This window comes from Pseudomonas libanensis, assembly GCF_001439685.1.
Lineage (GTDB): Bacteria > Pseudomonadota > Gammaproteobacteria > Pseudomonadales > Pseudomonadaceae > Aquipseudomonas > Aquipseudomonas libanensis.
Genome location: NZ_JYLH01000009.1, coordinates 1 through 230,686, shown reverse-complemented (window position 1 = coordinate 230,686; position 230,686 = coordinate 1). Strand labels below are relative to the sequence as shown.

The 230,686-nt window shown below is 60.4% G+C and carries 209 protein-coding genes, 1 other RNA gene and 1 riboswitch (1 of these 211 cut by a window edge); of the genes, 94 read left to right on the top strand and 116 right to left on the bottom strand.

Going from position 1 to position 230,686, the window contains the following annotated elements:
* From lon to cmoB, 5 genes are all read left to right on the top strand, one after another.
* Window positions 1–2,133, top strand: partial view of an endopeptidase La gene (lon, locus tag TU73_RS16175; RefSeq protein ID WP_057013058.1) — the 3' portion only. The gene continues 288 nt to the left of window position 1, outside the view; only the last 2,133 of its 2,421 coding nucleotides appear in the window; the start codon falls outside the window, past its left edge; its stop codon occupies window positions 2,131–2,133.
* Window positions 2,134–2,318: 185 nt separating this feature from the next.
* Complete coding sequence (locus tag TU73_RS16170) at window positions 2,319–2,708, top strand: protease inhibitor I42 family protein (RefSeq protein WP_057013057.1); 390 nt, start codon at window positions 2,319–2,321, stop codon at window positions 2,706–2,708.
* A 1-nt stretch (window position 2,709) separates the two neighbouring features.
* Window positions 2,710–3,366 (top strand): lysoplasmalogenase, encoded by a 657-nt coding sequence (locus TU73_RS16165; RefSeq protein ID WP_057013056.1) that lies wholly within the window; start codon window positions 2,710–2,712, stop codon window positions 3,364–3,366.
* Window positions 3,367–3,402: 36 nt separating this feature from the next.
* Window positions 3,403–4,146, top strand: coding sequence for a carboxy-S-adenosyl-L-methionine synthase CmoA (gene cmoA / locus TU73_RS16160; protein ID WP_057013055.1), 744 nt, complete (start codon window positions 3,403–3,405; stop codon window positions 4,144–4,146).
* Window positions 4,143–5,099 (top strand): tRNA 5-methoxyuridine(34)/uridine 5-oxyacetic acid(34) synthase CmoB, encoded by a 957-nt coding sequence (cmoB, locus tag TU73_RS16155; RefSeq protein WP_057013054.1) that lies wholly within the window; start codon window positions 4,143–4,145, stop codon window positions 5,097–5,099. The genes cmoA and cmoB overlap by 4 nt, the downstream gene beginning before the upstream one ends.
* Before the next feature lie 136 nt (window positions 5,100–5,235).
* On the opposite strand, the gene tadA is transcribed toward cmoB, so the two are convergent.
* The 10 genes from tadA to lptF form a co-directional block, all read right to left on the bottom strand.
* Window positions 5,236–5,736 carry a tRNA adenosine(34) deaminase TadA gene (gene tadA / locus TU73_RS16150; protein ID WP_057013053.1) on the bottom strand — a complete coding sequence of 167 codons (501 nt, stop codon included), beginning with the start codon at window positions 5,734–5,736 and terminating at the stop codon, window positions 5,236–5,238.
* On the bottom strand, window positions 5,736–7,118 hold the full coding sequence (locus TU73_RS16145) for a multicopper oxidase family protein (RefSeq protein WP_057013083.1): 1,383 nt from the start codon (window positions 7,116–7,118) through the stop codon (window positions 5,736–5,738). Before TU73_RS16145 ends, tadA begins: the two co-directional genes overlap by 1 nt.
* Window positions 7,119–7,350: 232 nt before the next feature.
* The gene (gene pdxJ, locus TU73_RS16140) at window positions 7,351–8,094 is read right to left on the bottom strand and encodes a pyridoxine 5'-phosphate synthase (protein ID WP_057013052.1); all 744 of its coding nucleotides are present in this window, start codon (window positions 8,092–8,094) and stop codon (window positions 7,351–7,353) included.
* A 51-nt stretch (window positions 8,095–8,145) separates the two neighbouring features.
* The gene (gene recO, locus TU73_RS16135; RefSeq protein ID WP_057013051.1) at window positions 8,146–8,835 is read right to left on the bottom strand and encodes a DNA repair protein RecO; all 690 of its coding nucleotides are present in this window, start codon (window positions 8,833–8,835) and stop codon (window positions 8,146–8,148) included.
* A gap of 155 nt (window positions 8,836–8,990) precedes the next feature.
* On the bottom strand, window positions 8,991–9,893 hold the full coding sequence (gene era, locus TU73_RS16130) for a GTPase Era (protein ID WP_029297473.1): 903 nt from the start codon (window positions 9,891–9,893) through the stop codon (window positions 8,991–8,993).
* Window positions 9,886–10,575 (bottom strand): ribonuclease III, encoded by a 690-nt coding sequence (rnc, locus tag TU73_RS16125; RefSeq protein ID WP_003188856.1) that lies wholly within the window; start codon window positions 10,573–10,575, stop codon window positions 9,886–9,888. Before rnc ends, era begins: the two co-directional genes overlap by 8 nt.
* A 152-nt stretch (window positions 10,576–10,727) precedes the next feature.
* Window positions 10,728–11,582 carry a signal peptidase I gene (gene lepB / locus TU73_RS16120; protein ID WP_057013050.1) on the bottom strand — a complete coding sequence of 285 codons (855 nt, stop codon included), beginning with the start codon at window positions 11,580–11,582 and terminating at the stop codon, window positions 10,728–10,730.
* Between the two features lie 5 nt (window positions 11,583–11,587).
* Window positions 11,588–13,387, bottom strand: coding sequence for a translation elongation factor 4 (gene lepA, locus TU73_RS16115; RefSeq protein ID WP_003210439.1), 1,800 nt, complete (start codon window positions 13,385–13,387; stop codon window positions 11,588–11,590).
* A gap of 151 nt (window positions 13,388–13,538) precedes the next feature.
* A complete protein-coding gene (lptG, locus tag TU73_RS16110; RefSeq protein WP_057013049.1) occupies window positions 13,539–14,618 on the bottom strand; it encodes an LPS export ABC transporter permease LptG in 1,080 nt (359 codons plus the stop codon).
* On the bottom strand, window positions 14,611–15,729 hold the full coding sequence (gene lptF / locus TU73_RS16105; RefSeq protein WP_057013048.1) for an LPS export ABC transporter permease LptF: 1,119 nt from the start codon (window positions 15,727–15,729) through the stop codon (window positions 14,611–14,613). The genes lptG and lptF overlap by 8 nt, the downstream gene beginning before the upstream one ends.
* 282 nt (window positions 15,730–16,011) lie before the next feature.
* Between lptF and TU73_RS16100 the strand changes: the two genes are divergently transcribed.
* The 5 genes from TU73_RS16100 (at window position 16,012) to rlmF (ending at window position 22,580) form a co-directional block, all read left to right on the top strand.
* Window positions 16,012–17,502 (top strand): leucyl aminopeptidase, encoded by a 1,491-nt coding sequence (locus TU73_RS16100; RefSeq protein ID WP_057013047.1) that lies wholly within the window; start codon window positions 16,012–16,014, stop codon window positions 17,500–17,502.
* Between the two features lie 68 nt (window positions 17,503–17,570).
* On the top strand, window positions 17,571–17,999 hold the full coding sequence (locus TU73_RS16095; protein WP_057013046.1) for a DNA polymerase III subunit chi: 429 nt from the start codon (window positions 17,571–17,573) through the stop codon (window positions 17,997–17,999).
* A gap of 7 nt (window positions 18,000–18,006) precedes the next feature.
* Entirely contained in the window at window positions 18,007–18,381 is a 375-nt protein-coding gene (locus TU73_RS16090) for a hypothetical protein (RefSeq protein WP_057013045.1), read from the top strand.
* Between the two features lie 212 nt (window positions 18,382–18,593).
* On the top strand, window positions 18,594–21,440 hold the full coding sequence (locus TU73_RS16085; RefSeq protein ID WP_057013044.1) for a valine--tRNA ligase: 2,847 nt from the start codon (window positions 18,594–18,596) through the stop codon (window positions 21,438–21,440).
* A gap of 123 nt (window positions 21,441–21,563) precedes the next feature.
* The gene (rlmF, locus tag TU73_RS16080; RefSeq protein ID WP_057013043.1) at window positions 21,564–22,580 is read left to right on the top strand and encodes a 23S rRNA (adenine(1618)-N(6))-methyltransferase RlmF; all 1,017 of its coding nucleotides are present in this window, start codon (window positions 21,564–21,566) and stop codon (window positions 22,578–22,580) included.
* Between the two features lie 88 nt (window positions 22,581–22,668).
* On the opposite strand, the gene TU73_RS16075 is transcribed toward rlmF, so the two are convergent.
* Window positions 22,669–22,950, bottom strand: a complete 282-nt coding sequence (locus TU73_RS16075; RefSeq protein WP_005785131.1) for an HU family DNA-binding protein — start codon at window positions 22,948–22,950, stop codon at window positions 22,669–22,671.
* A gap of 397 nt (window positions 22,951–23,347) precedes the next feature.
* On the opposite strand from TU73_RS16075, the gene yejK reads away from it, so the two are divergent.
* Together yejK and TU73_RS16065 are read left to right on the top strand one after the other, a co-directional pair.
* Window positions 23,348–24,352 (top strand): nucleoid-associated protein YejK, encoded by a 1,005-nt coding sequence (gene yejK / locus TU73_RS16070; protein WP_003171997.1) that lies wholly within the window; start codon window positions 23,348–23,350, stop codon window positions 24,350–24,352.
* Complete coding sequence (locus TU73_RS16065; protein WP_057013042.1) at window positions 24,352–24,702, top strand: glutaredoxin family protein; 351 nt, start codon at window positions 24,352–24,354, stop codon at window positions 24,700–24,702. Before yejK ends, TU73_RS16065 begins: the two co-directional genes overlap by 1 nt.
* A gap of 135 nt (window positions 24,703–24,837) precedes the next feature.
* Here TU73_RS16065 and TU73_RS16060 read toward each other — a convergent pair whose 3' ends face one another.
* From TU73_RS16060 to TU73_RS16035, 6 genes are all read right to left on the bottom strand, one after another.
* Window positions 24,838–27,078 (bottom strand): TonB-dependent receptor, encoded by a 2,241-nt coding sequence (locus tag TU73_RS16060; RefSeq protein ID WP_156421235.1) that lies wholly within the window; start codon window positions 27,076–27,078, stop codon window positions 24,838–24,840.
* Between the two features lie 154 nt (window positions 27,079–27,232).
* Window positions 27,233–28,210: a FecR family protein gene (locus TU73_RS16055; RefSeq protein ID WP_057013040.1), complete on the bottom strand. Its 978-nt coding sequence runs from the start codon at window positions 28,208–28,210 to the stop codon at window positions 27,233–27,235.
* Complete coding sequence (locus tag TU73_RS16050) at window positions 28,207–28,785, bottom strand: RNA polymerase sigma factor (RefSeq protein ID WP_057013039.1); 579 nt, start codon at window positions 28,783–28,785, stop codon at window positions 28,207–28,209. The genes TU73_RS16055 and TU73_RS16050 overlap by 4 nt, the downstream gene beginning before the upstream one ends.
* Window positions 28,786–28,792: 7 nt before the next feature.
* A complete protein-coding gene (locus TU73_RS16045) occupies window positions 28,793–29,119 on the bottom strand; it encodes a DUF3325 domain-containing protein (protein ID WP_057013038.1) in 327 nt (108 codons plus the stop codon).
* Window positions 29,119–30,693: a PepSY-associated TM helix domain-containing protein gene (locus TU73_RS16040; protein ID WP_057013037.1), complete on the bottom strand. Its 1,575-nt coding sequence runs from the start codon at window positions 30,691–30,693 to the stop codon at window positions 29,119–29,121. Before TU73_RS16040 ends, TU73_RS16045 begins: the two co-directional genes overlap by 1 nt.
* A complete protein-coding gene (locus TU73_RS16035; protein ID WP_057013036.1) occupies window positions 30,690–30,992 on the bottom strand; it encodes a DUF3649 domain-containing protein in 303 nt (100 codons plus the stop codon). The genes TU73_RS16040 and TU73_RS16035 overlap by 4 nt, the downstream gene beginning before the upstream one ends.
* 170 nt (window positions 30,993–31,162) lie before the next feature.
* Here TU73_RS16035 and TU73_RS16030 point away from each other — a divergent pair, with 170 nt between their 5' ends.
* The 3 genes from TU73_RS16030 (at window position 31,163) to fecA (ending at window position 35,016) form a co-directional block, all read left to right on the top strand.
* Window positions 31,163–31,651, top strand: coding sequence for a sigma-70 family RNA polymerase sigma factor (locus TU73_RS16030; protein ID WP_057013082.1), 489 nt, complete (start codon window positions 31,163–31,165; stop codon window positions 31,649–31,651).
* A complete protein-coding gene (locus TU73_RS16025; protein ID WP_057013035.1) occupies window positions 31,648–32,589 on the top strand; it encodes a FecR domain-containing protein in 942 nt (313 codons plus the stop codon). Before TU73_RS16030 ends, TU73_RS16025 begins: the two co-directional genes overlap by 4 nt.
* A gap of 90 nt (window positions 32,590–32,679) precedes the next feature.
* On the top strand, window positions 32,680–35,016 hold the full coding sequence (gene fecA, locus TU73_RS16020; protein WP_057013034.1) for a TonB-dependent Fe(3+) dicitrate receptor FecA: 2,337 nt from the start codon (window positions 32,680–32,682) through the stop codon (window positions 35,014–35,016).
* A gap of 140 nt (window positions 35,017–35,156) precedes the next feature.
* Here the strand turns inward: fecA and TU73_RS16015 are convergent, their stop codons facing one another.
* Window positions 35,157–36,029: a LysR family transcriptional regulator gene (locus tag TU73_RS16015; protein ID WP_057013033.1), complete on the bottom strand. Its 873-nt coding sequence runs from the start codon at window positions 36,027–36,029 to the stop codon at window positions 35,157–35,159.
* A 106-nt stretch (window positions 36,030–36,135) separates the two neighbouring features.
* Here TU73_RS16015 and TU73_RS16010 point away from each other — a divergent pair, with 106 nt between their 5' ends.
* Window positions 36,136–37,647, top strand: coding sequence for an MFS transporter (locus TU73_RS16010; protein WP_057013032.1), 1,512 nt, complete (start codon window positions 36,136–36,138; stop codon window positions 37,645–37,647).
* A 54-nt stretch (window positions 37,648–37,701) separates the two neighbouring features.
* On the opposite strand, the gene TU73_RS16005 is transcribed toward TU73_RS16010, so the two are convergent.
* Together TU73_RS16005 and TU73_RS16000 are read right to left on the bottom strand one after the other, a co-directional pair.
* Entirely contained in the window at window positions 37,702–38,112 is a 411-nt protein-coding gene (locus tag TU73_RS16005) for an HPF/RaiA family ribosome-associated protein (RefSeq protein WP_032877636.1), read from the bottom strand.
* A gap of 213 nt (window positions 38,113–38,325) precedes the next feature.
* Entirely contained in the window at window positions 38,326–39,273 is a 948-nt protein-coding gene (locus tag TU73_RS16000; protein ID WP_057013031.1) for a LysR substrate-binding domain-containing protein, read from the bottom strand.
* 137 nt (window positions 39,274–39,410) lie between these two features.
* Between TU73_RS16000 and TU73_RS15995 the strand changes: the two genes are divergently transcribed.
* Together TU73_RS15995 and TU73_RS15990 are read left to right on the top strand one after the other, a co-directional pair.
* On the top strand, window positions 39,411–40,787 hold the full coding sequence (locus TU73_RS15995) for an L-serine ammonia-lyase (protein ID WP_057013030.1): 1,377 nt from the start codon (window positions 39,411–39,413) through the stop codon (window positions 40,785–40,787).
* A 321-nt stretch (window positions 40,788–41,108) separates the two neighbouring features.
* Window positions 41,109–41,426, top strand: coding sequence for a DUF3509 domain-containing protein (locus TU73_RS15990; protein WP_057013029.1), 318 nt, complete (start codon window positions 41,109–41,111; stop codon window positions 41,424–41,426).
* Here TU73_RS15990 and TU73_RS15985 read toward each other — a convergent pair.
* The 4 genes from TU73_RS15985 to TU73_RS15975 all read right to left on the bottom strand — a co-directional run bounded on the left by TU73_RS15985 (window position 41,423) and on the right by TU73_RS15975 (window position 42,941).
* The gene (locus TU73_RS15985; protein WP_016978246.1) at window positions 41,423–41,911 is read right to left on the bottom strand and encodes a phosphate-starvation-inducible protein PsiE; all 489 of its coding nucleotides are present in this window, start codon (window positions 41,909–41,911) and stop codon (window positions 41,423–41,425) included. The two genes, TU73_RS15990 and TU73_RS15985, sit on opposite strands and share 4 nt — an antisense overlap.
* Before the next feature lie 149 nt (window positions 41,912–42,060).
* A complete protein-coding gene (locus TU73_RS28385; RefSeq protein WP_082642621.1) occupies window positions 42,061–42,351 on the bottom strand; it encodes a type II toxin-antitoxin system RelE/ParE family toxin in 291 nt (96 codons plus the stop codon).
* Window positions 42,341–42,529, bottom strand: a complete 189-nt coding sequence (gene relB, locus TU73_RS15980) for a type II toxin-antitoxin system RelB family antitoxin (RefSeq protein ID WP_057013028.1) — start codon at window positions 42,527–42,529, stop codon at window positions 42,341–42,343. The genes TU73_RS28385 and relB overlap by 11 nt, the downstream gene beginning before the upstream one ends.
* A 151-nt stretch (window positions 42,530–42,680) precedes the next feature.
* The gene (locus TU73_RS15975) at window positions 42,681–42,941 is read right to left on the bottom strand and encodes a DUF6124 family protein (RefSeq protein WP_057013027.1); all 261 of its coding nucleotides are present in this window, start codon (window positions 42,939–42,941) and stop codon (window positions 42,681–42,683) included.
* A gap of 275 nt (window positions 42,942–43,216) precedes the next feature.
* Between TU73_RS15975 and TU73_RS15970 the strand changes: the two genes are divergently transcribed.
* Window positions 43,217–43,477 carry a YebG family protein gene (locus TU73_RS15970; protein WP_003188807.1) on the top strand — a complete coding sequence of 87 codons (261 nt, stop codon included), beginning with the start codon at window positions 43,217–43,219 and terminating at the stop codon, window positions 43,475–43,477.
* 55 nt (window positions 43,478–43,532) lie between these two features.
* Here the strand turns inward: TU73_RS15970 and TU73_RS15965 are convergent, their stop codons facing one another.
* Window positions 43,533–44,552 carry a Glu/Leu/Phe/Val dehydrogenase family protein gene (locus TU73_RS15965; protein WP_057013026.1) on the bottom strand — a complete coding sequence of 340 codons (1,020 nt, stop codon included), beginning with the start codon at window positions 44,550–44,552 and terminating at the stop codon, window positions 43,533–43,535.
* 187 nt (window positions 44,553–44,739) lie between these two features.
* On the opposite strand from TU73_RS15965, the gene TU73_RS15960 reads away from it, so the two are divergent.
* Window positions 44,740–45,543: a SirB1 family protein gene (locus tag TU73_RS15960; protein ID WP_057013025.1), complete on the top strand. Its 804-nt coding sequence runs from the start codon at window positions 44,740–44,742 to the stop codon at window positions 45,541–45,543.
* Here the strand turns inward: TU73_RS15960 and TU73_RS15955 are convergent.
* From TU73_RS15955 to hmgA, 4 genes are all read right to left on the bottom strand, one after another.
* Window positions 45,540–46,901, bottom strand: a complete 1,362-nt coding sequence (locus TU73_RS15955; protein ID WP_057013024.1) for an MFS transporter — start codon at window positions 46,899–46,901, stop codon at window positions 45,540–45,542. The two genes, TU73_RS15960 and TU73_RS15955, sit on opposite strands and share 4 nt — an antisense overlap.
* Before the next feature lie 97 nt (window positions 46,902–46,998).
* Window positions 46,999–47,634, bottom strand: a complete 636-nt coding sequence (maiA, locus tag TU73_RS15950; RefSeq protein ID WP_057013023.1) for a maleylacetoacetate isomerase — start codon at window positions 47,632–47,634, stop codon at window positions 46,999–47,001.
* A 12-nt stretch (window positions 47,635–47,646) separates the two neighbouring features.
* On the bottom strand, window positions 47,647–48,933 hold the full coding sequence (fahA, locus tag TU73_RS15945; protein WP_057013022.1) for a fumarylacetoacetase: 1,287 nt from the start codon (window positions 48,931–48,933) through the stop codon (window positions 47,647–47,649).
* 3 nt (window positions 48,934–48,936) lie between these two features.
* On the bottom strand, window positions 48,937–50,220 hold the full coding sequence (gene hmgA / locus TU73_RS15940) for a homogentisate 1,2-dioxygenase (protein WP_057013021.1): 1,284 nt from the start codon (window positions 50,218–50,220) through the stop codon (window positions 48,937–48,939).
* A 120-nt stretch (window positions 50,221–50,340) separates the two neighbouring features.
* On the opposite strand from hmgA, the gene TU73_RS15935 reads away from it, so the two are divergent.
* The gene (locus tag TU73_RS15935; protein ID WP_057013020.1) at window positions 50,341–51,120 is read left to right on the top strand and encodes an IclR family transcriptional regulator; all 780 of its coding nucleotides are present in this window, start codon (window positions 50,341–50,343) and stop codon (window positions 51,118–51,120) included.
* Between the two features lies 1 nt (window position 51,121).
* Here the strand turns inward: TU73_RS15935 and dacB are convergent, their stop codons facing one another.
* The 6 genes from dacB to TU73_RS15905 form a co-directional block, all read right to left on the bottom strand.
* Window positions 51,122–52,579, bottom strand: coding sequence for a D-alanyl-D-alanine carboxypeptidase/D-alanyl-D-alanine endopeptidase (dacB, locus tag TU73_RS15930; protein ID WP_057013019.1), 1,458 nt, complete (start codon window positions 52,577–52,579; stop codon window positions 51,122–51,124).
* Between the two features lie 99 nt (window positions 52,580–52,678).
* Window positions 52,679–55,093 carry a TonB-dependent siderophore receptor gene (locus TU73_RS15925; protein WP_057013081.1) on the bottom strand — a complete coding sequence of 805 codons (2,415 nt, stop codon included), beginning with the start codon at window positions 55,091–55,093 and terminating at the stop codon, window positions 52,679–52,681.
* A gap of 118 nt (window positions 55,094–55,211) precedes the next feature.
* The gene (locus tag TU73_RS15920) at window positions 55,212–55,499 is read right to left on the bottom strand and encodes a GIY-YIG nuclease family protein (protein WP_057013018.1); all 288 of its coding nucleotides are present in this window, start codon (window positions 55,497–55,499) and stop codon (window positions 55,212–55,214) included.
* Between the two features lie 36 nt (window positions 55,500–55,535).
* Complete coding sequence (locus TU73_RS15915; RefSeq protein WP_057013017.1) at window positions 55,536–56,006, bottom strand: nuclear transport factor 2 family protein; 471 nt, start codon at window positions 56,004–56,006, stop codon at window positions 55,536–55,538.
* Between the two features lie 400 nt (window positions 56,007–56,406).
* Complete coding sequence (locus tag TU73_RS15910; RefSeq protein WP_057013016.1) at window positions 56,407–57,042, bottom strand: response regulator; 636 nt, start codon at window positions 57,040–57,042, stop codon at window positions 56,407–56,409.
* 195 nt (window positions 57,043–57,237) lie between these two features.
* Window positions 57,238–58,011: a response regulator gene (locus TU73_RS15905; RefSeq protein WP_057013015.1), complete on the bottom strand. Its 774-nt coding sequence runs from the start codon at window positions 58,009–58,011 to the stop codon at window positions 57,238–57,240.
* Window positions 58,012–58,475: 464 nt separating this feature from the next.
* Between TU73_RS15905 and TU73_RS15900 the strand changes: the two genes are divergently transcribed.
* The 6 genes from TU73_RS15900 to TU73_RS15875 all read left to right on the top strand — a co-directional run bounded on the left by TU73_RS15900 (window position 58,476) and on the right by TU73_RS15875 (window position 64,791).
* Window positions 58,476–59,099 carry a DUF1120 domain-containing protein gene (locus TU73_RS15900; RefSeq protein WP_057013014.1) on the top strand — a complete coding sequence of 208 codons (624 nt, stop codon included), beginning with the start codon at window positions 58,476–58,478 and terminating at the stop codon, window positions 59,097–59,099.
* A gap of 39 nt (window positions 59,100–59,138) precedes the next feature.
* The gene (locus TU73_RS15895; RefSeq protein ID WP_057013013.1) at window positions 59,139–59,762 is read left to right on the top strand and encodes a DUF1120 domain-containing protein; all 624 of its coding nucleotides are present in this window, start codon (window positions 59,139–59,141) and stop codon (window positions 59,760–59,762) included.
* A gap of 76 nt (window positions 59,763–59,838) precedes the next feature.
* Complete coding sequence (locus TU73_RS15890) at window positions 59,839–60,465, top strand: DUF1120 domain-containing protein (RefSeq protein WP_057013012.1); 627 nt, start codon at window positions 59,839–59,841, stop codon at window positions 60,463–60,465.
* A gap of 2 nt (window positions 60,466–60,467) precedes the next feature.
* Entirely contained in the window at window positions 60,468–61,166 is a 699-nt protein-coding gene (locus TU73_RS15885; protein WP_057013011.1) for a fimbria/pilus chaperone family protein, read from the top strand.
* Between the two features lie 53 nt (window positions 61,167–61,219).
* Window positions 61,220–63,652, top strand: a complete 2,433-nt coding sequence (locus TU73_RS15880) for a fimbria/pilus outer membrane usher protein (protein ID WP_057013010.1) — start codon at window positions 61,220–61,222, stop codon at window positions 63,650–63,652.
* An 11-nt stretch (window positions 63,653–63,663) separates the two neighbouring features.
* Window positions 63,664–64,791 (top strand): DUF1120 domain-containing protein, encoded by a 1,128-nt coding sequence (locus tag TU73_RS15875; protein ID WP_057013009.1) that lies wholly within the window; start codon window positions 63,664–63,666, stop codon window positions 64,789–64,791.
* Window positions 64,792–64,793: 2 nt separating this feature from the next.
* Here TU73_RS15875 and TU73_RS15870 read toward each other — a convergent pair whose 3' ends face one another.
* Both TU73_RS15870 and TU73_RS15865 read right to left on the bottom strand, forming a co-directional pair.
* The gene (locus tag TU73_RS15870) at window positions 64,794–66,059 is read right to left on the bottom strand and encodes a CynX/NimT family MFS transporter (RefSeq protein ID WP_057013008.1); all 1,266 of its coding nucleotides are present in this window, start codon (window positions 66,057–66,059) and stop codon (window positions 64,794–64,796) included.
* On the bottom strand, window positions 66,049–66,708 hold the full coding sequence (locus tag TU73_RS15865; RefSeq protein ID WP_057013007.1) for a FadR/GntR family transcriptional regulator: 660 nt from the start codon (window positions 66,706–66,708) through the stop codon (window positions 66,049–66,051). The genes TU73_RS15870 and TU73_RS15865 overlap by 11 nt, the downstream gene beginning before the upstream one ends.
* 159 nt (window positions 66,709–66,867) lie before the next feature.
* On the opposite strand from TU73_RS15865, the gene TU73_RS15860 reads away from it, so the two are divergent.
* Together TU73_RS15860 and TU73_RS15855 are read left to right on the top strand one after the other, a co-directional pair.
* Window positions 66,868–67,179: a type II toxin-antitoxin system MqsR family toxin gene (locus tag TU73_RS15860; protein ID WP_057013006.1), complete on the top strand. Its 312-nt coding sequence runs from the start codon at window positions 66,868–66,870 to the stop codon at window positions 67,177–67,179.
* A complete protein-coding gene (locus TU73_RS15855; RefSeq protein ID WP_057013005.1) occupies window positions 67,176–67,670 on the top strand; it encodes a type II toxin-antitoxin system MqsA family antitoxin in 495 nt (164 codons plus the stop codon). Before TU73_RS15860 ends, TU73_RS15855 begins: the two co-directional genes overlap by 4 nt.
* Window positions 67,671–67,721: 51 nt before the next feature.
* Here the strand turns inward: TU73_RS15855 and TU73_RS15850 are convergent, their stop codons facing one another.
* The 4 genes from TU73_RS15850 to TU73_RS15835 form a co-directional block, all read right to left on the bottom strand.
* Window positions 67,722–68,486, bottom strand: a complete 765-nt coding sequence (locus TU73_RS15850) for an amino acid ABC transporter ATP-binding protein (RefSeq protein WP_010444394.1) — start codon at window positions 68,484–68,486, stop codon at window positions 67,722–67,724.
* Window positions 68,487–68,497: 11 nt separating this feature from the next.
* Complete coding sequence (locus TU73_RS15845) at window positions 68,498–69,595, bottom strand: amino acid ABC transporter permease (protein WP_057013004.1); 1,098 nt, start codon at window positions 69,593–69,595, stop codon at window positions 68,498–68,500.
* Window positions 69,596–69,605: 10 nt separating this feature from the next.
* Window positions 69,606–70,787, bottom strand: coding sequence for an amino acid ABC transporter permease (locus TU73_RS15840; protein ID WP_057013003.1), 1,182 nt, complete (start codon window positions 70,785–70,787; stop codon window positions 69,606–69,608).
* A 72-nt stretch (window positions 70,788–70,859) separates the two neighbouring features.
* Window positions 70,860–71,891, bottom strand: a complete 1,032-nt coding sequence (locus TU73_RS15835) for an amino acid ABC transporter substrate-binding protein (protein WP_057013002.1) — start codon at window positions 71,889–71,891, stop codon at window positions 70,860–70,862.
* 345 nt (window positions 71,892–72,236) lie between these two features.
* Here TU73_RS15835 and TU73_RS15830 point away from each other — a divergent pair, with 345 nt between their 5' ends.
* Both TU73_RS15830 and rhlB read left to right on the top strand, forming a co-directional pair.
* Window positions 72,237–72,893 carry an alpha/beta hydrolase gene (locus TU73_RS15830; protein WP_057013001.1) on the top strand — a complete coding sequence of 219 codons (657 nt, stop codon included), beginning with the start codon at window positions 72,237–72,239 and terminating at the stop codon, window positions 72,891–72,893.
* A gap of 95 nt (window positions 72,894–72,988) precedes the next feature.
* The gene (rhlB, locus tag TU73_RS15825; RefSeq protein ID WP_162276324.1) at window positions 72,989–74,449 is read left to right on the top strand and encodes an ATP-dependent RNA helicase RhlB; all 1,461 of its coding nucleotides are present in this window, start codon (window positions 72,989–72,991) and stop codon (window positions 74,447–74,449) included.
* Between the two features lie 84 nt (window positions 74,450–74,533).
* Here rhlB and TU73_RS15820 read toward each other — a convergent pair whose 3' ends face one another.
* The 8 genes from TU73_RS15820 to TU73_RS15790 form a co-directional block, all read right to left on the bottom strand.
* Complete coding sequence (locus TU73_RS15820) at window positions 74,534–79,336, bottom strand: RHS repeat domain-containing protein (protein WP_057013000.1); 4,803 nt, start codon at window positions 79,334–79,336, stop codon at window positions 74,534–74,536.
* Between the two features lie 119 nt (window positions 79,337–79,455).
* A complete protein-coding gene (locus tag TU73_RS15815) occupies window positions 79,456–84,183 on the bottom strand; it encodes an RHS repeat domain-containing protein (RefSeq protein WP_057012999.1) in 4,728 nt (1,575 codons plus the stop codon).
* Between the two features lie 286 nt (window positions 84,184–84,469).
* Window positions 84,470–86,461 (bottom strand): hypothetical protein, encoded by a 1,992-nt coding sequence (locus tag TU73_RS29010; protein WP_156421234.1) that lies wholly within the window; start codon window positions 86,459–86,461, stop codon window positions 84,470–84,472.
* Between the two features lie 237 nt (window positions 86,462–86,698).
* Window positions 86,699–87,151 carry a molybdopterin synthase catalytic subunit MoaE gene (gene moaE / locus TU73_RS15810; protein ID WP_057012998.1) on the bottom strand — a complete coding sequence of 151 codons (453 nt, stop codon included), beginning with the start codon at window positions 87,149–87,151 and terminating at the stop codon, window positions 86,699–86,701.
* 2 nt (window positions 87,152–87,153) lie between these two features.
* On the bottom strand, window positions 87,154–87,396 hold the full coding sequence (gene moaD, locus TU73_RS15805) for a molybdopterin converting factor subunit 1 (RefSeq protein ID WP_057012997.1): 243 nt from the start codon (window positions 87,394–87,396) through the stop codon (window positions 87,154–87,156).
* Window positions 87,393–87,866, bottom strand: coding sequence for a cyclic pyranopterin monophosphate synthase MoaC (moaC, locus tag TU73_RS15800; protein WP_057012996.1), 474 nt, complete (start codon window positions 87,864–87,866; stop codon window positions 87,393–87,395). Before moaC ends, moaD begins: the two co-directional genes overlap by 4 nt.
* A 181-nt stretch (window positions 87,867–88,047) precedes the next feature.
* Window positions 88,048–89,442 (bottom strand): PhoH family protein, encoded by a 1,395-nt coding sequence (locus tag TU73_RS15795; RefSeq protein ID WP_032877681.1) that lies wholly within the window; start codon window positions 89,440–89,442, stop codon window positions 88,048–88,050.
* 340 nt (window positions 89,443–89,782) lie between these two features.
* On the bottom strand, window positions 89,783–90,907 hold the full coding sequence (locus TU73_RS15790) for a polysaccharide deacetylase family protein (protein ID WP_057012995.1): 1,125 nt from the start codon (window positions 90,905–90,907) through the stop codon (window positions 89,783–89,785).
* Between the two features lie 216 nt (window positions 90,908–91,123).
* On the opposite strand from TU73_RS15790, the gene TU73_RS15785 reads away from it, so the two are divergent.
* The 14 genes from TU73_RS15785 to TU73_RS15720 all read left to right on the top strand — a co-directional run bounded on the left by TU73_RS15785 (window position 91,124) and on the right by TU73_RS15720 (window position 110,362).
* Window positions 91,124–92,038 (top strand): hypothetical protein, encoded by a 915-nt coding sequence (locus TU73_RS15785; RefSeq protein WP_057012994.1) that lies wholly within the window; start codon window positions 91,124–91,126, stop codon window positions 92,036–92,038.
* Between the two features lie 135 nt (window positions 92,039–92,173).
* Window positions 92,174–92,953: a peroxide stress protein YaaA gene (gene yaaA, locus TU73_RS15780; protein WP_057012993.1), complete on the top strand. Its 780-nt coding sequence runs from the start codon at window positions 92,174–92,176 to the stop codon at window positions 92,951–92,953.
* 893 nt (window positions 92,954–93,846) lie between these two features.
* Complete coding sequence (locus TU73_RS15775) at window positions 93,847–95,163, top strand: nucleotide sugar dehydrogenase (protein WP_043049799.1); 1,317 nt, start codon at window positions 93,847–93,849, stop codon at window positions 95,161–95,163.
* Between the two features lie 83 nt (window positions 95,164–95,246).
* Window positions 95,247–96,728, top strand: a complete 1,482-nt coding sequence (gene alg8, locus TU73_RS15770) for a mannuronan synthase (protein ID WP_162276325.1) — start codon at window positions 95,247–95,249, stop codon at window positions 96,726–96,728.
* Between the two features lie 37 nt (window positions 96,729–96,765).
* Window positions 96,766–97,932: an alginate biosynthesis protein Alg44 gene (locus TU73_RS15765; protein WP_005785015.1), complete on the top strand. Its 1,167-nt coding sequence runs from the start codon at window positions 96,766–96,768 to the stop codon at window positions 97,930–97,932.
* Between the two features lie 8 nt (window positions 97,933–97,940).
* The gene (gene algK, locus TU73_RS15760; RefSeq protein ID WP_231984818.1) at window positions 97,941–99,461 is read left to right on the top strand and encodes an alginate biosynthesis TPR repeat lipoprotein AlgK; all 1,521 of its coding nucleotides are present in this window, start codon (window positions 97,941–97,943) and stop codon (window positions 99,459–99,461) included.
* Window positions 99,458–100,945, top strand: coding sequence for an alginate export family protein (locus TU73_RS15755; protein WP_057012991.1), 1,488 nt, complete (start codon window positions 99,458–99,460; stop codon window positions 100,943–100,945). The genes algK and TU73_RS15755 overlap by 4 nt, the downstream gene beginning before the upstream one ends.
* On the top strand, window positions 100,945–102,513 hold the full coding sequence (gene algG, locus TU73_RS15750) for a mannuronan 5-epimerase AlgG (protein ID WP_057012990.1): 1,569 nt from the start codon (window positions 100,945–100,947) through the stop codon (window positions 102,511–102,513). The genes TU73_RS15755 and algG overlap by 1 nt, the downstream gene beginning before the upstream one ends.
* A gap of 11 nt (window positions 102,514–102,524) precedes the next feature.
* On the top strand, window positions 102,525–103,973 hold the full coding sequence (locus TU73_RS15745) for an alginate O-acetyltransferase (RefSeq protein WP_057013078.1): 1,449 nt from the start codon (window positions 102,525–102,527) through the stop codon (window positions 103,971–103,973).
* 8 nt (window positions 103,974–103,981) lie between these two features.
* Window positions 103,982–105,091: a mannuronate-specific alginate lyase gene (locus tag TU73_RS15740; protein WP_082642620.1), complete on the top strand. Its 1,110-nt coding sequence runs from the start codon at window positions 103,982–103,984 to the stop codon at window positions 105,089–105,091.
* Between the two features lie 227 nt (window positions 105,092–105,318).
* Window positions 105,319–106,851, top strand: a complete 1,533-nt coding sequence (locus tag TU73_RS15735; RefSeq protein WP_043049784.1) for an MBOAT family O-acyltransferase — start codon at window positions 105,319–105,321, stop codon at window positions 106,849–106,851.
* 11 nt (window positions 106,852–106,862) lie between these two features.
* Complete coding sequence (locus TU73_RS15730) at window positions 106,863–108,050, top strand: alginate O-acetyltransferase (protein ID WP_057012988.1); 1,188 nt, start codon at window positions 106,863–106,865, stop codon at window positions 108,048–108,050.
* 16 nt (window positions 108,051–108,066) lie between these two features.
* Entirely contained in the window at window positions 108,067–108,723 is a 657-nt protein-coding gene (locus TU73_RS15725; RefSeq protein WP_043049782.1) for an alginate O-acetyltransferase AlgF, read from the top strand.
* Window positions 108,724–108,910: 187 nt separating this feature from the next.
* Window positions 108,911–110,362, top strand: a complete 1,452-nt coding sequence (locus TU73_RS15720; protein WP_032877695.1) for a mannose-1-phosphate guanylyltransferase/mannose-6-phosphate isomerase — start codon at window positions 108,911–108,913, stop codon at window positions 110,360–110,362.
* Between the two features lie 186 nt (window positions 110,363–110,548).
* Here TU73_RS15720 and TU73_RS15715 read toward each other — a convergent pair whose 3' ends face one another.
* A complete protein-coding gene (locus TU73_RS15715; RefSeq protein WP_057012987.1) occupies window positions 110,549–114,271 on the bottom strand; it encodes a dermonecrotic toxin domain-containing protein in 3,723 nt (1,240 codons plus the stop codon).
* A gap of 233 nt (window positions 114,272–114,504) precedes the next feature.
* Here TU73_RS15715 and TU73_RS15710 point away from each other — a divergent pair, with 233 nt between their 5' ends.
* Window positions 114,505–114,969 (top strand): hypothetical protein, encoded by a 465-nt coding sequence (locus TU73_RS15710; protein ID WP_044270487.1) that lies wholly within the window; start codon window positions 114,505–114,507, stop codon window positions 114,967–114,969.
* 14 nt (window positions 114,970–114,983) lie between these two features.
* Window positions 114,984–115,796: an SDR family oxidoreductase gene (locus TU73_RS15705; protein ID WP_057012986.1), complete on the top strand. Its 813-nt coding sequence runs from the start codon at window positions 114,984–114,986 to the stop codon at window positions 115,794–115,796.
* On the opposite strand, the gene TU73_RS15700 is transcribed toward TU73_RS15705, so the two are convergent.
* Window positions 115,793–116,650, bottom strand: a complete 858-nt coding sequence (locus tag TU73_RS15700; protein WP_057012985.1) for a LysR family transcriptional regulator — start codon at window positions 116,648–116,650, stop codon at window positions 115,793–115,795. The two genes, TU73_RS15705 and TU73_RS15700, sit on opposite strands and share 4 nt — an antisense overlap.
* Window positions 116,651–116,761: 111 nt before the next feature.
* Between TU73_RS15700 and TU73_RS15695 the strand changes: the two genes are divergently transcribed.
* Both TU73_RS15695 and TU73_RS15690 read left to right on the top strand, forming a co-directional pair.
* Window positions 116,762–117,949: an MFS transporter gene (locus TU73_RS15695; protein ID WP_057012984.1), complete on the top strand. Its 1,188-nt coding sequence runs from the start codon at window positions 116,762–116,764 to the stop codon at window positions 117,947–117,949.
* The gene (locus TU73_RS15690; protein WP_057012983.1) at window positions 117,942–118,343 is read left to right on the top strand and encodes a hypothetical protein; all 402 of its coding nucleotides are present in this window, start codon (window positions 117,942–117,944) and stop codon (window positions 118,341–118,343) included. The genes TU73_RS15695 and TU73_RS15690 overlap by 8 nt, the downstream gene beginning before the upstream one ends.
* Window positions 118,344–118,444: 101 nt before the next feature.
* Here the strand turns inward: TU73_RS15690 and TU73_RS15685 are convergent, their stop codons facing one another.
* Genes TU73_RS15685 through TU73_RS15670 form a run of 4 tightly spaced genes read right to left on the bottom strand, consistent with a single transcriptional unit; the run spans window position 118,445 to window position 123,217 of the window.
* Window positions 118,445–119,305 carry an efflux RND transporter periplasmic adaptor subunit gene (locus TU73_RS15685; RefSeq protein ID WP_057012982.1) on the bottom strand — a complete coding sequence of 287 codons (861 nt, stop codon included), beginning with the start codon at window positions 119,303–119,305 and terminating at the stop codon, window positions 118,445–118,447.
* Between the two features lie 10 nt (window positions 119,306–119,315).
* Window positions 119,316–119,516, bottom strand: coding sequence for a DUF1656 domain-containing protein (locus TU73_RS15680; RefSeq protein ID WP_057012981.1), 201 nt, complete (start codon window positions 119,514–119,516; stop codon window positions 119,316–119,318).
* Window positions 119,506–121,695: an FUSC family protein gene (locus TU73_RS15675; RefSeq protein ID WP_057012980.1), complete on the bottom strand. Its 2,190-nt coding sequence runs from the start codon at window positions 121,693–121,695 to the stop codon at window positions 119,506–119,508. The genes TU73_RS15680 and TU73_RS15675 overlap by 11 nt, the downstream gene beginning before the upstream one ends.
* Before the next feature lie 10 nt (window positions 121,696–121,705).
* The gene (locus tag TU73_RS15670; protein WP_057012979.1) at window positions 121,706–123,217 is read right to left on the bottom strand and encodes an efflux transporter outer membrane subunit; all 1,512 of its coding nucleotides are present in this window, start codon (window positions 123,215–123,217) and stop codon (window positions 121,706–121,708) included.
* 181 nt (window positions 123,218–123,398) lie between these two features.
* On the opposite strand from TU73_RS15670, the gene TU73_RS15665 reads away from it, so the two are divergent.
* From TU73_RS15665 to TU73_RS15645, 5 genes are all read left to right on the top strand, one after another.
* The gene (locus tag TU73_RS15665; protein WP_057012978.1) at window positions 123,399–124,367 is read left to right on the top strand and encodes a LysR family transcriptional regulator; all 969 of its coding nucleotides are present in this window, start codon (window positions 123,399–123,401) and stop codon (window positions 124,365–124,367) included.
* A 144-nt stretch (window positions 124,368–124,511) separates the two neighbouring features.
* Window positions 124,512–125,486: a 2-hydroxyacid dehydrogenase gene (locus tag TU73_RS15660; protein WP_057012977.1), complete on the top strand. Its 975-nt coding sequence runs from the start codon at window positions 124,512–124,514 to the stop codon at window positions 125,484–125,486.
* A gap of 113 nt (window positions 125,487–125,599) precedes the next feature.
* Window positions 125,600–126,502 (top strand): chemotaxis protein CheV, encoded by a 903-nt coding sequence (locus TU73_RS15655; RefSeq protein ID WP_057012976.1) that lies wholly within the window; start codon window positions 125,600–125,602, stop codon window positions 126,500–126,502.
* 3 nt (window positions 126,503–126,505) lie between these two features.
* Entirely contained in the window at window positions 126,506–126,988 is a 483-nt protein-coding gene (locus TU73_RS15650) for a GNAT family N-acetyltransferase (protein ID WP_057012975.1), read from the top strand.
* A 108-nt stretch (window positions 126,989–127,096) separates the two neighbouring features.
* On the top strand, window positions 127,097–127,840 hold the full coding sequence (locus TU73_RS15645) for a YkgJ family cysteine cluster protein (protein WP_057012974.1): 744 nt from the start codon (window positions 127,097–127,099) through the stop codon (window positions 127,838–127,840).
* 57 nt (window positions 127,841–127,897) lie between these two features.
* Here the strand turns inward: TU73_RS15645 and TU73_RS15640 are convergent, their stop codons facing one another.
* Both TU73_RS15640 and TU73_RS15635 read right to left on the bottom strand, forming a co-directional pair.
* On the bottom strand, window positions 127,898–128,680 hold the full coding sequence (locus TU73_RS15640) for a transporter substrate-binding domain-containing protein (protein WP_057012973.1): 783 nt from the start codon (window positions 128,678–128,680) through the stop codon (window positions 127,898–127,900).
* 164 nt (window positions 128,681–128,844) lie between these two features.
* On the bottom strand, window positions 128,845–129,078 hold the full coding sequence (locus TU73_RS15635) for a hypothetical protein (RefSeq protein ID WP_057012972.1): 234 nt from the start codon (window positions 129,076–129,078) through the stop codon (window positions 128,845–128,847).
* A 215-nt stretch (window positions 129,079–129,293) separates the two neighbouring features.
* Between TU73_RS15635 and TU73_RS15630 the strand changes: the two genes are divergently transcribed.
* From TU73_RS15630 to TU73_RS15605, 6 genes are all read left to right on the top strand, one after another.
* A complete protein-coding gene (locus TU73_RS15630) occupies window positions 129,294–130,460 on the top strand; it encodes an efflux RND transporter periplasmic adaptor subunit (protein ID WP_057012971.1) in 1,167 nt (388 codons plus the stop codon).
* Complete coding sequence (locus TU73_RS15625; protein WP_057012970.1) at window positions 130,457–133,552, top strand: multidrug efflux RND transporter permease subunit; 3,096 nt, start codon at window positions 130,457–130,459, stop codon at window positions 133,550–133,552. Before TU73_RS15630 ends, TU73_RS15625 begins: the two co-directional genes overlap by 4 nt.
* 7 nt (window positions 133,553–133,559) lie before the next feature.
* Window positions 133,560–134,237, top strand: a complete 678-nt coding sequence (locus tag TU73_RS15620; protein WP_046070973.1) for a heavy metal response regulator transcription factor — start codon at window positions 133,560–133,562, stop codon at window positions 134,235–134,237.
* Complete coding sequence (locus TU73_RS15615) at window positions 134,227–135,591, top strand: heavy metal sensor histidine kinase (protein ID WP_057012969.1); 1,365 nt, start codon at window positions 134,227–134,229, stop codon at window positions 135,589–135,591. Before TU73_RS15620 ends, TU73_RS15615 begins: the two co-directional genes overlap by 11 nt.
* Before the next feature lie 296 nt (window positions 135,592–135,887).
* Window positions 135,888–137,210: an OprD family porin gene (locus TU73_RS15610; RefSeq protein ID WP_057012968.1), complete on the top strand. Its 1,323-nt coding sequence runs from the start codon at window positions 135,888–135,890 to the stop codon at window positions 137,208–137,210.
* A gap of 109 nt (window positions 137,211–137,319) precedes the next feature.
* Window positions 137,320–138,816, top strand: a complete 1,497-nt coding sequence (locus TU73_RS15605; protein ID WP_057013077.1) for a sensor domain-containing diguanylate cyclase — start codon at window positions 137,320–137,322, stop codon at window positions 138,814–138,816.
* 712 nt (window positions 138,817–139,528) lie between these two features.
* Here the strand turns inward: TU73_RS15605 and lpxC are convergent.
* From lpxC to rsmI, 18 genes are all read right to left on the bottom strand, one after another.
* Window positions 139,529–140,440: a UDP-3-O-acyl-N-acetylglucosamine deacetylase gene (gene lpxC, locus TU73_RS15600; protein WP_003171886.1), complete on the bottom strand. Its 912-nt coding sequence runs from the start codon at window positions 140,438–140,440 to the stop codon at window positions 139,529–139,531.
* Between the two features lie 112 nt (window positions 140,441–140,552).
* Window positions 140,553–141,758 carry a cell division protein FtsZ gene (gene ftsZ / locus TU73_RS15595; protein WP_046070969.1) on the bottom strand — a complete coding sequence of 402 codons (1,206 nt, stop codon included), beginning with the start codon at window positions 141,756–141,758 and terminating at the stop codon, window positions 140,553–140,555.
* A 75-nt stretch (window positions 141,759–141,833) separates the two neighbouring features.
* Window positions 141,834–143,096: a cell division protein FtsA gene (ftsA, locus tag TU73_RS15590; protein WP_043050551.1), complete on the bottom strand. Its 1,263-nt coding sequence runs from the start codon at window positions 143,094–143,096 to the stop codon at window positions 141,834–141,836.
* A 15-nt stretch (window positions 143,097–143,111) separates the two neighbouring features.
* Window positions 143,112–143,981: a cell division protein FtsQ/DivIB gene (locus TU73_RS15585; protein WP_057012967.1), complete on the bottom strand. Its 870-nt coding sequence runs from the start codon at window positions 143,979–143,981 to the stop codon at window positions 143,112–143,114.
* A gap of 4 nt (window positions 143,982–143,985) precedes the next feature.
* Entirely contained in the window at window positions 143,986–144,942 is a 957-nt protein-coding gene (locus TU73_RS15580) for a D-alanine--D-alanine ligase (protein WP_057012966.1), read from the bottom strand.
* A complete protein-coding gene (gene murC / locus TU73_RS15575; protein ID WP_057012965.1) occupies window positions 144,939–146,384 on the bottom strand; it encodes a UDP-N-acetylmuramate--L-alanine ligase in 1,446 nt (481 codons plus the stop codon). Before murC ends, TU73_RS15580 begins: the two co-directional genes overlap by 4 nt.
* A complete protein-coding gene (gene murG, locus TU73_RS15570; protein WP_046070965.1) occupies window positions 146,377–147,447 on the bottom strand; it encodes an undecaprenyldiphospho-muramoylpentapeptide beta-N-acetylglucosaminyltransferase in 1,071 nt (356 codons plus the stop codon). The genes murC and murG overlap by 8 nt, the downstream gene beginning before the upstream one ends.
* Window positions 147,437–148,660, bottom strand: a complete 1,224-nt coding sequence (gene ftsW, locus TU73_RS15565; RefSeq protein ID WP_046070964.1) for a putative lipid II flippase FtsW — start codon at window positions 148,658–148,660, stop codon at window positions 147,437–147,439. The genes murG and ftsW overlap by 11 nt, the downstream gene beginning before the upstream one ends.
* Entirely contained in the window at window positions 148,657–150,003 is a 1,347-nt protein-coding gene (murD, locus tag TU73_RS15560) for a UDP-N-acetylmuramoyl-L-alanine--D-glutamate ligase (protein WP_057012964.1), read from the bottom strand. Before murD ends, ftsW begins: the two co-directional genes overlap by 4 nt.
* 6 nt (window positions 150,004–150,009) lie before the next feature.
* Complete coding sequence (gene mraY, locus TU73_RS15555) at window positions 150,010–151,092, bottom strand: phospho-N-acetylmuramoyl-pentapeptide-transferase (RefSeq protein ID WP_004371987.1); 1,083 nt, start codon at window positions 151,090–151,092, stop codon at window positions 150,010–150,012.
* A complete protein-coding gene (locus tag TU73_RS15550) occupies window positions 151,092–152,462 on the bottom strand; it encodes a UDP-N-acetylmuramoyl-tripeptide--D-alanyl-D-alanine ligase (RefSeq protein ID WP_057012963.1) in 1,371 nt (456 codons plus the stop codon). Before TU73_RS15550 ends, mraY begins: the two co-directional genes overlap by 1 nt.
* On the bottom strand, window positions 152,455–153,918 hold the full coding sequence (locus TU73_RS15545; protein WP_057012962.1) for a UDP-N-acetylmuramoyl-L-alanyl-D-glutamate--2,6-diaminopimelate ligase: 1,464 nt from the start codon (window positions 153,916–153,918) through the stop codon (window positions 152,455–152,457). Before TU73_RS15545 ends, TU73_RS15550 begins: the two co-directional genes overlap by 8 nt.
* A complete protein-coding gene (locus tag TU73_RS15540) occupies window positions 153,918–155,660 on the bottom strand; it encodes a peptidoglycan D,D-transpeptidase FtsI family protein (RefSeq protein WP_164484468.1) in 1,743 nt (580 codons plus the stop codon). Before TU73_RS15540 ends, TU73_RS15545 begins: the two co-directional genes overlap by 1 nt.
* Window positions 155,660–155,953, bottom strand: coding sequence for a cell division protein FtsL (gene ftsL, locus TU73_RS15535; RefSeq protein WP_003188663.1), 294 nt, complete (start codon window positions 155,951–155,953; stop codon window positions 155,660–155,662). The genes TU73_RS15540 and ftsL overlap by 1 nt, the downstream gene beginning before the upstream one ends.
* Window positions 155,950–156,897, bottom strand: coding sequence for a 16S rRNA (cytosine(1402)-N(4))-methyltransferase RsmH (gene rsmH, locus TU73_RS15530; protein ID WP_005784932.1), 948 nt, complete (start codon window positions 156,895–156,897; stop codon window positions 155,950–155,952). The genes ftsL and rsmH overlap by 4 nt, the downstream gene beginning before the upstream one ends.
* Entirely contained in the window at window positions 156,894–157,349 is a 456-nt protein-coding gene (mraZ, locus tag TU73_RS15525) for a division/cell wall cluster transcriptional repressor MraZ (protein ID WP_003171868.1), read from the bottom strand. The genes rsmH and mraZ overlap by 4 nt, the downstream gene beginning before the upstream one ends.
* A 355-nt stretch (window positions 157,350–157,704) precedes the next feature.
* An RNA gene (gene rnpB / locus TU73_RS16255) (RNase P RNA component class A) lies at window positions 157,705–158,058 on the bottom strand.
* Between the two features lie 96 nt (window positions 158,059–158,154).
* Window positions 158,155–159,060 carry a 16S rRNA (cytidine(1402)-2'-O)-methyltransferase gene (gene rsmI, locus TU73_RS15520; RefSeq protein ID WP_156421233.1) on the bottom strand — a complete coding sequence of 302 codons (906 nt, stop codon included), beginning with the start codon at window positions 159,058–159,060 and terminating at the stop codon, window positions 158,155–158,157.
* Window positions 159,061–159,236: 176 nt separating this feature from the next.
* Between rsmI and TU73_RS15515 the strand changes: the two genes are divergently transcribed.
* The 4 genes from TU73_RS15515 to TU73_RS15500 all read left to right on the top strand — a co-directional run bounded on the left by TU73_RS15515 (window position 159,237) and on the right by TU73_RS15500 (window position 162,684).
* A complete protein-coding gene (locus TU73_RS15515; protein ID WP_057012961.1) occupies window positions 159,237–161,048 on the top strand; it encodes a penicillin-binding protein activator in 1,812 nt (603 codons plus the stop codon).
* A complete protein-coding gene (locus TU73_RS15510; protein ID WP_057012960.1) occupies window positions 161,048–161,419 on the top strand; it encodes a YraN family protein in 372 nt (123 codons plus the stop codon). The genes TU73_RS15515 and TU73_RS15510 overlap by 1 nt, the downstream gene beginning before the upstream one ends.
* A gap of 93 nt (window positions 161,420–161,512) precedes the next feature.
* Window positions 161,513–162,106, top strand: a complete 594-nt coding sequence (locus TU73_RS15505; protein WP_057012959.1) for a phosphoheptose isomerase — start codon at window positions 161,513–161,515, stop codon at window positions 162,104–162,106.
* A complete protein-coding gene (locus TU73_RS15500) occupies window positions 162,103–162,684 on the top strand; it encodes a BON domain-containing protein (protein ID WP_043050538.1) in 582 nt (193 codons plus the stop codon). Before TU73_RS15505 ends, TU73_RS15500 begins: the two co-directional genes overlap by 4 nt.
* Before the next feature lie 69 nt (window positions 162,685–162,753).
* Here TU73_RS15500 and TU73_RS15495 read toward each other — a convergent pair whose 3' ends face one another.
* A complete protein-coding gene (locus TU73_RS15495) occupies window positions 162,754–163,527 on the bottom strand; it encodes a YiaD family glycine zipper/OmpA-like lipoprotein (RefSeq protein ID WP_043050537.1) in 774 nt (257 codons plus the stop codon).
* A gap of 213 nt (window positions 163,528–163,740) precedes the next feature.
* A complete protein-coding gene (locus TU73_RS15490; protein WP_057012958.1) occupies window positions 163,741–164,385 on the bottom strand; it encodes an MBL fold metallo-hydrolase in 645 nt (214 codons plus the stop codon).
* Between the two features lie 164 nt (window positions 164,386–164,549).
* On the opposite strand from TU73_RS15490, the gene TU73_RS15485 reads away from it, so the two are divergent.
* The 4 genes from TU73_RS15485 to TU73_RS15470 are packed head-to-tail and all read left to right on the top strand — an operon-like array spanning window position 164,550 to window position 167,986.
* Window positions 164,550–165,143 (top strand): paraquat-inducible protein A, encoded by a 594-nt coding sequence (locus tag TU73_RS15485; protein ID WP_057012957.1) that lies wholly within the window; start codon window positions 164,550–164,552, stop codon window positions 165,141–165,143.
* Window positions 165,140–165,784, top strand: a complete 645-nt coding sequence (locus tag TU73_RS15480; protein ID WP_057012956.1) for a paraquat-inducible protein A — start codon at window positions 165,140–165,142, stop codon at window positions 165,782–165,784. Before TU73_RS15485 ends, TU73_RS15480 begins: the two co-directional genes overlap by 4 nt.
* Window positions 165,765–167,414 (top strand): PqiB family protein, encoded by a 1,650-nt coding sequence (locus tag TU73_RS15475; protein ID WP_057012955.1) that lies wholly within the window; start codon window positions 165,765–165,767, stop codon window positions 167,412–167,414. The genes TU73_RS15480 and TU73_RS15475 overlap by 20 nt, the downstream gene beginning before the upstream one ends.
* Window positions 167,415–167,428: 14 nt before the next feature.
* Window positions 167,429–167,986, top strand: a complete 558-nt coding sequence (locus tag TU73_RS15470; protein ID WP_057013075.1) for a PqiC family protein — start codon at window positions 167,429–167,431, stop codon at window positions 167,984–167,986.
* A 12-nt stretch (window positions 167,987–167,998) separates the two neighbouring features.
* Here TU73_RS15470 and TU73_RS15465 read toward each other — a convergent pair whose 3' ends face one another.
* The 5 genes from TU73_RS15465 to TU73_RS15445 form a co-directional block, all read right to left on the bottom strand.
* Window positions 167,999–170,728 carry a winged helix-turn-helix domain-containing protein gene (locus TU73_RS15465; protein ID WP_057012954.1) on the bottom strand — a complete coding sequence of 910 codons (2,730 nt, stop codon included), beginning with the start codon at window positions 170,726–170,728 and terminating at the stop codon, window positions 167,999–168,001.
* Between the two features lie 251 nt (window positions 170,729–170,979).
* Window positions 170,980–172,344: a DUF1329 domain-containing protein gene (locus TU73_RS15460; protein WP_057012953.1), complete on the bottom strand. Its 1,365-nt coding sequence runs from the start codon at window positions 172,342–172,344 to the stop codon at window positions 170,980–170,982.
* A 44-nt stretch (window positions 172,345–172,388) separates the two neighbouring features.
* The gene (locus tag TU73_RS15455; RefSeq protein ID WP_043050530.1) at window positions 172,389–174,248 is read right to left on the bottom strand and encodes a DUF1302 domain-containing protein; all 1,860 of its coding nucleotides are present in this window, start codon (window positions 174,246–174,248) and stop codon (window positions 172,389–172,391) included.
* 334 nt (window positions 174,249–174,582) lie between these two features.
* Window positions 174,583–176,265, bottom strand: coding sequence for a fatty acid--CoA ligase (locus TU73_RS15450; RefSeq protein WP_057012952.1), 1,683 nt, complete (start codon window positions 176,263–176,265; stop codon window positions 174,583–174,585).
* Window positions 176,266–176,530: 265 nt separating this feature from the next.
* Window positions 176,531–177,163: a LysE family translocator gene (locus tag TU73_RS15445; RefSeq protein WP_057012951.1), complete on the bottom strand. Its 633-nt coding sequence runs from the start codon at window positions 177,161–177,163 to the stop codon at window positions 176,531–176,533.
* Between the two features lie 84 nt (window positions 177,164–177,247).
* Here TU73_RS15445 and TU73_RS15440 point away from each other — a divergent pair, with 84 nt between their 5' ends.
* From TU73_RS15440 to TU73_RS15430, 3 genes are all read left to right on the top strand, one after another.
* Complete coding sequence (locus TU73_RS15440; RefSeq protein ID WP_057013074.1) at window positions 177,248–178,213, top strand: 2-hydroxyacid dehydrogenase; 966 nt, start codon at window positions 177,248–177,250, stop codon at window positions 178,211–178,213.
* Window positions 178,214–178,243: 30 nt separating this feature from the next.
* Entirely contained in the window at window positions 178,244–179,242 is a 999-nt protein-coding gene (locus tag TU73_RS15435; protein ID WP_057012950.1) for a methyltransferase, read from the top strand.
* A gap of 50 nt (window positions 179,243–179,292) precedes the next feature.
* Window positions 179,293–179,414, top strand: a riboswitch (yybP-ykoY riboswitch).
* A gap of 87 nt (window positions 179,415–179,501) precedes the next feature.
* Complete coding sequence (locus tag TU73_RS15430; RefSeq protein WP_057012949.1) at window positions 179,502–180,086, top strand: TMEM165/GDT1 family protein; 585 nt, start codon at window positions 179,502–179,504, stop codon at window positions 180,084–180,086.
* 244 nt (window positions 180,087–180,330) lie between these two features.
* Here the strand turns inward: TU73_RS15430 and TU73_RS15425 are convergent, their stop codons facing one another.
* From TU73_RS15425 to TU73_RS15410, 4 genes are all read right to left on the bottom strand, one after another.
* Window positions 180,331–181,149 carry a M48 family metallopeptidase gene (locus TU73_RS15425; RefSeq protein WP_043050781.1) on the bottom strand — a complete coding sequence of 273 codons (819 nt, stop codon included), beginning with the start codon at window positions 181,147–181,149 and terminating at the stop codon, window positions 180,331–180,333.
* 127 nt (window positions 181,150–181,276) lie between these two features.
* Window positions 181,277–181,897 (bottom strand): SOS response-associated peptidase, encoded by a 621-nt coding sequence (locus TU73_RS15420; protein WP_057012948.1) that lies wholly within the window; start codon window positions 181,895–181,897, stop codon window positions 181,277–181,279.
* Between the two features lie 37 nt (window positions 181,898–181,934).
* Window positions 181,935–182,195 carry a putative signal transducing protein gene (locus TU73_RS15415; RefSeq protein WP_056845501.1) on the bottom strand — a complete coding sequence of 87 codons (261 nt, stop codon included), beginning with the start codon at window positions 182,193–182,195 and terminating at the stop codon, window positions 181,935–181,937.
* An 11-nt stretch (window positions 182,196–182,206) separates the two neighbouring features.
* Window positions 182,207–182,389: a CPXCG motif-containing cysteine-rich protein gene (locus TU73_RS15410; RefSeq protein WP_057012947.1), complete on the bottom strand. Its 183-nt coding sequence runs from the start codon at window positions 182,387–182,389 to the stop codon at window positions 182,207–182,209.
* A 132-nt stretch (window positions 182,390–182,521) separates the two neighbouring features.
* On the opposite strand from TU73_RS15410, the gene TU73_RS15405 reads away from it, so the two are divergent.
* Window positions 182,522–183,685 (top strand): 1-acyl-sn-glycerol-3-phosphate acyltransferase, encoded by a 1,164-nt coding sequence (locus tag TU73_RS15405; RefSeq protein WP_173668892.1) that lies wholly within the window; start codon window positions 182,522–182,524, stop codon window positions 183,683–183,685.
* 166 nt (window positions 183,686–183,851) lie between these two features.
* On the opposite strand, the gene TU73_RS15400 is transcribed toward TU73_RS15405, so the two are convergent.
* The gene (locus TU73_RS15400) at window positions 183,852–184,109 is read right to left on the bottom strand and encodes a hypothetical protein (RefSeq protein WP_057012945.1); all 258 of its coding nucleotides are present in this window, start codon (window positions 184,107–184,109) and stop codon (window positions 183,852–183,854) included.
* A gap of 182 nt (window positions 184,110–184,291) precedes the next feature.
* Here TU73_RS15400 and TU73_RS15395 point away from each other — a divergent pair, with 182 nt between their 5' ends.
* Entirely contained in the window at window positions 184,292–184,501 is a 210-nt protein-coding gene (locus TU73_RS15395; RefSeq protein ID WP_043050775.1) for a hypothetical protein, read from the top strand.
* A 57-nt stretch (window positions 184,502–184,558) separates the two neighbouring features.
* On the opposite strand, the gene TU73_RS15390 is transcribed toward TU73_RS15395, so the two are convergent.
* Window positions 184,559–185,143: a YajG family lipoprotein gene (locus tag TU73_RS15390; protein ID WP_043050774.1), complete on the bottom strand. Its 585-nt coding sequence runs from the start codon at window positions 185,141–185,143 to the stop codon at window positions 184,559–184,561.
* 183 nt (window positions 185,144–185,326) lie between these two features.
* On the opposite strand from TU73_RS15390, the gene TU73_RS15385 reads away from it, so the two are divergent.
* Complete coding sequence (locus tag TU73_RS15385) at window positions 185,327–185,560, top strand: hypothetical protein (protein ID WP_057012944.1); 234 nt, start codon at window positions 185,327–185,329, stop codon at window positions 185,558–185,560.
* 725 nt (window positions 185,561–186,285) lie between these two features.
* Window positions 186,286–187,794, top strand: coding sequence for a malate dehydrogenase (quinone) (gene mqo, locus TU73_RS15380; protein WP_057012943.1), 1,509 nt, complete (start codon window positions 186,286–186,288; stop codon window positions 187,792–187,794).
* A 103-nt stretch (window positions 187,795–187,897) separates the two neighbouring features.
* Here mqo and TU73_RS15375 read toward each other — a convergent pair whose 3' ends face one another.
* From TU73_RS15375 to TU73_RS15365, 3 genes are all read right to left on the bottom strand, one after another.
* Window positions 187,898–188,185 carry a PA4642 family protein gene (locus TU73_RS15375; protein WP_057012942.1) on the bottom strand — a complete coding sequence of 96 codons (288 nt, stop codon included), beginning with the start codon at window positions 188,183–188,185 and terminating at the stop codon, window positions 187,898–187,900.
* 111 nt (window positions 188,186–188,296) lie between these two features.
* Window positions 188,297–188,764 (bottom strand): WbuC family cupin fold metalloprotein, encoded by a 468-nt coding sequence (locus tag TU73_RS15370; RefSeq protein ID WP_057013073.1) that lies wholly within the window; start codon window positions 188,762–188,764, stop codon window positions 188,297–188,299.
* A 3-nt stretch (window positions 188,765–188,767) separates the two neighbouring features.
* Window positions 188,768–189,325, bottom strand: a complete 558-nt coding sequence (locus TU73_RS15365) for a hypoxanthine-guanine phosphoribosyltransferase (protein ID WP_046070938.1) — start codon at window positions 189,323–189,325, stop codon at window positions 188,768–188,770.
* A 163-nt stretch (window positions 189,326–189,488) separates the two neighbouring features.
* Here TU73_RS15365 and upp point away from each other — a divergent pair, with 163 nt between their 5' ends.
* The gene (upp, locus tag TU73_RS15360; protein WP_017138223.1) at window positions 189,489–190,127 is read left to right on the top strand and encodes a uracil phosphoribosyltransferase; all 639 of its coding nucleotides are present in this window, start codon (window positions 189,489–189,491) and stop codon (window positions 190,125–190,127) included.
* Window positions 190,128–190,129: 2 nt separating this feature from the next.
* Window positions 190,130–191,404, top strand: a complete 1,275-nt coding sequence (locus tag TU73_RS15355) for a uracil-xanthine permease family protein (RefSeq protein ID WP_057012941.1) — start codon at window positions 190,130–190,132, stop codon at window positions 191,402–191,404.
* Between the two features lie 123 nt (window positions 191,405–191,527).
* On the opposite strand, the gene hisC is transcribed toward TU73_RS15355, so the two are convergent.
* From hisC to TU73_RS15305, 10 genes are all read right to left on the bottom strand, one after another.
* On the bottom strand, window positions 191,528–192,580 hold the full coding sequence (gene hisC, locus TU73_RS15350) for a histidinol-phosphate transaminase (protein ID WP_057012940.1): 1,053 nt from the start codon (window positions 192,578–192,580) through the stop codon (window positions 191,528–191,530).
* A gap of 3 nt (window positions 192,581–192,583) precedes the next feature.
* Window positions 192,584–193,906: a histidinol dehydrogenase gene (gene hisD / locus TU73_RS15345; RefSeq protein ID WP_057012939.1), complete on the bottom strand. Its 1,323-nt coding sequence runs from the start codon at window positions 193,904–193,906 to the stop codon at window positions 192,584–192,586.
* A 127-nt stretch (window positions 193,907–194,033) separates the two neighbouring features.
* Entirely contained in the window at window positions 194,034–194,669 is a 636-nt protein-coding gene (gene hisG / locus TU73_RS15340; RefSeq protein WP_003188599.1) for an ATP phosphoribosyltransferase, read from the bottom strand.
* A gap of 212 nt (window positions 194,670–194,881) precedes the next feature.
* On the bottom strand, window positions 194,882–196,147 hold the full coding sequence (gene murA / locus TU73_RS15335) for a UDP-N-acetylglucosamine 1-carboxyvinyltransferase (protein WP_057012938.1): 1,266 nt from the start codon (window positions 196,145–196,147) through the stop codon (window positions 194,882–194,884).
* A gap of 23 nt (window positions 196,148–196,170) precedes the next feature.
* On the bottom strand, window positions 196,171–196,410 hold the full coding sequence (locus TU73_RS15330) for a BolA family protein (RefSeq protein WP_049709972.1): 240 nt from the start codon (window positions 196,408–196,410) through the stop codon (window positions 196,171–196,173).
* A 114-nt stretch (window positions 196,411–196,524) separates the two neighbouring features.
* On the bottom strand, window positions 196,525–196,830 hold the full coding sequence (locus tag TU73_RS15325; RefSeq protein ID WP_057012937.1) for an STAS domain-containing protein: 306 nt from the start codon (window positions 196,828–196,830) through the stop codon (window positions 196,525–196,527).
* Window positions 196,827–197,474 carry an MlaC/ttg2D family ABC transporter substrate-binding protein gene (locus tag TU73_RS15320; RefSeq protein WP_057012936.1) on the bottom strand — a complete coding sequence of 216 codons (648 nt, stop codon included), beginning with the start codon at window positions 197,472–197,474 and terminating at the stop codon, window positions 196,827–196,829. Before TU73_RS15320 ends, TU73_RS15325 begins: the two co-directional genes overlap by 4 nt.
* Window positions 197,475–197,485: 11 nt before the next feature.
* Window positions 197,486–197,953 carry an outer membrane lipid asymmetry maintenance protein MlaD gene (gene mlaD / locus TU73_RS15315; protein WP_003171814.1) on the bottom strand — a complete coding sequence of 156 codons (468 nt, stop codon included), beginning with the start codon at window positions 197,951–197,953 and terminating at the stop codon, window positions 197,486–197,488.
* Entirely contained in the window at window positions 197,953–198,750 is a 798-nt protein-coding gene (gene mlaE / locus TU73_RS15310) for a lipid asymmetry maintenance ABC transporter permease subunit MlaE (RefSeq protein WP_043050763.1), read from the bottom strand. The genes mlaD and mlaE overlap by 1 nt, the downstream gene beginning before the upstream one ends.
* A complete protein-coding gene (locus TU73_RS15305; protein ID WP_003216128.1) occupies window positions 198,750–199,559 on the bottom strand; it encodes an ATP-binding cassette domain-containing protein in 810 nt (269 codons plus the stop codon). The genes mlaE and TU73_RS15305 overlap by 1 nt, the downstream gene beginning before the upstream one ends.
* A gap of 309 nt (window positions 199,560–199,868) precedes the next feature.
* On the opposite strand from TU73_RS15305, the gene TU73_RS15300 reads away from it, so the two are divergent.
* From TU73_RS15300 to TU73_RS15255, 10 genes are all read left to right on the top strand, one after another.
* The gene (locus tag TU73_RS15300) at window positions 199,869–200,843 is read left to right on the top strand and encodes a KpsF/GutQ family sugar-phosphate isomerase (RefSeq protein WP_057012935.1); all 975 of its coding nucleotides are present in this window, start codon (window positions 199,869–199,871) and stop codon (window positions 200,841–200,843) included.
* Complete coding sequence (locus TU73_RS15295; protein WP_057012934.1) at window positions 200,844–201,368, top strand: KdsC family phosphatase; 525 nt, start codon at window positions 200,844–200,846, stop codon at window positions 201,366–201,368.
* 8 nt (window positions 201,369–201,376) lie between these two features.
* Entirely contained in the window at window positions 201,377–201,949 is a 573-nt protein-coding gene (lptC, locus tag TU73_RS15290) for an LPS export ABC transporter periplasmic protein LptC (RefSeq protein WP_046070930.1), read from the top strand.
* A complete protein-coding gene (lptA, locus tag TU73_RS15285) occupies window positions 201,936–202,469 on the top strand; it encodes a lipopolysaccharide transport periplasmic protein LptA (RefSeq protein WP_057012933.1) in 534 nt (177 codons plus the stop codon). Before lptC ends, lptA begins: the two co-directional genes overlap by 14 nt.
* Window positions 202,469–203,194, top strand: coding sequence for an LPS export ABC transporter ATP-binding protein (gene lptB, locus TU73_RS15280; protein WP_005784841.1), 726 nt, complete (start codon window positions 202,469–202,471; stop codon window positions 203,192–203,194). Before lptA ends, lptB begins: the two co-directional genes overlap by 1 nt.
* 184 nt (window positions 203,195–203,378) lie before the next feature.
* The gene (locus TU73_RS15275) at window positions 203,379–204,872 is read left to right on the top strand and encodes an RNA polymerase factor sigma-54 (protein WP_057012932.1); all 1,494 of its coding nucleotides are present in this window, start codon (window positions 203,379–203,381) and stop codon (window positions 204,870–204,872) included.
* Window positions 204,873–204,946: 74 nt separating this feature from the next.
* Window positions 204,947–205,252, top strand: a complete 306-nt coding sequence (gene hpf, locus TU73_RS15270; protein ID WP_027604812.1) for a ribosome hibernation-promoting factor, HPF/YfiA family — start codon at window positions 204,947–204,949, stop codon at window positions 205,250–205,252.
* Between the two features lie 10 nt (window positions 205,253–205,262).
* On the top strand, window positions 205,263–205,727 hold the full coding sequence (gene ptsN, locus TU73_RS15265) for a PTS IIA-like nitrogen regulatory protein PtsN (protein ID WP_046070928.1): 465 nt from the start codon (window positions 205,263–205,265) through the stop codon (window positions 205,725–205,727).
* A 2-nt stretch (window positions 205,728–205,729) separates the two neighbouring features.
* A complete protein-coding gene (gene rapZ, locus TU73_RS15260; protein ID WP_057012931.1) occupies window positions 205,730–206,587 on the top strand; it encodes an RNase adapter RapZ in 858 nt (285 codons plus the stop codon).
* 16 nt (window positions 206,588–206,603) lie between these two features.
* Window positions 206,604–206,876, top strand: a complete 273-nt coding sequence (locus TU73_RS15255) for an HPr family phosphocarrier protein (RefSeq protein ID WP_046070926.1) — start codon at window positions 206,604–206,606, stop codon at window positions 206,874–206,876.
* Window positions 206,877–206,994: 118 nt separating this feature from the next.
* Here the strand turns inward: TU73_RS15255 and TU73_RS15250 are convergent, their stop codons facing one another.
* From TU73_RS15250 to pmbA, 6 genes are all read right to left on the bottom strand, one after another.
* On the bottom strand, window positions 206,995–207,888 hold the full coding sequence (locus tag TU73_RS15250; protein WP_057012930.1) for a ZIP family metal transporter: 894 nt from the start codon (window positions 207,886–207,888) through the stop codon (window positions 206,995–206,997).
* Between the two features lie 31 nt (window positions 207,889–207,919).
* Window positions 207,920–208,531, bottom strand: a complete 612-nt coding sequence (locus TU73_RS15245) for a superoxide dismutase (RefSeq protein WP_057012929.1) — start codon at window positions 208,529–208,531, stop codon at window positions 207,920–207,922.
* Window position 208,532: 1 nt separating this feature from the next.
* Window positions 208,533–208,961 (bottom strand): hypothetical protein, encoded by a 429-nt coding sequence (locus TU73_RS15240; RefSeq protein WP_057012928.1) that lies wholly within the window; start codon window positions 208,959–208,961, stop codon window positions 208,533–208,535.
* Between the two features lie 27 nt (window positions 208,962–208,988).
* A complete protein-coding gene (locus TU73_RS15235; protein ID WP_057012927.1) occupies window positions 208,989–210,365 on the bottom strand; it encodes a class II fumarate hydratase in 1,377 nt (458 codons plus the stop codon).
* The gene (locus TU73_RS15230) at window positions 210,358–210,753 is read right to left on the bottom strand and encodes a hypothetical protein (protein ID WP_046070921.1); all 396 of its coding nucleotides are present in this window, start codon (window positions 210,751–210,753) and stop codon (window positions 210,358–210,360) included. Before TU73_RS15230 ends, TU73_RS15235 begins: the two co-directional genes overlap by 8 nt.
* Before the next feature lie 146 nt (window positions 210,754–210,899).
* The gene (gene pmbA / locus TU73_RS15225; RefSeq protein WP_057012926.1) at window positions 210,900–212,246 is read right to left on the bottom strand and encodes a metalloprotease PmbA; all 1,347 of its coding nucleotides are present in this window, start codon (window positions 212,244–212,246) and stop codon (window positions 210,900–210,902) included.
* 108 nt (window positions 212,247–212,354) lie between these two features.
* Between pmbA and yjgA the strand changes: the two genes are divergently transcribed.
* A complete protein-coding gene (gene yjgA / locus TU73_RS15220; RefSeq protein ID WP_057012925.1) occupies window positions 212,355–212,876 on the top strand; it encodes a ribosome biogenesis factor YjgA in 522 nt (173 codons plus the stop codon).
* A gap of 45 nt (window positions 212,877–212,921) precedes the next feature.
* Here the strand turns inward: yjgA and tldD are convergent, their stop codons facing one another.
* The 8 genes from tldD to mreB all read right to left on the bottom strand — a co-directional run bounded on the left by tldD (window position 212,922) and on the right by mreB (window position 224,102).
* The gene (gene tldD, locus TU73_RS15215; RefSeq protein ID WP_057012924.1) at window positions 212,922–214,364 is read right to left on the bottom strand and encodes a metalloprotease TldD; all 1,443 of its coding nucleotides are present in this window, start codon (window positions 214,362–214,364) and stop codon (window positions 212,922–212,924) included.
* 16 nt (window positions 214,365–214,380) lie between these two features.
* Complete coding sequence (locus tag TU73_RS15210) at window positions 214,381–215,229, bottom strand: carbon-nitrogen hydrolase family protein (RefSeq protein WP_057012923.1); 849 nt, start codon at window positions 215,227–215,229, stop codon at window positions 214,381–214,383.
* A gap of 48 nt (window positions 215,230–215,277) precedes the next feature.
* The gene (locus tag TU73_RS15205; RefSeq protein ID WP_057012922.1) at window positions 215,278–219,093 is read right to left on the bottom strand and encodes a YhdP family protein; all 3,816 of its coding nucleotides are present in this window, start codon (window positions 219,091–219,093) and stop codon (window positions 215,278–215,280) included.
* 78 nt (window positions 219,094–219,171) lie between these two features.
* Window positions 219,172–220,629, bottom strand: coding sequence for a ribonuclease G (gene rng, locus TU73_RS15200; protein WP_003188562.1), 1,458 nt, complete (start codon window positions 220,627–220,629; stop codon window positions 219,172–219,174).
* Between the two features lie 70 nt (window positions 220,630–220,699).
* Window positions 220,700–221,296, bottom strand: a complete 597-nt coding sequence (locus TU73_RS15195) for a Maf family protein (RefSeq protein ID WP_057012921.1) — start codon at window positions 221,294–221,296, stop codon at window positions 220,700–220,702.
* A 50-nt stretch (window positions 221,297–221,346) separates the two neighbouring features.
* Complete coding sequence (gene mreD, locus TU73_RS15190; protein WP_043048570.1) at window positions 221,347–221,835, bottom strand: rod shape-determining protein MreD; 489 nt, start codon at window positions 221,833–221,835, stop codon at window positions 221,347–221,349.
* The gene (gene mreC / locus TU73_RS15185; RefSeq protein WP_414860427.1) at window positions 221,835–222,878 is read right to left on the bottom strand and encodes a rod shape-determining protein MreC; all 1,044 of its coding nucleotides are present in this window, start codon (window positions 222,876–222,878) and stop codon (window positions 221,835–221,837) included. Before mreC ends, mreD begins: the two co-directional genes overlap by 1 nt.
* Before the next feature lie 186 nt (window positions 222,879–223,064).
* A complete protein-coding gene (gene mreB / locus TU73_RS15180) occupies window positions 223,065–224,102 on the bottom strand; it encodes a rod shape-determining protein MreB (protein ID WP_002555108.1) in 1,038 nt (345 codons plus the stop codon).
* 210 nt (window positions 224,103–224,312) lie between these two features.
* On the opposite strand from mreB, the gene gatC reads away from it, so the two are divergent.
* From gatC to TU73_RS15150, 6 genes are all read left to right on the top strand, one after another.
* A complete protein-coding gene (gene gatC / locus TU73_RS15175; RefSeq protein WP_057012919.1) occupies window positions 224,313–224,600 on the top strand; it encodes an Asp-tRNA(Asn)/Glu-tRNA(Gln) amidotransferase subunit GatC in 288 nt (95 codons plus the stop codon).
* Window positions 224,601–224,616: 16 nt separating this feature from the next.
* Window positions 224,617–226,068 carry an Asp-tRNA(Asn)/Glu-tRNA(Gln) amidotransferase subunit GatA gene (gatA, locus tag TU73_RS15170; RefSeq protein ID WP_057012918.1) on the top strand — a complete coding sequence of 484 codons (1,452 nt, stop codon included), beginning with the start codon at window positions 224,617–224,619 and terminating at the stop codon, window positions 226,066–226,068.
* Between the two features lie 10 nt (window positions 226,069–226,078).
* Window positions 226,079–227,524, top strand: a complete 1,446-nt coding sequence (gene gatB / locus TU73_RS15165) for an Asp-tRNA(Asn)/Glu-tRNA(Gln) amidotransferase subunit GatB (protein WP_057012917.1) — start codon at window positions 226,079–226,081, stop codon at window positions 227,522–227,524.
* 160 nt (window positions 227,525–227,684) lie between these two features.
* A complete protein-coding gene (locus TU73_RS15160; RefSeq protein WP_057012916.1) occupies window positions 227,685–228,056 on the top strand; it encodes a septal ring lytic transglycosylase RlpA family protein in 372 nt (123 codons plus the stop codon).
* 25 nt (window positions 228,057–228,081) lie between these two features.
* Complete coding sequence (locus TU73_RS15155; protein ID WP_057013072.1) at window positions 228,082–229,161, top strand: calcium/sodium antiporter; 1,080 nt, start codon at window positions 228,082–228,084, stop codon at window positions 229,159–229,161.
* A complete protein-coding gene (locus TU73_RS15150) occupies window positions 229,158–229,538 on the top strand; it encodes a carboxymuconolactone decarboxylase family protein (protein WP_057012915.1) in 381 nt (126 codons plus the stop codon). The genes TU73_RS15155 and TU73_RS15150 overlap by 4 nt, the downstream gene beginning before the upstream one ends.
* On the opposite strand, the gene TU73_RS15145 is transcribed toward TU73_RS15150, so the two are convergent.
* Complete coding sequence (locus tag TU73_RS15145) at window positions 229,535–230,476, bottom strand: AEC family transporter (RefSeq protein WP_057012914.1); 942 nt, start codon at window positions 230,474–230,476, stop codon at window positions 229,535–229,537. The genes TU73_RS15150 and TU73_RS15145 overlap by 4 nt on opposite strands.
* Window positions 230,477–230,686: the final 210 nt, after the last annotated feature.

Genomic DNA, 230,686 nt, shown 5'->3' with positions numbered 1-230,686 from the left:
GACACCTCGGCCCTGCCGCTGTACGGCACCCTGGTCAAGGTGCACCACGCCAGCCGCGAGAACGGCAAGCTGCAATTCGTGGCCCAGGGCCTGACCCGTGTGCGCATCAAGACCTGGCTCAAGCACCACCGCCCACCCTACCTGGTGGAAGTCGAATACCCGCACCAGCCCAGCGAGCCCACCGACGAGGTCAAGGCCTACGGCATGGCGCTGATCAACGCGATCAAGGAACTGCTGCCCCTCAACCCGCTGTACAGCGAAGAGTTGAAGAACTACCTCAACCGCTTCAGTCCCAACGATCCGTCGCCGCTCACCGATTTTGCGGCCGCGCTGACCTCGGCGACCGGTAACGAGTTGCAGGAAGTGCTGGACTGCGTGCCCATGCTCAAGCGCATGGAAAAAGTCTTGCCGATGCTGCGCAAGGAAGTCGAAGTCGCGCGCCTGCAAAAAGAGCTGTCCGCCGAAGTGAACCGCAAGATCGGCGAGCACCAGCGCGAGTTCTTCCTCAAGGAACAGCTCAAGGTCATCCAGCAGGAGCTGGGCCTGACCAAGGACGACCGCAGCGCCGATGTCGAGCAGTTCGAGCAGCGCCTGGAAGGCAAGGTGCTGCCGGCCCAGGCGAAAAAGCGCATCGATGAAGAACTGAACAAGCTGTCGATTCTCGAGACCGGTTCGCCGGAATACGCAGTGACGCGCAACTACCTGGACTGGGCCACCTCGGTGCCGTGGGGCGTGTACGGCGCAGACAAGCTCGACCTCAAGCATGCACGCAAGGTGCTGGACAAGCACCACGCAGGCCTGGACGACATCAAGAGCCGTATCCTCGAATTCCTCGCCGTCGGCGCCTATAAAGGCGAAGTCGCCGGCTCCATTGTGCTGCTGGTGGGCCCGCCGGGCGTGGGCAAGACCAGTGTGGGTAAATCCATCGCCGAGTCCCTGGGCCGACCGTTCTACCGTTTCAGCGTCGGCGGCATGCGCGACGAGGCCGAGATCAAGGGCCACCGCCGCACCTACATCGGTGCCCTGCCCGGCAAGCTGGTGCAGGCATTGAAAGACGTGGAAGTCATGAACCCGGTGATCATGCTCGACGAGATCGACAAGATGGGCCAAAGCTTCCAGGGCGACCCGGCGTCGGCGCTGCTGGAAACCCTGGACCCTGAGCAGAACGTCGAATTCCTCGACCATTACCTGGACCTGCGCCTGGACCTGTCCAAAGTGCTGTTCGTGTGTACCGCCAACACCCTCGATTCGATCCCAGGCCCGTTGCTCGACCGTATGGAAGTGATTCGCCTGTCGGGCTATATCACCGAAGAAAAAGTCGCCATCGCCAAGCGCCACCTATGGCCCAAACAGTTGGAAAAAGCCGGCGTGGCGAAAAACAACCTGAGCATCAGCGACGGCGCCCTGCGTGCGTTGATCGACGGTTATGCACGGGAAGCCGGTGTGCGCCAGTTGGAAAAACAACTGGGCAAACTGGTGCGCAAAGCGGTGGTCAAGCTGCTGGATGAGCCCAACAGCGTGATCAAGATCGGCAACAAGGACCTGGAAAGCTCCCTGGGCATGCCGGTGTTCCGTAACGAGCAAGTCTTGTCCGGCACCGGTGTGATCACCGGCCTGGCGTGGACCAGCATGGGCGGCGCTACGTTGCCGATCGAGGCGACGCGTATCCACACGCTCAATCGCGGCTTCAAGCTGACCGGGCAGTTGGGTGAAGTGATGAAGGAGTCCGCCGAAATCGCCTACAGCTACATCAGCTCGAACCTGAAGTCATTTGGTGGTGATCCGAAGTTCTTCGACGAAGCCTTCGTGCACTTGCACGTACCGGAAGGCGCCACGCCGAAAGACGGCCCGAGTGCAGGGGTGACCATGGCCAGTGCGCTGCTGTCGCTGGCACGCAACCAGCCGCCGAAGAAAGGCGTGGCGATGACCGGTGAACTGACCTTGACCGGGCATGTACTGCCGATTGGCGGGGTGCGCGAGAAGGTGATCGCGGCGCGGCGCCAGAAAATCCATGAGTTGATTTTGCCGGAGCCCAACCGTGGCAGTTTTGAAGAGTTGCCGGACTACCTGAAGGAAGGCATGACCGTGCACTTTGCCAAGCGGTTTGCGGATGTGGCGAAGGTGCTCTTCTGATAGATCTCTAGCGCCTGGACTGGCCCTATCGCGGGCAAGCCCGCTCCCACATTTGATCGCATTCCAAATGTGGGAGCGGGCTTGCCCGCGAAGAGGCCAGCCAAATCAACGCAAAACCCCACCTTGTCACACCTTGTCTCATCTTCGGTTATGCTCCCCCTTCGTCGTGTATTAACGGAGCCTTCATGACCGCTGCCCGCCTGTTTCTCCCCTTGAGCCTTGCCCTGCTGGCCGGATGCGCCAGTGCCCCTAAGCAAAACGTCAGCGTGGACAACCAGAGTGCCTGCCCGCTCCAGCTTAAAAACGGGCAAAACCTGATCCTCACCCTGCCAAGCAACCCCACCACCGGCTATCGCTGGGCCATCCAGGATTCCGCCGGCGGCGTGTTGCGCGCGCTGAGCCCTGAGGTGTACAGCAGCAGCGAATCCGGCGTGATCGGTGGTGGCGGCCAGTCCACCTGGCGCTTCCACGCGTTCGCCGCCGGCCAGGGCCGTCTGCGCCTGACTTCCCAGCAACCTTGGGAGCCGGAGGCCGAACCTGCCGAGACCTTTGACTGCGCCATTACGGTGAACTGATATGCCCTGGCTGATCCTCGCCTTGATGGGCGCCGGCACCTTCATCTACGGCCTGGCGACCCATGCGACGCTGCTGTGCCTGCTGGTCAAGCCGCTGCCGGTGCTGGCGCTGCTGGGTTGGCTGCATGACGCACCGCCCACTGACTATCGGCGCTGGATCAGCCTGGGGCTGATTTTTTCCCTGGTGGGCGACGTCTTGCTCGCCTGGCCGGGGGACCTGTTTATCTTCGGCCTGGGCGCATTCCTGTGCGCGCACCTGGCCTATCTCAAAGCCTATCTCAGCGATTGCCGACGCCTGGCACTGCTGCCGCTGGTACTGGCCCTCGGCGTCGGGGCGATCCTGCTGAGCATCCTGATATCCCACGGCTTGGGAGAGTTGCTGATACCGGTGGTGGTTTACGCGCTGGTGATCAGCGCCATGCTCTGGCGTGCATTGGCGCGCTTGGGCAGCGCTGTACCGAAACGCTCGGCACTGCTGACGGCGGCGGGTGCAGTGTCGTTTGTGTTTTCCGATACGTTGATCGGCATCAACCGCTTTGTAGTGACATTCGAAGCAGCCCCCTATTTGTTGATCACCACCTATTGGCTCGGGCAATGGGGCATCACCGCCTCTGCTTTCCATCAGACAACCCGCGCATCCGAAGACCAACTTGGCTAAAATGCCGGCCTTCCCCCCATCGTCGCCGGAACAGCCGTGAGCAAAGAACCCGATCGCCTATTCGCCCAGCCCCTGCCCCAGGTGCCGGACTTCGCCTTTAACGAGGATGTGGTGCGGGTGTTCCCGGACATGATCAAGCGCTCGGTGCCGGGTTACCCGACCATCGTCGAGAACCTCGGCGTGCTGGCCGCGCAATTTGCCCAACCCAACAGCGTGTTGTATGACCTGGGTTCCTCCCTGGGTGCTGTCACTCAGGCCCTGCGTCGTCATGTACGCACCGATGGGTGCCGGGTGATCGCTGTGGATAACTCGGCGGCGATGGTCGAACGTTGCCGGGAATACCTCAACGGCCAGGACTCGATGTTCCAGGAGCTGCTGCCGGTCGAGGTGATCGAGGGCGATATTCTCGCCCTGCAGTTCCTGCCCGCCTCGGTGGTGGCGCTGAACTTCACCCTGCAATTTATCGCCCCTGACGAACGCCTGGCGTTGCTCGGGCGTATCCGCCAGGCGCTGCTGCCAGGCGGGGCGTTGATCCTTTCGGAAAAGCTGCGCTTCAACGATGTTGAAGAACACGCGCTGCTCACCGACCTGCATATCGCCTTCAAGCGCGCCAACGGCTACAGCGAACTGGAAATCGCCCAGAAGCGCAGCGCCATCGAAAACGTCATGAAGCCCGACAGCCTCGAGGAACACCGCGAACGCCTGCTGGCGGCCGGGTTCTCGAAAGTCGTGCCGTGGTTCCAGTGTCTTAACTTTGCCTCGTTGATTGCCTTGCCATGATTGATTTGTCCCCCCTCGCCCGCCACCTGGTTGGCACTCCCTTGGCCGTGTGGGCCCAGGGCCTGCAAGCACAGCTCGATAGCAAGATGGAAAAGGGCCACGGCGACCTGGAACGCTGGCAGAGCGCTTTGGATGCTTTACCGAAGATCCAGCCCAGCGAAGCCGACCTGTTGAACGGCCTGGTGCTGGATACTGATTGCGACGACGAAACCCGCGCACAGATGCACACGGCGCTGATGGGCCTGAGCCCCTGGCGCAAAGGCCCCTTCCATCTGTTCGGCGTGCATGTGGACACCGAGTGGCGTTCGGACTGGAAGTGGTCGCGGGTCGCGCCGCACCTGGACCTCAAAGGCAAGCGCATCCTCGATGTGGGCTGCGGTAACGGCTATTACATGTGGCGCATGCTCGGCGCTGGGGCCGACAGCGTGATTGGCGTGGACCCCAACTGGTTGTTCTTCTGCCAGTTCCAGGCGGTGCAGCGTTATCTGTCCGAGCCCAAGGCCTGGCACCTGCCGTTCCCCTTCGAAGACTTGCCGGCGAACCTGGAAGGCTTTGATACCGTGTTTTCCATGGGCGTGTTCTACCACCGCCGCTCGCCGATCGAGCACTTGCTGGCGCTGAAAGACACCCTGGTCAAAGGCGGCGAACTGGTCCTGGAAACCCTGGTGGTGGAAGGCGATCAGCAGCAGGTGCTGGTGCCGGAAGATCGCTACGCGCAGATGCGTAACGTGTGGTTCCTGCCCTCGGTGCCGGCCTTGATGCTGTGGCTGCGCCGTGCCGGATTCAGTGAGGTGAGGTGCGTGGATGTGAGTGTGACCACGGTTGAGGAACAGCGTGGGACGCAGTGGATGAAGTTCCAGTCCCTCAGCGATTTCCTGGACCCGGAAGATCACAGCAAGACCATTGAAGGGCTGCCGGCGCCGATGCGGGCGGTGATCATCGCTCGCAAATGACACCACTCTCGTCCTGAAAAAATGGAGATCAAAGGTGGGAGCTGGCTTGCCTGCGATAGCTATCTGTCAGCCAACTGCTCAGTGGCTGATACACCGCGATCGCAGGCAAGCCAGCTCCCACAGTGGTTTCTCAGTGTCAGTTAGAAGGTGGCTTGGCTCGTCGGGCTTTGAAGAACTCGCTCAGGACAGCCCCACACTCCTCTGCCAACACTCCACCTTCAAACAACACCCGATGGTTAAGAAAACCCTGGGTAAAAAACTGCCCCTGGCTTTGCACGATGCCCGCCTTCGGCTCCAACGCGCCATACACCACCCGCGCAACCCGCGAATGCACGATCAAACCCGCGCACATACTGCACGGTTCCAGGGTCACATACAGCGTGCTGCCCACCAGGCGATAGTTATTGATCGCCTGGGCGGCAGCGCGGACCGCGACCATTTCGGCATGGGCACTGGGGTCGTTGCCACTGATCGGGCAGTTGAAGCCGCGCCCGATGATTTCACCGCCCTGCACCAGCACCGCACCTACCGGCACTTCGCCCAACGCCGCGCCTTGAGCAGCGAGGGCCAAGGCTTCGCGCATGAAATCCTGGTCGCGGCTACGGTCGATAATCGCCGCGGGGCGAATCTGGCGCATCACACCACCTCGATGGCGGCCATCAGGCCGGTTTCCATATGGTCGATCACATGACAATGGAACATCCACACCCCTGGGTTATCCGCCACCAAGGCCACGCGGGCGCGTTCGTTCTTGCCCAGCAGGTAGGTGTCGGTGAAATACGGGATCACCTTGTGGCGGTTGGACGCGAGCACCTTGAAGCTCATGCCGTGCAGGTGGATCGGGTGCTGGTACTGGGTCATGTTCTTCAGTTCGAAAATATAGCTCTTGCCCTTCTCCAGCTTGGCAATCGGGCGGTCGGCGCAGGTCTTGTCGGTGATATCCCAGGCCTGGCCGTTGATCTGCCACAGGCTTGGCGGTTTGCCGTTGTCGACGTTGACCGACACCGAACCGACCCACTCGAAATTGAAGTTGAGTTTCTCGGCATTGGCCAGGTCTGGCTCGGCGACCGGGTTGGCCGGCATTGCCGGCGGCCATGTGGTAGGCGCGTCGGTATTGGCCACTGAGCGGAAGGTACCAAGGCGCACCGGGCCGTTGCGCAGCGACAGTTCTTCGCCCGCGGGTGGCGCCTTGATCGCCAGGCAAATGCGCATGCCCGGGCCCAGCCAATACTCCTTGCCCAACGGGCGCGGCTCGATGGGGTTGCCGTCCAGGGCGTAGATCTGCGCTTCGACGCCGGGGATATTGAGGCGATAGGTCAGCGTGTTATCCAGGTTGAGCAGGCGCACGCGGGTGATTTGCCCGGCCGGCAGGTCGATGACCGCCTGAGGCACGCCGTTGATAGTCGAGAGGCGCCCGGCAGTGCCGCCACGCGCCGCTTCACGGGGGATGCTGAACTCGACGAACTCGCCCTGTTCGTCGATGTGCCAGTTCTTCAGGCTCAAGGTGCGTTCGTACTTGAAACCAGTGGGTTCGCGCTCTTCCACGATCAACGGGCCGACCAGGCCACGGCCGAGTTCTTCGCTGCTACTGACATGGGGGTGGTACCAGTAACTGCCCGCATCGGGGACGCGGAATTTATAGTCGAAGTATTCGCCAGGCAGCACGGGCAATTGCGAGACGTAGGGCACACCGTCCATTTCCAACGGCAGGCGAATGCCATGCCAGTGGATGGTGGTGGCGACTGGCAAATGGTTGATAAAGCGCACCCGCAGCCATTCGCCCTGGCGCACGCGCAGCTCGGTACCAGGCGCCGAAGGGCCGAATGCCCAGGCTTGAGTCTTGTGCCCCGGCACCAGTTCCACGTCCAGGGGCGCAGCGATCAACTCATAATCATGCCCCGCCTCGGACTCAGCGACTTTCCCCAGCCAGTAGCGGTAGCCACCGCCGGCACCGACGCCTACTACGGCCAAGCCAGCGAGGCCACCCAGGATTTGTCGACGGGAAAAGGATCGGGACACAACAACCTCGCGTATCTGCCGCAGGCCAAGGGCCCGCAAAGGGCTGATACGATACACCTGCGTCGGCTAAACAGTAAGGCTTCGCATTGCCGCATGGCTCAATTGTAATGTTCGATGAAGATCAAATGTGGGAGCTGGCTTGCCTGCGATAGCGGTGTATCAGTCGCTGATTGGTTGCCTGACCGCTAGCTATCGCAGGCAAGCCAGCTCCCACAGGGATCGGCGGTGTTTGTCAGGGTTTGGCAGCGGCCAGGATCAACGCTTTCATCTCGGCCACTGCGCCTTTGAAACCGACGAACAGCGCGTGGGCCACCAGCGCATGGCCGATGTTCAGCTCGTTGATGCCCTTGATCGCCGCCACCGCTTCGACGTTGTGATAGTGCAGGCCATGGCCGGCATTGACGATCAAGCCTTCGTTGAGCCCGCAATTCACGCCGTCAATGATGCGCTGCAGTTCGTCGGCCACTTCGGTCGGCGTGGTGGCATCGGCATAACGGCCCGTGTGCAGTTCGATGGCCGGGGCGCCGACACGGCGGGAGGCTTCGATCTGGCGTTCGTCGGCGTCGATAAACAGCGAGACTTCGCTGCCGATCCGCGACAGGCGCTCCACCGCGGCCTTGATCCGCGCTTCCTGGCCAGCGACATCGAGACCGCCCTCGGTGGTCAGTTCCTGGCGGGTTTCCGGTACCAGACAGATATGCGCCGGGCGGATGCGTTCGGCAAACGCCATCATTTCTTCGGTGACGCCCATTTCGAAGTTCATGCGCGTTTGCAGCACGTCCTTGAGCAGCAGCACATCGCGCTCCTGGATGTGGCGGCGATCTTCGCGCAAGTGCACGGTAATCCCGTCGGCGCCCGCTTCTTCGGCGTCCAGCGCGGCCTTGACCGGGTCAGGGTAACGGGTGCCCCGGGCCTGGCGCAGGGTGGCGACGTGGTCGATGTTGACGCCAAGAAGAATGCGATTGCTGATGGTCACGGAAGCACTCCTGAAAAGGGAAAGAATCGGTGCACAGCATACACGGGGATGTCAGGGCTTTCGAAACAACTCGCGACTGACCAGCGGCCGCCCGCCCAGATGCACGGCCAGGGCCTGGCGCATCAACCGCTTGGCGGCGGACAAGGCGCCCGGTGCGGTCCAATCCGCGTCGCTCATGGCCAGCAGCTCGGAGCCCTGGAACAGGCCCGGTTGCAGCAGGAACACACGCTCCAGGCCAGCGTCCACTTGCAGGCGGTACATGCCATCGGCGGCGATGGGCTCACCGTGCAGGTCGTTACTCAGTTCGAAGCCGTAGCCAAGGTCGTCGAGCAGGCGCCATTCGAAGGCGCGCAGCAACGGCTCCAGGGGCCGGCCTTCGGCCAGGGCCAGCAACGTGGCGGCGTAGTGATCGAAGACCGCCGGGTGCGGGTCTTCGGCGGGCAACAGGCGGATCAGCAGTTCATTGAGGTAGAGCCCGCTGAATAACGCATCGCCGTTGAGCCAGGCAGAGGTGCCGACGCTTTCCAGGCGGCCGACGTTCTTCAGCTCGCCTTTGCCGCGAAACTCCACGTCCAGGGCCACGAACGGCCGCGCCAACGTCCCCGTTTTGCCCCGCGCACTGCGCAACACTGCACGCAGGCGGCCTTGGGGCGTGAGGAAGTCCACCAGCGCGCTGGTCTCACGATAGGCGCGGCTGTGCAGCACGTAGGCGAGTTGGCTGGGAGGCGGGGATTGGGACATGGATGCTCACTGTTGGAATGCATTTTTGAAAACGACACAAACCCAATGTGGGAGGGGGCTTGCCCCCGATTGCAGTGTGTCAGTCACTTAATGGTTAACTGACCCACCGCTATCAGGAGCAAGCCCCCTCCCACATTTTTTACCCCACGGTGTCCTTAGAGGTCGCCATAGCCCAGGGAGCGCAGTGCACGCTCGTCATCGGACCAGCCGCCCTTCACCTTCACCCACAGGTTAAGCATGATCTTGGAGTCAAACAGCAATTCCATATCCTTGCGCGCCTCGGTGCCGATGCGCTTGATGCGCTCGCCCTTGTCGCCAATGATGATTTTCTTCTGGCCGTCACGTTCGACGAGGATCAGCGCATGGATATGCAGGGTCTTGCCCTGCTGCTTGAACTCTTCGATTTCCACGGTGATCTGGTACGGCAGCTCGGCGCCCATCTGGCGCATGATTTTCTCGCGCACCAGTTCGGCGGCCAGGAAGCGGCTGCTGCGGTCGGTGATCTGGTCTTCCGGGAAGAAGTGTTCGTTCTCCGGCAGGTATCCGGCGATCACGCGCTCCAAGGCTTCGAGGTTGTGGCCATGCTGGGCCGAGATCGGCATGATCTGGGCGTTCGGCAGTTGTTCCTGCAGCCAGCTCAGGTGCGGCATCAGTTCGGCTTTGTCTTCGATGCGATCGGTCTTGTTCAACGCCACGATCAACGGGCCGGTGACGTACTGCACGCGCTCGAGGACCATCTGGTCTTCGTCGGTCCACTTGGTGCGGTCGACCACAAAGATCACCACGTCGACGTCTTTCAACGCCGCCGAAGCGGTCTTGTTCATGTAGCGGTTCAGGGCTTTCTCGCCGCCTTTGTGCATGCCCGGGGTATCGACGTAGACAGCCTGCACGTTGCCTTCGGTCTTGATACCCAGCATGTTGTGGCGGGTGGTCTGGGGCTTTCGCGAGGTGATCGCGAGCTTCTGGCCGAGGATGTGGTTGAGCAGCGTGGACTTGCCCACGTTCGGGCGGCCGACGATGGCAACATAGCCACAGCGTGTTGCGGTTGAATCAGTCATGGCCATTCTCCACGCCCAGGGCAATCAGTGCTGCAGCGGCCGCTACCTGTTCGGCAATACGACGGCTCACACCCTGACCTCGGCTTTTTTCGTTCAATAAGGTGATTTCACATTCCACGAAGAACACGCGGCAATGAGGCTCACCCTGGATATCCACCACTTCGTAGCGTGGCAGTTCGCAACCGCGGGACTGCAGGTATTCCTGCAAGCGGGTCTTGGGATCTTTGTTGGTGTCGACCAGTGTCAGGCTTTCGATTTCCGAAGCCAGCCAGGCAACCACGCGCTCCTTGGCAGTCTCCATCCCGGCATCGAGGTAGATCGCGCCGATCAAGGCTTCGAGGGCATCAGCCAGGATTGACTCGCGACGGAAACCGCCGCTTTTCAACTCACCGGAACCCAGCCGCAGGTACTCGCCCAGGCCAAAGCCTCGGGCCAGCACGGCCAGGGTCTCGCCTTTCACAAGGCGTGCGCGCAGGCGCGAAAGCTGGCCTTCTCGCGCTTGGGGGAAGCGCTCGAACAGCGCCTCGCCGGCGGCGAAATTGAGGATAGCGTCACCGAGAAATTCCAGGCGCTCGTTATTGCGCCCTGCAAAGCTGCGGTGTGTGAGGGCAAGGACCATCAATTCCTGGTCCTTGAAGGTATAGCCGAGCTGGCGCTCGAGACGGCTTAGAGAAACAGTCACGGTTTATCCATATCTAGTTGGTGGCACCGGCGGCCATCGACGATTGACGCAATGTTCAAATTCACATCCTGATTGGTGCTGCATGAGGCCGGACGGTTAATTGTCCAAGCCCCAGAAAAGCATTCGGCGCTGTGTTCACAGCGCCGCCTGTATTACTTGATCAGCCCGACCCGCGAGAAGTTCGGCAGGTGGCTGAGCTTGGGTTCCGGCCAACTCATCCAGACCGCGAAGGCTTTGCCGACGATATTCTCGTCGGGCACCATGCCCAGCAGGTCCTTGGGAATATTGGGATCGTCCCAGTAACGGCTATCGTTGGAGTTGTCGCGGTTGTCGCCCATCATGAAGTAGTGCCCGGCAGGCACTTTCCACTCGCCATCAGGCATCGCGCGGTAGCGGCTCATTTCCTTGCGAATTTGGTGCTCTACCGTACCGAGTTTTTCCTGGTACAGCTCGGCGCTTCCCAGGGTATTCGGCTCGGCGCCCAGCAGCTTCTCGGCCACTGATTCACCGTTGATCAACAGGCGCTTGTCGCTGGTGTAGCGCACCACGTCGCCCGGCAGGCCGACGACACGCTTGATGTAGTTGACGTTCGGGTCGCTTGGGTAGCGGAACACCATCACATCGCCGCGCTGCGGGTCACCGACCGGGATGACTTTCTTGTCGATCACCGGCAGGCGAATTCCGTAGGAAAACTTGTTCACCAAGATGAAGTCGCCCACGTCCAGGGTCGGTTTCATCGACCCCGAAGGGATCTGGAACGGCTCTACAAGAAACGAGCGCAGCACCAGCACGATGAACAACACCGGGAAGAACGACTTGCCGTATTCAACCAGCAAGGGCTCTTTGTTGAGCTTCTCGACCACCACCGCATCGGGCTGGCTGACGCTGCCCTGATAGGAAGCGATGGCTGCCCGCCGACGCGGGGCGAAGAACACCAGATCGAGCAACGCCAGGAAACCACAGACGGCAACGGCGATGACCAGCAACAGCGGGAAATTTAGTGACATAGGACCTAACTATCCAACCTGAGCACCGCAAGGAAGGCTTCTTGTGGAATTTCCACGTTGCCCACTTGCTTCATGCGTTTTTTACCGGCCTTTTGCTTCTCAAGCAGCTTGCGCTTACGGCTTACGTCACCGCCGTAGCATTTGGCCAGTACGTTCTTTCTGAGAGCCTTGACGGAGGTCCGCGCAATGATCTGCCCGCCAATGGCGGCCTGGATCGCGACGTCGAACATCTGGCGCGGAATCAGTTCTTTCATCTTCTCGGTCAACTGGCGACCTTTGTAGTGCGCGTTGTCCTTGTGCACGATCAGTGCCAGGGCATCGACCTTGTCGCCGTTGATCAACACATCCAGTTTCACCAGATTAGCCGATTGATAACGGTCGAAATGGTAATCCAGCGAAGCATAGCCGCGGCTGGTGGATTTGAGACGGTCGAAGAAGTCCAGGACCACTTCGTTCATCGGCAAGTCGTAGGTCACTTGCACCTGGGTACCGAGGAACAGCATGTCGTGCTGTACGCCACGCTTTTCGATACACAAGGTAATCACGTTGCCCAGGTGTTCCTGTGGCACAAGGATATTGGCGCGCACAATCGGTTCGCGCATGTCTTCGATGGAAGACAGGTCTGGAAGCTTGGACGGGTTGTCGACGTAAATCGTTTCACCGGTTTTCAGCGCCAGCTCAAAAATAACGGTCGGTGCCGTGGTGATCAGATCCAGGTCGTATTCGCGCTCGAGGCGCTCCTGGATGATTTCCATGTGCAGCATGCCGAGGAAGCCGCAGCGGAAGCCGAAGCCCAGGGCATCGGAGCTTTCCGGGGTGTACTGCAGCGACGAATCGTTGAGGGTCAGCTTCTGCAAGGCTTCGCGGAAGTCTTCGAAGTCATCCGAGCTGACCGGGAACAGGCCGGCATAGACTTGCGGCTGGATGCGCTTGAAGCCCGGCAGTACGTCGACGTCCGGGGTGGAGCTGAGGGTCAGGGTGTCACCCACCGGCGCACCGTGGATGTCCTTGATACCGGCGATGATGAAGCCTACTTCACCGGCTTTCAGATCAGTAGTGGCGGTGTGCTTGGGGTTGAACACACCGACACTGTCCACCAGGTGGATCTTGCCGGTGGACTTGACCAGGATCTTGTCGCCCTTCTTTACACGGCCATGGCGCACGCGGACCAGGGAGACAACCCCCAGGTAGTTGTCGAACCATGAGTCGATGATCAACGCTTGCAGCGGATCTTCGTAGTTGCCGGTTGGCGCGGGAATGGTCTTGACCAGGCGCTCGAGCACTTCGTCGACGCCCAGGCCGGTCTTGGCGCTGCACTCGACGGCGTCGGTGGCGTCAATGCCGATGATTTTCTCGATTTCTTCCTTGACGCGGTCCGGATCGGCCTGGGGCAGGTCGATTTTGTTCAGCACCGGCATGACCTCCAGGCCCTGCTCGATGGCGGTGTAGCAGTTGGCCACGGACTGGGCTTCAACGCCCTGCCCCGCGTCCACTACCAGTAATGCGCCTTCGCAGGCTGCCAGGGAGCGGCTGACTTCATAGGTGAAGTCGACGTGGCCTGGGGTGTCAATGAAATTCAGCTGGTACTTGATACCGTCTTTGGCGGTGTAGTACAGCGTCACGCTGTGGGCCTTGATGGTGATCCCGCGCTCGCGCTCAAGATCCATGGAGTCCAGGACCTGGGCTTCCATTTCACGCTCGGCAAGGCCGCCGCACATCTGGATAAACCGATCGGCCAGCGTCGACTTGCCATGGTCAATGTGGGCGATGATGGAGAAATTGCGGATATGACTCAAATCACTCACGGATCAACACTCAAAAAGGCTGCAGGCAGATTGCCCGCTGAAAAATAGCCGGGAATTGTACCTGATGCTCAGGCCAGGCGTCATCTTTGGTGACCAGAACAAAAATGCCCCACTCATGGGAGCGGGGCATTTTTTGTGCATAAGCGCGACGTCAACCGGCCCGGCGCAGCAGCCAGAACCCGGCCACGGTACAGATGGCCGTCGGCACCAGCACCGCAAACAGCGGCGAGAAACCGAACACCAGGCTCGAGGGGCCGAGCAAATCCTGGGCGATGCGGAAGGTAAAGCCCACCAGCACGCCGGTGAATACGCGCTGGCCCAGGGTCACGGAGCGCAACGGTCCGAAGATAAAGGAGATCGCCATCAACACCAGCGCGGCGGTAACCACCGGCTGCAGCACCTTGACCCAGAACGCCAGCCAGTAGCGGCCATTGTTCAGGCCCTGGTCCTTGAGGTAATGGATATAGCTCCACAAACCGGAGATCGGCAGGGCTTCCGGGACCATGACCACCGTGTTGAGCAATTCGGGCTTAAGGGCGATATCCCATTGCTCGGTCGGCACGTTGATCACTTCGGTGCTGGACTTGGTGCCCTGGCCCACATTACGGAAGTAGGTGGTGGTGACATCGCTCAATTGCCATTGCTCGGCACTGTACTGCGCGCGCTTGGCAAAGCTGGAGGACAGCATGTGCCGCTCTTTATCGAACGTGTAGCGGGTCACCCCGATCAGCAGGCCGCCCGGCTGCACGGCGTTGATATGGATGAACTCATCACCCTGGCGGTGCCACAGGCCATGCTTGGCGCTTTGTGCATCGCCCGACCCTTGGGCCAGGGCACGATTGGCCTGGGCGGTGGCTTCCGCCGGAGGCGCAACGTATTCGCCGATCAGCACGCTGCACGCCATCAGCAGCAGCATCGGCTTCATCACCGCCCAGACGATACGACCAATGGAGACGCCGGCGGCGCGCATAATGGTCAGTTCGCTGTTGCTGGCCAGGGTGCCCAGGCCGATCAGGCAACCGATCAGCGCGGCCATCGGCATCATGTCGTAGAGACGACGCGGCGCAGTCAGTGCAACGTAGCTCAGTACATCTGTGACCGTGTAGGTGTCGGTGACGTTGCCCACTTCATCAATGAAGGCGAACAACAAGGCCAGGCCGAGGATGATGCCCAATACCGCCAGGATGGCGATCAGTACGCTGCTGCCAATGTAGCGATCAAGCTTAGCCACGAGCCAACTCCTTCAGGCCACGACGGCTCTTCATTTTCAAACGGATAGGTTCCCAGTAGAGCAGCCCCAGGCCGATCACCAGGAAAACCCCATGCACCCACCACAGGCCCAGCACCGGCGGCACCTTGCCTTTTTCCAGGGAACCACGAGCGGAAATCAGGATAGTCAGATAGGCCATGTACAGCAGGATCGCCGGCAGCAGCTTGAGGAAACGCCCCTGGCGCGGGTTGACGCGCGACAGCGGCACGGCCATTAAGGTCACGATAAACACCAGCAGCGGCAGGGAGATGCGCCATTGCAGCTCGGCGATGGAGCGCAGCTCCTGGCTGCCGATCAGCGATGAGGTCGGCAGCGCGTCGCGGTCGGTGACCTCGTCGCTGATCTCGGGCTTGGGCAGCATGACGCCGTAGGTGTCGTACTTGATCGCCCGATAGTCCGCCAGGCCGGGGCTGCCGTCGTAGCGATAGCCATTTTCCAGGATCAGGTAGCGGTTGCCGTCGGGGCGCACTTCCTGGCGCCCGCTGTCGGCCACCAGGATCGAAATGCCACGGTCCTTCTGATTCTGGCCGAGGTTTTTCTGGGAGATGAACACGCCGCCGAGGTTGGAACGGTCATCGGTCATGGTTTCGGTATAGGTCACCCGCGTGCCGTCGTTGAGCGCCTGGAAGCGGCCGGGCTCGAGGGTGTCGAACTCGGTCATCGCATCCTGTTTGTTCAGCAGCAGCTGGAACTGCATGGCGCCCTGGGGCGCCAGGCTCATGCTCAACCAGGCCACCACCAGGGCAACGCCGGCGGCCGGCACCATGGTCATGGCCAGCAGGCGCTGCTGGCTCATGCCGGTGGCCGACAGCACGGTCATTTCACTCTCGAGGTACAGCCGGCCGTAGGCCAGCAGTATGCCGAGAAACAGCCCGAGCGGCAGGATCAGCTGCAGCATGCCGGGCATCCGGTAGCCCATGATCAGGAACAGTGAACCTGGATCGAGGGCGCCAGCGGCGGCCTGGGCCAGGAACTTGACGAAACGACCACTCATGATGATGACCAGCAACACCGCACTCACGGCACTCAGGGTCAACAGGACTTCGCGGGACAGATAACGGAAGACGATCAAACCAGACACTCCAGGGTTGTCAGGCTAAGGCGGCCAAACAAGCAAGCATACCGAGTCAGCCCGTTTGCGCGGGCCGGCTAAAAAGATGGGGCATTATCCTGTGATTGTTCGCGCCTGTCACTGAGCTTACTCACGCGCACGCACAAAGCGTGCGCCAAGGGTTGTCAGGCTCCGCCGGCGAGGTTCAAACTGCGGCCTTTGTCGCGGGCGGCTTACAACGCCGCCAAGCTTTAAAGCCTGGGTACAAACGCCAGGCTCACCGACCTTATAAGGGACCCGAAAATGGAATTGGTTGTAAAAAGCGTTAGCCCCGAAACGTTGAAAACCGCCACCCTCGTGGTCGCTGTCGGCGAAGGCCGCAAACTTGGCGTCGCCGCCAAGCAACTGGACGAACTGAGCGGCGGCGCGATCAGCGCGGTGCTCAAGCGCGGCGACCTGGCCGGCAAGGTCGGCCAGAGCCTGCTGTTGCAGAGTCTGCCGAACCTCAAGGCTGATCGCGTTTTGCTGGTGGGCGTGGGCAAGGATGCCGAATTGGGCGACCGTCCCTTCCGCAAGATCGTCAGCGGCATCCTCAGCACCCTCAAGGGCCTGGGCGGCACCGATGCGGTACTGGCACTCGATGAAATCATCGTCAAGGGCCGTGACAGCTACGGCAAGACCCGCCTGCTGGCCGAAAGCCTGGTGGACGGCGGCTATACCTTCGACCAGTTCAAGAGCCAGAAGGCCGAACCCCGTGCGCTGAAGAAGATCACCCTGCTGACCATCAAGGCCGCCCAGGCTGAAGTCGAGCGCGCCGTGACCCACGCCCAGGCGATTGCCAAGGGCATGTCGTTCACCCGCGACCTGGGCAACCTGCCGCCGAACATTTGCCACCCGACGTTCCTCGGCGAACAGGCCAAGGCGCTGGGCAAGGAGTTCAAGGGCCTGAAAGTCGAAGTGCTCGACGAGAAGAAGATCAAGGAACTGGGCATGGGCTCGTTCTATGCCGTGGGCCAGGGCAGCGATCAGCCGCCACGCCTGATCGTGATGCAATATAACGGCGCCAAGAAGTCCGAGAAGCCCTATGCGCTGGTGGGTAAAGGCATTACTTTCGACACCGGCGGCATCAGCCTCAAGCCGGGTGCCGGCATGGACGAGATGAAGTACGACATGGGCGGCGCCGCCAGCGTGTTCGGCACCCTGCGTGCCGTGCTGGAACTCAAGCTGCCGGTCAACCTGGTGTGCATCCTGGCGTGCGCCGAGAACATGCCGAGCGGCGGCGCAGCCCGCCCAGGCGATATCGTCACGACCATGAGCGGCCAGACCGTGGAAATCCTCAACACCGACGCTGAAGGCCGCCTGGTGCTGTGCGATGCCCTGACCTATGCCGAACGCTTCAAGCCACAAGCCGTGATCGACATCGCTACCCTGACCGGTGCCTGCATCGTTGCCCTGGGCTCCCACACCTCGGGCCTGCTGGGCAACAATGACGAGCTGATCGAGCAACTGCTCAGCGCCGGCAAGGCCGCCGATGACCGTGCCTGGCAACTGCCGCTGTTCGATGAGTACCAGGAACAGCTGGACAGCCCGTTCGCCGACATCGCCAACATTGGTGGCCCGAAAGCCGGCACCATCACGGCGGCCTGCTTCCTGTCGCGCTTTGCCAAGAACTTCAACTGGGCGCACCTGGACATTGCCGGCACGGCCTGGACCAGCGGCGGCAAGGACAAGGGCGCCACTGGTCGTCCAGTACCGCTGCTGACCCAGTACCTGCTGGATCGCGCCAAAGCCTAAGCGCCCCCGGCCCTTCTGTAGGAGCGAGCTTGCTTGCTCCTACAGAAGGGCCAGCATCAGGAACTGCAATGACCCAAGTCGACTTCTATATATTGCCCAGCGCGGATCCCCTCGCTCGCCTGGACTTTGCCTGCAAACTCACCGAAAAAGCCTGGCGCATGGGCCACCGCATCTACTTGCATTGCAGCGATGCCGCCCAGCGTGAGGAGCTGGATGCGCGCCTGTGGCGCTTCAAGGGCGAAAGCTTCGTTCCCCACGGCCCCGCCGAAACCGAACCCGAGAGCCTGGTTGTCCTGGGTTTGGGCGACAGTTGCGGCAATCACCAGGACCTGCTGGTCAACCTCGACCTGAAAGTACCTGCCTTTGCCAAGGCGTTTGCCCGCGTGGCGGAAGTGGTGGTGGAAGACCCGGCTATTCGTCAGGCCGCGCGGGAGAGTTTCCGTTTCTATCGCGAACAGGGCTATTCTTTGCAGGATCACCGGCTACAACGACTTTGAGCACACGATGGACACTCCCAACCCGCTGAAAAAAGACGACCACCTGCTGGACGATCTCGAGTCGATCCGCCAGTTGCTGGGCGATGACAACCTGCAGCCGCCGCTGCTGACCGACACGGTCGATGGCGAGGTACAGATTCCGCTGCTGTTCGATATGGTCAGTGGCAAGCCTGCCGCGCCGGAACCTGTGACTGCAGAACCCGCTCCCGCCGCAGAAAAAGCCCCCGACGCCCTGCTGCTGCACCTGGACAACGAACTGCGCGCTGCCGCGCAATTGATCATGCAGGATGTGATTGACGACTTTGCGCCGCACATTGAAGCCGAGATCAAGCGTCGGATGGATGCGCGGATGGAGCGGTTGCTCAGCCAATACCAAAACTGAACGTGGCCCTTCATTTCTGTGGGAGCTGGCTTGCCTGCGATGGCGGCGCATCAGTCGCCGAAGATGCTGACTGAAACACCGCCATCGCAGGCAAGCCAGCTCCCACATTAATTCTGCATCGGCCTTAAACCGTCTTCACCTCGCCCTCGCCCCTATCCCCCGTTATACTTGCCGGCTTTCCTGAATAAATGCCAACTAGGGTCCCGCCGCGCATGGATAAGACCTATCAGCCCCACGCTATCGAAACTTCCTGGTACAACACCTGGGAGTCCGAGAACTATTTCGCCCCACAAGGTGCCGGCGATTCCTACACCATCATGATTCCGCCACCGAACGTCACTGGCAGCCTGCACATGGGCCATGGCTTCAACAATGCGATCATGGATGCGTTGATCCGTTTCCGCCGTATGCAGGGTCGCGACACCCTGTGGCAGCCGGGCACCGACCACGCCGGTATCGCCACCCAGATGCTGGTGGAACGTCAACTCGAAGCCACCGGCCAGAATCGTCACGACCTGGGCCGCGAGAAATTCCTCGAAAAAGTCTGGGAATGGAAAGACCAGTCCGGCGGCAATATCAGCCGTCAGATCCGTCGCCTGGGCTCGTCCGTAGACTGGAGCCGCGAGCGCTTCACCATGGACGACGGCCTGTCGGAAGCCGTGAAGGAAGCCTTTGTACGCCTGCATGAAGACGGCCTGATCTACCGCGGCAAGCGCCTGGTCAACTGGGACACCAAGCTGCACACGGCCATTTCCGACCTCGAAGTGGAAAACCACGACGAGAAAGGTTTCCTGTGGAACCTGAAATACCCGCTGGCTGACGGTGCCAAGACCGCCGAAGGCAACGACTACCTGATCGTCGCCACCACGCGTCCGGAAACCATGCTGGGCGACGCCGCCGTCGCGGTTAATCCAAACGACGAGCGCTACCAGGCGCTGATCGGCAAGTTCGTCGAGCTACCGCTGGTTGGCCGTCGCATCCCGATCATCGCGGATGATTACTGCGACCCTGAGTTCGGCACCGGCTGCGTGAAAATCACCCCGGCCCACGATTTCAACGACTATGAAGTCGGCAAGCGCCACAACCTGCCGCTGCTGAACATCTTCGACAAGAATGCCGCCGTGTTGCCGGCCTGCCAGGTGTTCAACCTGGACGGTACGCTGAACGACAGCATCGACGGCAAGATCCCGGCCGAATACGCCGGTCTCGACCGCTTCGAAGCGCGCAAGCAGATCGTTGCCGCGTTCGACGCTGCCGGGTTGCTGGTCAGCGTTGACGACCACGGCCTGAAAGTGCCGAAGGGCGACCGCTCCGGCACCGTGATCGAGCCGTGGCTGACCGACCAGTGGTACGTGTCCACCAAGCCGCTGGCCGAGCCTGCGATTGCCGCCGTGGAAGATGGCCGCATCCAGTTCGTGCCTAAACAGTACGAAAACATGTACTTCTCGTGGATGCGTGACATCCAGGATTGGTGCATCAGCCGCCAGCTGTGGTGGGGCCACCGCATCCCGGCCTGGTACGACGAGTCGGGCAAGGTTTACGTTGGCCGCGACGAAGCCGAGGTACGTGCGAAGAACAACCTGGGTCCGGACGTTGCCTTGCAACAGGACAACGACGTCCTGGACACCTGGTTCAGCTCGGGCCTGTGGACCTTCTCCACCCTGGGCTGGCCGCAGCAGACCGAGTTCCTGAAGAAATTCCACTCCACCGACGTGCTGGTCACCGGTTTCGATATCATTTTCTTCTGGGTTGCCCGGATGATCATGCTCACCATGCACCTGGTGAAGAACGAAGACGGCACCCCGCAGGTACCGTTCAAGACCGTGTACGTGCACGGCCTGGTACGCGATGGCCAGGGCCAGAAGATGTCCAAGTCCAAGGGCAACGTCCTGGACCCATTGGACATCATCGACGGCATCGACCTGGAAACCCTGGTGCAGAAACGCACCTCGGGCCTGATGCAGCCGAAGCTGGCGAAAAAGATCGAGAAGCAGACCCGCGACGAGTTCGCGGATGGCATCGCCAGTTACGGCACCGACGCCCTGCGCTTCACCTTCTGCTCTCTGGCCTCTACCGGTCGCGACATCAAATTCGACATGGGGCGCGTCGAAGGCTATCGCAACTTCTGCAACAAGATTTGGAACGCGGCGCGCTACGTGCTGGACAAGGGCGAAGACTGCGGCCAGAACGGCGAAGCCTATGAACTGAGCCTGGCCGACCGCTGGATCATTTCGCAGTTGCAGCGCACCGAAGCCGAAGTGACCCGCCAGCTCGACCAGTTCCGTTTCGACCTGGCCGCACAGGCCCTGTACGAGTTCATCTGGAACCAGTATTGCGACTGGTACCTGGAACTGTCCAAGCCCGTGCTGTGGGACGAAAACGCACCGGTCGAACGCCAGCGCGGCACCCGTCGCACCCTGGTGCGCGTGCTGGAAGTGGCGTTGCGCCTGGCGCACCCGTTCATGCCGTTCATCACCGAAGAAATCTGGCAGCGCCTGGCGCCGCTGGCCGGTCTCGAAGGCAAGACCATCATGCTGCAACCTTGGCCGGTGGCCAATGAAGCACGCATCGATGCGGCCGCCGAAAGCGATATCGAATGGCTCAAGACCCTGATGCTCGGCACGCGCAATATCCGCGCCGAGATGAACATCGGCCCGGGCAAGCCATTGGCGGTGTTCGTCAAGAACGCCAGCGCCGAAGATCAGCGTCGCCTCAGCGAGAACGACGCGCTGCTCAAGAAGTTGGCGAAGCTGGAGTCGATCACCCTATTGGCTGCCGATGCCGAAGCGCCGCTGTCCGCCACCGCGTTGGTCGGCGACATGGAAGTGCTGGTGCCGATGGCTGGCCTGATCGACAAGGGCGCGGAACTGGCCCGTCTCGACAAGGAAATCGCCCGCCTGCAAGGCGAAGTGCAGCGCGTGGGCGGCAAGCTGTCCAACGCGGCGTTCGTCGACAAGGCACCGGCGGAAGTGATCGACAAGGAACGCGCCAAGTTGGCCGAGGCTGAACAGGCCTTGGGCAAGCTGGCCGAGCAACATGCGCGGATCTCCAGCCTGTAAGGTTTGACTCGCGTGAAAAAAGAGACCTCCGGGTCTCTTTTTTTTGCCCCCTCCCACATTTGACCGGGTTGAGCTCAGGATGTGTGACAATGGCCGCCACTTTGAGCCAACACCAGAATCAACATGACCGCCCCCACTACGCCTAAACCTTCGCGCAAGAAGCCCAAATCCGCTACCCCGGCCAAGCCCGTGGCTCCGCGCAAAGAGGCTACCCTGCACCCGCGCAACCGCCACACAGGCCGTTACGACTTCCCGGCGCTGATCAAGACCACGCCAGAGCTGGCGCAATTCGTGGTCATCAATCCCTATGGCAAGGAGAGCATCGACTTTGCCAGCCCGGATGCGGTGCGGGTATTCAACCGGGCCTTGCTCAAGTCGTTCTATGGCATCGAGCATTGGGACATCCCGGCCGATTACCTGTGCCCGCCAGTGCCGGGGCGTGCCGACTATGTACATTTTCTGGCCGACCTGCTGGCCAGCGTCAACGACGGCAAGATCCCGCGCGGCTCCATCGTCAAGGTGCTGGACATCGGCATGGGCGCCAATTGCGTCTACCCGCTGATTGGCTATATGGAGTACCGCTGGAACTTCCTGGGCTCGGAAGTCGACCCTATCGCCGTGGCCGCCGCCAAGGCCATTGTGCAATCCAACGACCTGAGCAAGGTCATCCAGCTGCGCCAACAGCCCAACCCCAAGCAGATCCTGCTGGGCTTGCTGGAACCGGGTGAGCGCTTTGACCTGACCATGTGCAACCCGCCGTTCCATGCGTCCATGGACGAAGCCACCAAGGGCAGCGAGCGCAAGTGGCGTGCCCTGGGCAAGGCCGATCCGAAACGCAAGTTGCCAGTGCTCAACTTCGGTGGCCAATCGGCCGAGCTGTGGTGTGAAGGCGGCGAAGCGCGCTTTGTGACGCAGTTGATCGCCGAAAGTGCGCATTTTGCCCACAAGGTGTTGTGGTTCAGCACCCTGGTGTCAAAAGCGTCAAACCTGCCTGCGATCCAGACCGCACTGAAAAAAACCGGCGTGCTGGAAAGCCAGGTGGTGGAGATGTCTCAGGGGCAGAAGCAAAGCCGGTTTGTGGCGTGGACGTTCCAGACCAAGAATGAGCAGCAGATCTGGCGCCAGCGCTGGGTCCGCTGACGCCAATCTGTAGGAGCGAGAAACAAAACCGCAGGCAACAAAAAACCGTGCCCGGATCACTCCGGAGCACGGTTTTTTTTACTGCGTCTTACTTGTTAACAGCGTCGGTCAGGCCTTTAGCCACAACCAGCTTGATAACTTTCTTGGCAGCGATTTCGATGGCAGCGCCAGTCGAAGGGTTACGGCCAGTACGGGCAGGACGCTCGGTCACTTTCAGCTTGCCAATGCCTGGCAGAGTGATTTCGCCGCCGTTTTCCAGCTGATCAGCAACGATCTGGCCCAGTTGGTCCAGAGCAGCACGCGCGGTGGTTTTTGGCGCGTCGATAGCTTCAGCGATATCAGCGATCAGTTGGTCTTTAGTCAAAGCCATTGTGGTGTTCCTTCCCTATCAAATTCATATGGATTGCAGAGTGCAGTGTCAGCCGTCGAGCCCGACCGTCATGGCCTGGCGTCCCCGGCCATAACCACGGAGATCGGGGTTATAGATGCTTGAAACGGGGATTGGTTCGACCTGACAAATGCTGAATGCACGCTTAACGCCGAGACTTGGCGTAAGACCGGGCAAAACTAGCACAGAGACGGGGAAATATCCGCCTCAACATACCCATTTGGTCAGCTTTATCGCTCTAAACCGTGAAAAAAAGGCATATACCCGGTCGGACGCGAGGCAAAATGCCCTTCGCGGCACGTCTTGACCAATGGGTGCGGTACACTGGGCGACTTTTCGGGGAGGCCAACCGCTCCCCCTTCAACCAGCCGAGAAGCCTATGCCGATCCGTCATTGCATCGTCCACCTGATCGACAAAAAACCCGACGGCACACCCGCAGTTCTCCACGCCCGCGACTCGGAGCTGTCCGAGTCGGCCGCCATCGAGAACATGCTTGCCGACCTCAACGAGAGCTACAACGCCAAACAAGGCAAGGCCTGGGGTTTCTTCCATGCCGAGTCCGGCGCGCACCCGTTCAGCGGCTGGTTGAAGGAATACTTTGACGGTGGCCAGGATTTCACCACTTTCAGCCGCACCGCCGTGGAGCACCTGCAGAAGCTGATGGAGGAATCCAACCTCTCCACCGGCGGCCATGTGCTGTTTGCCCATTACCAGCAAGGCATGACCGACTACCTGGCGATCGCCCTGCTGCACCACAGCGAAGGCGTGGCGGTGACCGACGAGTTGGACGTGACCCCCTCGCGTCACCTGGACCTGGGCCAATTGCACCTGGCGGCACGCATCAACGTCTCCGAGTGGCAGAACAACAAGCAGTCCAAGCAATACATCTCCTTTATCAAAGGCAAGAACGGCAAGAAAGTTTCGGAGTACTTCCGCGACTTTATCGGCTGCCAGGAAGGCGTCGACGGCCCCGGCGAAACCCGCACCCTGCTCAAGGCGTTCAGTGACTTCGTCGAAAGCGAAGACCTGCCTGACGAATCCGCCCGGGAAAAGACCAAGACCCTGGTGGACTACGCCAGCAGCCAGGCCAAGCTCGGCGAGCCCATGGGCCTGGAAGAACTCTCCGGCTTGATCGATGAAGATCGGCCAAAAGCGTTCTACGACCATATCCGCAACAAGGACTACGGCCTGTCGCCGGAAATCCCGGCGGACAAACGCACCCTCAACCAGTTCCGCCGTTTCACCGGGCGTGCCGAAGGCTTGTCCATCAGCTTTGAAGCACACCTGCTGGGCGACAAGATCGAGTACGACGAAGCTGCCGGCACCTTGATCATCAAGGGCCTGCCGACCCAACTGACCGACCAGCTCAAGCGCCGTAACTGATGCTGGGCGGGGTCTTCAAGAAAGTCCTGCTGGTATTGCTGGTGGTGGTGGTGATCCAGAACTGGGGCAAGGTCGAGCGGCTGTTCAACCCGTCCCAGGTGGTTTCGGAGCAGGTACGCGCCTCGGCGCGTGTGGTGCTGTATTCCACGCAGTGGTGCGGGTACTGCAAACAGATCCGGCGTTTTCTGGACCAGAAGGGTATCCCGTACCAAGCGCTGGATATCGAGAAAAACGCCCAGGCGCGCAAGGCGTATGAGGCGCTGGGCGGCGGTGGGATTCCGTTTGTGGATGTGAACGGCACGTTGATTCGCGATTACAACCCTGAGGCGATCATGGCTGCATTGAAGTAACACGCAATCAAATGTGGGAGCTGGCTTGCCTGCGATGGCGGTGTAACGGTTCAATACCTGTGACTGACACAACGCTATCGCAGGCAAGCCAGCTCCCACACAAGTCAGCTCTGCACATTAGGTTTTGTGGTGGCCTTAGAAGTTGGCTTCCAGAGACACCATCGCCGTGCGCTCCTCCCCTACGTTGTAATACGCCGTGCTCGGCGCCAGCCCGTTGACCGGCGCCGAGTTGAACGCCACGGTACGCGCCGAACTCAAGTATTCCTTGTCGAAGACATTGAGCATCGACAAGCGCAGGGTCGCCGACTTGATGACCTTCTTGTCCACCGGCAAATAGACACCGGCATTGAGGTCAAACACCGTACGGCCTTCGATCTTCTCTTTATTGGTCAAATCGCCGTAGAAGCTGCCGACATACTTGCCCGCCACGTTGCCGTAGAACCGCGAGTCGTCATAGCCGAGCACCAGGTTAAACATGTTTTCCGGCACGTTGGCCAGTTGCTTGCCTGAGGTGGGCAACAGCACATTCTTGCTGAGCAGGTCGTCCTTCTGCTCGGACTGGGTGTAGGTGTACGAGGCGTAGTAGTTGAAGTTGTGGGGCAACAAACCACTCCATTCCAATTCCAGGCCTTTGTTAGCGACGCTGCCAACGTTGAGCACCATGTAGTCGCCACTGGCATCGGTGGTCGACACCTGGCGATCCTTGAAGCTGATGTAGAACAGGGTCGCGCTCAAGGCCATGTCGTCTTCGGTGTAGCGCCAGCCCAGCTCCTGGTTCCAGCTCAACTCGGACTTGAGGCTGACGGAGTCGCCTTTGTTGTACAGCACATAGTTGGGCGGCGTGCGCATGTTGCGGGTGACGTTGTAGAACGCCTGGTTGCTCTCGTCGACCTGGTACTTGGCGCTGAAGTTGGGCAGGAATTGGTGGTAACGGGTGTTACGTTTTTCCGGCTTGTCGTACAGGCTGCCGAGGTTGTTGCCGTCACGTTCAACGTATTGGTAGGCCACGCCGCCGACAAAACTCAGGTCCGGCGTGGCTTGCCAGCTGTCCTGGACCCAGAGCTTCTGCGATGGGGTGACGGTGTAGTAGTGACGACCTTGTACCGTCGCGCCGTTCTTGTCGACCACCTGGCCGCCGCTGTTGTAGTCACCCCACACGTCATCCGGCGCGCCTTCGCCGTTGATCCCGATAAACGGCTGGGTCTGGCGCTGGCGCGCGCGCTCATACCAATAGCCGTAGTCCAGGCTGTGTTCGTCGTTGATATCCCACTTCATTTTGGCCGTGACGCCGGGGCGCCAGGTCTCGGTCCACGAAGGGCGATAGTAATTGGCCGATTGCAGGTTGCCGAGGTCGTAGTTACCGGCTTTGTCGGACCTCGGCCCCAGGTTGGAGGCAGTCTGGCCGCTGAAGCTGCCACCGTTGGACCAGTAGTAGTACGGCGTGACCGTCAACGACAGGTTGTCTTGCAGTTGCCAGCGCTGGGTCAGCGTGGCGTTGACGCTTTCAAAGGGGTTGCGGTTGAGCTTGTAGGACGCAGATAACAAACCGGCTTTGTACACCGGGCTTTCAGCGTAATCCTTGCGCCGTCCTTCATTGTCGAACTGCGACTTGCTCAGGCTGTTGTAGTTATAGTTTTCCTGCTTGTTGTACTTGACCGTGGCCAACGTGGAATTGCCGTTGTCACCTTCGAACAGGCTGCTCCACTCGATTTTATCGCTGCGCAGGGTGCCCTTGCCGCGCCACTTGTCACCTTCCAGGTGCGATGCCGAGACCCAGGTCTTGAGGCCACCGAAATCGCCGGTATTCGCCCGCACGAAGGTCTTGCGCAGGTTATTGGTACCCAAGGTCTGCTTGGCAAAAACCCCCGCCTCCTTGGTTGGCCGCAGCGTAATCATGCCGATGTTGCCGCCGCTGGAACCGATGTGCGGGCCGTCGGCCTCGGAGGAGCCCTGGGTGGCGAATACTTCGGCAAGGTTTTCCGGGTCGCCCAGCTGGTTGGAATACACGCTGTAGTTGCCAGAATCGTTGATCGGCACGCCATCCACCGACACCCCGACCTGGTCCGAACTCATGCCGCGCATAGTGAAGTTGGTGCCGCTGGTGCCGCTGGCGTCATCGCTGGAAACGTTGATGCCCGGCGTGTATTTGAGCTTGTCGATGGCGTTGGCGGTGGCCGACATTTCGTCCATGGCCTCCTTGGTCACCGTCGAGCGCGCCTTGGCACTTTCCTCGCGAATCATGTGGCCGTTGCCCAGAGTCTGCTTGCCGGCAACGTTCACCGAACCTACGTCCTGTGAGTCATCGGCCATCACCAGCGGTGCAAAGCCGCCCAGGCCCGATGCCAGAAGCAGGGCATAAAGAGAGTTGTAGTTCACGTGTAGATCCCTTACTGACATTGTTGTGTTGTATGGGGCAGAGGTGCTCTTCCTGACCACTTGTTCAGGAACCCAGGGATGATCCACGGCACGTGTAACCGTTTGGTGACAGGTTTTGGCGATTGCGATGACGGTTCGGTGAACGGCGCTGCGTCTAGCGCAACACGATAACTCGGCCCAGCAGCCTGTGTTGTTCGAAACCCAGCACCGCTTGCAAGGCGTTCAATACCGCCAACGGGTCCTTGCTCGGGAAACTGCCGCTGACGCGTTTGGCGCCCATCTCTTCATTGAGCAGCAGCAATCGGCCAGGGTAATAACGGCTCAAGTCCTGGACCACATCGGCCAGCGGTGCCTGATAGTAGTTGAGCCAACCCTCGCGCCAGGCCAGGCGGGATTCGCTGTCGACAGCGTGCATGGCATCGGCAACGCCATCGGCGTAGGCCACTTGCTGGCCTGCTGTCAAAACCTGCTGCCGGCCCTGTTCCGATGGTGTGACGCCCACCCGGCCGGACAATACGGTGACCTCGGCTCCGGCCGGTTGCAGGCGCACTTCAAACTGGGTGCCCAGCACCTGCGCTTGACCACCGCCCGCCTCCACCACAAAGGATTGGCCGGTGTGTGCCACGCTGAAAAATCCCGCGCCACGCCGCAGCTGGATATGCCGTTGACCATGGCTGAAATCCACGGCAATGGCGCTGTCGGCGTCAAGGGTGACCACAGATTGATCGGCCAGAGTGAAGGTCTTCACCTCCCCCGGTGCCGTCACGTAATCGGCCCCCAGCCCATCGACCCAGCGCGACGGCTGCCAACCGGCGCCCATCGACACCATCACCAGCAGGCAGGCGGCCATGGCCAGGGCGCCGGGCCAGCGCAGTGCACGGGAGCGCCTGGAGGAATTCATCTTATTGAGGTAGGCCTGCAAGGCCAGCGCGTCCTCATCGGCCAGCTTGCGCGCCGGCTCTTCGCTCAGCTCCCACAGTACCTGAGCCTGGGCGTACGCCTCGGCATGCGCGGGATCGGCGTGCAGCCAGCGGCTGAACGTGGCCTGGTCGCCGCTGCTGGGCTGGTCATGCAGCAGGCTCAGCCAGTCAAGCGCGGCCTGTTCCTGGGCGGGTGTCGGCGTGATGTTCACGGTGCTTTCCCTGGCGTGCGTGGCTGCGTTGGTTCACGAAGGCTGGCCTTGCAAGCTTCGAGGGCGCGCATCATATGTTTTTCCACGGCACTTTGGGACAGCCCCATGGCCTTGGCAATTTCTGCATACTTGCGCCCGTGGATACGGTTAAGCAGGAAAATCTGGCGGGTACGCTCGGGCAAACTGCGCAGGGCGGTTTCCACGTGGCGCAGGTCGTGGCCTGCCTCCAGTGCGGCCTGGGGTTCGCAGACTTGGTGATCTGATTGCTCGGGCAACCAGCCTTCGCTGCAGCGGGCCCGTGCACCTTCGCTACGCAGGTGATCGATAGCGATATTGCCGGCGCAGCGCAGCAGGTAGGTGCTGAGTTCTTCAACCTGCACCAAGGGGCGACGCCAGAAGCGCAGGAACAAATCCTGCACCAGGTCGGCCGCTGTGGCACGGCAACCGACGCGGCGACTGACCAGCGCTTCCATCTGTGAACGCTGGGACAAAAACACCTGCAGGAAATGCGCACGTCCACCGGCCCCATCGGTGTGCGGGTCGTTCTGGGGTTCCGGCGGTGGGCTGATCATCATGGCAGGCTCAGGACAGTGCGAATGCCGCAACAGGGCTGGCCAGCAGGCTGAGGCCTGCCAGGATCAAGGCCAACCTTGGCCGATACGGCAACAGCAATACCAGCAACAAGGCGCTGAGCATCAACACCGCGCACCACTCGACCAGGCCCTGGCTCCAGCCTGCGGCCAGCACTGCCGGCCAGATCGCGGCAATCAGCAGCAACCAGCCACCCAGCCGCAGCCCCAGGCGCCGCGTGGGCGATGGTTTTTGGTGCAGCAGCTCGCCGTGATGACGATCGGTGGACAGGCACAGCGCGGTAAACCCGGCGTAGCACATCAGCAGCGCGAGAAGCATCAGCCGGCCTCCTGCTTGAGCGTCAACCCACGCGCACGTTCGGCTTTGGGTTGCGACGCGGTACGGCGTTGCATCTTCCACGCCGCCCAGGCAAGGAACACACCACTGGCCAGGCAGGTCAGGTCGAAGCCGGCCATGGCCCAGTCGCCGTTCAACAGCGAGACGCCCAAATGCTGCGTGGTGGTGATTGCGTTAAGCAGCGGGATCGCCATAAACAGCAGCGCGCCGATGCTCAGCTGTTCGACCCAGCCTCGACGAGCGCGACGCAGCATCGCGTGCAACAAGCTCAGGCCCCAGGCGACAAAGAAGGCTTGCACCTCCCAGTCGGAGCGCGCGGCGAAACTTACCGGCAACAGGCGATTGGCCCAGAAAAACGCGGCGATGGCGATCATCAAGCCAGCCATGCTGGCGATGTTCAGCACCTCGACCAGGCGCAATTCAAACGGCATCGCTGCGCTCTTGGCGTGTTTGAGCTGACGCTTGCCGAGCCAGATCACCAGCCCTGTGCCGATCATCGCCGTGCCCGCCAACCCGCAGATAAAGTACAGCCAGCGCAGCACCGGGCCGGCAAAATGGCCCATATGCAGGCCGTAGAAACTGCCACCGATGACCGCCGGCAGGGACGGCTCGCCACTGACCCGCAACAATTCGCCGGTGGTGCCACTGAACGACACGGTATTGCCGAAATCATGCACCACGCTATCGGAGCCGGCGCGGAACACATTGACCGACGCGTTCACATCCCCAGGGTTGTTGACCGCCACCCGTCCCACATGGCCGCCAGCCCACTGCTCCCGCGCCTGCTGGTACATCGGCAATAACGGCAGCAGCTGGCCCGGTTGGCCGAGGGCCGGCGCGTTGTCGGTGTTGGGGAACAGCTCCTTGAAGAATGCCCGGCTGTCGTCGCCATAGGACGCCATGATGGGCGCCGGCATCACCATGCTCATGAAAATCACCAGGCTGCTGTAGGTGATCATCAGATGAAACGGCAGCACCAGCACACCCACCGCGTTGTGCCCGTCCAGCCAGGAACGCTGGCCTTTGCGTGGGCGGAAGGTAAAGAAGTCCTTGAAGATTTTCTTGTGGGTGATGATGCCGGTGATCAGCGCAACAAACATCACCATGGCGGCGATGGTCGACAGCCAGCGGCCCCACGGGTAAGGCATTTGCAGCTGGAAGTGGAAACGATAGAAGAACTCGCCGCCCTTGCTGTCGCGGGCCTGTACCGGTTGGCCGCTGACCGGGTCGAGGATTTTCTGGATGAAGGTGCCGCGCTTGCCCGGCTCGACCTTGTCTTGCCACATCACCGACAGGCCAGGGTCGCGACTGTTCGGCAGGGTAATAAACCAGCTTGCGGCTGTGGGCGCCTGTTGTTGCAGGTAGCTTTGGGCCACGGCAAGGCTGCGCCCGTCATCCAGGGGATGGGCCTGCACTTCGGGCTGCATCCAGTGGGTGATTTCGTCTTTGAAATAGGCCAGGGTACCGGTCAGGAAAATCGCGAACAGCAGCCAGCCGAAGATCAACCCGGCCCAGGTATGCAGCCAGGCCATGGCTTGGCGAAAACCCTCTTTCATGTGCGCACCATCCACAAACCCACGCCGGCCAGGGTGGCAAACAGCGCGCTTGGCAGCATCACCCCCGCCCAGGCACGCCACGCAGTGCGGCAGGCAAAGCACCAGAGCACCGCCAGCAGGTAGAACACAAACGAGCTCATCATGCCGGTGACCACCGCGTCGGCACGCGATGTGGGCATCCACAACGCCAGGCAGATGGCGGCCAGGGACGCCATCAGGTAGCCGCCGATAACAGCCGCCAGCACACGCGAGGTGACGGCGAGGCGGTAGGAAACGGGCAATGGGGTTTTGCTTTTCATGCGGCAGACGCCAAGCTGATCAGCGCGCAATATTAATGATAAATATTCTCATAAGCAAAAGAGAACGGATGAATCACCCGCCGTGACGGATTGCCGAAGCTTGTCGCGGCCTCTACAATGCGAACAATTCTTGTTCTCTAAAGCATGGCGATGCTTACGGAGTGATCGCGTTGCAGCCATCCAATACCGTCGAAGTTCTGTACAACGACCATCACCACTGGCTCACCGGCTGGTTGCGACGCAAGCTCGGCTGCCCGGAGAACGCCGCCGACCTGGCGCAGGACACCTTCATCCGCGTGCTCAGCGCACGGGACACGCCGACGCTGATCGAACCCCGTGCCTTCCTCACCACCGTGGCCAAGCGCGTATTGTTCAACTTCTATCGCCGCCAGGACCTGGAGCGCGCCTACCTTGATGCCTTGGCGCAAATGCCCGAGAACGTCGCACCGTCGGAAGAAGACCGCGCAATCATCCTGCAAACCCTGCTGGAACTGGACCAACTGCTCGATGGCTTGCCTCGGCTGGCCAAGCGCGCCTTCCTGCTCGCCCAGCTCGATGGCCTGACCTACGCGCAGATCAGTGCGGAACTGGGCATCTCCATCGCCACCGTCAAGCGCCATCTGACCAAAGCGGCCATGCGCTGCTACTTTGCCCTATGAACGTCTCCAGCCAAGTCGCCGAACAAGCCGTGCACTGGCTGCTGGAAATGCAGCAAGGCGCGCTCAATCCACGCCAGCAAGCAGCCTGGCAGCAATGGCTGAATGCCCACAGCGAGCACCAGCGCGCCTGGGAACAGATCCAGCAGGTCAACCAACGCCTGCGCGGCATGCCCTCGCCCCTGGCCCACGCGGCGTTGAATGCCCCCACCTTGCGCAGCCGGCGCCAGGCGCTGAAGTTGCTGCTGATCCTGGGCGCCGGTTCGGCAGCAGTTTGGAGCCTGCGCCAGCAGCATATCCTGCCACCACTGAGCGCCGACTATCGCAGCCCGGTAGGCCAGCGTCGCACCGTGCAACTGGCCGACGGCAGCCAGTTGAAACTCAACACGGGCAGCGCAGTGGATGTGCATATCGATGGGCAGCAACGGCTGATCCGCCTGCTCGAAGGCGAAATTCTGCTGACCTCCCGTGCAGGCGATACACCCTTGCGCGTGCTGACCGGCCAGGGCCTGCTCAGCAGCCAGGCGGCGCGCCTGAATGTTCGCCAGTTCAACGATCATACCCAACTCGCAGTGCTGGCCGGTCAGGTCGAGGTGACGCCCAATAATTACAGTGGCCTGCCATTGACCGTAGCGGCCGCGCACCAGGTGAATTTCACCCGCAAGGGCTGGGACACCCCGCGCTCGACCGACGCCAACAGCGGCGCCTGGGCCGACGGCATGCTGGTGGCCGCGCATATGCGCCTGGAAGACTTTCTCAGCGAACTGGGGCGTTATCGCCGCGGCCAGCTGCATTGCGACCCGCAAGTGGCGAACCTGCTGCTGTCCGGCAGCTACCCGCTGGATGACAGCGAACGCATCCTTGACCTGCTGGAAGTCAGCCTGCCGGTGAAAGTGCGGCGCTTTACCCGCTATTGGGTGACCGTGCAGGCACGGGCCTGAATTTATTTTGCGTTTAAGTGAGCCGTTTTCCGCACCTGGCGTGACAGAGAAGGAAAGCCACCTTGATCCTTCCTTCTCAGGACCGCCTTCATGCCCCAGCAACCGACGCTTCTCGCCCGCACCTTGCGCCAACTCCTATTGGGCGCCAGCCTCAGCCTGACCGTCCTTCCCCCCGTGATGGCTGCCGACACCAAGGCCTACCACATCGCGCCGACCACCCTGGAAGCGGCCCTGAATCAATTTGGTCGCGAAGCCGGTGTACTGGTGTCCTTCGGTTCTGAAGTGACGGCCGGCATGCAAAGCCGTGGCCTGTCGGGCAATTACAGCGCGGCCGACGGCCTGCAGAAACTACTGGAAGGCACCGGCCTGCAAGCCCGGGCCGAAGGTGACAATGCCTACAGCCTGCAACCGACCGGCGTCACCGCCCCCCTTGAATTGCAAACCTCCAACGTGGTCGGCGACTGGCTCGGTGACGCGGCGCAAACCAACGTGTTCGAACACCCCGGCGCCCGTGACGTGATCCGCCGTGAAGAGTTTGAACGCCAGGGTGCCACCCAGGCCCGCGATGTGCTCAACCGCATTCCCGGGGTCAATGCCCCGGAAAACAACGGCACCGGCAGCCACGACATGGCGCTGAACTTCGGCATTCGCGGGCTCAACCCGCGCCTGGCGTCGCGCTCAACGGTGCTGATGGATGGCATCCCGGTGCCTTTCGCGCCCTATGGCCAGCCGCAGTTGTCCTTTGCGCCGATCAGCATGGGCAACATGGACGCGGTGGACGTGGTACGCGGCGGCGGTGCGGTGCGCTACGGCCCGCAGAACGTCGGCGGCATCGTCAACTTCGTGACCCGCGCCATCCCGGATGCGCCCACGGTCAAGGGCGGCTTGCAGACCGAAACCAGCCCGTCTTCCAGCCACGACGGTTTCAAGACCACCGGCAACCTGCTCGCCGGCGGCACTGCCGACAATGGCCTGGGCGGCGCGCTGCTGTACTCCGGCACCCGCGGCGGCGACTGGCGCGAAAACAGCAACACGCGCATCGACGACCTGATCCTCAAGGGCAAATACCAACTGGACGACGCCAACAGCTTCAACGCCATGGCGCAGTACTACGAAGGCCAGGCCGATATGCCCGGCGGTTTGAACGTCAAGGACTACAAAGCCGATCCGTATCAGTCCACCCGCCCCTACGACAAGTTCTGGGGCCGCCGCACGATGTTCAACGTCGGCTACCGCTACGAGCAGGACCGCCGCGAATTCACGATCAACAGCTTCTTTACCAAGACCTTGCGCAGCGGTTACCTGGACCAGGGCAGCTTCCTGTCGCTGTCGCCCCGCGAATATTGGGTACGCGGCCTCGAGACCCGTTTCGCCCAGGGCTTCGACCTCGGTCCCACAAGCCATGAGGTGGGCGTCGGCTACCGCTACATCAATGAAGCCGGTCACGAACTGCGCTACCGCACACCGATTGCCTCCAATCAGCAAATCCCCACCACCGACAGTCGCAACGACCGCGACACACGCGGCGGTACCGAAGCCAATGCGTTCTTCATCGATGACCGCATTGATATCGGCAAGTGGACCATCACCCCGGGCATCCGCTACGAGATGATCGAGTCCCAGCAGACCAACAACCTGAGCAACGTCAAGTACAAGGGTGACTACAACACCGCGCTGCCAGCGCTGAACGTGCTCTACCACCTCACCGACGACTGGAACCTGTACGCCAACACCGAAGGCTCGTTCGGCAGCGTGCAATACAGCCAGATGCCCAACCGTGTGAACAGCGGCGAAGTGAAACCGGAAAAAGCCCGCACCTGGGAACTCGGCACGCGCTACGACAACGGCAGCCTGCGCGCGGAAATCGGCGCCTTCCTGATCAACTTCGACAACCAGTACGACAGCAACCAGACCAACGACACGGTGATCGCCCGCGGTGAGACTCGTCACCAGGGCATCGAGTCGAGCATCAACTATGCGCTCGACGGCCTGAGCCCGGCGCTGGCGGGTTTCGATGTGTATGCCACTTATGCCTATGTTGACGCGACCATCCGCGAAGACGGCCCGAACAAAGGCAACCGTGTACCCTTCTCGTCCAAGCACAAAGGCACTCTCGGCGTAGGTTACACCGACGGCCCGTGGAAGCTGAATGTGGACAGCAGCTACCAGAGCAGCCAGTTCGCCGACAATGCCAACACCCAGGCCGAAAGCGCCGACGGTGCCAATGGGCGCATCCCCGGCTATATGCTGTTCAGCAGCCGAGCGGCCTATGACTTCGGCCCGCAACTGTCGGATTTGAATGTGGCGGTGGGGGTGAAGAACATCTTCAACAAGCAGTACTACACCCGCTCGTTTGACGACAACAACAAGGGCAAGTACGTGGGTGAGCCGCGTACGGTGTATGTGCAGACGTCCATTGCATTCTGATCTGCCTCCAATCTGCAGACCGTAACAAATCCAAATGTGGGAGGAGGCTTGCCCCCGATAGCAGTGTGTCAGTCAGCCTATATGGCACTGCTACACCGCAATCGGGGGCAAGCCCTCTCCCACATTGGCCTCCAGAGGCTTCAGCTACCCGCCAGGCAACTGGGCGTACCCGCCACCAACGCATCGATGGCACACCGCGTCTTGGCCGGCATATGCACCGCCGTCGGCCAGACCACATGGATCGGCGCTGGCTGCTCGCGGTAGCTAGGCAATACTGCCTGCAATTGCCCACGCAACGCATAGTGGGCGATCAACCAGCTCGGTAACCAGGCCAGCCCCACGCCCGCGATGACCGCATCGGCTACAGCTTGGAGATCATCCAGCACCAAGGGCGAGGCCAGGCGCGAGCGATGCGTTGTGTTGCTGCGATACGCAATGCCGCGATGAACGGCCAGGTCTTCGATACTTTCAATGCTCCCCCTGCGCTGCAGATACACCGGTGACGCCGCCAGCCCCATGACCTGCTGCCCCAGGCGACGTGCACTCAGGCGGTCGGTATCCGGCAACGTGCCGATCCGCACGGCCATATCGAAGCCCTCCTGGGCCAGATCAATCATACGGTCGGAGAAGCAAATCTCGATTTCCAGTTCAGGGTAACGCTCCATCAAGCCCCACAACGCCGGAGCCGCATAGTGGTGCCCGAAAGCCAACGGCACGCTCGCCCGCAACCGCCCGCGTGGTTGTTGCCGGCCACTTTCGAGCACCGATTCGGCGGCTTCCAGTTCGGCCAAGGCGCGCAGGCAATGCTCGTAGTACGCCTGCCCGTCCTCGGTCAATCGCTGGCGGCGTGTGGAACGCTGCAGCAGGCACGTGCCAAGCCGCGCCTCCAGGCGCGCCAAGCCTTTACCGACGGCCGAGCGCGTAAGGTTCAGGCGCTCGGCGGCTTCGGTGAGGTTGCCGCTCTCGACGATTTGCAGAAACAGCTCGACGCCATCAAAACGTGGGGTAGCCATGGTTCAATTGTCGCCTGTGATTCCCTTATCAATGGAAAACTTATCACAAATAACGAATCCAGTTCCCGAGAGAATAGAGCCCTCCCCTATTCAAAAGGAACCTGTCATGCCACCCGCCGCTGCTGTATCGGCCCTCCACCCGCCAAGCACCGCCAGAAATGCCTTGGCTCTCACCGCCGTCTGCCTGGTGGCCCTGATGTTCGGCCTGGAAATCTCCAGCGTGCCGGTCATCCTGCCAACCCTTGAACAGCAACTGGGCACCGGTTTCCAGGACGCCCAGTGGATCATGAATGCCTACACCCTGGCCTGTACCAGTGTACTGATGGCGGCGGGCACCTTGGCGGACCGCTTCGGTCGGCGGCGCATGTTGGTGCTGTGCCTGTGGCTGTTCGGATTGGCGTCGCTGGCCTGTGGGTTGGCCGATAGCGCCTCGACGCTGATCGTGGCGCGGTTCGTCCAAGGCATTGGTGCCGGCGCGATGATGATTTGCCAGTTCGCCATCCTGTCCCATCAGTTCCGCGACCCGGCGGCGCGAGCGCGAGCCTTCGCGATATGGGGAGTGATTGCCGGCGTGGGCCTGGGTTTCGGGCCGATGGTCGGGGCATTGATCCTGGCCGTGGCGGACTGGCGCTGGGTGTTCCTGGTGCACGTACCGCTGACCCTGTTCACCCTGGTGCTGCTGCATGCCAGCGTGCAGGAATCCCGTGACCCGGCCAGTCATCGCCTGGACATCGCCGGTATGCTGACCTTGACGCTGACGGTGTTCGCGCTGGTGTACTTCATCACCCAGGGCAGCGAGTACGGTTTTGGCACCCCGGCGATGCTCGGCTGGGCCGGCCTGTCCTTGATAGGCATGCTGCTGTTCATTTTGATCGAACGGCGCAGCCCACACCCGATGTTCGATTTCTCGGTGTTCCGTATCCAACGCTTCAACGGTGCGTTGATGGGCTCGATCGGCATGAACTTCAGCTTCTGGCCGTTCATGATCTACCTGCCGCTGTACTTCCAGGCGGGGCTGGGCTACGACACGCTGACCACTGGCGCCGCCCTGCTTGCCTACACCCTGCCGACCTTGCTGGTGCCACCGCTGGCCGAACGCCTGGCCCTGCGTTTTGGTGCCGAACGCATCATTCCCCTTGGCCTGGGTACGATGGGCGCAGGGTTCCTGGCCATGGCCGCCGTCAATGCCGCCGCACAGCCAAGCACCGCGCTGGTGTTGCTCAGTTGCGTGATCGCCGGCATTGGCCTGGCGTTGACCAACTCGCCCACCACCAACACCACTACCGGCGCCGTCTCGGCCGACCGTGCGGGCATGGCGTCGGGCATCGACTTCAGCGCACGATTGATCACCCTGGCACTCAACATTGCGTTGATGGGCCTGGTGCTGTTGCTGGGGATCAGCCACCACCTGGCCAACGTGCTGCCTGACAACACGGCATTGGAGTGGGCAACGCTCAGCCAGCATATTGCGGCAGGCAAGTTGAACGCGCCGGGGCTGACCGCCGTTGATGCGCAGACGGCACTGCGCACCGGCGCCGGTTGGGCCATGCTCTTTGCGGGCTTGGGGGCTTGCGGATTAGCCGCGCTGAGCCGGTATTTCTTCAGGCTCCGTGGCTGAACGAAAACGGGCCTGCATGTGCAGGCCCGTTTTCAGTAGGGGTTTAAAAAACGGTCAGCCGTTGATTGCAGCGTTTTCGTTTTCCAGGAATTCCTCTTCAAGCGCGTCTTCATTCACTTTGTTGATTGGCTGGGTTTTCGCGGCAGCGCGGGGCTTGCCTTGCAGTTTGCCAAACAGGTGTTCCAACGCATGGTCCAACTTGGTGGCGGCGCCATCGATCGCTTGTTCCAGCGTATCGGCTTTATGGCACACGGAAACCGGTTGATGGCCCTTTGGCCGTGCTTCCAGGCGGCAACTTAAATCGTGGGGACCGGGCTTGTCGCCGTTCTCATCCCGCAGGTAGACCTCAACGCGGGTCAGGTCTTCTTCGTAACGTTCGAGCGTGCTCTCAATGGTAGTACGTACCCACTCCTCCAGTCGGATGCTGCTTTCAATATGGTTATCGCTATTGACTTGGATTTGCATAGTTCTTCCCTTATTTCAGCTAGCTCGCCAGAGGTCACAAACTGCAACACCAGGGTGGTGAAACCATGACCTCCTGATTACACAATTGAGCACCTGCTGAAACAATTCAACCCCTTTGCAAAGATAAATCCTACATTACAAATTAACCCTGACGACGGGCAAAAACACTGGTACGGTGGGGAGTTAGTTACATCTTCTTACGACCTGCCAACCTCATAATTGCGCCTCTGCCAAGGGGTGCAAAACGCGAAAAATCCCTGCTTCCTCCACCAGCCAATCATGCACCGCACGCACGCCCGGATGGTTCAACGCACCCGGCGCATACAGCAGCACGTAGCGTTTATGGTTGGGCACGGCCACGCCGAATGGCACGATCAGGGTGCCGCGCTCCAGTTCATCATTGAGCAAGGTGCGCCGCGCAATCGCCACGCCCATGCCGGCAATGGCGGCTTCGATGGTCAGGTGATTGCGATTGAAGGTATGCCCGCGCCGCACATCCGCGCCATGGTAGCCAATGGCATTCAGGTAGAACTCCCACTCGGCATATTCATAACTCCCACGCCAGGCGGTGATGTCGTGCAGCAGCGGGAAATGTGCAAGGTCAGCCGGGCCGTGCAACGGTGGCCGACCACGCAACAAGCTGGGAGCGCATACCGGGAATATCTGCTCGTCCAGCAGGGCTGTGGATAACAGGCCGGGGTAGCTGCCGTCGTTCAGGTCGATAGCAAGGTCGAAATCACCTTCATGCAAGGCGATGCTGCTGTCTTCGGCGACCAGGCGCAATTGAATGTCCGGAAAACGCTGCTGCAAACGCGGCAAGCGCGGGGTCAGCCACTTGCCGAGAAACGACGGGATCGAACGCAAGCGTAAGGTGCCGCTGATCATTCCCGCGTCCAGGCGCCGCAATTCCGCATCGATGCTGCCATAGGCCTCCCCCACCACGGCCGCCAGGCGCTGCCCCTCGGCGCTGAGCTCCACCCCGCGCGCACGCCGATGAAACAACCGAAACCCCAGGCGCTCCTCCAACTGGCGAATCTGCTGGCTCACCGCACCGGGTGTGATGTGCAGTTCTTCGGCGCAGCGGGTGAACGACAGGTGCCGTGCAGCGCAGGAGAAAACATGCAACCAGACATAGGTCTGGCCATTGAGCGGGCGCGTCATAGGGTTTAGTCCTGCTAAAGGGTGTCTTAGAACAATTCGTTGGTCAGTATCAAACTATAGGCTCAGTATCGCCTTAATTGCGCTCGTCCTACAAAACATGGCAGCGATTTCTACTCCATTGCTTGTAAGGGTTTAGCATGGCTATCAGTGTTTTCGATCTATTCAAAGTGGGCATTGGCCCCTCCAGCTCCCACACCGTCGGCCCGATGCGCGCTGCGGCAACCTTCGCCCAGGCGTTGGTCGACCAGCATTTGCTCAGCCAGACCCGCCGCGTCGAGATACGCCTGTACGGCTCGCTGTCCGCCACGGGCATCGGCCACGCCACCGACCGCGCCTGTGTCATGGGCCTGATGGGCGAATGGCCGGATAAGGTCGACCCCACCTCGATCAATGCACGTATCCAGCAGCTGCGCGAGTCCGGCCAATTGCTGCTTGCGGGTTCCCAGGAAATTGCCTTCAACTGGCAAACCGACCTCCTGCTATTGGACGAAAGCCTGCCTTACCACCCCAACGCCATGTCCTTGCACGCCTATGGCGACAACGGCCTGTTGAGCGAACAAACCTATTACTCGGTGGGCGGTGGTTTCATCATCGAAGCTGCCGAAGCCGCCTCGGGCATTGCCCCGACCAGCGATGTGAAATTGCCCTACGATTTTTCCAGCGCGGTGGAACTGCTGGCCCTGTGCAACAAGCACGGCCTGCGGGTTTCCGAATTGATGATGGCCAACGAACGCGCGTGGCGCAGCGACGAAGAGATCCGCAGCGGCCTCTTGCATATCTGGTCGGTGATGCGCGACTGCGTGGAACAAGGCCTGCGCGATGAAGGCATCCTGCCCGGTGGCCTGGATGTGCCACGGCGGGCGGCGAAATTGCACCGCAGCCTGTTGGAAATCGGCAAGCCCAACGTCATCACCTCGACCTTGTCTGCGATGGAATGGGTCAACCTGTTCGCCCTGGCCGTCAACGAAGAAAACGCCGCCGGCGGGCGCATGGTCACCGCGCCGACCAATGGTGCGGCGGGGATCATCCCGGCGGTGCTGCATTACTACATGAAGTTCAACCCTGATGCGTCCGATGATGACGTAGTGAATTTCTTCCTGGCCGCTGCCGCCGTTGGCATTCTCTGCAAGAAAAACGCCTCGATCTCCGGGGCCGAAGTCGGCTGCCAGGGCGAAGTCGGCTCGGCCTGCGCCATGGCCGCCGCCGGCCTGGCCGACATCCTCGGGGCCACACCGGAGCAACTGGAAAACGCCGCCGAAATCGGCCTGGAACACAACCTCGGCCTGACCTGCGACCCGGTCGGCGGCCTGGTGCAAGTGCCGTGCATCGAGCGCAACGCCATTGCCGCGGTCAAGGCGATCAATGCCACGCAAATGGCCCTGCGCGGCGACGGCAAGCACTTCATTTCCCTCGACAGGGTGATCCGCACCATGCGCGATACCGGTGCCGACATGCATGACAAATACAAAGAAACGTCACGGGGCGGCCTGGCGGTCAGCTGGGTGGAGTGCTGATTGGAGCACTGCCAGATTGCGTTGTCTGTGATCATTTTTTCAGCGTTGCCCTGAAACAGTTCACCGGCCCCAATAGCCACACAGAACAAAGGTGGGAGGTGGCTTGCCCCCGATAGCTGTGTGTCAGCCAATAAATACTCGGCTGCAAGACCGCTATCGGGGGCAAGCCCCCTCCCACATTAAAACTTCAGCGCCTGTACGGCACGAGGCTTGCTGTAGAACTTACGAGGAAAACGGACTTTGGCCGATGGTCAGGCGATGCGAACTAATCCCGGCACCGGCCGTCAATGACTGCATGTTCTTATCAGGCGGTAACGCACCATGGACAATCCTTTTCAGATCATCACCGATACCTTCAGCCCCCAATACCGCGTCAACCTGAGCATCCAGCGGCTGGACGGCAGCATCATGCTCACCCTCTCGGATGAGACCGGCGTGGTGGCCAAGCGCATGATCAGCGCCGAACAGCGCAACGACCCACAACGCCTCAAGCGCCTGGTGCAGAGCATCCAGTTCGGCATCGCCATCGAACAGGGCCATAGCGCCGTGGAGATCCTCGAACTGATGACGGACGGCGACAACCACAAACTCCTGCAGCAACCGCCCACCCGTACCCTGCCGTTCAGCGTCGGGCTTTAAAGCTCACCCTTTTCGGTTTCCAGGCTCGCCTCGCCCTTGCGACGCGGGCCTTCGACCTTCACCGAAGGGAAAGCCGACGATGCGTAGCGCACCACCAGGATGGCAAACGCCAACAGCAGGATGCCACCGCACAGGTAGATGATGCCCACGTCCGGCGGGTTGTGGTGTGACACGTTGGAGATCAACAAGCGCGTCAGCGCGGTGATCGCCACGTAGATCAGGAAGCGCACGGGCATGTGGTTGGTCTTGAAGTAAATCCCCACCATCGCGCCCAATTCCAGGTAGATGAACAGCAGCAAGATGTCATCGATCTTGATGTGCCCATTCTCCAGCATCCCCAGAAATTCCATCACCGCTGCCCAGGCGGTCACCGCTCCGATGGCAAACAGCGCCAGATAGTGGAACGACTCGACAAACAGATTCCCCAGGGACTCGGCCAGCCCATGGACTTGCTGGCGCAGCCTTTCGGCCCAGTTGATTTTCACGATGGTGTTTCCTTAGGTCGGCTCGACCGGATAATGCGGGTTGGACGTGACGGTTGTTCTGCATGCAGAAAAAAGGCCAGAGGGCGGTTCTAAGATGGTGGCTTGGTGACATGAGGCACATATGAGGATGAGCAGAGTAGATACTTTGCTCATCGAAAAAGCTGACCTATCAAGGATATCGCTGGCAGTGCGTGTAAAACCGAGAGAACCCGAATGTTGTCTGTCACTTTGTATACGACCAGATAATTCGGATGCACCACCATCTCTCGAGTACCAATGACTCTGCCAGGACGGTAAAGGTGGGGTCTGCGAGAGAGGGCCAGCACCGAGGATTCGATGGAGCGCTTTAACTCGAGAGCTGCTATAGGATTGCGATGACTGAGGTATTCAATAATTTGGCGAAGTTCCACCCGCGCTGCGGGTACCCACTCAATCAGCATCGCCTTTCTTGAGTTTGGATTCAATCAGTGCTTGCATTTCGGCCATCACCTCGTCGTGAGGAATGCCGGGGCTGGTGTCGTCAATAGCGGCCTGCACCTTGGCGCGAAACCAGCGGTCGTAGCTGTCAGCCTGCTCTTCGGTATCTGCTTGGATACCAGAGGAAAAGGAAGCGTCCATAAAAATCTCCGTTGTCGATGAGAAGGAGTCTAGTCGCTGGCGTTTTTACTGTCGTGCTTCAAGCGATGAAGTGAGTAACAGAAAAAATCCATGCTCAGCCAATCATTTTTTAGACCGTCCCCACGATCGTGGGGACGATCACGTCGTAGCATCAAGCTGGTGCGACTTGCTCCAATGCTTGATCGACTAGCAGAGCGCCCATTTCAACCAATTGATGAATTGCCAGGACCAGGCTTCGCTGAGGACCTTCAAGGTCGAATGCCAGCGTGTTAGCCATTTCCCGGGCACTGCTAAGAGTTTCACTGGCGTTGGCCAGCAGGGTTTCCGTGTCGTTGTCAGGCGTTACGTTGAAAAGGGTGACTGGCGGCTCTGGCTTCAGAGGATCATTGCTGCTTGAGGTATTTTTACCCATGGTAGGACTCCAAAATTAAACACGTAAGTTTTCCTTTCCGTAAATCGAGCCGCCAAGCTCGGCCTTGCGAATGCAGGGCCAGAAGAAGGTAAGCCACCGTAGGATTACTCAGCAACCTCAGCGTGTCGTACGAAATTTCCGGTGTAGCAACCCCCCATTTCCCAACTACATTAAAAACCTACTATCCAAACCCCAACGTTTGGCTTATCCTTTTCGCTGTATATAAATACAGTAGTCGCAAAAGACAACTATCGTGAAGGCATGTGAGGTGGTGAATGGCCGTCGAAGTGGTATACCGCAGCAGCCGAGATCTGGAGCGTTTGTTCATGGATAAAGCCGAAGCTGACCGTCATGACAAGATGCTTGAACTCGCTGAGTTGCTGGCAGAAGTGTTGCAAAAAGCCGTGCCGTCGCTGAGCGAGCAGCAGGTGGAGGAAGCCGGGATCTACATGGCGAAGAACCGCGATGTATTTGCCAAGGCGTTCAAGAGCCAACCGGACGCGTTGTCCGAGTTGCTGAACCCGGCGGCGGAGTAAAGCCCGAATTGAACAGGCCCTGAATCATGGATTCAGGGCCTTTTTAATGCCTGGGCTATTTGTATAGCAGGCGCTCGGCCAGCTCGTCGGCCACCCGTGCCGGGGAGCGTTTTTCGGCTTGGGCATGGGCGAAGATTTCGGTCAGGCGCGTGCCGATGTTCGACAGGTGCGCGGTGATGCCGGGCAAGTCCGTGCCAGCATGTTTGAGGGCAACGTAGATCAGGCCACCGGAGTTGATCACGTAATCCGGGGCGTAGAGGATGCCACGGCCTTCCAACTGGTCGGCGATGTCCAGGTTGGTCAGTTGGGCGCTGGCCGAACCGGCCACCGCGGCGCAACGCAGCTGACCAACGCTGCTGCGGTTGAAAACGGCACCCACGCCGCAGGGCGCGAGGATGTCGCAGGGGGTGCTGAGCAAGGCGTCGTTGGCGATGGGGTGGGCGCCCAGTTGCTCCATGGCCAGTTGCACCTTGCCGTGATCAATGTCGCTGACCAGCAGTTCGGCACCGGCGGCGTGCAGTTGCTCGGCCAGGGCATAACCGACGTTGCCCAGGCCCTGCACCGCGACGCGCAGGCCCTCGAGGTTGTCGCTGCCCAGGCGCGCCATGGCGGTGGTGCGGATGCCGGCGAAGACGCCCATGGCAGCATGGGGCGCAGGGTCGCCTGCGGCGGTGGTACTGGTGACGAAGCGGGTGTGCTGGGCAATGCAGTCCATATCGGCGACTGAGGTGCCGCTGTCGATGGCGGTGATGTAGCGGCCATCGAATTTTTCGATACAGCGGCCAAATGCTTCGAACAGGGCCGCACGACTTTCCACATGCGCAGGACGCATGATTACCGCGGTAGCGCCGCCCACTGGCAGCCCTGCCAACGCGGCCTTATAGCTCATGCCTTGGGCCAGCCGCGCAGCATCGGCCACGGCACTTTCATCGTCGGGGTAAGCAAGGTAGCGACAACCGCCCAAGGCAGGCCCGCGACGACTGTCATGGATGGCAATGATCGCCTTCAACCCGGTCACCGGGTCGACGCTCAGGTGCAGCGATTCCAGGCGGGTGCTGTGCATGAGCGCAAACATCTTCGAGCTCCCGAATCACTTCTGGTAGTGGGCCAAGTATAGGCCGGCGGTAGAAAACTGCTGGATTGCACTGGAATAAGCCGCGCTGTTTCGTGGGATCTACGACATAAGAGCGCGGGATATTTCTTAAGACGCTGGACGAAAATTCCCTGCAAGGCTAAAACAGGGGCATCCGCCGGAGAACGCAATGAATCCCCGCACCGCCTTTTTCGCCTGCCTGGACCGTTCACCCCCTGCGCTGTTCGAAGCGGCGCTGTGGATTGCTGCCGAACACGACGCCAGTGTGCAGCCACTGTCGATCCTGCAGGATCTCACCGCGCTGCAACAACAGGTCAGTCTGGGCATGCCCCTGTTGCCCGCAGATGAACTCGGCCAACCGCTGTTGCGGCGCATGAATGACCTGGGATTCGCCCAGGATGACCACACCCCGTTGCGTCCCGCCGCCGCGTTGCTGGACAAAGTGTTGCAACGCAAACGCGGGCAGCCCTTGGCCATGGGCCTGATCGCATTGGAAATGGCGCGGCGCCTGGAGATCCCCATGGTCGGTGTGAACTTCCCCGGCCACTTCCTCCTGCGGGTACCCGGTGCCGATCACCTGTTGGACCCGTGCGGTGGCCGCCGCCTTTACCCCAACGACTGTCGCGAGCTGCTGCACCGCCAATACGGGCCGAAACTCAAGTTACAGGCCGATCACCTGCATACCGCCGAGCCACGGGCGATCCTGCAACGCTTGTCGCGCAACCTACGGCAACTGCATCTTTCCAACGACGAACCGCTGGCCGCTTTGGTGGACGCCGAGCGCGTGCTGGAACTGGGCAGTGCCAATGCCGCCGACTACCTGGCGCGGGCCAGCCTGTACCAGCGCCTGGATTGTCCGAGTGCTGAACGTTTTGACCTGGAACATGCGCTGATGCTCAGCGATGACCCCATCCAGCGTCTGCGCCTGACCGAGCGACTGGGGCATCTGCCGCCCAATTCAGTGGTGCATTAGGACGCCTTGAGAATGTCGTGATGCGCCGGGTCTATGGGTTCGCTCACGCCAGGCGAGCGCACCTGGATAATCAACAGCGCCGCCACCACCGCCGGAATCGCGCAGAAGAAGAAAATCTGCTGCACCGGTATATGCATCGCCAGTAACAGGCTGCCGAACAACGGCCCCAGGATCGACCCGAACCGCCCCACCCCCAATGCCCAGCCCGTGCCGGTGGCGCGCACCTGCGCCGGGTAGAAATTGCTCGCAAACGCATTGAGGGTCAGTTGCCCGCCAATGATGCAGAACCCGGCGGCAAACACGCAGGCCACCAAGTAGCGTGGGTTGTCGTGGTTCAAGCCCAGCAGGACGGTGCACAACGCCGCTGCCGCCAGTACGCCGGACAGCAGTCGTACTTTGCTTTTCAGGCGGTCGGCAAACCAGGCCATGAGGATGGCGCCCAAGGTACCGGCGAACAGGAACATGGAGGTGACCAGGTTGGCTTCATTCAGCGCCAGGCCGCTTTCGAGCAGTAGCGAAGGCAACCAGCTGATCATGAAGTACAGCAGGATCAGGCTGACGAAAAAGGTCGCCCAGATCAGCAACGTCGGGCGGGCGTAGCCGTTGCGGAACAGCTCCACCACCGTCAGTTTGCTGCCCTGCTCCTGGCGGTTTTCGGCTTCGCTCGCAGGTGGCGGTTGCCAGTCAGGCAACATGCGTGCCGTGACCTTGCGCAATCGCAGGTACGGCGGCTTATCGCGTAATAGACGCGGCAGGGATTCGGGCAACAGCCACATCAGGAATGGAAACAGCAACAACGGCGTCACGCCACCGGCCAGGAACACCGCCTGCCAACCAAAGCCGTCGATAAAACCGGCGGCTACAAACCCGCCCGCCGCGCCGCCGAATGAGAAGCCACACGCGGCCAGGGTCACCATCAAGGTGCGCAGGCGTGGCGGCGAATACTCCGACATCAACGCCATGGCGCTGGGCATAGCACCGCCCATGCCGATGCCGCAGATAAAGCGTGCCGCCATCAGTGTGGTCAGGGAATTGGCAAACACCATCAGCACGGTGAGGCTGGCGTAGATCAGCACGCAGGCCAGCAAGATACGTCGCACGCCAAACCGATCCGCCAGCGGCGTCACCAGCAGCGAGCCCAGGGTCAGGCCCAGCAGGTTGGCACTGAAGACCGGACCGAATGCGGCTTTTTCCAGGCCCCAATCCTTGGCCAGCGCCGGCACCACATAACCCAGCACCTGGGCGTCATAGCCATCGGTGACCAGCAGCAGTGCCAGCAACAGGAGAATCAACCATTGGTAGCGTGACACCGGGCGGGCGTCGAGTGCCGCGCGAAAGCTGGCAATCTGATTGTGCATCGCAAAGGTACCTTTATTTTTATTGGATGATGCTGATCAAAAAATGTGGGAGGGGGCAAGCCCCCTCCCACATTTGTTTCCGTGCAAGTTTCGAGCGTTATGGGGTGTCAGGTTGGTTGGCAGGATGAGCCTGCACAAACGCTGGATGCTGCGCCGCCAACGCCGCTACTCGGCCGATACGCGGGTACGCGCCCAGCGGTACCTTGAAGCGCTCGGCCGCGTACAGCTGGGGTATCAGAAACGCGTCCGCCATGCCCGGCTGCGCGCCGAAGCAAAACCCATCATCGCCAATCAACTGTTCCACGGCACCCAGACCCTGGCTGACCCAATGGCCGATCCACTCGAGCAGTTGAGCTTCGTCATGCCCCCACTTACGCAACAGGTTTTGAGTGCTGGAGTTATGCAACGGATGGATATCGCAGGCGATGATCGACGCTACTGCGCGCTGGTGAGCACGGGACGCGGGATCTTTTGGAAGCAGCGGCACCTGTGGATAACATTCCTCCAAGTACTCAACGATCGCCTGTGACTGAATCAGCAGCGCGCCTTCTTCAGTGCGCAACGCCGGCACGCGCCCTTGCGGGTTGATCGCCAGGTACTCAGGCTGGTGATTGGCGCCGCCTGCCGGCACCAGCAGGTTGACCGGCAACGCGGTGAAGTCCAGGCCCTTGAGCGCCAGGGCAATTCGTACCCGATACGACGCGGTAGAACGGTAATAGGTATAGAGTTCCATTGCCCTGCCCTCTCAGCGCGCTGCGACCACGGTGCCGCGGCATTCACCAAAGCCGATGCTGGCAAACCCTTCGCGGATGCAACGGCCACGCAAGATGATTTCGTCGCCGTCCTCGAGGAATTTACGCACCTCGCCGGAAGCCAATTCAATCGGCTTTTTACCACCTTCGGTGATCTCCAACAGGCTGCCAAACTGCCCCGGTTGCGGACCGGACAAGGTGCCCGAGCCGAACAGGTCACCGGCCTGCAACTGGCACCCGTTGACGCTGTGGTGCGCAACCATTTGCGCCACGGTCCAGTACATGTGTTGGGTGTTGCTCAAGGTCAGGCGATGGGGGGGCAGGTTCTGCTCACGCATCAAGGCCGTGGTCAGCAGCACCTCCAGTTCGATATCAAAGGCACCCGCGTTTTGATCGCGCTTATCCAAGAGATACGACAACGGTTGTGGATCACCCTCGGGCCGCGCCGGTTGTGCTTTACGGAATGGCTCCAGCGCTTCGGCCGTCACCACCCATGGCGAGATGCTGGTGATAAAGCTTTTGGACAGAAACGGCCCCAGCGGCTGGTATTCCCAGGCCTGGATATCCCGCGCCGACCAGTCGTTGAGCAAGCAGAAACCAGCGATATGCTCGGCGGCATCGCCAATGGCAATCGCGTCGCCCATGGCATTGCCCTGGCCGATCCAGATGCCCAGTTCCAATTCGTAGTCCAGGCGTGCACAGGGACCGAAGGTCGGCTCGGTCTGGCCGGCCGGCAGGGTCTGCCCCTTGGGACGCCGCACATCCGTGCCCGACGGGCGAATGGTCGAGGCACGGCCGTGGTAGCCAATCGGCACGTACTTGTAATTCGGCAACAATGGATTATCCGGGCGGAACAATTTGCCAACGTTCTGTGCGTGTTCGATGCCGACGTAAAAGTCGGTGTAGTCATTGATCCGGGCCGGCAAGTGCATCTGGCAATCGGCGGCACGGTGCAGCACCTGCGCCTCGCGGGTTTGCAGCCTGCTGCCTTCGGCCAGCAGTTCCAGCAGGCGCTCGCGCAGGGCTACCCGAGGGCCACGGCCGAGTTCAAAAAACGCGTTCAGTTGGCCACCCGCCGTGGCCTCGACGGCGCGTCGCGCTTCACCGTCAAACTCGTCCAGCGCGGCATGCAGGTCGAGGATTGCATCGCCAATCGCCACACCGCTGCGCGGTGCCGAGCCATTGATGCTGAATATGCCCAGGGGCAGGTTTTGCAGGGGGAAATCCGCGTGGCCGTTGGCGGAGGCCACCCAGCTACGGGCAAGCGATGGTTGGGTCATGGGTTATCTCCGATTCGGGTTGAAGGTGGCGGGCAGCGCGGCCCAGCACGCGTCGTAAGCAGGTTGCAGTTGCGGGCACTCCAGAGCGAACTGGGTCGGGCGCAACACTTGGCTGGTCTCGAACATGAAGGCCATGGTGTTATCGATCTTGTGCGGTGCCAGGTCTGCATTGATGGCCTTGGTGCAGGTCTCGCCGTCCGGGCCGTGGGCGCTCATGCAGCTGTGCAGCGACGCGCCGCCGGGCAGGAAGCCTTCGGCCTTGGCATCGTAGGCGCCCTGGATCAAGCCCATGTATTCGTTCATCAGGTTGCGGTGGAACCACGGCGGACGGAAGGTGTTCTCGGCCACCATCCAGCGCGGCGGGAAGATCACGAAGTCGAGGTTGGCCAGGCCGTGCATGCTGGTGGGCGAGGTCAATACGGTGAAGATCGACGGGTCCGGGTGATCGAAACTCACCGTGCCGATCGTGTTGAAACGCCGCAGGTCGTATTTGTACGGCACGCTATTACCGTGCCAGGCGACCACGTTGAGTGGCGAATGATCGAGCTCGCAGGCCCACAGTTCACCGAGGAATTTCTGTACAAGCGTTGTAGGTTGCTTGAGGTCTTCATAGTGGGCAACGGGTGTAAGGAAGTCGCGAGGGTTGGCCAGGCCGTTGCTGCCGATAGGTCCTAGATCCGGCAGGCGCAGCGGGGCGCCGTGGTTTTCCGCGACGTAGCCGCGTGCTTGCGCGTCCAGCAGCTCGATACGGAATTTCAAGCCACGGGGCAGTACGACGATTTCCAGCGGCTCGATATCCAGCACGCCGAGTTCGGTGGCGATACGCAAGCGGCCTTGCTCGGGGACGATCAACAGTTCGCCGTCGGCATTAAAGAACACGCGCTCCATCGAGCGATTGGCGCGGTAATGGTAGATGCTGATGCCCGAAGGTTTTTCCGACCCCGAGTTGGCTACCATGCCGACCAGGCCGTCGATGAAGTCCGTCGGTTCACTCGGAATATCCAACGGGTTCCAACGCAGGCGATTGGGCGTCACCGCGCCCAGCGGGCCACCAGTCAATTGGCGTTCCAGCTTGATAAACGCCGGGTGGTTGGCCGACGGCTGGATGCGGTACAGCCAGGTACGCCGCGCTTCGCTGCGGGCCATGGTGAAGGCGGTGCCGGAAAACAGTTCGGTGTAGAGCCCGTAAGGGGCTTTTTGCGGCGAGTTCTGGCCAACCGGCAGCGCGCCAGGCAAGGCCTCGCTGGCGAATTCGTTGCCAAAGCCTGAAAGGTATTCGAGGTCCATGGATCTTCCTCTGTACACAAGTTATTTTTATCGTAATTCAGTTACGCATAACGTAATTTGATCGCTATCGAGCGTCAAGCTATAAAGACGCCCACTTATCTCTCGGATTCTTGCTTGCCCATGGAAAAGCCCCGCGACACCGGTAAACAGAAAGTCCGCTCGGCCGAGGTGGGCACCGACATCCTCAAGGCCCTGGCACAACTGTCGCCGTCCACTTCGTTGTCGCGCCTGGCCGACCATGTGCAGATGCCGGCGAGCAAGGTCCACCGCTACTTGCAGGCGCTGATCGCGTCGGGCTTTGCCGAACAGAACACCGCCACCAACCACTACGGCCTGGGACGCGAAGCGTTGCGCGTGGGCCTGGCGGCGCTGGGCAGCATGGATGTGTTGAAGGTCGGTGCGATGCCGCTGGCGGAGCTGCGCGATGAATTGAATGAAACCTGCTTCCTGGCGGTGTGGGGCAACCAGGGGGCGACCGTGGTGCAGATCGAGCCGGCGGTGCGCGCTGTCACGGTGGTAACGCAGTTGGGGTCGGTATTGCCGCTCTTGAGTTCGTCCACCGGGCTGGTGTTCAGCGCCTACCTGCCGTCGCGGGAGACTGTGGAATTGCGTGAACGTGAGATCCAGGCCGGCACCGCCCACGCCTTGGCGGACGATGCGGCCTACGCCACCCTCTGCGAACAGATCCGCCGCCGTGGGCTGCACTTTGTGCATGGCTTGTTGATGCCCGGTGTGGATGCGTTATCAGCCCCAGTGTTCAACGCGACCGGGCACGTGGCGGCGGTGATGACCGTGGTCGGCCCCACCTCGCTGTTCCACGCCGATGAAGACGGCCAGGCGGCGCAGCATCTGCTGGCGGCGACCCGGGCCGTGAGTTGGCGCATGGGCTATCAGCCCTGAATCAATCCTCGCTGCGTGACAAGGCCACAGCCACGCGATCTTCCAGCGCCTTGACCTGCGCGCCGGCCACCACATAGTTGTTGGTCAGCATCGAGAACACCAGCTTGCGCCCATGGCCGTCAGTGACGTAGCCGCTCAATGACGACACGCCGCCCATGGAGCCGGTCTTGGCATGCAGGTTGTTTTGCGCTGGGGTGGCGCGCAGGCGATAACCCAGGCTGCCACCGGTCATGCGGTCAGCGTTGCCGGCAATCGGCAGCGCGTTGTACCAGGCGTTGAACCATGGCTGTTTACCCGCGGCCAGCAGCAGGTCGGTGAGGGTTTGCGCCGACACCAGGTTGCGCCGCGACAGGCCGGAACCATCGACTTGATTGAGGCTGCTCGTGTCCACCCCCTGGCGCTTCAAGAACCCGGCCACCGCCATCACGCCCGCCGCCGCCGTGCCGCTGTTGGCGGCCTGGCGTCCCATGGCCTTGAGCAAGGCTTCGGACATGTTGTTGTTCGAGAGTTTGAGCAGTGGCGTGATCAACTCCTGCAACGGTGCCGATTGGTGCTCGGCCAGCACCGTCGTTACTGTCGGACTCGCCCCGCCCATCACCCGTCGCCCTAGTACCGTGATCCCCTGCTGGGCCAGCGCCTGCTCAAACAGATTGGCCACCAATTGCGTCGGTTCCCAAACACTGATCAGTTGCTGGCTCTGTCGCCCCGGTGCCACCGCACCACTGAGCTGCAGCAGGTTGGTGCCATGGCGACGATTGATTCCATAACTGTTGCCCGGTCCACTCACGGCACGGTTGCTCAGTTGCAGGTAATCAGTGGGCGGGAAGATATCGACACTTACCGGCGAGCCAGCCCGCAACGGAGCCTTGGCCGTGACCAGTACACTGCCCGCATCGAAATCCGTATTGGGTGACACGGTCAGCGCTGAAATCTGCGCGCCGTAGTAGGTGGTTTCATCGTCGTGGGACCAGTCGACGCCCAGCCGCTCGGCATCGAACCAGGTGTCGTCGAACACCAGGTCGCCCTGCACCTGGCGCACACCCTGGCTGGCCAACTGCGCGGCGAGGGCCTGGTAGTCGGCAAACTGGATGCTCGGGTCGCCGAGGCCACGCAGGTACAGGTTGCCGGTCAGACGGTCGCCCTGGCGTATGCCATCACTGAGTAACTGGGTAGAGAAACGGTACTGCGGCCCCAACACATCCATCGCCGCCGCGGTGGTCAGCAGCTTGAGGTTGGAAGCGGGCACCAGCCGGGTACGTGGGTTGTGCTGGTAGAGCGTGGTGCCAGTGCGGGCATCGCGCACCATCAGCGACACCGTGGCGCCGTGCAGCGCCGGGTCGCTTAACAGTTTGTCCAGGGTGGCAGGCGTGGACGTCTGCGAAACGCTGGCGCAGCCGCCCAGCAAAAAGCTCAAGCCGACCAGCAGGGTACTGGTGTGAAACCATTTTGCAAAATGCATCAGTCGCGTTTTCCGTAAGCATTCAATGGCGGCAACGCTAACAGCTCAGGTGTCAATGTGGGAGGGGGCAAGCCCCCTCGCACATAAAGCGAATCGCATTCAGAAGGTCAGCGTGCTGGACACCGACACCTGCCGCGCATCGCCTACGGACACAAACTGCGTGTTCACCGAGGAGGTGTAGTAAGTACGGTCAAACAAGTTCTTCACATTGAGCTGGAACTTGACCTTCTGCCCCTCAAGCCGGGTGTCATAGCTGGCGAACACATCGGCCACGGTGTAGCTCGGCAGTTCGAAGCTATTGGCTGCGTCCCCGGCGCGCTCGCCCACATAACGAGCGCCCGCGCCGACGCGCAGTTGATCACCGCCCAGGATGCTGCCGAAGTCATACACCGCCGACAGCGAGCCGGTGTTTTTCGCCACGTTCTGCAGGCGGTTGCCTTTGAGCGTCGGGTCTTCGGTGACCTCGGCATCGGTGTAGGCGTAGCTGCCGATCAGGCTCCACTTGTCGGTCAACTGGCCGCTGGCATCCACTTCCAGTCCGCGGGATCGCACCTTGCCCGCCACGCTGTAGACCGAGGTCAAACCATCGCCAACCTGCACCAGCACATTACGTTTATCGATGGTGAACAGCGCCGCGCTCGCGGTGATGCGGCCCGGCAGGTCGAACTTGGTGCCCAGTTCCCACGCCTTGGATTCTTCAGGGTCCAGACTGCCATCCAGCACGGTTTTATTGGCCAACGGTGCGATGGTGGAGTTGGGTTTGAACGACTCGGTATAACTGCCATAGAACGACAGCTCATCGGTGTAGCGATACACCAGCCCGGCACGCGGCACCCATTTCTGGCCGTTGCCATCGGTATTGGCGGTGAACGGCACGCCTTTGCCGGCGTATTGGTCGTACATCTGGTAGCGCGCACCGCCGACCAGAATCCACTGGTCATTGAGGTGGATAGCATCCTGGAAGAACAGCGAGTCGCTGCGCAGCAGATCGGTCTGGTTGCTGTCCGGGGCGCTGACTCTGGACCCCGCCACTTCATTGCCGTACACCGGGTTGTTGTAGTCGAAAGTGCCACGGGGCGCCTGGCGAATCAGGTCGGCGCGATAGATCTTGCGGTACTCGTCGTCCAGGCCGAACACCAGGTCATGTTGCATGCCGGCCACGTTCACCTTGCCTTCAAGGCTCGCCGTGGCGAAGCGGTCGGTAGTCAACGCGCCCTGGGTGCCATCCATGCTACGGGTAAGGGTGCCGTTGGTGTTGACCTTGACCACGCGCACCTGGCTGGCATCGTAGGTCTCGCGGTTCCAGCTGTAGCCAAAGTGGGCTTTCCAGTCGTCGTTCAGGTCGTGGTCGACGGTCAGGCGGTACAAATCCGAGCGGCCTTGCATGTGGTTGAATGGCTCATCCAGGCGACGGGTGGCCGGGATATTCAACGGGTGGTTGGTCTTGGGGTCGATGGCGGTGCCACGGTCGAACGGCGCGAGAAATTCGCGGTGTTCATAGGCCGCTACCACTTGGGTGGTGTCGCCGTACCAGGCCAGGGACGGCGCCACCAGCGTCTCACGGTGGGTGCCGTAGTTGCGCCAATAGTCTTCATCTTCATGATCGACGATCAACCGATAGGCCAGGCCGCTGTCGCCGAGCGGGCCGGTGGTGTCCAGGTTGCCACCGCTGCCGTTCTTGCCACTGCCGAAGCTCGAGCCACGGGCGGTCAGGGAGGTGGACTGCACCAGCTCGGGCTTCTTGCTGACGATATTGACCACGCCGCCCGGGTCTTGGATGCCATACAACAAAGACGACGGGCCCTTGAGCACTTCGACCCGCTCGGCGGTCGCGTTCATGGCCCGGCCCTGCACCACCGGCATGCCGTCCTTCATGATCGAGCCGTTACGGTTGTCCCCAAAACCGCGCAACATCACCGCGTCCTGGGTGCTGCCGAGGGTGTTGGACTGGGTGATGCCGCTGATATTGCCCAGGGCGTCATCCAGGTTGCGCGGCTGTTGGTCGCGCAGCACCTGGGCCGGCACCACGTTGACGGTTTGCGGGGTTTCCAGCAAAAGGCCACGGGAGCGCGTCACCGAGCTGGTGGGCGGCGGCTGGTAGCTGGTGCTGTCCTGGGTCGGGTTGGCTGCGCTGATGGTGGTGGCGCCGAGGCTCACCGCTGCGTCGGTAGGCACCGGCTCCAGGGCCAGGGTGTGGGGGTCGATCTGGCGAAAGGTAAACCCTGAATGGCTCAGCAGGCGTTGCAGGGCCTGGGTCGCGCTCATCTGCCCGCTGACCGCCGGGGCATTGAGGCCATAGGGCGCGTCATCGGTGTAGATCACGCTGAGGCCGGTGACCCGGCTGAAATCGCTCAGGGCCTGGGGCAACGGTTTGGCGGCCAGGGCAAACTTGAACTGGGCGCTTTGCTGCTCCTGCGCCTGGGCGATGCCAAGCGGCAGCAATGCCAACCCCGACACCGCTAATACCGAGGCTCCCAGCCACTGTTTTACCCAACCGCTTGCCGTTGCCTTCATGCTGTGAGAACCCGTGTAGAAAACGCTGTTAATGCGAATAAATCGCAGTTTCATGCACTACACGGATGGGCTGTGGGTTTACCTCATCCGAATCAGAAAATATTTTCTCGGATGCCCCCTAGTCGCCCCTGTCAATCAATGAGCCGCTCGCCGCCAGGCATTCCTTGGCGCTCTTCTTCAACTTCTTGATCAGCCGCTCCTGGCGCAACGCCTCCCCTTTGCTTGCACACTGCTCGGTATAAACCAGCGCAACAGCGGGGCTGGACAAGAAAAACCGCGCGCCCTTGCCGCTTTGATGGGAGGCAAAGCGGCGCACCGGATCATTGCTGATGCCGCAATACAGCGAGCCATTGGCGGCGCGCACCAGGTAGACAAACCAGGGTTTGGGGTCAGAAGGATCAGTCACAAGTCGTTTCGGCAAACCGCAGGGAGGCCAATCTTATCAACGACCGGCCTGGAATGCCTTCAAGCCTTTGCGTGCCTGGGCACGCACGGCGTTTTTCAGCGCTGGCGACCAGCCGAGCAACAGGCCCTTGAGGCCCAACGCCTGGCGCGACCAACGCCACAGGTCGAAGTGGTCATGGTGTTCGCAGATCTTGCCGTCGCGAAACACAAACCTGGCGCCGATATCGTTGACCACGGTATTGCCGGTGGCGCTGAACAGGTACGTCGCCACCCAGTGCGCGCTGCCGGTGGTTGCATCACTGCGCACCTGGTCGAACGTCAGGGAAAAGTCCTTGGCGCGGGTGGTGAGCATGCGCCACATATCGCCGGCGTCCCGGCCGCGCAGTTCGCCGAAGGCCGGATCGCTGAACACCACGTCGTCGGTGTAGCAGGCCGCCATGGCTTCGGCATCCAGGCGCTGGAAAGCGCTGTAGAACTCGGTGATCAAGGCGTTGTGGGGGTCACGCATGGGCAAATTTCGCACGGTAGTCGGGGGTGCTGAACGATAGCCCCCGTTACGCGGGAAATCCATGGCTATTCATCCCAGGAATAAGCGACACCGGGCGAGGTTATAGGCAGACGACGTTCGCCAATCGGCAAATTACGCTTCAACAGCGTTCAGATGCACAGAGGGTGACCCATTCGTTAGTTGACACTCGCAGTGCATCGACTACAGGTTACTACTGTATTTATCACAGGTAGTTTAACCAGCAGTCAACATTGTAGTGAACGGGAATGATCAAGCCCTCGACCTGCACACACCGAAAGCAATCGCTCAGGCTAACTTCACAACGCCGCATCGACTATACAAGTAATACGAAAGCAGACTTTTCAAACATCGAAATACAAACCCCTGGCAGCCTATAACTTCAGGGCACCATGCCGCTTTCCCTCGCATACGCGAACAGGTCCACGTCGGTGGAAATACACAGGCGGTTCATCGCCGTACTTTTCTGTTTACTGATGGTGGAAATACTGCGGTTGACCCGGGCGGCAATCTGGCTGACGGTCATGCCGCTTGCGAGCATACGCACCACCTCCCGCTCTTTGCCGGACAATTGCGGCACCTGGGTCAGTTGCGTCGGGCCGATCAGGTCAAGCTGGGCACGCAAGGACTCACTGACGAACTGGCGGCCGGCGCTGACCGTTGTGAGGGCCTGGGGCAGCTCCCGCGCCGAGGCGCTCTTGGCCACCACCGCACGTGCGCCGTGAGCAAATGCCTCTCGCAGGGTGGTGACACTGGCAAACATAGTGACGAGAATCACCGGTATCTGCGGGTATTGACGCTGCAATAAACCCAACAAGCCATACCCGTCCGCTTGTTGGTCACCGGGCATGGCAAAGTCGGTAACAATCACATCACAGGGAATGTGGTTGAGCAGGTCCACCAACTCATCCGGACCATTGGCTTCCCCCACTACCTTGCATCGTCCGCTCGCCTCGACCACTACTTTTTGTCCAACGCGGACAATAGGGTGGTCGTCAGCAATAATTATGCGAAGCATTGGTTACTTCCATGATGGCAATTTGAGTCAAATCAAAATACCTCGGGTAGTTGCTTGTAACAACCGCCCACAAACTTGCACTTGGCTTGCATCGCCCGTATTTACCGGCATACAGCAACCACCTACAAAACAAAAGGAAAAGACCTACAGAAATTCACTACCTGGATAGCGAGTTCTCAACACTCAAACGTTCCTTTAAAGGTTGGCGAGGTGTATCAGGTAACTTTCGATCCGTCGTCGAAAACGCTGCATCGCCTTCCTGTTTTCTGCCATACCGGCCACATGAATGTTCTCGATCAGCGCCATGCCCTGGCGCTCCAGGTCGCCAGCCCCCAGAAATACCAGGCTGCCCACCAGACGATGCAAGCGCTGAGTCGCCAGCAGAATATCCTGGCTGATTTGCGCCCGCTCCAGCAACCGCAAGTCTTCCTGCGCCTCGCTCAACAGGGTCTGCAGCAGCGGGGCCAACGCTTCCCAGGAACCGAAGATGGTGATCAGGTCCGCCCGAGTAGGCACCCGAGCGCGATGCAAGACACTCGTCGCCGGCGACCAGGGTTGAAGTGGACGCGCCCAGGTACCGGGTAACCAGTACGACAGCAGGTCGCGCAGTTGCTCAAGGCCGACGGGCTTAAGCAACCAGCCATCCATGCCCGCTTCCAGGCATCGCGTAATCTGCTCCGGCCCCATGCCTGTGGTCAGAGCAATCACAGGGATATCGACCTTTCGACGGCGCAACTCACGCGCCAAGGCGTATCCGTCCATCACCGGCATCCGACAGTCGCTGATCACCAGGTCAAAGCGCCGCGCCGCCAATGCTTCAAGGGCTGATTGCCCGTCACCCACCGCCTCACAGGCCACGCCCAGCTTGTGCAATAACGCGCTCATCAACAATCGATAAGCATTGTGGTCATCAACCACCAGCACCCTTGCTTGTTGCCAACTTGCGCAAACAGCCACGCCGCGTGGCATGGGCCCACGGTCTGAGGGGAAATCCGGCACACAGTGACCTCATGCAGAGCAATCGACTCGCCAGAAATATTCCCGTGCGCCTGGGACTTCCTGACTGAACCCACTCTTTTGACAAAGAAGATATAAATACTGAACTGAAAAAATATCCGAACGAGTGATACTCGGCGATACAACAACTACGACATTTGCTCTTTTTCCCACGCTTGCCAAGCCACGTCCCTATCGGCCGGAAGGCGCAATCCAGGAGCCTCACAATCGTAATTGTTGCATTCCACCCACCCGGCGTCGCCGATAGCCTTGCTGTCGCTCCAGACAGATGCGCAGCCCACGCTTTAAACGCACATAAATGTCTGTTCCAGGACAATCAGTGCCCTGCCCTGCGGATTGAGCCTGATCAGGCAAGTGCAGTTGGGCATGATCGAGCAACGAACTTTATTCACCCGGCCCCACAAGGATTTGTGACCATGCAAAGGCTCTCCCCGGCCACACTGGTGCTGGCGCTGGCCGCTGGCTCACCCAGCGTACTCGCAGCCAGCGCGACCCACTTGAGCGTCACCGGGATTATCACCCCCAGCGCCTGCAGCGCAGACCTGTCCAAGGGCGGTGTGGTGGACCACGGCAAGTTGGCGGCAAGAGACCTCTCCAGGCACACGCCCACTACCCTGCAATTGGCACTGATGATCCTGGAAGTGCACTGCGAGGCACCGACATTATTCACCCTTACTGCGCTGGATAACCGCGCCGGCAGCTCAGCGATTGATCCAGCCCTGCACGGCCTGGGCACGATCAACGACGAGCAGATGCTCGGCAGCGTGGCGTTCGGTGTGTTCGAACCCGTGGCGGACAAGGTGGCCGTGAACACCATTGTGTCTCGCGACGGCGGCGCCAGCTGGGAAACCTCCGACTACCTGGGCCACGCGGCGCTGACGGCGTTTGCAGCGCCCGGCATGCCCAATATCCCGATCGCCCTGCAGCACCTGTACGCCAGCCTGCTCGCCGTCACCGTGATTGTCCCGGCCGACCAACTGCCGCTGCTGGATGAGGTGCCCATCGATGGGCATGCCACCTTGCAGATCAAGTACTGGTAAGCCGCCATTTTTCCAGCCATTCCATTTTTCGGAGCCCCCATGAACAAGACACTCAACACCCTGATCGCCACCACACTGTTGGCCACTGCCGGCCAGGCTTTCGCCGCCTCCAGTACCACCTTGACCGTCAAGGGGGTGATCACGCCAAGCTCCTGCACGCCGCAACTGTCCAATGGCGGCAAGGTCGACTACGACAAGATCTCCGCCAAGGACCTGAATGTCGACACCGCTACTTCATTGCCCCTCAAAACACTGCAACTCACCGTCACCTGCGACGCGGCGACCCTGATGGCGATCGAAGCCAAGGACAATCGCGAAGGCTCGGACAACAACAATGACACCATGGAATTCGGCCTGGGCCTGATCAACGGCAGTGAAAAGCTCGGCAACATGACCCTGCGGCTGCTCGCCCCCGTAGCCGATACCGTGGCGGCCAGGACAATCGGCTCCTACGATGGCGGTTCGACCTGGTCCATAGAGCGCTTCTTCATGCGCGACAACATTCTCTCCGTGGCCAACACCAGCACGGTTGCGCCCATTCCCGTTCAGATGTTTAGCGCGGACCTGTATGTGGAACCGGAGATAGCCCCGGCCAGCCAGCTGACCTTGACCAACGAGGTCACCATCGACGGCTCCGTGACCCTCACCGTCAAGTACCTGTAACGCCCAGCCAGGCAGCGCACGGCCAATCGCTCGTGCGTTGCCCTCAACCTGTTCACTCACGGTCGTCCACCCTCCCATGAACACGCTCACTCGTCGCTTGACGACACTCGGTCTCTGCTTGACGGCAACCCCCGCCCTCTGCGCCTCAATGACCGACATCACGGTCACCGGCACCATCACCCCCAGCGCCTGCACGCCAAGGTTGTCCGAAAGTGGCATCGTCAACCACGGCGAGATTCCGGCCCGCAGCCTCAACCAATTCGAATACACGCCCCTGCCCGGTAAATCCCTGGAGTTGAACGTGGAATGCAACGAAGCGGTGCTGTTTGTACTGGTGGGGGTCGATAACCGCGCAGACTCTTCCTTGGGCCCCGGTTTCTTCTACGGCCTGGGCCATAACGTGCACAACCCCACCGAACGCCTCGGCACGGTAGCCCTGGCCTATGGCGAGGTCACGTCCGACGGTGAGCGCGTGCTGGTGCTGGCCTCCAGCAACCAGGGCCAGACCTGGTTCCCGGAAACCAATGCATACCCCGACAACTATATGGGCTTCGCCAAACCCGGCACTTTGGTGCCCGAACCCCATCGTGAATTGAAAGCAGCCCTGCACATCGCTACCTCGATCAACGCAGCCGCCTACCTGACCCTCACCCAGGCGGTACCGTTGGACGGCTCCATCGTGATCGACCTGAGGTACCTGTAGCCATGCTGAATTTTCCCGTTGCCCTGGCCGTCGGCGCACTGGCCGGGTTGCTCGGCACACCGGCCAGGGCCGATGGCATGGTGCCGGACACGTCAGTGGTGATCGTCCACGAGGCCGAGGGTGAAGCCTCGGTGTCGGTCACCAATACCGATGGCAAACTGGCGCTGCTGCACGTCACCCTCGAAGACATCCCCGAAGACACCGAGCCGCTGCTGTTCGTCACACCGCCCCTGGCCCGCGTCGAGCCCTCCCGGACCCAACTGGTGCGCTTCATCCTGCAATCGCCCAAACCCCTGGCCACCCAACGCCTGAAACGAGTGATCTTCGAAGGCCTGCCCCAGGGCCGCCCCAGCGCCCAGGCCGGACACGCACAAGTAGGCGTCACGGTGCGCCAGAACCTGCCGGTGATTCTGCATCCCAAAGGCCTGGCGGTAAACCGCACGCCCTGGACCGGGCTGGCCTGGCGCTTGAAAGGCAACCAACTGAGTGTGCATAACCCCACGCCGTATGTGGTGCGCCTGGCGCAGGAGCTGCAGTTGTTGCCGGGCACGGGCTCGGCATTACTACCGCGCACCTATGTATTGCCGGGGGAAACCCTCACGGTTACCGCCAGCACGGCAACAGGCACCGCCGTGCGTCTGCAACCGGCCACAGTCTACGGGTTTGCCGTGGCGCCCTACGACGCGCCCATCGCCCTGTAAAAACCCGGGCGCGCTTGCGTCCGGGCCCTGAGTTCGACCCTGAGAGCACAGCCATGACTGATCGCGACGGCGCCGCCCTGCCCGGCGTTTCATCTCACCGCTCCCGCACGCTCCTGGCCGGGGTGGCGTTGAGCTTGGGCAATGCATGGCCGGCTATCGCCGATGACACCCTGCCAGCGGGCACCTTTGACCCACAGACCCTGTCACGACGGGGCATCGACCCGCAGCTGGCCCTGCTGTTGCTGCAAGCCCCGCGTTTCACTGCCGGACAGCATGCCGTCAACCTGAGCGTCAATGGCCAGCGTCGCGGTCGGGTGCGGGTGCTGTTCGATCAACGCGGCGACCTGTGCTTCAACCGCGCGCTGCTGGATGCGGGCAACCTGGTGATGCCCGCCGCTGATGTTGACTGCCAGCCCTTCATCGAGGCGTATCCGCAGACCGCGATCGAACAAGACCCCGCCAGCCTGAGCCTGGCACTGGTGGTGCCGACCAGCGCCTTGCGCCCGATGACCCAGGATATTTCCGGCTACCAGACCGGCGGCGTGGCCGGCCTGCTCAACTATGACCTGACCGGTTTGCACAACCAGTACGAAGCCAGCAGCAATCGCTTCGGCTCGGCCAATACCGAAGTCGGTTTCAACGCCGGTGACTGGATCGTGCGCAGCCGCCAGGTGAAAACCTGGCAGGACGGCCGCACCAACACCACCCACCTGGACGCCTACGCCCAACGCACCTTCGCCGCCCAACAAGCGGTGCTGCAAGCCGGGCAGATCAACCTCTACAACCCGGTGCTGGCGGGAGCGCAAATGACCGGTGCGCAAGTGCTGACCGAAACCGCGCTGCAGGACCAGAGCCAGGGCGCGACCATCAGCGGTATCGCCAACAGCCCGGCTCAGGTGGAGATACGTCAGAACGGCACGCTGGTCCACTCCACCGTGGTGCCGGCCGGACCGTTTTCGCTGACCGATGTACGCCGCCTGAACAGTCGCTCGGACGTCGACGTCACGGTGCGCGAAACCAACGGCGAAGAACGCCGCTTCAGCGTGCCGGCCGCCATGCTCGGCCTGGGCCTGCCCGCGCCGGGTTACTCGCTGGCCGCCGGGCGCGTGCGCCAGGTAGGCGCCAGCCAAAGCACCGAGCCGTGGGTGGTCAGCGGCGGCTGGAGTGGCGCACTGCACCCTCAGGTAAGCGTGAGCGTGGGCGCGCTGCTGGCCGAGGGTTACCGCTCGACGGGACTGAATCTGGGGTGGCTGCCCTGGCAAGACAGCCAGCTGCAGTTCGGCGCACAGGCGGCCCAGGCCAGCCTTGACGGCGGCGGGCAGGGCATGCAGGCCGACCTGTCATGGTCACAGCGCCTGACCGAGCGTTGGTCGATCACCACCGCCGGTTCCTGGCGCTCCCTGGGCTATCGCGGCCTGGAGGAGTCGACTTACCCCACTCGCACCAGCGCGCAGCAGCGCTCGCGTTATCGCGATCAGCAAAGCCTGAGCACCTCGTGGGCGCACCCCTGGTTCGGAGCGTTCAGTGCCGGTTTCTCGCGCTCGTCTGCGTATGACGGCTACAGCGCCAGCCGCGCACTGGCGTCCTGGGGCAAGAGCGTCGGCGGCGTGTCGATTTCCGCCAGTGCCGAGTGGCAGATTGGCGGGCGTGACCAGGGCGATAACAGCGTGTATCTGAACCTCAGCCTGCCGTTGGGCGACGACCGTCGCGGCCGGGCCTGGGCGCGACGCTCCGGCAGTGATCATCGTATGGGGGTCGGTGTGAGCGAGCCGCTCAATGACCAGCTCAGTTACCGCGTCGACGTGGAGCGCGACAGCCGCGACCGCGTCATGGAATCGACCTTCGGCGTTTCGGCCCTGCCCTATTACACCCAACTGGACCTGAACTACACCCGCGCCGACAACAACCGCAGCAGCTACCAGGGCGGCGCTCGCGGCGGCGTGGTGGTGCACGGCGACGGCGTCACCTTCTCGCCGTATTCGGTGCGCGACACCTTTGCGCTGATGTCGGTGGGCGACATGGCCGGGATCAAGGTCAGCACCCCGAGCGGCCCGGTATGGACCGATTGGCAAGGCCAGGCCGTGGTGCCGCAGCTCAGTGCATACGGACGCAGCCCGGTGGAAGTGCAGACACGCTCGCTGCCGCGCAATGCCGATATCAGCAACGGCCTGGCCGTGGTCGCGGCCGGTCGCGGGGCGGTGGACAAGGTGCAGTTCGGCGTGGCCCTCACCCGTCGCGCATTGCTGAACGTCACCACCGAAGACGGCCGGCCATTGCCACGCGGTGCGACCGTCAGCACCGCCGACGGTGAATTCGTGACCCTGGTACAGCAAGGCAGCCAAGTGTTCCTGCCTGATGTACTCGAGCAGCGCGCCCTGTGGATCAAAGCGCCCGGCAATGCAGCATGCCGTCTGGAGTACTCGCTGCCGGAACGGGGCGACCCCCGGGTGTATTACGAAACCGCACCCGCCCGGTGCCTGCCATGAGGACGATAGCCATGGGTTACACATCCGCCGTGCTGGGTTTGAGCCTGCTGCTGGGTGCCGACGCCTGGGGCGCAGAGCCATGCCAGCTCAACCTGAGTGAATCGCTGCTCGATTTTGGCCTGATGAACCGCGCCATCATCCGGTTGCCCGCGCCGGAACGGCTGCTGGGTGAGCGTCGTTTGAGTCTGACAGTCAATTGCGCGCAGCCCACCGACCTGAGTCTGTTTTACCGCGCGTTGGCGGCGAACGCGCAGCGCTTTCAACTGACCGAGCGCGGCAGCTATCGCCTGCAGGCGAGCGATGCGGTGGTGGATGGCCGGGCTGTCGAACTGGGCTTGCTGGCCGGCGCCGGCCAGCCTCCCGTGGCGGTCAGCGCGGCGCTGAACTGGCGCCCTGATCATCTGATGATGCCAATGCTCAACGGTGTGCCCGTGACAGGGCGCAGCCTGTCATTACAGCTGCTGGCCAAGGCCTGGGCGCGTGACGGCGCGGTGCGGGTAAGCGATGCAGTCACCTGGAACGCCAGCGGTATAGTCGATGCCCTGGCCAGCGGCCGTTCGCGTGAGCTACGCCTGCAAGCCCGCTTCGCCCCGGCCGCCTGCACGCCAAGCCTGTCCAACGGCGGCGTCGTTGCGTTCGGCAAGTTGTCGGCGATGGATTTGCAGCGTCGCCAGGAGACCCCCCTGCCCGCCCGCCTGTTGGTGGTCAGTGTCAGTTGCGACGCGCCCACCGCCTTTGCCCTGCACCTGCTGGACAACCGCCAGGGCTCGGCCACCGGGCCCGCCGACAGCACCCATTACGGCTTGGGCCTGGACGCACGCGAGCGGAAAATCGGCCGCTACCAGTTGACGTTCGACCCTGCGCGCACCACCGCCGACGCCTGGACCCAGGTGTACCGCACCGATTCCGCCTCCACGGCCGGGCCATGGAGCAGCGCGCACACCGGCCGGATCGCCATCGACGCCAGGCGCTACCTCGGCTTCAATGCCAGCGCCGGCAGCAATCACGGCCCCGATCCTGTGCAGAACCTCAGCGCCGGCGCCAGCCTCGAGGCGGTCATCGCCCCGCTCGAAACGCTGGACGTGGCAAACGAGGTGTACATGGACGGGTCCGCCACTCTGGAGGTGGTGTACCTGTAGGCTCAGACTTGTTCGCTGCGCACGTTCACATAGCGCGCGCGTCCGGCGCCCAGGCCGGCGATGATCGCACCCACGCCGAGCACGGCGAAAATCCAGCCGACCGCGTTCCAGCCGCCGGTCCAGTCATGCACCAGGCCGACCGCGAACGGCCCTGCCGAGGCCAGGGTATAACCGATGCCCTGAGCCATGCTCGACAGATTGGCAGCCACGTGGGAATCGCGCGAGCGCAATACAATCAGGGTCAAGGCCAGGCTGAACGTGCCACCCTGGCCCAGGCCCAACACAATCGCCCAGCCCCACAGGCCATCCAAGGGTGCATAGAGGCAACCAAACAGGCCGCCGAGGGTCAGCAGCATCACTACCACAATCGCCAGGCGCTGGTCTTTGCCACGGGTGGCCAGCCAGGGTGCGGCCAGCGAACTGAACAATTGCACGATGATCGAGCCGGACAGCGCCAACCCGGCTTCGGTAGCACTCAGGCCGCGCCCGATCAGGATCGACGGCAGCCAGCCAAACACGATGTAGGCCAGGGAGGATTGCAGGCCCATGTACAAGGTGACCTGCCAGGCCAGCGGGTCACGCAGTAGTCCTTTCACCCGATAAGCAACCTGATGCGCACCGTGTTTCGACCCGACCTGCGGCAACCAGAACAACGCCGCCAGCAGCGCCGGCAAAACCCAGAACCCCAGGCCGATGTTCCAGCTGTCGCCGAAGTAATGACTCAACGGCACTGTAGCCCCTGCCGCCAGCGCAGCGCCCAGGCACAGGGCCATGGTGTACACGCCCGTCATGGTGCCGGCGTGCCTGGCAAAGTCACGCTTGACGATCCCCGGCAACAACACGCCGATGATGCCGATGCTTGCGCCGGCAATCAGGCTACCGGCGAACAGGCCGATCTCACCGAACGAACTGCGCACAATGATGCCGGCGGCCAGCGCCAGCAGGATGCCCAGCACCACCCGTTCTGCACCAAAGCGCCGCGCCAGCACCGGCGCCAGCGGCGCGAACAGGCCCAGGCACAACACCGGCAAGGTGGTCAGCAAACCGGCCTTGGCCGCTGACAACCCCAGGCTCGCGGACACCTCACTGAGCAGCGGCGCCATGCTCGACAGCGCCGGGCGCAAGTTCAGCGCCACCAGGATCAGGCCCAGCAGCAACAGCCACGGGCGGGTGACGAGCGGCGACGTGTGTTGCACCACCTCGTCATCGGCTTCGGCGTCGATCAATAGCTGTTCGAGTTCAGTCTTGCGTTGGGTTTCAGGGTTCATTGATCAACTGCCGGCAGAAGGATTTGGCGCGTTCGGGGTCATGGTGCTCCACCGCATCGAGCAACGCGCGGTGCAGATCGAACACGGCCTGGCGACGCGGTGAAATGTTCAGGGTCTGGCGCAACTGCGCGCCGATGACGGCGCAAAAATAGTGGTACAGCTCGCTCAGGGTCGGGTTGTGTGCGGCGTCTACCAACCGACGGTGGAACACCAGGTCGGCGTTGATGTAAGCCTCCAGGTCACCGTGATACAGCTCGGCACTGGCCTGGAGCGCCTGGCGCAACGCGTCGAGGTCTTCATCGGTGCGACGCATTGCGGCGAGGCCGATAGCCTCCACCTCCAGGATCTGCCGCGTCTCCTGCGCCTGCTCCAGGGAGCAATGGGACAGCGCACGCATTGTGCCCAACGGATCGGTCATCGAGCGCAAATAGCTGCCGTCACCCTGGCGGATTTCGATCAAGCCAGAGAACGCCAATACACGCATGGCCTCGCGCACGGTATTGCGACTGATGCCCAGCTCGGCAGACAGCTCCGGCTCGGTAGGCAGGCGTTCGCCGATGGCCCAAACGCCTTGGGCAATACGCAGGCGCAGTTGCTCCAAGGCCTGGTCGACCAGGGAACGTTTGATCAGTGGAGCGATGTCTGTCATGGATTTTGCACTTTCGCCCAATCATAGGATGAATTTTCCTACAGGCTATTCGGAGTTGCCTACAAAGGCAACGCACTAGGGTTCCTAGGCAGGAAAAGGAGCAGTATTTTCGATTGGTAAAATTACCCTCAGAGGGTAATTATTGGACTCAGGTGTCTTATGGAAAAGTACACACCTCATTACGATTTGGCGGTGATCAAAGCAGACGTCAGGCGGCTTGGAAGCAAGGCGTTTACGAGGACAGCAAAGGACTCTGGAGAGGACCTCGGCTTTAGTATGGAAGATATGCAGATCGTCATATACGAACTACAGAACAGGATGCTGTACAAGTCGATGACGACCTATGGGGATCATCGAATCTGGCAAGACGTGTATTACACGCACGCAAAAAACATGGAGATTTACGTCAAGGTCACTTACCGCCCCAACGGTAGACCGCCGGTAATCTCCTTCAAGGAGAGGCAATCATGAAAAAAACCGAGCTTTGCTATATTTGCGGCGCTCCAGACGCATTGAGTTACTTCGAAGGCCGCAGCGAAACCATTCGCATCAAAGGCATGGAGCGCCGGGTCGACAATCTTTCCGGCTGGGAATGCAAGGTCTGCGGCGACGGTTTCTGGGACCCGGACAACGACAGCACCGACCGCTACGACGCGGCAAAAAATGAACTGACCCTCGCTGCCCGTAAAATGATCGGCGCCGAAATAAAACGCACGCGGCGCAAACTGCACCTTACGCAAAAAGAGGCGGTGGATTTGCTGTCAGGTGCCGGGCACAACGCGTTCTCTCGCTATGAACGCGGCGAACTGCTTGCCCCCAGGTCCTTGGTAATACTGATGCGGTTACTGGATCGTCATCCGCATTTGCTTGCGGACGCAAAAGCCTTGGCAGAAGGCGCAGATATGCGCGGTGCCTTCAGCTATACGGTGAATAACGATACTGAAACACTCAAAGCGTCCTAGCTCAAAAAATAAACCCGGCACCAGGGCCGGGTTTATTTGTTCAAACACCGATCAATGCAGAATCTGGCTCAGGAACAACTTGGTCCGCTCATTCTGCGGGTTGTCAAAGAAGTCATTCGGCGCCGCCTGTTCCACGATCTCGCCCTTGTCCATGAAGATCACGCGGTTGGCCACGGTACGCGCAAAACCCATTTCGTGGGTCACGCACAACATGGTCATGCCGTCTTCGGCCAGGCCGATCATGGTGTCCAATACCTCCTTGACCATTTCCGGGTCCAGCGCCGAGGTCGGCTCATCGAACAGCATGATTTTTGGCTTCATGCACAAGGCACGAGCAATCGCCACACGCTGTTGCTGGCCGCCGGACAGTTGCCCAGGGAACTTGTGCGCCTGCTCCGGGATGCGCACGCGCTCCAGGTAGTGCATGGCGATTTCCTCGGCCTTGCGCTTGGGCATCTTACGCACCCACATCGGCGCCAGTGTGCAGTTCTGCAGGATGGTCAAGTGCGGGAACAGGTTGAAGTGCTGGAACACCATGCCGACTTCACGGCGGATCGCTTCGATCTGCTTGAGGTCGTTGGTCAGTTCCACGCCATCGACCACGATGCGGCCCTGCTGGTGCTCTTCCAGGCGATTGAGGCAGCGGATGGTGGTGGACTTGCCCGAACCCGACGGGCCGCACAGCACGATGCGCTCGCCTTGCTTGACGTTGAGGTTGATGTCCTTCAACACGTGAAACTGGCCGTACCACTTGTTGACGCCCTGCATCTGGATAATGCCTTCAGGGCTCACAGGCTGCTTGATTGCTTCGCTCATAAAAACCACTCCTAACGCTTGTGGCCGGTGTCGAGCTTGCGTTCCAGGTGCATGGAATAGCGCGACATGCCAAAACAGAAAATCCAGAACACCAGGGCGGCGAACACGTAGCCTTCGGTGGCCATGCCCAGCCATTTGGGGTCGGCGGCGGCTTGCTTGACGCTGTTGAGCAGGTCGAACAGGCCGATGATGATCACAAGGCTGGTGTCCTTGAACAGTGCGATGAAGGTATTGACGATCCCCGGGATCACCATCTTCAAGGCCTGCGGCAGAATCACCAGGCCCATGCTGCGCCAGTAACCCAGGCCCATCGCTGCGGCGGCTTCGTACTGCCCCTTGGGAATCGCCTGCAAACCACCGCGCACCACTTCGGCCACATAGGCCGACTGGAACAGGATCACACCGATCAGCGCCCGCAGCAGTTTGTCGAAGTTCATGCCTTCGGGCAGGAACAACGGCAACATCACCGAGGACATGAACAGTACGGTGATCAACGGCACGCCGCGCCAGAACTCGATGAAGGTCACGCAAACCACCCGGATCGCCGGCATGTTCGAGCGCCGCCCCAGCGCCAGCACAATGCCCAGTGGCAAGGCACCAGCGATGCCGACCGTGGCGATCACCAGGGTCAGCATCAGGCCGCCCCATTGGCTGGTCGCCACGTTGGCCAGGCCGAAGACACCGCCGTGCAGCAGGAAGTAGGCAGTGATCGGGTACAGCACCAGGAAGCCCAGGCCGTAGATCGCCTTGCGTTGGAAACGCGAGATGAACAAGGGCGCCGCGCCGACAATGGCCAGCCATACCGTAAGGTCCACGCGCCAGCGCAGCTCGCCTGGGTAATAGCCGTACATGAATTGCCCGAAGCGTTGCTGGATGAACACCCAGCAAGCGCCCTCTTTCGTGCAATCGGCGCGGGTAGTGCCAACCCAGTTGGCGTCGAGAATGGCCCAATGCAGGATCGGCGGCACCACCAGGTACACCAGGTAGATCGCCAGCAGGGTCAGCAGGGTGTTGAGCCAGCTTGAGAACAAGTTGGCGCGCATCCACGCCACCGGCCCGAAGACTTTGCTCGGCGGTGGCATATCAGGTTTGAACGTATGCGTTGTCATGGGCGTTTCCTCACCGCTCGATCAGCGCAATGCGCTTGTTGTACCAGTTCATCAGCAGGGAAATGCTGATGCTGATCGCCAGGTACACGCTCATGGTGATGGCAATGACTTCAATGGCCTGGCCGGTCTGGTTGAGCACCGTGCCGGCAAACAGCGAAACCATTTCCGGATAACCGATACCGGCGGCCAGCGAGGAGTTTTTCGCCAGGTTCAGGTATTGGCTGGTCAGCGGCGGGATGATCACGCGCAGCGCCTGCGGGATGATGACCTTGCGCAGCGTCGGCCCAGGGCGCAAGCCCAGTGAGCGCGCCGCTTCGGTCTGGCCGTGGCTTACAGACTTGATCCCCGAGCGCACAATCTCGGCGATAAACGCCGCCGTATACACCGTCAGCGCCAGGGTCAGCGCCAGCAGTTCAGGGATCAATACCCAGCCACCGACGAAGTTGAAGCCTGCAAGCCGGGGCATTTCCCAGTGCAGCGGCGCGCCGAAGATCAACGCACACAACGCCGGAATCACGATGAGCAGCGCCAGGCCGGCCCAGAATTTATGAAAGGGTACGCCAGTGGCTTCAAAACGCTTGTTGGCCCAGCGGGTCATCAGCACGATGGCGACGATGGCGATCACCAGACTGGCGACAAATGGCCAGAACCCGTCGGCCGCCAGGGCCGCCGGCATGTTCAGGCCACGACTGCTGACGAAGAAGGTGTCACCGAAGTTATGGCTGTTGCGCGGCCCCGGCATGGTCAGGAAGACCGCGAAGTACCAGAACAGGATCTGCAACAATGGCGGGATATTGCGGAAGACCTCCACGTAGACCGTCGCCAGCTTGCTGATCATCCAGTTGGGCGACAACCGCGCCACGCCGATGATGAAGCCCAGCAGGGTCGCCAGCACCACGCCGATCACGGTCACCAGCAAGGTATTGAGCAAGCCGATCACAAACACCCGGGCATAGCTGTCCGATTCGGTGTAGTCGATCAAATGCTGCGCGATGCCGAAGCCGGCACTGCGTTCAAGAAAGTCGAAACCCGAGGTGATGCCCCGGTGTTGCAGGTTGGTCTGGGTGTTATGGAACAGGTACCAGCCCAGCGAGACCACCGCCACGATTGTGATGATCTGGAATAGCCACGCGCGCACTTTGGGATCGCTGAAGCTGAGCTTCTGCTTGGGTGCGCCGATTTGATTTTGCATGAAGTGCCCCGCAAAGAATGGAACAGAACATCACCCGGCGGTTGGCCCACCGGGTGATAGAACCATCAGCGATCAGCGCACAGGGGGTGCGTATTGGATGCCGCCGTTGTTCCACAGCGCGTTCAGGCCACGGTCAATTTCCAGTGGCGTGCTCTTGCCCAGGTTGCGCTCGAACATTTCGCCGTAGTTGCCCACCTGCTTGACGATCTGGACGACCCAGTCCTTCTTCACTTTCAGGTCTTTGCCATATTCACCGTCAGCACCGAGTAGACGCGCAACGTCCGGGTTCTTGGTGGCCTTGGCTTCAGCTTCGACGTTCTTGGAGGTCACACCGGCCTCTTCAGCGTTGAGCATGGCGTAGCCCACCCAGCGCACGATGGCCAGCCACTCGTCATCGCCGTTACGCACGACCGGGCCCAGAGGCTCCTTGGAAATGGTTTCCGGCAGCACCACGTAGTCTTTCGGCGCGGCCAGCTTGCTGCGCTGGGCAAACAGTTGCGACTTGTCGGACGTCAGCACGTCGCAACGCCCGGATTCCAGCGACTTGGCGCTTTCGTCGGAGGTGTCGAAGGTGATGGGGGTGTACTTGAGGTTGTTGGCGCGAAAGTAATCGGAAACGTTCAGCTCCGTGGTGGTACCGGCCTGGATGCAGATGGTTGCACCGTCCAGTTCCTTGGCGCTTTTCACGCCGAGCTTGTTGTTGACCAGAAAGCCGATGCCGTCGTAGTAGGTAATGAAGCCCGGGAATTTCAGGCCCATGCCCGCATCGCGAGAGCTGGTCATGGTGGTGTTGCGCGACAGAATGTCGACTTCGCCGGATTGAAGCGCGGTGAAACGCTCCTTGGCGTTCAACTGGCTGAACTTGACCTTGGTCGCGTCGCCGAAAACGGCAGCGGCCACAGCGCGGCAGTAGTCAGCGTCGATGCCGAGGATCTTGCCACTGGCGTCCGGCACCGAGAAGCCCGGCAGGCCATCACTCACGCCACATTGCACAAAGCCTTTCTTCTGCACGGCATCCAGGGTGGCGCCCGCCTGGGCAAACCCACTGACACCCAATACAGCCGCCGCAGTGACGATGGCCAGGGTGGATTTCAATACCTTCATTCAAACCTCCAGTTGCTCTTGTTGTGTCCAAGCTCCAACCCCAGCGCACCCTTATGAGGCGATATCGACCCGTGTTGGCTTTTTTTGGGGTCAAGCGGCATGAGGTTTTCGCGATCATTCCAGCGGCTATCCCCTGAACGGCGGTCACTGATAGTGTTACCGTCCCAGGAGAGTTCTGACATCGACCTACACATAGCAAGGCGCGTACCAGAGTGTTGGCCAAGCGGTTGCAACCCTGGGTTAATGGCAAAAGATTCACCCTTGCGACATTCTCTTAACAGATCAACCTGTCGCGCACCGTTCCGACGCCCCCAATCGGAGCGCGCGCACATATATGGAGCAGACATGACCGAACCCTTGATTCTTCAGCCCGCCAAGCCCGCAGACGCCTGCGTTATCTGGTTGCATGGCCTGGGTGCCGATCGCTACGACTTCCTGCCGGTGGCCGAGGCGTTGCAGGAAAGCTTGCTGACCACGCGCTTTGTTTTGCCCCAGGCGCCGACGCGCCCGGTGACCATCAACGGCGGTTACGAGATGCCGAGCTGGTATGACATCAAGGCCATGAGCCCGGCGCGTTCGATCAGCCTGGAAGAGCTGGAAGTCTCGGCAAAAATGGTCACGGATTTGATCGAGGCTCAGAAAAGAACCGGGATAGACGCTTCGCGAATTTTCCTCGCGGGTTTTTCCCAAGGTGGCGCCGTGGTTTTCCACACCGCGTTCCTGAATTGGGAGGGGCCACTCGGTGGCGTCATTGCCCTCTCTACCTACGCGCCAACCTTTGATAATGAGCTGGAATTATCCGCCAGCCAGCAGCGCATTCCGACGCTGTGCCTGCATGGCCAATACGACGATGTGGTGCAGAACGCCATGGGCCGCAGCGCCTACGAGCATTTGAACAGCCGTGGTGTCACCGTGACATGGCAGGAATACCCAATGGGCCACGAAGTGTTACCCGAAGAGATACGCGACATCGGCACCTGGCTGGCTGAACGCCTGCGCTGAAACCCGCGTTTATGTAGCCTTATGACAGACGCACTACGCCGCGCCCGATTCTTGCATTACACTGGCCGGCGTACATTCCTTAACCAATTAATGAGATGACCGTGCTCAAAGCACTCAAGAAGATGTTCGGCAAAAGCGCGGCTGAGCCGCTCGCGCCTGTTCCCAGTGCTCCCGTCCCGCCAACCGGCAGCCGCAATGACGGCAGGCAGCCCGCCCGGGCGGCACCCGTTGCCCAGCCGAAGGTGACAGCGCCGGAACAGGCAAAACCGGTTGAAGTCGCTGCCGCGCCAGTCGCGCCGAAGCCTCGCCGCGAACAGGCCCCAAAGCCGGTCGTCATCCCGTGGAAACTTGAAGACTTCGTCGTCGAGCCCCAGGAAGGCAAGACCCGCTTCCACGACTTCGACCTGGCCCCCGAACTGATGCACGCCATCCAGGACCTGGGCTTCCCGTACTGCACGCCGATCCAGGCGCAGGTGCTGGGCTTCACCCTGGCCGGCAAAGACGCCATCGGCCGCGCCCAGACCGGCACCGGCAAGACCGCCGCGTTCCTGATCTCAATCATCACCCAGCTGCTGCAAACGCCGCCGCCCAAGGAACGCTACATGGGTGAACCGCGCGCGCTGATCATCGCACCGACCCGTGAGCTGGTGGTGCAGATCGCCAAGGACGCCGCCGACCTGACCAAGTACACCGGCCTCAACGTGATGACGTTCGTGGGCGGCATGGACTTCGACAAGCAGCTCAAGCACCTCGAAGCCCGTCACTGCGACATCCTGGTCGCCACCCCGGGCCGCTTGCTCGACTTCAACCAACGCGGCGACGTGCACCTGGACATGGTCGAAGTGATGGTGCTGGACGAAGCCGACCGCATGCTCGACATGGGCTTTATCCCGCAAGTACGCCAGATCATCCGCCAGACCCCGCCCAAAGCCGAGCGCCAGACCCTGCTGTTCTCCGCGACCTTCACCGAAGACGTGATGAACCTCGCCAAACAGTGGACCACCGACCCGTCAATCGTCGAGATCGAGGCGCTGAACGTCGCCAGCGAAAACGTCGAGCAGCACATCTACGCCGTGGCCGGTGCCGACAAGTACAAGCTGCTCTACAACCTGGTCAATGACAACGGCTGGGAACGCGTGATGGTATTCGCCAACCGCAAGGACGAAGTGCGCCGCATCGAAGAGCGCCTGGTGCGCGATGGCGTCAACGCCGCGCAACTGTCGGGCGACGTGCCGCAGCACAAGCGCATCAAGACCCTGGAAGGCTTTCGCGAAGGCAAGATCCGCGTGCTGGTGGCCACCGACGTGGCCGGGCGTGGTATTCACATCGACGGCATCAGCCATGTGATCAACTTCACCCTGCCGGAAGTGCCGGACGACTATGTGCACCGTATCGGCCGTACCGGGCGTGCTGGAGCTGCGGGCGTGTCGATCAGCTTTGCCGGGGAAGATGACTCGTATCAGTTGCCGTCGATCGAAGCGCTGTTGGGGCGCAAGATCAGCTGTGAGACGCCTCCGACGCATTTGTTGCGAGACATCGAGCGCAAGCGCCCTTAAAGGCTAAAGCGCGATCAAAAGGTGTGGGAGGGCTTGGGGCTTACTCCTCCCACATTGGTTTATATAAATGTACGGGGTCTTTGCTTAACCATTCATCAACTCCGTCAAGATCGGCTGGCGAATACGCGCCGCTTCATCTCTGTGGGCCTGGTAAAAGCCGATGCTGCTGCTCGGCATATCAACGATTCGGGGGACGGCAGGTTGGGATTGGGGCAAGGCAGAGGCGGGTGCGTCGCCATCGGTCGGCGACGATGCAAATCTAGTTTGGATTGACCGGCTCAAATTTATGAATCTCAATGCGGCACGTGTCGCGCCGAAGGTGATACTCCGAGGCGTAACGCCTGCCTTATCGGTGAACTTGTAAGTCAAGCCGAGCATACGTTGACGCGCAGCGAATACGGCGGCGCCAGCAGGTGATGCACCAACACCAAACGGTTTAGAAGCCGCCAGCTTGTAAGCCATGTGTGCTGAGGTATAGGCCCCCCCCAACCCAACGGCTAATGATGCGATAGAAAACCCAAAGGAGGCCCAGCCCAGATCTTTGACGGTCTGTGAACGGTCCCACCCCATCGCCTTATCGACGGCAGTGATACTCAACGAGGCAATGCTCAGGCTTCCGCTGACAATGCCAAGTCCGGCACCAACAGTTATTGCCGCTTTGGAGGCCATAGTCAGCGCCGCCAAAGTCGACGTTGCAGATATTATTGTGGCAGTAGCGGCTGGCGTCGCTACTGCGGCCGTTGTCGCCAGACCCGCCGCTAATGCAGCCGTGGAAGTTTTAGCCGCTATAGCCGCCATTAGAGCTGCGCCCCCAAATTTAAACGCCACAACCGAAAGCGCTAAAGCCAGTCCGGTCAACGTCCACTTCAACCACTCCGGCCATAACCCACTGGGGTCCATCATATTGACCGGGTTACCCGCACAGTAGGCGTAACCGTTGAGCCCGCCCTGATCAAAAGGACTCAACGGATCGGCCTGCAGAAAAATCATCAGGTCAGGATCGTAGGCCCGCTGGCCATTACCCAGGAAGTAGAGATTGACTGCGGCATCCAGCCGCTGACCATTGAACGCCGGTAGTTGCAGGTCGGCCATGGTTCGGGCCTTGCCGTCATCCAGGTTTATGTGCGCATCTCCGTAAGGTGTGTAATGGCGCCGATCATGCATCTGCCCCGGTGCCGATACGCCGCGCACACTGCCGCTGGCATCGTTGACATGCAGTTGCGGCCCGTCCACGCCCCCACTGCGTGCAACGACCTGATTCTCAGCACTGTGATAGCGGATCTTTTTATCGCCTTCAGCCAGGGTTTCCAGACGATCGCCGGTATACACCAGCATCACTGGGGAGTCTTCGGCGCGACGCGCGAGCACTTGCCGAGCATCCGCATCGTATTGATAGCTGTAGGTAAAAGGACCGGCCTCGACCTCGACCAGTTGATCCAAGGCATTGAACCTGTAGACCTGCCCCGAAGGCCCTGTCAGCAGGTTACCCGCCGCATCATAGGCCAGGGTGAAGCCCTGCACCGGATAGGTGTGGGTGACACGGGTGAGCTGAGTCGGGTCAGTACCGGTGAAAAAGCGCTCACAGGTATCTTGCGTGCCATCGGCAAAGGACGTCACCACTTGCGTGATGTTGTTGAGGCTGTCAAAGCTGAACGCCTGCCCGACAATGCCACGCCCTCGGTGATCCTTAGGATGTTCAAGGCCTTCGCAGCGATAGGTGGTCAGCCGCAAGTAGGCGTCATAGGTAAACGTCTCGCCGATCACCAGCCGTGCATCGGCATCGTGAAGAAACCGCGTCGCCAGCATACTGTTGGAGTGATACGTGCTGGTCATGACCTGCAACAACGCACCGTTTTGTTCGAAACGACGCTCGGCTTCTCGCCCCAGAGAATCATAGGAAACACTGGTAATCACCTGCATATTTTCAGTGGCGGTGGTCAGTGTCCGAGGCCGGCCAAACAGGTCGTAGTCCTGCTCGATCACCAGGGTGCCGGTGGTCATCCGCTGGAAGCGCCCCTGCGCGTCGTAATCGAGCTGGCTGCGCTGGCCATCGGCAGCGGTTTGATACAGCAAGCGTCCGCCAGGGGAATGTCCATACAGTGTGGTAGCGACCGTACCATCGGCCGTTTGGACTTCCTTCTCCGGATAGCCGTATGCGTCGTAAAACACCTCATGAATCAAGCCGCCAGCCTCGGAGCGGGCCAATGCGCCGGAAGTCGGATCATATTTGTAGGTGCTGGTCGCAACACCCGCCATTTCCATACGACTGAGCGCGTCCAGTTCTTTGTCGTAGGTCCGCTCTTGACGCGCACCCAGCGCAGAAACCATGGCGACAGGCTCCATCCAGCCCGCCTCATACTCCAAAATCATGGCTGGCCCCCTACCGCGTACCTGACTGGTCATCCGGCCCAGACTGTCGTACGTGCGAGCCCCCAACCGCTTGCCATCGACAAGGAGTGCGCTGACCTCCTCGCTGCTTGTGCCAGGCGCATACTCGTTCGTGCGCAACCGCGCCGGTGTACTGTCTGCCGGTGTCTGCAGGGTAGTCAGCAGCCGGTTGTACCCGTCATAGGTGAATTGGGTGAGGTTTTTAACGATATCCAGTACAGACAGGCAGCGGCCCAGGCCATCGTAGGTGCGCGACTCCACTTCAACGCTATGATCATCGGCGTCGAGGCGCTCGACCCTTATCGGCTGATTGTGTTCGTTAAAATAGGTTTTCAGCCGCTCCCCGCCTTCAATGCCCTCTATTTTCAGATTCAGATACGGATCGTACTCATCGATCTCCACGCGACCATCGGCTCGGGTCACACGACTGGCATTGCCCCAACGGCTGTAGGTGTAGGTGCTCTTCAATGAACGGGGCCCGTCGGGCAGGTAGTCGATACTCACCACCTCTACAGTCCGCCCCTGCGCGTCATAACGCCAGGTTCGGATGGCACGCTCCGAGTCATCGCTCATCAGTTGAGCTTCGGCAACCTGGCGTCCCAAGCCATCGTAATAAGTGATTGCCCGGTTGCCCTGCGCATCGATGGTGATCAGGTGAGCGCGTCGACCTTGCGTTGCAAAGTGATAAGCGTAACGCCGCCCCGCCTGCTGCGGCTCACCGGGCGACGCCGTTTCCGCAATCAACCTGCCACTGACATCGTATGCCAGCGCCAGGGTGCTGCCACCGTCTCGCGTCATCGACAACAGGCGGCGGTTGACCAGCGAGAGGGTACGCACCGACTCCAACCATTGCCCCTCCCTCCCCTGTAAACGTCGGGTTTCGCTCAACGTGTCGCCGTTGATGCTGTAACTGAAGTTGCTGACCAACGACAGCCCGTCAATGAGGCTGGTGGTGCTCTTCAAACGGCCCGCCAGCTCGACAGGTGCTTCGTAATACGTTTGCTGCAAGCTGACGGCCCCGGCCTGGCTACTCGATTGCTGAAGCACAAAATAGCTGCCGCCCGTCGACGGCACAGGAGTGTAGGTGTACTCGGTGAGCCGGGCTGCTGGCGTCTCCCCAGCCGGGATGAGACGCTCCTGCTTGAGGTAGCGCTGGAACAACCCATGGGGGTCGGCGGGGCATTTTCCGGGTTCGCCTGCGATGGGATAATAGCTGTATTCGGTGCGTATGCCGGAAGGTTCGGTGCGACTTAGTTCGTTGCCGTAGTCGTCGGTCTCTATGTGCTGGATTTCTTCCCGTGGAGTGCCACCAGCCACCAACTCATAGCGCTTGATGATCGTTTTTGGAAGATGAAAGTTGGGGGGCTGGATGGGAAACTGGCCGGGCTGCGTATTATAGATAATGGCCGTCGTGGTCCGGGTGCCTTCACGTACGACTCGCTCTTCAGTCAACAAGTGATACTTATTGTAGGTGGTATGAGTGGCACTCAGCTGGGTGTCGCCAACAGAATCGAGAGATCGCTCTTCAGTCCAGTATTCATAATCGCCAACAACTTGATACAGATTGTCTTCACCTTCGCGAAAACCACCAGAAAACGGGTATCCGGTAAAATTCCGGCCTGGGCTATAAACGTAAGTCAGAGTCATGGGCGGCTGCTTGGCGGCCGGTGTTCGTACCCAACTGGTCACCCGTGGAATAAATTGATTGTTAGCGTACTGATGCCCTTGCTCTGCATACGTAATCAGCTCCTCACCGCCCATCGGGGACCGCACTCGCATAATAGGAACCAGTCCGTTGCGAAACGCCGAGCGATACTCAAACACATAGCTGGCGGTACCACGTGCTTCACTACGGTCAAAGGGAGCAGATACCTGCGTCAGACGGTTATTGGTGTACAGAAACCAGACACGGGCATAACGACCACCATCGACACGTGTATCTGCTATCGACAGGTTCCCGTTTGAGTAAGTCAGGACCAGCAACTCCTCCTGTTCCTGGTTAAGGATCCGCTCCAGAAGGCCTGTAACGCCGTAACGAAAGGTCAGCCGCTCACCGTTTTCGAACAGTATGGCAACGATCCGGTAGGGCTGAGTACTGCCAGTACGCCGTAGAATTTCTATGGTCCCGTCGTTGTAGATCACCTGTAATGTAGTGGTATCCGGCCGTTTGACCACGATGTCCTTTAACTTGTGATTTATGATCTTGAGCGTGCCACCCACGGACGGCAGAAGGTCAGTCTGATACTGCTCGCCACTTAGTAAAGTGAGTCTGCGACGGTTCTCATCGAACTCAGTATTGCTAAGGCGCCACCCGATTCCACAACCATTGTTTTTGGTATCGAACATCGAGAAACCAAGGGATATATCCCGGCTCGCCTCCAGCGGCCCCAGGGGATTAAAAGTCGCCAACTTGATATGACATCCATATTGGCCGGTACGCACATCAACAGAGCCGTTGATATAAGAACTGAAGTTGAAGGCATTCGAATAAATATCCATAGCGCTGCTCACCAAGGAAAAGTCAAACTTCAATCAAATAAGAAAACAATGCGCGGCAATTCATCTACAACCAGTGATACTACCTAGACGAGGTGAATGCGCCTCCCATATTCAACACCTCAGACCCGACCCCACTCGCTGAGAATAGGCTGGCGAATACGACTGATCTCCTTACGAAACTCTTCAACGTAGTTCGCACTATCGCCCTGGCTATCCATAAATCGTCTGACCCGATTCTGTGAGGGCTCGGCACCTGAACCCTGATTGCGGCCGGGCGGCATTTTCAGGTTGCCCATTTTCGGGTTGGAGCGGAAAACATCGTAACTTTTGCTGAATTGGCTGACGCCGACGGCGTCGGTGAATTTATAGCTCGGCCCGATGGCTTGTTTGATGGGAACCATTAAGCCCCTATTCAAGGGCTTTTCAGAATGTGCCTTCACGTCAATGGACCCTGGCCCGTGATCATGGTCTGTGGCGTTGTAAAGGTCGTGCGTAAGGCTCAGGTACCCTGTTATAGATTTCGGGCTGCTGAATACACTTCCAAGCGAGAAGAGAACAGCTGCGACATTCAAGTTCTCGATGTGATTTGAGCGGTCCCAGCCCTGCTGGCTGTCCACTTCCGCTACGCTGAGTGAGGCAACACCCAGGACTCCAGCTACCACTCCAGCAGAAGCGGAAACTACTGCGATTATACTGGCAGTGAGTGCCGTGCCCGCCGCTGCCGCTGCTGCGAGGGCTACCCCCCCAGTCACGACACCTGCCACCGAAAGCGCCAGAAACGCGAAGGTTAACAACCAGTGATGCAAGTTGAGGAACAATCCCTCGGGATCAGACCGGTTAACAGGGTCGCACGCGCAATAGGCGTAGCTGTTGATGCCGCCCTCACCAAATGGACTCAAGGGGTCGGGCGACAAAAAGACCATCAACTCGGGGTCATAAGCACGCCGGCCGTTGCCCAAGTGGTAAAGGTTGACCGGGATATCCAGCCGTTCGCCATTGAACGCAGGCAATTGCAGGTCGGCCATTGTGCGGACCTTGCCGTCATCCGGGGAAAAATACGCGTTGCCATAGGGTGTGTAGTGACGCCCCAGGGTCGGCTGCCCCGCCGCCGCAATGGCGCGCACACTACCCGAGGCGTCCACCAGGTGCTGCTGCTCGCCCTCTACGCCGCCGGTTCGGGCCAAAACCGTATCTGCGCTGCGTAAGTAACGGATGTTCTTGTTACCTTCGATCAGTGCATCAAGCCGATCATCGGCATAGGCGAGCCTGACCGCAGGCTCGCTGCCGCGGGCGGCCAGTATTTGCCGAAACTCGGCGTCGTATTGGTAAGAGTAGGTAAAGGTGTCTGTCTGCACAGCGGTCAACTGGTCGAGCGCATTGAAAGTAAATACACGACCCGGCGCCCCCTCCAGCAGATTACCCGCCACATCGTAAATCAGAATTCGTGTTTGCGCGGGGTGAGTGTGAGTCACCTGCGATAACTGGGTTGGGTCGTTATAGGTAAATGAGCGCTTGCTGATGTCATGGGTACCATCGGCGAAATAGGTGTCGACCTGAGTAATATTGTCGAGGCCATCGTGCTGGAAACACTGTCGGTTAACGCTACGTCCCAATCGATCTCGGGGAAACTCTTTACCGTCACAACGGTATTCACTTAAGCGTCCGTAACCGTCATAGGCAAAGGTTTCACCAATCACCAACTGTTCTTGGGCATCAAGTATGCGCCTTGTCGCCAGCAGGCCATCCGGGTGATAGGTACTGGCAATGCGCTGGAACTTGCGCCCCGACACGTCAAGTATACGGCTGGACTCGCGCCCCCAAGCGTCGAAGGTAATTTTCGCGTCAACGGCCGTCGCATTACCCGTTTGAGCGGTGGAGACTTGTATGAGGCGGCCGACATCATCATATGCTTGTGTCATCACCATCACGCCGGTTACCACACGTTCGAGCCGCCCTTGGGCGTCGTACTCGAACGAGCTGCTTTGTCCACCAATCGAAGTCTGCTGCAACAAACGTCCGTTGGGCGAATACGCATGATTTTGCTTCAACACCTTGCCGTCTGCTGTCTGGACGTCGCTCAAGGGGTGCCCATAGGCGTCATAAGTCCGCTCATGTTTGAAACTGGACATCTGCGAAACGGTACGCGCCGCATTTTTGGGATCGTGGCTGAACAGCATCGGCGCAAATCCCGGCGTCCGAGCTTCGGTCAGGACATCGAGTTGCTCGTCAAAGGTTTGCACCTGCCGATCCCCATGCGGGCTGATGAACACGTTTGGGTTGACTGAGTTTGCCGAGTATTCCCAGGTGTAGCCCGGCGCATCATCGCGCACTCCGCGGGTCTGAGACGTCAAGCGCCCAAGACTGTCGTAGGTGCTGGCCCCCACACGTTTGGCGTCCACCGAAATAGCGCTTACCAGTTCCTCACTGGTGCCTGCCATATAGGTGGTCACGCGCTGACGCGGTGCCGTGCCGTCGGTGGGTGTCTCGCAAGTGTTGACCACTCGATCGAACGCATCGTAGGTATAAGTCGTTCTGGTCTGCCTGGCATTGGTGACCGTGGCGCAGCGTCCCAAGCCATCATAAGTCCGGGTTTCCATTTCCAGGCGCTCGCCCGCCACGCCGACACGTACCATTCTCGCTGGCTGGTCATATTGATTGAAGATGGTTTCCCACTGCGCCTGCCCGACGACACCGGTCTTCTTCAAGTGGTGAAGAGGGTCGTACTCATCAATCAGCACGCGTCCATCAGGTTGGGTGGTGCGGCTTGGATTGCCCCACGCGTTATACGCAAACAGGGTTTTCAACGCACGCTGACCAGCCTCCCCCAGGTAATCAATGCGGGTCTGTTCAATGCAACGTCCCTGCCCATCATATCGACGGCTGCTGATGGGTCTGAGTGTGTCTTCGCCCAATACCTGCGCAGTTGATACCTGGCGCCCCATGCCATCGAAATAGGTAATGACTTTGTTGCCCTGTGCATCAGTAGTCACCAGGTTGGCCTGCTGGCCAGCGGTCGCGAAATGATAGGTATACTGGCGCCCGGCAACTCGCGGGTCGCCTACGGCAGTGGATTCGGCAGTCAATCGACCAGTGACATCGAAACTCAACACCAGCTTGGCGCCTGCGGCGTTGGTCAGGGCAAGCACCCTGCGGTTGGTCAGCGACAACGTACGAACCGAATCCAGCCACTGGCCCACCTCACGGCCCTTGAAGCGACGGGTTTCAGTCATCGTGTCATCTTCAAAGGTGTAGGTGAAATCGGTGACCTGGGCGAGGTTGTCAATTGTGGTGGTGTTACTTTTCAGTCGACCGTTCAGTGGGAAGTTGTCAGCCGCCTCGTGATAGGTGTGCAGGGTCTGCACAACTCCGTCGCGAGCCGCGGCATGTTGCAAGACAAAATAGTCGCCCTGCGCCGTTTGTATCTGGGTGTGGGTTTGCTCAGTGATTCGGGGCGCAACTGTCGTGTCGGCCGAAATAATTTTTTCCTGTTTCAAGTAACGCTGGAAAAGCCCATGGGGGTCAGCCGGGCATTTTCCGGGTTCGCCTGTGATTGGGTAATAGCTGTATTCGGTGCGTATGCCGGAAGGTTCGGTGCGGCTTAGTTCGTTGCCGTAGTCGTCGGTCTCTATGTGCTGGATTTCTTCCCGTGGAGTGCCACCAGCCACCAACTCATAGCGCTTGATGATCGTTTTTGGAAGATGAAAGTTGGGGGGCTGGTTGGGAAACTGGCCGGGCTGCGTATTATAGATAATGGCCGTCGTGGTCCGGGTGCCTTCACGTACGACTCGCTCTTCAGTCAACAAGTGATACTTGTTGTAAGTGGTATGAGTGGCACTCAGCTGGGTGTCGCCAACAGAATCGAGAGATCGCTCTTCAGTCCAGTATTCATAATCGCCAACAACTTGATACAGATTGTCTTCACCTTCGCGAAAACCACCAGAAAACGGGTATCCGGTAAAATTCCGGCCTGGGCTATAAACGTAAGTCAGAGTCATGGGCGGCTGCTTGGCGGCCGGTGTTCGTACCCAACTGGTCACCCGTGGAATAAATTGATTGTTAGCGTACTGATGCCCTTGCTCTGCATACGTAATCAGCTCCTCACCGCCCATCGGGGACCGCACTCGCATAATAGGAACCATTCCGTTGCGAAACGCCGAGCGATACTCAAACACATAGCTGGCGGTACCACGTGCTTCACTACGGTCAAAGGGAGCAGATACCTGCGTCAGACGGTTATTGGTGTACAGAAACCAGACACGGGCATAACGACCACCATCGACACGTGTATCTGCTATCGACAGGTTCCCGTTTGAGTAAGTCAGGACCAGCAACTCCTCCTGTTTCTGGTTAAGGATCCGCTCCAGAAGGCCTGTAACGCCGTAACGAAAGGTCAGCCGCTCACCGTTTTCGAACAGTATGGCAACGATCCGGTAGGGCTGAGTACTGCCAGTACGCCGTAGAATTTCTATGGTCCCGTCGTTGTAGACCACCTGTAATGTAGTGGTATCCGGCCGTTTGACCACGATGTCCTTTAACTTGTGATTTATGATCTTGAGCGTGCCACCCACGGACGGCAGAAGGTCAGTCTGATACTGCTCGCCACTTAGTAAAGTGAGTCTGCGACGGCTCTCATCGAACTCAGTATTGCTAAGGCGCCACCCGATTCCACAACCATTGTTTTTGGTATCGAACATCGAGAAACCAAGGGATATATCCCGGCTCGCCTCCAGCGGCCCTTGGGGATTAAAAGCCGCTAACTTGATATGACATCCATATTGGCCGGTACGCAAATCAACAGAGCCATTGATATAAGAACTAAAGTTGAAGGCATTCGAATAAATATCCATAGCGCTGCTCCACCAAGGAAAAGTCAAACCTCACTCAAATAAGAAAACAATGCGCGGCAATTCATCTACAACCAGTGATACTACCTAGACGAGGTGAATGCGCCTCCCATATTCAACACCTCAGACCCGACCCCACTCGCTGAGTATGGGCTGGCGAATACGACTGATCTTTTTTCGAAACGCTTCGATGTAGTGCGCGCTATCGTCCTAGGTATTCATAAAGCGATTGACCTGATTCTGTGCCGGCTCGACAATTGATTAATCCGTATAAAACTTGACCCAGTTCCTAAGCATCAACCAAACTAAAGTCACCATCGCGCGGCAAAATTCGAAAACTATGCTCACAACCATAATTATCCAAGACCCGCAAAATACTATTTGACATCCCTGTATCCATCTTCCATTTCCCCCAAAACTTGACGATACGAAGCTGAGTAGACTCCGCATTAAATCTGACTTTTGGATTTTTCGGATTATACCCTTGCTGAATATCATTAGTTACTAACGAGCTCCCCGGTTCTTGCCATGTTACCACACCGACCTGACTCCATTTAGAATTGCCCACTTGGGTCATAGTCTGGCAAAATGCAGTATGAAAATAAAAGCCCCTATTATTCATCAGCAGCGGCTTATCAATTCCGAGCATGGTGACGATTTTCAACCCTCCGGGCGGAGTATAATAAACAACATTTACATCAGTAACATCATCAAACTGAGCGCCACCATCTTCATACTTAACAAAATCTGAAACCAACAACCTGTAAGGACGAGTTGGAAGAATAGTAACGAACGAATTATAATTACCTGAATTGGTAGTAAAAACATCATCCCCCAGGCGAACTGTAGCCATGAACCTCTGAGGTTCAGTCGGCATATTTTTATCCAGACGCATGTAACGGTCAACCAACTCAACGGTGACATTCAATTTCGCACCAATGGAACCAGTACTCTCTTCTACTTGTAACCGCGCGCCATGTCTCCTTAGCCCACTGTCATAGTCATTTTTATGGCGATCGCAATGCCACCCTAACGGAAGTGACTCGTTTGGATTTTCTGAATAACGAGTCACAGTGACGCTGTTGCGTTCCTCTTGACTCAATGTATAGGGATGCCAATAGCCGTCACTGTCTTCACGTTCGACGACAAGTTCGATCTGAACCTTGCATTGATGACGGCCATTGGCATAGAGCGCATCCGTTGATGGCTGGCCGCTGGGAAGCACTATGTCAAAATGCGACACCCTATAGGGTCTTAGATCCGGCGCTCCCTGCAGATATAGATTACCCTGGCGATCTCCCTTCAATGAAAACTTATGTTCTGTTCCGAAGTTGTCAAATAACCGCCAGGCTCTAGGAGTAACGCGCTCAGGATAACCCACCGCATTAGTACCAAACATCACTGCCCGCATGATAGTAGGCTTTTTATTAAAATTCACCGGCGGCTTTTCATCAGGCAGCCCCCAATCTCGATGAATTTCCTCTATATCAAGAGGCTGCCCGATTACATTTTTATTTGTAAGTGTTCCCGCCTTATATGACAGGCCATTCAACCCAATCTCTAACGGCTGCGACAATGTAGAGTCAAACGCCGCTCCATCACCCGGCAAAATGAACGGATTATCAATACCTTCATTCTTTACAAAACTCAGCCCTGCCGGAGGAGTCCAATAATACACAACAGCATAAGCAAACACAGACGAGGTGAAGTAAAAAAACGCGTACTCATCTTTACACTCGTCTAACTCACCAACTTCCAAATGCAATGGACGCACGGGATTGATGGTAACTGAAGAATCAAAAACCACTCCATTTTCAGAAAAATTCGTAGTATAAACCTGCCCGCCAATAACGATTCTCGCCATAAATCGCTCTGACTTACCTGCCGCCTTTGGATCACAACGTAGATAGCGGCTTACGCGTTCAGTTCGTAGATCGCTGACAGCCTTTATTACCTCTACCTCTGAATCACTAGCCGCCAATCCTTTCTGCCAGAGCCCAAGTTCATAGTGATTTCGTTGTTCGTCACAGCACCACCAAGGCGGGAGCATTTTATTATCTTGCTCAGACCACCTGACAACCATCAGAGTATCTAGCTCCTCAGACGTCAGAGCAACGCGAGTCCAATTTTCCTCTTCAGCTTTAACTTCTTTAACGACATCAATAACAACCTCGCACTGATGATTTCCATTTGCATACAGACCATTAGCCTGATCCGTTCTAACAGGACGGCTGATATTGAACGCTATTAACCTGTTGCGACTATTTTCACGCGTGACCATATCCCATCTCCCATTATAACTTTTGTCAATAAGGCAAGGTTTGATCAAGGGAAGGGTTAATCCCAGCCTGAAATAAAAATCAATGCCTGGCCTTATCAAAGCCTATAACGAGAGGAGCCAACAACTGTCAGAGTTAACAGTTTTATATATTAATTTTGAATAAATACCGACAATTTCAGGTCTTAATAGAAATGAGGCATGACGTTTGCTCATTCAAAAGCCGCACGTCAAATCCACTCATTGGCCCCAGCGATCGGCCGCCGCATGATCACTGTCCCGCCCCTCCACCCACCGCGCACCGTCCGAAGTATTTTCCTTCTTCCAAAACGGCGCCCGCGTCTTCAGGTAGTCCATCACAAACGCACAAGCATCAAACGCCGCCTGCCGATGCGCACTGGCCGCCCCAACAAACACAATCGGCTCCCCCGGTTCCAGCGCACCGATGCGATGTAACACTTCCAGCTTGAGCAACGGCCAACGCTGCTCAGCCTCTAAGGCAATCTTGGCCAAGGCCTTTTCGGTCATGCCGGGGTAGTGTTCCAGGAACATCCCGGATACATCGCGCCCATCGTTGAAGTCGCGCACATAGCCAACAAAACTCACCACCGCACCCACGCCCACATTGGCTGCGTGCATGGCGTTGACTTCGGCGCCGGGATCAAAGGCTTCAATCTGCACACGAATGGCCATATTCAGCCTCCGGTCACGGGTGGGAAGAAGGCGACTTCATCGCCGGCTTGCAGAGGCTCATCGAGGCTGCACAATTCCTGATTGCGGGCGCACATCAGGCTGGTTTCGTTGAGCACTGCGAAATCCGGCTCACCCGCCAACGCTTGGCGCACGGCGTCAACGGTCGCGAACTCGCCTTCCATCTCCAGCGAGTCCAGACCAATCGCTTCGCTGTAACGCGCAAAAAACAATACGTTGATGCTCATGCCTGGTCCGCCTTGAAATGCCCGCTTTTACCGCCCAGCTTTTCCAGCAGACGAATGCTTTCGATGGTCATGCCCCGGTCCACGGCCTTGCACATGTCGTAGATCGTCAGTGCCGCGACGCTGGCGGCGGTGAGGGCTTCCATCTCGACGCCGGTCTGCCCGGAGAGCTTGCAGCGCGCCAGGATGTGCACGGCGTCGTCACCGTCGGCGCGCAGTTCGACCTTGACGCCGGTGAGCATCAGCGGGTGGCACAGGGGGATCAGGTCACTGGTTTTTTTCGCCGCCTGGATCCCGGCAATGCGGGCCACGGCGAACACGTCGCCCTTGGGGTGGGCGCCGTCGACAATCATTGTCAGGGTGGCGGGCAACATGCGCACCCGCGCTTCAGCCACCGCCTCACGGAACGTCACGGTTTTGTCGGTGACGTCGACCATATGGGCGCGGCCTTGGGAATCGAGATGAGTCAGCACAGCGATACTCCTGATCAGGAGCAGCGATTGTAAACCTATCGCTGATCAAAATGTGGGAGGAGGCTTTATGTGGGAGCCGGGCTTGCCCGCGATACAGGCACCGCAATGTGTCAGTCACACCACAGTGATGCTATCGCAGGCAAGCCAGCTCCCACATAAAGCCAGCCCCCACACTGAGCTCTTACAGATGAGACTCGGCGTACTCGGCCAGAATCGAACGTGGCACTCCCTGCAGCGCAATATGCACGCCGTTGGGGAAGTCCTTGAAGCGTTCCGTCAGGTAAGTCAGCCCGGAGCTGGTCGCGGACAGGTAAGGGGTGTCGATCTGCGCCAGGTTGCCCAGGCACACCACTTTGGAACCGGCGCCGGCACGGGTGATGATGGTTTTCATCTGGTGCGGGGTGAGGTTCTGGCATTCATCGATCAAAATCAGGCTTTGTTGGAAGCTGCGCCCGCGGATGTAGTTGAGGGATTTGAACTGCAAAGGCACTTTGCTAAGGATGTAGTCGACGCTGCCATGGGTGTTTTCGTCATCCATGTGCAAAGCTTCGAGGTTGTCGGTGATTGCCCCCAGCCACGGCTCCATTTTTTCCGCCTCGGTACCGGGCAGGAAACCGATTTCCTGGTCCAGGCCCTGCACGCTGCGGGTGGCGATGATGCGGCGATAGCGCTTGGTCACCATGGTCTGCTCGATGGCGGCCGCCAGGGCAAGGATGGTTTTCCCCGAGCCGGCAGCGCCCGTCAGGTTGACCAGATGGATGTCCGGATCGAGCAACGCATACAGCGCCAGGCTCTGGTAGATATCACGCGGTTTCAGGCCCCAGGCTTCCTGGTGCAACAGGGGTTCCTGATGCAGGTCGAGGATCAGCAGCTTGTCGACCTGGATCTCTTTGATCCAGCCCACGAAGCCCTGTTCGTCGACGATGAACTCATTGATATGCACGGCCGGCAGGTTGTCGATCAGCTGCACCTGGTGCCAGGTGCGGCCGTGGTCCTGACGGGTCTCGACCTTGCTGACGCGGTCCCAGAACGAGCCGGTCATCATGTGATAACCACGGGAAAGCATCGACACGTCGTCGACCAATTGGTCGGTACTGTAGTCCTCGGCAGCGATCCCACACGCTCGTGCCTTGAGGCGCATATTGATGTCTTTGGTCACCAGCACCACGCGCAAGTCCTTGTCGCGAGCGTGCAGGTCGATCAATTGGTTGATGATCTTGTTGTCGTTGAGGTTTTCCGGCAGCAGGCTGTTGGGCTCGCTGCGCTTGCTCATCAGGATCGACAGCAAGCCCTTGGGCCCGCTCTTGCCACGCTGGATCGGCACCCCGACTTCAACGTCTTCGGGCGAGGCTTCGCCCAGAGTCTTGTCGATCAGGCGGATGGCCTGGCGGCATTCGGCGGCAACGCTGTGGTGGCCGCTTTTGAGCTTATCGAGCTCCTCAAGCACGATCATCGGGATGGCGACGTGGTGTTCTTCGAAGTTAAGCAGTGCGTTTGGATCGTGGATCAATACGTTGGTATCAAGCACATAAAGGATTGGCTGGTCGGAAGAAGGGGTGCGTCCATGATCATCCATACTCGGTCACCTTTGTGGGAGCCAGTCGACGCAATACCTGGGCGGTGCTGCGCCTCGATTCGACCACCGACCACACCTGAGTGACGTCAAGTGCAGTGCCCACATGAGGAGTCTTGGAAGACGCCACCTGTGTTGCAGGGTTCGGCGGTCTGACTTCGTAATACCGCAAAACCCATGACAGGAAAAAGCACTTTGACGCTTTTTTGAAGTTTATTTTTCAGGATGACGAATAGCACTAGCCGAAGGCCAGCCACCCCGTTAAAGTCGGAAGTCCGCCTGCATCGAAATGTCGCAGCAAATCACCCCAAAAATCCCTCATCCCCAGCAAGGCCGGGCATTCTCAGCGAAATGCCTCGCGGCACTCCTGCCAACCCAAGCCACTCTGCGCCGTTGCCTGCAACACCATCGGTATTGCCATCCGCGCCTTGTCCTGAGTGTCGTGAAAGGCAATCACACCTTTGCGCCACAGCAGCATCAGCGTCAGCACCCGCTGCGCCGACTCATCGGCCTTGAGCTTGCCCGGCTCGTCCTGGGAATCGATGTCCCACAACGCCACCTGCAAACCCTGCTGCTGGAAAAAACCCTGGCTGTCCGCGCGGCGCTGCCCATAGGGTGGACGGAACAGCGGCAGATAGTTTTCCGGCATCAGGTGCTGCACCAGCGCGGCACTGCGGGTGATGGAGCTTTGCCAGTCGACCCAATGGCTGTGGGAACGGTACTCCCAACCCTGGGTACCTACGCACTGCCCCTGGTACAGCGCCTGCACATCGGCGGCAGAACTACGCTCTACCCGGGTTTGCAAGCTGCTGCCGAGGGCAAAGAACGTGGCGTTCATCTTCTGTTTGCGCAGGTAGTCGGTGAGCCAGTCGGTATTGCCGCCAACCGGTGCAGGGCCGCCATCGAAGGTCAGCAGGAACATGCGGTCGTTGAGCTCATCGCCATTGCGCTCATGGTCGCCAAAGCGCGCCACTTCACTGCTGATCTGCGGGAACAGCGCGGCCTTGCGCAGCAGTTCGTCGAGATAGCGCTCGTGGAAGTGCCGGCTGGGGGCGGCCCAGCCTATATAGAAAGAGTTGTCACTGACCTCGAACTTGCCAGCCTGCTCACGCAGGTCGTCCATGTTGTCCACCAGGAAGCAGAACGAGGCATCTTCTTCGCAGCTTTGCTGGGCGAAGCTGTAGTTCTCCAACAGCCGTTGCCAGAGCTGGCGACGCAGGTCGTCGATCGCGGCCAGGTTGATAATCTTCAAGCCCAGGCGCTGTTTGAGTGCAGCGTCATCCAGGGATTCACTGGCCAGCAGGCCGTGGGCGAACATGAGGATTTCTGCGCGCGAGGCCACATCGAACAGCGCCGGGCTGCTGAGTTTTTCGGGCCAGGTGCCACGGTCCAGACTGGCCACATCCGCCGGGGCGGCGTAAACGTTCAGACATAACAGACTGGCTGATAATAAAAGCGCAATTCGCACCGAAGTTCCCCCTTACCAAAGACGAACGGCACTATAGCTGATCAGCACCGTACCCAGCCGTTGTGGAACCACCGCCCCATAACGCCGACCGTACGTTTACGCGTTACGGTCAGCCTCACATTGGCGCGGATGTGCCTTTGTCGGTAGAGTCCGTGGTTTTTAACTCGTAGAACGCGTCACAAACACTTACTTGAACGCTTAAAGGGATTTTTGAAAATGCATGAACAAGCAAGGTTGAGCAGAAGTCATGCAACATTGGGTCAAATCGGCGACCTGGTTTCCATTGAAGACATCGAGAAGATCTACCCGACCTCAGCCAGCGCGAACAATGCAGTAGAAGTTGAGTGTGCCAACCCGCGCTGCAACGTCAAAGTCAGTATCACCATCATTGCACCCGCCGAGGCCAAGAAGGACAGGAAAATAACGCCCTCCTCCCATTTTCGTGGAAAACACATCGACGGATGTGATCGCAAACCCGCACAGACAGCCCAGACCTCATCCACTGTATCCCCCACACAGCCCGCCCACCCGTTAAATACCGGTATCCCCGTGGTATGGGCCGACCCAGGCGCCACATCCCCAGGTACGGGAGGCTCAAAGCCTGGCGCTCCAGGGCAGATAAACCCATCGGGCACATCTGCTTCAGGGCGATCCCAAGTCGGGGCAGGCACCAGCCAAAGCCAGTCTCAGCGGGTCGAGAAGTTCGCCAAGGCCTGGCTCGAACTGACACAACAAGCCCGCAGGGGACAACCACTGGAAGCTCACTGGAACACCGAAGGTACCTATGCATCAGCCTTCTACCCATTCGACTATCTAAATACGCAAACGATGCTTCCAATTGGGGAGAGAATTCATACCGCCTCCGTGGTATCCGGGAGGGCGTCCAACGGCGACTTTCATATTCTCCTGAAAGAGCAAACAGCCAGCACCGTACCCAAGGTTGTCATTGTTGATGCCGCCATCCTCAACTCGAGCGCCGCAGGACGAACGCTGGGGACGCAACTCACTAACCAGACACCACAAGCCCAGAAAACCTACCTGTTTTTCTTTGGCGCATTTCATGCAAACCCCACGTCCGGTCAGGAAGAATTAACCGTCGCTCATCGTTATCACTTTTACGTGCAGACTTGACGGCCCCTCAATCCACTCGATTTCTCGACCACGGACGGGGCAAGACACGCCTATCACCATCATAGGTGGAGTCAAAACGCCCCAACCCCTAGAATCGCGCCCACGCTATACGCCACGATTCCAGGAGCCAACTTCATGCTGATGGTGATTTCCCCCGCCAAAACCCTCGACTTCGAGTCAAAGCCGGTCACTGCGCGCTTCACCCAGCCGCAATACCTGGACCATTCCCAGGAACTGATCGAACAGTTGCGCGAACTGAGCCCGGCACAGATCAGCGAGTTGATGCACGTCTCCGACAAGATCGGTGGCCTCAACGCCGCCCGCTTTGGCAGCTGGACGCCCGCCTTCACTCCGGCCAATGCCAAGCAGGCGCTGCTGGCGTTCAAGGGCGATGTCTACACCGGTCTCAACGCCGAGACCTTCAGCGATGCCGATATCAGCTACGCCCAGGATCACCTGCGCATGCTCTCCGGCCTCTACGGCCTGCTACGCCCCTTGGACCTGATGATGCCGTACCGCCTGGAGATGGGTACCAAGCTGGCCAACGCCCGTGGCAAGGACCTCTACGCCTTCTGGGGCACGCGCATCAGCGAGTGGCTGAACGAAGCACTGGCCGCACAGGGCGATGACGTGCTGCTCAACCTGGCCTCCAACGAATACTTCTCGGCGGTCAAGCGCCCAGCCCTGAATGCGCGGGTCATCAACACCGAGTTCAAGGACCTGAAGAACGGCCAGTACAAGATCATCAGCTTCTACGCGAAAAAGGCCCGGGGCATGATGAGCCGTTTTGTGATTGAAGAACGCATCAACGACCCGGCGCAGCTCAAGCAGTTCGATGTGCAGGGTTACCGCTTCAATGCGGAGCAGTCCAAGCCGGACAATTTGGTGTTTTTGCGCGATCACGCACCGGAATAAGGCCGGTACAGCCCCCAACATCAAATGTGGGAGCTGGCTTGCCTGCGATAGCGGAGGGCCAGCCGACTCACATGTTGCTGATACACCGCAATCGCAGGCAAGCCAGCTCCCACATTTTTTGCCTGCATTTCATCTCAAAAATCGTCATTTATTTGGCGTCAGAAAAATACCCAGTTACAACCCTAACGATTTCTTCACTCGACACTCGTCGGTTTTTTTCGTAGTGGCACCACTTTTTTTAATCAGTAGTGGCACAAAACTATCTTCGCTCTCCAACTCCCCATAACTACTGGCCTAAATAGCAAGTGCTATCACTATAGTGCCAGTGCCATCTTTTCTAATATTTCAAGAAATTTCCGGAAACAGGATGAGCGGCCAGGAACTTCATCCTGAAGCGCCGCTCATACCACCGGTAACGAAATTCTCTGTTTACGTAAGAGATGACTTACACAGCGACCAACGGAAGTAGTCAAGTTGTCATAAAACACTTTGACTCTATGGTCATAAGATCAACTGTTTGAGTTGAGGGTAGCGATAAGCACTTATTGCCAACCCCTGAAGGCCAAGGCAGCGCTGACCTAAATGAGCCAGTGGTGAAAACCCAAGGCATTGATATCAAAAGGCTTTCAGCCTGTATCAATGCCCTGCGGCACTGGCGCCGGAGCCCTCCACCAAGGAAGCCCGGCTGCATTTCAGGGCAAGCCCCAATAAAAAGGCCAAGTTGCGCACAACTTGAGTGCAATAGTTAGTCACTCACTATTCAACATGCCTGCACGCGGCAAGTCGGCGTCTATTCGCCTAACTTTCGCGGCATCAGTGACGCTTGCAAACATGAACTCCGGCCATCTATTGGCATGATTAAGAACGTCTTCAGTGACAAAGAGGTAAATGCGATGCGTATCAGCATATTTGGTTTGGGTTACGTTGGCGCAGTCTGTGCCGGTTGCCTGTCTGCCCGTGGCCACGAAGTGGTCGGCGTAGACATCTCCAAGGAAAAGATCGACCTGATCAACGCGGGTAAATCGCCAATCGTTGAACCGGGTCTGGGCGAACTGTTGAGCCAGGGTATCGAGACTGGCCGGCTGCGCGGTACCACCAACTTCGCCGAAGCCATTCGTGACACCGACCTGTCGATGATCTGCGTCGGTACGCCAAGCAAGAAAAATGGCGACCTGGAGCTCAACTACATCGAATCTGTGTGCCGCGAGATCGGTTTTGTGCTGCGTGACAAGACCACCCGCCACACCATCGTAGTGCGCAGCACCGTACTGCCGGGCACCGTCGCAAACGTGGTAATCCCGATCCTCGAAGACTGCTCCGGCAAGAAAGCCGGCGTCGACTTCGGCGTTGCGGTCAACCCCGAATTCCTGCGTGAATCCACTGCCATTGCCGACTACGACCTGCCACCGATGACCGTTATCGGCGAGTTCGATAAGGCCTCCGGCGATGTCCTGCAATCGCTGTACGAAGAACTCGACGCGCCGATCATCCGCAAGGACATCGCCGTAGCCGAAATGATCAAGTACACCTGCAACGTATGGCACGCCACCAAAGTCACCTTCGCCAACGAGATCGGCAACATCGCCAAGGCCGTCGGCGTTGACGGTCGTGAAGTGATGGAAGTGGTCTGCCAGGACAAGACCCTCAACCTGTCCCAGTACTACATGCGCCCAGGCTTCGCTTTCGGCGGTTCGTGCTTGCCAAAAGACGTGCGTGCCCTGACCTACCGCGCCGGCTCCCTGGACGTGGAAGCGCCGTTGCTTAACTCGCTGATGCGCAGCAACGAGTCTCAGGTACAGAACGCCTTCGACATCGTTTCCAGCCACGACAAGCGCAAAGTTGCGCTGTTGGGCCTGAGCTTCAAGGCCGGTACCGACGACCTGCGTGAAAGCCCACTGGTGGAACTGGCGGAAATGCTGATCGGCAAGGGCTACGACCTGAGCATCTACGACAGCAACGTCGAGTACGCCCGTGTGCACGGTGCGAACAAGGACTACATCGAAGGCAAGATCCCCCACGTGTCGTCCCTGCTCAACTCGAACTTCGACGACGTAATCAACAACTCCGACGTGATCATCCTGGGCAACCGCGATGAGAAGTTCCGTGCCCTGGCGCAGAACGCCCCGCATGGCAAGCAAGTGGTCGACCTGGTGGGCTTTATGTCCAAGGCCACCAGCGTGAGCGGCCGTACCGAAGGTATTTGCTGGTAACAGCAACGGCAAGTTTCAGGCTGCAAGTGTCTTTATCCCCAGCGCTTGCAGCCTGAAGCCTCCTCCCCCTGCGGATGACGCTTATGTCCAAGTTAAAACATATATTTCTGCAAGCGGCCGGCTGGTTGTTCTTCCTCAGCCTGCTGATGGGTCTCGCCCTGCTGTTGCCGGCGAGCACCTTCGACTCGCAATCGAAGAATTTTATTTTCCTGATTGGTGCCGTGGGTATCTGGCGCTACTCCATGGGCGCGACGCATTTCTTTCGCGGCATGCTGTTCCTGTACGTGGTTTACCCGCACCTGCGCCGCAAAGTGCGCAAGCTGGGCAAGGCCGCCGACCCGTCCCATGTGTTCCTGATGGTCACCAGTTTCCGTATCGACGCGCTGACCACCGCCCAGGTCTACAGCTCGGTGATCCGTGAAGCCATCGAATGCGGCTTCCCTACGACCGTGGTCTGCTCGCTGGTGGAAATGTCCGATGAGCTGCTGGTCAAGAGCCTCTGGGAAAAGCTGAACCCGCCGGCCCACGTCAAGCTCGATTTCGTGCGCATCGCCGGTACCGGCAAGCGTGACGGCCTGGCCTTTGGCTTCCGTGCTATCTCTCGCCACCTGCCGGATGACCGCGCCGTGGTAGCCGTAATCGATGGCGACACCGTGCTCGCTGAAGGCGTGGTGCGCAAGACCGTGCCCTGGTTCCAGCTGTTCGGCAATGTCGGCGGCCTGACCACCAACGAATTCTGCGAAGTGCGCGGCGGCTACATCATGAGCGAATGGCACAAGCTGCGCTTCGCCCAGCGCCACATCAACATGTGCTCGATGGCCCTGTCCAAGCGCGTGCTGACCATGACCGGGCGCATGTCGGTGTTCCGTGCCAGCGTGGTCACCGACCCGGGCTTTATCGCCGACGTGGAAAGCGACTCGCTGCAACACTGGCGCCTGGGCCGCTTCAAGTTCCTCACCGGGGATGACAAGTCCAGCTGGTTCAGCCTGATGCGCCTGGGCTACGACACCTTCTACGTGCCGGACGCCGCGATCAACACCGTGGAGCACCCGCCGGAAAAGAGCTTTATCAAGGCCAGCCGCAAGCTGATGTTCCGCTGGTACGGCAACAACCTGCGTCAGAACTCCCGCGCCCTCGGCCTGGGTGTACGTCGCCTCGGCCTGTTCACCAGCGTGGTGCTGTTCGACCAGCGCGTGTCGATGTGGACCTCGCTGCTTGGCCTGACCGTGGCGATGATTGCCACCTTCAAGTACGGCGGCGCGTTCATCCTGGTCTACCTGCTGTGGATCGGCCTCACCCGCCTGATCCTGACCCTGCTGCTGTCGTGCTCGGGCCACAAGATCGGCCCGGCCTACCCGATGATTCTCTATTACAACCAGATCATGGGCGCGTTGGTGAAGATCTACGTGTTCTTCCGCCTTGATCAACAGTCCTGGACCCGCCAGGACACCAAACTGACCCGCGATTTGGCCAGCTTTCAACGTTGGTTCAACACCTGGTCGTCTCGGACCATGACCTTCTCCGCCGGCAGTATCTTCGTTGCCGTGTTGCTGATGATGGTCTGACCCTGCCAAGCCTGAATTAACTAGGAACTAGAACATTATGAACAGCCAAGTAAACGCCAACGTTGTCCACGAATCCGAAGCCCAGCGCCAACATGCACGGGTCAAAATCCCGGCCAAGCTGCGCTTCTTCAACAGCGACCGCACGCCGACCGAAGCGCGGGTCATCGACCTGTCCGCCGGCGGCCTGGCCTTCACCGCGACCCAGCCGCTCACCGTCGGCCAGGTACACAAGGGCCGCCTGCAGTTCGTGATCGATAACCTCGGCCTGGCCATGGATGTGGAGCTGCAGATTCGCTCCTACGACCGCCAGACCGGCCGCACCGGCTGCCAGTTCCAGAACCTCGATGCCCAGGACATTTCCACCCTGCGCCACCTGATCACTTCGCACCTGTCCGGCGACATCGTGACCATGGGCGACGTGCTGGCGACCCTGCAACGCGACAACTTCACCAAGGCACGCAAGGTCAAGGACGGCGGCAGCGGCATGACCGCATTCGGTCGCCTGCGCGCCGTGACGTTCAGCCTGGCGATTTTCCTGGTGGGCCTGGCCGCGTTCGGTTTTGTCTTCAAGTCCCTCTACGGCATGTACTTCGTCAGCCACGCCCAGGCCGGCCTCGTCAGCGTGCCGGGCATGAACGTGACCATGCCCCGTGACGGCACCGTACAGAGCCTGCTCAAAGGTGATTCGGTTGCGGCCAAAGGCGCGCCACTGGCGACTTTCAGTACCAGCATGCTAGATGTACTCAAGGGCCATCTGGACGAAGACCAACTGCAACCGGCCAAGGTTGAAGAGCTGTTCGGCAAGCAAATGACCGGCACCCTGACCTCGCCATGCGATTGCGTGGTCGCCCAGCAACTGGTCGCCGACGGCCAGTACGCCAGCAAGGGCGACGTGATCTTCCAACTGGTGCCACGTGGCAGCCAGGCCAATGTGGAAGCACGCTTCACCTATCGCCAGTTCGGTGATGTGCGCCCGGGTACGCCAGTGAGCTTCCAGGTGGCCGACGAAGAACAGGTTCGCACCGGCACCATCGTCAGCAGCACCAGCCTGAACAGCGCCGACCTGTCCTCTGACATCCGCGTACAGATCAAGCCGGATGCACCGTTGGACAGCACCTACGCCGGCCGCCCGGTGGAAGTCACCAGCGACCGTGGCCCGTCCCTGAACTGGCTGATCGACAAAGCCATGGCTCACGGTCTGTAAGCGAGGACATGCCTGTGACTCTTCCAAATACACCGTTGACCCATGTGGGAGCCGGGCTTGCCCGCGATGCAGGCGACTCGGCGCATCAGTTGCACCGCAGCGATGCCATCGCAGGCAAGCCAGCTCCCACACAGAGCAGATTTCACTTGGCCTCTGCGTACTGCGCGCTGGCACTGGCCGTGAGCCTGGCCGGTTGCGCAGGCCTGCCCGACCAGCGCCTGGCCAACGAAGCCCTCAAGCGTGGCGATACCGTCACCGCGCAGCAGAATTACCAGCAACTGGCAGACCTGGGCTACAGCGAGGCCCAGGTGGGCCTGGCCGATATCCAGGTAGGCACCCGCGATCCGGCGCAGATCAAACAGGCCGAAGCCACTTACCGTGCGGCGGCGGACACTTCGCCCCGCGCCCAGGCACGCCTGGGTCGCCTGCTGGTGGCCAAGCCTGGCGCCACCGAAGCTGAACACCATGAAGCCGAAACCCTGCTGAAAAAAGCCTTTGCCAATGGCGAAGGCAACACCCTGATCCCGCTGGCGATGCTGTACCTGCAATACCCGCACAGCTTCCCTGACGTGAATGCCCAGCAGCAGATCAGCAAATGGCAAGCGGCCGGTTACCCGGAAGCCGGCCTGGCCCAGGTGCTGCTGTATCGCACCCAGGACACTTACGATCAGCATCTGGATGATGTAGAGCGCATCTGCAAAGCCGCGCTGAACACCACCGATATCTGCTACGTCGAGCTGGCCACGGTCTATCAGAAAAAACAGCAGCCGGAACAACAGGCCGAACTGCTCAAGCAAATGGAAGCCGGTTACAGCCGTGGCAGCGTCACCGCCCAGCGCGTCGACAGCGTCGCCCGCGTACTTGGCGATGCCACCCTCGGCACCCCGGACGAAAAAACCGCCCAGGCTTTGCTTGAAAAAATCGCCCCTGCCTACCCGGCGTCCTGGGTCAGCCTGGCGCAACTGCTCTACGACTTCCCCGAAATGGGCGACGTCGACCAGATGATGAAGTACCTGGACAACGGCCGCGCCGCCGATCAGCCACGCGCCGAATTGCTGCTGGGCAAGCTCTACTACGAAGGCAAGTGGGTGCCAGCCGACGCCAAGGCCGCCGAAGCCCACTTCGAAAAAGCCGTGGGCCGTGAAGTGGCCGCCGATTACTACCTCGGCCAGATCTACCGCCGTGGCTACCTCGGCAAGGTTTACCCGCAAAAAGCCCTGGACCACCTGCTGACCGCTGCGCGCAACGGCCAGAACAGCGCTGACTTCGCCATCGCCCAGCTGTTTTCCCAAGGCAAGGGCACCAAGCCCGACCCATTGAACGCCTATGTCTTCAGCCAACTGGCCAAGGCCCAGGACACGCCAGAGGCCAATGACCTGGCTACCCAGCTCGAGGCGCCATTGACCCCTGCGCAACGCGCCGAAGGCCAACGTCTGGTGCAACAGGAACTGGCCGCCCGCGGCACCCTGGCCCAGAGCACGCTGCAACTGCACGCCCTGCAAGAAGAAGACGGCGAGGAATCCCTATGAAGCTCAACCCATTCGTCAAGGCCGGCATCGGCCTGACCTTCGCCCTGCTGTGGTCGTGCCCGACCCTGGCCGCGCTGACCGAAGCCAAGAACTTCGGCCTGGAGGTCAAAGCCACCGCACAGTCCGAAGATGATCGCGACCTGGGCACCCAGAAAGGCGGCGACGTCAACGGTATCGGCCTCGACCTGCGCCCGTGGATCTACGGCGAAAGCGGCGCGTGGAGTGCCTACGCCATGGGCCAGGCGGTCGTGTCCAGCGACATCATCGAGACCGACACCCTGCAACAGTCGGCCGATGACACCACCGAACAATCGAGCAACGACGACCGCAAGGCCAAGAAAAACTACCTGGCCCTGCGCGAGTTCTGGGTCGGCTACAGCGGCTTCACGCCCTACCCCGGCGAGATCCTCAAGTTCGGTCGCCAGCGCCTGCGCAATGACGACGGCCAATGGCGCGACACCAACATCGAAGCGCTGAACTGGACCTTCGACACCACCTTGCTCAAGGCCAATGTCGGCGCCGCCGAGCGTTTCAGCGAATACCGCACCGACCTCAAGGAACTGTCGCCGGTCGACAAGGACCGCCAGCACTTCTACGCCGACGCCGCCTACCAGTGGACGCCGGGCCAGTGGATCGGCCTGCGCGGTCACCACACCCATGACGACGGCAAGCTCGACTACGCCGAACCGGGTGTCGCCAACGACCCATTGGACAAGCGCGAGAATGGCGACCTGACCTGGCTCGGCATCGAAGCCAACAGCGACGCCTATAACTGGCGCAACACCAATACCGTCAACTACTGGGCCAGCATCACCGGCATGCGCGGCGACCGCGACACCGTGAATGCCTTGAATGCCGACGGCACTCGCCCGACCAATGCCAAGCGCAGCGATAACGTGAGTGGCTGGGCCACCGACCTCGGCGTGCGCCTGCGTCTGGACCCGCAATGGCAAGTGGGCGCGGCCTACTCCCGCGCCAGTGCCGAGTACGAGCAGAACGGCCTGCAAAGCAACCGTTCGAACTGGACCGGTACCCAATCCCGCGTACACCGCTTCGGCGAAGCGTATCGCGGCGAGATGAACAACATGCAGTCCATGAGCCTGTTCGGTTCGTGGCAGTTGCGCGAGGACTACGACGCCAGCCTGGTGTACCACAAGTTCTGGCGCGTGGACGGCAACAAGCCGGTGGGCAGCAACGGTATCGATGCAGTGCAGAACAACACCGATGACGTCACCGGCGCGATCCTCTCCAGCACCTCCCTGCCCCTTGAAGACGGCAAGAAAGACCTCGGCCAGGAGATGGACCTGGTGGTCACCAAGTACTTCAAGAAAGGCTTGCTGCCCGCCGCGCTGAGCCAGTCGATCGACGAGCCGTCGGCCCTGGTGCGCTTGCGTGCCGGTGTGTTCAAGCCAGGTGACGCCTATGGCAGCCAGGTCGACTCCTACATGCACCGCGCGTTCGTCGACGTGGTCTGGAAATTCTGATGGGAGCCTGCGCCATGAATGCTCAAAGCCTACTCGTCGCGGCAATGCTGTTGGCCAGCGCCACAGCGTTTGCCGATACGACGGCCAAGGCGCCGATCATCGCCAAGGAACTGCAACAGGCCAAGACCTACACCATTTCCAGCCCGCCCACCGCGCCGCTGGAAATGGCCAAGCCTGCCCTGCCGGACCTGTCGGGCTACACCGCCGCAGCGATGGAAAAGAAGATCGTCAAGACCAAGCCGGGCAAGATCAGTGTGCGCCGCATGATGCAGGAAGACGCGCTCAAGGACTTTATCGGTGGCGATAACAAGATGGCCGAATGGGTGGTGCGCCAGCACGGCATTCCCCAGGCGATCTTTGTCGATGATGGCTACATGAACCTCAAGGACCTGCTGGGCAAGGTGCCCAAGCAGTACTTCAGCGAAACGTCGCCAGGTGTGTTTTTGGCCAAGCTGCCGATCGTGGTCGGGCGCAAGGGCATCCTCGATATCGACAAGAACACCCAGGAATTGCGCCTGTCCCAACAAGCCGGCGCGTTTTTGATCAACGACGGCCAGCTGTTTGTGCGCGAGACCAAGGTCACCGGTTGGGATGAAAAAGCCAACGGCCCGGCGCTGTTCAAGTCGGCCAAGGAATTCCGCCCGTTCCTGCTGGCCTGGGGCGGCACCGAGACCTATATCTCCAAGACCAAGATGGCCAGCTTCGGCTACGCCAACAGTAAGTCCTACGGGGTGAGTATTTCCCAGTACACGCCGAACATGGCCAAGGTGCTCAAGCGTCCTGAGCCGACCGGCTGGATCATCGATTCCGAGTTCTCGGACATGTGGTACGGCTTCTACTGCTACGAGACCACGGGCTTTGTGATCAAAGGCAATACCTACAAAGACAACATCGTCTACGGCATTGACCCCCATGACCGGTCCCACGGCCTGATCATCGCCGACAACACCGTGTACGGCACCAAGAAGAAGCACGGCATCATCATTTCCCGGGAAGTGAACGACAGCTTCATCTTCAACAACCGCAGCTACGACAACAAGCTCTCGGGCCTGGTGATCGACCGTAACAGCGTGAACAACCTGATCGCCGACAACGAGATCTACCGCAACCACACCGACGGCATCACCCTCTATGAGAGCGGCGACAACCTGCTGTGGGGCAACAAGGTCATCGCCAATCGTCGCCACGGCATTCGTGTGCGTAACAGCGTGAACATCAAGCTCTACGAAAACACCTCGATGGCCAACGGCCTGACGGGGCTCTACGGCCACATCAAGGACTTGACCGACACCGACCGCGACATCGCCCTCGACCCATTCGACGCCAAGGTCTCGCTGATCGTGGTGGGTGGTGAACTGGCGGGCAACGGCAGCGGGCCGTTGTCCATCGATTCGCCGTTGAGTGTCGAGCTGTACCGCGTGTCGATGCTGGCGCCGACCAAATCCAGCGGCATCAGCTTCAACGGCATTCTTGGCGAGCGCCAGGAAGAAATTCTCGACTTGCTGGTGCGCCAGCAGAAAGCCGTGCTGATCGACCCTGTCGAACGCCAGACCGAAATGCAGGACTGAGGATGACCCTTATGCACCCACACATGATCAAACTGCTGCGCCTCTCGGGTCTGACCCTCGGCCTGCTCGCGGCCAGCCAGGGCGTGCGCGCCGACGAAGCCAAGGCGCCGACCTTCACCGCCGAGCCATGCTGCAGCCTGTGCCCGGCCGCCCATGATGCGAAGAACTACACCACGCGCTACCAGCAGAACTTCACCACCCTGGTCCAAGCCCAGGGCGACTGGCTGTTCCGTACCCAGGAAGACCTGCGCACCGAATTCGACACCACACCGGCAGGCTACAAACGCATGCAGCAGTTGCACGATGCGTTCAAGGCCAAGGGCGTGGAACTGGTGGTGGTCTACCAGCCGACCCGTGGCCTGGTGAACCGCAACAAGCTCAACCCTGAAGAAAAAGCCAAGTTCGACTTCGACAAGGCCCTGACCAACTACAAGACCATGCTTGGCCGTTTCGCCAAGATGGGCTACGTGGTACCGGACCTGTCGCCACTGACCAACGAGCAATTGCCGGACGAATTGCCGGCGCACGATTTCTACTTCCGCGGCGACCAGCACTGGACCCCGTACGGCGCCCAGCGCACGGCGAAAATCGTCGCGGCCAAGGTCAAGCAGATGCCTGAGTACGCCGAGATTCCCAAGCGCGAATTCGAGACCAAACGCTCGGGCCGCATGGGCAAGACCGGCACCCTGCACAACATGGCCGGGCAACTGTGCGGCACCAGCTATGCGATCCAGTACATGGACCAGTTCACCACCGAGCCCAAGGGCGAAGCCGGTGACGGCGACCTGTTCAGCGATTCGGGCAACCCGCAGATCACCCTGGTGGGCACCAGCCACAGCGGCAAGAACTACAACTTCGCCGGCTTCCTCCAAGAGGAAATCGGCGCCGACATCCTTAACGTCGCCTTCCCCGGCGGTGGCCTGGAAGGGTCGATGATCCAGTACCTGGGCAGCGACGAATTCCAGAAAACTCCGCCGAAGATCCTGATCTGGGAATTCTCGCCGCTGTACCGCCTCGACCAGGAAACCATCTACCGCCAGATGATGGCGCTGCTGGACAACGGCTGCGAAGGCAAGACTGCGCAGATGTCTGCCAGCACCACCCTCAAGCCCGGCAAGAACGAGCTGATGGTCAACAGTGCCAACAAGGACCTGCGCAACGCCAACCACCAGGTCGATATCCGCTTCGCCGATCCGTCGGTGAAAACCTTGCAAGCCACCCTCTGGTACATGAACGGTCGCCACGAGGACATCAAGATCGAGAAACCCGAGACATCCGATACAGACGGGCGTTTCGCCTTTGAACTGCGCACCGATGAAGACTGGGCCTCGCAGAACTTGCTGGCCGTGGAAGTGCAGGGCCCGGAAAAGGGTGCTGCCGCGCAGAAGGTCGAAGCGAAAATTTGCACACGCAACGTATTCCCGGCCGGCGGCCAACAAACCGCCGCAGCTGGGCAATGAGGTTACTTATGCAGAAGTTACTGATTCCATCGTTGCTGGGCCTGGCGATCTTCGCCGGGGCCGCCAACGCCGCCGCGCCACTGCGTCCGCCCCAGGGCTATTTCGCACCGATCGAAGCGTTCAAGACCGGCGACTTCAAGAATGATTGCGACGCCATGCCCGCGCCGTACACCGGCTCGCTGCAATTTCGCAGCAAGTACGAAGGTTCGGACAAGGCGCGTTCCACGCTGAATGTGCAATCCGAAAAGGCCTTTCGCGACAGCACCGCCGACATTACCAAGCTGGAAAAAGACACCAGCAAGCGGGTGATGCAGTTCATGCGTGACGGCCGCCCCCAACAGCTCGAATGCACGCTGAACTGGCTGGTGTCGTGGGCCAAGGCGGATGCGTTGATGTCCAAGGACTTCAACCACACCGGCAAGTCCATGCGCAAATGGGCATTGGGCAGCATGGCCTCGGCCTATGTACGTCTGAAGTTCTCCGAATCGCAACCGCTGGCCAAGCACCCGCAGGAAGCCCAGCAAATCGAAGCCTGGTTCAACAAGCTGGCCGACCAGGTGGTGAGCGACTGGGACAACCTGCCGCTGGAAAAAACCAACAACCACTCCTATTGGGCCGCCTGGTCGGTGATGGCGACGTCCATCGCCACCAACCGCCGCGACCTGTTTGATTGGGCGGTGAAGGAATACAAGGTTGGCGCCAACCAGGTCGATGACCAAGGCTTTTTGCCGAACGAGTTGAAGCGCCAACAGCGCGCCCTGTCGTATCACAACTACGCCCTGCCGCCGCTGTCGATGATCGCCAGTTTTGCGCTGGTCAATGGCGTGGACCTGCGCCAGGAAAACAACAGCGCGCTCAAGCGCCTGGGCGACAAGGTGCTGGCCGGGGTGAAAGACCCGGAGATCTTCGAGCAGAAGAACGGCAAGGAGCAGGACATGAAGGACCTCAAGGAAGACATGAAATTTGCCTGGCTTGAGCCCTTCTGCACGCTCTACACCTGCGCGCCGGATGTGATCGAGCGCAAGCATGAGATGCAGCCGTTCAAGACGTTCCGCCTGGGTGGCGACCTGACCAAGGTCTATGACCCGGCGCACGAAAAAGGCAACAAAGGCAGCTGATACATAGCTCCGGTTGGACTCGGTCCAACTGTGGGAGCTGGCTTGCCTGCGATAGGGGCCTGACATTCAACATTGATGTCGACTGATACACCGCCATCGCAGGCAAGCCAGCTCCCACCGTTAACCCGGTTCCTTCAGTGAAGTTGCAATACAACCTCCCCCGAAATCGTGGGGGGGTTTGGGGGGGCTCTGGCCCTTGACTGTTGGTTAAACATGGAGAGATCGGGATGGTTTTCTCGTCCAATGTGTTCCTGTTTCTGTTCTTGCCGATCTTTCTCGGCTTGTACTACTTGAGCGGGCAACGCTATCGCAATCTGCTGCTGCTGATTGCCAGCTACGTGTTCTACGCCTGGTGGCGGGTGGACTTCCTGGCGCTGTTCGCCGCCGTCACGCTGTGGAACTACTGGATCGGCCTCAAGGTCGGTGCCGCCGGCGTGCGCACCAAGCCGGCGCAGCGCTGGCTGCTGCTCGGGGTGGCGGTCGACTTGTGCATCCTCGGCTACTTCAAGTACGCCAACTTCGGCGTCGACAGCATCAATGTGATGATGAAGTCGGCGGGTCTGGAGCCGTTTATCCTCACCCACGTGCTGTTGCCGATCGGGATCTCGTTCTACATCTTCGAGTCCATCAGCTACATCATCGACGTGTACCGTGGCGATACCCCGGCGACCCGCAACCTGATCGACTTCGCGGCGTTCGTGGCGATCTTCCCGCACTTGATTGCAGGCCCCGTGTTGCGTTTCCGTGACCTGGCCGACCAGTTCAACAACCGCACCCACACCCTCGACAAGTTCTCCGAGGGCTGCACGCGATTCATGCAGGGTTTCATCAAGAAAGTCTTTATTGCCGACACCCTGGCGGTGGTGGCCGACCATTGCTTCGCCCTGCAAAACCCCACCACCGGCGACGCCTGGCTGGGCGCGTTGGCTTACACCGCGCAGCTGTACTTCGACTTCTCCGGCTACAGCGACATGGCCATCGGCCTGGGCTTGATGATGGGTTTCCGCTTCATGGAAAACTTCAAGCAGCCGTACATCAGCCAGTCGATCACCGAGTTCTGGCGGCGCTGGCACATCAGCCTCTCCACCTGGCTGCGCGACTACCTTTACATCACTCTGGGCGGCAACCGCAAAGGCACGCTGACCACCTACCGCAACCTGTTCCTGACCATGCTGCTCGGTGGCCTGTGGCACGGTGCGAACATCACCTACATCGTGTGGGGCGCCTGGCATGGCATGTGGCTGGCAATTGAAAAAGCCATCGGCCTGAACACCGCGCCGCGCAGCTTCAATGTGCTGCGCTGGGCCTTCACCTTCCTGCTGGTAGTGATGGGCTGGGTGATCTTCCGCGCTGAAAACCTGCACGTTGCCGGGCGTATGTACGGTGCGATGTTCAGCTTTGGCGAGTGGTCGCTGTCGGAACTCAACCGCGCCAACCTCACCGGCCTGCAAGTGGCGACCCTGGTGGTGGCCTACGCAACCCTGGCGTTCTTCGGCCTGCGCGACTTCTACACCAACCGCCCTGCCGAGAAGACCAAGCCGGCCGATCCGAGCCTGATCAAGGCGGTGCCTGGCGACAACCCCGGCAGCATCCACGAGCCTGGTTTCAGCGTGGGCCGTGACGCCGCCGTGCAACCGGCCTACTGGACCGCTGACTGGCCACGCTACGCCATGCGCGCAGCGGTGCTGCTGCTGTTCGTGGCGTCGATTCTGAAACTGTCGGCGCAGAGTTTCTCGCCGTTCCTTTACTTCCAATTCTGAGGGAGCCGACCATGACCCGTTCATTACGCGTTCTCTATATCAGCCTGTTCATGGTGCTGTTGCTGGCCCTGGGCGCTTGGTCGCTGCGCAGTTTCCTGGGCTTCAGCACCAACGCCGATGCAACCGTGCTCAACGGTCGCTGGACCAAAGCCGTCGAGACCCATTACGACGACGAGTTCCCGATCAAGCGCATCGGCACCAACCTGTGGGCAGCGCTGGACTACAAGCTGTTCAATGAAGGCCGCCCTGGGGTAGTGCTGGGCCGCGATCACTGGCTGTACAGCGACGAGGAATTCAACCCCGCCGTCAATGAAGACCAGAACCTGGAAGGCAACTACGCGCTGGTCGAAGGCGTGCGCCAGAAGCTCAAGGCCCAGGGCACTCAGTTGGTGATGGCGATCGTGCCGGCCAAGGTGCGCCTGTACCCGGAACACCTGGGTGAGGTCAAACCGGCGAGCATTCACGCCAACCTGTACCAGGACTTCCACGCCCGGGTCGCCGCCGACAATATCCCGGCCCCGGACCTGCTCGGCCCGCTGCAACAGGCCAAGCTGGGCGGCAAGCAGGTATTCCTGCGTACCGACACCCACTGGACCCCGGATGGCGCGGAAATCGCCGCCAAGCAACTGGCGAAGACCATTGCCGACAAGACCCCGCTCCACGGCGAGCCGCAGCGCTTTGTCACCGAGGCCGAGAAGACCGAGCCACACAAAGGCGACCTGCGTCTGTTCCTGCCCCTGGATCCGCTGTTCGAAAACCTGATGCCGCCCAAAGAGCCGCTGGAAAAACGCGTCACGCACCTGGCCGAAACCCAAGGCGACGACGCGCTGTTCAGCGACAGCGAAACCCCGGTGGCACTGGTGGGCACCAGCTACAGCGCCAACCCCAACTGGAACTTCGTCGGCGCCCTCAAGCAAGCCCTGGGCAGTGACGTGGTCAGCTACGCCGAAGACGGCCACGGCCCGATCCTGCCAATGCTCAGCTATCTGAAAAGCGACGACTTCAAGAACAACCCGCCCCAGGTGCTGATCTGGGAATTCCCTGAACGTTATCTGCCCGTGAATAACGAAATCGGTGATGCCGACCCGTCCTGGGTTGCGCAGCTTAAACAAGCCGGTTCGCGCCAACAGAACATGGCAATTAACACACCTGCTTTTAAAAATCAGAAACCCGAGACGCCCGACCGGGCGCAAAACTGAAAGAGAGGTAACTCACATGACTTTCACTACTACTCCGCGTCGTCTCGCCAAGACCCTGGCCATCGCTGCCGGCTTGAGCTTCGTATCGATGTCCGCCTTCGCCGGTGGTGACGCCGCCCTGTACGGCCCAACCGCGCCAAAGGGCTCGAGCTTCGTGCGCATCTACAACGCCAGCAACCAGGAAGTCAGCGCCACCGTCGGCAGTACCAACCTCAGCGACGTTGCGCCATTGGCCAGCAGCGACTTCAGTTTCATGCCGGGCGGCGACTACAGCGCCAAGGTCGGCAGCCAGACCGTGCCGGTCAAACTCGCTGCCGATCACTACTACACCCTGGTCAACAACAGCAGCGGCCAGCCTCAGCTGATCGAAGAGCCGCCGTTCAAGAACAAGCAGAAATCCCTGGTACGCGTGCAGAACCTCAGCGACAAGGCCCTGACCCTGAAAACTGCCGACGGCAAGACCGATGTGGTCAAGTCGGTGGCCGCCAAGGGCCGTGGCGAGCGCGAGATCAACCCGGTGAAGGTGAGCCTGGCGCTGTATGACGGTGACAAGAAAGTCGGCGATGTGAAGCCGGTTGCGTTGGAACGCGGTGAAGCGGCGGTGCTGTATGTCACCGGCTCAGGTTCAAGCCTGTCGCCAGTGTGGGTGAAACGCCCGGTATCGACCCGCTAACGATTTCCCTGAGTTGACACGCCCCCTTGTGGGAGCTGGCTTGCCTGCGATGGCGGTCTTGAAGGCGCCATCGCAGGCAAGCCAGCTCCCACACTGACCGGGTTTCAACTCAGGACCGAGACAAAAACAAGAGTGAAACGACAAACCTTCGTAGCTCTGACCCAAACTGATTCAAGGAGAAACACCCATGATCCCAGTAATCCTTTCCGGTGGTAGCGGCTCACGTCTTTGGCCGCTTTCGCGTAAACAGTTCCCCAAGCAGTTCCTGGCCCTGACTGGCGAACACACGCTGTTCCAGCAAACCCTGGAGCGCCTGGTGTTCGAAGGCATGGACTCCCCGATCGTGGTCTGCAACAAGGACCACCGCTTCATCGTCAATGAGCAACTGAGCGCACGCAAGCTCGAATGCCAGCGCATCCTGATGGAACCCTTTGGCCGCAATACCGCACCGGCCGTGGCCCTGACCGCGATGATGCTGGTTAACGAAGGCCGCGACGAGCTGATGCTGGTGCTGCCCGCCGACCATGTGATCGACGACCAGAAAGCCCTGCAACGCGCACTGGCCCTGGCCACGGTAGCCGCCGAGCGTGGCGAGATGGTGCTGTTCGGCGTGCCGGCCACCCGTCCGGAAACCGGTTATGGCTACATCAAGTCCACCAACGACTCGCTGCTGCCCGAAGGTGTGAGCCGCGTGCAGCAGTTCGTGGAAAAACCCGATGAAAAACGCGCCATCGAGTTCGTCAAAAGCGGTGGTTACTTCTGGAACAGCGGCATGTTCCTGTTCCGTGCCAGCCGCTTCCTCGAAGAGCTGAAAAAGCACGATCCGGACATCTACGACACCTGCGTACTGACCCTGGAGCGCAGCGAGCAGACCCACGACACCGTGACCTTCGACGACGCCACCTTCGCCTGCTGCCCGGACAATTCCATCGACTACGCGGTGATGGAAAAAACCCAGCGTGCCTGCGTGGTGCCATTGAGCGCCGGCTGGAGCGACGTGGGTTGCTGGGCCTCGCTGTGGGCGGTCAATGACAAAGACGCCAACGGTAACGTCAGCAAAGGCGACGTGGTGATCCAGGACAGCCGCAACTGCATGGTGCATGGCAACGGCAAACTGGTGTCGGTGATCGGCCTGGACAACATCGTGGTGGTGGAAACCAAGGACGCGATGATGATTGCCCACAAGGACAAGGTCCAGGGCGTCAAGCAGATGGTCAATACGCTCAACGAGCAAGGCCGCAGCGAAACCCAGAACCACTGCGAGGTCTATCGCCCGTGGGGTTCCTACGACTCGGTGGACATGGGCGGGCGCTTCCAGGTCAAGCACATCTCGGTCAAGCCGGGCGCGTGCCTGTCCCTGCAAATGCACCACCACCGCGCCGAACACTGGATCGTGGTCAGCGGCACCGCTGAAGTCACCTGTGACGACAACGTGTTCCTGCTCTGCGAGAACCAGTCCACTTACATCCCGATCGCCTCGGTGCACCGCCTGCGCAACCCGGGCAAGATCCCGTTGGAGATTATCGAAGTGCAATCGGGCAGCTACCTGGGCGAAGACGATATCGAGCGCTTCGAAGATATCTACGGTCGCTCGACGCCGGTTGAACGTGGCGTGTCGGTGAAAACTATCGCGCAATAAAACAGTCGTACAAGAAGCCCTCGCCCAGCCCATTGCGTCCCCTATCCGCAGTGGGTTGGGTGGGGGCTTTTTGTTTGGGATTTGTGCTGGCTGTGAGGGCGCCATCGGGGGCGGTGCGACTTGCCCCCGATGGCGTCAGCCCAACCAACACACCTTTCAAGGTAACCCAACGCCATGGGCTTATCTTTAAATGGGCGTTTTCCCATGAGAAATAACGCGATCGACTAACTCAGCGTTAGGGCCACCCCGATACTTCAAAGGAATTTGAAACGGCACATCCACATAGAAAATATGCGGATTATCAGGGCTTTGGATAACATTTAATCCCGACGTATTGACTTCATAGTAGTGCGACATTTTATCCATCGCATTGCCATATTTACGCTTCCCAAAGATGGTTTCGGAAATCTGTCGGGTAGGCATATCCCCTGGCGCCAAGTCCGTAAAGTAATGCCGGCCTCGTTTTCCGGGTAAAGGTCGACCGCTCAAATCTGAACTTGAAGGTGAAAGGCTCCTATCGGCCATGATTGCGGCATGCGGTTTATCCCCGGTGTAGTGATAAAAAACATTCTTACCTTTTACCGGTGGCTCCATCAGCGCTTTTTCACCCGGAAAGCTTTCCGGCACTCTCGGTCGCTTATTGGCCGATGGACCACCTGCCGGGGTATTCATGCCGACGCGGCCTGAAGAGCTGCCTTGGTCTAACGGACGCTTGCCCAGTCGGGATGCCTCCGTAGCAGTGGGAGCCGCGCCCGGCAATCGGCTCAATCGCCACTCACCGTTACCGGCGGACTCCAGAAATGCTTGAACCCTATAGAGCTTCGACGTCGTCAATGGCGCCTGAGGATCCACGATAGCGACCCGCCCGTCACGTGCGTGGAAGGCCGAATCAATCTGATACACCTTGTTAACCCCGGTACTGTCGGTAAAACGCACGTAAAAATCATTGCCCACGTTATAGGTACCGTCTGGCCTCAAAGGGCGACCTTTGATGACGTCTTCCGACACGGAGAAGGCGCTCAAACTAACGTTTGGACGCATGCCAGCCGTTGGTGCCCTGACGATGACTGGAGCGGCTGGCGGGACCACCGGTTTTTTGAATACCGCCCGCAACGGCACGGCACTCACATTGGGAATACCAGAGGCAGCCATAGTGAAATCCGAGTAGACCGCGCGCAGAGCGCCCGGACTTTTGAGCAGCCGCGGCAAGATTCGGGCATTGGCGCGCAAGGCCGTCACGCCAGTCTTTCCTAGGCGAACCCCCATGGAGATGCCTTTTCCGAGCACTGGCAACAAATCGAGGAAGATGGAGGCCACCTCAACGCCGAACTGAACTTTGTTGATTCTCGATTGATACGCGACTTCTGCGCTGCTGACGCTTTGGTGGTCCGCATGATCGACGAGTAACTTTACTTTCTGCTGGTACAGCTCATCCTGAAAGTTGCCATCGAAGGGTTTGAGTGTCACCGGGGCGCTCGTCAACTTGAGCACCTTGATGAGCGCATCCAGCGTGCGCAATGGATTCTTCGTCGTATCGAATACGCGTTCCTTGATTGCCTCGCCAGCTTTAACCACGTCGTTTTTATCGACCGGTGACGTTCTGCTCGCGGTGTAGAGCCTCCACTCCTTTTTCTCCATCAAAGCGTTCAGGGCGTTCATATCCGCCACTTCGCGAAAACACACGCCATCGGGTGCATTCGGCGTGCACAGCACCAGCGACGCGTCAGTGTCATTGCCAATCACCATCGCTCCCTGAACCGGCAACCCACGCTGGATAAGGGCATTGGTGACAATTTTTTTCCCATCCACCAGAGGCCGGCCAGCCGAGTCCGGGTAATCAAGAACAGCCGCAACCCACTGCGCCCCTCGTTTGGTACTGATGTCTTGGGTAGCGTCTATGTTGTAGGTGTTGGGGTTGAGTGCTGCGAGAAAAGCCTCCTTATCCAGCATGTCGCTCAGGTGGGTTTTCCACGCTTTGCGGACTTCGCCGGCAGCACCCGACGAGGCATCCGTGGTCAACTCCTGCTTAAGCATCTTGGTATAGGTTCCTCCCACATCAGCAGTGTTGACCAACGCCTTGAGTTGCTCGGTATTCAGGACGACCTGCTTGCCATTGTCGTCCAGCAGAGGGTTACCGTGAGCATCGGTCAGCGGCAGTTCAAAGGTGAGCTGGGTGAAGTGGCCGTACTGGACGGCTGGAAACTCACTGGGGTTTTTCAGCGCCAGATCAGTCAGCGATACCCGGTGATGCTTGATGGTGAGCGTATGGCTGCTGCTTTGACCGCCACTGTGAGGATTGGACCTGGTTTTCACCCTCACCATCAGCTTGTCCGCATCGACCTGTGCAGCGGGGAACTGCTGTTTGATCGCTTCGTTCATCCGGTCGCGGGAAAAGGCACCCAGCGAAGGAAGGGTTGCCAACGACGACGCCAACGCATTTGCGCTGCGTGCCTCGGCGTGTTCCAGGTAATCAAACAACGCTTCCTGGGCCGGGCTCAGGTTTTTCAGCCACTCGGGGGCCAGCTTGTCAGCCAGTTGTTCATCCCGCGCCGCCATGGCGTTGTCGCCACTGAGCAGGTACGACCAGTCAGCGGCATCATCCATACGCTTGGTTACCCGCGGTTGTGTCGATACCTGGGCGAGATTTGCAACGACTTCCTCCTGCTGGCGCTTGAGCATCCAGGGGATGCCCTCGGCCAGCACATCCCCCGTCAAGGGGTCGGCGCTCAACATCACATCGTTGCCAGAGGGCGGCTCGGACTTGTTTTGTAACGACAACGGCAGCGTTTGCAACAGTAGGTCAGCGTCGGTACCTGCCCCGTCAAGGCGCTCTGCAATCGCCTGGCGCGCCAGGGTTGGCGTCGCGAACTGCTCGAACCCCTCACCCGGGGTGTACAGCACGACCGGCCCATTCGCCTCATCGAGTGCCAGGGTCCGGCCTTTCGCCCAGACGGGGGGCGTGGCTTCGGAACCATCGGTGCTGGTGATCAGGAAGCAGCCCGCCATCAAGGCTCCCCGCTCGGTACCGTCATCAACGGTAAGCGGGTAGACGCCTGGGCGGGCGCCATGGGGGAAGGCCGCTTCCCGTTGAGCCAGCGTAGGGTATTGCAGTGCTGCGTCGATCAACCGCTTGCTCGCCGCGCTCAATGTTCCATCACTCACGCGCAATGCCGCCAGCGTCGACAGTTGTTGCTTGTGCAAGGTCAACAACTGGTCTTGAGGGGCCTGTAGAACCTGAGGGTCTCTCAACGTCGGGCGGGGGGTTGTCCAGAAGGTTTGAAGGGCCACAGGAAACTGCGTGACGATGCGCTGGGCAATCGTATCCAGGGTCAACTCTGGCGTGACAAGGGTGCTCGGGCCGGCATCGGTGGCCAGGGTAAAAATGCCGGACTGTTCACCGTCGTCAACGACGGGCTGCTGGCCAGGATTGACCAGCAAATTCACAACCTTCCTGTTCAAGGCGTCCAGCACTGGCTCGGACGACAGTGTTTTTAAAGAGCCATCGTCCTGTCTGACCCAGCGCTTGAAGACCAGGTCTTTTGGCCTCAGGGGCGAGCTGTACGGAAACATTTGGTCCACTTGCTGGCGCACGAAGTCCTGGAAGCTCGGCTGCTCACTGTGCAAACGCTGCATGTCACGGGATTGAAGGGCGTGTTGGGTGACGAACGCCTCCTGATCGGTAATCTTGAATTGCCGTATGAGCCGTGGGTACTCCAGCCTGGCGGGGGATATGCCGGCCGAGGTGGGAAGAGGAATACCATCCGGCGCGTAGGTCAATACCGGCGGCAGGTGAACAGGGGGTTGCGTAGATGTTTCAACGGCAATATCGGTTTGGGCGGCAAATGCGTTTGGGGTAACAACGCGTTGTGGGGAAGCAAGGTGGGTCGAGTTTTCGGTCGCTGCAAACATGAAATCAACCTTACATAGAGGAGTTTAACGTCACCGTTACGTCCCTGTAGGTCGTCAGATAAGTGGAGGTTTAACGTGCGCCGGTTCCTGCCAAGAATGTAAACTCACTTATCAGTTCGCTGTGAGTTTTGCTGAATATATAAGACCAAGTATCAACCCAGCACCCACCTCAAGGTAATCAATCCCACCTACGCTTAAGTTAGGATGCTCGTTCCCAATTCGAGGTGGTCTCCATGTTTTTCGGCGTTCTTCTGATCATCACCTGGCTGGTCCTGCTGCTGCGCTACCCGGCCAAGGCGCTGCCGGTATCGCTGGCCGCTGCCGTCGGCCTGGGGTTTGTCGCCGTGTGGGTGGTATGGCTGGACAACCGCGAAGCGTCGCAACTGGCGCGCCTTGAACTGCGCATCACCTACGCGCCGCAAGACTGCCCCGCCGACCGGCCGCTTAAACTGACCCTCAACAACGGCAACGACGTCCCGCTGACCGAACTGCGCTGGCGCGTCGCGGCTTATGCACCGGGGGACACCGTCAACCTGGCCGACAACGTCTACGCCGCGCCGCGCTATCGTGGCCCCGGCGAATTGCAGGCCGGCGCTACCTGGGAGGATTGCTTGCCCACCCCGCCGCTGCGCCCCGGCTATCGCCCGCAAACCCTGGAATTTCGCGCCGAGCACCTGCAAGGCAGCTTCTCGGACTGATAAAGGAATGATGCATGCCCAACGTACTGATCACCGGTTGCTCCAGCGGTATCGGCCGCGCCCTCGCCGACGCGTTCAAAGCCGCAGGCTTCAACGTGTGGGCCAGCGCCCGCCAACCCGATGACGTCGCCGCCCTCGCTGCCGCAGGCTTCAATGCCGTGCAGTTGGACGTCAATGACAGCGCCGCCTTGCAACTCTTGTCCGAGCAGTGGGGCGAGCTGGATGTACTGGTCAACAACGCTGGCTACGGCGCCATGGGCCCGTTACTCGACGGCGGCACCGAGGCGATGCAGCGCCAGTTCCAAACCAATGTATTTTCCATCGTCGGCGTGACCCAGGCGCTGTTTCCCGCCTTGCGTCGCAGTAAGGGCCTGGTGGTGAATATCGGCAGCGTTTCCGGGGTGTTGGTGACGCCGTTCGCCGGCGCGTACTGCGCATCCAAAGCCGCTGTCCACGCCTTGAGCGACGCCCTGCGCATGGAGCTGGCACCGTTTGGCGTGCGGGTGATGGAAGTGCAGCCCGGTGCGATCAATACAAGCTTTGCCAAGAATGCCGGCGCCCAGGCCGAATTGCTGATCCAGGAACAGTCGCCATGGTGGCCATTGCGCGAGGGCATTCGTGCCCGCAGCCAGGCCTCCCAGGACAAACCTACCCCCTCCAGTGAATTTGCCGCAAACGTGCTCAAGGCGGTGCAGCAAGCGCAACCGCCGCGTCTGCTAAGGTCGGGCAATGGCAGCCGCGCGTTGCCGTTGATGGCGGCGCTGTTGCCCAAGGGGTTGCTGGAGAAGGTGTTGAAGAAGCGCTTTGGCTTGAGTGGCAGCCTCTAGCCCTTCATAAAATCAATAAACGCCCGCACCTTCAGCGGCAGGTGCCGGGTATCCGGATACATCGCGTAGACCCCTTGGGGCGCGAAGCGATGATCCGCCAACACACGCACCAGCCTTCCAGCCTCCAGGTCCTCCTGCACCAGCCATTGCGGCAAAATCGCCACACCGTGGCCGCGCACGGCAAACGCCTGGAGCACCGCCGCACTGTCGGCCACTAACGCCGTGGGACCGGCGCGGTATTGATGCTCATGGCCGACGGGGTCAGTCACGCTCAACTCAGTCAAGCGACCATGGCCCAGCCGAGGTACTTGCTCTAATTCATCCAGGTTTTGAACCCCGGCAAACTGTGGCGCCGCAACAGCAAACACATCGAACGTCGACAACTGCACCGCCCGATGATTGGAGTCCAGCAAGCGCCCCAGGCGAATCGCCACGTCAAAACGTTCGGAGATCAAATCGGCGTGGGTTGAGGATGTGGATAAGTGAATATTCAGGTCCGGGTGCAGGCGGCGAAAGGCTTCCACCGCCGGGGCGACCACAGCCAGGGCATATTCCACGGTGGTGGTAATACGCAGGGTGCCCTTGAGTTGAGCGTGCTCGGAGCGGGCTTCTTCCACTGCCAAACGGGCCTCTTCTAGCATGCGTGTGCAGCGCAGGTAGAAACGTTCGCCAGCATCGGTGAGCGCCAGCTGACGGGTATTGCGGGTCAGCAGGGTGACGCCCAGCTCCGCCTCCAGGCGCTTGAGATTGAAGCTGACCACGGCGCGGGTCTGGCCCAGCAGGTCCGCCGCAGCGGTGAGCGAACCGGCCTCGACCACGGCCTTGAAGGTGTCAAAACGGTCCAGGCTGACCATGGTGGACGCCCTCCTTTGTCAAAATATTTTTGACAAACTAGCAGGCAAACCGGCGTATCTCAAACGCTGCGCCCGCCCTACCCTGCCGGCTTCACTCGCAGGAACGCGTTCATGACCTACCGCTCGAAAGTCGCCTGGATCTTTTTACTGGGCTTTGCCCTGGACCTGGTGAACATGTTTGTCGCCACCGTCGCTTACCCGGATATCGCCCTCGAACTACACGCCTCAGTCACACAACTGGCGTGGATCAGCAATGCCTACATGCTCGGGTTGACGGTGATTATTCCGCTGAGCGTGTGGCTGGCGGCGCTCATGGGCGAGCGCACGCTGATCGCCACCAGCCTGTTGCTGTTCGCCGGGGCCTCGGTGATGGTGGGCCAGGCCGGTTCCATCGAAGCATTGATTGGCTGGCGTGCCGTGCAGGGGCTCGGCGGAGGCTTGTTGATTCCGGTGGGGCAAGCCATGGCTTACCGGCACTTTCCAGCGGCTGAGCGCAGCCACCTGACAGCGCGGGTAATGTCGGTGGCATTGCTGGTGCCGGCGCTATCCCCGGCGTTGGGCGGCGTGATTGTCGACAGTCTGTCCTGGCGCTGGATTTTCTACGCCAACCTGCCACTGGCCTTGATCACCCTGCTGCTGGCGCTGCTGTGGATAAAACCCGATATGCCTGCAAGCGTGCGCCCGCCCCTGGACCTGGGCAGTATTTTCAAACAGGCCGCCAGCCCGATGCTGCGCGTGGCGATGCTGGTCTACCTGTGTATTCCCGGGGTATTTATCGGCACCAGCCTGATCGCCATCCTCTATGTACGCGGCCTGGGGTATGACGCCACCCAGGCCGGCGCACTCATGTTGCCCTGGGCACTGGCCTCGGCCATGGCGATCTACCTGAGCAAGCAGCTCTTCAATCGCTGCGGCCCCAAATCCTTGTTGCTGGCGGGCATGGCGCTGCAATGCGGTGGCATCCTGTTGCTCAACGAGCCGGCCTTGATCATTGCGGCTTACGCGTTGATGGGCCTGGGCGGCAGCCTGTGCAGCAGCACCGCGCAGACCTTGGCCTTCCTCGATATCCCCGCCGAGCGCATGAGCCACGCCAGCGCTTTGTGGAATATCAACCGTCAAGTGAGCTTCTGCGTGGGCGCCGCCGTGCTCAGTGCCGTGCTGTCGGCCTTGGATTCCTTCGCCATAACCTTCACGATGGCGGCAGCCTTGACCCTGTTGCCGCTTTTCGCAGTGCTGCGCCTGGATGCGTCCAGGGTGCGCAGCCTGCTTCACCCTTCCAGCGAGCCCAAGCATGATTGACTACAGCGATTTTTTTGAAGAAGTGATCCAGACCCACATCGAGATCGAGCAATGGTTTGCCGGTGTTGCACCTGAGGGCACGCTGCAAAACCTGCTGGCGCGCTTCTCACCCGAGTTCAGCATGATCGCCCCCGCTACGGGCACGCGGGTCAACACAGCCGGGGTCAATGCACTGTTTACGCGGCTGGGCGGGATGCGGCCGGGGTTGAAAATCACCTTGAGTGAAATGACCGGGATTGACCGGCATGCGCGCGGGGCTACGGTGACTTATCGTGAGCATCAGATTGACGACAGCGGCACCCAGACCGACCGCCGCGCCACGGTGGTGTTCGAGAAACAGGCCAGTGGCGCGCTGCTGTGGCGGCACTTGCATGAGACCTTTATCAAAGCCTGACGCGGTCAATTGTGGGAGCTGGCTTGCCTGCGATAGCGGTGTGTCAGCTACAAATACTTCAACTGACAGTCCGCTATCGCAGGCAAGCCAGCTCCCACAGTTTAGTTTTGTGTTGGGTTGACGATCACGGTGCAGGTAATCCCGGCCGCCAACAACACGCCCTGCGGCACTTCATCAATGTGAATCCGCACCGGCACACGCTGGGCCAAGCGCACCCAGTTGAAGGTCGGGTTCACATCGGCGATCAGTTCACGGCTCTCGGGGTTGTCGCGGTCGTAGATGCCGCGCGAGATGCTTTCCACATGGCCCTTCAAGGTCTCGCCGCTCATCAATTGCATATCGGCGTTATCACCCACCTTCACATGGGGCAGCTTGGTCTCTTCGAAGAAGCCATAGACCCAGAACGAATTCATATCCACCACGGCCATTTTCGCCTCGCCAATACGCGCATAGTCACCGCGATGCACGTTGAGGTTGGTGACGTAGCCGTCCACCGCCGCCAGCACGCGGGTGCGGTTCAGGTTGAGTTCGGCGGCTTCCAGTTGCGCCAGGGCGTGTTGGTAATCGGCCAGGGCCGAGTCGGCGATGTTGCTGGCGTCGTCGCGGTTTTCCCTGGAGATCACCAGAGCATCGAGGTCGGCGCGACGGTGGGCGTTGAGCTTGCGCATCTCCCAGGTGGCCTTGCGTGAGGCCACCAGCGACTGTGCTTGCTTGACGGCAATGCGGTAGTGCTCGGGGTCGATCTGCATCAGCAGGTCGCCTTTTTTCACCAGCTGGTTATCGCGTACCGGCACCTCCACCACCTCGCCGGTCACGTCAGCCGCTACGTTGATGATGTCGGCGCGTACCCGGCCATCACGGGTCCAGGGGGTTTGCATGTAGTGCACCCACAACGTGCGGCCAATCCAGATCGCCAAGGCCAGAACCAGCAAGGTGGCGAGCAGGCTGAAAAACTTTTTCATCGGGACATTCTCAACGGTAAACGCTCAGCGCCAGGGCGCCGAACAGGCAAGCGAACAGGCTCAGGCGCAGCAACGCCGGGTGCCAGAAAAACCGGTACAGGTCGAACCCGGCGAGGAAGCGGTCAACCGCCCAGGCCAACGCCGCGGCGATCAGGAACATCAGGGTCATGGTCGGCATATAGATGCCGTGGAATGCGATTTCACGGGGCATTCATGGCTCCTTGCGTGGCGCCTTTGAGGGCCGCCAGTGGCGATTGCGGGTCGAGCAACGAGGTGCGGATAAAGTGCAGGTAGCTCTTCACCCGGCGCAGGGCCGAGGTGTCAAAATGCGGGGCGAAAGGTTCGTCGGTGGCCTGTACGCGGCTGATCGCATGGTCGACGGCAATCAACCCGCGCTCCAGGTTGCTGGCGCTGGGTTGCAGGAATAGCCGCACCAGCGAGCGCCCCATCACGCGGATCGCCTGGCGCCATGGCTGGGACTCGGCATACGCCGGGTGTACCGGCAAAATCGCCTGCTCCTTGCGCAACTCGATGATCGCGTGGCCGACTTCCAATACCACGAACATCCAGCGCAACAAATCGCGCTGCACCTGCGGCTGGCCGACCGCGAGGCCGTAGGCCTGGTGCAGCAGGTCGCGGGTGCGGCTTTCAAAGCTCGAGGCCAGGCCCTTGAGCTTGGCGCTGATCGCATACACCACCTGCTCACGCAGGTCCTGCTCCAGGCGGCGCCACAGCCAGCGGCTGTTGGGCGGCAGGATGATCGCCCCTGCCGCCGCGCATACCAGCATGCCGATGACCATGGCGATGTAGTCGTTGATAAAGGTGTAGGGGTTGTAGACCGTGAGGTTATCCGGCACCGAGCCGGTGCTGAAGAAGATCAACAAGCCCACGCCGACACCCGCGTATCGGGGGCGGGAAGAAAGGAAAGCGCCAAAGATGATCACCGGTGCGAGCATCACGCACAGCAGCGCGAAGCCGTCGATCCTGGGGAACACGAAGAACATTTCGACAAAGCCGACCAGGGCGCCGATCAAGGTGCCGCAGGCCATCTGGAACGCCATGCGCTTGGGGTTGGGCGTGGCGGCGGAGAGGCCCACCGTGGCGGCCGCGATCAAGGTCATGGTCGCGCCACTGGGCCAGGCGGTGGCGACCCAGTAACTGCCCAGCACGATCAGGATAAACGAGGCCCGTACCCCGGCGGCGGCGCAGGCCAGCCAGTTGGTTTTCGGCGTGTAGGACTCGTGCCAGTCTTCCCGCGCATGGTGGTGGTCGGCCAGGGACGCGTGGGTTTGCGCGTAGTTGTGCAGGTCGTCGACGAAGCGGTACAGCAGCTCGTAGGCGGTGTGGAAATCCAACTGCTCGGCGTCCGTCGGGTTGTCCTCCTGGAAGCTCGCCCGCAGGCTGCGCACCTTGGCGGGCAGGCCGTCCTTGTAGGCACTCAGTTGATTGACCAGGCGCGCGGCATCCGGGCTGGTGAGGGCGCGGCCGGAGAAGCTGTCGAGCACTTCGGCCAGCTCTTGCAGGCCGGGTTTGATCGCTGCGACCACATGATCGGCTTCATCGGCACGCAAGCGTTCAAGCAACTGGTGCAGGGCGTTGAAGCGCGTGGTGATGCTCATGAATTCGCTGTTAAGGCGACTGAGCCGCCCATTGCGCCGACGCATGTGCGGGTCTTCGAATACGGTGACGCTGCGCAAGCCTTCCAGGCCCACGGCTTCGGCGATAAAGCGCACGTTACTGGCCTCGAAATGCTCGCGCTGGCTGCGCCCACGCAGGCCGTCGGTGACGAACAGCGCGAACACGCCGAAGCGCTGGTACAACGCGTTACGCATGGCCGCGCTGGAGGTCTGCGGCAGAATGGCCGCGCTGACCAGGGTCGAGCAAAGAATCCCCAGGGAGATTTCCAGCACCCGCCACACGGCCGCCATAAAGGCGCCGTCCGGGTGGGCCAGGGCCGGCAGGCCGACCATCGCCGCGGTGTAGCCGGCAAGCACAAAGCCATAGGCGCGGAAGTTGCGGTTACGTGTGGCGCCGGCGGTACAAATGCCCACCCAGATCGCCAACGCGCCGAGGAACAGTTCGGTGTTCTGCGCAAACAAGGCGATCAACAGCACCATCACCGCCGAGCCTGCCAAGGTCCCGAGGAAACGGTAGAAACTCTTGGCGAACACCTGGCCGCTCTGGGGCTGCATCACGATAAATACGGTGATCATCGCCGTGCGCGGTTGCGGCAGTTCCAGGCGCATGGCCAGCCACAGCGTGAGGAACGCTGCGACCAGCACCTTGAAGATATACACCCAGGTCACGCCGTCGCTGCGTGCCCAGTCAAAAAACCCACGGCGCCACTCAAGGGAATGCAGCCAGCGCAGCGGTGCAGGCAAGGGAGTCATCAAATCCTACTCAGTGATCAAACACGGCAAGCGCCGCCGGGGTCTTGCTTGGAAGGGTCTTGGCATCCTGGGGCACATCGTTGCCGGCACCGAGGCCGCCGCCCAGGGCGGTCACCAGTTCGGCGTGAGCACTCAGGCGCGCCGCCTGCACCTGTTGCTCGACCTGTTGCTGACGGAACAGCAGGGTCTGGGCGTTGAGCACATTGAGGTAATCGGTGAGGCCACGCTGATAGGCGATCATGGCGATGTCGTAGGTCTTCTGCGCCGAGGCCACCGACTGCGCGGCGAAGGCCGACTGCTTGTCCATGGACTCGCGGCGAATCAACTGGTCGCTGATGCCCTTGAGCGCATTGACCAGCGTCTGGTTGTACTGGGCGACGGCAATGTCATAACCGGCACTGGCTTCGCCCAGTTGGGCGCGCAGGCGGCCGCCATCAAAGATCGGCAAGGTGATCGCCGGACCGACGTTGTAGTTGAATTTCTTGCCGGCCAGAAACTCCAGCATACCGCCGCCCGTGGCCATGTAGCCGAGGCTGCCGACCAGGTCGACGTTGGGGTAGAAACCGGCGTGGGCCACATCGATGCCACGGGCCTGGGCCGCTACCTGCCAGCGACTGGCGACCACGTCCGGGCGTTGGCCGAGCAGTTGCGCAGGCAGGCTTGAGGGCAACTTCAATGGCGCGGCGAGGGCCAGGGTCGGGCGTTGCAACTGCGCACCCTCGCCCGGGCCTTTACCGGCCAGCGCCGCCAACTGGTTACGGCTCAGGGCGATTTCCTCGTCCAGGGCATCCAGTTGGCGATGGGTTTCCGGCAGCGGGGTTTCGGCCTGGCTGACGTCGAAGTGGGTGCCGATCCCGGCGTTAAGGCGTTTGTTGGCCAGGTCGAGAATCTGCTGTTGCTGAGCCAGGGTGGCCGCGACGATATCGCGGTCGGCGTAATGCAACGACAACTGGATATAGGCGCGCACCACGTTGTTCTGCAGTTCGAGCTGGGCCTGGCGCGCTTCGGCGGCGCTCATGTGCGCCAGGTCGACCGCACGTTCGGTGCTGTTGCTTTCCCGCCCCCACAGGTCGAGGGCGTAACTCAGGCCCAGGGACGAGTTGTTGTCCCAGGTGTTGGCGCCGCTCAATTCGCCGGGGCCGTAGAACTGATCTTTCGGCCAGTTGTGGCGCTTGAGGGTGGTATCGCTATTGATCTGCAACGACTCGGCCGACTCCGCAACCCCGGCCAGCGCCCGCGCTTGCCGCACGCGTGCGGCGGCCACGGCCAGGCTGGGACTGTTCTGGGTGGCGAGCTCGACCCAACGGTTGAGCTGCGGGTCGCCGTAGGCTTGCCACCATTGGGCGGTAGGCCAATGGGCGTCCTGGGAGGCGTCTTGAATGGCTTCATCGGTGGCCAGGGTATTGGCGTTGAGGGCCTGGCCTTGGGGGGCAATTCCTCCGGTTCCGATGCAACCGCTGATGGCTAACGATAAGGCCCAAACACTGAGAGTCTTCAGCTCTCTGCTGATGCGACGCGGCACGGCAAGCGAATTCCTGAGAGGTGTTGCGCAAGAGGTGGCGCAATTCTAGGCGGCGGCATGGAGGACGATAAGCTGGCATTCCTGTGAATCTTTGTTACCGTTCAGGCGATAATCCGTTGGTAGGGATCACTGGACGGCGTTACTTTCTGTCACAATTTGCTATCTCCCTTGAGAACACCCCATGGACACTTTGCAAAACATGCGCGCTTTCAGTTGCGTGGCCGAAGCTGGCAGCTTCACTGCGGCCGCCGTGCAACTGGACACCACTACGGCCAATGTCTCGCGCGCGGTCTCCAACCTTGAGGCCCACCTGCAAACCCGCTTGCTCAACCGCACCACCCGGCGTATTGCGCTGACTGAAGCCGGCAAGCGCTATTTGCTGCGTTGCGAGCAGATCCTCGCCTATGTGGAGGAGGCCGAAGCCGAAGCCAGCGACGCCCACGCCCGTCCCGCCGGGCAGTTGAAAGTGCACACCATGACCGGCATCGGCCAGCACTTCGTCATCGACGCGATTGCCCGCTATCGCCGCACCCATCCTGACGTGACCTTCGACCTGACCCTGGCCAACCGCGTGCCGGACCTGCTCGACGAGGGCTACGACGTGTCCATCGTGCTGGCCAGCGAACTGCCGGATTCTGGGTTCGTGTCCCAGCGCCTGGGCATCACCTACAGCATCGCCTGCGCCTCACCGGAATACGTCAAGGCCAAGGGCTGCGCCCAACGGCCCCAGGACTTGCTCAACCATGCGTGCCTGCGCCTGGTCAGCCCGGTGATCCAGCTGGACAAATGGACCTTCAATGGCCCTGAAGGCCAGGAAAGCGTGGCGATCAACACGTCGCCGTTCCTGGTGAATTCGGCCGACGCGATGAAAACCGCGATCACCAGCGGCATGGGCGTCGGCCTGCTGCCGGTGTACGCCGCTATCGAAGGGCTGCGCAATGGCACGCTGGTACGGGTGATGCCGACCTACCGTTCCCAGGAGCTGAACCTGTACGCCATCTACCCATCGCGCCAATACCTGGATGCGAAGATCAAGACCTGGGTGGAGTACCTGCGCGGTTCGTTACCGGAGATTCTGGCGGCACACCAGGCGGAGTTGGTGGCGTATGAGTTGAGCGGTGGTTTGGGTAGCGTGCGGATGGCGACCTGATTTTGGAATGCTGCTTCCCACCCCCTATAAATTCATTGTGGGAGCTGGCTTGCCTGCGATGACGGTGGATCAGCCAACACAATAGTGGCTGATACACCGCCATCGCAGGCAAGCCAGCTCCCACATGTTGAGTGGAGTTCTGCAATGAAAAAGACTGTCCTGGCCTTCAGCCGCATCACTGCCCCCATGATCGAAAGCCTGCAACAAGATTTCGAGGTGATCATGCCCAACCCCAAATTGGGTGACATCAACGCGCAGTTCAACGAAGCCCTGCCCCACGCCCATGGCTTGATCGGCGTGGGTCGCAAGCTGGGCCGCGAGCAGCTTGAAAGCGCAAGCAAGCTGCAAGTGGTATCCAGCGTGTCGGTGGGCTACGACAACTACGACGTGCCGTACTTCAACGAGCGCGGGATCATGCTCACCAACACCCCCGATGTACTCACCGAAAGCACTGCCGACCTGGCCTTTGCGTTGCTGATGAGCAGCGCACGCCGGGTAGCTGAGTTGGACGCCTGGACCAAGGCCGGCCAGTGGAAAGCCAGCGTGGGTGCGCCGCTGTTCGGTTGCGATGTGCACGGCAAGACCCTGGGCATTGTCGGCATGGGCAATATCGGCGCGGCCGTGGCCCGTCGTGGACGCCTGGGTTTCAACATGCCGATCCTGTACAGCGGCAACAGCCGCAAGACCGCACTGGAACAAGAGCTGGGCGCGCAGTTCCGTACCTTGGACCAGTTGTTGGCCGAAGCGGATTTTGTCTGCCTGGTGGTGCCATTGAGCGACAAGACCCGTCATCTGATCAGCACCCGGGAGCTTGCGCTGATGAAACCCAGCGCGATCCTGATCAATATTTCCCGTGGGCCGGTGGTGGATGAATCGGCGCTGGTCGAAGCGCTGCAAACCCAACGTATTCGCGGCGCAGGGCTGGATGTGTATGAGAAAGAACCGCTGGCCGAATCGCCACTGTTCCAGCTGAGCAATGCCGTGACCCTGCCGCATATCGGCTCGGCCACCGATGAAACCCGCGAAGCCATGGCCAACCGCGCCGTCGCCAACCTGCGCAGCGCGCTGCTGGGCCAGCGCCCACAGGATCTGGTGAACCCGCAGGTGTGGAAAGGCTGACACCGCCTCTCCCACATTTCCCTCGACCGACACAAAATCCGGTTAAAGCCCAGACCCGCCGAGTCGATAACCTTCCATAGATGATTGTCATCCCTGATCCACAGAAGGTTTTTATGTCCACCACCAAAGCCCGCGCAGACTCACTCTCGCTTCTGCTCTTTACCTTGCGCAGCGGCAAGCTGATGGCCATCAACCTGTTGAAAGTCAGTGAAATCATCCCCTGCCCGCCGCTGACCAAGCTGCCGGAGTCGCACCCCCACGTCAAAGGCATCGCCACCTTGCGCGGCGCTTCACTCTCGGTGATCGACCTGAGCCGCGCCCTGGGCGAAATGCCCCTGCAAGACCCGGACGGCGGCTGCCTGATCGTCACCGATGTCAGCCGTTCCAAGCAGGGTCTGCATGTGCAGGCAGTAAGCAAGATCGTGCATTGCCTGACCACCGATATCCGCCCGCCCCCCTACGGCTCCGGCGGCAATCGGGCGTTTATCACCGGGGTGACCCAGGTGGAAGGTGGCCTGGTGCAGGTGCTGGATATCGAGAAAGTCATCCACGGCATCGCCCCGGCACCGATTGAAGCGGCGCCGACCGACCTGACCATGGAAGAAGCCGAAGTACTGGGCAACGCGCGCATCCTGGTGGTGGATGACAGCCAGGTGGCCCTGCAGCAATCGGTACACACCCTGCGCAACCTCGGCCTGACTTGCCACACCGCCCGCAGTGCCAAGGAGGCCATCGACGTGTTGCTGGAGCTGCAAGGCACCGGCCAGCAAATCAACGTGGTGGTGTCGGACATCGAAATGTCCGAGATGGACGGCTACGCCCTGACCCGAACCCTGCGCGAAACCCCGGACTTTCAGGACCTCTACGTGCTGTTGCACACCTCCCTGGACAGCGCGATGAACAGCGAAAAAGCCCGCCTGGCCGGTGCCGATGCGGTGCTGACCAAGTTCTCATCGCCGGAACTGACCAAATGCCTGGTCGTGGCTGCCAAAGCCGTGGCGCAAAAGGGCCTGTAGGCGTTGGCCGATTATTTCCTGCTGCTGCGTCGCGACCTCACAGGCAGCCTGCCCGCCCCGCAGTGGCCAGCGGATACGCGGCTGGATCATTACCGGGATGAACTGGCCCCGGCGATCCATGCCGTGCTGCGCATGACCCAGGACCAGGGCGGCGGCCGTGTCGCCAGGCTGGATGAATGGCGCCGGCAATTCGTCACCAATGCCGAGTTCGACCCGACGCTGTGCCTGGTAGCCAGCAACGCCGACGGCATCCTCGGGGTGGCCCAATGCTGGACCAGCGCCTTTATCAAGAACCTCTGCGTGCACCCTTGCGCCCAAGGCCAGGGACTGGGCCGTGCCTTGTTGCTGCAGGCCTTCCAGATGTTCAAGCAGCGCGGCGAACCTTATGTGGACCTTAAGGTGCTGGAGAGCAACCTGCGAGCCCGGCAGCTGTATGAAAGTGCAGGTATGAAATTTGTCCTACGGGACGTATTGCCCGAAGACTGATAACCACTGGCGCATAACTTGCTTCCAGAGAGCCCGAGCGGGGGATAGAGGTAAAAACCCGTCACCCCTCAAGCGTTCCCTCTGAACTTGCCTGGTGACAGATCCGCCATGAACACTCATTTTTCCTGCGTAGGTTGCGGCAAATGCTGCAACGACCATCACGTGCCCCTGACCCTCGAAGAGGCCCGGCAATGGGCGGCGGACGGCGGTAATGTCATCGTCCTGGTCGAAGGCTTCCTGCGTAACGGCCTGGGCTTGCCCCTGCAACAACGCGAGCACGCCGAGCGCCGTTCAGTGATTGTGCCCAGCGGCAATACCGAGGCGTTCGTGGCAATCACCTTTGCCGCCTACAACGCCGGCCCCTGCCGGAATCTTGACGAAGACAACCGCTGCCGCATCTACGAGCGACGCCCCCTGGTGTGCCGGATCTATCCGATGGAGATCAACCCGCATATCCCGCTGAACCCGGGTGCCAAGGATTGCCCGCCGCAGTCCTGGGAACAGGGCCCGGCGCTGATCGTCGGTGGCAAATTGATGGACCTGGAACTGGCCGAGCTGATCCGTCGTTCGCGCCAGGCCGACCGTGATGATGTGCAGGCCAAGGCGGCGGTGTGCGCGTTGCTCGGCATTCATACAACCGCGCTCAAGGGCGACGGCTTTACCGCGTACCTGCCGGATATGCAGGCATTTGCCCACGCCATTGAGCAGACGACTGACCAGCCAGCCATGACCACTGAATGGGTGTTCCATGTGTCCGGGCTGGATATCGCCGAACAACTGCTGGACGCCGGTGCACAGATTGCCACCGAGGTGCCTGCCAACTATGCGTTTATCTCGCTGAGGGCGGCCTGACCGCTGGTGGAGGTTTGGCGGGCGCTCCTCATGTCAATGGGGGCTTGCCCCCAGCCATCACGGACTGGAAGGCAGTACATTGAGACGAAAGGGCTCGACGATGCGCTGGTATTCACCGTTTTGCATCAGCTCTTCAAGCGCATGGTTGAGTTCATTGCGCAACGAGGTATCGAGCTTGCGCACTGCGATCGCCACGCTGTCGCCCAACAGGTCAGACGAGACAACGGGGCCGAGAAAACCGAAATCCAGGCCCTGAGCCGTGTCCAGCAGGGCCTCACGTATCTCTACCGCACCTTGCAGGGTCGCATCGATATCGCCCGCAAGGAGGCTGTTGATCAGTTGATCATTGAGCCAGAAGCTCTTGATGATCACGCCTGCCGGCGCCCACTGGGACAGGGCAAAAGCTTCACGATTGCTTCTGACCAAGACCCCGACACGCTTGCCCTTGAGCGACTGCCAATCAGGGGTCAGGCCTGCTGTTCTACGGGCCACCAAGCGGGTGGTGATGGGGTAGAGCGCATTGGTAAAGCTCACCCGTTGTCGCCGAGTCGACGTCGGCGCCATGCCCATGATCGCGTCGAACTTTCGGCCTTCAAGGGCCGGGAAGTTTTCCATAACTACCTGGTCGACCCAGGTACAACGCACGTTGAGTTGCTCGCACAGGGCGTTGCCCAGTTCGATATTCAACCCCACCAATTGCCCTTGCGAGTTGCGGTGTTGGAACGGCGGGAAGTGCGCGGCGACGGCGAAACGGATTTCGTGCCGTGGTTGATCGCTGGCGGCAGCAATAGTCGTCGACAGCAAGAGAGCAAACACTGCACAAATGTGTATCAGGGCCACAGGAACGTCCTTTTCCGGGAAACACTGGCTCACCGCCACCGATGAGCATCATTGGGGCGGAGTAAAATGCTGTGCCAGCTTTCAAGAAATGGTCGCGGACTTACAATCAGAAATATCTACATACACCGTAGGCAACAGCCGATACAGCGCAACAAGCTTTGATCCTAACGTTTACCCATGGAACGACGAGTGCCCGGTGGCGCCATACCCGGCGTCTTGGCATGGCCATTCTTGGCGCCGCCTTTGTACCAGGGCTGGCCGGCATGCTTGGCCCCGGCCAACTCGCCCGGCTTGAAGGGGAACTTAAACGCCGGGATCTCGGCTTTTTCAACGCCGTCGGCAGTGGCCAGGTCGACGAGTTCGGCCGCTTCGACAGGGGGTTGGGTGGGGGAAGACATAAGGGCTCCGGCGCAGCTATAGGCATAAAAGCGCGAGTATACGGGGCTGGAGCTGCCAGCGGTAAGCTTCAACCGCAAGTTCACCCCCCCAGCTGTCACCGCTGTCAGTTTGCCGTCACTGTGCTGACCGCATGACAGCGCTATAAAGCACTCATTCAAACTTCAACTTGCAGCTTGCAGCTTGAAACCTGCAACTGCGCCGCTGGCGTCCTTCCATGCACATAAAACGAAACCCGGCCTTGATAGTAGGCGTACTCCTGATACTGGCCGTTGCAGCCTGGGCGTTGACCCGCCCAGCCAAGACCCGGCTGGCAGCACCCAGCGCAATTCCGGTTCGGGTGGTGAGCGTGGTGCAGCAGGATGTTGCGCGGTACGTCAGCGGCATCGGCTCGGTGTTGTCGTTGCACAGTGTGGTGATTCGTCCGCAGATCGACGGCATCCTCACCAAACTGCTGGTCAAGGAAGGCCAACTGGTAAAGGCCGGTGACTTGCTGGCAAGCATCGACGACCGCTCCATCCGGGCCAGCCTCGACCAGGCCAAGGCGCAATTGGGCCAAAGCCAGGCGCAACTGCAAGTGGCACTGGTCAACCTCAAGCGCTACAGGGAGCTGAGCGTAGACGACGGTGTGTCGAAACAGACCTACGACCAGCAACAGGCGCTGGTCAACCAGCTCAAGGCCACCGCGCAAGGCAACCAGGCCGCGATAGAGGCGGCTCAGGTACAACTTTCCTACACCCAGATTCGCTCCCCGGTCAGCGGACGCGTGGGTATTCGCAGCGTGGATGAAGGTAATTTCCTGCGCATGAGCGACACCCAGGGGCTGTTTTCAGTCACCCAGATCGACCCGATTGCCGTGGCGTTCTCCCTGCCGCAGCAGATGCTGCCGACCCTGCAGGGCCTGATCGCCGCGCCGACCCGGGCAAGTGTCGATGCCTACCTGGGCGCCGACACCAACGGCCAGACCGGCGACCTGCTCGGCGAAGGCCACCTGAGCTTGATCGACAACCAGATCAGCTCCACCACCGGCACCCTGCGGGCCAAGGCCGAGTTCAATAACCCATCGCAAAAGCTGTGGCCGGGGCAACTGGTGACCATCAAGATCCAGACCGCCCTCGACAAGAACGCCCTGGTGGTGCCGCCGACCGTGGTGCAGCGTGGCCTGGACTCGCACTTCGTGTACCGGGTAAGCGATGACACCGTGGAGGTGGTGCCGGTGCAGGTCGCCTACCAGGACAGCGAGATCAACATTATCAAGGGCGTGCAGGCCGGGGATGTGCTGGTCAGCGACGGTCAGTCGCGACTCAAGGCCGGTGCCCGGGTGGAGGTGCTCAAGGAGCCGCCGCGAGTAATCCAGACCGCTGAAGCCAAGGTGCAACCATGAACGGCAGCCGTTCGCCCTCGGCCTGGTGTGTTGATCACCCGGTCGCTACCCTGCTGCTGACCTTCGCCTTGGTCTTGTTGGGGATCATTGCCTTCCCGCGCCTGGCCGTCGCGCCACTGCCGGAAGCGGAATTCCCGACGATCCAGGTTACCGCGCAACTGCCCGGCGCCAGCCCGGACACCATGGCCTCATCGGTGGCCACGCCCCTGGAGGTGCAATTCAGTGCCATCCCCGGCATGACCCAGATGACCTCCAGCAGCGCCCTGGGGTCCAGCCAACTGACCCTGCAATTCACCCTGGAAAAAAGCATCGACACCGCCGCCCAGGAGGTCCAGGCCGCAATCAACACCGCATCTGGGAAGCTGCCCAGCGATATGCCGAGTTTGCCGACCTGGAGAAAGGTCAACCCGGCGGACAGCCCGGTGCTGATCCTCAGCGTCAGCTCAGACAGCATGCCCAGCACCGAGCTGAGCGACTACGTGGAAACCCTGCTGGCGCGCCAGATCAGCCAGATCGAAGGCGTCGGCCAGATCAACATCACCGGTCAGCAGCGTCCGGCGATTCGTGTGCAGGCCTCCCCTGACAAGCTCGCGGCCATCGGCCTGACCCTCGCCGATATCCGCCTGGCCATCCAGCAATCGAGCCTGAACCTGGCCAAGGGCGCAATCTATGGCGAGAACAGCGTGTCGACCCTGTCGACCAACGACCAACTGTTTCACCCGGAGGAATACGGTCAGTTGATCGTTTCCTACAAGGACGGCGCGCCGGTGCAACTGCGTGATATAGCCAAAGTCGTCAATGGTTCAGAAAACGCCTACGTGCAAGCCTGGTCCGGCGATACCCCGGGAGTGAACCTGGTGATTTCACGCCAGCCCGGCGCCAACATCGTCGAGACCGTCGACCGCATTCAAGCCGAACTGCCGCGCCTGCAAGGCATGTTGCCGGCCTCGGTGCAGGTGAGTGTATTGACCGACCGCACCAAAACCATCCGCGCCTCATTGCATGAAGTGGAAATGACCCTGCTGATCGCTATCCTGCTGGTGGTAGCGGTCATGGCGCTGTTCCTGCGCCAGTTGTCGGCGACGCTGATTGTGTCGGCGGTGCTTGGCGTATCGCTGGTGGCCAGTTTCGCCGTGATGTACCTGATGGGGTTCAGCCTGAATAACCTGACCCTGGTGGCCATCGTGATTGCCGTGGGCTTTGTGGTCGACGATGCGATTGTGGTGGTGGAGAACATTCACCGGCACCTGGAGGCGGGCCTGGGTAAGCGCGAAGCCGCGATCAAGGGTTCCGGCGAGATCGGCTTTACCGTGGTGTCCATCAGCTTCTCGCTGGTGGCGGCGTTTATTCCGCTGCTGTTCATGGGCGGCGTGGTCGGGCGGCTGTTCAAGGAGTTCGCGCTGACAGCCACCTCGACCATCCTGATTTCGGTGGTGGTTTCGCTGACCCTGGCGCCGACACTGGCGGCGCTGTTCATGCGTGCGCCGACCCATCATGCCCACGCCAAGCCCACCTTCAGCGACCGCCTGCTGGCCGGCTATGCACGCAACCTGCGCCGTGCGCTGGCGCATCAACGCAGCATGGCCGCGATCTTCGTGGTGACCCTGGCCCTGGCCGTGGTCGGCTACGTGTTTATTCCAAAGGGCTTCTTCCCGGTCCAGGACACCGGCTTTGTGCTCGGCACCAGCGAGGCGGCGGCCGATGTGTCGTACCCGGACATGGTTGCCAAGCACAGGGCCCTGGCCGAGATCGTCAAGGCCGACCCGGCAGTGCAAGCCTTCTCCCACTCAGTGGGCGTCACCGGCAGCAACCAGACCATCGCCAACGGGCGCTTCTGGATTGCCTTGAAAGACCGCGGTGACCGTGACGTATCCGCCAGCCAGTTCATCGACCGCCTGCGCCCGCAACTGGCCAAGGTGCCGGGTATCGTGCTGTACCTGCGCGCTGGCCAGGACATCAACCTGAGCTCCGGCCCCAGCCGCGCCCAGTACCAGTATGTGCTCAAGAGCAATGACGGCCCGACACTCAACATCTGGACCCAACGCCTCACCGAAAAACTGCGCGCCAACCCGGCGTTTCGCGACCTGTCCAACGACCTGCAACTGGGCGGCAGCATCACCCACATCAGTATCGACCGCCAGGCCGCTGCCCGCTTCGGCCTGACCGCCACCGATGTCGACCAGGCGCTGTACGACGCCTTCGGCCAGCGCCAGATCAACGAGTTCCAGACCGAGATCAACCAATACCAAGTGATACTCGAACTGGACAGCCAACAGCGCGGCAAGGCCGAAAGCCTCAACTATTTTTACCTGCGCTCGCCGCTGACCAACGAAATGGTGCCGTTGTCGGCGCTGGCCAGGGTCGACCCGCCCAGCGTGGGGCCGCTGTCCATCAGTCACGACGGCATGTTCCCCGCCGCCAACCTGTCGTTCAACCTGGCGCCCGGCGTGGCCCTGGGCGATGCCGTGATCATGCTCGACCAGGCCAAGAACGACATCGGCATGCCGAGTACCCTGATTGGCAACTTCCAGGGCGCGGCCCAGGCATTCCAGAGTTCGCTGGCCAGCCAGCCGTGGTTGATCCTTGCGGCGCTGGTGGCGGTCTACATTATCCTGGGTGTGCTGTACGAGAGTTTCGTGCATCCGCTGACGATCATTTCCACCCTCCCCTCGGCAGGCCTCGGTGCGCTGGCCATGCTGTGGCTGCTGGGCCAGGATTTTTCAATCATGGCCTTGATCGGCCTGGTATTGCTGATCGGCATCGTGAAGAAGAACGGCATCCTGATGATCGACTTTGCCCTGGAAGCCCAACGCGTACGCGGGTTGCCGCCGCAGGATGCGATTTATGAGGCCTGCGTCACGCGGTTCCGGCCGATCATCATGACCACCCTCGCCGCCCTGCTTGGCGCAGTGCCGTTGATGCTGGGCTCGGGGCCGGGCGCGGAACTGCGTCAGCCGTTGGGCATCGCGGTAGTCGGTGGCTTGCTGGTGAGCCAGGCACTGACGCTGTTCACTACGCCGGTCATATACTTGTACCTTGAACGGTTTTTCCACAGGCCCAAACCAGCGCTGGCGCTGGCGACCACACACTGAGGCGGTCATGCGCGTCCTGATTATTGAAGATGAAGAGAAAACCGCGGACTACCTGCACCGCGGCCTCACGGAGCAAGGCTACACCGTCGACGTGGCGCGTGAAGGCGTCGAGGGCCTGCACCTTGCGCTGGAAAACGATTACGCAGTGATCGTGCTCGATGTGATGTTGCCCGGCCTGGATGGCTTTGGCGTGTTGCGTGCGTTGCGCGCCCGTAAGCAGACGCCGGTGATCATGCTCACCGCCCGCGAGCGCGTGGAAGACCGCATCCGCGGCCTGCGCGAAGGCGCCGATGATTACCTGGGCAAGCCGTTTTCATTCCTGGAACTGGTGGCGCGCCTGCAAGCCCTGACCCGCCGCAGCGGTGGCCACGAACCGGTGCAGGTTACGGTCGCCGACTTGTGGATCGACCTGATCAGCCGCAAGGCCAGCCGCAACGGCCAACGCCTGGACCTGACCGCCAAGGAGTTCTCGCTGCTCAGCGTATTGGCGCGGCGCCAGGGTGAGATCCTGTCCAAGACCGCCATTGCCGAGATGGTCTGGGACATCAATTTCGACAGCGACGCCAACGTGGTGGAAGTGGCGATCAAGCGCTTGCGCGCCAAGCTCGACGGGCCGTTCGAACACAAGCTGCTGCACACCATTCGCGGCATGGGTTATGTGCTGGAGAACCGTAGTGTCGGCTAATTCCATTGCCCTGCGCCTGAGCAGCATGTTCACCCTGGTGGCGTTGCTGATCTTCGTGCTGATCGGCGGCGCGCTGTATCAGCAGGTGGATCGCGGCCTGGGGTTGTTGCCCGAGGCCGAGCTGGATGCGCGCTACAGCGTGCTGGAATCGTCGGTCAATCGCTTCGGCACACCGGAACATTGGGTCAAGATCAAGGCTAAGCTCAAGTTGCTGGGCGAAGAAGACAAGCGTATCCGTTTCTGGGTGGTCAGCAGCGACCCGAACTACGAATACGGCGAGCCGGACGCCCGGATTCGCGCCTTTGCCCAAGGCCCGACCGGCAAGCACGACCTGCGCCTGCCCGGCCACGATTATCCGTTCAAGGTGCTGGTCAGCCAGTTTGCGGCCAAGGAACAACGTCCGGCGCTGCGCTTCATGATCGCCATCGACACCGAAAACTTCCGCGCCACCCAGCACCACTTGCTGGTGGCGTTGATCAGCCTGGCGCTGGTCGGTGTGGTGCTGGCAGCGTTGCTGGGGTTCTGGGTGGCGCGCATCGGCCTCAAACCCCTGGGTAAACTCTCGGACGAAGCGCAGAAACTCGCGCCGCCCAAACTCTCCGGACGCCTGCACCTATCACCGCTGCCGCCGGAACTGAGCCAGTTCGTCAACTCGTTCAACGCCACCCTCGACCGCGTCGAACAAGCCTACTCACGCCTGGAATCCTTCAATGCCGATGTGGCCCATGAACTGCGTTCGCCGCTGACCAACCTGATCGGCCAGACCCAGGTCGCCCTCACCCGCGGGCGTTCCGCGGAGCAGTACTTCGAGGTGCTGCAGTCGAACCTGGAAGAGTTGGAACGGCTGCGCTCGATCATCAATGACATGCTGTTCCTCGCCAGCGCCGACCAGGGCAGCAAGGCCACCAAGCTGATCGAAAGCTCCCTGGCCGATGAAGTGGCAACCACCCTCGACTATCTGGATTTCATCCTCGAAGATGCCCAGGTACAGGTGCGTGTGCACGGCGATGCTCGGGTGCAGATCGAAAAGGCCCACCTGCGCCGAGCGCTGATCAACCTGCTGAGCAATGCGGTGCAGCACACCGCGCCGGGGCAGGTGATCGACGTGAACATCGAGGTACGGGAGCAACAAGTGGTAATCGGTGTGACCAACCCCGGCGAGGCGATTGCCCGCGAGCACTTGCCACGGCTGTTCGAACGCTTCTATCGGGTGGATGTATCGCGCAGCAACAGCGGGGCGAATCACGGGCTGGGCCTGGCTATCGTCAAGGCGATTGCGTTGATGCATGGGGGGGATGTGTTTGTGCGCAGCGAAGGCGGCGGCAATACCTTTGGTATCACCCTTCCGGTCTAAACAACGCGGTCAACCTCTGGGGAGCTGGCTTGCCCACTGTTGCGATTTGGGCAATAGTTATTATCTTGTTACACTCTGTATCGTAGCGCTCGCCTGCGTTAATTTGACGCATCGATGAGCGCGACGGCAAAGACAGCTGACCCGCTTACCCTAATTTCCCTCGACTTTTTTCCAGGGCTCTACACTGGGAATCTGTCTTAAAGCCGCTGACTTCAGCGGCTTTTTTTTGCCATAAAAAAGGCCAGGCACACCCCCACGACACTGGCCGTTCTTGATTGACCAAAGGAGCTCCACCGGTGAAGAACTCGCTGACGTTCACCCCGTTATTCCTCGCAGTTGCAGCAACGATCACTCCCCTCGCCCAGGCGGCAGACACCACCCCCACCGACGGTTTCGTTGAAGGCTCCCACCTCACGATCAATACGCGCAACTACTACATGAACCGCGACCGTCGCGACATTCATACCGATGACAGCAAGGAATGGGGCCAGGGCTTTATCGGCACCTTCGAATCCGGCTACACCCAGGGCACCGTCGGCTTCGGCCTGGACGTCAATGCCATGCTCGGCCTCAAGCTCGACGGCGGTGGCGGCACCGATGGTTCCAGCATCCTTCCGTATGGCAGCGGCAACGGCAAGGCATCGGGTTCGTTCTCGACGGCCGGCGGCACCTTGAAAATGCGTGCCTTCGACACCGAACTGAAAGCCGGCGACCTGTTCCTCAACAACCCGGTAATCGCAGGCGGCATGACACGCATGTTGCCGCAGACTTTCCGTGGCGTGAGCCTGACCAATCACGGTTTCGACGGCTGGATGTTCGAAGGCGGCCAGGCCAGCTTCACCAAGCTCTACAACCAGAGCGGCCACCGGCGCATCGGCACCAGTTATGGCGCCTTGCCCGCCAACGCCGACAGCCAGTACCTGGACTGGGCCGGCGTATCGTTCAGCGGTATCACGGGGCTGACCAGCAACCTGTACGCCTCCGAACTCAAGGACGTGTGGCACCAGTACTACTACGACCTCGAATACACTTATGCTCTCAACGACCTGGTCAGCCTTACCCCAGGCCTGCACTACTACCACACCCAGGACACCGGCCAATCGCTGCTGGGGGACATCGACAACAACACCTACAGCCTGCATTTCACCATGGGCGTGGGCAACCACAGCGTCACGGCCACCTACCAGCGGGTCAACGGCAATACGCCGTTCGACTACATCACCCAGGGCGACAGCGTGTACCTGGACAACTCCCAGCAGTACTCGGACTTCAACGGCCCCAACGAGCGCTCATGGAAGCTCAAGTACGCCTACGATTTCGCCGGCCTCGGCGTGCCCGGCCTGACGTCCGCAATATCGTACATCAGCGGCAAGACCGACCTGACCAAGGTCGACCCCAACAGCCGCGGCTACAGCAGCTGGTACAGCGCCGATGGTAAAGACGCCAAGCACTGGGAACGGGATATCGATTTGAAATATGTAGTGCAAGGCGGCAAGGCCAAGGACCTGTCGGTGCGCCTGCAATGGGCGACCAATCGAGGCAGCAATGGCTATTCGGCAGTGGATCGGGACGTGGATGAGTACCGTGTAATTGTGGACTACCCCATCAACGTCTTCTGACAGCGTTCCTAATGTGGGAGAGCGCAAGCCCCCTCCCACATTTTGGTTCTGCGACCTATTCCAGAGTTACTACTAAGCTATGGGCATCCCCAAAGCAGAAGTGCGTCCGATGAGCCCAAGCATTACCCGTCCTGTTCGCCGCCCGGAGCGCTTGCTGATCCTGGGCAGTACGCTGACAGTGTTGCTGATCGTGGGGATCGTCACCGCGCTGCTGATTCGGGAACGGGCCAATACCTTGCAGACGGCCAAGCGCACCGCCAATACCATCACTCAATTGATCGATGCCGACGTGCTGCGCAACGTGGAGCTCTACGACATGGCCATCAAAGGCCTGATCGCGGCAGCCGAGCGCACTGACCTGCAAGACGTTTCAGCGAGCATCCGCCATCTGGTGCTGTTCGACCGCTCGGCGGCGGCGCCGTACAAGGGCGATATCCTGCTGCTGGACCCGAACGGCGAGGTGATTGCCGATTCATCCATGCTCACACCCAAGCTGGGTAACTTCTCTGATCGGGACTATTTTCAGGTGCACCGCGAGAATCCGGACGCGGGGTTATATATCAGCCGTCCATTCATGGCCCGCTGTGTGTGCGATGACCCATGGCGCATTGCATTCAGCCGTCGTGTTTCGTCACCGGACGGGCGTTTCCTGGGAGTGGCCGCTGCCTCCATGCGCTTGTCGTATTTCCACCAGTTGTTCAGCAGCCTGAATATCGGCCGCAACAGCACCATCAACCTGCTCAACCACCAAGGCATCCTGCTGGCGCAGGAACCATTGCTGGAAGCAGGGATGATCGACAAGGATCTCAGCCAGCGCCCCAATGTGGCACGCATGCTGCGTGAGCGCGATGGCAGCTTCCAGAGCATCTCCAGTGTCGATCACCAAGCGCGGCTCTACAGTTTCTCCAGTGTGGGCAGCCTGCCGCTGATTGTCGCCGTGGCCCTGTCCAGCAACGAGATATTTGCGCCATGGCGGCGTGCGGCGTGGCTGGTGAGCATCGCCACAGGCGTGCTGTGCGTGGGCCTGTTGTGGCTGACCTGGGCGCTGTGCATGGAGCTGCGCCGTCGTCAGCACGCTGAACAGGTGCTGTCAGAACTGGCAGCGACCGACGCCCTCACCGGCCTGGCCAACCGTCGCACCCTGGACGAGCGCCTGCGCCTGGAATGGGACCGGGCACAGCGCTCGACCGAGCCCTTGAGCGTGTTGATGATCGATGTGGACCACTTCAAGGCCTTCAACGACCGCCATGGCCACCAGGGCGGCGATGAGGCTTTGCGTGCAGTGGCGCAGGTGATCGACAGTAATATCCGCCGTCCGGCCGACCTGGCGGCGCGTTATGGCGGTGAAGAATTCGCGGTGGTGCTGCCCAATACCGACGCCAAGGGGGCGTGGGTGATCGCCGAGCATATCCGCAAGGGGGTCCAGCAATTGCCGCGAGTGGTTGGGGATGAGCAACCGATCACTGTGAGCATCGGCCTGAGTACCTGGCAGAAGCACAGCCGTATCTCCCTTGAAGACCTGCTGCTCAAGGCTGATCAGGCGTTGTATCAGGCCAAGCATAGCGGCCGTAACCGGATAGTGGATGTTTCAAAGACCTCAAACTGATGAGGCCAAATGTGGGAGCTGGCTTGCCTGCGATGGCGGTGGGTCAGCTACCTACAAGCTAGCTGGCAGGCCGCTATCGCAGCATAGGTATCTACACAACTTTGTAGGCTGTAGCAGCCGACGGTAACCACGATGCGAAGCGAGTCGCTCTTGATCTTGATCTGCTTTTGATCTTAGGCGCCCCGTTAAACCACGCTGGCCGGAATTCGACAGGGGTTTGGGGGGTAAACCGGCAGGGATGCCGGTTTAGCCGCCCCGCGCCATGGATGGCGCGTGGCGGCGACCCCCCAAATCACTGGCGAATTACGGGCACACCGAGCCTGAGCGAGGTGCCGAGTGGTGGGGCAAGAGCCTTTTGGTTACTTTTGGGCTCTTTTCAAAAGTGACCCGCTGTAAAAGCGGAACCAATAGCAGCCATTACCGCAGGAACGGATATGTACGCGGTCTGACCCGAGATCCTGGTCGGCTTTAAGGCCGCCTTCGCAGGCAAGCCAGCTCCCACATTTGGATCGCGGTGCGTCAGCTCGATCAGCGTCGGCTGTCAGTCCGTCACGGGAGCAAGCTCCCTCGCCACAGGTCCAGCGTCGCCCCAAAGTTGTGTAGATACCTATGGCTATCGCAGGCAAGCCAGCTCCCACATTTGGATACTCGTCAGGTAAAAAAAAAGGCCACCCGAAGGCAGCCTTTAAAACTAAAGAAAGAGAGTTGTTACTTACACCGCCGCAACGGGACGCATGTAAGAGATCGGTGCGGTGCTGGCATCTTCGAAGGTCACGACTTCCCAAGCGTCTGTCTGCTCAATCAACTTGCGCAGCAGCTGGTTGTTAAGGGCGTGGCCCGACTTGAAGCCTTTGAACTCGCCTATCAGGCTATTGCCCAGCAGGTAGAGGTCACCGATTGCATCGAGGATCTTGTGCTTGACGAATTCGTCTTCGTAGCGAAGGCCGTCTTCGTTCAGTACACCATCCGCGTCGACCACAATAGCGTTTTCAACGCTGCCGCCGAGTGCGAGGTTGTGCTTGCGCAGGTACTCGATGTCACTCATGAAACCAAAGGTACGGGCGCGGCTGACTTCTTTTACGAACGAAGTGCTGGAAAAATCCACGCTTGCACTTTGGGTGCGGTCACGGAATACCGGGTGGTCGAAATCGATCTCAAAGCTCACTTTAAAGCCTTCGAACGGGACGAAGGTGGCGCGCTTGTCGCCGTCTTCTACTGTCACTTCCCGCAGAATGCGTATGAACTTCTTGGCTGCGTCCTGTTCTTCCAGGCCGGCAGATTGAATCAGGAATACGAAGGGTCCAGCGCTGCCATCCATGATCGGGACTTCGGACGCGGAGAGCTCGACGTAGGCGTTATCGATGCCCAAACCGGCCATGGCCGAGAGCAAGTGCTCCACCGTGTCCACTTTGACGTCACCGTTGACCAATGTGGTCGACATAGTGGTTTCGCCAACGTTTTCCGCGCGAGCAGGTATCTGCACCACAGGGTCCAGGTCGGCACGCACAAACACGATGCCGGTGTCGACAGGTGCAGGCTTGAGGGTCAGGTAGACCTTTTCCCCGGAGTGCAGACCTACACCTGTGGCACGAATAATATTCTTCAGGGTGCGTTGTTTAATCATGGCTTGGACCGCTTCAGCGCAAATTGCGAACTGGTATCAACAAAGGCTGGCGATAATAGCAGACCAGACCTTTGCTGAACACCAATCACCTTCATAGCCCTGATACATTCCATTAATCGGCCTGACGACGCAAGAATGCCGGGATGTCCAGGTAGTCCAGGTCATCTTGCGGATTCGGGCTACGGGACGCAGCAGCACCGGCCTGGGCCTGGTTGCGCATCACGGTCGGACGGTCCAGGTCACGGTAGTTCACCGATGGCAGCTCCTGGCGAGCAGGTGCTGGAGCGGCGGCCGCCTGGCTGGCGTGGCTGGCTTGGCTGTTATGCAGGGTGTTGTCGATGACCTTCACAGGCTTCTCGATTTTTGCACCCAGGCCGGTAGCAACCACGGTCACATGCAGTTCGTCGCGCATGTCCGGATCGATAACGGTACCGACCTTGACCATGGCGTGCTCGGAAGCGAAGGCTTCGATGATGCTACCCACGTCGGAGTACTCACCCAGGGACAGGTCAGGGCCGGCAGTGATATTCACCAGGATGCCGCGTGCACCTTGCAGGTTCACGTCTTCGAGCAACGGGTTGCGGATGGCCGCTTCGGTGGCTTCGCGTGCACGGTTCGGACCGCTGGCGCAGCCAGTACCCATCATCGCCATGCCCATTTCGCTCATGACCGTACGTACGTCGGCAAAGTCGACGTTGATCATGCCCGGGCGCTTGATGATGTCGGAGATACCGCGAACGGCACCGGCCAGTACATCGTCAGCCTTGGCGAACGCGGACAGCAGGCTGGCGTCCTTGCCCAGGATGGTCAGCAGTTTCTCGTTGGGGATGGTGATCAACGAGTCGACGCTTTCAGACAGCAGACGGATACCTTCGTCGGCGATCTGCATGCGCTTGCGGCCTTCGAACGGGAACGGACGGGTCACGACGGCAACCGTCAGGATCCCCATTTCCTTGGCCACTTCGGCAATGATCGGTGCAGCACCGGTACCGGTACCGCCGCCCATGCCGGTGGTGATGAACACCATGTTGGTGCCCTGCAGCACTTCGGCAATACGCTCGCGGTCTTCCAGGGCGGCTTGACGGCCGACTTCCGGATTGGCGCCGGCGCCGAGGCCCTTGGTCACGGCTGTGCCCAATTGCAGGATGGTCCGCGCGCCGATGCTTTTCAGCGCCTGGGCATCAGTGTTGGCGCAGATGAATTCAACGCCTTCAATGTTGCTCTTGACCATGTGATTGACAGCGTTGCCGCCGCCACCGCCAACACCGATTACTTTGATAACCGGGCTTGCGGGGATGTTGTCTACGAGTTCGAACATGTTCCCTCTCCTTTCATTTTCTCTAGTTTTTTCGCCTACTGCTTACTACGGGTGCTGCGGTGTCGCGGTAAATCTTTAGAAATTGCCTTTGACCCAAGCCTGCAGTCGCTCGAACAACGGTGCTTTCACTTCGTCGTCGCTGCGGTAGCTGTCGCGGATACTCGGGCCCGACAGGGAAATGCCGTCGGTCTGCTTTTGCAGCCCGTACAACAGCAAGCCCACACCGGTGGAATAAATCGGGTTGCGCACGACGTCGCCCAGGCCTTTCACGCCATGGGGCACGCCCAGGCGGACAGGCATGTGGAAGATTTCCTCGGCCAGTTCGACCGCGCCTTCCATCTTCGAGGTGCCACCGGTCAGCACGATGCCGGCCGGGATCAAATCTTCGTAGCCGCTGCGGCGCAGTTCAGCCTGGATCAGGGTGAACAGCTCGTCGTAGCGTGGCTCGACCACTTCGGCCAGGGCCTGGCGCGACAGCTCACGGGGTGGACGGTCGCCGACACTTGGCACCTTGATGGTCTCGCCGGCACCGGCCAGTTTGGCCAGGGCGCAGGCGTAGCGGATCTTGATTTCTTCGGCGTACTGGGTCGGTGTGCGCAGCGCCATGGCGATGTCGTTGGTGACCTGGTCGCCGGCAATCGGGATCACGGCGGTGTGACGGATCGCACCCTCGGTGAAGATCGCGATGTCGGTGGTGCCGCCGCCGATATCTACCAGGCACACGCCCAGTTCTTTTTCGTCGTCGGTCAGCACCGAGTACGCCGAAGCCAACTGCTCGAGAATGATGTCGTCGATTTCCAGGCCGCAGCGGCGCACGCATTTTTCAATGTTCTGCGCGGCGTTGACGGCACAGGTCACCACGTGGACCTTGGCTTCCAGGCGCACACCCGACATGCCCAGGGGCTCGCGCACGCCTTCCTGGTTATCGATCACGTAATCCTGCGGCAGGGTGTGCAGCACGCGCTGGTCAGCCGGGATCGCCACGGCCTGGGCGGCGTCGAGGACGCGCTCAAGGTCGGCCGAGCTGACTTCGCGGTCGCGGATCGCCACGATGCCGTGGGAGTTCAGGCTGCGGATATGGTTGCCCGCTACGCCGACGAACGCCGAGTGGATCCGGCAACCGGCCATCAGCTGCGCTTCTTCAATGGCGCGCTGGATCGATTGCACGGTGGACTCGATGTTCACCACCACGCCCTTCTTCAGGCCCCGGGACGGATGCGTGCCAATACCGACGATTTCGATCGCGCCGTCTTCCCCGACCTCGCCCACCAGCGCCACCACCTTGGAGGTGCCGATATCGAGACCGACGATCATTTTGCCGCTTTGCACGTTTGCCATGGGTCCTGCCTCTTCTTAATTCTTCGCGACAGCGGGTTGTGCTGCCGTGGGCGCAGCCGGTGCACGCCAGCCGACGGCCAGGCCGTTGGCGTAACGCAGGTCGACGCTCGCAATGTTCGTAATCTGTTCTTTCAAGGTTTTTTCATAGATGGCAATAAAGCGGCGCATCTTTTCCACCAAGCGGTCGCGTCCCAGCAACAACTCGATGCCCGGGCCGGAACTGCCTGCCCCGGTCGTCAAAAACCAGCTGCCCCGCTCACGCAATTCCAGGCGTGCAATGGAGAAGCCCAGTGGCCGCAGCATCTGGCTCAGGGCCTGGTACTGCTGCATCACTTGCTGCTGCGCCCGCTGCGGCCCGAACAGCTGCGGCAGGTGCTCATAGTTGGCCAGCTCACGCGGGGTGAACGCCTGGCCCTGATTGTTCAACAGCGCTTCATCGCCCCAACGGGCCACGGGCAGTTGTTCTTCCAGGCGGATCGTCACCTGGTCCGGCCAGACACGGCGGACTTCGGCGTGGGCGATCCACGGCATCTGTTCCAGCTCCGAGCGCATGCCGGCCAGGTCGATGGTAAAGAAGCTCGCCGCCAGGAACGGGCCGATGCGCTGCTGTACCGCCTGCTGGCTGATGTAGCTCAAGTCGCCCTGCACGCTGATCTTGGTGATCGGCCGGTCGGCATACGGCAACAGACGCTGCGCGCCTTCGTAGGTACCAAAGCCCAATACCACCAGCAACACCGGCCAGAACAGCGCCTTGATAAAACCAAAGTTGGCTTTTGGCAGGCGCGCCGACATCGGCTCTTTAGCCACCATTCGGCTGGCGCCCCGCGGCACCGGCTTGCGGCTCGGTGCTTGTGGGGGCTGATGACGAAGCGATGCGCCTTTCATGTGTTCAGCCTCTTGGCTCAATGCTGTCGGCCAGGATCGCCAGCACCAACTGCTGGAAGTCCAGGCCGGCGGCACGGGCTGCCATGGGAACCAGGCTGTGGTCGGTCATGCCCGGTGCGGTATTGACTTCAAGGAACCAGAAATCCCCCTGGTCATCCTGCATCACGTCTGCCCGCGCCCAACCGGCGATACCCAGCGCCTCACAGGCTTTCGCCGTGAGGTCCATCAATTGCTGTTCCTTGCTTGCTTGGAGGCCACACGGGATCCGGTATTGGGTATCGGAAGCCAGGTACTTGGCGTCGTAGTCATAAAAGGTGTGGGGCGTGCCCAATGCGATAGGCGGCAATACCTGGCCACGCAGGGTGGCGATGGTGTACTCGGGACCGGAAATCCACTGTTCCACCAACACTTGCGAATCGTAGGTACTTGCCGCTTTCCATGCGTCGATCAATTCGGCGGCCGAGTTCACTTTAGCCATGCCGATACTGGAGCCTTCATGGGCTGGTTTGACGATCAAAGGCAGGCCCAGTTCCTTGGCCGCAGAAATACAATCGTCTTCGCTGCACAGCACGGCGTGACGTGGCGTCGGAATACCCAGGCTGTGCCACACCTGCTTGGTGCGCAACTTGTCCATGGCCAGGGCCGAAGCCAGGATGCCACTGCCGGTGTAGGGGATGCCGGCACATTCCAGCAGCCCCTGCATGCTGCCGTCTTCACCGCCACGGCCATGAAGAATGATGAAGGCGCGGTCGATCTTTTCGGCCTGCAGGCGGGCGAGGAAGTCATCGCCCACGTCGATACCGAAGGCGTTCACACCCGCACTTTGCAGCGCGTCGAGCACGGCATTGCCGGACTTGAGCGACACTTCACGCTCAGCGCTCTTGCCGCCGAACAATACCGCCACGCGGCCGAAGTCGGCAGGCGCGACAGTGGAAAACAGGGAGCCGTAGTCAGTGGTCATTTCGACTTCCCCTTTGCTGCGGCAAACAGCGGACTCGCCAGCAATTTGGGCGCAAGGCCGCCAATATCGCCGGCGCCCTGGCACAGCAGGATGTCGCCGGCACGCAACAGTGGCTTGACGATAGGCGCCAGGTCCACGCCACGCTCGATGTAGATAGGGTCCAACTGGCCACGCTGGCGGATGCTGTTGCAAAGCTTGCGGCTGTCGGCGCCCGGGATCGGTTCTTCACCGGCCGGGTAGACTTCCATCAGCAGCAGCACGTTGGCATCGGCCAGTACATTGACAAAATCGTCGTACAGGTCGCGGGTGCGGCTGTAGCGGTGCGGCTGGTAGACCATCACCAGGCGGCGCTCCGGCCAGCCACCACGCACGGCCTTGATCACGGCCGCGACTTCGGTCGGGTGGTGACCATAGTCGTCCACCAGCATCACATCGCCGCCTTCAACCGGCAGCTGGCCATAGACCTGGAAGCGTCGGCCCACACCGGCAAAGCGCGACAGGCCCTCGACGATGGCTTCATCGCTGACGCCTTCGTCGGAAGCGATGCAGATGGTCGCCAGGGAGTTCAACACGTTGTGGTTGCCCGGCATGTTGACGGACACGTCCAGCGGCTCGCGGTCTGGACGCAGCACGGTGAAGAAGGTCTGCATGCCTTCCTGGCGTACATTGATCGCACGCACGTCGGCATCTTCGCTGAAGCCGTAGGTCACGGTCGGACGCTTGACCAGCGGCAGGATTTCACGCACCACCGGGTCGTCCAGGCACACCACCGCCAAACCGTAGAACGGCAGGTTGTGCAGGAATTCGACGAAGGTTTTCTTCAACTTGTTGAAGTCGCCGTCGTAGGTCGCCATATGGTCGGCGTCGATGTTGGTGACCACGGCCACCAATGGCTGCAAGTGCAGGAAGCTCGCATCGCTCTCATCGGCTTCGGCGATCAGGTAGCGGCTGGTGCCGAGCTGGGCATTGGTGCCGGCTGCATTCAGGCGGCCACCGATGACGAACGTCGGGTCCAGGCCACCGGCGGCGAATACCGAGGCGATCAGGCTGGTGGTGGTGGTCTTGCCATGGGTACCGGCAACGGCGATGCCGTGGCGGTAGCGCATCAGCTCGGCGAGCATCTCGGCACGCGGCACTACCGGAATACGGCGCTCAAGGGCGGTGGCGACTTCCGGGTTGGAGGTGTTCACGGCGCTGGACACCACCAGTACATCGGCTTCGGCGGCGTTCTCGGCACGGTGACCGATAAAGATCTGCGCGCCAAAGGACTTCAGGCGATCAGTGACCGACGACTCTTTCAAGTCCGAGCCGGACACCTGGTAGCCCAGGTTCAGCAACACTTCGGCAATCCCGCACATGCCCACGCCACCGATACCGACGAAGTGGATACGGCGGATGCGGCGCATCTCGGGTTGCGGCATGGCTTTCTGGTTCTCAACCATGGGCCACCTCCAGGCAGATATCCACCACGGTGCGGGTTGCGTCAGGTTTGGCCAGGCGGCTTGCGGTGCTCGCCATGCTATTGAGTCGTTCCGGTTGCATCAAAACCTCGGTCAGGCGTGCGGCCAAATCGGCGGCGCCGGTCGTTCTTTGCGGCAGCAGGAAGGCAGCGCCCTCCCCGGCCAAATATTCGGCGTTGCGGGTCTGGTGATCGTCGATGGCGTGGGGCAAAGGCACCAGCAAGGACGGTAGACCGGCGGCGGCCAGTTCACTGACGGTCAGCGCGCCAGCGCGGCAGACCACCAGGTCGGCCCAGCCATAGGCTTGGGCCATGTCTTTGATGAAGGGCTGCACATTCGCCTCCACACCCGCCTCGCGATAACGCGTCGCGGTGACTTCATCGTGATGCTTGCCAGCCTGGTGGAAGATCTCCGGGCGCAATTGCACAGGCAGCTGCGCCACTGCTTCGGGCAGCAGTTTATTCAGCGGTTCGGCGCCCAGGCTTCCGCCCAGGATCAACAGGTGCGCCTTGCGCCCGGCCAGCGCGTCACGCGCAATGGCCATGAACAGCTCAGTACGCACCGGGTTGCCGGTGGTACGCAGCTTGTCCGAGGCGGCGAACGTTTTCGGGAAGGCTTCGCACACCCGCGAGGCCAATGGCACAAGCAGGCGGTTGGCGGTACCGGCGACGGCGTTCTGTTCGTGCACGATCACCGGTACGCCGGCGAGCTTCGCCGCGACGCCGCCCGGGCCGGTCACGTAGCCACCAAAACCAAGCACACACACAGGCTTCAATTCACGAATGACCTTGCGTGCCTGCCATACCGCCTTGAGCAATACGAACGGTGCCTTGAGCAGGGACAGCTTGCCCTTGCCGCGCAGACCGGTGACGTTGATCAAATGCAGGGGCAAGCCGGCACTCGGCACCAACTCGTTCTCGATGCCACGGGGCGTACCCAGCCAGTGCACGGTATAGCCGCGGCTCTGGAATTCACGCGCACAGGCCAGGGCCGGGAACACGTGGCCTCCGGTGCCGCCCGCCATGATCAGCACGTTAGCGCCCATGGGTCGGCTCCTCGGCAAAGTCGCTTTCGCTGAACTCCATCTCTTCGCTGCCCAGGTGGGTCCGACTCTCCCACTCGATACGCAGCAACAAGCCAAGACAGGCGCAGCAGATCACCAACGAACTGCCGCCGTAACTGAGGAACGGCAAGGTCAGGCCCTTGGTCGGCAGCAGGCCGACGTTCACACCGATGTTGATCAGGAACTGACCGATCCACAGGAACGACAAGCCATAGGCCACATAGGCGGCGAAATACTGTTTGGCCCGTTCGGCCCACAAGCCGATGTACATGCCGCGCACACACACAAACACGAACAGCGCCACGGTGCACAGCGAACCGACCACGCCAAGCTCTTCGGCCAATACCGAGAACACGAAGTCGGTGTGCGCTTCCGGCAGGTAGAACTGCTTCTGCACACTGTTGCCCAGGCCCACGCCCAGCCACTCGCCGCGACCAAAGGCGATCAGCGCCTGGGTCAACTGGTAGCCGGAACCGAACTGGTCGGACCAGGGATCGGTAAAGGTAATCAAGCGCGCCATCCGATAGGGTTGCGCCTGTACCAGAATCGTCACTGCTGCCACCGCCAGCACCACCATCAAGGTGAAGCGGAACAGGCCGACGCCGCCGAGGAACAGCATCGCCGCCGCCGCCCCCATCATCACCACGGTGGCACCGAAGTCCGGTTCCATCAGCAACAGGCCGGCCATGGGCAGCAGCACGATGAAAGGCTTGAAGAAACCCATCCAGCTTTCGCGCACTTCTTTCTGGCGTCGCACCAGATAACCGGCGAGGTAGATCACTACGAACACCTTGGCGATTTCCGAAGGCTGCACGTTGAACGCGCCGAAGCCGATCCAGCGCATCGAACCGTTCACCTCGCGACCGATGCCGGGCAGGATCACCATAACCAGCAAGCCGAAAGCACCGATGAGCATCAGCCAACCCAGGCGCTGCCAGGTAGCGATCGGAATCATCATGGTGACGATGCACGCGCCGAGGCCGATCACCAGGTAGACCAGGTGACGGATCATCATGTACAGGGTATTGCCCGACTGCACGGCGGCCACTTCGGAGGATGCCGAAGTGATCATCACCAGGCCCAGGCCCAGCAGCGCCAGGCAACCGGCGAGCATCGGGAAATCAAGGTCGACACCGCGCCCGGTGATGATCGGCGACGGGTAAGGCTTGATGATGTTGCGCAAGTTGATGTTCATGCCAAGGCCTCCACGGCGCGAGCGAACAGCTGGCCGCGCTCTTCGTAGTTCTTGAACATGTCGAAACTGGCACATGCGGGCGACAGCAACACCGCGTCACCCGGTTGGGCCAACGCCTGGCACTGGGCAATGGCGTCGTCCAGGGAGGTGGCACGTACTTGCGGCACGCCATCGCCGAGGGCGGCAGCGATCAACTCCGAATCACGGCCCATCAGCACCACGGCACGGCAATGTGCAGCCACCGGGCCTTTAAGGTCCTTGAAGTCGGCGCCCTTGCCATCGCCACCTGCGATCAACACCAGCTTGCCGTCGATATCCGCCCCCAGGCCCTCGATGGCCGCGAGGGCGGCGCCGACGTTGGTGGCTTTGGAGTCGTTGTAATAGCTGACGCCATTAAGGTCGCGTACCCACTGGCAGCGATGCTCGAGCCCGGCAAAAGTGCGCAGGCTGGCGAGCATGGCGTCGAACGGCAAGCCGACGGCATGCCCGAGCGCCAAGGCCGCCAGGGCATTGGACTGGTTATGGGCGCCGCGGATTTTCAGCTCGCGCACCGGCATCAGGTTCTGGAATTCGAAGGCCAGGTATTTCTCGCCGTTCTCTTCGCGAATGCCGAACCCTTTGAAATCAGGCTTGCCCAGGCCGAAGGTCCAGCATGGCAAGCCCTCGCCCATCAGCGGACGGCTCAAGGCATCCTGACGGTTGACCACCACCTGACGGGCGCCCCGGAAGATCCGGTGCTTGGCCAGGTGATAAGCCGGCAGGCCGCTGTAGCGGTCCATGTGGTCTTCGCTGACGTTCAGCACGGTAGCCACTTCAGCGCCGAGGTCGTGGGTGGTTTCCAGCTGGAAGCTCGACAGTTCCATCACGTAAAGCTCGACGTCGTCGCTGAGCAGGTCCAGCGCTGGTACGCCGAGATTGCCGCCCACGGCCACGCGCTTGCCGGCCGCAGCCGCCATCTCGCCAACCAGGGTGGTCACGGTGCTTTTCGCGTTGGAACCGCTGATGGCCACGATCGGCGCCTTCGCGTTACGCGCGAACAGATCGATATCGCCGGACAGTTTCACGCCACGGGCCGCAGCCGCTTGCAGGGCCGGTGTTGCCAGGGCCAGGCCCGGGCTCACGTAGAGCTCATCGGCACGGCACAGAAACTCGACATCCAGCTCGCCACAACGCACTTCCACGTGCGGGTAGTCACGGCGCAGCGTGACCAGCTCCGGTGGATTTTCCCGCGTGTCGGCCACGGCAAACGACGTGCCCCGGTTCGCCAGAAAGCGAACCAGGGACATGCCGCTCTTGCCGAGGCCGACAACGATGCGGAAGTGGTCTGAAGCGATCAGGGACACTCGTTTCTACCTCAGTTTCAGGGTGGCAAGGCCGACCAGTACCAGAATCACGGTGATGATCCAGAAGCGGACAATCACGCGTGGCTCGGGCCAGCCCTTGAGTTCAAAGTGGTGGTGGATCGGCGCCATGCGGAACACGCGACGCCCGGTCAATTTGAAGGAAGCCACCTGGATGACCACCGACAGGGTTTCCATCACGAACACGCCGCCCATGATGAACAGCACGATTTCCTGGCGGACGATGACCGCGATGGTGCCCAGGGCTGCGCCCAGCGCCAGTGCGCCGACGTCGCCCATGAAGACTTGTGCGGGGTAGGTGTTGAACCACAGGAACCCCAGGCCGGCGCCGATCAGCGCGCCGCAGAACACGATCAACTCACCCGCGCCCGGTACATAAGGGATCAGCAGGTATTCAGCGAACTTCACGTTACCCGACAGGTAGCAGAAGATGCCGAGCGCGCCGCCCACCATCACCGTCGGCATGATCGCCAGGCCGTCGAGGCCGTCAGTCAGGTTGACCGCATTGCTGGAGCCGACGATCACGAAGTAGGTCAACACCACGAAACCGATGCCCAGAGGAATGCTGGCGTCCTTGAGCATCGGGATGATCAGAGTGGTCTCGACTGCGCTCGGGGCCGTTGTGTAGAGGAAGATCGCCGCGGCCAAGCCGAACACCGACTGCCAGAAATACTTCCAGCGGCTTGGCAGTCCCTTGGAGTTTTTCTCGATCACCTTGCGGTAGTCATCGACCCAGCCGATGGCGCCAAACAACAGGGTCACCAGCAGCACCACCCACACGTAGCGGTTGTGCAGGTCAGCCCAGAGCAAGGTGCTGATGCCGATGGACGACAGGATCAACGCACCGCCCATGGTCGGGGTGCCGGACTTGGACAGGTGCGACTGCGGTCCGTCATTGCGAACCGATTGACCAATTTGCAGGTTCTGCAGGGTGCGGATCATCCACGGCCCCAGGAACAGCGACAAACACAACGCGGTCAGTACACCCAGGATCCCGCGCAGGGTCAGGTACTGAAAGACCGCGAAGCCTTTGTGGAACTGTTGCAGATACTCAGCCAGCAGCAGCAGCATTAATGTTTCTCCGTACTTGAGCCACACAAGGCTGCGACGACGTTTTCCATCACAGCGCTGCGCGATCCCTTGATCAAAATGGTTGTGTTTTTATCGTGTTCAGCAGCGGCCAGCGCCTGGATCAATTCAGCCTGCGTCGCGAAATGCCGCGCGCCGGGACCGAAGGCGCTAACGGCGTGAGCCATGTTCGGGCCGACTGCATAGAGCGCGTCGACCTTGGCGGCGGCGTAGGTGCCGACTTCGCGGTGGGACTGCTCGGCCCAGTCGCCCAGCTCGGCGATATCCCCCAGCACCAGCACCTTGCGACCGTCGAAACCCTTGAGCAGGTCGATGGCGGCGCAAACGGAAGACTGGTTGGCGTTGTAGGTGTCATCGATCACGCGCATGCCGTTGCTGGACAATTGCGCTACGGTGCGGCCCTTGACCGGCTGCACCGCACCCATGCCCGTTGCGATACCGAACAGCGACACACCCAGGGCATGGGCGGCGGCGGCGGCGGCCAGGGCGTTGGCGACGTTATGGTTGCCCAGCAGGTTCAACTGCACGTGCTCGTCACCTTGCGGGGTGTGCAAGGTAAAGGACGGGCAACCACGAGCGTCGACACGGATGGCGGAGGCATGAAAATCGGCGGCCGCGTTCAGCACCGCAAACGTCAGCACCTTGCGACCGGCGGCGCGTACACGCCAGGTCTCGAAAGCCTTGTCGTCCAGGTTCAGTACGGCGGTGCCCTCGGCGTCGAGACCTTCAAGGATTTCGCCCTTGGCTTCGACAATTTTTTCCGGACCGCCGAATTCGCCGACATGGGCGGTACCGGCGTTGTTGATGATTGCAACGTGGGGCTTGGTCAGCGCCACGGTGTAGGCGATTTCGCCGATACGCGAAGCACCCAGCTCGATCACTGCCGCCGTGTGTTCCGGGGCCAGTTCAAGCAGGGTCAGCGGTGCGCCGAAGTCATTGTTCAGGTTGCCACGGGTGGCGAGTACCGGCCCGCGCGTGCGCAGGATACCGGCGAGCAATTCCTTGACCGTGGTCTTGCCGCTGGAGCCGGTGATGGCCGCTACCGGCTTATCGAAGGCGGCACGGTTGAGCGCACCCAATTGGCCCAAGGCCAAGCGGGTATCGGCAACCAGCAGTTGCGGCAAGGTGGAGTCTGCCACTTCGCGCTGCACCAAGGCGCCGACGGCCCCCTTGGCGGCGACTTCGTTGAGATAGTCGTGGCCGTCAAAACGCGGGCCTGCCAGCGCGACAAACAATTGCCCCGGCTGGATATTGCGGCTGTCGATACTGACGCCATTGAATGTGCAATCACCCGACAACACACGGGCCGACAGGGTCTGGGCCAGTTCGCTGAACTTCATCGCTTTAAGCATGGGCGACCTCCCAGGCGGTCAGGGCGCGGTCGGCCTCGACCAGATCGGAGAAGGCATGACGTTCGCCGTTGATTTCCTGGTAGTCCTCGTGGCCTTTGCCCGCCAGGACCACAACGTCGTCAACACCAGCGCTGGCAATCAACTGGGCAATCGCGGCGCCGCGGCCGGCAACAAAAGTGGCCTTGGCGGCATCTTTGAAGCCGACACGGATGTCGTCGAAAATCTGGCTCGGGTCTTCGCTGCGCGGGTTATCGTCGGTGACGACTACGCCATCGGCCAGACGCTCGACGATCTCGGCCATCAACGGACGCTTGCCGCGATCACGGTCACCGCCGCACCCGAACAGGCAGAGCAACCTGCCCTTGGCGTGCGGGCGCAAGGCTTCGAGGACTTTTTCCAAGGCATCCGGGGTGTGGGCGTAATCGACTACTACCAATGGCTGCGTGCCGCCACCCAGGCGCTGCATGCGGCCAGCCGGGCCTTCCAGCTTCGGCAGCACGCGCAGGATTTCATCCAGGGCGTAATCCAGGCCCAGCAACGCGCCGATGGCGGCGAGCAGGTTGCTCAGGTTGAAACGCCCGAGCAGGGTGCTGCGCAAATGATGCTCGCCCTGGGGCGTGACCAAGGTAGCGCGCACACCTTCGTCATTGAACTGGGCTTCACGGCAAAACAGGTATGCGCTGGAGTCCTGCAGGCTATAGCTGATCAGGCGCGCTTCGCTGTCTTCGCCAGCCAGTTGGCGGCCGAAGGCGTCGTCGAGGTTGACCACCCGGCACTTCAAGTCATTCCAGGCAAACAGCTTGGCCTTGGCGGCGGCGTACGCCTCCATGGTGCCGTGGTAATCGAGGTGGTCGCGGGACAGGTTGGTCATCACCGCTACGTCAAAGGCCAGGGCCATAACTCGCCCCTGGTCCAGGCCGTGTGAAGAGACCTCCATGGCAACCGCCTTGGCACCGGCCTTTTTCAGGTCGGCCAGGGTCGCTTGCACGGCAATCGGATTCGGTGTGGTGTGCAGGCCGCTTTGCAGCGCGCCATAAAATCCCGTGCCCAGGGTGCCGACAATGCCGCAGTGCTGGCCCAACAGATCAAGGGCCTGGGCGACCAATTGGGTCACGCTGGTCTTGCCATTGGTGCCGGTCACACCGACGAGGTTGAGGTGGCGGCTCGGGTCACCGTAGAAGCGCCCGGCGATATCGGAAAGCTGCGCAGCCAGGCCCTTGACCGGAATCAACGGCACGTCGGTGATCGGCAGCACGGTGGCGCCTTCCACCTCATAGGCCACGGCGGCTGCACCGCGCTGCAGGGCGTCGGCGATATGCGCACGGCCATCGAACTTGCCGCCAGGCACCGCCAGGAACAGGTCACCGGCGCGTACGTTACGGCTGTCCAGGCTCAACTCGCGAATCAGCAGATCGCGGCCGGCATGGGCAAAAATCTTGTTCAGGCTCAGAGACATCAGCCGCGCCCTCCATTGGCTTTTACAGCGGCGGCCGGTGGTCCGGCGTTGGCTTGTTGGGTCGGCGGCAAGTTGTCCGGCGTGATGTTCATCAGGCGCAGGGTGCCGGACATCACTTTGCTGAACACCGGCGCCGAGACCAGGCCACCGAAGTAGCCGGCTTTACTTGGTTCGTCGATCACGACGACGATGGCGTAGCGCGGATCGCTCATCGGGCCGAAGCCGGCGAACAGCGAACGATAGGAGTTTTCGGCGTAGCCCTTGGTACCCACCGAGGTCTTACGTGCAGTACCGGACTTGCCTGCCACGTGATACGCCGGCACCTGGGCACGGAATACGCCACGCGGTGCTTCGATCACTTGTTGCAGCATGCCCTGGATGGTCTTGGCGACGTTCTCCGGCATGACCTGGGTGGCTTGCGGCGGTTCGTCGACATGGATCAGGCTCAGCGGGACCATGCGGCCGTTATTGGCCAATACCGAGAATGCATGGGCCAATTGGATTGCGGTCACCGACAAGCCGTAGCCGTAGGAAAGCGTGGCCGTCTCGGCCTTTCTCCATTCGCGGTAGTTCGGCAGGTTGCCGACGCGCTCACCCGGGAAGTTGAGGCCGGTGGGTTGCCCCAGGCCGATTTTTTGCGCCAGGCGATAAATGGCCTCGCCGCCGATATCGAAGGCGACCTTGCTCATTCCGACGTTACTGGAGTTGATCAGGATACCGGTCAAATCCAGGATCGGGCCTTCGCTGCGGGACACGTCACGAATGGTGTACTTGCCCAATTGCAGCGTGCCTGGATACACCTCTACCTTGTCACTGGGTTTCCAGCGCCCGGTTTCCAGGGCGGCGCTCATGGAGATGGCTTTCATGGTCGAACCCGGTTCGAACACGTCGATCATGGCGCGGTTACGCATCATCGCCGGCTGCAGGTTGCGACGGTTGTTCGGGTTGTAGGTCGGCTGGTTGACCATGGCGAGGATCTCGCCGGTCTTCACATCCATGATCACCAGGCTGCCGGCCTTGGCGCCGTTCTCCATGATCGCGTTACGCAGTTCACGGTTGGCCAGGTATTGCAGGCGCAGGTCAATCGACAACGCCAAGGGCTTGCCGGCCTTGGCGTTCTTGGTGACCTGGACATCCTTGATCAATCTACCGCGCCGATCCTTGATGACCTGGCGCTTGCCGGGCACACCGGCCAGCCATTCGTCATAGGCCAGTTCTACGCCTTCGCGGCCATGGTCATCGATATCGGTAAAACCGACCATATGCGCCGTGGTTTCACCGGCGGGGTAGAAACGACGAAACTCCTCGATGCCGTAGACACCGGGGACTTTAAGGTCGAGCACTTGCTGGCCTTGTTCGGGGGTGAGGCCACGAACCAGGTAGATGAATTCCTTATTGGCCTGGGCTTCCAGGCGCTCGGTCAGGGCTTTGCGATCCTGGCCGAGGGCGGCGGCAAGTTCGGGCCACTTGTCCTTGGCGACCTGCAGCTCCTTGGCATTGGCCCACAGGGTGGTCACCGGGGTGCTGACGGCCAGGGGCTCGCCGTTACGGTCGGTGATCAGGCCACGGTGCGCGGGAATCGGGATATGTCGCAGGCTTCGGGCATCACCCTGGCCGATCAGGAAGTCACGATCAACCACCTGCAGATCGAAGATGCGCCAGACGATCGCGCCCACCATCAATGCCAGCAAGCCAAGCATCAGGCGGAAACGCCATGGGTAGAGTGCGCCTTCGAGTTTCATCATGGCGCCACCATGCGGACTTCGGCCGCGCCGGGGATGTGCATCTTCAGCTGTTCGGTGGCCAGCACTTCGATACGGCTGTGGGCCGTCCAGGTGCTTTGCTCGAGGATCAACCGGCCCCACTCTGCCTGGGCCTTATCACGCACGCTCAATTCCCCATACAGGGTGTTGAGCAACTGGCGGTTCCAATGGGCGCTGTAGGACACCGCAATCGCGGACACCAGCACGCCGACAAACAGCAGCAACATAAAGAAGCTGCCGCCCGGGAGGGGCTTGGCGAAAAGCTTGCTCACCGCAGCTTCTCCGCGACGCGCATGACGGCGCTACGGGAACGTGGGTTGGCCTTGAGCTCGGCTTCGGAAGCGAACTGCGCTTTGCCATGGATTTTGATTTTCGGCACAAAGGCTTCGAAACGTACCGGCAGGTTGCGCGGCAGGTTGTCGGACTCGCCCTTGACCAGACGACGCATGAACAGTTTGACGATGCGGTCTTCCAGGGAGTGGAAGCTGATCACCACCAGACGACCGCCCACTTCCAAGGCGTCCAGCGCGGCTTCAAGGCCGGCTTCCAGGTCGCCCAATTCGTTGTTGACGTGAATGCGCAGGCCCTGGAACGCACGAGTCGCCGGGTTCTTGCCTTTTTCCCACGCAGGGTTGGCGACCTTCAGCACTTCGGCCAGGTCGGCGGTACGCTCGAACGGCTGGATTTCACGGCGCTCGACCACGGCACGTGCCATGCGGCCGGCAAAGCGCTCTTCACCGTATTCCTTGAATACGCGGGCGATTTCTTCTACCGGAGCCGTGGCGATGAACTGCGCAGCGCTGACACCACGCGTAGGGTCCATGCGCATGTCGAGGGGGCCGTCGTTCATGAAACTGAAGCCGCGCTCCGGGTCGTCAAGCTGGGGCGAAGACACGCCCAGGTCGAGCAAAACCCCGGCCACCTTGCCCGCCATGCCGCGCTCGGCGACTTCGGCACCCAGCTCGGCAAAGCTGCGCTGCACAACGACAAAGCGGCCGTCTTCGGCCGCTAGCGCTTGCCCGGTGGCAATCGCTTGAGGGTCCTTGTCGAACCCGAGGAGCTTACCGTCGGGCCCGAGCTGGCTGAGTATCAACCGGCTGTGCCCGCCCCTGCCGAAAGTGCCGTCCAGATAGCAGCCATCCGCGCGTACGGCGAGAGCCTCGACGGCTTCGTCAAGCAGTACGGTGATGTGGTTAAAGCCGCTATCAATAGTCACAGGATCAAATCACGCAGTTCATCAGGCATGGCGCCCGGTTGTTGAATAGCAGCCAGGTCTGCTGCAGACACAGCATCCCAGGCATCTTCGTCCCACAATTGGAACTTGTTCAGTTGGCCCACCAGCATTGCGCGCTTGTCGAGCTTGGCGTACTCGCGCAGACGCGGAGGTACCAGGAAACGACCGCTGCCATCGAGCTCAAGGTCGACGGCATTACCGATCAGCAAACGCTGGAGGCGGCGGTTTTCTTCACGCAATGAAGGCAGCGCGCGCAACTTGGTTTCAATCAACTCCCACTCGTCGAGGGGGTAAACACACAAACACGGGTCAACGGCGTCAATCGTGATGATCAACTGGCCTGAACTTCGCGAAATGAGCTCGTCACGATACCGGCTCGGCATGGCGAGACGGCCTTTTGCATCGAGACTGATAGCGTTAGCTCCGCGAAACACAGATGCGTTTCTCCAAATTTTAGCGTTTTACGTTCAAAAAACCCACTTTGTGCCACTTTCCGCCACTTGCGCACACTATAGGAATGCGCCTACCACACCGTCAAGGCGCGTATTCAAGGAAAAGCCTTACAGAACGGAGATTTAGGAAGGTAAAAGGAGGAGAAACCAGAGTTTGACGATGTTTTTGACTCAACAACGGCAAATAGCTCAGAGAGCTACGACCTAAAGTTAAAGTAATTTATTAAGAGTAAGATTTTTTTGGTATTACGAAGATGCATCTGCCAATGATTTGGCAGGGAGGGATTCTTGCGTTACTACCGGGTTTGCGCACGAGGTTCGAACGCAAGGAAAAAAGGTGGAGAGTCGATCTGTAAGCCGGGTTCTGTCTTGAACAGTCATTCGTCTACGATGGCCATCACTGGACATCTTTAGCAACCTACCCGGTCCCAGCGCGGGCCACGCCTTGGGACCCTATTTGGTCTTGCTCCAAGTGGGGTTTACCTAGCCACGAACTGTTGCCAGTCGTGCGGTGCGCTCTTACCGCACCTTTTCACCCTTACCGGCACCGAAGTGCTTAGGCGGTTATTTTCTGTGGCACTTTCCGTAGGCTCACGCCTCCCAGGCATTACCTGGCACTTCGCCCTATGGAGCCCGGACTTTCCTCCCCCCCCTAATTTTCATAGAGGGCAGCGACTGTCCAATCGACTCTCCGCCGCGCAGGTTAACGGCACGGCGGCCTCAGGACAAGTATTAAAAGTACCGCGGTGCCATCACGTTCAGACGCAATACAGGTTCGCCCCCGGAACTATTCGGCTTTCTGCTTATCCAGCGCCACCTGGTACAACACATTTTTGCGCACCCCGGTAATTTCCGCCGCCAAGGCCGCGGCACGCTTGAGCGGCATTTCCTTGAGCAGCAAATTGAGGATGCGCATCGCCTCGCTCCCCACCGCATCCTCATTTTCCGGCGCAGTCCAACCCGCCACCAGCACCACGCACTCGCCCCGCTGCTGATTGCTGTCGCCTTCGACAAATGCGCGAAGCGCTTCCAGCGGCAAGCCCTTGAGGGTTTCAAAGGTCTTGGTCAGCTCCCGGGCCAACAGCGCCAGGCGCTCACCGCCAAACACCAGCTCCATGTCCTGCAGGCACTCCAGGATACGGTGCGGGGCTTCGTAGAAGATCAGGGTGCGCGGCTCTTCCTTCAACGCTTGCAGGCGTGCGCGACGCCCCACCGCCTTGGCCGGCAGGAAGCCTTCAAAGATAAAGCGGTCCGATGGCAGGCCAGCGGCCGATAATGCAGCGATCAGCGCGCACGCTCCCGGAACAGGCACTACATTGATACCAGCGGCGCGTGCCTGGCGAACCAAGTGATAACCCGGATCGGAAATCAAGGGCGTACCCGCATCGGAGATCAACGCCACGTCATCGCCGGCCAGCAGGCGCGTGATAAAACGGCTGCCTTCTTCACGCTCGTTGTGCTCGTGGCATGCCGCCAATGGCGTGCTGATTCCAAAATGCTGCATCAACCGCTGGGAGTGCCGCGTATCTTCGGCCGCGATCAATTTAACCTCGCGCAACACTTTCAGTGCCCGCGCACTGATGTCGTCCAGGTTGCCAATGGGCGTCGCCACGACAAAAAGCGAGCCTGCAGTGGAATTCAATGGACCTGGAGCAGTCAAAACGCACACCTCGATGGTTGGCAAAAGCAACATTGTAGCGCGTAGACGCCTTGAAAATATGCCATCGCGGTGGATGCCGATTCCGCCACCGTTAGTTAATCGCAACATTTGCACGACCTAAATCGACTGTTTCACGCCACTAACATCGCGCCTGAGCCAGTGCTTGGGTACACTTCCACGCTAATTTGATCGGTATCAGGAACACTTACATGATCGCTTGCCTGCGGCTGCTCTCCGCCCTCTGCCTCGCTGCCTTGCTGGCCGCTTGCGCCAGCTCGCCCTCGTCCAGCCTTGGCGACCTTCCACGAACCCCGGATGCCAGTATCGAGCAATTGCTCGAACAGGCAACGAACGCCAAGACGCCAGAAAAGGCCGGCATGCTGCGCCTGAGTGCGGCTGACCTGGCCTACCAGCAGAACAACCCAGCACGCTCGTCGCAGATTCTTGCGCAGGTGTCCCTGGATGTCCTGAAGCCAGCTGCGCAAGTATTTGCCAGCACCCTGGCCGCCGAACTGGCAATGACGCGCAATCAGCCCAAGGCGGCATTGACGGCGCTGAACCATCCCAGCCTGCAAAGCCTGAAGGAGCTGCCGACAGACCAGCAGATCCGCACCGGCACCGTGCATGCCCGCGCCTATGAAGCCGATGGCCAGACCCTCGCCGCCGCTCGCGAGCGGGTCGCCATGGCACCGCTGCTCACCGGGGATGCCGCTGCAAGCAACCACGAAGCCATCTGGGTATTGATTGCCGCGTTGCCTGCCGAACAGCTGCAGGCCACCGGTAACCCGATACTGGACGGCTGGATTACCCTGGCCCAGGCGGTCAAGGGCGCCGGCACCCTGGAGCAACAACAAGCCGCGATCGATACGTGGCGCGCACAGAACCCGGGCCACCCGGCCGCGGTGCAACTGCCTACGCCGCTGACCAAGCTCAAGGAACTGGCCAGCCAGCCCTTGAACAAGATTGCCGTGCTGCTGCCGCAGGAAGGCCCGCTGGCTTCGGTCGGCAAGGCGCTGCGTGAAGGCTTCATGGCGGCTCACTACCAGGCCGAACAAGCCGGGCAGAAGGCGCCGATCATTGAGTTCTACGACAGCTCGCGCATGACCTCCCTCGACGACTTCTACGCCAAGGCCCAGGCCGCCGGGGTGCAATTGGTGGTTGGCCCGCTGGAAAAACCACTGGTCAAGCAGCTCAGTGCACGCCCGCAATTGCCGATCACTACCCTTGCGCTGAACTACAGCGAGACCGATCAAGGCCCGGCACAATTGTTCCAGTTCGGCCTGGCCGCTGAAGACGAAGCCCGTGAAGTGTCGCGCCGTGCCCGCGCCGACGGCCTGCATCGCGCCGCCGCCATGGTGCCTCGTGGCGAATGGGGCGAGCGTGTCTACAAGGCCTTCCGCCAGGATTGGGAAGCCAATGGCGGCACCGTCATGGGTGTCGAATATGTCGATCAGCCCGTGGCACTGGCCCAGCAGATCGCCGATCTGTTTCAGCTGCGCAAAAGTGAAGGCCGTGCCAAGAGCCTGCAAAGCACGGTCGGCACCGACGTTGCCGCCCAGCCTTCGCGTCGCCAGGACATCGAGTTCATCTTCCTGGCCGTCACCCCGCAACTGGCCCAGCAGATCAAGCCGACCCTGAACTTCCAGTACGCCGGGGATGTGCCGGTCTATGCGACATCCCACGTATTCAGTGCCAGCGGCGACCGCAACCAGTACCTGGACATGACCAACGTGATGTTCTGCGAAACCCCTTGGCTGCTTAATACCACCGACCCGCTGCGCAACCAGGTGGCCGCGCAATGGCCACAAGCCAATGGCAGCCTCGGCCGCCTGTACGCCATGGGTGTCGATGCCTACCGCCTGGCGCCACGCCTGGGCCAGCTCAAGGCGCTGCCGGACACCCGCGTCGACGGCCTCTCGGGCAACCTGGGCATCAGCGCCAACCAGCGCGTTGATCGCCAGATGCCATGGGCGAAATTCGTCGGCGGCGACATCCAGCGCCTGCCAGATACCCCCCGCTGATGCCCGAGCGGTCCAGCGCACAAAGCGGCAAGGATGCCGAACGCCAGGCGCTGCAATACCTGCAACAACAGGGTCTGCGCCTTTTGGCGCAGAACTGGTTGTGTAAACGCGGCGAGCTTGATCTGGTCATGCTTGACGGCGATACAGTAGTATTTGTCGAAGTCCGCTATAGAAAACACGCACAATGGGGTGGCGCGCTCGCCAGTATCGACGGGCGCAAGCGTCAGAAGCTGATACTCGCTGCGCAGTTCTTCCTGCAAAAAGAGCATCGATGGGCTGACAGCCCCTGCCGTTTCGATGTGGTAGCCATGGAAAGCACACCGTCGGGTCCCGCTGATTTGAACTGGCTCAAGGATGCCTTCGACAGCTGACCCACCCGGCACCTTCACCCCACACTTTTGCTCTTTGCTTTGCGGGCTGCACATTACCTGTGCCAAACAGCCGCGCTACTTAAGGTCACACAGATGGACATGCAATCCCGAATTCGCCAGCTTTTCCAGGCCAGCATCGACACCAAGCGACAGGCGATGGACGTACTTGCACCGCACATCGAGCAAGCCAGTCAGGTCATGGTCAACGCCTTGCTCAACGAAGGCAAAATGCTTTCGTGCGGCAATGGTGGTTCGGCTGGCGATGCCCAGCATTTTTCGTCCGAACTGCTCAATCGCTTTGAGCGTGAGCGTCCGAGCCTGCCGGCCATTGCCTTGACCACCGATTCGTCGACGATCACCTCGATCGCCAATGACTACAGCTACAACGAAATCTTTTCCAAGCAGATCCGCGCCCTCGGCCAGCCGGGCGATGTGTTGCTGGCGATTTCCACCAGCGGCAACTCGGCGAATATTATTCAGGCGATCCAGGCCGCACATGATCGCGAAATGATTGTCGTAGCCTTGACCGGACGCGACGGCGGCGGCATGGCTTCGCTGCTGCTGCCCGAGGACGTGGAGATTCGCGTCCCGGCCAATGTCACTGCACGCATCCAGGAAGTCCACCTGCTGGCGATCCACTGCCTGTGCGATCTGATCGACAGCCAACTGTTCGGGAGTGAAGAATGACCGTTAACCGCCTCAGCCTTATGGCCATTACGCTGTGCCTAGCCATCAGCGGCTGCAGCTCGGCAATCACCGCCACACGGGACACCCCCATCCAGGACGACAGGGGCACGCGCACATTCGGCAGCACCATCGATGATTCGCTGATCGAAACCAAGGTCAAGGTCAACGTCGCCAAGGCCGCCACCGACCTGGGCAACGGTGCATCGCGCATCGTGGTGACCAGCTTCAACGGTGTCGTCCTGCTGGCAGGGCAAACACCCCGCGCCGACCTCAAAGCCCAGGCCGAGCAAGCCGCCGCGGGGGTGCAGCGGGTCAAGAAGGTCCATAACGAGTTGCAGGTCATGGACCCGATCACCCTGCTGGCCATCAGCAACGATGCCTTGCTGACCACCAAGATCAAGGCGCAGATGCTCACCGACAGTGCGGTCCCGGGTTCGCGGATCAAGATCGTCACCGATAACGGCATCGTCTACATGATGGGCCTGCTGACCCAGGCCGAAGCCACCCGTGCCGCCAACCTGGTACAGGGTGTGTCCGGTGTGCAGAAGATCGTCAAGGTGTTCGAGTACATCGATTGATGTAGATCGGCAGCCACAAAAAAGGGCGCCGTGCATTGACTGCACGGCGCCCTTTTTAGTGAGCAGGGTTTATTGGTACTGCTGGTATGGATTGCCCTGGAACTGGTTGTTCTGCTGTGGCACCTGCTGTTGCTGGCCCGGCTGGCCGTATTGCTGGCCTGGGATAGGGCCGAGGTTGACCTCTACGCGACGGTTCTGGGCACGGCCATTCACGTCGGCGTTGCTGGCAATCGGGTTATCCGGGCCGGCACCGCGGGCGCTCAGGTTGGCAGCGCTGACACCCTGGGAAGTCAGGTAGTTGGCCACGCTCTGCGCACGACGCTGGGACAGGTCCATGTTCAACTGACGGCTGCCGGTACTGTCGGTGTAGCCGACGATCTGGATGGTGTTCTGGTTGAACTGCTTGAGGGAGTTGGCCAGGTTGTTCAGCGGCTGGTAGAAGCTGCTGGAAATCGCGTCCGAGTTGGTGGCGAAGGTAATGTTGCCCGGCATGATCAGCTTGATCTGGTCGCCCTGGCGCTGCACCTCCACCCCGGTATTGGCCATGCTTTCGCGCAGTTTTTTCTCTTGCTGGTCGGCGTAGTAGCCATAACCAGCAGCGCCAGCACCCGCGACGACTGCGCCAATCAGCGCGCCCTTGCCACGGTTGTTATGGTCGATGGCCGCACCGGCCAATGCACCGGCCAGTGCACCCAGGCCGCCGTACTTGGCGGTCTTGCTCATACCGCTTTCGGAACCATTGCTGGCCTGTCCCTGGCTGCCGTCATATGGATTAGGTGAAGCGCAGCCAGACAACAGGGCTACGGCGGTAGCGACAACAAGCAGACGACGCGGAGTAAACATGAAGGGAAGCTCCTACTTTTGCATTCTGTGATGCAGAGGACATTGGCAATGGACCTGTGCCGAGTTTGGAACACGACCAGCGGTAAAAATTCCGTGACCGCCGCCCATGCTGTAACAAAAGGTTAGCCACTCTCACCGCTACAGGAACCGTAGCAGACGCAGGCAGAAAATGACCTGGGTTTTTGCAGCAGCGCTTGTCAGACTCATCGACGATCAAGCGCGCACGAAGGGATTTTCCCGCATCTCGTCGCCCAGGCAGGTGTCCGGCCCATGACCGGTGACCACCGTCGCGCCTTCGTCCAGCGTATACAGGCGCTGCTTGATCGAACGCACGATTGTCGCCTGGTCGCCGCCCCATAAATCGGTGCGCCCCACGCCGCGCCGGAACAAGGTGTCACCGGCAATCAGCAGATTGGCATCGGCAAACCAGAAGCTCATCGAGCCCGGCGTATGCCCTGGTGTGTGCAAGGCCACACCACACCCGCAGGCCAGCTCTTCATTATCTTCCAGCCAGCGGTCCGGTGACGGCACCGGGACATAGGGCACGCGAAACATCTGGCACTGCATCTCCAGGTTGTCCCAGAGGAACTGATCCTCTTTATGCAGGTGCAGCGTCGCACCGGTCTTCTCCTTCAACTGCCCGGAGGCAAGGAAGTGATCCAGATGGGCATGGGTGTGGATGATGCTCACCACCTGCAGGCCCAGCGCGTCTAGCCGCGCCAGGATCAACTCAGGGTTGCCGCCCGGGTCGACCACAATGGCTTTTTTGCTGATCGGGTCACCGATGATGGTGCAGTTGCATTGCAACGGGCCGACGGGGAAAGTTTCGCGGATCAACGGGCTTTTCTGGTTAAGCATGGGGTGTTCCTGCAAGCTCTATGGCATTCCAGACACAGTATGGTTGACCTTGTCCCAGAACTGGAAGGCATCGAATTTGCGTTGCATCAAATGCTAAGCTACTCAAGCGCCATCGAACCCAGCAACAACCAGGACCGCAGCGTGTCGCGTTTGGAGCAAGACGTATGGCGAATCAACAGCAGATCATCTGCGAACACTGCGACTGCGTGTACGAAAAAGTCACGCTCGCCAAACATCAAACCGCCCTGTGCGTACGCTGCGCGGGCGTATTGCAGCGCTATAACGGCCTGACGGTGCAACAACGCCTGGCCCTGACGGTAACCGCAGCAGTGCTGTGGACCTTCGCCAACTTTTACCCGGTGATGAGCATCAGCCTGCAGGGCTTGAAAAACAGCGCGACGCTGTGGGATTCGGTGGTGGCGTTGAGCCTGGGGCCGATCACGTTTATTGCGTTGGTGGCGGCGATTTCCATCATCATCGCACCGGTGTTTCAACTGCTGTTGCTGATCTGGGTATTGAGCTTCGCCCTGGCCGGTCGACGCTCGCCGGCATTCAAGCTGTGCATGCGCTGGCTGGAAGCCCTCAGGCCCTGGAGCATGCTGGAAGTCTGCCTGCTGGGTGCGATGGTCGCGGTGTTCAAACTGGCCGGTATGCTGGATGTAATCCCCGGCACCGGCCTGTTTGCCCTGGCCGCCCTCAGCCTGTTGCTGATCCGCATTGCCGGGCGCGATGTACGCGACCTGTGGGACACCGTATGAATTCACCACCCACTGCCCGCGAACTCAACCTGTGCCTGTGCCACACCTGTGGCCGGGCCTGCGACATGCTTCAGGAGCCCACCGAGTGCGACCGCTGCGGCGCGCCCTTGCACCGGCGCAAGGTTCAGTCCCTGACCCGAACCTGGGCCTACATGCTCACCGCCCTCGCCTTTTATGTACCGGCCAATTTACTGCCGGTGATGAACACCACCATGCTCGGCTCGGGGGCAGACAGCACCATCATGAGCGGCGTGCTGGAGTTCTGGCAGCATGGCGCCTGGGATATTGCCCTGATCATTTTCATCGCCAGCATCGCCGTGCCGGGCATCAAGTTCGTGTCATTGGCACTGTTGCTGGTCACCGTGCAGCGCAACAGCCTGTGGGCGCGCAAGGAGCGCTCCAAGCTGTTCCGGTTTATCGAGCTGATCGGCTATTGGTCGATGCTCGATGTGATCGTGGTCGCACTGGTGGCCGCGCTGGTGAAGTTCCAGGCCCTGGGCACGATCGAACCGCGCGTGGGCATTCTGTTTTTTGGCTTGGTGGTGGTGTTTACCATGCTCGCGGCCATGAGTTTCGACCCACGGCTTATCTGGGAAAACCCACACTATGAGGAGCGTTCGGATGACGCCACACGACGTTGACACCCCAGCAGGCAAGCCTGCGATCAAGACGCGTCGCTTCAGCGTTTCACTGGTGTGGATCGTACCGATTGTCGCCGTGCTGGTGGGTATTTCGCTGGTGATTCACAATGTCATGCAACAAGGGCCGACCATCACCCTCAACTTCAAGACCGGCAGCGGCCTGGTCGCCAACAAGACCGAGGTCAAATACCGCAACGTGGTGATTGGCCAAGTCACAGGCGTCGCATTGAGCGATGATCAGAAAAGCGTCAACGCCACCGTCGAGTTGTCCAAGCAGGCGGAAAGTTTCACCCGCGAAGATTCCAAGTACTGGGTGGTGCGCCCACGTATCGGCGCAGGCGGCGTATCCGGCATCGACACCCTGCTCTCCGGTGACTATATCGGCGCCGATATCGGCCAGTCCGAGACTCGCGCCAAACAGTTCACAGGCCTGGAAAATCCGCCGCCCATCACCTACGGCGAGCCCGGCAAGCGCTTTACCCTGCATACCCAGGGTCTGGGGTCGCTGGATATCGGCTCCCCGGTCTATTACCGCAAAATCCCGGTGGGCCAGGTGGTGGCTTATGAGTTGGACAGCGAAGGCAAGGGCGTGAATATCGAAATTTTTGTGCATGCGCCCAATGATATGTATGTCACCGAGAACACCCGGTTCTGGAACGCCAGCGGTATCGATTTGAGCGTCGGCGCCAATGGCTTTGCGTTGAAGACCGAATCCGTGTCGTCCATGTTGATGGGCGGAATCTCCTTCCAGGCCCCACCCTACAACCCCAACGACAAGCCAGCCGAGGAAAACCGCGGTTTTGAATTGTTCGAAGACCAGCAAAGCGCCCTCGCCCCGCCCAACGGCAAGGGGCAATACATGGTCCTGCGCTTTGACCAGGCCCTGCGCGGGTTGAAAGTCGGCGCCCCGGTGGAGTTCCTTGGCGTCGAGTTCGGTAAAGTGGTGTCGATCAACCTGGATTTCGATGCGAAGAAACGCAGCTTCCCGGTCAATGTCGGCATTGTGATCTACCCGCAACTGCTCGGCGAAGCCCACACCAAGCTGCTCAAGGCCATGAACAATAACCCTGACGATGAGGCGGCTGGCGTGCGCCTGATCGGCAGCTTCATCGAAAACGGCCTGCGCGCCCAGGCTCGCAGCGGTAACTTGCTGACCGGCCAGCTGTACATTGCCCTGGACTTCTACCCCAAAGCCGAGAAAGTCGCCTTTGACCCCAACCAGCGTCCGATTGGCATTCCCACGATCCCCGGCAACCTGGAACAGTTGCAGGAGAAGCTCGAAGGCATCGTCAACAAGCTCAGCCAACTGCCTGTCGAGCGCATCGCCGGCAACCTCGACGCCAGCCTGGTCGAACTGCGCAAGGGGCTGGCGCAATTCAACGCCAAGACGCTGCCGGGTGTTCAGACGACACTGGCCGACGTGAGCAAGACCCTCCAATCAGCCAGCTCTACCCTGGCCGAAGACTCGCCGCAGCGTGAACAATTGACCCAGACCCTGGATGAACTGGCGCGCATGTCGCGCTCCTTGCGCGAACTCTCGGATTACCTTGGCCGGCATCCGGAGTCGCTGATTCGCGGTCGTCCCGATAACGCCGCGCCGACCGACCTGCAAGGACCACCGCGCAAATGACCATTGGAGCCGCCATGACGCTGCCGTTGAAGATCACGCTGCTGACCTCGTTGCTGCTGCTCGCAGCGTGTCGCAGTGAACCCATTGCCTTCCACACCCTGACCCCGGCGCACTGGAGCAACAGCTCACGAGCGGATGCCGGCGGCGTGCGCATTGACAGCATCAGTGTGCCGCCCCAGGTTGATCGCGCGCAGATAGTGGTGCGCCAGGGCGACAGTGGGTTGGCGATTCTTGAAACCCAGTGGTGGGCTGCCAGCCTCGCCGACGAGCTGAGGAGCGCGTTGGTGGATCAATTGGCCAACAGCAATCCGCGCCAGGCTGTGGCGTTGCGCGTGGACGTGCAGCGCTTTGACTCGGTACCCGGGCAGTACGCGTTGCTCGACGTGCGCTGGCGCCTGCGGCAGGTCAGCGGTGACCGCCCGGCCCTGACGTGTCGCAGCACCTTGCAGTCACCCGCAGGGCCGAGCATCGACGAGCTGGTGGTGGCACACCAGAACAACCTCAAGCGTTTCGCGGCGTTGATCAATCAGACGCTCGACACGTCACTCAAAGGCTGTCCGGCCGCCCAATGAACGGCTATGCACTCAGGCCAGCAAGCCCATGGACTTGGCTCGCGCCACCGCCTGGGTTCGACGCTCCACGCCGAGCTTGCTGTTGATATGGCTGGCGTGGGTCTTCACGGTGTGCAGGGAGATAAACAGCTGGTTGCTGATTTCCTGGTTTGAACAGCCTTGGGCAATCAGTTGCAACACCGCCAGTTCCCGCGTGCTCAAGGTTTCTTGATGGGGCGAGGTTTCGACCACTCGGGCTTGAGGCAGCAGCGCCAGCAAGCTCTGGTTCAGCAGGCCCTGGGCCTCCTTGCCCAACTGCTCGCGCATCCAGTCCGGGTAACCCTCCAGCAACCGCTGAAACGGCTGCAGCGCGCCGCCCGCGCCAGCTTCAAGTGCGCGAGCCAATACCGTCCTGGCCTTGGCCTCCTGGCCACACTCCAGCAGGAGTTGCGCCTGCTGGGTCAGGGCCATCAGGGCAATCATCTGGCGCCCACTGTCATGGGCCTGTTGCGCCAGTCGTTCGAGGCGTTGCAGCGCAATGTCGGGCTCATGGCGCGTGGCATCCAGGGCAGCTTGTTGCAGCTCGATATGCTGCGGCAGGTGCGGATGAAACTCCGGGGCGGCCGCGGCGTGCTCACCGTTGTAGGTCTGCCCGAGCCGGGTCAGCCAGGCATCGGCCAAGTCAGTGCGCCCCTGGGCCAGCCACAACTCGCATTTGATCAGGGTGATCATCGCCAGGTAGTAGATCGGTGGCACGTCCCAGATATGCATCAAGCGCTCGGCCTCGGCCAACTCGGCAAAGGCAGTGGCAAAATCACCGCGCCGGCCTTCGAAGTTGGCGATCACGCAATGCCCGATCAGCACGCTGATGTCCCGGCAGGCGCGGGCTTCGGCCAGGCCGGCGCGCAAACGCACAAGGCCGGCTTCGGGCTGGTAACGCGCCAGCAGCAGGTAGCCTTCGTAGAGCGACAACCGCGCGCGCACGGCGTACAGCCGTTGGGGCGCCAGGCCGTGCAGGCGCTCCAGGCCCTGGCGTACTTCGTCCAGGGAGCGCAGGATCTCGCCCCGCGCCTGCAGCACCCGGGCCCGGTCGTAATGGGCCAAGGCTTCAAACAGCGGGTTACCGACGCGCTGCGCCAGTTCCAGGGATTCGCGGTTCAGGCCCCGGGCGCGCCACAGGTCGGCATCGACTATGGCCAGGTTGGACAGGGTCGACAGGCACATCAGCCGTTGACCGTAGCGCTTTTGCGGCAGGCTTTCCAACGCCTCGTGGCAATAGCGCTGGGTCAACTCCCGGTCCCCGCGCCCACGGGCAATGATCCCGCTCAGCGCCAGCCATTGGGCAAGCATGGATTTCTGCGCGGTGGCCGATGGCGCCGGCAGGAAGCGGCTGAGGTAGCTGGACAGCTCCTGCGCCGCGTCCAATTGGCACGCCAGCCCCAATGCCCAGCTATACAGCACGATCAAGCGCGGTGTGCTGATCAACAGGCTGTCGGGCAAGTCCATCTTCCAGCGCAGCAGCATGCCGACATTCTGCTCCGCCAACAGCTGCTCTTCGGACAGGTTCTGCACCAGGTTCGCCGCCACATCCAGGTGACCGGCCCGCAGCGCCTGCTCCACCGCTTCGTCGATCAAACCTTGGGCGTTGAACCAACGGCAGGCGCGCAAGTGCAAGCTGGCCGGCGGCAAGGTCGCGCTCTTCTCGCGGCGGGTACGCAGCAGGTCGGAAAACAAATGGTGATAACGGTACCAATGGCCTTGCTCATCCAGAGGTACCAGAAATACCTGGTGAGCCTGTAGGTAACGCAGGATTTCTGCGCTGTCATGGGCTTCGCGCACTGCGTCGCACAACTCGCTGCAAAAGCGCTCCTGGGAGGCCGTGTCGTACAGGAACCCTTGCACCTCCACGGGCAGACAATCGATGACTTCTTCGAGCAAATAATCGCGAATCAGCCCTTCGCCACCGTGCAGGCTCTGGGGCAAGGCGCCGTCACTGCCAGCTTCGGAGGCCGCCAACAGCCAGAAGCGCAGGCCGGCGACCCAACCCTCGCTACGGCGGATCAGGTTTTCCAACGCCTCGCCACGCAACGCACTGCTGTGCCCATTCAGCACAGCCAGGGATTCGTCATGGGTGAGGCGCAGGTCTTGCTCATGCAGTTCCAGCAGATGCCGCGACAGGCGCAGGCGCGCCAAGTGCCAATCGGGGCGCTGCCGACTGGTCACCAGAACCAACAGCCCATCGGGCAAATGATTGAGGAAAAACTGCAGGCAGCGATCCAGCACCGGGCCCTGGGCCAGGTGGTAGTCGTCCAGCACCAGCAACAAAGGCGAGCGCGTAGACAGGTGCACCGCCAGCTCGTCGAGCAGGCCATCGAGCCATTCTTCAAAGGCAAAGGGTTGATGGCGCTGGCGCATTTTCAGCAAGCCCAGGGATTGGGCACCCAGTTGTGGGAAATATTGCTGCAAGCCATCCAGCAGCCGCTCCAGGAAGCGGCCGGGATCGTTGTCTCGGGGGCTGAGGCCCAGCCACAAACTTTGCCAATGGGCTGGCAAGCCCTGGCAGAACTCCACCGCCAACGAACTCTTGCCGAACCCCGCAGGTGCGCAGACCAGCAACAGTCGCCCGTCCAGGCCGGCATTCAGGCGTTCGCACAGGCGCGGGCGCAGCACGTAGCCGTCAGGTAGCGGGGGCCTGTAGAAACGGCCTTCCAGGGTCGGAATCACCACGCTGGCAGGCCCTTGAATTCGGGACAGATCAGTCATCGCCGGGCTCTTGTAGAAGGCTGTTGTCGGCATTGCAGATGTCCGCAGACTAGCGGTAAAAGCGGCGGGATTGTAGATCTTTGCAACAATTGGCTGAAAAAGAACTGCGACAAAAAATATCCCAGATGGCACCACAAACAAAAAGTGGGAGGGGGGCTTGCTCCCGATATAGGTGGATCAGCCAATGTATCTATCGACTGTCGCGCCGCTATCGGGGGCAAGCCCCCTCCCACAGGGTGTACTAGTGTTGGTTAGCGAACGCCGTCCTGGCGCAGGGCCGCCGGGGTGAAGTCGCTGGTGGTGGCGGTGAAGCCGAAGTCATAGGCCTGCTTCTCTTCGTTCTTCATGCCCAGGGCCAGGTAACGGCCGGACTGCAGGTCGTAGAGGGTTTCCAGGGCGTACCACGGCACTTGCTTGTCGTAGTAGTTCTCGGCATGGGCTTCGGCGACGCGCCACAGTTGGCCGCGGCCGTCGTAGTGGTCGATCACCGCCGCTTGCCAGGTGTCTTCGTCGATGAAGAAGTCACGCTTGGCGTAGATGTGGCGTTGGCCTTCCTTCAAGGTGGCGACCACGTGCCAGACACGACGCAGCTCATAGCGGGTCAGGTCCTGATTGATGTGACCGGCCTTGATGATGTCGGCGTACTTGAGCTTGGGATCGTCGATCTTGTAGCTGTTGGAGGCGATGTAGATTTCTTTCTTGCCTTCCAGCTTCCAGTCGTAGCGATCCGGCGCACCGTTGTACATGTCGAGGTTGTCGGACGTACGCAGGCCATCGGCGGCAGTGCCCGGCCCGTCGTAGGACACTTGTGGCGCCCGACGCACACGGCGCTGGCCAGCGTTATACACCCACGCCGAACGCGGCTCCTTCACCTGGTCCAGGGTTTCGTGCACCAGCAGTACACCACCGGCCAGACGGGCCGGCGCGGTGACTTGCTGCTTGAAGTAGAACAGCACGTTGCCCGGGTTTTTCGGGTCGAAGTCCTTCATTTTGTCGCGGAACACGAACTGGTCGCGGAAGTACACCAGGCTGTAGGACCCGTTGGTTTGCGGAGTAGCCTGAGTGACCAGTCGGGTCACGCTGCCGCCGCGATAACGGGTGATGTGGTTCCAAATGACTTCGACGCCACTTTTTGGAATCGGGAAGGGCACGGCGGTCTCGAAGTTTTCCAGGCCGTTGCCGCCGGACACCAGGTTGGTGGTGGTGGCGTTCTTCTTGATCGAGGCAAACACATCAGCCGGCACGGTGGCACCGCGATGGGTCGGGTAGACCGGCATCTTGAAGCTGTCCGGGTAACGCTTGAACATCGCGTACTGCCCGGGGGCCAGCTTGTCCTTGTACTGCTCGACGTTCTGCGCGGTGATGGTGAACTGCGGTTGTTCATTGGCGTATGGGTTGGCCAGGAACCCCTTGGCATCCACGGCGCCGGCATTGGTGGGCATTGGTGACCATTTAGGAATGGTGCCAGCGGCGTTGCCCGCCATCTCGGCGCCCATCGGGGTCAGGGTCGTGCCGAGCTTGGCGGCTTCATCCGCCGAGACTGCCGCCATGACGTTGCTCGCCAGGATCGACAGCCCAAGCACACCCACGTGCAACAGACTTTTAGTTATTTTCATACTCTGGTCTTCCTGAAAATACATGCCACTTGAAAAGAGTGTGCTTAGAAGTTGGCGCCGAAACTCAAAGCGACGAAGTCGCGGTCATCCACAGTGCTGAACTTGCCACCAAAGAAGTTGGTGTAGGCCAGGCTCGCGGTGTAGGTGTTCTGGTATTCGGCATCCAGGCCCAGGCTGACTGCCTTGCGACCCTCTTCAAAGTTGCCGCCGGGACCTGGCGAGTAACCCTTGACGTCATGGGACCAGGCCACGTTGGGCTTGAGGTTGACGCCGGCGAACACGTCCGGGTATTCCCAGATGGCACGGGCGCGGTAGCCCCAGGACGTTGCGGTGGTGTAGCCGTCGTTGTTGCAGTTGGTGTTCAGACCGGCAGCGTTGGGCAGGCCGGCGCCGTTGGCGGTGGAGTTGTTAAGCGCGGCGCAGAAGCCACCCGGCAAGGTACCCGGACCGAACACTGGATCGCGGCCATAACGCGCCTGGGATTTGCTTTCCAGGCCCCCCACATGGGTCACGCCGATTTCACCAACCGTGGTCAGGCGGCTGGCGCCCATGACCTGGTCGAAGAAGTGCGTGAAGGTGGTCTGGAACTGGGTCACTTCCTTGCGGTTATAGCCATGCAGATCCTGGCCGGGCGAACCCTTGAGCACCGAAGCATTGCCAAAGCCCGGAATCGGCGTGACACCAGCGAACAGAATGTCGGTGGTGCTCAACTGCACCGGCGCATTGGGGCGGTAGCTCAACTCACCGCTCCAGGCGGTGCCGGTAGGCAACGTGGTGGAGAAGCTCAAGCCATAGAGGCGGATATCTTCAGGATACTCGACGAAGTAGTTTGAACTGCCGGCCACGATCAGCGGACGCAATGCCCCCAACGGGCCCAAAGGACGGGTATAGGCCGCCGATGGCGCACCCTGTGCACTGAAGATCGGCGCACGGCTGTGGTAGTTCATGAAGTAGGCGCCGAACTCGGTGTCCAGCGGCTCGAAGTTGTAGTGCATGGCCACGCCGAACTGGCCGCTGTCCCGTGCGTCACGGTCCGGCCCACGGCGCACCAGCACGCCCTCGCTGTTGACGTCTACACCCAGGGCACCCAAGGTCGGCAAGGCTGCGGCCGGGATGGTCGAGCGCTTGTTCAGCACCCGCAGGTTATTGCTGCAACCGTCGGAGATCACGTCCGGCTGCGAGAAAAAAGTGCCGCAGTTATCGGTGACGGTCTGGTCCCACTCCAGTTGATAAAACGCCTCGGCCGACAGGTTGTCGGTAAGCGTCTGGGACACATAGAACATGTTGACCGGAATCAAGCCTTCCTTGATCTCGGCGCCCGGACGACGGAACGCCGACACGTCGATCGGGTTGATGGAGTTGATGCCGCCGCCGATGAAGGTACTTTCACCCCAGCTCACCACTTGCTTGCCAAAACGCACGGAACCCGGCGCATCGGCAATCGAGTAGTTGTGGTAGACGAACGCATCGAGAATCTGCCCGCCCGAAGACTTGGCGCCTTCCTTGCGGTTGTTGTCGCTGATGTCCTTGAACTGACGGCTTTCGTCCTTGAGTTCAAAGTCGTACCAGTACTTGCCGCGCACAAATACACCGGTGTCGCCGTACTTCAATTCCAGGTCATGGATGCCCTTGAAGATCTTCGAGAACGTCTCGCCGCGCTTGAAGTTCAAGTGGCCGTCATCGGAAGTCTGGGACAAGCCCTTGCCACCGTTGTTGGCACCGATCAGGTCGCGGTTGGGCTTGGCCGTGGACCAGCTTGCCCCGACGGAAAGCGACGAATCAAAACTCCCTTCGATTTCACCAATGTTGAAACTGACGCCGAATGCGGGCCCGGCGAGCGTAGAAGCGAGACTGACGGCCAGGGGCAGTCTTGCCCGGCGCCAGAACTGGTTTACTGAGGTCATCGACGCTACTCCATGTGCATTTTATTGTTATGGCAGTGAGTTCTGCGGCTGGATGCATGTAACGGCCGGAATACAACGATTCCAATGCCGCACGACAACCGGGCCCCCATGGCCCGAAGCACAACATCCTTGAAAAACTCTGAAAGGGACTATAGCCAGCGGTAGGTATCGCTTGATCCCTCTAAAGTGTGATTTGCATCACCAAGCCGTCTGCCACAACCCTTTCGCCACGCCGACGAAGGCCGGCGCGAGAAGGATGGCTGAAATTCGGTAAATCACAAGTAGAGCCGCAAGATAGAGCGTTGCCGCGCCCGAACGGGCGCGACGAGGGGCATTAGAGTGTAGACAGGAAAGTACTGTTGTTGGCCTGCCATTCGATGATGTCGATGCGGATACGTTTTTTGTCGAGCTTTCCTACGCTGGTCTTGGGAATTTCAGTAACAACGGCGATCTGGCTCGGGATCGCCCACTTGCTCAAATGCCCCAGTTCAACGAAAGGCTTGAGGTGCTCCTTGAGCTCTCGTGCACCGATCACATGGCCCTCATGCACCACCAGCAAGGCGAATGGGCGTTCGCCCCATTGCGGGTCGGCAATGCCCACCACTGCGACTTCGCGAACTGCCGGGTGGCGGCTGACCAGGTCCTCGAGAGCCAGGGACGAGATCCATTCGCCACCGGTCTTGATCACATCCTTGATGCGGTCGCGGATATCGATCACGCCGAAAGCATCCAGCGTGGCGACGTCGCCGGTGTGCATCCAGCCGCCGGCCCATAGCTCTGCACCCTTTTGCGGCTCCTTGTAATAGCCCTCGGTGAGCCAGGGCGCACGCAGTACCAGCTCGCCCTGGGTTTCACCATCGGCGGGCAGGAAGTTGCCGTTCGTATCCATGATCGCCGCCTCTACCAACGGCCCGGGCACACCGGCCTTGATGCGATAGGTGGTGCGCTCGTCTTCGCTGCCGGCCATCAGTTCGGCATTGAGGTGGGCGCAGGACACCAGCGGCCCGGTCTCGGACATGCCGTACGCGGCGGTCAGTTGAATGCCTCGGGCCTTGGCCGCATCGTACAACGAGCGGTTAAGCGCACTACCGCCGATAACGATTTTCCAACCGCCAAAATCCACACCCTGGGCGGCCTTGGCGTTGAGCACCATTTGCAGGATGGTCGGCACGCAGTGGGAAAACGTGACCTTCTCCTTGCGCCACAGCTCCACCAAATATTCCGGATCGTAGCGACCGGGGTAGACCTGCTTCAAGCCGAGCATGGTCGCCACATAGGGCAGGCCCCACGCGTGTACGTGGAACATCGGCGTGATCGGCATATACACGTCGTTGGTGCCCAACAGGCGCACGCTGTCGACACTGCCCATGATCGTCGCCACACCGATGGTGTGCAGCACCAGTTGGCGATGGGTGAAGTACACACCCTTTGGGTTACCGGTGGTGCCGGTGGTGTAGAAGGTGGTGGCGACGGAGTTTTCGTCGAAATCCTCGAAGTCGTACTGGGGGCTGGCAGCGGCCAGCAAGGTTTCGTACTCACCCACCAGATTGGGTAACTCGCAGGTTTTGGTGTCACCATCGGTAATCAACAAGGTCTTGTCGACCGTGGTCAGTTGCCCGGCGATGGCCTGGTAGAGCCCCGCAAACTCACTGTTGACCAGTACGAAGCGGTCTTCGGCGTGGTTCATGGTGTAGAGAATCTGTTCCGGCGACAGGCGCACGTTGATGGTGTGGATCACCGCGCCGATCATCGGGATGGCGAACATGCATTCCAGGTAACGATGGCTGTCCCAATCCATCACGGCAACGGTGTCACCGGCCTTGACGCCCGCCTCGGTCAACACATTGGCCAGGCGCGCAACGCGTTCGATCAGCGTCGGGTAGGTGTAGCGCAGCTTGTCGCGGTAGATGATTTCGCGGGTCTTCTCGTAGCGCGTCCCGGACATCAGCAGGCGTTTGATCAACAGCGGGTATTGGTACGCACCTTCGGCGGGCGGGATAACTCGGGTCTGCAACATACGAATCCCTTTAATGACTGCACGGTCTTGGCTTGAAGACTTGCACTGTAGAGGGCTTATGTTTCAGCCAAATCAGCCAAAGGAATGATTTGCAGACCTGAGCAAATGCTAGCTTTGCGCCAGCACTTAGATATAGCGAAGATCCAATGTGGGAGGGGGCTTGCCCCCGATTGCAGTGTGTCAGTCTCAGTATTCTTGACTGGCCCACCGCTATCGGGGGCAAGCCCCCTCCCACATTTGACCGTGCCCGCTTAAGTTGTAAGCGTTACTTCATGCTGGTAAACGCCAACTTCACCCCAATCGCAATCAGCACCGCGCCCATGGTCCGATCAAACCAATGACCCATCTTTGCAAACCCGGCACGTACACGCTGCTGGCTGAACAGCATCGCAACCAGGCAAAACCACAACGCCGTCGCCACCGCCAGGTACACGCCATAACCGGCCTGTACCGCCAGGGGCGTGTGGGGGTTGATCACCACGGTGAACAGCGAGAGGAAGAACAGCGTCGCCTTGGGGTTCAGGCCGTTGGTCACAAAGCCTGCGGTAAACGCGCCGCGTGGTGTGCGCTCGCCCGCCTCTCTGTGCAACTCGCCTTCGGCGGCGGGCTTGGCCGGCTGGGCGCGCAAAGCCTTGAAGCCGATATACAGCAGGTACGCCGCCGCCGCCCATTTCAATGCGTTGAACAACACGATGGACTGGGACACGATCAAGCCGATGCCCAGCAACGAATAACCTACATGCACGAAAATCGCCGTGCCGACGCCCAGGGCCGTCCAGGTTCCGGCGCGGCGCCCGTGGGTCACGCTTTCACGGACCACCACGGCGAAATCCGGGCCGGGGCTGGCCACCGCCAGCAAGTGAATCAAGGCTACGGTCAAAAACTCGGCGACGTACATGCTCACTCCATTAAGTAACTGATTATTTCATCTGATAGGCTCGGCAGATTACGCCTTCGAACCTCGTCGCAAAAGGTACAGTTGATCATGAACAATCGCCGCGCCGTCTTCCTCGATCACCCCTCCCTGGACCTGGGAGATCTTGACCTCAGCGATTTGCGAGCCTGCTTTAGCGACCTGCAGTTGTTTGAGCAGACCACGCCGCAGAATGTGGTGGAGCGCTTGCAGGGCGCCCAAGTCGCCATCAGCAACAAAATTCCGCTCACAGCGCAAACCCTGGCCACTTGCCCCGAACTGAAGCTGATCCTGGTATCAGCAACCGGCACCAACAACGTCGACCTCGAGGCCGCACGCGCCCATGGCATCACCGTGAGCAACTGCCAGGGTTATGGCACGCCATCTGTGGCGCAGCACACGATCATGCTGTTGCTCAACCTGGCGACGCGCTTGAAGGACTATCAACAGGATGTGGCCACCGGCAAATGGCAGCAGGCCAAACAGTTCTGCCTGCTGGACCATCCGATTGTCGAACTGGAAGGTAAAACCCTCGGCCTGCTCGGCCATGGCGAGTTAGGCAGTGCCGTGGCGCGCCTGGCCGAAGCCTTCGGTATGCGCGTGCTGCTCGGCGCAATACCCGGGCGCCCTGCCCGCGCTGATCGCGTGCCGCTGGATGAGCTGCTCGCCCAGGTCGATGCACTGACCCTGCACTGCCCACTCAACGAACACACCCGTGACTTTATCGGCGCCCGTGAATTGGCCCTGCTCAAGCCCGGTGCGTTCGTCGTCAACACCGCACGCGGTGGCTTGATCAATGAACAGGCCCTGGCCGATGCGCTGCGCAGCGGGCACCTGGGCGGCGCGGCAACCGACGTGTTGAGTGTCGAGCCGCCGGTCAATGGCAATCCGCTGCTGGCGGGAGACATTCCACGCTTGATCGTCACGCCTCACAACGCCTGGGGCAGTCGTGAAGCGCGGCAACGTATCGTCGGCCAACTGACGGAAAACGCCCGGGGCTTTTTCAGCGGCGCCCCGCTGCGCGTCGTCACTTGATAAACTGCGCCCCTTTTCAAGGAGCAGACCATGGATCCGCGCAGTGAAGTACTGCTTCGCCAGGCCGAACTTTTTCAAGGCAACCTGCTGCTGGTAGGTTTGCCCGCCGACGATTTACTCGGGCGCCTGCCCAACGCTCACGGCTGGTGCTGGCATGCCGGCGACCAGGCGGCACTGGAGGCGCGCTTCCCCGAACGCAGCCAGTTCGGCGTGAATGTGCCCGAGCGCGACTTTGATGCGGCGGTGATCTTCCTGCCCAAGTCCAAGGACCTCACCGACTACCTGCTCAACGCCGTGGCCGCACGCCTGCCAGGTGCCGAGCTGTTTCTGGTGGGGGAGAAAAAAGGCGGTATAGAAAGTGCCGCCAAACAGCTGATGCCCTTCGGCAAGCCGCGCAAGCTGGATAACGCGCGGCACTGCCAGTTGTGGCAGGTCACCGTGGCCAATGCTCCGCAAGCCGTGGAGCTGGAGAGCTTGGCGCAGGTCTTCGATGTGCCGCTGGCCGAAGGCCCGCTGAAAGTGGTGAGTTTGCCGGGCGTGTTCAGTCATGGGCGCCTGGACCGTGGCACCGCGCTGTTGCTGGAGCATCTGGATAAACTGCCCAGCGGGCATTTGCTCGATTTCGGATGCGGCGCCGGTGTGTTGGGGGCTGCGGTCAAGCGTCGCTACCCGCATAACACGGTGACGATGCTGGATGTGGACGCCTTCGCCGCCGCCAGCAGCCGCCTGACCCTGGCCGCCAACGGGCTCGAAGCCGAGGTGTTGACCGGTGACGGCATCGATGCGGCGCCCATGGGGTTGAACGCGATCTTGAGCAACCCGCCGTTCCATGTCGGCGTGCACACGGATTACTTCGCCACGGAAAACCTGCTGCGAAAAGCGGCCAAACATCTGGCAAAAGGCGGTGAACTTCGTTTGGTTGCCAACAGTTTCCTCAAGTACCAGCCGTTGATCGAAGAGCATCTGGGCATCTGCGCGATCAAGGCCGAGGGCAATGGTTTTCGCATCTACCGTGCCAAGCGTCCGTGACGGGCGTTTGAAAAAGAAGGCTTGCCGAATGGGTTTTGCCTAGGCAGAATCCGCTGCGTCCTAGGGGAGTAGTCTCCCACGAGCGCCATGCTCGTCCGGCATACGTCAACATACTTGGTCAGCAGACCATGGCGTATGCGACCCAGGAGTCCGCACAGACGGACCGGGGTTTGACAAGACCTATGACACGCACACCTTACCCGGGGCGGGAAGGCTGTACGTGTCATAGCCGTGTCGACCCGCCCCTGGAAGCTACCTGATGCTGGATTCACTGCTCGTTCCTACCGCAATCGTTGCCTTGGCCGAAATCGGCGACAAGACGCAACTGCTCGCGCTTATCCTTGCCGCACGCTTTCGCAAACCCTGGCCGATCATCGCCGGCATTGTCGCTGCGACCCTGGCCAACCATGCGGCGGCCGGTGCCGTGGGGGCCTGGTTCGGGAGTTTCTTCTCGGACGCGGTGCTGCACTGGATCCTTGCCGCGAGCTTCTGCGCCACGGCGCTGTGGACCCTGGTGCCGGACAAACTCGATGATGACGAAGCCAGCACCACCCGCAAGTTCGGGCCGTTCCTGACCACATTGATTGCGTTCTTCCTCGCCGAAATCGGTGACAAGACCCAGATCGCCACGGTGATGTTGGCAGCGCAATATCCGGAGTTGTGGCTGGTGATTATCGGCACCACCCTGGGCATGTTGATTGCCAACGTACCGGTGGTTCTGGCGGGGAATTTTGCCGCGGAAAAACTGCCGTTGACCTTGATTCGGCGATTGGCGGCTACGGCGTTCTTTGTGCTGGCAATTGTGGCAGTGTACAAGGCCATGCAAAGCAGTGGCTGGCTGTAAACCGATCAGGGACGGGAGGAGCGGGCTTGCCCGCGATAGCGGCGTATCAGTCACTGAATCTGTTGCTGAACTGGCGTTATCGCAGGCAAGCCAGCTCCCACAGTGGTCGGGTGTTGCACTCAGAATCAGCGCCTGGCACAGAACCCTGTGGGAGCGGGCTTGCCCGCGAAGGCGAGGTGTCAGTCACTGAACGAGTCACTGAAACACCGCATTCGCGAGCAAGCTCGCTCCTACACGGCGTCGATCAGGACTTCTTGGCCTGCTGGTACAGCGGCATCACCTTCGGAATCGCTGCCTGCAACGAAGCGATGCGGCTGTCGGAAGCCGGGTGAGTGCTCATGAACTCCGGTGGGGCACCTTCGGAAGCCTTGGCCATTTTGTTCCACAAGGTGATCGCCGCGTTCGGGTTGTAGCCGGCACGGGCCGAGAGCTCCAGGCCGATCAGGTCCGCTTCGTTCTCATTACTGCGGCTGTTGGGCAAGGTCATGCCATAGTTGGCCACGGTATCTGCCAATGCCAGGCTGTCCTGGCCAAGACCGAATATCGCCCCGGCGCCCTGCTTGGCCATCTCGATGCCATAGGCCTTGGACATGGCTTCACGCCCGTGTTCGCGCAAGGCGTGGGCGATTTCATGGCCCATCACCGCCGCCAACTCGTCATCGGTGAGCTTGAGGTTGTCGATCAACGCGCTGTACACCAGGATCTTGCCGCCCGGCCCGCAGTTGGCGTTCATCTCGTCGCTCTTGATCAGGTTCACTTCCCAGTTCCATTGCGCCGCATCCGGACGGAAGGTGGGTGCCTGGGCAATCAGGCGCTTGGCAATGGCCTGCACGCGCTTGGCATTGGCGCTGGTCTTGTCCAGAACCCCTTTGCCGCTGGCTTCACCCAGGGTCTGCTGGTAGGACTGGGCATACATCTGGTCGACTTCCTGGCTCGACAGCATGCTGAACATGTACTGCTTGCGCTCTACCCCAACGGCGCCGCCGCTGGTGGTATTAACCGACTGACAACCCGCCAGCAGCATCGCTGCAACCAAACCACTTACAACCAACGACTTCTTCATGAACACGCTCCCTGAACACATGGCGCGTATCGTAGGCGGTCGTTTGTATCCGCGCCAGATACATCAGACATTTAACCATTGAATTTCGGACATATCCCACGGTGCAGATGACCTGGCTGGCATCGGTTCAAGCCGGGGTCAGGCACTCCGGCCCGTTGAGCTTCGGATCATTGACCATATTGGCCAGCACGCGCTCGCGTAATGCCGCGGGCTCACCGGCCAGCAAGCCCTGCAACACATGCAGCGGCGTCTCGGGGTCGAGCCACGCCGCCTGCCCCGCCGCATCCAGGATCAACGGGCGTCGCTGGCTCTGCGCCGCCTGGGTGACCACCGCCGCACTCAACCACACCTGTTCCTGTACCGGATACGCTTCCCAGATCGCGGCAAAGAACAGTGTGGAGCCCTCCCCCGGCGTCAGCCAATACGGACGCTTGCGCTGGGTGCCGCGCCACTCGTAGAAACCGTTGGCTGGCAGCAGGCAGCGGCGCTGGCGAAAGGCTTCGCGGAACATCGGTTGCTCGGCCAGGGTTTCGGCGCGGGCGTGGGCCGGGGTGCGGGAAAGGTCGGTGAGCCAGGGCGGCGTGAGGCCCCAACGGGCACGGGCCAGGGTGAGCTGGCCTTCGTTCAGGCGCTGGATCAGCACCGAATCATTGGGAGAGATGTTCCACTGGGCCTGCTGGTCGGCAGGGAAGCCGGGCAAGGCAGCAAAGGCAGGGTTCCAGCGAAACAGGGCATAACGTCCACACATGGGGCAACACGACTCTTGGGGTAAACCGACCGACAGCCTAACAGACCAATACGTCGGGGAAGCTGTCAGGTTCGTCGCCGGGCACTGGTTGCGCACCGATATAGGCGGTAATCAGCTCGCGGGCGTTGGCAGCCTGGTCATTGTCGACCTCCAGCCCAAGCAAGCCGAAGATCGGCAGTTCGCCGGTGCCACCGAGCAAATGGCGACCTACCAGGTGCGCCTCGATGCCTTCGCTGGCAAGCATCTGTTGCAGCAGCTCGCCTTCCATCAGGTTTTCCGGTTCATAGATTCGCTGCATGGGCGTACCTGTCATTCATTTTCGCTGCGGGTTTCAAGCATCCACTCGTCACCATGGACTTGCAGGTCGAACGTGATCGGCCGGCAACACACTTGGCAGTCTTCTATATAGGTCTGGTCACCACCAGACAAATCCACCGTTGTCTCGACCGGTTCGCCACAATAAGGACAATCGTACAGCGCAGTTTCCAGCATCGCAGTCTCCAAGGTGACTTGTGCGTATAATCGCCGGTCTATTTACAGGGCTATTTCCGGCTGAGCCAGTTTACTCACGCCGCTCCTGCTATTTCCTTTACTTACCCTAGCCGTTTCTAACAAGAGAGCATGATGGGCGAATTCGATACCATCCGACCTTACAACGACAGCGAAGTCCCGGCAGTGCTGGCGCGCCTGTTCAATGACAAGGCCTTTCTGGACATCCTGACCCACTTCCGCTTCCCGCGCTTTGCCGGCGCCCTGGGCTGGCTGCTCAAGCCGATGATCGCGCGCAAATTGCGCCGCGAGTTTGCCGGCGTCACCACCGTGGCCACGCTGCAGGACAAAGTCGAGTATTACGTCGACCACACCATTGACCGGGCGACCGACGGCGTGACCTACACCGGCGTCGAACAGCTCAAATCCGGCACCGCCTATCTGTTTTTGGCCAACCACCGCGACATCGTGATGGACCCGGCCTTCGTCAACTATGCCGTGTACCACGCCGGCCTGCCGACGCCACGCATCGCCATCGGTGACAACCTGCTGCAAAAGCCGTTTGTCAGCGACCTGATGCGCTTGAACAAGAGCTTCATCGTGCACCGCTCGATTACCGGGCGAAAGGAGAAGATGGCGGCCTATAACCTGCTGTCGGCCTATATCAACCATTCGATCCGCAACGACTGCCAGTCGATCTGGATTGCCCAGGCCGAAGGCCGGGCCAAGGATGGCGATGACCGCACTGAATCGGCGATTCTCAAGATGTTCCACGTCAGCCGCAAGGACGAGCCGTTTGCCGAGGTCATCCAGTCGTTGAACCTGACGCCGGTGTCCATCAGCTACGAGTACGACCCTTGCGATGCCGCCAAGGCCCGCGAGCTGTATATCCGCGCCACCACCGGCACCTACAGCAAGGCACCGGGTGAGGACGATGTGAGCATTGCCCTGGGCATCACCGGCTACAAAGGCCGGGTGCATGTGAATTTTGCGCCGCCGATCACCGAGCGCTTCGAAGATACCAAGCTGCTGGCAGTGGAAATGGATCGACAGATCCTCGGCGGTTACCGGCTGTTCCCGGTGCATTACCTGGCGTACGCGCAGTGGAGTGAGGCCGACCCGCAGCTGCAAGTGCCCAAGGCCGCTGATGTATTCCCGGCCGATGAGCTGGCCAAGGCCAAGGCGGAATGGGAGCGACGCCTGAACGAATGCCCGGCCGAACACCGCCCGTACCTGGTGGTGCAATATGCGACGCCGGTACGCAACCAATACCGAGTCAAGGCTGGGATCCCCCTGTAATAAATGAGCCCACAGGGGATATGTGGCAGGCGCTGATTCTGCGGCCCGTACATGACCAGTGTGGGAGCTGGCTTGCCTGCGATAGCGGTGGTTCAGTTAAAGATTCAGTGGCTGATACACCGCCTTCGCGGGCAAGCCCGCTCCCACATTTGGTTTTGCAGTGGAATTAGAAGTGGGTGCTGAGCCAAGACAGGGCCAGCGCCAATCCCAAACCAGCGAACCCCACACGGTAAGCCTGGCGATGCGCCCGTTCGGTGCGCGTGTCCAAAAAAAGCATCGGCTGGTCAATCGCGCGCTCTTCGCTGCGCAGGGCCAGGTCGGCCATTGCGCGTTGCGCGTGCAGGCGGGTGATGAACAGCACCAGGGCGCCCGAGCAGGCAACCAATAGGGCAACAGCATTGATGAACAGTGCAGGCAGCGCCATCGCAGACCTCGGCGGATCAGTGTTCGGGTATCAGTCCAGATACAAAGCTGAACGATAGTCGCCTCCTGCGCCTTTGATACTCCCTCCCCGTTGACGGCTAATGTATCCAGTAATTTACAGCGTCACCTGAACGTCACCTTAACAAGCCACCCTGTTGCCCTTCGACGCTTGAGGAGCTTGTCATGTTGCATGCGCAAAACCAGGACCGACTGTATCTGATCGCCCAAAGCGATGAGCAAGAGGCGCTGATCGGCAGCCTCGCGTTCAATGTCCAGGACCGCCACTGGCTGGTGTATTGCGCCCTCGGCGGGCACCAGCATGCCGACCTGCCGGAGTTGGATTTGCTTACCGGTGTGAGTGTGCTGGACTTTTATGTCGATACTGCGGCATGACCAATCGCAGGCATAAAAAAACCGGGCTCAGCGATGAGCCCGGTTTTTGCGGACAGCTTATTGGGCGCTGAGCAATTGGCCGATGCTTGGGTCCTTGAACAGGCGGGTCAAGGCATCACTGAGCACATCGCTGACCAACTTGGTGTTGGTTTCCTGGTTGGGCGACATCCCGAAGCGCTGGTTGAGCGAGGCGGCGTAGCGGCCGCTGTAGCGACGGGTGCCGGCGCTGACGTCGGACTTGAAGGTCGCACCGATGGACGCTTCGGTCACATACAGGCCTTCCTTGGGCGACTGATATTTCAGCTCGGCCAGGGTCACGGTCAGTTGCGGCACGCCTGGGGAGTTGGTCGGGGTAAAGCCCAGCAAGCGCACGGCGGCTTCAGCCTGGGCCTGCAACTTGGGCAGCACGTCCTGGCCGGTCACCGAAATCAGCGCAGTCTCCGGGTACAGGCCGCCACGCGAACCCAGGGTAGGCGACGGGCGACCGTCTACCACCCGCACCGACACCGGCTGGCCATGGCCTACCGCGGCCAATGGCGCAGTGACTTTAGGTTGCGGGCTGAGTTGTTGCGGGCTGTTGGCGCAGCCAACCAGGGTCAAACTGGTCACAGTGATCAAACCGAACAACAGGCGTTGCAACATACTCATTTCTCCAGGACTAGGTGCAGACAGGCCGCCAGTATAACGGTGCACGCGCGCCACTCACCAGCGATCCTGAACGGCGGCTGAAGGCAGGGTGCAAATTACAAATTCGCATAAATTCGTCACCCCAGTGTCATGCCACACTGGCAACCTTCAAGCATGTCACGCAATAGGTACCCAGCCATGCGCCTTCTCAAGACCCTGTTCATGTCACACAGCCGTCACCGCCACTTCGCCCTGCTCGATGCCCAAGGCCATTGCCAGGCATTCAAGCAGTGCAGCCTGCCGCCGGTCGGTGAAGGCTGGGTCGAAGTGACAGAGACTCACCTGGGCTGGATGCACCGCCCACTGCCGGCCAGCGCCCGGGTCAGCCCACAGGTTTTTCGCGCACGGCACCGGCAAGTGTTGGCCTCCTGACCGAGGCGCTAATAAAAGTCATAAAACACGCCCATTTCCTTGGCGTTCTTCGCTACAATCTCCCCCCGATTATAAGGACGTCTCCTGATCGGGCCTCGCAGCATCGTTAATGCCCAGGCATTAGCCCCCAAAATCGCCCACAGAGAGCCGCCCACACAGATCGAGTGAAGCTGGCGTGCTTGCTGTTTCCTTTGCAAACCACCCGTCTTTGTCGAATCTGCCAGAGCTGCCATTGCGCTCGGCCACTTGAGTTGTTTGCCCGTTTTGCCGCATGTCGGCAGAGGTTTGCGGGCCAGGTGCCAGGCTGGGCAGCCCTTTTTTGAGGTTCACGTCTTCAAAAGAGCGTGAAAAAACGGGTTTTCACAACTTCACAAGAGTGTGGCGAGCAAATGAATAGTTTGGCGTTTGTACAAGCACCATCAGCGTCTGGGGCAGCCCAATTACACAGGATCGAGCCTTCTTCAAAAACCGAAGCTTGAGCCTGTCCGCTACGGATTGGTTGCACGAATCGCACGCTTTGACCATAAGTCGAATTGCCACAGGCGCCCATGAATGCGTTCATAGGCAGATTAGCCCGGCAGGAAGCGTGTGCTGAAGTTGCAAAGAATTGCGAAACGGACATGGCGATCCTGGCCATGGGTAACCTGGGGCAACACGTGAACCGCCCCGTCACTCCTGGCAGCCATGCCGTCAATTTGGTGCTGCAGATTTTGGAGACGCGTTAAATGGCGCATAACGAAGCAGTCGACGTAGTACTGGTAGGGGCCGGCATCATGAGTGCCACCCTGGCCGTACTGCTCAAGGAGCTCGACCCCGGCCTCAAGCTGGAAGTCGTTGAGCTGATGGATTCGGGTGCCGCGGAGAGTTCCAACCCGTGGAACAACGCCGGTACCGGCCACGCCGGGCTGTGTGAGCTGAACTACACGCCGCAGGCCGCCGATGGCTCCATCGACATCAAGAAAGCCGTGCACATCAACACCCAGTTCGAGGTATCGAAGCAATTCTGGGCGTACCTGACCAAGAAGGGCACTTTTGGCTCCTCCAAGTCGTTCATCAGCCCGGTTCCGCACCTGAGTTTCGTCCAGGGCGACAAAGGCGTGTCCTTCCTCAAGAAGCGCTTTGAGACCCTCAGCCAGCATCACGCGTTTTCGGATATGCACTACACCGAAGACCGCAGCGAAATGGCCGAGTGGATGCCGCTGATGATGCCGGGCCGCCCGCTCGACGAAAAAATCGCCGCCACTCGCGTGATGAACGGTACGGACGTCAACTTTGGCGCACTGACCAATCAGTTGCTTGGCCACCTGACCAGTTCGCCGGACGCCCAGGTCAAATACTGCAAGCGCGTCACCGGCCTCAAGCGCAACGGCGCCGGCTGGACCGTGAGTATCAAGGACGTCAACAGCGGCAACAGCCGTGACGTCGACGCCAAGTTCGTGTTCCTTGGCGCCGGTGGTGCGGCGTTGCCGCTGCTGCAAGCCTCGGGCATCGAAGAAAGCAAAGGCTTCGGTGGTTTCCCGGTCAGCGGCCAGTGGCTGCGTTGCGATAACCCGGAAGTGGTCAAGCAACATCAGGCCAAGGTGTATAGCCAGGCAGCCGTGGGTTCGCCGCCGATGTCGGTGCCACACCTGGACACCCGCGTAGTGGACGGCAAGAAATCCCTGTTGTTCGGGCCATACGCCGGCTTCACCACCAAGTTCCTCAAGCACGGCTCGTTCCTTGACCTGCCGATGTCGATTCGTGCCGGTAACATCGGCCCGATGCTGGCCGTGGCCCGCGACAACATGGACCTGACCAAGTACCTGGTCAGCGAAGTACGCCAGTCCATGGAACAGCGTCTGGAATCCCTGCGCCGCTTCTACCCTGAGGCGAAAGCCGAGGACTGGCGCCTGGAAGTGGCCGGCCAGCGGGTGCAGATCATCAAGAAAGACCCGAAGAAAGGCGGCGTGCTGCAATTTGGCACCGAGCTGGTGGCGGCCAAGGACGGTTCACTGGCGGCGCTGTTGGGCGCGTCTCCGGGTGCCTCCGTCACCGTGTCGATCATGCTCGAACTGATTGAGCGCTGCTTCCCGCAGAAAGCGGCCGGTGAATGGGCGACCAAGCTGCACGAGATCTTCCCGGCTCGGGAAAAGATCCTGGAGACCGATGCCGAGCTGTATCGCAAGATCAACACGCAGAACAACATCAGCCTGGAACTGGTGGAGCAAAGCAACGAGACTGAAAGCTACGCGTGAGGTCGTGACGCAGAGCGTCGCAGGATGCATTCCCACGCAGAGCGTGGGAACGAGCGCAAAAAAAAAAACGCCCCCTCGGGGCGTTTTTTTGTGGCTCGGATAATCAGCCGCGGGCTTTGTCGATCAGCTCGATGTATTCGGCGGCGTTGCGCTGGTCCTTGATCAGGTCGACGAAGGTCTGGCCGTGCTCGTCCTTGCCATCCAGGTCCCAGCCTGCTTCTTTGAAAAAGCCCAGGAACCGTTCGAAGTCGTCGATACGCAGGCCGCGATAGGCCTTGATCAGTTTGTGCAGGGACGGCGACGTCGCATCAACCGGCTCGAAGTCCAGGAACAACTTGATCTGCTCGTCACCGATCTCGTCACCAATCACCTGTTTCTTATCTTTGCGCATTACCGACTCCAGCCTGCAGACATTTACACGGGGCTTGAAGTCTACCTGCGGCACGCAGGCTTCGGAAGCGGTGAGAAAGCAACGCCCCTCCCACATTTGGATCTCAGTGGATTAATCGAACTGGGCAAGCATCCAGCGATGATACTCAGCCATACCCGCCTCGCCTTCACGGGGCGCCCAGGTGGCCAGTTCGCCTTCGCCAACCGGACGGTAAGGGCCAGCCTTGCATTCAAACATCACGCTGTCCGGCTCAAGCACCACCAGGCCATGGAACACGCCTGGCGACAGGTCAACACCCTGGCACTCTCCTCCAGCCTGAAGTACACGCTTGCTCAACACCTCGCCCGTGTCGCTGAAAATCAGGATGCCCAGGCGACCTTTGAGTACCAGCAGGGTTTCAGCTTTATCAGCGGTCAGGTGGCGATGAGGCTGCACATAAGTGTTGGGCTGCAAGCCAACTGCCATGCGATGACAAGGCTCTTGCATCTCATGAAAGTTGACGTTCTGACGGCCACGGGGATTAGCGGCCGCTTTCTCGGCCAACTCAGCAAACAGGGTCTGATCAAGAAAGCGGGCCATCATTTACATTCCTTTAACGGCAAAAATGCCATTGGCGTTACGCCAGTAGCCCTTGTAGTCCATGCCATAACCGAAAATGTAACGGTCGATGCAGGGCAACCCGACGAAGTCGGCTTTCAACTCAGGGCGGGCCTTGCGGTCGTGGTCTTTGTCGATCAGTACGGCGGTATGCACTTTACGCGCGCCGGCGTGTTTGCAGAAATCGATGATCGCGCCCAGGGTGTGGCCTTCATCGAGAATGTCATCGATGATCAGCACATCGCGGTCGATAAACGAGACTTCCGGCTTGGCCTTCCAGAATAGGTCGCCGCCGCTGGTTTCATTGCGATAGCGGGTAGCGTGCAGGTAGGAAGCTTCCAACGGGAATTGCAGGTGTGTGAGCAATTTGCCGGCGAAGATCAGGCCACCGTTCATCACGCAGAAGACCACCGGGTTGGTGTCGGCCATTTCGCGGGTGATGTGTTCGCCTACCTTGGCGATCGCTGCTTCGACTTGCGCTTCGGTGTACAGGCAGTCAGCCTCGTGCATGATTTGACGGATATGCTCGAGATCAGCAGACATGGCGCTCTCCAAGGGGTGCTGTGGCAAGAAAAGCGGGCGAAGGTACGCTTCTCGTGCGCTCCAATCAAGCCTTTATGGACTAACGTACTTGATGTCTATAGGACAACACCCTCGGATAGATTAATCTAGGCCGGTTTTTTTGCCCGCCGCCGGAGCCTTTCCCATGCCCACTCGCGAGATCCGCCACCCGCTGATCCGACACAAACTCGGCCTTATGCGCCGTGCCGACATTAGCACGAAGAATTTCCGTGAGCTTGCTCAGGAAGTCGGAGCGCTGCTCACTTACGAAGCCACCAAGGATTTACCCCTGGAGACCTACGAGATCCCCGGTTGGGCCGGTCCCGTACAAGTGGAGAAAATCGCCGGTAAGAAAATTACCGTCGTGCCGATCCTGCGCGCCGGTATCGGCATGCTCGAAGGCGTCCTCAGCCTGATCCCGGGCGCCAAGGTCAGCGCCGTGGGCGTAGCCCGCAATGAAGAAACCTTGCAGGCCCACACTTACCTGGAAAAACTCGTCCCGGAAATCAACGAACGCCTGGCCATGATCATCGACCCGATGCTCGCCACCGGCAGCTCCATGGTCGCGACCATCGACCTGCTGAAAAAGGCCGGCTGCAAGGACATCCGCGCCATGGTGCTGGTAGCCGCGCCGGAAGGTATCGCCGCCGTCGAGAAAGCCCACCCGGATGTGCAGATCTATACCGCGTCCATCGATGAGCGCTTGAACGAGCACGGCTACATCATCCCAGGCCTGGGCGATGCCGGTGACAAGATCTTCGGCACCAAGCAGAAGGACGCGTGAGCATGCAGGATGAATTCAACGACCCGCTTTGGCGCCAGATCCTGTCTGGCGCACAGATGCTCTTCGTAGCATTTGGCGCGTTGGTGTTGATGCCGCTGATCACAGGTCTTGATCCAAACGTCGCACTGTTCACCGCAGGCCTGGGCACGTTGCTGTTCCAAGTGGTGACCGGGCGGCAGGTGCCGGTCTTCCTGGCATCGAGTTTCGCGTTTATCACCCCGATCATTCTCGCCAAGGGCCAGTTCGGCCTGGCGGCAACCATGGGCGGGGTGATGGCGGCCGGTTTCGTCTACACGTTCCTGGGCCTGGCCGTGAAGGTCAAGGGCACCGGGTTTATCGACCGGCTGTTGCCGCCAGTGGTGATCGGCCCGGTGATTATTTCCATCGGCCTGGCCATGGCACCGATTGCCGCCAATATGGCCATGGGCAAGTCCGGCGACGGTGCCGAGTTGATCCATTACCAGACGGCGATGCTGATCTCGATGCCGGCGCTGTTCACCACCTTGATCGTCGCGGTGTTCGGCAAGGGCATTTTCCGCCTGGTGCCGATCATTTCCGGGGTGCTGGTGGGTTTCGCCATGTCGTTCTACTTTGGCGTGGTCGACACCGCAAAAATCGCCGCTGCGCCCTGGTTCGCCCTGCCCCACTTCACCGCGCCGGAGTTCAACTGGCAGGCGATCCTGTTCATCGTCCCAGTGGCTCTGGCCCCGGCGATCGAGCATATCGGCGGTGTGATTGCAGTAGGCAGCGTGACCGGCCGCGATTACCTGAAAAAGCCCGGCCTGCACCGCACGCTGCTGGGTGACGGCATTGCCACCACGGCAGCGGGGATGTTTGGCGGCCCGCCGAACACCACCTACGCCGAAGTGACCGGCGCAGTGATGCTGACCAAGAACTACAACCCGAAGATCATGACCTGGGCGGCGGTGTTTGCCATCAGCCTGGCGTTTATCGGCAAGTTCGGCGCACTGCTGCAGAGCATCCCGGTACCGGTGATGGGCGGGATTCTGTGCCTGCTGTTCGGCTCGATTGCCGCAGTGGGCATGAACACGCTGATTCGCCACAGGATCGACCTGGGTGAAGCACGCAACCTGGTGATTGTGTCGGTGACCCTGGTGTTCGGGATTGGCGGTGTGCTGGTCGGCACCGGCACCGGCCCGGATGACTTCGGCCTCAAGGGCATCGCCCTGTGTGCGGTGGTAGCGATTGGTCTGAACCTGCTGCTGCCGGGCAATGATGGCTGGAAGAACAAGAAGCCTGACGAGCCGTTGATCTAATCCTTCCAGTTTTCTGGTGTAGCTGATGGCCTCATCGCGGGCAAGCCCGGCTCCCACAGGGCAATGCAGTTTCCTGTGGGAGCCGGGCTTGCCCGCGATGAGGCCCGTACAGCCTGTAAAGAATTAGAGCTCGCCAAGCCCGTCGATCAGCGCCTGGTTCTGCTCCGGCGCCCCGATACTGATCCGCAGGAACTGGGCAATCCGCTCCTGCTTGAAGTGCCGCACAATCACCCCTTGCTCACGCAACCTGGCCGCCAGGCCGGCGGCGTCGTGTTGCGGGTGGCGAGCGAAGATGAAGTTGGCCGCTGATGGCAACACCTCAAAGCCTTTAGCCTGTAACTGCGCAACGAGCTTCTCGCGACTGTCGATCACCAACTGGCAGGTTTTCGCGAAATACTCACGGTCATCGAACGCCGCCGCCGCGCCGACAATCGCCAAGCGATCCAACGGGTAGGAGTTGAAACTGTTCTTGACCCGTTCCAGCGCCTCGATCAAGTCCGGGTGGCCCACTGCCAGGCCCACACGCAAACCGGCCAGTGAGCGCGATTTGGACAGGGTCTGCGTCACCAGCAGGTTCGGGTAACGGTCTACCAGGCTGATGGCGGTCTCGCCACCGAAGTCGATATAGGCTTCATCGACCACGACGACCGAGTCCGGGCTGGCCTTGAGGAGCTGCTCCACCGCATCCAGCGCCAGTACGCAGCCGGTCGGCGCATTCGGGTTGGGGATGATGATCCCGCCGTTGGGCCTGGCGTAGTCCGCCACGCGGACCTGGAACTGCGCATCCAACGGCACGGCGTCGAACTTGATGCCGTACAAGCCGCAGTACACCGGGTAGAAGCTGTAGCTGATATCCGGGAACAGCAGCGGCAAATCATGCTGGAACAGACCATGAAAGATGTGCGCCAGGACTTCATCGGAACCGTTGCCGAGGAACACCTTGCCGGCGTCGATCCCGTAATACCTGGCCACGGCTTGTTTGAGCAGGTCGCTGTTGGGGTCCGGGTACAGGCGCAGGTTGTCGTTCAACTCGGCCTGCATCGCCGCCAACGCCTTGGGCGAGGGCCCGTATGGGTTTTCATTGGTGTTGAGCTTGACCAGTTTGGTCAGCTTCGGTTGCTCACCGGGTACGTAAGGCACGAGGTCCTTGACGAAAGGGCTCCAGAATTTGCTCATGTCTCAGTTCCCCTTCTCGTCAAGGATGCGATATTCAGCGCTGCGTGCGTGGGCACTCAAGGATTCACCACGGGCCAGCACCGAAGCGGTCTTGCCCAGTTCGGAAGCGCCTTGGGGTGAACAGAAGATGATCGACGAGCGCTTCTGGAAGTCGTACACCCCCAGTGGCGACGAGAAGCGTGCAGTGCCCGAGGTCGGCAGCACGTGGTTCGGCCCGGCACAGTAGTCGCCCAGGGCTTCGCTGGTGTGGCGCCCCATGAAGATCGCCCCGGCGTGACGGATCGACGGCAACCAGGCCTGTGGGTCCGCTACGGACAGCTCAAGGTGTTCCGGCGCGATGCGGTTGGCCACCTCGATGGCCTGCTCCATGTCACGCACCAGGATCAGCGCACCGCGGCCATTGATCGACTTCTCGATGATCTCGGCACGCTCCATGGTCGGCAGCAGCTTATCAATGCTGGCGGCAACCTTGTCGAGGAACTCGGCGTCGGGGCTGACCAGGATCGCCTGGGCGTCTTCGTCGTGCTCGGCCTGGGAGAACAGGTCCATGGCGATCCAGTCCGGGTCGGTCAGGCCGTCACACACCACGAGGATTTCCGAGGGGCCGGCGATCATGTCGATGCCGACCTGGCCAAATACATGGCGCTTGGCGGTGGCGACATAGATATTGCCGGGGCCGACCACCTTGTCGACCTTCGGCACGCTTTCGGTGCCATAGGCCAGTGCCGCGACGGCTTGGGCGCCACCGATGGTGAATACACGGTCGACGCCAGCGATGCAGGCGGCAGCCAGCACCAGCTCGTTGATCTCGCCACGCGGGGTCGGTACTACCATGACCACCTCGGTTACGCCCGCAACCTTGGCCGGAATTGCATTCATCAGCACCGAGGACGGATAAGAAGCCTTGCCGCCCGGTACATACAGGCCAGCCCGGTCCAGCGGCGTGACCTTCTGGCCCAGTACGGTGCCATCGGCCTCGGTGTAGCTCCAGGAGTCCTGCTTCTGTTTTTCGTGGTAGCTGCGTACCCGTGTCGCTGCCACTTCCAAGGCTTCGCGCTGCTCGATAGTGATGCGTGTCAGCGCCAGCTCCAGGCGTTCGCGGGGCAGGATCAGGTCAGCCATGGACTTGACGTCCAGGCCGTCGAACTGACGGGTGAAGTCCACCAGCGCCGCGTCACCGCGCTCGCGCACGGCCTTGATAATGTCAAGCACCCGCTGGTTGACCGAATCGTCGGACACGCTTTCCCAGCTCAGCAGATGATCCAGATGATGGGCGAAATCCGGGTCGGCAGCGTTGAGTCGGGCAATTGCAGTGGACGTGGTCATAGCGAGGGCCTCATAGGATTGGCAAAAAACTCAGGCGCCCTAAACTACCGTTCGCTCCGCTTGGGCACCTGAGAATTCTGGCTATGAGGCGGATAGACGGGCGCAGCCTTCAGGCTACGCGGGTGAGTCAACCGCGGTGTCGAGACTCCACTGCCTTGCGCAGGGTGTCGATCAACGCCTGGATACGGGCGTGTTGCATCTTCATCGACGCTTTGTTGACGATCAGGCGGGAGCTGATGTCGGCAATGAAATCCTGCGGTTCCAAACCGTTGGCACGCAGGGTGTTGCCGGTGTCGACCACGTCGATGATCTTGTCGGCCAGGCCGATCAGCGGAGCCAGCTCCATCGAGCCGTAGAGCTTGATGATATCGACCTGGCGGCCTTGTTCGGCGTAGTAGCGCTTGGCGACGTTGACGAACTTGGTGGCGACCCGCAGGCGGCCCTTGGGTTCGACATCACCGACGCGGCCGGCGGTCATCAGTTTGCACAGGGCGATGCGCAGGTCCAACGGCTCGTAGAGGCCCTGGCCGCCATATTCCATCAGTACGTCCTTGCCGGCCACACCCAGGTCGGCGGCACCATGTTCAACGTAGGTCGGCACGTCGGTAGCCCGCACGATCAGCAGGCGCACGTCGTCCTGGGTCGTGGGGATGATCAGCTTGCGGCTCTTGTCCGGATTCTCGGTCGGCACGATGCCCGCTTCAGCCAGAAGCGGCAACGTGTCGTCAAGGATGCGGCCCTTGGACAGTGCGATGGTCAACATGGGAACGTCAGTCCTTTATCAGGCTATTGCGGCCCGGTCGCAAATGGCGCCGGACACAGATCGAGGCCATTACAGCCTCGATTTGAAACGAATCAGTGTTTGTAGAAGCGAGCTTGCTCGCGAAGAACGTCAACGATAACGCGTTTATTCAGAATCAACGCGGTGCACATGAGGCCTTCGCGAGCAAGCTCGCTCCTACAGCGCAGCGGGCACTAGCCCGGTACGCGGCGGATTTTTGCGCCGAGCATCTGCAGTTTTTCCTCGATGCACTCGTAACCACGATCTATGTGGTAGATGCGGTCGATCAGGGTGTCGCCTTCGGCGCACAGTGCCGAGATCACCAGGCTGGCCGAGGCACGCAGGTCGGTTGCCATCACTGGCGCGCCCTTGAGCTTGTCGATGCCGGTGACGATGGCGGTATTGCCTTCGACCTGGATCTTGGCGCCCATGCGGTGCAGTTCATACACATGCATGAAGCGGTTTTCGAAGATGGTCTCGATCACCGCACCGGTGCCTTCGGCAATCGCGTTCAGGGAGATGAACTGCGCCTGCATGTCGGTCGGGAAGGCCGGGTATGGCGCGGTACGCACGTTGACGGCCTTTGGCCGCTTGCCGTGCATGTTCAGCTCGATCCAGTCTTCACCGGTGGTGATTTCTGCGCCGGCTTCCTTGAGTTTTTCCAGGACGGCTTCAAGGATGGTCGGATCGGTATCCTTGACCTTCACACGGCCACCGGTCACGGCAGCGGCAACCAGGTAGGTGCCGGTCTCGATACGGTCCGGCATGACCTTGTAGGTTGCAGTGTGCAGACGCTCTACACCATCAATGGTGATGGTGTCGGTGCCAGCACCGGAAACTTTCGCACCCATGGCGTTGAGGAAGTTGGCCAGGTCGACCACTTCCGGCTCACGTGCGGCGTTTTGCAGCACGCTGCGGCCTTTGGCCAGGGCAGCGGCCATCATGATGTTCTCGGTACCGGTTACGCTGACGGTATCAAAGAAGAAGTGTGCACCACGCAGGCCGCCTTCCGGCGCCTTGGCCTTGATATAACCGCCTTCGACGTCGATGGTCGCGCCCATGGCTTCCAGGCCACGGATGTGCAGGTCGACCGGACGCGAACCAATGGCACAACCGCCAGGCAGGGCCACTTCGGCTTCACCGAAACGGGCAACCATCGGGCCGAGTACCAGGATCGACGCACGCATGGTTTTCACCAGTTCGTACGGAGCGATCAGGGTCTTGATGGTACGCGGGTCGATTTCGACTGACAGTTTCTCGTCGATCACAGGCTCAATGCCCATGCGCCCGAACAGCTCGATCATGGTGGTGATGTCGTGCAGGTGCGGCAGGTTGGCCACCGTCACCGGGCCGTCGCACAGCAGGGTAGCTGCCAGGATCGGCAAGGCGGAGTTTTTCGCACCGGAAATGCGGATCTCGCCATCAAGGCGGGCACCGCCGGTAATAATCAATTTATCCATAAGAATCTCGACGCCTTGGGGGCTCAGGTGCGCTCGGCCCAGGCCGCGCGGCTGAAAAATTTCATAGTGACCGCGTGGATGCTGCCATCGGTGATCCACGGGTTCAAATGGGCATAGATCTGCTGTTGACGCTTGACCGGGCTCAACGCCGCCAGTTCATCGCTAATCACATTCAGCTGGAAGTTGCAGCCTTCGCCTTCAACTTCTACGCTCGTTTCCGGCAGCTTTCCTTCAAGGAAGCTTTTAACTTCTAGGGCCTGCATGCTCAACCTCTATCGGCGCCCAGTGCGCACGGGTCGCACATCATACAAAAAAGCCCCGCGCCTGCGAACCCCGCATAGCAGGACTCTGACGGGGGGCTTTCCTGAAAGTGTGTCTTAAGGATGCGCCAGCAGCTCGGTCAGACCAGAAACCTGAGCAATCTCACGCATGTCTTCGGGCAATGCGCGGATGCTGACCGGCTTTTTGGCCGCCTCGGCATCACGCATGAAGCACAGCAGCAATGACAGGCCGACACTGCTGGACTTGGTCACCGCCGAACAATCGAGCACCACTTCGGGCGCCTTGCTGGCCTTGATCAGCGCCTGGCCCTGCTTGCGCAGGTCAGGCCCGGTACGGTAATCCAGTACGCCGCTGAGGAACAGCTCGCCGGCGTCGCCGATACGAACAGCCGACTCGGTCATTGCGCAGGCTTCCCGGCAGCTTTGTCGGTTTCTTCCTTGGCCTTGGCCACTTCACCGGCCCAACCATTGATGGTCTTGTCCAGGTCATTGCCATTGCGCTGCATCGCATCGGCGAACTGGTCACGGAACAGCTTGCCGATATTGATGCCGTTGATGACCACGTTGCGCAGCTTCCACTCACCGTTGATTTTCGTCAGGGTGTAGGACACCGGATAGATCGAGCCATTGCTGCCCGAGACTTTCATGCCGACCTCGGCACGATCACCCGACTCCTCCTTGGCAGGGTCAACGACGATGCCCTGGTTGTTGTATTCCAGCAGAGCGTTGCCGTAGAACTGGAACAGGCCACGCTTGAAGTTTTCCTGGAACGTCTGCATCTGCGCCGGGGTTGCCTTGCGCGAATACTTGACCGTCATGATGCTTTTGGAAATGCCTTCGGCATCGACCACCGGGCCAACAATCGTGTTGAGTGCTTCGTAGAACCGGGAAGGGTCTTGTTTGTATTGCTCTTTGTTGGCCTTCAGGTCGGCCAGCATCCTGCTGGTCGTGTCCTGCACCAAATCGTGCGCAGAACCTGCCGCGTTGGCCATCAGCGGCAACGCTGCAAGCAGTACCAGCAGGCCACGTCGCAAGGTAGAGATCATGAACAGATTCCTCATTTGGCGTCTTTATTGACCGTATTGAGCAAAAATTTTCCGATCAGGTCTTCAAGCACCAGCGACGACTGCGTGTCGTGGATGGTCGAACCATCCTTGAGCAGGGCTGTTTCCCCACCCACGCTGACACCGATGTATTTCTCGCCCAGCAGCCCCGCAGTGAGGATAGATGCCGTGGAGTCAGTCGGCAGGTTATCTACCTTCTTGTCCAACTGCATGGTCACCCGCCCGGTGAAGCTGTCGCGGTCCAGATCGATTGCCGTGACCTTGCCGATGGTAACGCCGGCCATGGTCACTTTAGCTCTGACCGTCAAACCGGCGATATTGTCGAAGTACGCGTAAAGTTTATAAGTATCGGCGGTGGGGCTGGCCGAAAGGCCGCTGACTCGCAGGGCCAACAACAGTAAAGCCAGGATGCCAGCCAGCAAGAAAAGGCCGACACCGATTTCCACAGTGCGGTTTTGCATCAGAAATCTCCAAACATCAAGGCGGTCAAAATGAAGTCAAGGCCCAGTACCGCCAGCGAGGCGTACACAACGGTCTTGGTGGTGGCGCGACTGATCCCTTCTGAGGTGGGCTCGCAGTCATAGCCTTGGAATACGGCAATCCAGGTCACCACAAAGGCAAAGACAATGCTCTTTATGATGCCGTTGAGCACGTCACCGGTGAAGGTCACGCTGTTTTGCATGTTGGCCCAGTAGGAACCGTCATAGACGCCCAACCAGTCAACCGCCACCCACGAACCGCCCCAGATACCCACCACGCTGAAAATCATCGCCAGCAATGGCAGGGAAATGAAGCCGGCCCACAGGCGCGGGGCAACAATGTACTTGAGCGGGTCTACGCCTATCATTTCCAGGCTGGACAGCTGCTCGGTGGACTTCATATTGCCGATTTCGGCAGTCAACGCCGAACCTGCACGCCCCGCGAACAACAAGGCGGTCACCACCGGACCAAGCTCACGCAGCAGGGTCAGGGCCACCATCTGGCCTACCGCCTGCTCCGACCCGTAGCTGGACAGGATGTTGAAGCCTTGCAGCGCCAGCACCATGCCGATGAACACCCCGGAGACCACGATGATCACCAGGGACATCACGCCGACTGCATGCAACTGCTTGAGCAGCAGGCCAAAGCCGCCGCCGATGCCGCCGCGGCCCAGCAGGGCGTGGAACAGGAAAATGGTCGAACGCCCCAGGACTTCGACGATGTCGATGCCCGAGCGACCGAAAAGGCGAACCTTCTCGATAAGAGATGTCTTGCGCATCAGCGCTTCCCCAGAAGATCTGAGCGGTAGTCCGCTGCCGGAAAGTGAAAAGGCACCGGGCCGTCGGGATCGCCGGTCATGAATTGGCGAATGCGCGGGTTATCGGCGTTCATCAACTCTTCAGGCGTACCCTGCCCCAGCACCTGGCCATCGCCTACTACATACAGGTAGTCGGCGATGCTCGCGGTTTCGGCCAAATCGTGGGACACCACGATACTGGTGATCCCCAGTGCGTCGTTGAGCAGACGGATCAGGCGCACCAGCACGCCCATGGCGATCGGGTCCTGGCCAACGAACGGCTCGTCGTACATGAGGATCTGCGGGTCGAGGGCGATAGCTCGCGCCAGCGCGACACGGCGTTTCATGCCGCCGGACAACTCGTCCGGCATCAGGTCGATGGCACCGCGAAGGCCCACGGCCTGCAGTTTCAGCAACACGATGTCACGAATCATTTCATCGGACAGCTGGGTATGCACCCGCAGCGGGAAGGCTACGTTTTCGAAAACATCGAGGTCGGTGAACAGCGCGCCGCTCTGGAACAGCACGCCCATATGCTTGCGCGCATCGAACAGATCGCTGCGCGACAGGGTCGGCAGATTCTGGCCGTTGACCCACACTTCGCCCGCACTGGGCCGCAATTGCATGCCCATCAGGCGCAACAGGGTGGTCTTGCCGCAACCGGAAGGCCCCATGATGCCCGTGACCTTGCCGCGAGGAATGCGAATATCGACGTTATTGAAGATGCTGCGCGTCCCGCGCTTGAAGGACAGACCCTTCAGCTCGACCGCGTAGGCGTTATCGGCACTCATCTAATCTCCTTGGGATGCAGCCTTTCACTCAGACACCATGTGTGCGACTTTGGTTTGCAAAGGATGCGCAATAGTTAGGCACATGGGTTGGGTGGACCGAACTGGCGGCGAACTATATCACTGCTGGTGCAGAGCGCCCAAGGCCGGAACAGCGCTCGTTCAGATTTGAGACAGGGGAAAAGGGTTGCCTCCTATGTTGACGACGGTGATTTTCATCTACATCGCGCACAAACCCTGACGAACTTACGTGAGCGAATTGATCATTACGGCTATAATCGCCGCCTTTTCGTCAGGCTATACGATTCAGACATGAGCCAATCCAGCGAGCTTATTCAATCCGCACAGCGCACCATCCGCCTCGAGCTTGAAGCCGTAGAAGGCTTGCTGGCCCATATCGACGCGAATTTCGTACGCGCCTGCGAGCTGATCCTGGCCAGCAAGGGCCGCGTTGTCGTGGTCGGCATGGGCAAATCCGGCCACATTGGCAACAAAATCGCCGCAACGCTGGCGAGTACCGGGACCACCGCGTTTTTCGTGCACCCGGCCGAGGCCAGCCACGGCGATATGGGCATGATCACCAAGGATGACGTGATCCTGGCGCTGTCCAATTCCGGCACCACCAACGAAATCGTGACCCTGTTGCCCCTGATCAAGCGCCTGGGCATCCAGATGATCAGCCTCACCGGCAACCCGGCATCGACGCTGGCCAAGGCTGCCGACGTCAACCTGAACGTGCACGTGACTCACGAGGCCTGCCCGCTGAACCTGGCACCCACCTCCTCCACCACTGCTGCCCTGGTCATGGGCGATGCGTTGGCCGTGGCGCTCCTGGAGGCCCGCGGCTTTACCGCCGAAGACTTCGCATTTTCCCACCCAGGCGGCGCGCTCGGCCGTCGCCTGTTGCTTAAAGTGGAAAATGTCATGCATTCCGGCGCCGAACTGCCAAGCGTCCCACGCGGCACCCTGCTCAGGGATGCGCTGATGGAAATGACCCGCAAAGGCCTGGGCATGACGGCGATCGTCGAACCCGATGGTCGCCTGGCCGGGGTATTCACCGACGGCGACCTGCGTCGTACCCTGGACCGCACCATTGATATCCACACCGCGACCATCGATGCGGTCATGACACCTCACGGCAAGACCGCCCGCGCTGAAATGCTCGCGGCTGAAGCGCTGAAAATCATGGAAGACCACCGGATCGGCGCGCTCATCGTCGTCGACGATGATGATCGCCCGATCGGGGCCCTTAACCTTGGCGACTTGCTGCGCGCAGGAGTGATGTAGATGAACGGCGACCTGTTGCAACGCGGTAAAGGCATCAAGCTGGCGATTTTCGACGTCGACGGCGTGCTGACCGATGGCCGCCTGTACTTCCTCGAAGATGGCAGCGAATTCAAGACGTTCAACACTCTCGATGGCCAGGGCATCAAGATGCTGATGGCGGCCGGTGTGCAAACGGCGATTATCAGCGGTCGAAAGACACCGGTTGTGGAACGCCGCGCACAAAACCTGGGGATTGCTCACCTGTATCAGGGCCGTGAGGATAAACTGGTGGTGCTGGACGAGCTTCTTGGCCAACTCAACCTAAGCTATGAACAGGTCGCCTATTTGGGTGACGACTTGCCTGACCTGCCGGTGATTCGCCGGGTGGGCCTGGGCATGGCCGTCGCGAATGCCGCGGCGTTTGTGCGCGAACACGCCCATGGCATCACCACCGCCCGTGGCGGCGAAGGTGCCGCCCGGGAGTTCTGCGAGTTGATCCTGCGTGCCCAGGGCAGTCTTGAAGCGGCCCACGCCGCCTACCTATAGAGCGTTATATGCTGAGTAAAAAGATCCGCAACTTCCTGTTATTCGGGGTCATCGCCGCGCTGCTCCTGGCGGTGGGCTACTGGAATATCAGCCCGGGACGCTTTCTCGACCAGCCAGTTGCGCAGGTTGACGAAGGTCTTATCGACTATTACGCCACCAATGCCTACAGCATCCAGTACCTGCCCGATGGGAAGGTGCAGTATGAAATGACGTCGGACAAGGTCGAGCATTTGAAGGCCTCCGAAGTCAGCCTGCTGACCAATCCGGACCTGAACCTGTATCGCGGCACCGAATTTCCGTGGCACGTCACCAGCAAGCGTGGCGAGGTCAACCCGGACGGCACCGAAGTTGAACTGATCGACTCGGTGCGCGTCGCACGTACAGACGCACAGAACCGTGACACCATCATTACCAGCAGTCGCATGACCGTATTCCCACAGAAGCAATATGCGCAGACCGAGCAAGACGTTAGAATCGACGGCGCTGGCGGTGTATCGACTGGCAAGGGAATGAAAGCGTATTTGAAAGAAAGCAGGATACACCTGCTATCGAACGTAAGAGGACAGTATGAGGCTCGTTAAAACCCTCCCTATTTTGCTCGGTCTGGGCGCAGCACTGGGAAGCGTGAGCGCCTGGGCTCTGCCGAACGATAGCCAGCAACCGATCCACATCTCGGCTGACGATGCGCAGTTGGATGACAAGCAAGGTGTCGCCACCTACACCGGCGGCGTGATCATCACCCAGGGCTCGATGAAGATCACCGGTAATACGGTGACACTGACACGTACCCAGGCGGGTGATATCGACGTGGTGACTTCGGTGGGCAACCTGGCCTATTTCGAACAGCAACAAGCCGCGGCCGATCCTGGCCCGATGAAAGGCTATGGCAAGACCATCCAGTATCATGCCCAGCAGAACCGCATCGTCCTGATTGACCAGGCCAAGGTCCTCAGCGCCGACGGTAACTCTACCGAGGGCGAAAAGATTGTCTACAACACCAAGACCCAGGTCGCCCAGGCCGGTCGCGCCAATGGCAACAAGGTGACAGCACCTCGTCCGCGCATCGACATGGTTATCCAGCCGAAGAAGAAGGCCGAGTAATGGCGACCCTGAAAGCCCAGCACCTGGCCAAGGCCTATAAAAGCCGCCAGGTCGTACGCGACGTCAGCCTGTCGATCGACAGCGGCCAGATCGTCGGCTTGCTCGGCCCCAACGGTGCCGGCAAGACCACCTGCTTCTATATGATCGTCGGGCTGGTCCAGGCGGACCAGGGCCGCGTATTGATCGACGACCTGGACGTCAGCCACCAGCCGATGCACGGCCGTGCCCGCGCCGGTATCGGCTATCTTCCGCAAGAAGCGTCGATCTTCCGCAAACTGTCGGTGGCCGACAACATCATGGCGATCCTGGAGACCCGCAAGGAGCTCGATCGCGACGGCCGCCGCAAAGAGCTGGAAAGCCTGCTGCAGGAGTTCCACATCAACCACATTCGCGACAACCTCGGCATGAGCCTGTCCGGTGGCGAGCGTCGTCGCGTGGAAATCGCCCGCGCCCTGGCGACCGCGCCCAAGTTCATCCTGCTGGATGAACCGTTTGCCGGTGTCGACCCGATTTCGGTGGGCGATATCAAGCAGATCATCCACCACCTCAAGGCCAAGGGCATTGGCGTACTGATCACCGACCATAACGTCCGCGAGACACTCGATATCTGCGAAACGGCCTATATCGTCAACGATGGCCAACTGATTGCCGAAGGCGATGCCGAGACTATCCTGGCCAACGAGCTGGTCAAGGAAGTGTACCTGGGTCACGAGTTCCGCCTGTAGGCACGGTGGTATCGCGGCTTTTCCTGGAGCGCGCAGGAGTCAATAGAAACCTTAGCTTTTTTATTGTTACCGCGCTCTAGGCAAAGCCCCCGAGATCAGGCATATAATTTGCTTATGTTTGGCGCTCACGCGCCCTGTCGTGGATGGCGCATTGCGCCGGCGAATAAGGTGTTAAGCCCCTGCCATGAAACCATCGCTAGTCCTGAGAATGGGCCAGCAGCTGACGATGACACCGCAGCTGCAACAGGCCATCCGCCTGCTCCAATTGTCGACCCTGGACCTGCAACAGGAAATCCAGGAGGCCCTGGAGTCCAATCCGATGCTCGAACGCCAGGAAGAAGGCGACGACTTCGACAATGCCGACCCGCTGGCCGATAACATCGAGCAAAAACCCAATCCCGACGTGCAGGAACCCTCCTACCAGGAAACCGCCCCGACGGTGGATAACCTCGAGGACGGCGAATGGAACGAACGCATTCCCAACGAACTTCCCGTGGATACCGCGTGGGAAGACGTGTACCAGACCAGCGCCAGCAGCCTGCCGAGCAATGACGATGACGAGTGGGACTTCACCACCCGTACATCTGTCGGCGAGAGCCTGCAGAGCCATTTGTTGTGGCAACTGAACCTGGCACCGATGTCCGACACTGATCGCCTGATTGCGGTCACCCTGATCGACTGCATCAACAACCAGGGCTACCTGGACGAGACCCTCGACGAGATTCTTGAAGCCTTTGATCCGGAGCTGGACATCGAACTGGACGAAATCGAAGCCGTCCTGCATCGCATCCAGCAATTCGAGCCCGCCGGCATTGGCGCCCGCACCCTCAGCGAGTGCCTGCTGCTGCAATTGCGCCAGTTGCCGGCCAAGACGCCTTGGCTGGCCGAAGCCAAACGCCTGGTGTCGGACTACATCGACCTGCTGGGCAGCCGCGACTACAGCCAGCTGATGCGCCGCATGAAGCTCAAGGAAGACGACTTGCGCCAGGTCATTGAGCTGGTGCAGAGCCTAAACCCGCGCCCGGGCTCGCAGATCGAATCCAGCGAAGCCGAATACGTCGTCCCCGACGTGATCGTGCGCAAGGACAACGAGCGTTGGCTGGTGGAGCTGAACCAGGAGTCGGTGCCCCGCCTGCGGGTCAACCCGCAATATGCCGGTTTTGTGCGCCGCGCCGACACCAGCGCCGACAACACCTTCATGCGCAACCAGTTGCAGGAAGCGCGCTGGTTCATCAAGAGCCTGCAAAGCCGTAACGAAACCCTGATGAAGGTGGCCACCCAGATCGTCGAGCACCAACGCGGCTTCCTGGAATACGGCGACGAAGCCATGAAGCCTTTGGTACTGCACGATATCGCCGAAGCGGTGGGCATGCATGAATCGACGATTTCCCGCGTGACCACGCAGAAATTCATGCATACCCCGCGGGGTATTTATGAGTTGAAATACTTTTTCTCCAGCCACGTCAGCACCTCCGAAGGCGGCGAATGCTCGTCCACGGCGATTCGCGCGATCATCAAGAAACTGGTTGCCGCGGAAAATCAGAAAAAGCCGTTGAGTGACAGCAAGATCGCTGGTTTACTGGAGGCACAAGGCATTCAGGTCGCCCGTCGAACCGTCGCCAAGTACCGCGAGTCTCTTGGGATCGCGCCTTCCAGCGAGCGTAAACGTTTGATGTGACGGGCGGGCCATAGCGTTCCAGTGGCAGGCGTTTTGCCTGTCGCTTTATGCACTGGCAACGAAGGAGAAGCTGTATGCAAGTCAACATCAGTGGACACCATGTAGAAGTCACCCCTCCACTGCGCGACTATGTCGAGCAGAAGCTGAGGAAGCTTGAAGGACATTTCGACAAGATCACCAACGTGCAGGTCATCATGAAGGTTGACAAGCTTCAGCAGAAGATCGAAGCGACCCTCCAGATACCTGGTGGCGAAGTGGTTGCCAATGCCGAGCATGAAGACATGTATGCATCGATTGACTTGCTTACCGACAAGCTCGACCGCCAACTCAAAAAGCATAAGGAAAAGAATCTGAGCCTGCTCCAAGGCACAGGTCGTTAACTCTCCCCCCATGATCCGACTTGAAACCATCCTGACCCCCGGCCGTTCCCTCGTGAACGCGCCGGGCGGCAGCAAGAAAAAAGCCCTCGAACAAATTGCCAACCTGATCCACCGCGAAGTGCCGGGTCTGGAGATGCAAGATGTCTTCGAGGCGTTGATTGCCCGTGAGAAACTCGGCTCCACCGGTTTCGGCAACGGCATCGCCATCCCTCACTGCCGCCTCAAAGGCTGTGATACGCCCGTGAGCGCTCTGCTGCACTTGGAAGCTGCCATCGATTTCGACGCCATCGACGGCGCCCCGGTCGACCTGCTGTTCGTATTGCTGGTCCCGCAAGCCGCCACCGATGCGCACCTGGAACTGCTTAGGCAGATCGCCAGCATGCTTGATCGCAAGGAAGTACGCGAAAAACTGCGCAGTGCCAAGACCAATGAGGCCCTGTATCAGGTCGTCCTGGATGAACAAAACGGGCAGTAATCATGCGTTTGATCATCGTCAGCGGCCGTTCCGGCTCAGGTAAAAGCACCGCCCTCAACGTCCTTGAGGACAACGGTTTCTATTGCATCGACAATTTGCCCGCTGGCCTGCTGCCGGAGCTGGCGGAACGCGCACTGATCCATACTGAATTGGCGCAACCCCTGGTCGCAGTGTCTATCGATGCCCGCAACCTGCCCAGCCACCTCTCGCGGTTCCCTGAACTGCTGGAAGAAGTGCGCGCCAAGCATATTCATTGCGATGTGCTGTACCTGGATGCCGACGAAGAAACGTTGCTCAAACGCTTCTCAGAAACCCGTCGCCGCCACCCGCTCAGCAGCGCCAACCGCTCCCTGGCCGAAGCCATCCAGGACGAGACCAAGTTGCTGGGGCCGATCATTGATCTGGCTGATCTTAAGATCAACACCACCAACCTGAACCTGTATCAGCTGCGCGACGCGATCAAGCTGCGCCTGCTGAACCAGCCAGAGCCCGGGACTGCTTTCCTGGTCGAATCATTCGGCTTCAAACGTGGCATGCCGGTAGATGCCGACCTGGTGTTCGATGTGCGCTGCCTGCCCAACCCCTATTGGAAACCGGAACTGCGCGATCAGTCCGGATTGGACCAGCCGGTGGTTGATTACTTGGCCGCGCAACCGGATGTAGAGGAGATGTTCCAGGACATCTCCAGCTACCTGCTCAAATGGTTACCACGCTTTGCCGCGAGCAATCGCGCCTACGTCACCATTGCCATTGGCTGCACCGGCGGCCACCACCGCTCCGTCTATCTGACGGAACGGCTGGGCCGAGTGTTGCAACAAACCCTCAAGAATGTCCAGGTTCGCCACCGCGACCTTAGCTGAAAGGAACACCACTGCGATGCCGGCTCGGGAAATTGAAATCATCAACAAGTTGGGCCTGCACGCCCGGGCCTCGGCCAAATTCGTCGGCGTGGCCGGCCAGTACCCTTGTCAGATCCGCGCTGGTCGTACACCGGAATCCATGGTTGATGGCAAGAGCATCATGGCGATGATGATGTTGGCGGCCGGCAAGGGCACCAAGATTCACCTGAAGACCGAAGGCGAGCAAGAAGACGAAGCGATGGCGGCATTGGTTGAGTTGATCAATAACTACTTCGACGAAGGCGAATAACCCCTACTGCAGGAGCGAGCTTGCTCGCGAAAAACGTCAACTTTAACGCGGGCATCCTGGTTTAACGCGGTGCTCTTGCGTGCTTCGCGAGCAAGCTCGCTCCTACATGGAAGCACCCTCAGCCCAACGCTGTATCCATCACCATCATCAGGCAAAACCCGATGCACAGCCCAAGGCTGGCGAGCTTTTCATGGCCATTGCGGCGCGACTCGGGGATGACTTCATGAGTCACTACCAGCAACATTGCCCCGGCGGCCAGCGCCAAACCCAGCGGCAACAACACTTCGGCAAGACTCACCAGCCATGCACAGAGCACCGCAAATACCGGTTCAACCAAGCCTGATGCAGCGCCAATCAAAAAGGCTTTGATCCGCGACATTCCCGCCCCAGCCAATACCAGCGCAATCACCAGCCCTTCAGGTACATCCTGCAAGGCAATGCCCATGGCGAGGCTGTCGGCATCCGCCATGCCTCCGCCCGCAGACACCCCCACAGCCATGCCTTCTGGAACGTTGTGCGCAATGATGGCAAACACGAATAACCAAATACGCGGCGGGATCACCGGTTTATCCGGCGTGCCCACCAGCATTTCCGGGCTGGCACCGGAGACCTTGCGATCGACCAGGTACAGACCGAACGCCCCCAGCATAATGCCGAAGCTGATCAGCCCACCCGCCCCCCAGGGCGAGAGACCCAGGCTCTCAGCCGCGGCGATACCCGGCACCACAAGGGAGAAAGCGGTCGCCGCCAGCATCACACCGGCACCGAAACCCAGCAGGGTGTCGCTCAGCGCTATCGGCATGCGCCGAATTACCAGCACTGGCACAGCACCCAGCGCCGTGCCGAGCGCGCAAATCGCACCACCCTGCAAAGCCCGCAGGATGCGAGGCTCCAGGTTCAACCAGGCCAACCCATGGGCCACCAGCAACGCAGTACCGGCCAATAGCAACAGCGAACCAAACGCGTAACGAAACATTCGCACGCTACTGATCGCCAGTGTTTCAGTACCCATAGTCGGCCTTAGATCTTGTTATGGAGGAATTTCAGGCCAAGGCGGCCTGGTAGCGTGCGGCAACTTCCGGCCAGTTGATGACACTGTAGAAGGCATTGATGTATTCCGGGCGACGGTTCTGGTACAGCAGGTAGTAAGCATGCTCCCACACGTCGAGGCCCAGGATCGGCGTATTGCCAGTCATCAGTGGGCTGTCCTGGTTGCCGCTGCTTTCCACCACCAGTCTTTTTTGCGGGGTGACGCTGAGCCAGGCCCAACCACTGCCGAAACGGGTCAAGGCAGCCTTGGTAAAGGCTTCCTTGAAACGATCATAGCCGCCCAGTTGTTCGTCGATAGCAGTACCCAGCGCACCTTCTGGCTTACCACCGCCTTTGGGCGACATGACGGCCCAGAACAGTGAATGGTTGGCATGCCCGCCGCCTTGATTGATCACGGCGGCCCGTAGCGTTTCCGGCAATTGGTGAACGCCGGACACCAGTTTTTCCACCGGCCAACCGGCGAACTCAGTGCCCTCGACCGCAGCGTTGAGGTTGTTGATATAGGTCTGGTGGTGCTTGGTGTAGTGAATCTCCATGGTTTGCGCATCGATATGCGGTTCGAGGGCGTCGTAGGCGTAGGGCAAGGCCGGCAAGGTATAGGTCATATCAATGTGCTCCGTATTGAGACGTGGTCGATTGCGGCGCAGCAGCGCCCAACAAGCGATGGGTACGCGGGTACTCGCCGTGATCGCTGATGAAGTTCAACAGTTCGACATAGGTCTTGCTGCTCTGGCGCAATGCTGCCTCGCGTAATTGCGGATTCAGGCGTGGGTCCTGCATGGTCTGCAACAGGCGCTGATGGATAGCGCAGAGGTATTCCGCGCTTTCCTCTGGTTGGTTCAGGCGCAAGTGCAAGTCCGCCAGGTTGTGATGGGAAATAACGCAAGCCGCCACTGCTTCGTCGGCATCCGCCCAGCGTTCGAACAACACTTGGGCCAGGGCCAGGGCTTGCAGATAGGCCTCGCGGGCGTCAACCAGCTCGCCCGCCATAAAACAGCGATTGGCTCGTTCGATCGTGCGTTTCCAGTGCTCCATGGTGAGCCTCCAAAGCAGGGTCGTTGGTTACACGCCGCCGGCCGTGAGCTTTTCCGGGTCCAGCAGGACTTCCAGTTGGCTGCGCGGCAGGTCGGTGTGCTCGAGGGCGACATCGATCACCGGCCGGCCCTGCTGATAAGCCTTCTTGGCGATTTCAGCGGCTTTTTGGTAACCAATGATCGGGTTGAGTGCGGTGACCAGGATCGGATTGCGCGACAGCGCCTCCTTGAGCTTGGCCTCGTTGACCTTGAAGCTGGCAATGGCCTTGTCCGCCAGCAAACGGCTGGAATTGGCGAGCAATTCAAGGCTGCTGAGCAGGTTCTGGGCGATGATCGGCAGCATCACGTTCAGCTCGAAGTTGCCCGATTGACCGGCCACGGTGATCACCGTGTCATTGCCGATGACCTGGGCGGCTACCATGGCTGTGGCCTCCGGGATCACCGGGTTGACCTTGCCCGGCATGATCGACGAGCCCGGCTGCAAGCCTTCCAGCTCGATTTCACCGAGGCCGGCGAGTGGGCCGGAGTTCATCCAGCGCAGGTCGTTGGCGATCTTCATCAGCGAGACGGCTGTGGCTTTCAACTGGCCGGAAACGGCGACGGCGGTGTCCTGGGAGCCAATCAGCGCAAACAGGTTCGTGCCTGGAGTGAACTTCACCCCGGTCAAGCGGCTCAGGTGCTGGCTGAAACGCCCGGCAAACTCGGGGTGCGCGTTGATCCCGGTGCCCACGGCGGTGCCGCCCTGAGCCAGCGCTTGCAAGGCCGGAAGTAGGTCCTGCAAGTGACCGATATTAGCCTTGAGCTGCTGCGCCCAGCCATTGAGCACTTGGCTCATGCGTACCGGCATGGCGTCCATGAGATGTGTACGGCCGGTCTTGATGAACGGGTGAACTTCTTCGGCCTTTTGCTCGATCACCTGCACCAGGTGCAGCAAGGCCGGCAGCGTTTGTTCATGCAGGACCAACGCAGCGCTGACGTGAATGGTGGTGGGGATGATGTCGTTGCTGCTTTGGCCGCAATTGACGTGGTCGTTGGGGTTGACCGCCTCGCCGAGCAAACGGCTGGCAAGGGTGGCAATCACTTCATTGGCGTTCATGTTGGAGCTGGTGCCGGAACCGGTCTGGAAGATATCCACCGGGAAGTGCTGCATGTAGTCGCCTTCCAGCAAGCCTTGGGCGGCATCGACAATGGCCTTGCCCTGCCCTTCGCTGATTTGCTTGAGGTCAACGTTGACCTTGGCCGCGGCGGTCTTGACCAGAATCAGGGCGCGAATGAACTGTGCGGGCATACGTTGATGGCTGATCGGGAAGTTGTTCACCGCACGCTGGGTCTGGGCGCCATACAAGGCTTCTGCCGGGACTTTCAACTCGCCCATGCTGTCGCGTTCGATACGGGTATTACTCATCGGAAGATCCTTGCACAAGGTCAGACACAGAAATGGAGGGCAGCAATTGGCAGGTCGCCAATTGCCAGGCAAAGGACTGCCAGCGTTTGAGGCGGCAGGGGCAATGGGAGAGTCGTTCCAGGTCGCGCAGTGGGCGCCAGGCCTGGTCCAGGCACATGGAGCGCCAATGCCAGGGCAGCGCGATATCGCTCGCGGTGTCGATCAGCAGGCGAAATGAGGTTTCGGCGATCGTCCACGGATGGGTCGCGGTACAACACGCCAGGTATCGGCCTTCATTGAGGTAATGCTCGATCAGCCGCGGTTCATCGGGATCGAGGCCGCAGCGAATCTGGCGGCTCATCCAACGCCAGCTTTCCAGGTAAGGATCCTCATGCAGGACAGAACTCATGATCCACGCTCATTCGGTAATGATATTTATTATTAAATGATATTGAGAATCAAAACAAGAGTGGCAGATTAATCCTCCCATGACCAAGCCAAAAAAAAGGCGCGCCATCCCAGGGATGGCGCGCCTTTTATTGAGTGCTGGAGGCGTTAGCTGCCAGCGACAGTCATACGCTCGATGAGCACCGAACCCGTGCGAATATTGCTGCGCAGTTCCAGGTCATTACCTACGGCAACGATCTGCTTGAACATATCGCGCATATTGCCGGCAATCGTCACTTCCTGGACGGCGAACTGGATCTCGCCATTTTCCACCCAGAACCCCGCCGCGCCGCGAGAGTAATCACCGGTGACCATATTCAGGCCGTGGCCCATCAATTCGGTGACCAGCAACCCACGCCCCATGCGCCGCAGCAACGCTGCCTGGTCTTCATCACCATGGGTGACGAACAGGTTATGCACGCCGCCGGAGTTGGCGGTGCTTGGCAGGCCAAGCTTGCGACCGGCATAAGTGCCCAATACATAGGAGACCAACTCGCCCTTTTCGACAAACGGCTTGGCATAGGTCGCCAGGCCATCGCCGTCGAACGACGAACTGCCCATGGCCCGCATCAGGTGTGGGCGCTCGTCGATGGTCAGCCACTCTGGAAACAGCTTCTGGCCGATTGCGCCTTCAAGGAACGAAGACTTGCGATACAGGTTGCCCCCGGAAATAGCGCCGAGGAAGCTACCGAACAAACCACCGGCCAGCTCTGCGGAAAACAGCACCGGCACCTCGCAAGTCGGCACCGGGCGCGCACCGAGACGGCTGGCGGCACGTTGTGCAGCACGCTGGCCAATGCTGACGGGGTCCGCCAACAAATCGCCCTGGCGATTCACGTCGTACCAGTAATCGCGCTGCATCTGGCCGTTGGCTTCGGCGATCATCACGCAGCTGAGGCTGTGACGCGTCGAAGCATATCCACCGATAAAGCCATGGCTGTTGCCGTAAACGCGGCAGCCCTGGTGGGTGCTCAGCGTAGTGCCGTCGGCATTCTTGATCCGGGCGTCGGTATCGAAGGCCGCTGCCTCGCAGACCAGCGCCTGCTCGATGGCTTGCTCGGGGGTGATATCCCAGGCGTGGAACAGGTCGAAATCCTGTACGTCCCTGGCCATCAGCGCCTTGTCGGCCAGCCCCGAGCTTTCATCTTCAGACGTGTGCTTGGCAATCGCCAGTGCGGCGGCAACGGTCTCGCGAATGGCCTCCGGGCCACTGGCCGAGGTGCTGGCCGAGCCTTTGCGCTGGCCTGCGTACAAGGTGATGCCAAACCCCTGGTCGCGATTGAACTCGACGGTTTCCACTTCTCGCTGGCGCACCGACGTCGACAACCCCTGCTCCAGCGACACCGCTACTTCACAGGCACTGGCCCCCTGGCGCTTGGCCTCGGCAAGGATCTGCTCGACTTGTTCCTGCAGTGCCGGTAACGCTTGCGGACCGACGCTTTGGGCTGCACTCATGGTTTTCTCCACTCAAATTCTGCTTTCGGTTAAGGCCATCGAGCGACCGGGCCGGACAAGCGGCCCCCGACTGGTTATCATGGCGGCGTTTCTTTGCGGACTGCCACCATGGTTGATTCTTACGACGACTCCCTCGATGGGGAGAAAAGCAAAACCCAGGTCAAGCGCGAGCTGCATGCGCTGGTTGACCTGGGCGAGCGCCTCACAACGCTCAAAAAAGACTTGATTGCCAAACTGCCACTGACCGACGAAATGCGCCGGGCCTTGGCGGATGCGCCCAAGCACAGCGCGAATATCGCGCGTAAACGGCACATCATGTTTATTGGCAAACTGATGCGCGATCAGGACATTGACGCGATTCTGGCCTTGCTCGATCAAACTGATGCCTCCACTCGCCAGTACAACGAACGTTTCCATAACCTGGAACGTTGGCGTGACCGCCTGATCGCGGGCGATGACGCCGTGCTGGAGAAATTCGTGCTGGACTACCCGGATGCGGACCGCCAGCAACTGCGCTCCCTGATCCGTCAGGCCCAGCATGAACTGGCGCATAACAAAGCGCCGGCCACCAGCCGTAAAATCTTCAAGTACATCCGTGAGCTGGACGAGACTCAACGCGGTCTGCGCTGATCCTCTTCCCCGGGTGGCGGCCTGCGCCACCCGAAGCTCCATCCTTTACGACCCCGTGCCACCCACGGTGATCGCATCAATTTTCAGGGTTGGCTGGCCGACGCCTACCGGCACTGACTGCCCATCCTTGCCGCACGTGCCCACGCCGCTGTCCAGTGACAGGTCGTTACCGACCATCGACACCTTGCTCATGGCTTCCGGCCCGTTACCAATCAGCGTCGCTCCTTTGACCGGCGCGGTAATCTTGCCGTCTTCGATCAGATACGCCTCGCTGGTGGAGAACACAAACTTGCCGCTGGTGATATCCACCTGGCCACCGCCGAGGTTCGCGCAGTAGATGCCTCGCTTCACCGAGGCGATGATTTCCGCCGGATCGCTTTGGCCGCCAAGCATGTAGGTATTGGTCATGCGCGGCATAGGCAGGTGCGCGTAGGATTCGCGGCGGCCGTTACCGGTCCGCGCCACGCCCATCAGTCGAGCGTTGAGCTTGTCTTGCATATAGCCCTTGAGCACGCCGTTTTCGATCAGGGTGGTGCACTCGGTCGGCGTCCCTTCGTCATCGACACTCAACGAACCCCGGCGACCGGCCAGGGTGCCGTCATCGACAATGGTGCACAGCTTGGATGCAACCATTTCGCCCATGCGCCCACTGTAGGCGGAACTGCCCTTGCGATTAAAGTCGCCTTCCAGGCCGTGGCCAACGGCTTCGTGGAGCAACACGCCGGACCAACCCGAGCCCAGCACCACCGGCAAGGTACCGGCCGGCGCCGGAATGGCTTCCAGGTTCACCAGGGCCTGACGCAGCGCCTCACGGGCATAGCCCATGGCACGGTCGTCAGCGAGGAAGTAACGGTAGTCGGTGCGCCCGCCACCGCCATGGCCACCACGCTCGCGGCGCCCGTTCTGCTCGACGATCACACTCACATTGAAACGCACCAGCGGCCGCACATCCGCCGCCAACCCGCCGTCGGTGGAGGCGACGAGGATGCGCTCCCACACGCCAGCCATGCTCACGGTCACTTGCTGGATGCGCGAGTCCAGGGCGCGGGTGGCCGCGTCGACACGCTTGAGCAGCTCGACCTTTTCGGCACGGCTGATCACTTCCAAGGGATTATCCGGCGCGTATAACTGCACCACGTCCTGGGTGCTGAACGCCTGCACCGTACCGTTCTGGCCGGCACGGGAAATCGAACGTGCCGCCCGCGCCGCCAGGCCCAGGGCTTCCAAGGTGATCGCATTACTGTAGGCAAAGCCGGTTTTTTCACCGGATTGCGCACGCACGCCGACGCCCTGGTCAAGGTTGAAACTGCCTTCCTTGACGATGCCGTCTTCCAGCGACCAGGATTCGGAGATCTGCCCCTGGAAATACAGGTCGGCGGCATCGATACCCGGCCCGGCCAGATCGCCCAGTACGGTTTGCAGACTTTCGATGGTCACGCCACCGGGTGCCAGGAGGTGTTCACTGACTGAGGACAACAACTCGCTCATAGGTTTGGCCTTAAATTCATCGTTCTGAAGCAGGCCGCTGCGCGCCCTGCGAGAAAAAGCGCCGATGGCTGACCACCGGCATGCGCGCCCGTATCGACGCCTGTTCACTGCTATCGCGTTCGGCCAGCAACACCGCCTCGCCTTGATCCTGTTGTGCCAGCACCCGCCCCCAAGGGTCGACAATCGCCGCGTGACCATGGGTTTCCCGTGGGCCTGGGTGCACGCCACCTTGAGCGGCCGCCAGCAGGTAGCACTGGGTTTCGATGGCCCGCGCCCGAATCAGCACATCCCAATGGGCGGCCCCGGTCACCGCCGTAAAGGCCGAGGGCGCGGTAATCAATTCAGCCCCCGCCGCGCGTAATTCGCTGTACAGCTCGGGGAAGCGCAAGTCGTAGCACACTGTCAGCCCCAAGCGCCCCACTGGCGTATCCGCCACCACCACGTTGCTTCCGAAAGCATAGTCGTCGGATTCGCGATAACGACCACGAGCATCCGCGACGTCCACATCAAACAGGTGCAGCTTGTCGTAACGAGCGACCATTTCACCCTGATCATTGATCAGCAGCGAGCAAGCGTTGGACTTGGCGTGGGGTTGGTCCTTGGGCGGCAACGGCAATGTACCGGCCACTATCCATAAGGTGAGGTCACGGGCGGCCTGTTTCAACCATGGCAGGATCGGGCCTTCCCCCAGGGCCTCGGCGCGGCCGATATCGGCCACGTCACGGCGCCCCATCGCAGCGAAGTTTTCCGGCAGTACCGCGAGTTTCGCGCCACCCGCCGCCGCTTGCTCCAGCAGGCGGCGCGCCTGGGTGAGATTAGCCAGCACGTCACTCTGGCTGACCATTTGGATTACCGCAAAGGACATGGGCCGACACTCCATACAGGGCATGGGGCCATGCTACTCCACAGGCTCTCAGTTTGGCTTTTCAAATGGCTTGTCGAAGGTGATTTTCGGATCCTTCCAGGGGCCTTGTACCTTGTATTGCACACTGGCAAAGCGCGAAACCCGATCACCGATCAGTTTGTCGATCAGGAACAACGCGCCGCCAATAGCGGGTGCACCGACAATCAGCGCCGCGATGGGCAGGTTGTTGGTCACCGGCAAGGTCACCAGCAACTTGGCGTCGACGCGATCAGCCACCAGGTCCAGGGTACCGTTGAGCTCCAGATTGGTAGAGGGCCCGGTCATGGTGATGGGCTCACGGGTCACGAATACGCCATTACTGGCGGCCAGCAAGCCCTTGACCCGGTCGTAACTCAAGCCCTTGCCAAGCAAGTCGGAAAAGTCCAGACGCAGACGCCGGCCAATGGAATTGAAGTTGAGCAGGCCAAACACCCGCAACGCCTGCGCCCCACCCTCCACTTCGACAAACTGGCCTTTACGGAATGCCGCATCGAGGCTGCCGGAGAAGCGCTTGGGCCCAACCCAGGCCGGCGAACCCGGCCAACGGCCATCCACGTCCAGATGGAAATCTTCGCTGGTCACCGTCGGGGCAAAACCCCAGCCCTTGAGCACATCGGCAATGTTCTTGCCGTCCAGGCGGCCCTTGTACCAACTGCTGCTGGCGCCCGGCGCCCCTTCCCAGCCACCGGCACCCTTGAGCTGCATGCCCTTGAGGCCCAGGTCGAGGTTATTGAAGGCCATGCCCTTGGCGGTCGGACGGATCCTCAATGACCACGCCCCCACCAGGTCCGGCCCCTGGAAGAGCTGGTCGATGGCGATATCCAGTGCCGGAATGCTCTTGGGGTCGATATCGGCCAGCGGATCGGGCGCGTTTTCGTCCGCCTGTACCGTCGGGTCCACTGCTGGCAATTTTACATAGTTGAGATTGACCGCAATCGGCGCACCCTTGGCGTCCGGCAGATTCACCGTGCCCTTGGCCTGCTGGCTATCGAACCGCAGGCCCCAGGCAGCGGGCTTGCGATCCAGCTGCAAGCTGACCTGGTCAAACTGGGTGCCGAACCCGGTCAACTTGCCCACTTTGAAATCGGCGCCACTGAGCAGCTGCTTGGCATTGCCGCCCGGGTCATTGCCCGCGTAGCGATCCACGAGTTTTTTCCACGGGTCGATATCCAGTTCCGACAACACACCACGAATGCGCAGCCCCTTCGCGCCGGGCAGCACGGCATCGCCATTGCCGAGGAACAATTCGCCGCGGCCATCATTGAAGTTGTCCGGCGGCGCAGCAAAGGTGAAGTTTGCCAGCTCGCCGTAATCAAACCAGTAACGGCGCTCAGCCCCCTGCAAGGTCATGCGGAAGGTGCTGTCGCGCCCCTGGCTGGCCGGCATGCCGAATGGCGCCGGCAAGTCCACGGCAACACCCTTGAGATTGGAGTTGACCATCAACTGGCTGTCTGCGCCGTCCAGGATGACTTGTAACTGGTACGGGATATCCCCGGACACCGGCAGTGGCTGGCTGACGTTCAACCAATCCGTGAGGCGCTTGACCGTCACCTGGCCGTTGGCGGTCACGCGGGTGCTGATATCGCCCGGCTTGCCTTCGGCGAAAATCTGCGCAGTGATCGGCCGGTCGAAGGCCTGGGCCGAGATGTTCTGCCCGCTCAGGCCCTTGGCACTGTCAAAACGGAAATTGCCCTTGAGCTGGTTCAGGTCCAGGGGCGGCTCGGCCAATTGCAAGCGCGCCTTGTCAGTCTTGAAGTCAACCACGATCTTGGGCTCGGTGCCCTTGGCCAGGGGCACGTCCAGGTCCAGGCTGCCCTGCAGGCTGCCCTCGCCTTTCCAGCCAGCGAACGTGGACGCGGTGCCAATGGGCGCTTCCTGGAGGATTTTCAGGCCATCGCCCAAGCCGCCGGAGAACCCGCCGGTGAGCAGCAGATGACTGTCCTGGCCGGCCGGCGCGTGGGGAATGTTGACGTAGACGTCCTTGACCTGGGTATCGAGCAATTGGCCCTTGCTTGCCAGGATGCGCACACCGCTTTCCTCGACGAACACTTCACCGTTGACCTTGTTCACATGGGGCCAGCCCGGCTGGAAGGCCAGCTCGGCATCATGCACCTTGAAGAACAGACTGATATTGCGCGATGCCGGCAGCGCGTTGTGGTTCAGGGAACCTTGATACTGGAAGAACCCTTCATCCACGGCGCCTTTGAGGATTGCCGTACGCAGCCACTCATCCAGCGCCGGGCTCAACACGGCGGGCAGGTACTTGGGGGTGAAACGGCCATCGCCATTGACCATGCCGACCCGCAGGTCCATGTAGTCTTCCTGGCTATGATCGAAGTGCAGGCGGATCAGGAAGTCTGCAGCAACCTTGCCCTCCTCCCCCAGCACCTTGATATACGGGGCAATCAAGGTGAAACCCTGTTTATCCAGTTTCCAGGTCAGGCGTGCATTGGCCTGGATGTACTGCCAGGGCTTGGCGAAGATCGGGTCCAGGTGCAGGGAAAAGTCCTTGCTGTCCATGCGCAGCTCGCCATGGCCCAGGTCGCCACTGATGCTGCCAGACACATTGCGCGCAGCCGGCGCGCCGAAATACGCGTCGAAGCCTACACGCTCAAGGTTTGCGGCAAAACTGACTTTCTGATCGGTGGTGTCCTGGGGTCTGAAGTCCACCAGCACATTGCGCAGCAGGCCCGTGGCCTTCAAGTGCTCGACGGTCTTGGCAAAGCCTTCCGGCAACGGGGCCAACGCATTGAGCAGTGGCGTGATGGGAGTCAGGTCGAGACGATCGGCCTGCAGGTTCCACACTTCCTGAGCCTTATCGGTTGCCAGGCTCTGCTGTAATTGCAGGCGCGACTCCCAGCGGGTCTCACCGATAGTCATCGCCAGCGAATCAAACAGCACCCTGAGGCCGCTGTCGCTGCGTTGCAGGTAGGCGGTCAGGGCCAGGTTTTCCAGATGCACAGGCTTGCGGTCGACGTAGCTGCCCTTCACTTGAGGGGAATTGAGGCGCACCGCAGCGCTTTGCACGGTGCCTTTGGCCCAACTGAGCCAAAACTCGCCACCGGCTTTGAACTGGGTGAGCTTCCATTGCTGAGTCAGTTTGGCGGGAATCCACTTGGCCCAGTCGCTTTGCGGCAGGCTCAGGTAGGCGTCGACCTCAGCGTCTTTCCATTGGCTGGCAAGGATGCGGCTGCGCAGGCTGACAGCAAGCGGTTGGCCGTCGGGCAGGGTCAGGCGTGCATCCAGGCGCTGATGGGTCATGCCGGTGTGCAGGCTCAGGCCCACGTACGTTACGGTTACCGGTGCCTGGTCGAAGGGTTGCAAGGTGACCTGGCTGTCCAGCACCGACACGCGCTTGACCATTTGCATGCGCGTCAGCAACTGCTGCGGGTCCAGCGGCTGGTCGTCCTGCACCGGCAAGCCTTGCAGCGTCCAGCGCCCATCCTTGCCTTCCTTGACGCTCAGTTGCAGGCCACTGACTTCCAGGTGGGCGATACGCACTTCGCGCGCCATCAGGCTGGCCCACATATCCGGCACCACTTCCACCTGGTCAAGGCGCAAGGCACTGCTGCCCTCGCCAACCATGACGTCGTGGGCCAGCAATACCGGGGCAAACCCGCTCCAGCGGCCTTCCAGGCTGCCGATATGCAAAGGCGTCTCCACGGCAGCCTGGGCCTTGGCTTCGATTTCGGCGCGGTATTCAGCCACCAAAGGGGTCAATTCACGTCCCAGACTCACGTACACCGCCGCCAATACCAGCAGCAACGCGCACAGGCCCAGGCTCCAGCGGGTCAAAGCGGCAAAAAAGCGTATCAGACGCTCCATGTCAGGCGACCCTCAAAAAACAGTTGGCGGACGGCAGATCAAGGTCTGCCGGTCTCGGATAAAACACGCAATTGGGGATCAGAGCAGCACCACGTCGTATTGTTCCTGGGAATACATGGTTTCAACCTGGAAGCGAATCGTGCGACCGATAAAACTCTCCAGCTCGGCGACATTGCCGGACTCTTCGTCCAGCAGGCGATCGACCACTTTCTGGTTGGCAAGCACTCTATAACCTTCGGCCTGGTAGGCGCGCGCCTCGCGCAGGATTTCGCGGAAAATCTCGTAGCAAACGGTTTCCGGCGTCTTCAATTTACCGCGGCCCTGGCAACTGCTGCACGGCTCGCACAGCACCTGCTCCAGGCTTTCGCGGGTGCGCTTGCGGGTCATTTGCACCAGGCCCAGCTCGGTGATGCCGATGATGTTGGTCTTGGCGTGATCGCGCTCCAGCTGTTTCTCGAGGGTACGCAGCACTTGGCGCTGGTGCTCTTCATCTTCCATGTCGATGAAGTCGATGATGATGATGCCGCCGAGGTTGCGCAGGCGCAGCTGGCGAGCGATAGCGGTGGCGGCTTCAAGATTGGTCTTGAAGATGGTCTCTTCGAGGTTGCGATGGCCTACGAATGCACCGGTGTTGACGTCGATGGTGGTCATGGCCTCAGCCGGGTCCACCACCAGGTAGCCGCCGGACTTGAGCGGCACTTTGCGCTCCAGGGCTTTCTGGATTTCGTCTTCGACGCCATACAAATCGAAGATCGGCCGCTCGCCGGGGTAATGCTCCAGGCGGTCGGCAATTTCCGGCATCAGCTCGGCAACGAATTGTGTAGTGCGCTGAAAGGTTTCCCGCGAATCGATGCGGATTTTCTCAATCTTCGGGCTGACCAGGTCACGCAGCGTGCGCAGCGCCAGGCCGAGGTCTTCATAAATTACGCTGGGAGCGCCGATGGTCTTGATCTGTGCGTCGATCTGGTCCCACAGGCGCCGCAGGTAGCGGATATCCATAAGGATTTCATCAGCTCCGGCGCCCTCGGCGGCGGTACGCAGGATAAAACCGCCCGCCTCCTTAATGCCTTCAGCGGCGACGCAATCGCTGACCACCTTTTTGAGTCGCTCGCGCTCGGCTTCGTCTTCGATCTTCAGGGAAATGCCCACATGGGCGGTGCGCGGCATGTACACCAGGTAGCGCGACGGAATCGACAGCTGAGTGGTCAAGCGTGCGCCCTTGGAACCGATGGGGTCCTTGGTGACTTGCACCACCAGGCTCTGCCCTTCATGCACCAGGGCACTGATGCTTTCCACCGCCGGACCTTCACGCAGGGAAATTTCCGAAGCATGGATGAATGCTGCACGGTCCAGGCCGATATCGACGAATGCCGCCTGCATGCCCGGCAATACGCGCACCACCTTGCCTTTATAGATATTGCCGACGATCCCGCGCTTCTGGGTGCGCTCCACATGCACTTCTTGCAGAACACCGTTCTCTACCACCGCCACGCGCGATTCCATCGGCGTGATATTGATCAGAATCTCTTCACTCATGGCTGGGTCTCGTTCAGGCATTTTCACAATAGTGACCGGTCGCTCAAGGCTTGGCGCTGGAATACGGCGTTCAGCGCACGGTAAGGTTTTGCCAACAGGGTATGCCGAATTGGGCGAGCAGTTGCGCGGTTTCGCACACGGGCAGGCCAACCACCGCAGAATAACTGCCATTGAGGCCGGCGACGAACACCGAACCCAGGCCCTGGATAGCATAGCCGCCGGCCTTGTCCTGGGGTTCGCCACTGTGCCAGTAGGTTGTAGCCTCTTCGACAGAAACCTGGCGAAAACGTACAAGACTGCTTACATATCGAATTTCGCAGCGCTGGCCGTCGGTGAGGGCTATCGCGGTGAGCACTTCATGCTCGCGGCCCGAAAGGGCCATCAGCATTGCCAGCGCGTCGGCCTGGTCCACGGGTTTGCCCAGGATCTGGCCGTCAATAAGCACCGCCGTATCGGCGCCCAATACGCAGGCGCCCGAGGTCTGGCCAAGCGCAACAAAACCCGCCGTTGCCTTGCCGCGTGCAAGACGCTCGACATAGGCAACGGCAGGTTCGTGGGTAAGAGGTGTTTCATCAATCGCGGCGCTGACTACGGTGAAAGGCACACCGATCTGGGTCAAGAGCTCACGTCGCCGCGGGGAGCCCGAGGCCAGATAAAGCGAATTCATTGCAGCCTCTCCCTGTGGGGTTTGATAACCAGGCAGAGCCTCGCAACCATTCAATTGATTTTATAGCGACGGCGCAGCCCACGCAGGCCAAAACTGATCCAGGGCCACAGCAATGCGCTGACCAGGGCCGGCAATACCAACGCCAGGGTCGGCTGGCGATTGCCGGTCAAGGCACTGAGCCATAACTGGACCAGCTGCGCCAGGCCGAAGATCACCAGGATTACCAGGCACTGTTGCCACATCGGAAACATGCGCAAGCGCTGCTGCAGCGATAGCACCAGGAAGGTAATCAGGGTCAGGATCAACGCGTTCTGGCCCAGCAAGGTGCCATAGAGCACATCTTCCGCCAAGCCCAGGCACATCGCCGTGACCATGCCCACCTTGTGCGGCAGGTTCAGCGACCAGAACGCCAACAGCAAGGCCAGCCAGAGCGGGCGCAGGATTTCCATGAATTGCGGCAATGGCGAAACGCTGAGTAACAGGCCAATGGCGAAGGTCAGCCAGACGATCCAGCCATTACGCGAATGAGTACTGGCCATTATTCCTCCCTCTGCCGTGTGGGGGCCGCAGTGGCGGTTGGCGTCGTGGCCGGCGGTTTAGACGCAGCCGGCTTGGCCGGGCGAGCGTTATGCGTAGCCGGTTTGGCCGGCGTTGCCACAGGCGCTGCGGGTGCGGGTGCGGTAACAGGGGCTGGCGGGCCGACGAACGCCGGTTTCGGCACCGTGGCCGGCACGACCGGCACAGTGCCGTTCTGCTTGTCTTCCGCTTCCTGGGCCTGGGCGGCGTCGTTGGCGCGCTCTTCCGGGGTGCGGTTGTCGCTGAACACCAGCAGCAGGTAGCGGCTGCGATTGAGCGCGGCAGTCGGCACGGCCCGCACAATAGCGAACGGCTGGCCGGAATCGTGGATCACTTCCTTGACCGTCGCCACCGGGTAGCCGGCCGGAAAACGCTGGCCCAGGCCGGAGCTGACCAGCAAATCGCCTTCCTTGATATCCGCGGTGTCGGCCACATGGCGCAATTCCAGGCGCTCAGGGTTACCGGTGCCGCTGGCAATCGCGCGCAAACCGTTGCGGTTGACCTGCACTGGAATGCTGTGGGTCGTGTCGGTCAGCAGCAATACCCGCGAAGTGTAGGGCATCAGCTCCACCACCTGGCCCATCAGGCCACGGGCGTCGAGTACCGGCTGGCCGAGGACCACACCGTCGCGTTCACCCTTGTTGATGATGATGCGATGGGTAAAGGGGTTGGGGTCCATGCCGATCAACTCGGCCACTTCGACCTTTTCGTTGACCAGTGCCGAAGAGTTGAGCAACTCGCGCAGCCGAACGTTCTGCTCGGTGAGGGCCGCCAGCTTTTGCATGCGCCCCTGCAGCAGCAGGTTTTCAGTCTTGAGTTTTTCGTTCTCGGCAACCAGCTCGGTGCGGCTGCCGAATTGGCTGGCCACGCCCTGGTAGAGACGTTGCGGCAGGTCGGTGATCCAGTAGGTCTGCATCAACACCAGCGACATCTGGCTACGCACAGGCTTGAGCAGTGCAAAGCGGGCATCGACCACCATCAGCGCGACCGAAAGCACGACCAGCACCAGTAAGCGCACGCCCAATGAGGGGCCTTTGGCGAAAAGCGGTTTAATAGGCCGCTCCTCCCAGGCAAATGTTCTCTTTATTCATACGGCATCAAACCGGCCTGGATGCAGATTGAAGAAGATAAACGCCAACAGGCAGCACTGCAAAGTGCTGCCTGCCGACCATGCACGAACCTTCCAGGCGTCTTATTCGCTGGAAAGCAGGTCCATGGTGTGTTTATCCATCATTTCCAGTGCACGACCACCGCCGCGGGCAACGCAGGTCAGCGGGTCTTCGGCGACGATCACCGGCAGGCCGGTTTCCTGGGCCAGCAACTTGTCGAGGTCGCGCAGCAAGGCGCCACCACCGGTCAGGACCAGGCCACGCTCGGCGATATCGGAAGCCAGCTCCGGCGGCGATTGCTCCAGCGCACTCTTCACGGCCTGAACAATGGTGGCCAGGGACTCCTGCAGAGCCTCCAGCACTTCGTTGGAGTTCAAAGTGAAGGCACGTGGAACGCCCTCGGCCAGGTTGCGACCGCGAACATCGACTTCGCGAACTTCGCCGCCCGGGTAAGCGGTGCCGATTTCCTGCTTGATGCGCTCGGCGGTAGATTCGCCGATCAGGCTGCCGTAGTTACGACGCACATAAGTGATGATCGCTTCGTCGAAGCGGTCGCCACCGACGCGTACGGATTCGGCATACACCACACCGTTAAGGGAAATCAGGGCGATTTCGGTCGTACCACCACCGATATCCACCACCATCGAGCCGCGGGCTTCTTCAACCGGCAGGCCGGCACCGATCGCAGCCGCCATCGGCTCTTCGATCAGGAACACTTCGCGGGCACCGGCACCAAGGGCCGACTCACGGATGGCACGACGCTCCACCTGGGTGGACTTGCACGGGACGCAGATCAGCACACGAGGGCTGGGCTGCAGAAAACTGTTTTCGTGAACCTTGTTGATGAAGTACTGCAGCATCTTCTCGCAGACGCTGAAATCGGCGATCACGCCATCCTTCATCGGACGAATGGCAGCAATATTGCCTGGTGTACGGCCGAGCATGCGCTTGGCCTCGGTGCCAACGGCAACGACACTTTTCTGATTACCATGGGTCCGAATGGCCACAACCGATGGCTCATTCAGGACGATACCGCGCTCGCGCACGTAAATAAGGGTGTTGGCAGTGCCCAGGTCAATGGAAAGATCGCTGGAAAACATGCCACGCAGTTTCTTGAACATGGGAAAGGGACCCTAGGCAACGCGTGGGTAAAAAAGTGCGGCAAACTCTAACAACGACAGGGATTTTGGGCAAGGCGCCAATGTGCTAAATTGGCCGACTTTCTGTGCACCAACCCCCACAATCGCGGCCTTATGACCGTAGAAATGCGGTAGTGTTCCGACAATCTAACACACGGACGCCCTCCGTTCTGTTTTCCACTGGAGAATCCCATGGCGCTTGAACGCTCCGACGTGGAAAAAATCGCACATCTGGCCTCGCTTGGCCTGAATGATGCCGATCTTCCACAGACCACCGCAGCCCTGAACAGCATCCTCGGGCTGGTCGACCAAATGCAGGCCGTGAATACTGACGGCATCGAGCCCCTGGCTCACCCACTGGAAGCCAGCCAGCGCCTGCGCGCAGACGTCGTGACCGAGCACAATAATCGCGAGGCCTACCAGTCCATCGCGCCAGCGGTCGAAAACGGCCTGTACCTGGTTCCGAAAGTCATCGACTAAAGGGAAAGAGCCTTTCATGCATCACATGACTCTGGCCGAGATCGCCCGCGGTCTCGCCGACAAAACGTTTTCTTCCGAAGAGCTGACCCAGACCCTGCTGGCGCGTATCGCCGAGCACGATCCCAAGGTCAACAGCTTCATCAGCCTCACCGAGGAGCTGGCATTGAGCCAGGCCAAGGCCGCCGACGCCCGTCGCGCCAACGGTGAAAATGGCGCGCTGCTGGGCGCACCGATCGCCCACAAGGACCTGTTCTGCACCCAGGGCATTCGCACCAGTTGCGGCTCGAAGATGCTCGACAACTTCAAGGCACCCTACGACGCCACCGTGGTCGCCAAGCTGGCCGCCGCCGGGGCCGTGACCCTGGGCAAGACCAACATGGACGAGTTCGCCATGGGTTCTGCCAACGAGTCGAGCTACTACGGCGCGGTGAAAAACCCGTGGAATCTTGCGCATGTGCCTGGCGGTTCCTCCGGTGGCTCGGCGGCGGCCGTGGCCGCACGTTTCCTCCCGGCTGCCACCGCTACCGACACCGGTGGCTCGATCCGCCAGCCGGCGGCCTTCACCAACCTCACCGGCCTGAAGCCGACCTACGGTCGCGTTTCCCGCTGGGGCATGATCGCCTACGCTTCCAGCCTGGATCAGGGCGGCCCGTTGGCACGCACTGCCGAAGATTGCGCGATATTGTTACAAGGCATGGCAGGGTTCGATAAACAGGACTCCACCAGTATCGATGAGCCAGTGCCGGACTACAGCGCCAGCCTGAACACCTCGATCAAGGGCCTGCGCATTGGCGTGCCAAAAGAGTATTTCAGCGCCGGCCTCGACCCACGTATCGCCGATCTGGTGCAAAACAGCATCAAGGAGCTGGAAAAGCTCGGCGCCGTGATCAAGGAAATCAGCTTGCCGAACAACCAGCACGCGATTCCCGCTTACTACGTGATCGCGCCGGCAGAAGCTTCCTCCAACCTGTCGCGCTTCGACGGCGTGCGCTTCGGCTACCGCTGCGAAAACCCGAAAGACCTGACCGACCTGTACAAACGCTCCCGTGGCGAAGGCTTCGGCAGTGAAGTCCAGCGCCGGATCATGGTCGGTGCCTACGCCCTGTCGGCCGGCTACTACGACGCGTACTACCTCAAGGCGCAAAAGATCCGTCGCCTGATCAAGAACGACTTCATGGCTGCCTTTGAAGAAGTCGATGTGATCCTCGGCCCAACCACGCCAAACCCGGCCTGGAAGATCGGCGCCAAGACCGGCGACCCGATTGCCGAGTACCTGGAAGACCTCTACACCATCACCGCCAACCTCGCGGGCTTGCCGGGCTTGTCCATGCCCGCCGGTTTCGTCGATGGCCTGCCGGTCGGCGTGCAATTGCTCGCCCCATATTTCCAGGAAGGCCGCCTGCTCAATGTGGCGCACCAGTACCAGTTGCACACCGACTGGCACACCCGCACCCCTACCGGCTTCTGAGGAGAACACTATGCAATGGGAAGTTGTGATCGGGCTGGAGATTCATACCCAGCTCGCCACCCAATCGAAGATTTTCTCCGGTAGCGCCACCACGTTCGGGTCCGAGCCCAACACCCAGGCCAGCCTGATCGACCTGGGCATGCCCGGCGTGCTGCCGGTGCTGAACCAGGAAGCGGTGCGCATGGCCGTGATGTTCGGCTTGGCGATTGACGCCGAGATCGGCCAGCACAACGTGTTCGCGCGCAAGAACTACTTCTATCCGGACCTGCCCAAGGGCTACCAGATCAGCCAGATGGAATTGCCGATTGTCGGCAAGGGCCACCTGGACATCGCACTGGAAGACGGCACCATCAAGCGCGTCGGCGTAACCCGTGCCCACCTGGAAGAAGACGCCGGCAAAAGCCTGCACGAAGAATTCCCGGGCGCCACCGGTATCGACCTGAACCGCGCCGGCACGCCATTGCTGGAGATTGTCTCCGAGCCGGACATGCGCAGCGCAAAGGAAGCCGTGGCTTACGTCAAGACCATCCATGCGTTGGTGCGCTACCTGGGCATCTGCGACGGCAACATGGCCGAAGGCTCGCTGCGCTGCGATTGCAACGTGTCGATCCGGCCAAAGGGCCAGGTCGAGTTCGGCACCCGCTGCGAGATCAAGAACGTCAACTCGTTCCGTTTCATCGAGAAGGCGATCAACAGCGAAGTGCGTCGCCAGATCGAACTGATCGAGGACGGCGGCAAGGTGATCCAGCAAACCCGCCTGTACGATCCGAACAAAGACGAAACCCGCGCCATGCGCAGCAAAGAAGAAGCCAACGACTACCGTTACTTCCCCGATCCGGACCTGTTGCCGGTAGTGCTGGAAGATTCGTTTCTCAATGACATCCGCGCCACCCTGCCGGAGTTGCCGCAACAGAAACGCGAGCGTTTCCAGGAACAGTTCGGATTGTCGATCTACGATGCCAGCGTATTGGCTTCCAGCCGTGAGCAAGCCAACTACTTCGAAAAAGTCGTAGGTATTGCCGGCGACGCCAAGCTGGCGGCCAACTGGGTGATGGTTGAGCTGGGCAGCCTGCTGAACAAACAGGGCCTGGAAATCGACGAAGCACCGGTCACTGCCGAACAACTGGGCGGCATGCTGCTGCGCATCAAGGACAACACCATCTCCGGCAAAATCGCCAAGACCGTGTTCGAAGCCATGGCCGCAGGTGAAGGCAGCGCCGATGAGATCATCGACAAGCGCGGCCTCAAGCAAGTCACCGACAGCGGCGCCATCTCGGCCGTGCTCGATGAAATGCTCGCGGCGAATGCCGAACAGGTCGAGCAATACCGCGCGGCAGACGAAGCCAAGCGCGGCAAGATGTTCGGTTTCTTTGTCGGCCAGGCGATGAAAGCCTCCAAAGGCAAGGCCAACCCGCAACAGGTCAACGAACTGCTCAAAAGCAAGCTCGAAGGCTGATTGCAGTGAAATGGTTGGAGCAGAATCCAAATTCTGGCTCTAACTCCTGTGGGAGCGGGCTTGCTCGCGAAAGCGGACTGACAGCCAACATATATGTTGAATGTTCTACCGCATTCGCGAGCAAGCCCGCTCCCACATTTGTTACCGGGGCATATCTAAAATGAAGCGTCTGCTCGGCCTCCTGGCCCTGTCCTCCCTGCTGGCCGGTTGCGCCAGCGGCCTCATCGACCCCAAAGGCTACGACGAAACCGGCACCGCCTCCTATTACGGCGCCAAGCACCATGGCAAGCGAACCGCCAGCGGTGAACCTTTCAACCAGAACGCCCTGACCGCCGCCCACAGGCGCCTGCCCTTCGGCACCCAGGTCAAGGTGACCAATCTCGATAACGACCGATCGGTGGTGGTGCGCATCAATGACCGCGGCCCGCATACCCGCGGGCGCCTGATCGACCTTTCCCGCAAGGCTGCCGAGCAACTGCGTATGCTGGGCAGCGGTACCGCACGGGTTCGCGTGCAAGCCCTGAACAACTGACGAGGCAGCCTTGAGCATTTTCGCGTTGAACGCCCTTTCGCCCTGGAGCCTGCTCGAACTGGTTGGCGGCCTGTTGCTGCTGATCGCCGGCGCTGAAATCCTGGTACGCGCCGCCGTGCGCCTGGCGGCCAGCCTCAAGGTGCGGCCGCTGATCATCGGCTTGAGCATCGTCGCCTTCGGCAGCAGCGCACCGCAGATGACCGTCAGCCTGCAGGCCACCCTGGCCGGCAATACTGACATTGCCGTAGGCAGTGTGATTGGCAGCAGTATCTTCAATATCCTCGTCACCCTGGGCCTGTCGGCGCTGATCATTCCCTTGCGCGTATCGCGGCAACTGGTGCGCGTGGATATCCCGGTGATGATCTTCGCCGGTCTGCTGGTGTTTATCCTGGCTGCCAACGAAATGCTCACGCCAATGGATGGCGGCGTATTGCTGGTGGCGCTGTTGGCCTATCTGGGCGTGCTGCATTACCAGACGCGCCATTCGCGTCGCCCGCGAAGCCTGGACACCGTCACCAAGGCGCCCTGGCTGAGCAGTGTGTTGCTGATGCTCAGCGGGCTGCTGATATTGATATTGGCCGGGCATCTGCTGCTCGGCGCAGCGGTGGACGTGGCGGGCGACCTGGGTTTGTCGGAGCGGGTCATCGGCCTGACGCTGATTGGCGTGGGCACCTCGCTGCCCTGCCTTGCCACGTCACTGATCGCCGCCTTGCGGGGCGAACGGGAAATTGCGGTGGGCAACGTGATCGGCAGCAACCTGTTCAACCTGCTGGGGGTGCTGGGCTTTACCGCGCTGGTGGCGCCATCGCCGCTGTCGGTATCCCCTAATGCCTTGGATTTTGATTTGCCGGTCATGCTCGGCGCCATCATCCTCTGCCTGCCGGTGTTCTATACCGGCTACCGGGTGACGCGTATCGAAGGGCTGGTGCTGCTTGGGCTGTACCTGGCGTACGGCCTGCATGTGATGGCCTTCACTACCGGCATGCCACTGGCCAACAAGCTTGAACAGCTGATGTTGTATTACGTCCTGCCGGCGTTGGTGATTTTGCTGTTGCTTACCTCACTGCGCGCCTGGCATCGCCAACACAAGAGGGAATCGCAATGAACGATCAGAAAAAGCCGGGGGTTGAAGTGCGTCGCCAAGTCATGGGCGATGCATTCGTCGACCGCGCCCTGGGCAATGCCACAGCGTTCACCCAGCCGCTGCAGGACTTCGTCAACGAGCACGCGTGGGGCAGCGTATGGAACCGCGAAGGCTTACCGCTCAAGACCCGCAGCCTTATTACCCTCGCCGCGCTGACCGCCCTCAAGTGCCCTCAGGAACTCAAGGGCCACGTGCGCGGTGCCTTGAACAATGGCTGCACGGTCGAAGAGATACGCGAAGCGCTGCTGCATTGCGCGGTGTATGCGGGGGTACCGGCGGCGATTGACGCGTTTCGGGCCGCGCAGGAAGTGATCGACAGCTACCAGAAAGACGCCTAGATCCAGCCACCTGCCTGCAACACAAAGATCCCGATATTGGTGGTCACCGCCGCCATCAGCGTGGTGATCACGATAATCGCGGCCGCCAGCTCATGATTGCCTTGCGCCGCCCTGGCCATCACGAAGCTCGCGGCGGCGGTCGGCGCGCCAAAGTACAGGAACAGGATGCCCAGCTCCGGCCCGCGGAACCCCAATAGCCAGGCGCCCAGGGTCGCGATTACCGGCAGCCAGACCATCTTCATCAAGCTCGCGCTCAATGCCATGTTGCCGCTCTTGCGCAATGCCGCCAGGGATAAGGTGCCGCCGATGCAGATCAACGCCAACGGCAACGTGGTGTCGGCCAGATACTGCATGGACTTTTCCAGCCAGCCGGGCAGGCCGATCTGGAAGTAAGCGAACGGCGCGGCGACGATCACGCTGATGATCAACGGGTTGGCCACCACGCTCTTGAAGATGCTCCATGGGTCGGACTTGATCACCGGGCTGTACACCGCCAGCACAATGGTCGACAGCGTGTTGTAGAACAGGATCACCAGCGCCGCGAGGATCGCGCCGAGGGAGATACCGTAGTCGCCATACATGCTGGCCGCCAGCGCCAGGCCGATCACGCCGTTGTTGCCACGAAACGCGCCTTGGGTATAGATCCCACGGTCTTCGCGCTTGCAGCGAAAGATCGCCCAGCCCCAGGCCAGGGCGAAGCTCAGCAGCGTGGCAACAGCGAAGTAAATCAGCAGTCCTGGCTTGAGCGCCGCGTGCAGGTCGGCATGCAGGATGCCCAGAAACAGCAGCGCCGGCATGGTGACGTTGAACACCAGGGATGAGGCGGTGTGGATAAAGTTGTCGTTGATCCACTGGATGCGCTTGAGCAACACACCGAGAAACAGCATGGCAAACACCGGCGCGGTGATGGTGAGGGTGGTGAGAAAGATTGCCAGCATGCCGGGGAGAACCTTGGTGGGCGTCGTTAGTTGGCTAATGATAAGCCATGGAGCCCGTGTCGTCTGGTCTACCGCAATCGGGGGCAAGCCCCCTTGTGTCTTGAGCCAGGATTAGACTGAGGGTGAGAGCGGTGAGTAGCAAGCTGAATGCCCCGAGTGCTTAAAGCACGTGTGGGAGCCCACGCTGCTACTCACCCCTCCGCTCTGGAC

Excerpts from the sequence above, each read along its gene's own strand:
- TU73_RS15410 (WP_057012947.1), bottom strand. The coding sequence starts at position 182,389 with ATGCTGGAAACTGCGCTGTACGATTGTCCTTATTGTGGCGAACCGGTC.
- TU73_RS15715 (WP_057012987.1), bottom strand. The coding sequence starts at position 114,271 with ATGTTTGCAGCGACCGAAAACTCGACCCACCTTGCTTCCCCACAACGC.
- maiA (WP_057013023.1), bottom strand. The coding sequence starts at position 47,634 with ATGGAACTCTATACCTATTACCGTTCTACCGCGTCGTATCGGGTACGA.
- hpf (WP_027604812.1), top strand. The coding sequence starts at position 204,947 with ATGCAAGTCAACATCAGTGGACACCATGTAGAAGTCACCCCTCCACTG.
- TU73_RS15700 (WP_057012985.1), bottom strand. The coding sequence starts at position 116,650 with ATGGTCAGCCTGGACCGTTTTGACACCTTCAAGGCCGTGGTCGAGGCC.
- algG (WP_057012990.1), top strand. The coding sequence starts at position 100,945 with ATGGGAGCCTGCGCCATGAATGCTCAAAGCCTACTCGTCGCGGCAATG.
- TU73_RS15470 (WP_057013075.1), top strand. The coding sequence starts at position 167,429 with ATGACGCTGCCGTTGAAGATCACGCTGCTGACCTCGTTGCTGCTGCTC.
- TU73_RS15415 (WP_056845501.1), bottom strand. The coding sequence starts at position 182,195 with ATGCAGCGAATCTATGAACCGGAAAACCTGATGGAAGGCGAGCTGCTG.
- yaaA (WP_057012993.1), top strand. The coding sequence starts at position 92,174 with ATGCTGATGGTGATTTCCCCCGCCAAAACCCTCGACTTCGAGTCAAAG.
- TU73_RS16050 (WP_057013039.1), bottom strand. The coding sequence starts at position 28,785 with ATGATGATCAGCCCACCGCCGGAACCCCAGAACGACCCGCACACCGAT.
- TU73_RS16025 (WP_057013035.1), top strand. The coding sequence starts at position 31,648 with ATGAACGTCTCCAGCCAAGTCGCCGAACAAGCCGTGCACTGGCTGCTG.
- TU73_RS15665 (WP_057012978.1), top strand. The coding sequence starts at position 123,399 with ATGGACACTTTGCAAAACATGCGCGCTTTCAGTTGCGTGGCCGAAGCT.
- TU73_RS29010 (WP_156421234.1), bottom strand. The coding sequence starts at position 86,461 with ATGGTCACGCGTGAAAATAGTCGCAACAGGTTAATAGCGTTCAATATC.
- moaD (WP_057012997.1), bottom strand. The coding sequence starts at position 87,396 with ATGAGCATCAACGTATTGTTTTTTGCGCGTTACAGCGAAGCGATTGGT.
- TU73_RS15545 (WP_057012962.1), bottom strand. The coding sequence starts at position 153,918 with ATGTCTCTGAGCCTGAACAAGATTTTTGCCCATGCCGGCCGCGATCTG.
- TU73_RS15355 (WP_057012941.1), top strand. The coding sequence starts at position 190,130 with ATGCAGGATGAATTCAACGACCCGCTTTGGCGCCAGATCCTGTCTGGC.
- TU73_RS15830 (WP_057013001.1), top strand. The coding sequence starts at position 72,237 with ATGACCGAACCCTTGATTCTTCAGCCCGCCAAGCCCGCAGACGCCTGC.
- moaE (WP_057012998.1), bottom strand. The coding sequence starts at position 87,151 with ATGGCCATTCGTGTGCAGATTGAAGCCTTTGATCCCGGCGCCGAAGTC.
- TU73_RS15850 (WP_010444394.1), bottom strand. The coding sequence starts at position 68,486 with ATGAGCGAAGCAATCAAGCAGCCTGTGAGCCCTGAAGGCATTATCCAG.
- TU73_RS15970 (WP_003188807.1), top strand. The coding sequence starts at position 43,217 with ATGGCCGTCGAAGTGGTATACCGCAGCAGCCGAGATCTGGAGCGTTTG.
- TU73_RS15740 (WP_082642620.1), top strand. The coding sequence starts at position 103,982 with ATGCAGAAGTTACTGATTCCATCGTTGCTGGGCCTGGCGATCTTCGCC.
- TU73_RS15925 (WP_057013081.1), bottom strand. The coding sequence starts at position 55,093 with ATGAAGGCAACGGCAAGCGGTTGGGTAAAACAGTGGCTGGGAGCCTCG.
- TU73_RS15485 (WP_057012957.1), top strand. The coding sequence starts at position 164,550 with ATGGCGAATCAACAGCAGATCATCTGCGAACACTGCGACTGCGTGTAC.
- TU73_RS15420 (WP_057012948.1), bottom strand. The coding sequence starts at position 181,897 with ATGTGTGGACGTTATGCCCTGTTTCGCTGGAACCCTGCCTTTGCTGCC.
- TU73_RS15325 (WP_057012937.1), bottom strand. The coding sequence starts at position 196,830 with ATGACCGAGTCGGCTGTTCGTATCGGCGACGCCGGCGAGCTGTTCCTC.
- TU73_RS15490 (WP_057012958.1), bottom strand. The coding sequence starts at position 164,385 with ATGCTTAACCAGAAAAGCCCGTTGATCCGCGAAACTTTCCCCGTCGGC.
- rhlB (WP_162276324.1), top strand. The coding sequence starts at position 72,989 with ATGACCGTGCTCAAAGCACTCAAGAAGATGTTCGGCAAAAGCGCGGCT.
- mlaE (WP_043050763.1), bottom strand. The coding sequence starts at position 198,750 with ATGCGCAAGACATCTCTTATCGAGAAGGTTCGCCTTTTCGGTCGCTCG.
- TU73_RS15710 (WP_044270487.1), top strand. The coding sequence starts at position 114,505 with ATGTTTTTCGGCGTTCTTCTGATCATCACCTGGCTGGTCCTGCTGCTG.
- TU73_RS16075 (WP_005785131.1), bottom strand. The coding sequence starts at position 22,950 with ATGGCTTTGACTAAAGACCAACTGATCGCTGATATCGCTGAAGCTATC.
- TU73_RS15630 (WP_057012971.1), top strand. The coding sequence starts at position 129,294 with ATGCACATAAAACGAAACCCGGCCTTGATAGTAGGCGTACTCCTGATA.
- TU73_RS15680 (WP_057012981.1), bottom strand. The coding sequence starts at position 119,516 with ATGCCCCGTGAAATCGCATTCCACGGCATCTATATGCCGACCATGACC.
- TU73_RS15620 (WP_046070973.1), top strand. The coding sequence starts at position 133,560 with ATGCGCGTCCTGATTATTGAAGATGAAGAGAAAACCGCGGACTACCTG.
- TU73_RS15255 (WP_046070926.1), top strand. The coding sequence starts at position 206,604 with ATGCCGGCTCGGGAAATTGAAATCATCAACAAGTTGGGCCTGCACGCC.
- murC (WP_057012965.1), bottom strand. The coding sequence starts at position 146,384 with ATGGTTGAGAACCAGAAAGCCATGCCGCAACCCGAGATGCGCCGCATC.
- TU73_RS15685 (WP_057012982.1), bottom strand. The coding sequence starts at position 119,305 with ATGAAAAAGTTTTTCAGCCTGCTCGCCACCTTGCTGGTTCTGGCCTTG.
- lpxC (WP_003171886.1), bottom strand. The coding sequence starts at position 140,440 with ATGATTAAACAACGCACCCTGAAGAATATTATTCGTGCCACAGGTGTA.
- TU73_RS15720 (WP_032877695.1), top strand. The coding sequence starts at position 108,911 with ATGATCCCAGTAATCCTTTCCGGTGGTAGCGGCTCACGTCTTTGGCCG.
- TU73_RS16170 (WP_057013057.1), top strand. The coding sequence starts at position 2,319 with ATGACCGCTGCCCGCCTGTTTCTCCCCTTGAGCCTTGCCCTGCTGGCC.
- TU73_RS15995 (WP_057013030.1), top strand. The coding sequence starts at position 39,411 with ATGGCTATCAGTGTTTTCGATCTATTCAAAGTGGGCATTGGCCCCTCC.
- TU73_RS15320 (WP_057012936.1), bottom strand. The coding sequence starts at position 197,474 with ATGATCTCTACCTTGCGACGTGGCCTGCTGGTACTGCTTGCAGCGTTG.
- TU73_RS15585 (WP_057012967.1), bottom strand. The coding sequence starts at position 143,981 with ATGAAAGGCGCATCGCTTCGTCATCAGCCCCCACAAGCACCGAGCCGC.
- TU73_RS15375 (WP_057012942.1), bottom strand. The coding sequence starts at position 188,185 with ATGCGCAAAGATAAGAAACAGGTGATTGGTGACGAGATCGGTGACGAG.
- TU73_RS15515 (WP_057012961.1), top strand. The coding sequence starts at position 159,237 with ATGATCGCTTGCCTGCGGCTGCTCTCCGCCCTCTGCCTCGCTGCCTTG.
- murG (WP_046070965.1), bottom strand. The coding sequence starts at position 147,447 with ATGGGCGCTAACGTGCTGATCATGGCGGGCGGCACCGGAGGCCACGTG.
- TU73_RS15580 (WP_057012966.1), bottom strand. The coding sequence starts at position 144,942 with ATGACCACTGACTACGGCTCCCTGTTTTCCACTGTCGCGCCTGCCGAC.
- TU73_RS28385 (WP_082642621.1), bottom strand. The coding sequence starts at position 42,351 with ATGCTGATTGAGTGGGTACCCGCAGCGCGGGTGGAACTTCGCCAAATT.
- TU73_RS15240 (WP_057012928.1), bottom strand. The coding sequence starts at position 208,961 with ATGGAGCACTGGAAACGCACGATCGAACGAGCCAATCGCTGTTTTATG.
- TU73_RS15275 (WP_057012932.1), top strand. The coding sequence starts at position 203,379 with ATGAAACCATCGCTAGTCCTGAGAATGGGCCAGCAGCTGACGATGACA.
- TU73_RS15145 (WP_057012914.1), bottom strand. The coding sequence starts at position 230,476 with ATGCTGGCAATCTTTCTCACCACCCTCACCATCACCGCGCCGGTGTTT.
- TU73_RS15845 (WP_057013004.1), bottom strand. The coding sequence starts at position 69,595 with ATGACAACGCATACGTTCAAACCTGATATGCCACCGCCGAGCAAAGTC.
- yejK (WP_003171997.1), top strand. The coding sequence starts at position 23,348 with ATGCCGATCCGTCATTGCATCGTCCACCTGATCGACAAAAAACCCGAC.
- TU73_RS15245 (WP_057012929.1), bottom strand. The coding sequence starts at position 208,531 with ATGACCTATACCTTGCCGGCCTTGCCCTACGCCTACGACGCCCTCGAA.
- TU73_RS15230 (WP_046070921.1), bottom strand. The coding sequence starts at position 210,753 with ATGAGTTCTGTCCTGCATGAGGATCCTTACCTGGAAAGCTGGCGTTGG.
- TU73_RS15960 (WP_057013025.1), top strand. The coding sequence starts at position 44,740 with ATGAATCCCCGCACCGCCTTTTTCGCCTGCCTGGACCGTTCACCCCCT.
- TU73_RS15725 (WP_043049782.1), top strand. The coding sequence starts at position 108,067 with ATGACTTTCACTACTACTCCGCGTCGTCTCGCCAAGACCCTGGCCATC.
- TU73_RS16000 (WP_057013031.1), bottom strand. The coding sequence starts at position 39,273 with ATGACGCGCCCGCTCAATGGCCAGACCTATGTCTGGTTGCATGTTTTC.
- TU73_RS16065 (WP_057013042.1), top strand. The coding sequence starts at position 24,352 with ATGCTGGGCGGGGTCTTCAAGAAAGTCCTGCTGGTATTGCTGGTGGTG.
- TU73_RS16010 (WP_057013032.1), top strand. The coding sequence starts at position 36,136 with ATGCCACCCGCCGCTGCTGTATCGGCCCTCCACCCGCCAAGCACCGCC.
- TU73_RS15910 (WP_057013016.1), bottom strand. The coding sequence starts at position 57,042 with ATGCTTCGCATAATTATTGCTGACGACCACCCTATTGTCCGCGTTGGA.
- lepB (WP_057013050.1), bottom strand. The coding sequence starts at position 11,582 with ATGTCACTAAATTTCCCGCTGTTGCTGGTCATCGCCGTTGCCGTCTGT.
- TU73_RS15660 (WP_057012977.1), top strand. The coding sequence starts at position 124,512 with ATGAAAAAGACTGTCCTGGCCTTCAGCCGCATCACTGCCCCCATGATC.
- TU73_RS16100 (WP_057013047.1), top strand. The coding sequence starts at position 16,012 with ATGGAATTGGTTGTAAAAAGCGTTAGCCCCGAAACGTTGAAAACCGCC.
- mraY (WP_004371987.1), bottom strand. The coding sequence starts at position 151,092 with ATGCTGCTGCTGCTGGCTGAGTATCTGCAACAGTTCCACAAAGGCTTC.
- TU73_RS15540 (WP_164484468.1), bottom strand. The coding sequence starts at position 155,660 with ATGAAACTCGAAGGCGCACTCTACCCATGGCGTTTCCGCCTGATGCTT.
- TU73_RS15935 (WP_057013020.1), top strand. The coding sequence starts at position 50,341 with ATGGAAAAGCCCCGCGACACCGGTAAACAGAAAGTCCGCTCGGCCGAG.
- mlaD (WP_003171814.1), bottom strand. The coding sequence starts at position 197,953 with ATGCAAAACCGCACTGTGGAAATCGGTGTCGGCCTTTTCTTGCTGGCT.
- TU73_RS15305 (WP_003216128.1), bottom strand. The coding sequence starts at position 199,559 with ATGAGTGCCGATAACGCCTACGCGGTCGAGCTGAAGGGTCTGTCCTTC.
- TU73_RS15675 (WP_057012980.1), bottom strand. The coding sequence starts at position 121,695 with ATGACTCCCTTGCCTGCACCGCTGCGCTGGCTGCATTCCCTTGAGTGG.
- TU73_RS15205 (WP_057012922.1), bottom strand. The coding sequence starts at position 219,093 with ATGGAGCGTCTGATACGCTTTTTTGCCGCTTTGACCCGCTGGAGCCTG.
- TU73_RS15370 (WP_057013073.1), bottom strand. The coding sequence starts at position 188,764 with ATGGCCCGCTTTCTTGATCAGACCCTGTTTGCTGAGTTGGCCGAGAAA.
- TU73_RS15400 (WP_057012945.1), bottom strand. The coding sequence starts at position 184,109 with ATGGCGCTGCCTGCACTGTTCATCAATGCTGTTGCCCTATTGGTTGCC.
- TU73_RS15905 (WP_057013015.1), bottom strand. The coding sequence starts at position 58,011 with ATGCCACGCGGCGTGGCTGTTTGCGCAAGTTGGCAACAAGCAAGGGTG.
- TU73_RS15730 (WP_057012988.1), top strand. The coding sequence starts at position 106,863 with ATGACCCGTTCATTACGCGTTCTCTATATCAGCCTGTTCATGGTGCTG.
- mqo (WP_057012943.1), top strand. The coding sequence starts at position 186,286 with ATGGCGCATAACGAAGCAGTCGACGTAGTACTGGTAGGGGCCGGCATC.
- TU73_RS15150 (WP_057012915.1), top strand. The coding sequence starts at position 229,158 with ATGAACGATCAGAAAAAGCCGGGGGTTGAAGTGCGTCGCCAAGTCATG.
- TU73_RS15855 (WP_057013005.1), top strand. The coding sequence starts at position 67,176 with ATGAAAAAAACCGAGCTTTGCTATATTTGCGGCGCTCCAGACGCATTG.
- ftsW (WP_046070964.1), bottom strand. The coding sequence starts at position 148,660 with ATGAACATCAACTTGCGCAACATCATCAAGCCTTACCCGTCGCCGATC.
- TU73_RS15250 (WP_057012930.1), bottom strand. The coding sequence starts at position 207,888 with ATGGGTACTGAAACACTGGCGATCAGTAGCGTGCGAATGTTTCGTTAC.
- TU73_RS15755 (WP_057012991.1), top strand. The coding sequence starts at position 99,458 with ATGAAGCTCAACCCATTCGTCAAGGCCGGCATCGGCCTGACCTTCGCC.
- yjgA (WP_057012925.1), top strand. The coding sequence starts at position 212,355 with ATGGTTGATTCTTACGACGACTCCCTCGATGGGGAGAAAAGCAAAACC.
- TU73_RS15390 (WP_043050774.1), bottom strand. The coding sequence starts at position 185,143 with ATGTTGCAACGCCTGTTGTTCGGTTTGATCACTGTGACCAGTTTGACC.
- TU73_RS15785 (WP_057012994.1), top strand. The coding sequence starts at position 91,124 with ATGCATGAACAAGCAAGGTTGAGCAGAAGTCATGCAACATTGGGTCAA.
- TU73_RS15965 (WP_057013026.1), bottom strand. The coding sequence starts at position 44,552 with ATGTTTGCGCTCATGCACAGCACCCGCCTGGAATCGCTGCACCTGAGC.
- TU73_RS15430 (WP_057012949.1), top strand. The coding sequence starts at position 179,502 with ATGCTGGATTCACTGCTCGTTCCTACCGCAATCGTTGCCTTGGCCGAA.
- hisC (WP_057012940.1), bottom strand. The coding sequence starts at position 192,580 with ATGAGCAAATTCTGGAGCCCTTTCGTCAAGGACCTCGTGCCTTACGTA.
- TU73_RS16035 (WP_057013036.1), bottom strand. The coding sequence starts at position 30,992 with ATGAAAAGCAAAACCCCATTGCCCGTTTCCTACCGCCTCGCCGTCACC.
- relB (WP_057013028.1), bottom strand. The coding sequence starts at position 42,529 with ATGGACGCTTCCTTTTCCTCTGGTATCCAAGCAGATACCGAAGAGCAG.
- TU73_RS15605 (WP_057013077.1), top strand. The coding sequence starts at position 137,320 with ATGAGCCCAAGCATTACCCGTCCTGTTCGCCGCCCGGAGCGCTTGCTG.
- TU73_RS15495 (WP_043050537.1), bottom strand. The coding sequence starts at position 163,527 with ATGTTTACTCCGCGTCGTCTGCTTGTTGTCGCTACCGCCGTAGCCCTG.
- hisD (WP_057012939.1), bottom strand. The coding sequence starts at position 193,906 with ATGACCACGTCCACTGCAATTGCCCGACTCAACGCTGCCGACCCGGAT.
- TU73_RS15860 (WP_057013006.1), top strand. The coding sequence starts at position 66,868 with ATGGAAAAGTACACACCTCATTACGATTTGGCGGTGATCAAAGCAGAC.
- TU73_RS15395 (WP_043050775.1), top strand. The coding sequence starts at position 184,292 with ATGTTGCATGCGCAAAACCAGGACCGACTGTATCTGATCGCCCAAAGC.
- TU73_RS15955 (WP_057013024.1), bottom strand. The coding sequence starts at position 46,901 with ATGCACAATCAGATTGCCAGCTTTCGCGCGGCACTCGACGCCCGCCCG.
- rlmF (WP_057013043.1), top strand. The coding sequence starts at position 21,564 with ATGACCGCCCCCACTACGCCTAAACCTTCGCGCAAGAAGCCCAAATCC.
- TU73_RS15880 (WP_057013010.1), top strand. The coding sequence starts at position 61,220 with ATGACTGATCGCGACGGCGCCGCCCTGCCCGGCGTTTCATCTCACCGC.
- TU73_RS15445 (WP_057012951.1), bottom strand. The coding sequence starts at position 177,163 with ATGTACGTCGCCGAGTTTTTGACCGTAGCCTTGATTCACTTGCTGGCG.
- TU73_RS15500 (WP_043050538.1), top strand. The coding sequence starts at position 162,103 with ATGACCGTTAACCGCCTCAGCCTTATGGCCATTACGCTGTGCCTAGCC.
- TU73_RS15510 (WP_057012960.1), top strand. The coding sequence starts at position 161,048 with ATGCCCGAGCGGTCCAGCGCACAAAGCGGCAAGGATGCCGAACGCCAG.
- upp (WP_017138223.1), top strand. The coding sequence starts at position 189,489 with ATGCCCACTCGCGAGATCCGCCACCCGCTGATCCGACACAAACTCGGC.
- hmgA (WP_057013021.1), bottom strand. The coding sequence starts at position 50,220 with ATGGACCTCGAATACCTTTCAGGCTTTGGCAACGAATTCGCCAGCGAG.
- TU73_RS16040 (WP_057013037.1), bottom strand. The coding sequence starts at position 30,693 with ATGAAAGAGGGTTTTCGCCAAGCCATGGCCTGGCTGCATACCTGGGCC.
- TU73_RS16095 (WP_057013046.1), top strand. The coding sequence starts at position 17,571 with ATGACCCAAGTCGACTTCTATATATTGCCCAGCGCGGATCCCCTCGCT.
- TU73_RS15405 (WP_173668892.1), top strand. The coding sequence starts at position 182,522 with ATGGGCGAATTCGATACCATCCGACCTTACAACGACAGCGAAGTCCCG.
- ptsN (WP_046070928.1), top strand. The coding sequence starts at position 205,263 with ATGATCCGACTTGAAACCATCCTGACCCCCGGCCGTTCCCTCGTGAAC.
- TU73_RS15990 (WP_057013029.1), top strand. The coding sequence starts at position 41,109 with ATGGACAATCCTTTTCAGATCATCACCGATACCTTCAGCCCCCAATAC.
- TU73_RS15460 (WP_057012953.1), bottom strand. The coding sequence starts at position 172,344 with ATGAAAATAACTAAAAGTCTGTTGCACGTGGGTGTGCTTGGGCTGTCG.
- TU73_RS15870 (WP_057013008.1), bottom strand. The coding sequence starts at position 66,059 with ATGAACCCTGAAACCCAACGCAAGACTGAACTCGAACAGCTATTGATC.
- TU73_RS15645 (WP_057012974.1), top strand. The coding sequence starts at position 127,097 with ATGAACACTCATTTTTCCTGCGTAGGTTGCGGCAAATGCTGCAACGAC.
- TU73_RS15735 (WP_043049784.1), top strand. The coding sequence starts at position 105,319 with ATGGTTTTCTCGTCCAATGTGTTCCTGTTTCTGTTCTTGCCGATCTTT.
- TU73_RS15815 (WP_057012999.1), bottom strand. The coding sequence starts at position 84,183 with ATGGATATTTATTCGAATGCCTTCAACTTTAGTTCTTATATCAATGGC.
- TU73_RS15295 (WP_057012934.1), top strand. The coding sequence starts at position 200,844 with ATGAACGGCGACCTGTTGCAACGCGGTAAAGGCATCAAGCTGGCGATT.
- TU73_RS15765 (WP_005785015.1), top strand. The coding sequence starts at position 96,766 with ATGAACAGCCAAGTAAACGCCAACGTTGTCCACGAATCCGAAGCCCAG.
- tldD (WP_057012924.1), bottom strand. The coding sequence starts at position 214,364 with ATGAGCGAGTTGTTGTCCTCAGTCAGTGAACACCTCCTGGCACCCGGT.
- TU73_RS15425 (WP_043050781.1), bottom strand. The coding sequence starts at position 181,149 with ATGAAGAAGTCGTTGGTTGTAAGTGGTTTGGTTGCAGCGATGCTGCTG.
- dacB (WP_057013019.1), bottom strand. The coding sequence starts at position 52,579 with ATGCATTTTGCAAAATGGTTTCACACCAGTACCCTGCTGGTCGGCTTG.
- gatB (WP_057012917.1), top strand. The coding sequence starts at position 226,079 with ATGCAATGGGAAGTTGTGATCGGGCTGGAGATTCATACCCAGCTCGCC.
- TU73_RS15365 (WP_046070938.1), bottom strand. The coding sequence starts at position 189,325 with ATGTCTGCTGATCTCGAGCATATCCGTCAAATCATGCACGAGGCTGAC.
- hisG (WP_003188599.1), bottom strand. The coding sequence starts at position 194,669 with ATGTTGACCATCGCACTGTCCAAGGGCCGCATCCTTGACGACACGTTG.
- TU73_RS16090 (WP_057013045.1), top strand. The coding sequence starts at position 18,007 with ATGGACACTCCCAACCCGCTGAAAAAAGACGACCACCTGCTGGACGAT.
- TU73_RS15505 (WP_057012959.1), top strand. The coding sequence starts at position 161,513 with ATGGACATGCAATCCCGAATTCGCCAGCTTTTCCAGGCCAGCATCGAC.
- TU73_RS15480 (WP_057012956.1), top strand. The coding sequence starts at position 165,140 with ATGAATTCACCACCCACTGCCCGCGAACTCAACCTGTGCCTGTGCCAC.
- TU73_RS15450 (WP_057012952.1), bottom strand. The coding sequence starts at position 176,265 with ATGTTGCAGACCCGAGTTATCCCGCCCGCCGAAGGTGCGTACCAATAC.
- TU73_RS15705 (WP_057012986.1), top strand. The coding sequence starts at position 114,984 with ATGCCCAACGTACTGATCACCGGTTGCTCCAGCGGTATCGGCCGCGCC.
- gatA (WP_057012918.1), top strand. The coding sequence starts at position 224,617 with ATGCATCACATGACTCTGGCCGAGATCGCCCGCGGTCTCGCCGACAAA.
- TU73_RS15820 (WP_057013000.1), bottom strand. The coding sequence starts at position 79,336 with ATGGATATTTATTCGAATGCCTTCAACTTCAGTTCTTATATCAACGGC.
- TU73_RS15885 (WP_057013011.1), top strand. The coding sequence starts at position 60,468 with ATGCTGAATTTTCCCGTTGCCCTGGCCGTCGGCGCACTGGCCGGGTTG.
- TU73_RS15195 (WP_057012921.1), bottom strand. The coding sequence starts at position 221,296 with ATGAATTCGCTTTATCTGGCCTCGGGCTCCCCGCGGCGACGTGAGCTC.
- TU73_RS15875 (WP_057013009.1), top strand. The coding sequence starts at position 63,664 with ATGGGTTACACATCCGCCGTGCTGGGTTTGAGCCTGCTGCTGGGTGCC.
- TU73_RS15635 (WP_057012972.1), bottom strand. The coding sequence starts at position 129,078 with ATGTCTTCCCCCACCCAACCCCCTGTCGAAGCGGCCGAACTCGTCGAC.
- TU73_RS16085 (WP_057013044.1), top strand. The coding sequence starts at position 18,594 with ATGGATAAGACCTATCAGCCCCACGCTATCGAAACTTCCTGGTACAAC.
- TU73_RS15835 (WP_057013002.1), bottom strand. The coding sequence starts at position 71,891 with ATGAAGGTATTGAAATCCACCCTGGCCATCGTCACTGCGGCGGCTGTA.
- TU73_RS15465 (WP_057012954.1), bottom strand. The coding sequence starts at position 170,728 with ATGACTGATCTGTCCCGAATTCAAGGGCCTGCCAGCGTGGTGATTCCG.
- TU73_RS15745 (WP_057013078.1), top strand. The coding sequence starts at position 102,525 with ATGCACCCACACATGATCAAACTGCTGCGCCTCTCGGGTCTGACCCTC.
- murA (WP_057012938.1), bottom strand. The coding sequence starts at position 196,147 with ATGGATAAATTGATTATTACCGGCGGTGCCCGCCTTGATGGCGAGATC.
- gatC (WP_057012919.1), top strand. The coding sequence starts at position 224,313 with ATGGCGCTTGAACGCTCCGACGTGGAAAAAATCGCACATCTGGCCTCG.
- TU73_RS15915 (WP_057013017.1), bottom strand. The coding sequence starts at position 56,006 with ATGCGTGACCCCCACAACGCCTTGATCACCGAGTTCTACAGCGCTTTC.
- ftsA (WP_043050551.1), bottom strand. The coding sequence starts at position 143,096 with ATGGCAAACGTGCAAAGCGGCAAAATGATCGTCGGTCTCGATATCGGC.
- TU73_RS15300 (WP_057012935.1), top strand. The coding sequence starts at position 199,869 with ATGAGCCAATCCAGCGAGCTTATTCAATCCGCACAGCGCACCATCCGC.
- TU73_RS15695 (WP_057012984.1), top strand. The coding sequence starts at position 116,762 with ATGACCTACCGCTCGAAAGTCGCCTGGATCTTTTTACTGGGCTTTGCC.
- mreB (WP_002555108.1), bottom strand. The coding sequence starts at position 224,102 with ATGTTCAAGAAACTGCGTGGCATGTTTTCCAGCGATCTTTCCATTGAC.
- algK (WP_231984818.1), top strand. The coding sequence starts at position 97,941 with ATGCCTGTGACTCTTCCAAATACACCGTTGACCCATGTGGGAGCCGGG.
- TU73_RS16165 (WP_057013056.1), top strand. The coding sequence starts at position 2,710 with ATGCCCTGGCTGATCCTCGCCTTGATGGGCGCCGGCACCTTCATCTAC.
- TU73_RS15655 (WP_057012976.1), top strand. The coding sequence starts at position 125,600 with ATGTCCACCACCAAAGCCCGCGCAGACTCACTCTCGCTTCTGCTCTTT.
- rsmI (WP_156421233.1), bottom strand. The coding sequence starts at position 159,060 with ATGTTGCTTTTGCCAACCATCGAGGTGTGCGTTTTGACTGCTCCAGGT.
- TU73_RS16045 (WP_057013038.1), bottom strand. The coding sequence starts at position 29,119 with ATGCTTCTCGCGCTGCTGATGTGCTACGCCGGGTTTACCGCGCTGTGC.
- lptC (WP_046070930.1), top strand. The coding sequence starts at position 201,377 with ATGCTGAGTAAAAAGATCCGCAACTTCCTGTTATTCGGGGTCATCGCC.
- TU73_RS16005 (WP_032877636.1), bottom strand. The coding sequence starts at position 38,112 with ATGCAAATCCAAGTCAATAGCGATAACCATATTGAAAGCAGCATCCGA.
- TU73_RS15475 (WP_057012955.1), top strand. The coding sequence starts at position 165,765 with ATGACGCCACACGACGTTGACACCCCAGCAGGCAAGCCTGCGATCAAG.
- TU73_RS15690 (WP_057012983.1), top strand. The coding sequence starts at position 117,942 with ATGATTGACTACAGCGATTTTTTTGAAGAAGTGATCCAGACCCACATC.
- pmbA (WP_057012926.1), bottom strand. The coding sequence starts at position 212,246 with ATGAGTGCAGCCCAAAGCGTCGGTCCGCAAGCGTTACCGGCACTGCAG.
- rapZ (WP_057012931.1), top strand. The coding sequence starts at position 205,730 with ATGCGTTTGATCATCGTCAGCGGCCGTTCCGGCTCAGGTAAAAGCACC.
- TU73_RS15550 (WP_057012963.1), bottom strand. The coding sequence starts at position 152,462 with ATGCTTAAAGCGATGAAGTTCAGCGAACTGGCCCAGACCCTGTCGGCC.
- fahA (WP_057013022.1), bottom strand. The coding sequence starts at position 48,933 with ATGACCCAACCATCGCTTGCCCGTAGCTGGGTGGCCTCCGCCAACGGC.
- TU73_RS15235 (WP_057012927.1), bottom strand. The coding sequence starts at position 210,365 with ATGAGTAATACCCGTATCGAACGCGACAGCATGGGCGAGTTGAAAGTC.
- TU73_RS15975 (WP_057013027.1), bottom strand. The coding sequence starts at position 42,941 with ATGGGTAAAAATACCTCAAGCAGCAATGATCCTCTGAAGCCAGAGCCG.
- recO (WP_057013051.1), bottom strand. The coding sequence starts at position 8,835 with ATGTCCCAATCCCCGCCTCCCAGCCAACTCGCCTACGTGCTGCACAGC.
- mreD (WP_043048570.1), bottom strand. The coding sequence starts at position 221,835 with ATGGCCAGTACTCATTCGCGTAATGGCTGGATCGTCTGGCTGACCTTC.
- TU73_RS15775 (WP_043049799.1), top strand. The coding sequence starts at position 93,847 with ATGCGTATCAGCATATTTGGTTTGGGTTACGTTGGCGCAGTCTGTGCC.
- tadA (WP_057013053.1), bottom strand. The coding sequence starts at position 5,736 with ATGCGCCAGATTCGCCCCGCGGCGATTATCGACCGTAGCCGCGACCAG.
- lptA (WP_057012933.1), top strand. The coding sequence starts at position 201,936 with ATGAGGCTCGTTAAAACCCTCCCTATTTTGCTCGGTCTGGGCGCAGCA.
- TU73_RS15795 (WP_032877681.1), bottom strand. The coding sequence starts at position 89,442 with ATGGATGATCATGGACGCACCCCTTCTTCCGACCAGCCAATCCTTTAT.
- TU73_RS15455 (WP_043050530.1), bottom strand. The coding sequence starts at position 174,248 with ATGACCTCAGTAAACCAGTTCTGGCGCCGGGCAAGACTGCCCCTGGCC.
- lptB (WP_005784841.1), top strand. The coding sequence starts at position 202,469 with ATGGCGACCCTGAAAGCCCAGCACCTGGCCAAGGCCTATAAAAGCCGC.
- alg8 (WP_162276325.1), top strand. The coding sequence starts at position 95,247 with ATGTCCAAGTTAAAACATATATTTCTGCAAGCGGCCGGCTGGTTGTTC.
- TU73_RS15435 (WP_057012950.1), top strand. The coding sequence starts at position 178,244 with ATGGATCCGCGCAGTGAAGTACTGCTTCGCCAGGCCGAACTTTTTCAA.
- TU73_RS15895 (WP_057013013.1), top strand. The coding sequence starts at position 59,139 with ATGAACAAGACACTCAACACCCTGATCGCCACCACACTGTTGGCCACT.
- era (WP_029297473.1), bottom strand. The coding sequence starts at position 9,893 with ATGACTGATTCAACCGCAACACGCTGTGGCTATGTTGCCATCGTCGGC.
- TU73_RS15840 (WP_057013003.1), bottom strand. The coding sequence starts at position 70,787 with ATGCAAAATCAAATCGGCGCACCCAAGCAGAAGCTCAGCTTCAGCGAT.
- TU73_RS15900 (WP_057013014.1), top strand. The coding sequence starts at position 58,476 with ATGCAAAGGCTCTCCCCGGCCACACTGGTGCTGGCGCTGGCCGCTGGC.
- TU73_RS15330 (WP_049709972.1), bottom strand. The coding sequence starts at position 196,410 with ATGCAGGCCCTAGAAGTTAAAAGCTTCCTTGAAGGAAAGCTGCCGGAA.
- TU73_RS15210 (WP_057012923.1), bottom strand. The coding sequence starts at position 215,229 with ATGTCCTTTGCGGTAATCCAAATGGTCAGCCAGAGTGACGTGCTGGCT.
- ftsZ (WP_046070969.1), bottom strand. The coding sequence starts at position 141,758 with ATGTTCGAACTCGTAGACAACATCCCCGCAAGCCCGGTTATCAAAGTA.
- TU73_RS15865 (WP_057013007.1), bottom strand. The coding sequence starts at position 66,708 with ATGACAGACATCGCTCCACTGATCAAACGTTCCCTGGTCGACCAGGCC.
- cmoB (WP_057013054.1), top strand. The coding sequence starts at position 4,143 with ATGATTGATTTGTCCCCCCTCGCCCGCCACCTGGTTGGCACTCCCTTG.
- TU73_RS15385 (WP_057012944.1), top strand. The coding sequence starts at position 185,327 with ATGCGCCTTCTCAAGACCCTGTTCATGTCACACAGCCGTCACCGCCAC.
- TU73_RS15890 (WP_057013012.1), top strand. The coding sequence starts at position 59,839 with ATGAACACGCTCACTCGTCGCTTGACGACACTCGGTCTCTGCTTGACG.
- TU73_RS16015 (WP_057013033.1), bottom strand. The coding sequence starts at position 36,029 with ATGGCTACCCCACGTTTTGATGGCGTCGAGCTGTTTCTGCAAATCGTC.
- fecA (WP_057013034.1), top strand. The coding sequence starts at position 32,680 with ATGCCCCAGCAACCGACGCTTCTCGCCCGCACCTTGCGCCAACTCCTA.
- rng (WP_003188562.1), bottom strand. The coding sequence starts at position 220,629 with ATGAGTGAAGAGATTCTGATCAATATCACGCCGATGGAATCGCGCGTG.
- TU73_RS15625 (WP_057012970.1), top strand. The coding sequence starts at position 130,457 with ATGAACGGCAGCCGTTCGCCCTCGGCCTGGTGTGTTGATCACCCGGTC.
- TU73_RS15160 (WP_057012916.1), top strand. The coding sequence starts at position 227,685 with ATGAAGCGTCTGCTCGGCCTCCTGGCCCTGTCCTCCCTGCTGGCCGGT.